This window comes from Promicromonospora iranensis (assembly GCF_028994775.1).
GTDB classification, from domain to species: domain Bacteria; phylum Actinomycetota; class Actinomycetes; order Actinomycetales; family Cellulomonadaceae; genus Promicromonospora; species Promicromonospora iranensis_A.
Genome location: NZ_JAJQMN010000009.1, coordinates 56,111 through 280,204 on the forward strand (window position 1 = coordinate 56,111; position 224,094 = coordinate 280,204).

Genomic DNA, 224,094 nt, shown 5'->3' on the forward strand with positions numbered 1-224,094 from the left:
CGGGTGACCACGCTGCGCTACGACCGACGCGGGCGGGGCGGGAGCGGCGACACGCCCCCGTACAGCGTGGACCGGGAGATCGACGACATCGCCGCCCTGCTGGAGATCACCGGACCGGCGGCGTTGCTCGGCATCACCTCCGGGACGTTCCTCGCACTGCGAGCCGCAGCCGATCTGGGCGCCGACGTCACCGGCGTGCTCTGCTTCGAGCCGACATACGACATCGCGAGCGGCGAACCGCCCACCGACCCCCGGATGATCGCGGGCGTCGAGACCTGCATCGAGATGGGCGACCCCGGCAGCGCCGTCGAGCTGTTCCTCGACGTGGTCGGCATGCCGTGCCGGCTCCTGCCGCGCATGCGCGAGTCTCCCTCGTGGGCCGGCCTGGAGGCGATCGCCCCGACCATCGCCTATGACGGCCGGATACTCGCCGGTGTCGCCCTGGGCCGCCGCGCCCTGATGAGCCGGTGGCACCAGATCACCCAGCCGGTCCTCGTGGCCGACGGCGCCGCGAGCGCCGTGTCCGTCACGAACGCCGCGGAGTCGCTGGCGGCGGTGCTGCCGATGGCCCGTCGCGTGACCCTGCCCGGGCAGGGGACGGACGTGCCACCGCAAGCGATGGCCGAGGCGGTGGAGAGCCTGCTCAGAACGGTCGGCGTGCGGTGACCAGGATGCGCGGTGCCTCGTCGACGAGCTTGTTGCCCGTCGCGAAGTGCATGTGCAGCGCGCGCAGCCCGGCCTCGTGCCGCGCGACGGCGGTCGGGGTGAGCTCGGCAAGGCCGGGGACCTGCCAGGCCGCCATCCGCAGGTACCAGAGCACCGACGACAGGTCGGTGAACGTTCGGGTGCCCGCGTACTCGGTGGCTTCGACGATCTCCAGGCCGCCAGCGACGAGCCCGTCGGAGATCACGTCGACGGTGACGGCGTCCGGGTCCCAGCCGAGCGGCACGCCGAGTGCCCGGTTGAGGACGATGCCGTCGCGCGTGTCCACCTGCTCGGTGAGGAACGTCCCGCCCGGCTCCAGCACGCGGCCCACCTCGTCGGGGTCGATGGTGCTGAACCGGCTGAGCACGGCGCTGTACTGACCGTCGAAGAAGGGCAGCAGCATGTCGCCCGTCCAGGACGCCTCGGCCCGGCGCACGTCCACACCGAGCGGCTCCAGGCGGCGTCGGGCCGTGAGGAACGCCGGGCCGGTCTCGGTCGCGGCCGAACCCTTCGGGAGCGGGCCGAGGCCCGCGAAGAAGTCACCGTTGCCGGTGCCGATGTCGAGCACGGCACCGCGGGCCCTGTGCACGACCTCGCGAGCGAGGGCGGGGTAGTCCCACTCCGGGTCGTCGATCGTGAGACGGTCGTCGACGGGGGCGTTGGTGAGCCCGCCGGTGAAGAGCGCCGCGGGTGTCGAAGGGGTCGCAGGGGCGTTGCGCGCCCATTCGATGTGGTCCTCGAACGGCGCATCCGGCGCCGGAGCTGGGGCGATCGAGACGTCAAGCATGGTGGAGATTGTGGCGCAAAGTAGGACCAAGGGGCGAACACTGGCGCAAACACGACCGGAGGAGTGGATCTGATGGTGCAGACGTTGCCTGAAAACCAGTTTTCACCTGCACAAACATCGAATGCTCTGCGTGTGGTCGGCCTCATGTCCGGCACGTCCCACGACGCCGTCGACGCCGCCGCGTGCGACCTCCGGCTCTCCGGCGACACGTTGACGCTCACGCCGCTGGGGCATCTCTCCGTCCCCTACCCGGCCGCGCTGCGGTCCGAGCTCATGGCGGCGCTACCCCCGGAGCGCACGACCCTGGAGACCGTGTGCAGGCTCGACACCAGGATCGGGCAGGCCTTCGCCGACGTCGCCGTGCGCGCCGTGGCCGAGCTTTGCGGCGGCGACGCCGACCTGATCGTGTCGCACGGACAGACCGTCTTCCACTGGGCGCCCGACGGCGGAGCCGTGCTCGGCACCCTGCAGATCGGCGAGCCTGCCTGGATTGCCGAGGCGACGGGGCTGCCCGTCGTCTCGGGCCTGCGCACCCGCGACGTCGCGGCGGGTGGTCAGGGCGCTCCCCTGGTGGGCCTGTTCGACGCGCTGTGGCTGGCCGGCCGACCCGGCACCGCCGTCGCCCTCAACCTGGGTGGCATAGCCAACGTGACGGTGCTGCCCGCGGTGGACGAGCCCGTCGAGACCCGTACCTTCGACACCGGCCCCGCGTGCGCACTGCTCGACGCCGCGACCCGGCACGTCACGGGTGGACGCCTCGCCTTCGACGCCGACGGCCGCCTCGCCGCACGCGGGAAGGTACTGCCCGATCTCCTGGAGCGCCTGCTCGACGAGCCGTACTACGCGCGCCCGGCGCCCAAGACGACGGGCAAGGAGCTGTTCCACGTGGACTATCTCCTGTCGCGCCTCGGACCTGCGACGCCGGCGCCGGAGGACCTGCTCGCCACCCTCGTCGCGCTCACCGCTCGCACCGTGGCCGACGCGGTCCGGCACACCGCCACCGAGGTCGCCGCCTCCGGCGGGGGCACACGCAACCCGGTGCTCATGGCGGCGCTCCGCGCCGAGCTGCCGGCGGTTCCCGTCCGGACCTCCGACGAGCTGGGTGTTCCGAGCCAGGCCAAGGAGGCTCTGGCCTTCGCGGTGCTGGGCTGGCACACCTGGTTCGGCCTGCCCGGTGTGCTGCCGGGAGCGACCGGGGCACGGCAGGCGAGCGTGCTGGGGTCGGTGACGCCAGGGGCGGACGGACGGTATCCGCCGGGGCGGGGTGTGCTGGACGGACGGCCGATGTCGCTGGATATCTCGGGGGCGCTCTGAGGTTCCGGAGAGCAGTGCAGGCAGGCATGGCGAAAAAACATGCCGGGTGAATACGGCCAGGAATGCCCCGTTTCAGGGAAAACCTGGCGGTGCGCCGGATAAAGTCACGCGACTTGTCGTCCCGTGCACGAATGATGCGCGGCTACTGCTGGAGCGTCCGATGTCGACCTCAGTATCTCGGCGGTTCCTCCCCTCGACCCGGCGAGCCAGTGCCTCGCTCGTGGCTTCCGGGCTGGTGCTCGCGCTCACCGCGACGGCCGCTGGCGCGGCACCTGCCGTGGCCGATCAGCCACCTGCGGAGGCGGCACGGGTAGCCGTGACCGCGACGGGCGAGGCCGCCGGATCCGGGACGAGCTTCGTCCAGGAGGGCACACCAGCTGCTCAGGGCGGTCGCATCATGGCCTGGGACAGCGCCGAGGGTCTCGCACGCTCTGACGGTTCGCGCCCCTGGGAGCTTCCCGACGGGGTGGAGCACACCGGGCTCGACGTCAACGGTTCCGGCATGCTCGCTCTGCGCAGCGACGGCCAGGTCACCGCCATCTCCCTGGACGCGGGTCGGGCCCCCCTCCCGATCCCCGACCTTCCGGCCGGTCTGCGCTATACCGCGGTCTCGCTCCTCTCTGGGATGGGCCAGCCTGCTGCCGTGCTGCTGCGTTCGGACGGGACCGCCGTCGGAACCGGGACGAGCTCGTACTCGATCCCGCACCTTGCGGGACCGCCTGCCGGTATGCGTTATATCGCGATCGACTCCGGCAACCGGCTGGTGCTCGCGGTACGGTCCGACGGCGCTCTCGTGGCCGAGGCGCAACGGGGCGCCGTGGTGCCCTGCCCGGAAGCACTTACCCCGCCGGCAGGCAGCAGCTACGAGGCCGTCAACGTCCATGGCAGGAGCTGGATGGCGCTGCGGTCGGACGGCGCTGTCGTCTCCTGCCTGGACGAGATCGACACGGTCGCACGCGTCTCGGGTCCGACGGCCGGGACACGGTTCGTCGGTGTCGACACCTCCGACCAGCATGGTTACGCGGCCCGGAGTGACGGCGTGATCGTGCCGTTCGGCGCTGCGCCCGACCCTGCCGTGGTGCCCAGCGGGCGTTCGGTCGTGGGTCTCTCGACCGGCGAGGCGTACGTATCCAACGGCCGCTGGGGAATGAACGGCGGTGCGCTGCTGGACGACGGATCGCTCCTCACGTGGGGGACGGACCGTGATCTGCCGCAGCTACCGCCGGGTCATTCCGACTTCCGCGCCCTGGCGGGGACCGGGTACGCGTCATGGCTGCTCGCGGGCACGGAACTCCTGCCGACCGAGCTGTCCGTGACGGGGGTGCCGGATCAGTGGCAGATGGACACCTCTGCCACCATCAGCGTCGACGTCACCTCGTCGAGCGGTGTGACGCCACGGGGCATCGCGAGCATCGGCTACCGCAACGCCGAAGGGGCATTTGAGGCCGAGTACTTCCTGACGCTCGACGAGGACGGCCATGCGGAGAGTGAACTGCGGATGGGCTGGCCTGGCACCAGGCTCATGGAGGTCCGCTTCGACGGGCCTCCGTTCCGCAGCGATGAGGTCCAGCGACCATTCACGGTGCCGGAGCCGGCGAGGACCACCGTGACAGTCGATGCCGCGGAGTCATGGCGAACGGGTACCGAACGCATCCCGTTCGCCGTCACTGTCGGCACCGTCGACGGGACGCCTGCCGTGTCTGGGGCCGTACACATCCTTGACCGGGCCACCGGTGAACATCTCTACAGAAACGACCAGTCGCTCGACGTCTCGAGTCTGGCTCCCGGCCACCACCAGCTGGAGGTCAGGCACGTCGCGCACTACGACGCGGCATCGTCCGAACCAGTCATCCACGCCGTCACCGTCCGCCCGCCGTCACCGACGAAGACCACGGCGAGGATCGTCAACGAGACCGTGCACTACCAGAATCAGATCGATGTCGAGGCACGTGTCGAGACCCTGGACGGTTCCCCGCTCGAGTGCGGCGGCCTGGTCGCAGAACTGACGGACGGGACCGTTCTCGGAGGTCTGGCGTGGGGTTGTTCGGACACCTCGTCGCTTGAGCTGACCGGGTCGGCTCACACCTTCGAGCTCCCGCCTGGTCGCCATCAGGTGGTCGTCAGGTGGAAGGGGACCCCTGAATCCGACGCCGCTTCGCCGGACGCTGGCCCGACCCTCGAGTCCACGACGGACCCGCTGTCGTTCACGATCCGCAGGCCCGGGACAAGTACCCTCATCCTGGGTATCACCGAAGACGTCGGAGCCGGCACGGTCCGGGTGGACGTCAGAGTCAATGGGCCGGACGCCGCACTCGGCGAGCCCGGCGAGATCATCCTCAGCGTCAACGGCTCCGACCTCGCCACACGGACCACCGACGAGTCGGGCCGCACCTCCTTCGTGCTCGACGCCGCGGACCTGCCCTACGGGATGCTCGTCGTAGGTGCCCGCTACACCGGGTCGGACCGGCACCAGCCCAGCCAGACCGTTACCGGGTGGGAACATGAGCAGAAGGTCTTCGTCGCTCCCAACCCCACCGTCACGGGCACGGCCAAGGTGGACTCCACACTCGCCCTCACGATGGGTGCCTGGTCTCCCTCGCCGGCGGCCGTGGCCTACACATGGCAGGCGGACGGGGCCACCATCGCCGGCGCGACCTCCTCGCGGCTCAAGGTCCCGGCCTCGGCCTCAGGCAAGCAGATCACTGTCCGAGTAACCGGTACGCGCCTGGGGTACCCGGCGAAGTCGGTGACGAGCGCGCCGACATCCAAGGTGGCGCCGGGGACCCTCGGGACCCAGCTGCCGACGACGACGGGCGCCGCAAAGGTGGGCAGGACACTGACGGTCGACCCGGGCTACTGGTATCCCGCACCTTCCTCGATGAAGTACGTGTGGAAGGCGAACGGAAAGACGGTCGCGACCCGGACCAGCGACACCCTGGTGGTGCCGCCGTCCGTGAAGGGGAAGCGACTGACTGTCACAGCTGTCGGTTCCAAGGCCGGATACACGACGATGTCGGTGACGAGCGCGGCGACCGCGACGGTTGTACCGGGCACCATCGTTGCGCCGCGACCGACGGTCACGGGGGCGAAGCGGGTCCGCTCCACCCTGACGGTGAGCAAGGGCTGGTGGTCGCCCCGGCCGTCGTCCGTCGTGTACGTGTGGAAGGCGAACGGCGTGAAGCTCGCGACCCGGACGAGCAGCCGCTTCGTGGTCCCGGTTTCGGCGCGTGGAAAGCGCCTGACCGTCACAGTGATCGGATCCCGCACGGGCTACACCACCAAGTCCGTCACGAGCTACCGCACGGTGACGATTCGCTGACCATCCGGACGACCCACGACACGCCCGTTCACGCGCATGGTCCATGCGCCTTGCTCTCCCGGAGTGCCCCATGCTTCTCGCTCTGCCCTGGCCGTCTCTTGCGCGAGCCCGGCAGGCGTACGCGTCCGTACTGGCCTCCGGCCTCGTCCTCGGACTCGCCGTCACCACGGTCAGCGCCGCTCCCGCCCTTGCGGCGCCGTCGTCGGGGAGCGCGAGCGCACCCCTGACCGAGCCGCTCGACCCCACCTTCGTGCAGGAGGGCACGCCGAGCCCGCACGGTGGGCAGGTGGTGATGTGGGGTGAGCGCGAGTGGGCATACAACGGCGCCACGCGAATGGTTCCCGAGGCCCTGCCCGACGGCGTCCTCGCGACGGCCGTCTCGTCGGACAGCAGCGACCTGCTGGTGCTGCGGAGCGACGGACTGGTCGACGGCTGGGACTCGGCAGGAATGCTCAACCCGACCGCACCGCCCGCGGGGACCACGTACACAGCGGTCGCGGCAAGCTCAGGTCGACTTCTCCGGTCCGACGGCGTGATCGTGGACACGGGCGGGAATGTCGCCCTCACGCGGCCCGCCGGGGTGGTCTACACCGCGCTGTCCGGTTTCGACGCCCTGCGGTCTGACGGCCTCATCGCCCCGCTCGACGACGACGCCAGCTGTGCCGACGCGCGTCGTCCTGGCGCCGGACTGCGATACACGGCGATCAGCAGCGTCCCGGACTACGCCGTGTGGGCGGCAGTGCGGTCCGACGGCGCCCTGGTCTACTGCACGACGTCCGGCGGCGCGGTCGTGCGACAGCCCAGCGCGGGGACCCGCTTCGTGGGCGTGGACCGATCGGCGGGCGAGATCCTCGCCGCCACGTCGGACGGCCAGATCGTGGCGGTCATGGGCGCGCAGCCGCCCGCGGTACCGCAGGGGCGCTCGGTCGTCTCGCTGGCAGCGATCAGCAAGGGAGCCGGCGCCGCCGTCCTGGACGACGGGTCGATTCTCCGGTGGGGGTTGACCGGCAAGGGGGCGGAGCTGCCGGCGGTGCCCACCGACCGTGCGACATACTCCGCCGTGGAGAACGGGGCATACAACAGCCATCGCTGGGCGATCATGGTCGGTGATCCAATCCCCGTCGACGTCATCGCGAACATCGCTGAGCCAGCAGGTAGGCCGCTCCGGGTGACAGATGACCTGCGCGTGGACGCGACGATCCGCTCCGTGGACGGCACTCCTGCGTTCGGGCACGTCGTTGCCGAGGCGATCGGCCCGGACGAGTTCGAGGACCGATGGCCCCGGCGAGAGACTCTGACCGGGACCATCGGGCTCACACTCGATCCGCGTCTCAGCCGCGGCGACGGGGTCGGCAGGTGGGACGTTGCGGTCACCTTCGCCGGATCACCGTTCGCAACCACGACCGTGACAGCCTCGACCGAGATGGCGGCGCCGAGCCCGGTGGAGATCGTCGCCGCCGGACCTACGACGTGGCGCCAGACCGCACACGAGGGCACACTCTGCTTCGACGTGGTGTCGGAGGATGGATCTCCCATCTGGGGCCACACGTTCGGGCTGGCCGTGGCGGAGGACCCGACCAAGAGCATCGGCGGCGGGTTCTCACCGCCGGAATGCGTCAACAACCTGGACCTCCGGGCCGGCAGCTGGACCGTGGAGTTCGGGTACACAGGCTGGGGCCAAGTCGATTCCGCCGAATGGACCGGGCCGGTGGTCGTACGGGAGCCGGCGGTAAGTGCGCTGCGCGTGAACCTGCCGGCTACCTGGCGCTACGACCAGATGCCCGGCACCATCCCCTTCGCTGTCGACGCCGAGGAGCTGTCCGCCGAGGGGATCGTGCGCCTCGTGATCAACGGGGAGTACTGGACAGGCAGCTCACTGAAGGACGGCGCGGGCACGATAGACACCTGGTCGGAGCGCGTACCCGGCACCTACCTCTACCGCTTCGAGTACGAGGGCGGCTTCGGCGCCCTGCCATCCGCCTGGGAGCAAATGGTCACGGTGCAGCCCGGGCTGTTCACCACGGTCGCGCCGAAGGTGACGGGTACGGCCAAGGCCGGGGCGACGTTGACCGCCGCGCGCGGCATCTGGGTCCCCGAACCGACCGGCGTGCAGTATCTGTGGAAGGCCGACGGCACCGTGATCGCGAATGCGACGAGCTCGGCACTGAAGGTGCCGGCGTCAGCGGTCGGGAAAGAGATCACGGTGACGGTCATCGGCGACCGGCGGTACTACAGCACGGGTTCGGCCACCAGCGCGCCGACGGCCGCCGTCGCGCCCGCGACCTTCAGCGCCCCGCAACCGAAGATCAAGGGCACCGTCAAGGTCGGCAGGACACTGACGGCGTACCGCGGGACGTGGTCGCCATCGCCGTCCTCGGTGAAGTACGTGTGGAAGGCGAACGGAAGGACCATCTCCACGCGAACGTCGAGCACGTTCGTGGTCCCCGCGTCGGCCAAGGACAAGCGGCTGACGGTCACGGTGACCGGCGCCCGGGCCGGGTACACGGCGAAGTCGGTGACCAGCACCACGACCACAACCGTCGCGGCCGGCACCTTCAGTGCACCGCGGCCGGCGGTCAGGGGGACGAAGCGGGTCGGCTCGACGCTGACGGTGGTTCGCGGCACGTGGTCGCCCACGCCATCAACGGTCAAGTACGTGTGGAAGGCCAACGGGGTGACGATCTCGACCCGGACCAGCAGCCGGTTCGTCGTCCCGGCGCGGGCCCGGGGCAAGCAGCTGACGGTCACGGTCGTCGGGTCCCGTACGGGCTACTCGACCAAATCGGCCACGAGCTACCGGACGACGACGATCCGCTGACCCGTGGGCGAGGGGTGAAGTGCCCATACGGGTCACATTTCGGTACCAGTGCCCGAACATGACGAAGGCCCCGACTCAATGAGCCGGGGCCTTCGTAACAACGTGCGCGAGGGGGGAGTTGAACCCCCACGCCCTTTCGGGCACACGGACCTGAACCGTGCGCGTCTGCCTATTCCGCCACTCGCGCGCTGCTGGATGAGGCTAGCACGGCTCAGAGGCCGACTCCGAATCCAATAACCGTGAAGTGGTTCACGTCCCGCCGCAGGTCTAGTAGCGTGCGGATCCGCCCACACCTCTCTTCACCGTGCCACCTGAGGGAAGATCGGAGAAGATCCGCAGGACATCCACAGTATTGGAGTCTGCGGGGACCTACCGGTCTATACGATCTAGGTAGTCTGCCCGGCGCAGACCCCGGAAGGAGGTGGCATGGGCGCCCTGGACCGCTTCGAGAAGAGCGTGGAGCGCATGATGAACAACGCGTTCGCCAAGGTGGGACGTGGCGAGGTGAAGCCCGTCGAACTGGCGAGCAGGCTGCGACGCGAGCTGGACGACCGTGCTGCGGTTGTCGGACGCGACCGTACCGTCGCCCCGAACGAGTTCACCATCGAGCTCGCTCCCGACGACTTCGCCCAGATCGAGGCGTGGGGCGCACAGACCCTCGCCGACGAGCTCGCGTCCAACATCACGGCGTACGCCGCGACGCAGCACTATGCGTTCGTGGGCCCCGTGAGCGTGACGTTCGACGAGCAGTACGAGCTGGTGCCCGGCCGCTTCACGGTGCGGTCACGCAGCGTGCAGGGAAGCGTCGCCCCGGCGACGTCCGGCGCGCCGACCGGCAGGCACCCGCTCATCGACATCGATGGCCAGCGGTACCTGCTCACCGGACCAGTGACCGTCATCGGCCGTGACGCCGAGGCGGACATCGTGGTCGACGACCCGGGGGTCTCCCGCCGTCACCTCGAGATCCGCGTGACGCCCGACGGCGTCGTCGCGACCGACATGGGATCGACGAACGGCCTGTACGTCGAGGGCCACCAGGTCCCGGCCGCGACCTTGCTCGATGGCAACACCATGACCATCGGCCGTACCCGCATCATGTTCTGGACCGGAAGTGCCTCCGGTGCAGACAACGAGGACTGGTGAAAAACCTGACATGAGCGAGCTGACGTTCACCCTGCTTCGGCTGGGCTACCTCGTGCTGCTGTGGGTGTTCGTGCTCTCCGCCGTCGCCGTGCTCCGGCGCGACCTGGCAGGACCACGTACGGCCAGCGGCCGACGGCGCCGTCCGGAGCTCGCGGGGCCGGCCCCGACGCCGGCCCCCGGTGGTGGCGCTCCCCGCGCTCCCCAGCGCGGCGGTCCCTCGCGGCTCGTCGTGGTGGCAGGCCCCCTCACGGGGACCACCATCCCGCTCACCTCGTCCGGCGTGCTGATCGGACGCGCGCCGAGCTGCACGCTCGTGCTCGACGACGACTACTCGTCGTCGCGCCACGCACGGATCTTCCCCCAGGGCGGCCAGTGGTTCGTGGAGGACCTCGGCTCCACGAACGGCACGTACATCGGAGAGGAGCGGGTCCAGGGCATCCTCCCGCTCGCTCCAGGTGTGGGTGTGCAGATCGGACAGTCCGTCGTCGAGCTCCAGGGATGACCATCACGTGACCGTGACCTTGCGGTATGCCGCGCGCTCCGACGTCGGCCTCGTCCGCTCCAACAACCAGGACTCCGCCTACGCGGGACCCAACCTCCTCGTCGTGGCCGACGGGATGGGCGGGCACGCAGGCGGCGACGTCGCGTCCGCGCTGACGATCGCAGCCCTGGTGGGCCTCGACCGGCCCGACCACAGCTCCGACCAGTCGATGTCCGAGCTCGAGCGCTCGATCGACCGCGCCCGGCAGGACCTCGTCGACGCGACGACGGCCGACCCGGACCTGGCGGGAATGGGCACCACCGTCACGGCGCTGCTGAAGTCCGGCAACACGCTGGCCATGGCCCATCTGGGCGACTCCCGCGCGTACCTGCTGCGCGACGGCGTCCTCGCACAGGTCACCGTTGACCACACCTTCGTGCAGCACCTGGTCGACACGGGTCGTATCACCGCCGACGAGGCGGAGACCCACCCGCAGCGCAACGTCGTCATGCGGGTGCTGGGTGACTTCGACCTGGACCTCACGCCCGACCTGTCGATCCGCGAGGCGATCCCCGGCGACCGCTGGATGCTCTGCTCCGACGGCCTGTCCGGCTTCGTGCCCGACGAAGAGATCGCCGAAGTCCTCATCTCGGTCACGACTCCGCAGGACGCCGTCGAGCGGCTCGTCTCGATGTCCATGCGCGCCGGCAGCACCGACAACATCACCGTCGTTGTGGCCGACATCCTGGACGAGGCCGCCGCTGCCACCACCGCCGCGACCGTGACGCCGGAGATCGTCGGCTCGGCCGCGCTCGCCGGCGTGACCGCGGCGGGCGGAGACCCCGCGAGCCCCACCGCCCTGCCCGGCTCCGATATCGACGGCGACACCGTGACCGGCTTCACCCGGTCCCCGGTCCCGGCGGGCGGCCAGCCGTCTCCCTCTCCGGCCGCTGTCAGCGTCCTGCCCGACGCCGTGGCGCGCGACGGCCTCGCCGACACGCTCGAGCAGGCCATGGTCGCCGGTACTTCCGACGAGGAGCAGTACCAGCCGGACGTCCAGCCGGACGACGACCTGGAGGACGAGGTCGACGAGGAGGAGGTCCCGCCGAAGAAGCGGGTCTGGCTCACCGTGCTCGGTGCGCTCCTGCTGGTCGTGGGGCTTGTACTCGCGGGCTGGGCCGGCTACCGCTGGACCCAGACCCAGTACTACGTGGGTGAGTCCGACGGCCAGGTCGCGGTGTTCCGCGGTATCCCTGCCACGGCCGGCCCTCTGACGTTCTCGACCCCGGTCGAGCTCACCGGCACCCGCGTCGACGAGCTGCCGGACTTCGTCGCCGACCGTGTGCACGAGACGATCCGGGCCACGTCGCTCGAGGACGCCCGCGGACGCGCCGACCGTCTCATCGCGGACGCCACCGAGGAACCCGAGCCGACGACTTCACCGTCCCCGACGCAGTCCCCGAGTCCCACGGCCAGCGAGCGGCAGGGCAGAGACTCGGCACCGCGGTCCCGGACGACGTCCGGCGACTCCGGCCAGGAGACGAACGGATGAGCGCGCTCCGACCCGAGGAGAATGCCCCGACGCGGGTGGCGGAAGCCCTGCTGCTCGTCGTCGCGCTGGCGCTCGGCATGGGTGGCATGTGGATGGTCGGTCACTCGATCGACAACAGCCTGCCCGAGGGGTTCTGGACCTACTCGATCGTGCTGGCCGCGCTGGCCTTCACCGCGCACATCGTGCTGCGGCTCCGCGCACCCTACGCCGACCAGGTGATCCTCCCCGCGGTCATCCTGCTGAACAGCGTAAGCATGGCGACCATCCTGCGGCAGGACCTCGCCGGCATCGACGGTGCCAACGCCTCGCGTCACCTCATGTGGACGGCGCTGGGGATCATCGTGGCGTGCGTGGCCCTCTTCGTCATCAAGGACCACCGCAGCCTGCGGCGCCTGACGTACACGGCCATGATCGTCGGCATCGTGCTGGTCATCCTGCCCCTGGTCCCGGGCCTGGGCCGCGAGATCAACGGGGCGCGGATCTGGATCTACATCGGCAACTTCTCGCTGCAGCCCGCGGAGTTCGCCAAGATCGCGTTCGCCGTGTTCTTCGCGGGCTACCTGGTCGCGAACCGCGACACCCTGGCGCTGGCCGGCAAGAAGTTCCTCGGCCTGCAGCTCCCCCGCCTGCGCGACCTCGGTCCGATCCTCATCGTCTGGGCCGTCTCGCTCGCGGTCCTCATCGGTGAGAAGGACCTTGGTACGTCGCTCCTCTTCTTCGGCCTGTTCGTCGGCATGCTGTACCTCGCCACCGACCGGGTGGGCTGGATCGTCATCGGTCTCGCGATGTTCGGGGCCGGCGCTGTGGTGGCCTGGTCGATCTTCAGCCACGTGCAGCTCCGTGTGAACATCTGGCTGGACGCTTTCAACCCCGACCTCATGACCGGCCACTCGTACCAGCTGGTCCAGGGCCTCTTCGCCATGTCCTACGGCGGCATGTTCGGCGCGGGCTGGGGCGAGGGCTACCCGGAGTACATACCGTTCGCCTTCTCCGACTTCATCTATGCCTCTCTCGGCGAGGAGCTCGGCCTCACCGGCCTGCTCGCGATCCTGCTGATCTACCTGGTGATCGTGCAGCGCGGTCTGCGGCACGCCGTGGGCGTCCGGGACGGTTTCGGCAAGCTGCTGGCCGGCGGCCTCGCGTTCGTCATGGCCCTGCAGCTCTTCGTGGTGGTGGGCGGGATCACCCGCGTCATCCCGCTCACCGGTCTGACCCTGCCGTTCATGGCTCAGGGTGGGTCGTCCCTGCTCGCGAACTGGATAGTCATCGCACTCATGCTGCGCATCTCCGACGCCGCCCGACGCCCCTCCGCGCTGCCGACCCGCGGCGCCCTGGCTGATCCCGTACCCGCCGCGGCAAGCGGCGACGCCATCGCGGTGGGGGGTGCGGGCCCGGTGCAGGCCGAGACCGAGGCCGGCGCCGGCCGCGGCGCGACGCCTGACGACGCGACGCAGATCGTCCGGGGGGTGGACCGGTGAACGCGACACTGCGCCGTCTCTCGACCGTCGTGATGGTCATGTTCCTGGCCCTCATGGTGTCGACCAGCTGGATCCAGTTCGTCGCCGCTGGTGAGCTCAACGACCACCCGAGGAACGTCCGCGGGATCTACAGTGCCCTCGCGCGTGACCGCGGGCCGATCGTGGTCCGCGGCGGCGAGGCGATCGTCACGTCCGTACCGGTGGACGACAACTTCAAGTACCAGCGCACCTACTCCGAGGGCGACGGCGGCGCTGCCAGCGTGTACGCGCCCGTCACCGGCTACTTCTCGGTCAACGGCACCGTCACCGGGATGGAGCGGTACGCGAACAGCTATCTCGCGGGTGAGGACGACTCGCTGTGGCTCGACCGGCTCCAGAACCTCGTCACGGGGGAGGAGGCGCAGGGCTCGTCGGTCGAGCTCACCATCGACCCCAAGGTGCAGAAGGCCGCCTGGGACGCCCTGGGCGACAACATCGGCGCGGCCGTGGCCATCGACCCGAAGACCGGGGCGATCCTCGCGATGGTCTCCAAGCCGTCGTACGACCCGAACACGCTGGCCGTGCACAACGCCGGCGAGGCGACGGCGGCCTCCGAGGCGCTGATCAACAACAAGCCCCAGGTGAACTCGATCGGCGGCGAGGAGCGGCTCAGCCCTTACGGGCCGACCATCAACCGCACGATCAACGCCATCTACCCGCCCGGCTCCACGTTCAAGCTGCTCACCGCGGCTGCTGCCATCGAGTACGAGGGCATCACCCCGGACACCTCGATCCCGGCGGAGGACGTCTACCAGCTTCCCGGCACCACGGGCGACGGTGGCCGCGTACACAACTACGGCGGCCAGACCTGCTCGGACACCGGTGAGATGCCGCTGAAGGACGCCATGCGGATCTCCTGCAACACCGCGTTCCTCGCGCTGGCCAACGAGGTCGGTGCGGACGGCATGCAGCAGATGTTCCAGGACTTCGGCTTCACCGAGTCGATCGACATCCCGATGTCCACCTCGGTCGGCGCCTACCCGGGCCTGTCCGACAGCGCCACGGACGACTCGGCCGCCCGTATCGCGCTCTCCGGCATGGGTCAGGGTGACCTCCGTATGACGCCGCTCCAGGTCGCCATGATGTCGGCTGCCATCGCGAACGACGGCGACCTGATGGAGCCGTACCTCGTCCAGAGCGTGCGGGACAGCGACCTCGAGCTCGTCAGCCAGACCAAGCCGAGCCGCTACAAGAGCCCGTTCTCGTCGTCGACGGCCGACGCCCTCACCGAGATGATGGTCGAGGTCGTCCGGGACGGCTCCGGCACGGGTGCACAGATCTCGGGTGTCGACGTAGCAGGCAAGACCGGTACCGCCGAGGACGACCCGCGGTCGCCCACCCTGTGGTTCACGTCGTTCGCACCTGCCGACGACCCGCAGGTCGCTGTCGCCGTGGTCCTGGAGAACGAGGGCCAGTCGACGGACGAGTCCACGGGTGGCGCCCTCGCGAGCCCGATCGCCGCGCAGATCATGCAGGCGGCGATCTCGAAATGAGGCCGGTCGAGGGTCTGACGCTCGGTGAGCGCTACACGCTCGTGCGGCGCATCGCCATGGGCGGCATGGGCGAGGTCTGGGTAGCGCGTGACGAGAAGCTCGCGCGCGAGATCGCCGTGAAGGTGCTCCGCGAGGAGTACACGGGCAACGAGGACTTTCTTCGTCGCCTGCGCACGGAGGCCCGGAACTCGTCGACCCTCGTTCACCCCAACATCGCGCAGATGTTCGACTACGGCGAGGAGCGCGGCGCCGGCTATCTCGTCATGGAGCTGGTCCTGGGCGAGCCGCTCGCCGACCTGCTCGAACGCGAGCCCGTGCTCCCGCCGGCCCGGCTCCTGCCGATCCTGGCGCAGACGGCCCGTGGCCTGCACGCCGCTCACCTCGCCGGAGTCGTGCACCGGGACGTCAAGCCGGGCAACATCCTGCTGGAACATTCCGGCACGGTGAAGATCACCGACTTCGGCGTCTCCGTGGCGCAGAACCAGGTGCCCATGACCGCCACGGGCATGGTCATGGGCACTGCCCAGTACCTGTCGCCCGAACAAGCGGTGGGTCAGTCGGCCACCGGAGCCTCCGACATCTACGCGCTCGGCGTCGTCGCCTACGAGGCCACTGCCGGTCGGCGACCGTTCACGGGCCGGACGCCTGTCGACATCGCGATCGCGCACGTCAACGCGCCGGTTCCGCTGCTGCCGACGTCGGTCCACCCGGGCCTCGCCGAGACCATCACGCAGATGCTGGAGAAGGATCCGGCGCAGCGCATCTCCTCGGCGGACCAGCTCGCTCGGCACCTCGACGTGCTCGCCGCGGAGATCGCGGAGGACCCGTTCGGCAGCTCGCGCTACGCGCGCCGGGCACGCCGGGACGGCCCGCCGTCCGGACAGCGGTCCAACAACGGCCGGAGCGCCGCGCCGCAGCCGGGACCGTCGCACGCACGCCGGCAGACACCGTTCGGCCAGAGCAGCGGCGGTCGGCATACGACTGTCGCGAACGCGCAGTCCGCGCCGCCGAGCCCGGACCGTGGCACCCCGGCCGGTGGGTACGGATCGGGCACGCCCGCGGGTGGCTACGGTTCAGGCCCCTTCGGCTCAGGCGCCTACGGTTCCGACTCGGCCGGCTACGGCACGACGTCGGGCACCCATGGCACGGACGCGTACGGGCGTCCCTACTCGCCCGCGCCAGGCAACCCGGCCGGTAGCCCCGGGTCGGGGCAGTACGGCACGGACTCCGCCGGCTACGGCGCAGACTCGGCAGGCTACGGTGCGGACTCCGCGGGCTACGGCACCACGTCGGGCACGTACGGCACCGACGCCCAAGGCCGGCCGCACGGTTCCGGCTACGTCCCGTCGCCGTCGGGCAACGCGGCGGGCAACGGTGCGCGGTCCTACCCGTCGCGTCGTGATCTGCACTCGACACGCCAGGACGGACGGAGGGTCCCCCAGCAAGGGCGCTCCGGGGGGCACCCTGGGAAGCGACGAAGCCTGTCGTCCGACATCCAACGGTGGCTGGGCGGGATCGAGGACCGCATCGGGGTCCGCGTGTCCTGGCCGCTGGTCGCGCTGGTCGCGTTGCTGCTGGTGGTGCTCATCATCACGCTGGTCACCGGAGGCGGCGACAACAGCGCTCTGCAGGAGCCGTGGAGTTCCTCCGAAATCTACGCCGAAACGCTGAATCCCCCGGCAGCGGCCGCAGTCGCCGCTTCTGGGATGATGCTTTTCAACGAGCCGTATGCCCTGAGGCACACGACCATGACATCAAAGGACGTATGAGTGGTGGAGAACACGCCCCGCGTACTCGCCGGCCGCTATGAGGTCGGCGAGCTAGTCGGCCGTGGCGGCATGGCCGAGGTCCACATCGGCCACGACACCCGTCTCGGTCGTACCGTCGCGATCAAGGTGCTGCGTTCCGACCTCGCCCGTGACCCGTCCTTCCTCGTGCGCTTCCGGCGCGAGGCACAGTCCGCCGCCGCTCTGAACCACCCCGCGGTTGTCGCCGTGTACGACACGGGCGAGGACATCCACCAGAACGCCGCGGGCGAGGACGTGCACGTCCCGTTCATCGTCATGGAGTACGTGGAAGGCCACACGGTCCGCGACATCCTGACCGACGGCGCGGCGGTACCCATCGAGGAGGCCGTCGAGATCACCGTCGGCGTGCTCAGCGCGCTGGAGTACTCGCACCACGCGGGCATCGTGCACCGCGACATCAAGCCCGCGAACGTCATGATCACCCCCACGGGCGCGGTCAAGGTGATGGACTTCGGCATCGCGCGTGCCATGGCGGACTCCGCTGCGACGATGACCCAGACGCATGCTGTGATCGGCACCGCGCAGTACCTCTCCCCGGAGCAGGCCCGCGGCGAGCAGGTGGACACCCGCTCCGACCTGTACTCGACAGGCTGCATGCTGTTCGAGCTGCTCACGGGCCGCCCGCCGTTCCAGGGCGACTCGCCGGTCGCGGTCGCGTACCAGCACGTGGGCCAGGAGCCGCAGCGCCCGTCGGAGGTCGCCACCGACGTCCCCGACGTGCTGGACCGCATCACGCTCAAGGCACTGACCAAGGACCGCGAGCAGCGGTACAGCACAGCCGCCGAGTTCCGGCGCGACCTGGAGGCCGCGATGCGCGGCGGCCAGGTCACCGCGCCGATGGTGGGCGCCATGATGGGCGCCACCCAGGTCGCCGGCCAGCCCGCGTACGGCGCCACGCAGGTCATGTCTCCGACCCCGGCCAGCTGGGGTCCGACGACGGCGCAGCAGAGCCCGGTCACGCCCGGCGGGGGATACCCCGGCCAGCCGAACCGCGGCGACCAGGAGCCCGAGAAGAAGAGCAAGGCCCTCATGTGGTGGCTTCTCGGGATCGCCCTGGCAGCGGTCGCGGCCATCGCCATCGCGATGGCGATCGAGAACGCGGCCAACCAGGAGCCGACGACGGTCCCCGTGCCGGCGATCGAGGAGGGCATGGCCGCCGAGGATGCCAGGGCGCAGATCGAGGCAGCCGGTCTGGGGTTCCAGCAGGCCATCGACAAGGACTCCGATCTCGAGGAGGGCACGACCACCGGCGCCACCGAACCCGCGGCAGGCGAAGAGGTCGAACCGAACTCGACCGTCACGGTCTACGTCGCGGGCGCGCCCGGCCAGGTCACCATCCCGGACCTGAAGAACCTTTCCGAGGCTGACGCCACGGCACGGCTCGAGGAGCTCAATCTCACCGTCGGCAGCACCCAGACGGAGAACAGCCCCGACGTCGCGGCCGGCATGGTGACCAAGAGCGAGCCGAGCGCCGGACAGCCGGTGCAGGAGGGCTCGGACGTCGTGCTGTACACGTCGACCGGCAGGACGACGCTGCCGAACGTCATCGGGCAGTCCAAGGAGGGCGCGCAGTCGCAGCTGCAGAACGTCGGCCTCGGCACCATCCAGTGGGACGAGGAGGAGAGCGACGAGGTCCCGCCAGGGACCGTCGTCCGCACCGACCCGGAGGCCGGCGACGTGCCGCAGGGTCAGTCGGTGACCGTCTTCCTCGCCACCGCGCCGGAGCCCGAGGAGACGACCGTCCCCGTCGACCTCGTCGGCAAGACGGTCGAAGAGGCCCAGGTCTCGTGCACCGGCTCCCAGGTCACGTGCGTCGAGGCCTCGCAGGAGCCCTCGGAGACCATCGAGGAGGGCCGGGTGATCCGTTCCGACCCGCCGCCCGGAGCCACGGTCGAGCAGGGCGCCAGGATCAACCTGGTGGTCTCCTCCGGTCCTGCCGAGGGCGAAGGCGAAGGCAACAACGGCCAGGGCGAAGGTAACGGCGACGGCGAGGACATCTTCCCGTAGCACGCGCGCTGACCGGGGAGACCCGGTCAGCGCAGGGCAGGCATGGCGTCGTCGGTCACGAGGTGACCAGCGGCGCCATTCCCTGTGCCCGCTCGACCGCGCCGTCGAGCCCGCAGGTCTCGAGCCAGTTCGCGAGCAGCCGGTGGCCGCCCTCGGTGAGGACGGACTCGGGGTGGAACTGCACGCCGTGCAGCGGCAGCTCACGGTGCTGCAGGCCCATGACGATGCCGGACGCAGTCGTGCACGTCACCTCGAGCTCAGCGGGCACGCTGTCCGGCGTCACCGCGAGCGAGTGGTACCGCGTTGCGGTGAACGGGATCGGCAGGCCGGCGAGGACGCCGTCGCCGGTGTGCCCCACGAGGCTGGTCTTGCCGTGCATGAGTTCCGGCGCGTGGGTCACCGTGCCGCCGTACACCTCGGCGAGGGCCTGGTGTCCCAGGCAGACGCCGAGCATCGGGGTGCGGGACCGGGCACAGGCGCGGATGACGTCCTCGGACGCGCCGGCCTCCGCGGGCGTGCCGGGTCCGGGCGACACGAGCACGCCGTCGTAGGGCTCGGGGGCGCTGTCGCCGCCGTCGTACCAGTAGCGGCCGTCGGCGTCGGGGGAGGGCACGGCGTCGTTCCGGACCACCACGGTCCGGGCGCCGATCTGGTCGAGGTAGCCGACGATCGTATAGACGAACGAGTCGTAGTTGTCGACGACGAGGATGCGCGTCATGGTCAAATGCTACGGCGAGGACCGCTACGCGCCGACCGTCGTGTCGTTGAACGGCATGTACTCGCTGAGCCACGGGAAGAACTCGGTGAAGCACACCGCGACCACGCCGAACACGAGCACCAGGCACACGAGGAACTTGAACCAGCCGGGCCCGGGGATGGCCCGCCACAGGAGCGCGTACATCAGCTCACCAGCTCCTTCGGCTTGCCTTCGCCCACCGGGGCCCAGTAGTCGAGCTCGCCGTGCACGATGTACCGCTCGGTCGCGGAGAACATCGGGTGGCAGGAGGTGAGCGTGATGAACCGCTTGGTCAGCTCGGGCATGGGCTGGTCGTCGGTCACCCCGGGCACCGGGGCGATCACCTCGACGTTCTGCGGATACACGATCTTCGCCTCGGTCACCTTGTAGACGTACCAGGTCTTCTTGGTCCGGACCACGACCGCGTCGCCCTTCTTGAGCTCCGCGATCTGGTTGAACGGCTTGCCGTACGTGGTGCGGTGCGCGGCGACGGCGAAGTTGCCGAGGTCACCCGGCATCGCGGTGCCGGTGTAGTGCCCGATACCGATGGTGTCGAGCACCGTCGCCTTGTCCGTGCCCTCGGCGACCGGCTTGACGTAGTCGTCCCCGAACCGGGGGACGAACATCTGGGCGAAGAGCGTCCCGGGCTCGGGCGGTTCCTTCATGACGGGCGGCGGCCCGTGGTTCTCCGGAGCCGTGGCGGGACCCTGTGGCGCGGACTCCCAGTCCATCTCGGCGATGATCTCGCTCTGGGCCCGCGCACCTTCGACGTCGGTCCACCAGAGCTGCCACACCACGAAGAGGCCGAGCACCACGCCTGCGGTCACCAGGAGCTCACCCAGGGCGCCGATCAGCCAGGCGACCGGCCGCATGGGCGCCGCCGACCCGCTGGGCCGCCGCGCGTTGCGCGGGCCCATGCCGGACGGACCGCGCTGATACGCGATGGGGAAGACCTCCTGTGGCAGCGGCACGTTGTGGCCGGCCTGCGCGTGGGTCATCCAAAGACCTCCGTACCGTCGGGAACCGTCGCATACTGCAGACCGCCGCCGTCGTACGCGGGGAGGTCCAGGTTGTCACTACGTCGCACGTCCCAGCCCAGGTGCACCCAGTCGACGTACTCCAGATACGTCTGGACGCCCTCGGAGCTCATCAGTGACGCCTCCATCTTCCCCGGGTCTCCGACCGCCGTCACCTTATAGGGAGGTGAGAACACCTTTCCGTGCAGCAGCAGGATGTTCCCGGAGCACCGGAAGGCGGACGTCGAGGTCACGCGTTCACCCTGCAGGGTCATGGCCTCGGCCCCGCCCGCCCACAGGGCGTTGATGACGTGCTGCAGGTCCTGCTGGTGCACCACGAGGTCGTCGGGCTGCGGCTCCACCCCGCCGGGACCCGCACCGACCGCCGTCGACGGCGCGTCGTCGAGCGTCACCGTGAGCCCGGCGCCGCGCACGGGTTCCGACCCGGACACCACACCCTCCCGCTTCACCAGGTCGCCGTCCGGCGTGGGAACCGTGGTGCTCGCGCGGGCGCTGAGCGCCTCGATCTCCCGGTCGAGCGCGCCGGTGCGCTCGGTGAGCTCGGCGACCCGGCCGGTCTCGGCGTCAACCAGCTGGGCGAGGTCCTGGGGATCGCGGGTGTCGGCGCCGCCGCCGTCGGCCAGCCGCGCGCTGGCGCTGAACATGAGTCCGGCCAGCACCGCCACAGAGCCCACACTGACCCAGGAGCGCCATCCCGCATGCCTCGGGGCACGAGAGAAGCCCGTCGCACCGCTCCTGATGGACGGCTCGCCGGTCGGTTCGGCTCCGGTCACCGCGTCCCTCCTGCAACATTCGACAAACCCGCGGACGCTTCTGGTCACGCCTGCGGCCTGTGGAGCACTACGCTAGTCCACGAGAATGCAGACGTCGGCTCGGCACACCCGTCGGGCGGACCACCCCAGGACAGGAGCCCGCCTCGTGCCCGAGTCGAAGTCCCGCAACAAGAAGAAGGCCACGCCCAAGACCGAGAAGTCCGAGGCGAAGGTCGCGCTGCCTGGCGAGGCGACCAACCCGCGCTGGCTCGCCCCGGTGATGCTGGGCCTGATGATCCTCGGTCTCGTGTGGATCGTGACGTTCTACCTCACGAGCTCCGAGCTCGGCCTGCCGATTCCGCAGCTGGGGCAGTGGAACCTCGCGGTCGGCTTCGGCCTGATCATCGTCGGTTTCGGTCTCACGACCCGCTGGAAGTGACCGCTCCGCGGCCGCGCTGAGGCGGCCGCGGAACTGTGTCCCTATTTATCCACAGCTGTGGGTAAAGCTGGGGAAAAGAGAGTGGTGACACACCGCCAGGTGTCGGAAACGGCCCAGTTGCTCGCATTCGAGCGCCAGCCACCGAAGCGCCACCGCTGCGTTCACAGGACGCCGACCGAGCTGTAGCGCCACACCGCCAGGCCCACGAGAAGTGCGATGCCGACGATCGGGACGACCCAGGCGACGGCGGCGCGTCGGTCCTTCGGTGCATAGGCGTAGGCCGCGGCCACCAGAGCTCCGGTGACGAGCCCACCCAGGTGCGCCTGCCAGGAGATGTTCGGCACGAAGAAGCCGATCGCGCCGTTGATCGCGAGCAGGACGAGCACCTGACCCATGCTCCGGCCCAGCCGCCGCATCACGGGAAGCATCGCGCCGAACAGGCCGAACACCATGCCGGACGCGCCGACGACCGGTGTCACCCAGGCATCTGACGTGAACGGGTCGCCCGCGAGGAGCAGCACGCCGACCGACCCGCCGACCGCGGAGAGCAGGCACAGGACCGTGAAGCGCAACCGCCCGAGCAGCGGCTCGAGGAACTGCCCGGTTATCCACAGGGCATACATGTTGAACAGGATGTGCAGCGGCGAGGTGGAGTGCAGGAACGAGGCCGTGAGGAAGCGCCACGGCTCCACCGCGCCGCCCCACGGCCAGAACCACAGCATCTGCGTCCAGGCACCCGACGTCACGAGCTGCAGGAGCCAGCTCACGACGCAGATCCCGATGATCGTGAGCGTCACCATCGGCCGGCCGCTGGCAGCGGCGCTGTCTGCGGCGCCGCCGAAGACGGTCCGGACACGCGGTGCCGTGCGCTTCGCCTCCCGGACGCAGTCGACGCACTGCACGCCGACGGCGGCCGGCCGCTGGCACTCCGGGCACGCGGGCCGGCCACACCGCTGGCAACGCACGTAGGCCACCCGGTCCGGGTGGCGCGGGCAGACCGGAGCCTCGGCCTCGGTCGGCTCCTCAGCGGCCGGGTCGTTCATCGCGATACGTCCTCAGTCCCCTCGGTCCTCGGTATCTCCCGGTCGTGCCGGGCCCAGCCGGTGCGGCGGCCGCCGTCGGCGCTCAGGGCTCGATGGTGACCGACGTGATCGTGATGTCGTCGACGGGACGGTCGCCGGGGCGCGTGCGGGTCTTGCCGACCTCGTCGACGACCAGACGCGACGCGTCGTCAGCCACCTTGCCGAAGATCGTGTGCTTGCCGTTCAGCCACGGGGTCTCCGCGGTGGTGAGGAAGAACTGCGAGCCGTTGGTGCCCTCGATCTCGCCCGTCACCGGGTTGCGGCGCTTGCCGGCGTTGGCCATGGCGAGGATGTACTTCTCGTTGAACTGGAGCTCCGGGTGGATCTCGTCGTTGAACGTGTACCCCGGGCCGCCGGTTCCCGTTCCGAGCGGGCAGCCGCCCTGGATCATGAAGTCGTCGATGACGCGGTGGAAGATCAGGCCGTCGTAGAACGGGTCCTTGCGCTCCTCACCCGTCCGCGGGTCCGTCCAGGCCTTCTCACCGGTCGCGAGGCCGACGAAGTTCTCGACAGTCTTGGGCGCGTGGTTCGGGAAGAGCTCGATGCGGATGTCACCGGAGGTGGTGTGCAGGATTGCGAACATGTATCAATCCTCCCACGGAGCGGCCCGCTGGTGCTGCACCGACGCCGCTCGCCCTCGCCAGTAGGCCTTCGCGGTGGCAGAGTGGCATCTTGAGGACTATTTGAACAGTTCGAGGGGAGCTTCATGACCCGCAAGAAGGTGACCGACTACGTGGACACGAACAAGATCGACACCGAGAAGGTCAAGGAGAGGGCCGCGGAAGCCGCAGCTCTGCTTTCCGACGTCAGCTCCAAGGCCGCAACGCAGGCAGGGGCCGTAGCGGCCCAGGCCAAGGACCGGGCCTCGAACGCCAAGGACTGGGCACAGCCCCGCGTCAACGAATTCATCGCGTGGCTCACACCGCGCGCGGAGAAGGCGTGGCAGGACAGCGTCCAGGCCGCGGCTCCTCAGGTCGAGAAGGCGGCGGGCAAGGCTGCGCCGCTCATCGACACCGCGCACGACAAGCTCGTGGACGACCTGCTGCCGAAGATGGTCTCCGCGTTCAACGCCGCGGCGTCCAATGCGGCCTCCGCACAGAGCAGCGCCCTGGCAGCGGCCGCGGCCGCGGAGAAGGCGAGCAAGAAGAGCTCCAAGAAGGGTTGGCTCGTCGCGCTGGCCGCGGGCGGCGTCGCGGCAGCCGGCTACGTGTTCTGGAAGCGCGCGCAGCCGCAGACCGACCCGTGGGCCGAGCCCTGGGAACAGGGCACGGGTGCCGACTACACCGACGGCGCCGCGCGGCACTCGTCCGGCGTCGGCTCGGCTGCGGGTTCCGCCGTCGCCAAGGGCAAGGAGGCGGGGGCCAAGGCCGCACAGACGGCCAAGGACCTCGGCGTTCGGGCCTACTCGGCGGCAGGCCCCGCGTTCGAGGCCGCAAAGGAGAAGGCCGGACCGGTGCTGGAGAAGGCGGCCCCGGTCCTTGATGCCGCGAAGGAGAAGGCCGCACCGGTCTTCGACGCGGCGTGGGCGACCGCGCAGAAGGCGAGCACGGCAGCCCAGAAGCGCGGCGGCAGCAGTGACCCGGTCGTTGCGACGCCGGAGACGGCAGAGCTCGGACCGACCGAGACCACGCCGCCCGCCGAGATCCTGGACGAGCCGGTCCGGACCGAGCCCGTGGTGGACCCGCTGGTGGACGAGGTGCCGCCCGCGGAGGCCAAGCCCGCGGGGGAGAAGAAGCAGGAGGGCTGACCTCCGCTTCGCCTCGACGAACAGGAGGGCCCGGCCGACACGGCCAGGCCCTCCTGTCATGCGTGAGGCGACTGGTGGTACCGGGTCACCCGCCGATGGGCGTGGCGGCCCCGGTGAACGGGTCCAGCTGGATGAACGCCTCGGTGGGGTCGCCGTCGTGCACGAGCGACTCCTGGTTGACGACGTCGTCGAACGCGAAGGCGTAGGCCTTGCCGTCCGCCATCTGCTCGTGGATGTACTTGGCGTAGTAGTTGGTCACCGGGTCCTGGTAGAAGCCCGCGGGGTCCTGGGTCGGCTGCGTGGTGCTGTCGAGCAGCGAGGAACGGTTGAATCCGGCGCACAGCGTGCGGGCGATGGCGCCGACGTCGTCGTTGGGTGCCGCCAGGTCGCCGGCGCACCCGAAGATCGACTCGCCCGAGGGCTTCGGGAAGGTGGCGACGACAGCGCCGGAGGTGTCGGTGAACGTCATGGTGTCGCCGGAGACGGTGCCGAGGAACTTGGTGTCCGGCCGGTCGCCGTACGGCACGACGGTCAGGGTCTCGCTGGAGTACTTGCTCCAGACCCGGTCCACGTAGTCCGACAGGATGTTCGCGTCCACCTGGCCCGTACCGACCCCATGGCCGGGAGACAGGACGCGTAGCACCGAGCCGTCAGGTCCCGTCTGCGCGAGCCCGTCCCAGCCGTCCTGCTGCGACAAGGCGGAGACGACGTTGTCCCAGCCGTCCGGCTTGAGCATCCCGGTGTGCATGAGCTCGCCGCTCGAGGAGCGCAGACCTGTCTGGTACGGCGCGGAGAAGAAGTCGACCTGCGTGCTGTTGATCCACAGGCCGGAGTCGTTGAGCGTGTACTCGGTCCAGTTGAACAGGATGTTCCGGTTCGGGTCGTCCGGGTTCTGGACGGCGGGCTGCACGAGCTGACCGTCGTTGACGATCTTGAAGTCGAGCTTGCTGCCGTACGAGAAATAGACCCGGCCGGACAGCTTGGGCATCTGGATGGTGATGTCCTGCCCGTCGGCAGGTCCGGTGATAGACGCGTCGGGCGCCGGCTCCGGGACGCTGCCCGCGTCCGGCCAGGGGTGGAACGTACCCTCGGCGTCGGCGTAGCCGAGCTGGCCGCCGGTCTCGCCCAGCACATAGATGAATACCTGGTCACCACGACCCGAGTCGTTGGTGATGGTGAGCGGGATGGTGTCGGGCACCGCGGTCGCCGTCGGCGTGGCGACGACGGCCGCCGATAGAGCTGCGGTCAGGGCGGCGGCGGTGCCGATGAGTTTCCTGGTCAGGGACACTCGATCCTCCTCGAATCACGAGGGGCCGGTCAGTTGGGTGATGCGTGCCCCTCCGCCTCGACGATATGGAAGGGGTCCTGCCATGTCAGTAGCCCGGGGCGGATCGGGGGTGAAAAATGCGGACTTCGAGCCGGATGTACGGGGATGCCACTAGCCGATGTACGTGTTCCCACGGACACGAGAGGGAGCCGCCCACCCGTTTTCACTCCAGAGCTCACCCTCGCTGGGGACCTCTGGGCCGCATGATGAGCGCCACCACGGAGTAGACGCAGGGCTCGCTGCCTGGATTGGCGTAGGCGTGCGTCATGTCGGCGGCAAAGTAGACGGAGTCACCGGCGAGGAGGTCGGTCACCTGGCCGTCCAGGCTGAGCCGGAGAGCCCCTTTCTCCACCAGGACGAACTCGTGCGAGCCCGGCGCGTACGCCGGAAACTCGCCGGCATCGCAACCCCCGGGCAGGGTGGTGCGGACCCACTCCAGGTTCACCCCGGGTACGACCGGGCTGACGATGGTCCGGCGCCATCCGCCCGGCTCGTCGACGGCGTCCTGCTCGGCGGCGCGGCGCACGATCACCCGTCGCGGTTCCACGTCGTTGATCAGGTCGGCCAGGCCGATGCCGAGGCCGTCGGCGATGCGGGCCAGCACGACGACGGTGGGGGCCTTCTGCCCGCGCTCCACCGACGAGAGCATGCTGACACTCACCTCGGTCACGGACGCCAGCTCCGCCAGGGTCATCCCACGGTCGTGACGCAGGCCTTGCATGCGGGTGCCCAACTTCGCGAGGTCGAACATTTCGCTATAATACCGCTGTCATTCGCTATAGTGGAATCGAGTCGATGTGTCCGCGCTGCCACCAGCCATTCGTCCCGTAGCCCCCGGGTCCGCCGATCTCGCCACCGTGACGGTGATCATGGAGCACTACGTCAAGCACACCGTCGCCACCTTCAACGAGATTCCGCCGACCGCCGACGACTGGGTCCAGCGGCACGCGGACCTCGCCGCGCGAGGCCTCCCGTTCCTGGTCGCCGAGACGGCCGGGGGAGTGGCCGGCTTCGCCTATGCCGCCCCGTGGCGCCAGCAGACGGCGTACCGGTACACGGTCGAGTGCACCGTCTATCTCGCCCCCGAAGCGACCGGTCAGGGCATCGGCTCCGCGCTGTTGACGGAACTGGTCGACCGATCCATCGCTGCCGGGTGCCGACAGATGATCGCCGTCATAGCCGACACCGGTAACCCGGCCTCCGTGGCCCTGCACCGCCGCCTCGGTTTCGCCGACGCCGGGCGGCTCCATGCGGTCGGGCTCAAGCACGGCCGGTGGATCGACACCGTGCTCATGCAGCGCGACCTGACCACCGGCTGAACGGAGCGGCGGCACGGAGCGGCGTCCTCACGCTCGGTGTCATCGCCCCCAGTAAAGACTGTGCCCACCGGGAGCCGAATGAATTCGGCCCTGGTGGGCAGTGGTGGAGCCAGCGGGACTCGAACCCGCAACCCCCTGCTTGCAAAGCAGGTGCGCTACCAATTGCGCCATGGCCCCTCTGCGGGCTGCTCAGTCGAGCGAGTCGGTGACCTCGGACCACAGATCGCGCCCCGCAGCGTCCTCACTCAGCTTGCGCCAGAGAACGTAGCCGGCGCCGGCAGCGAGCAGCACTATGAGCAGCTTCTTCACGAGTTCCTCCTGAGGAGCCTCTGCAGGTCCGGGAGTGGGGCTAGGAGGACTTGAACCTCCGACCTCTTCCTTATCAGGGAAGCGCTCTAACCGTCTGAGCTATAGCCCCGGGCGAGCGTTCGGCACGCTCACGCGACACTGGAGATTACCCCAGGTAGGGACGATGTCCCAAACCGAAATCGCGGTCCGCGGTGTGACGTACATCGAGTCGTGCGCAACAGCGCACGAGAACGCTCTGGGTGACGCCGAACGAGGCGTCAGTCGTCGGTCAGCGTCATGTGCACGCCGCCGACGAGTGCTGCAGTGATGTTGTACAAGAACGCCATGATCGTGGCGATCGCGGTCAACAAGACAATGTTACAGATGCTGATCAGGGTCGCCAGCGAGATGACACGCGGGAACTCCACGAACTGCGTGAGGTTCACGTCGCTCTGCGGCCCCACGGCATCCTCGACGAAGTCCTGCACGGTGGTGAACACGCCGAAGCTGTCCAGCACCGACCAGAAGACCGCCGTGGCGACGACCGTCATGATCGCGATCGCCACGGCCAGTAGGAACGCGAGCTTCATGACGGACCACGGGTCCACCCGAGAGATCGCGAGACGCACGCGGCGCGGCCCGGCCGGAGCCGGACGTGGCACCTCGGGTGTGGGGGCAGACGCGGACTGGGGCGGCGGCTGGGGCGCCGTGGCACCTGCAGCCTGCGGGCCGGCCGCAGTGGCCGTTCCGCGCACTCCACCCGCCGTGTAGTGCATCTCCGGCCGAGTCTGGGGGTCGCTCGCGGGCGTCGCCGACCGCGTGTCGTCGTCAGGCATGATCGACGTCACCTTCTTGGCTGCGCTGCGGGCGGTGGCGAGGGCAGCCTGGGCTGCCTTCATCGCGCCCGCTCGAACACCGTCTGAACCCTCCGACGCGGTCGCCGGAGGTGCCGGCGGCGCATCGGGTGCCGGAACCCGGTTCCATGACTTCGCAGTGGCCGCCGCCTCCGGTGCGGGGGCGGCGGTCGGAGGCGGCGGGACGTCGTTCTTCGTCGAGACGCGGCCGATCGCCGACCCGAGACCTGGCTCAGCCGTGGCCTCACTCTTCTCCGACGCCGCCGGAGCATCAGCCTTCGATTCCTTGCCAGGACGACCCGCCTCGTAGGCGGACCGCCAGATACCACCGGTGGTAGGCACGCCCGACTCCTCCGGCGCGGGAGGCACGGGCGCCTCTGCACTGGGTCGGGGTCCCGCCGCCTTCACCGGTGGGGCTGGAACAGCGACCGGCCCGGACAGCAGGTCAGTGTTCTCGCTCGCCGCGTCGGAACCGCCGTCGGCCGCGCCAGACGTGGCAGCACCAGTCTTCTTCGTGGACGCCGAGCTCTTGCCGGAGTCCGCCTCCGCCTGCTTCGAGTCAGGGGTCTCGGCCGGAGCCGGCTCCCCCTTCACGTCCTTGCGGTCCCTGGTGATCTCCAGGTCTTCTTCGAGCGCGGGCGGCGCCGTACGCACGGGCCCGCTCTTGTCACTCGTCATCAGCTGTCCTCGCGTCCGGTGCTGTCCTGCTCAGGGCTGCTCGGAACCTCTTCGGGATTCGAAATCTCTTCCACGGTAACCCGCTCCGCGGAGTCACCGTCGGAGTTCTCGTCCACAGCACCTGTCGTCTCGTCCGCGACTTCGCGTTCCGCGTTGCGCGCGACGGCGATGATCCTGTCGCCCTTGTCCGGCTTTGCGAAGGTTACTCCCTGCGTGTTCCGTCCGGTGAGATTGACCTCCGCCACGGCGGAACGCACGATCTTGCCGCGCTCCATGATGACGAGCACCTCGTCGTCCGCGTAGGTGACAAGAGCACCGACGAGGTCGCCGCGCGCCTCGACGAGGTTCGCCACCTTGATGCCGAGGCCGCCGCGACCCTGCACCCGGTACTCCGAGATGCGAGTGCGCTTGGCGAAACCACCCTCGGTGACGACGAAGAGGTCGGCCCCGTCGATGACGACAGCGGCAGAGAGCAGCTCGTCGTCCTCACGGAACTTCATCCCGGTGACACCAGACGTGGCGCGACCCAACGGGCGGATGGACTCGTCGTCCGCGTGGAAACGGATCGACTGACCCTTCCGAGACACGAGGATGAGGTCGTCGTCCGCGTTCACGAGGCGAGCCGAGACCAGCTCGTCCGCGGCGCCGTCGGAGTCCTCACGCAGGTTGATCGCGATGAGCCCGCCCGACCGCGGCGAGTTGTACTCGCTCAGGCGGGTCTTCTTCACGAGCCCGCGACGCGTGGCCAGGACCAGGTACTCCGCAGCCTCGTAGTCGGGGATGTCGAGCACCTGGGCGATCTTCTCGCCGGGCTGGAACGCCAGCAGGTTGGCGACGTGCTGGCCCTTGGAGTCCCGGCCGCCCTCGGGCAGCTCGTAACCCTTGGCCCGGTAGACCCGGCCGAGGTTGGTGAAGAACAGCATCCAGTGGTGGGTCGTCGTCGTGAAGAAGTGGTCCACGATGTCGTCCTCGCGCAGCTGCGCGCCGCGCACACCCTTGCCGCCGCGCTTCTGCGAGCGGTAGTTGTCCGTCCGCGTCCGCTTGGCGTAGCCGCCGCGCGTGATCGTGACGACGACGTCCTCCTCGGGGATGAGGTCCTCCATCGACATGTCACCGTCGTACGGAAGGATCGTGGTGCGACGCTCGTCGCCCCAGCGCTCGGTGACCTCGTCGAGCTCCTCGCCCACGATGGACCGCTGGCGGTCCGGCTTGGCGAGGATGTCGAGGTAGTCGTCGATCTCGGTCTGCAGCTTGGCGTGCTCGTCGAGGATCTTCTGCCGCTCGAGCGCCGCCAGACGACGGAGCTGGAGGGCGAGGATGGCGTTCGCCTGCTGCTCGTCGATGGTCAGCAGGTCCATCAGGCCCGTCCGCGCGCCGTCGGCGTCGGGGGAGCGACGGATCAGCGCGATGACCTCGTCGAGCGCGTCGAGGGCCTTGAGGTAGCCCTCGTAGATGTGGATCTGGTCCTGCGCCTCCTTGAGGAGGTACTCGGTACGCCGGCGCACGACCTCGATCTGGTGCGTGGTCCAGTGCCGTACGAACGCGTCGATGCTCAGGGTGCGGGGCACCTCGTCGACGAGTGCCAGCATGTTGGCGCTGAAGTTCTCCTGCAGCTGGGTGTGCTTGTAGAGGTTGTTCAGCACCACCTTCGCCACGGCGTCACGCTTGAGCACGATCACCAGGCGCTGACCGGTGCGGCCGGACGTCTCGTCGCGGATGTCCGCGATGCCCTGGATGCGGCCGTCGTTGACAAGATCCGCGACCTTCTGCGCCAGGTTGTCCGGGTTCACCATGTACGGCAGCTCGGTGATCACGAGGCAGATGCGGTTCTGGATCTCCTCGACGTTCACCACCGCGCGCATGGTGATGGAGCCACGACCCGTGCGATAGGCGTCCTCGATGCCCTTGTGGCCGAGGATCTGCGCGCCCTGCGGGAAGTCCGGCCCCTTGATGCGCTGCAGGAGGGCCTCGAGCAGCTCCTCCCGGGTGGCCTCGGGGTGAGCGAGGTGCCACCGCACGCCCTCCGCCACCTCACGCAGGTTGTGCGGCGGGATGTTCGTCGCCATGCCGACGGCGATGCCGGCCGAGCCGTTGACCAGAAGGTTGGGGATACGCGCCGGAAGGACCACCGGCTCCTGCGTACGGCCGTCGTAGTTCGGCCGGAAGTCGACGGTGCCCTTCTCGATGTCGCGCACCATCTCCATGGCGAGCGGCGCCATCTTGCACTCGGTGTACCGCGGGGCGGCAGCAGGGTCGCTGCCCGGGGAACCGAAGTTGCCCTGACCGGCTACGAGCGGGTACCGCAGCACCCAGTCCTGGACCAGTCGAACCAGGGTGTCGTAGATAGCGGTGTCACCGTGCGGGTGGTACTTGCCCATGACGTCGCCGACGACGCGCGAGCACTTTGAGAACGCGCGGTCCGGCCGGTAACCGCCGTCGTACATCGCGTAGATGACACGGCGGTGCACCGGCTTGAGGCCGTCCCGCACGTCGGGCAGCGCGCGGCCCACGATCACGCTCATCGCGTAGTCGAGGTACGACCGCTGCATCTCGAGCTGGAGGTCAACCTGCTGGACACGGCCGTGGTGCACCGCGACTCGCGCGTCCTCCACGGGAATGCCGTCGTCGGAGTTCTCCACGCCGGGGGTCTCGTCCGTCACCGTCTGTACTTCCTTTCCACGCCGATGGGCGTGTCACTTCGTCTCCTGGGCCGCCATGTCCGTGCCCGAAACAGCACACCCCGGTGGGGCGTCGCTCGGGGGCGCGCGAGCCACCCAGCCGGCGGCTCGCGCGCTCATTCCTCAGATGTCGAGGAAGCGCACATCCTTGGCATTGCGCTGGATGAACGTGCGGCGGGACTCGACGTCCTCGCCCATGAGTACCGAGAAGATTTCGTCGGCCGCGGCCGCGTCGTCCATGGTCACCTGCAGCAGCGTCCGGTGGTCCGGGTCCATGGTGGTGTCCCAGAGCTCGGAGTAGTCCATCTCACCCAGGCCCTTGTAGCGCTGGATGCCGTTGTCCTTGGGCACCCGCTTGCCCTGTGCGGCGCCGGCTTCGAGGAACGCGTCGCGCTCCCGGTCCGAGTACACGTAGTCGTGCGGGGCGTTGGTCCACTTGATCCGGTACAGCGGCGGCTGCGCGAGGTAGACGTGTCCGTTCTCGATGAGCGGGCGCATGTACCGGAACAGCAGGGTGAGCAGCAGGGTGCAGATGTGCTGGCCGTCGACGTCGGCATCGGCCATGAGCACGATCTTGTGGTACTTGAGCTTCGAGATGTCGAAGTCCTCGCCGATGCCCGTGCCGAACGAGGTGATCAGCGCCTGCACCTCGGCGTTGGACAGCGCCTTGTCGAGCCGCGCCCGCTCGACGTTCAGGATCTTGCCGCGCAGCGGGAGGATCGCCTGGTTGTGCGGGTTGCGGCCGCGCACCGCGGAACCGCCGGCCGAGTCACCCTCGACGACATAGATCTCGCACTCGTCAGGGAACCGCGACTGGCAGTCCCGGAGCTTGCCGGGCATCCCGCCGCCGTTGAGGACGCCCTTGCGGCGGGTCGCCTCGCGCGCCTTGCGTGCGGCGATGCGGGCCTGCGAGGCCGAGATCGCCTTGCGGATGACGTCGCGCGCCTCGCTCGGGTGAGCGTCGAACCAGTCGACGAGCTGCTCGCGCACCACGCGCTGCACGAAGGTCTTGGCCTCCGTGTTGCCGAGCTTCGTCTTGGTCTGCCCCTCGAACTGCGGCTCGCCGAGCTTCACCGAGATGACGGCGGTGAGGCCCTCGCGGATGTCGTCACCCGTGAGGTTCTCGTCCTTCTCCTTGATGATGTTCTTGTCCCGCGCATAGCTGTTGACCAGCGTGGTCATCGCCGCGCGGAAACCCTCCTCGTGCGTTCCGCCCTCGGTGGTCGAGATCGTGTTCGCGAACGTGTGCACCGACTCGCTGTAGGCGCTGGTCCACTGCAGCGCGATCTCGACGGCGATCTTGCGCTCCGTGTCCTCGCTCTCGAACCAGATCACGTCCGGGTGGACGAGCTCCACCCGCTTCGCGGAGTTGAGGTGGTGCACGTAGTCCATCAGGCCGTTCTCGTACTTGTACGTCACGGTGCGCCAGCCGTCCGACTCCGAGCCGGGCTCCTGGGTCCCGCCGTCAGCCGAGGGCCGGCTCTCGGTCCCGACCACGTCGTCCGCGGCGACCTCGCGCTCGACGCCCGTCACCTCGTCAGTGGGGGCGGAGTGGCCCGCACGCTCGTCGGTGAGCGTGATCTTCAGGCCCTTGTTGAGGAACGCGTACTGCTGGAACCGGGCACGGAGCGTCTCGAAGTCGTACTCGGTGGTCTCGAAGATCGTGCCGTCGGCCCAGAACGTCTGCGTGGTGCCGGTGCCCTCGTCGGGGCCGAGCGGCTCCAGCCGGTCGACACCCGTGACCGGGTTGCCGCCCTCGGTGTACTCCTGGCGCCAGTTGTACCCGTCGCGGCGTACCTCCGACACGAACCGGTAGCTCAGTGCGTTCACCACGGACATGCCGACGCCGTGGAGGCCGCCGGAGACGGCGTAGCCGCCCCCGCCGAACTTGCCACCGGCGTGCAGGATCGTCATCACGACCTCGAGCGTGGGCTTGCCCTCGGTCGGGTGCATCGCGACCGGGATGCCTCGACCGTCGTCGGTGACGCGTACGCCGCCGTCGGCCAGGAGCCGCACGTCGATCTCGGTGGCGTGGCCCGCGAGGGCCTCGTCCACAGCGTTATCCACAATCTCGTACACAAGGTGGTGGAGCCCACGCTCACCGGTCGATCCGATATACATGCCCGGTCGCTTACGAACGGCCTCGAGACCTTCCAGGACTGTGATGTTCCCGGCGTCGTAGCCGCCGTCGATTCGCTCTGTCACGGGCGGGGTTGCTCCTCGTCTTTCAGGCACACGATGTGCACGACGACGGACGTACCAGCGGCTGCACGAGCGGCTCGGGCCCACAGGGGCTCATGCCGTGCTCGGTTGCTGACGTACGGTCCGACGGCTCGTCGGTGCTCAGCGTTCCGGGCCCGCAGGACGATCCTGGGAACCCGGCGCGGTTGACCCCCTCATACTACCTTCTGAGCGGCGAAAACCCGGGATCCCGGGGTGTTTGTGGCCACTCCTCCACAACCTTTCTCCACAGGGTGATTTTTGGGGTCCTGACAGGGCTCCGAGGGGGTCGGCGGAGCCTCGACCGGGTGCCCTGTCCGGCCCATCGGCGCGGGCCTCGACCGAGCGTCTCGAGGCAGCCGGGTCGTCTTCCCGTCTCTCGGCGGCGACCGCGGGGGCGACGGTGGGGGATGAGGGCGCACGTATGTTCGGAGCCCGGACCTATCCCCTCGGTACGGTCCCCGAATCGTCATGTCCATGACTGTCGAAGGTCAGGCAATTCACCGGCGAGGGCGACATTTCGTTGATTTGGTGTTATCTGCTCTAATAGCGCCGACCGGTCATATGCGCAACTTGGCGCACAGTCTCACTTTCGAAGGGCTACAGAGTGAAGAAGCTTCTCGCCGGCGGAACTCTCGCCGTACTGGCATTCGGCGGCATGATCGCCACTGCCGCTCCCGCATCCGCTCACACCCCCGCCGCCGGCTCCGGCTGCGGCTGGGTTCAGGTAGACCTGAAGGCGTACCGCGACGCCAAGGTGACGGTTGTCATCGACGGCAACACCGCCTATGAAGACGAGTTCTCAGGCCAGTTCTTCAAGAAGTTCGAGGGCCTCGCGCTCGACAAGCCGCACGAGTGGACCGTCACCGTCGACGCCTACGACGGACACAACGGGACCCAGTACGACTGGTCGAAGTCCGGCGCCATCGACGTCTGTGAAAAGCCGGCCCCCACCCCGACCCCCACCCCCGAGCCCACGCCGAGCGAGCCGGTCGTCGAGCCGACCCCGGAGCCGTCCGAGCCCGCCGTCGAGCCGACCCCGGAGCCCTCTGAGCCCGCCGTCGAGCCGACCCCCGAGCCGTCCGAACCCGCCGTCGAGCCCTCCGAGGACGCGTCCGTCGCGCCCGTGGCCCCGGTCGACGAGCCGTCGCCCAGCCCTTCTTCTGACGAGCCCCCGGTGCTCGCCGCGACCGGTGCGACCGTCGGTGGCGCCATCGGGTTCGCCGCGCTGCTCGCCGCTGGTGGTGTCGCCCTCGTCTGGGCCCGCAAGCGCATGCAGAACGCCTGAACCAAGTAGTTCCTGGCTGACGCTACGGCGCGGCTGAATCGCAAGGGCTCCCCGGCTTCGGCCGGGGAGCCCTTGTTGCTGTGCTGTGGATCCAGGCCGCGCCCACGAGCCGGGATCAGCCCCAGGTGTCTCGTGGCCCGGGGCCGCGCACCGAGCGAGGGCCTCTGCGGAATCCCGGACCGGCCGGGCCGAGCACGGTGACCTCCTCGACGACGCCCTCACCGATCTCCTCCGCCATCCGTCTGCGCAACGTCGGCACGAGCAGCCGGAGCTGAGTGGCCCAGGCCGTCGAGTCCGCCCGCACCACGAGCACCTTGTCCTCGAAGGTCTCCGGCGTGCAGTGGTCGGCGATCTCCGGGCCCACGACCTCGCGCCAGCGGCCCATGACGCCGCCCACGGAGACCTCCTCGGTCCAGCCCTTCTCACGCAGCAGCCGTCCGACCAAGGAGCCGAGCAGCTGCGGATCACGTGCACCCGGACCCGACCCGCTCGACCGCGGTTCGGCCAGGGGAGAGCGGCGCGAGGGCGACCCGGGCCGCAGCCCGCGCGCCCGAGCCGCGGCCTTGGCACGGTTCAGCGCGGCGCGCGCGACCTCAGAAGGGGGTGTCAGAGGGGGCTCAGAGTTATCCACAGGCCCCTGTGGAGAGTCGTCAGTCACGAGTCACCGTCCCGGGTTCCACGTGAAACCGTACGCCTTCCAGAGCGGCAGGAATGTCCTCGGCCACAGCCGCCGTCACCAGTACCTGGCGAGCAGGGAGCACCAGGTCCCCGAGCCTCTGTCGGCGCCTGACATCGAGTTCGGCGAACACATCGTCGAGGATCAGTACGGGGTCGGCATCGGTACCCAGATCCGGGTCCCAGAACGCGGGTGAATCCGCCGAATTCTGCGGATCTCCGCCGAGGAGGCGGAACGACGCGAGACGCAGCGCCAGGGCGAACGACCACGATTCGCCATGGCTCGCATACCCCTTGGCCGGCAAGCCACCCAAGGTGAGAACGAGGTCGTCCCGATGCGGACCGACGAGACTCACGCCTCGCTCCAGCTCCTGCGGCCGCGCTGTGACCAGGGCCTCCAGCAACAGGTCACGCAGGTGCCCCACGTCGGCAAAGTTATCCCCAGGCCCTGTGGACAACTCCGGTGGATTACCCGCCGAGAGGGCCGGCAGAGACGACCGGTACGCGATCTCCGCGTCCCCGTCGGCATCGCTCACCTGCTCGTACGCCGCAGCGACGGCCGGACGCAGCGCGTCGACCAGCTGGATCCGCAACGACAGGATCTCTGCCCCGAGCTCGGCAAGCCGGGCATCCCACACATCGAGCGTCGCAAGCTCGGCCGCAGCGCTCTCCGCTCGCGACGAGCCGCCCGAGCGCCGCGACGCCCGAGCCGACTTCAGCAGTGCGGAACGCTGCCGGAGCACACGCTCGTACTCTGAGAGCACCGCGGACACGCGCGGCATCATCAGGACCAGCAGCTGGTCCATGAAGCGCCGCCGGCCGTCCGGCTCTCCCTTGACCAGCGAGAGATCCTCCGGAGCGAAGAGCACCGTGCGCAGCACCCCCAGGACGTCCCGCGCTCTCACCGCCTGGCCGCGGTTGATGCGCGCACGGTTCGCCTTGCCCTGCGTGATCTCCAGCTCGACGGTGCTCGCCCGGTCCCCCCGCACGATCCGCGTGCGCACGACGGCGCGGTCCGCACCGGACCGGATGAGCGGTGCGTCCGTGGCAACGCGGTGCGATCCGAGCGTCGCGACGTACCCGATCGCCTCGACGAGGTTGGTCTTGCCCCGGCCGTTGCGCCCTACGAAGGCGTTGACCCCGGGCTCGAGCTCCACGTCGGCCGACGCGTACGACCGGAAATCAAGCAGGGAGAGGTGGGAGACGTACATCGGTAGGAGATCGTACGTCCCGCGCGCTACTCGGCCGACTTCACCGCGTGCCCGCCGAACTGCTGACGCAGCGCGGCAACCGCCTTCATGGCGGGCGACTGCTCCTGGCGGGAGGCGAAGCGGGCGAACAGGGCAGCGGAGATGACGGGCAGCGGAACCGCCATGTCGATGCCCTCGTCCACGGTCCACCGACCCTCGCCGGAGTCGTCGACCCAGTCGTCCAGGAGCGCGAGCTTCGGGTCCTGCGCGAGTGCCTTGACCATGAGGTCGAGGAGCCAGGAGCGGACGACGGTGCCGCGGCTCCACGCCTTCATCGTGCCGTGCACGTCGGTGATGACGTCCGACTTGGCGGCAAGCAGCTCGTAGCCCTCGGCGTAGGCCTGCATGAGGCCGTACTCGATGCCGTTGTGGACCATCTTGGCGTAGTGACCGGCACCGACGCCGCCGGCGTGCACGAAGCCCTCGTCGCGAGGGCCTTCCGGACGCAGCACGTCGAAGACCGGCATGACGGACTCGACGTCCGCTGCGGCGCCACCGACCATGAGGCCGTACCCGTTCTCCAGCCCCCAGACACCACCGCTCACACCGACGTCGAGATAGCCGATGCCGTTCTTGGCGAGCTCCGCGGCACGCTCCTGGTCCTCGACATAGTGCGAGTTGCCGCCCTCGATGACGATGTCGCCCTCGGTGAGGATCTCGGCGAGCTGGTCGAGCACCCCGCGCGTCGGCTCACCCGCGGGGACCATCACCCAGACGACTCGCTTGTCCGCCGGCAGTGCGGCCGCGAGGTCGGCGAGCGTCGGGACGTCCGACACCTCCGGCCGCGGGTCGAACCCGGTGACCTCGATGCCGCCCTTGCGCAGGCGGGCCCGCATGTTGTTGCCCATCTTCCCCAGGCCGACCAGGCCGATGTGGGTGACCATGTGTGTGAATTCCTCCAGGGTCGATCAACGGGCTCGCTTGTGGCGGCCGTTCTTGGCGCAGGCTGAATGTCCAGTCTGACGGATGTGGGCTGTGGACGACGAGGCCTCCGTGAGAGTGCCCCGCCCGTCAGCCAGTGAAGCGGATCGGGACCAGCAGGTATCGGTAGGCGGAGTCGTCCTCGCCGTCCAGGCTGCCCTGACCGGTGAACTCGACGGGCTTGTTGGGATGCGTGAACGAGAGTCGAACGAAGTCGGTACCCAGTGCGCCGAGCCCGTCGAGCAGGAACTGCGGGTTGAACGCCACGGCGATGTCCTCGCCGACCAGCACCGCCTCCAGCGCCTCGGAAGCCTGTGCGTCGTCGCCGTGGCCGGCGTCGAGCACGACCTGGCCGTCGCTGAACGAGAGGCGGATCGGGGTGTTGCGTTCCGCGACGAGGCTCACACGCTTGGCGGCCTCGATCAGGGGCGCCGTGGCGACCACGGCGTGGATGGGTGTGCTGTCCGGGAAGAGCCTTCGGACGGCGGGGTAGTCACCCTCGACCAGCTGGGATGTCGTCTGGCGGCCGCCGGCCTCGAAGCCCACGAGGTCGAGGCCCTGGCCTGTGGACAACCCGACGTTCACGAGCCCACCCGAGCCGAGGGACTTGGCGACGTCGTTGAGGGTGCGTGCGCGGACGAGAGCCACGGCAGAGAACCCCGGGGTCGCTGGGGTCCAGGTGAGCTCCCGAAGCGCGAGGCGGTAGCGGTCCGTGGACAGGAGCGTGATGCGCTCGCCCTCGATCTCCACCCGCACCCCGGTCAGCAGCGGCAGGGTGTCGTCCCGGCTGGCGGCGACGGTCACCTGGGCGACGGCGTGCGTGAACGCGTCACCGGAGACGGTGCCGCTGACCTCCGGGAGTCCAGGCAGTGCCGGGTACTCGTCCACAGGCATGGTGAGAAGTGTGAATCGGCTGGCCCCACAGGTGACGATGACCTTGTTGCCCTCGAGCGCCACGTCCACAGGCTTGTTGGGCAGTGCTCGTGAGATCTCGGCCAGCAGCCGACCGGAGACCAGGACGGTACCTGGCTCTGCGACCTCAGCAGGAATCTCCGACCGCGCGGACGTCTCGTAGTCGAAGCTCGCCAGGTTGATGACGCCCTGAGCGTCCGCCTCGATGCGGACGCCGGCGAGCACAGGTGCCGGCGGGCGCGTGGGGAGCGTGCGAGCTGTCCATGTCACGGCATCGGCGAGGACGTCGCGCTCGACCCTGAACTTCATGCCGTTGCATCTCCTCTTGTTCCTGGACTGTCGAGGGAAACCCTACGCGAGTTGCTGACCGCGTGGCACTCCAGAGTCTCCGGCTGTGGATGGACTTCTTTCGGTGCTTAGTACTAATGTTCGAAGACGTGCACCGAGCGCCCGGACCGCCTGATGAAGGCGTGTGGATTCCCTCTTAGAGATAGATGTCGTAGTCGTAGTAGGTGTTGTGGAAACTGGGGATATCGGGTCTTCACGCAGGTCAGAGGCCCTTTTCTCCTGTGGAGGAGCTGTGGGCTCACCTGTGCAAGAACTGGGGACACCTGTGGACGGCCCATTTGTACACACAGGCTGTCCACCGTTTTGGGGTTCGCCACCCACAGAAAAAGGCCGTTCGTCCACACCCGTCCACAGGCTTGTCCCCAGGTGTGTATCGGCAGGTCACGGCGATCGACCGAGTTCTGCACAGGGTGCGTCCACAGTGCTGGGGACAAGCTGAGTGGATCGGCGGGAACCCGCGGCTCCCCGTGTGGATAGACCTGTGGAGGTGCGGATATGCAACACCCCCGTGCACCGGTCAGGCTGTGCACAGGGGTGGGGACAACTGTGAAAAAGGGCGGACTGTCCGGTTTCGAGGCGGTGGATCGCCGTCTGCGGTCAGCCGCGCTGTTGCTGCTTGATCCGGCTCGTGAGCTCCGTGACCTGGTTGTAGGTCGAGCGACGCTCGGCCATCTGGCCCGCGATCTTCTTGTTCGCGTGCATGACCGTGGTGTGGTCGCGCCCGCCGAACTGCTGGCCGATCTTGGGCAGAGACAGGTCGGTGAGCTCACGGCACAGGTACATGGCTATCTGCCGGGCGGTCACCAGCACACGAGACCGGGACGATCCGCACAGGTCGTCGATGGTCAGGCCGAAGTACGCGGCCGTCTGTGCGATGACAACGGCCGGTGTGATCTCGGCGGTGTCGTCGTCATCGGTGATCAGGTCCTTGAGAACGATCTCGGCGAGGGCCAGGTCCACCTGCTGCCGGTTCAGGTTCGCGAACGCCGTGACGCGGATCAGAGCGCCCTCGAGCTCACGGATGTTCGTCGAGATCCGCGAGCCGATATAGGAGAGCACGTCGGCCGGCACGTCGAGATGCTCGCTCGCTGCCTTCTTCCGCATGATCGCGATGCGGGTCTCGAGGTCGGGGGGCTGGACATCGGTGATGAGGCCCCACTCGAAGCGGGAACGCAGCCGGTCCTCGAAGCCGTTGAGCTGCTTCGGTGGCACGTCGGATGTGATCACGACCTGCTTGTTGGCGTTGTGGAGCGCGTTGAACGTGTGGAAGAACTCCTCCATCGTCTGTTCCTTGCCCTGCAGGAACTGGATGTCGTCGATGAGGAGCACGTCGACGTCGCGGTACCGACGCTGGAACGCGCCAGCCTTGCCCTCGCCGATGCTGTTGATGAAGTCGTTGGTGAACTCCTCGGAGTTCACATACCGCACGCGGATGTGTGGATACAGGTTGTGGACGTAGTGCCCGATGGCGTGCAGCAGGTGGGTCTTGCCCAGTCCCGAGTCGCCGTAGATGAAGAGCGGGTTGTAGGCCTTCGCCGGTGCCTCGGCCACGGCGACGGCGGCCGCGTGCGCGAACCGGTTGGACGAGCCGATGACGAACGTCTCGAAGATGTACTTCGGGTTCAGCCTGGTCGGCTCGGCAGACGGCTTCGGTGCGGGCTGCGGAGCGATTGGCATCTGTGCCTGCTCGGGCTCCGGCGGTTCCTGCTCGAGGGAGAGAGTGGCCGGTCCCGAGATCTGCGACGGACCGGCGAGCGTCCGGCTGCTCAGCTCGGGGTCGACGGTGATGCCGAACCGCACGTCGCGTCCCAGCACAGAAGACATCGCCGACACGAGGTCGTCGCGGACCGCCGTCTCCAGATACGTACGGGTCTGCTCGTGGGGGACAGCGATGAACACCATGTCGTCCAGCACTGCCATCGGCTTGGCCAGGCGGATGAAGGCGAGCTGCCGGGGGCTCATATCGGGCCGGCCCTCGAGTGCCGTCAGGGTCTGTGCCCAGACGTCACCGATGTTCTCGTCCGGGTTGGCCACTGGCTTTCCTTCGTCTCGTGCGCGGGGTCCTGCAAGTGCTGGGGGTGTGTTGGAGTCTGCCATGATGGGGCACCGTCCACACAGTTGTCCACAGGTTGTGGATTGCGCGGATCGCCGCTGAACAAGTGGTACACGGGCAGGTGAACCAGCCCTCCGGACGGCTGGTCGAAGCCCGCGATGTGGCGCGTCCGACACGCATGATCCCGCCGCTCTGGTTTGACCCGGAGGGCATAGGCGGCGTAACGTCATACAGCCGTTCCAGGTACTTCTGCGCGCCTACACACGGATTCTGGCCGCGTCTCTTCGACGTCGGCCATGACCGGTGGAGCAGGCCCCGGGTCGGCGAGGCCAATCGTTGTACTGAGCGGCCAACTTTCACTGCATCGTCGAGGACAGACGGTGTGCCTACCCCGACGTTCTTGGAGTACCTCGTGAGCAAGCGGACCTTCCAGCCGAACACCCGCCGTCGTGCAAAGACCCACGGCTTCCGGCTGCGCATGCGCACCCGCGCCGGCCGCGCCATCCTGGCGGACCGTCGTCGCAAGGGTCGCGCCGAGCTCTCAGCCTGAGCCATGCTGCCCGCGGCGCACCGTCTGCGCCGTTCCGTCGACTTCGAGCGGACGGTGCGTCGCGGCACGCGTGCAGGTCGATCGACCGTGGTAGTTCACCTCCTGGTGCCGGACGAAAGTGTCTCGGACGCAGGATCGGGAACTCCACAGGTCGGTTTTGTCGTTTCCAAGGCTGTGGGCAACTCCGTGCAGCGCAATCTCGTGAAGCGTCGGCTCCGTGCCGCCGCTGCTGAGCAGCTGTCGGTGCTGCCCGGTGCTTCGCGCACCGTGGTGCGTGCACTTCCGGCGTCATCGTCGGCGACGTACGCCGATCTTGAGCGGGACCTCGACTCGTGCCTGCGCCGTGCCGTCGCGCGCGCTACCGGAGACGGCAAGAGATGACCACCATCCCCGCGCCCGAGGGTGAGGCGCCGCCGCGCGAGCCCTCGCTGATCGGCCGGCTCCCGGTGACCCTCCTCGTGGGGATGGTGCGCTTCTATCAGGCGTTCATCAGCCCGATGAGCCCTCCGAGCTGTAAGTACTACCCGTCCTGCTCGCAGTACACCTTGATCGCCTTGCGGCGTCACGGTGCAGTGCGCGGGCTGGGTCTCGCGCTGTGGCGCCTGCTGCGGTGCAACCCGTGGAGTCTCGGCGGCGTCGACGACGTGCCGCCCGTGCGCGGCGCGCACACCCACGCCGAGGGCTGACCTGCCCCGGCTCGGGCCGCCGACACGACACCCGCACCTCCCCGCAGACTTCGCGTCACCAACTCTGGAGCTTCTTGACCGATGGACTTCTTCGCATTCCTCTGGCCGATCGAATGGGTCGTCGCCTGGATCATCTACGGGTCGCACTGGGTCTTCACGTCTCTGGGGATGGCCTCCGGCCCTGGCACGGCGTGGGTCCTGTCGATCGTCGCGCTGGTGATCGTCATCCGCATCGTGCTCATCCCGCTCTTCTTCAAGCAGATCAAGGCTTCGCGCGGGATGCAGATGATCCAGCCCGAGCTGCAGGCCGTGCAGAAGAAGTACAAGGGCAAGACGGACCCCGCGTCCCGCGAGAACATGACGCGCGAGACCATGGAGCTGTACCGGAAGCACGGGACGAACCCGTTCGCGTCCTGCATGCCGATCCTGCTGCAGTCGCCCATCTTCTTCGCGCTGTTCCGGGTGCTGAACGGTCTGGAGGCCATCTCGACCGGTAACGCGGATCCGATCGGGCCGATCACCCAGTCGGTTGCCGGCGACATCGAGTCGTCGACGCTCTTCGGCGCTCAGCTGAGCGACGTCTTCCTGCAGACGGACTCCTGGGTCTCCCGCACCGTCGTCATCGTGCTGATCGTCGCGATGAGCGTCACGACGTTCACCACGCAGCGGCAGCTGACGATGAAGAACATGCCGCCTTCGGCCCTCGAGGGCCCGATGGCGCAGACGCAGAAGATGATGCTGTACATGCTGCCGCTGGTCTTCGCCATCTCCGGCGTGAACTTCCCGGTCGGTGTTCTGATCTACTGGACGGTCACCAACCTCTGGTCCATGGGTCAGCAGTACTACACGATCAAGCGCATGCCGACGCCGGGCTCGATCGCTGAGAAGCAGATGAAGGAGCGGCAGGCGGCGAAGGCCGCCAAGCGCGCCGCCAAGAACGGCGAGGTCATCGAGGACGAGACTCCCGTGGTGGAGCAGCCCAAGAGCGGCCAGCGGGTGCAGCCGAAGCGGAAGGACCGGCAGAAGGGCACGGCGCGTCCCGCGCCCACCCGTCCCGTCATCGCGCAGTCCGCGCCGCAGGACGAATCGCAGTCCGCGCCGCAGGACGAATCCGAGCCGACGCCGGCGAAGCAGACCGGGTCCAAGCCCAAGCCGTCCGGCACGACGCCGGCCAAGCAGCCGGGTTCGAAGCCGAAGCCGTCCGGCACGACACCCGGGTCCACCCCGACGTCGTCGGGCAAGCGCAAGCAGAAGAAGTAGGAGGAGACCCGATGAACGCGAGCACAGGTACGGCCGCGCCCGACCCCGCGGCTCCGGTCGTGGATCCTGAGGACCGGACCAAGCGCCTCGAGGAAGAGGGCGAGATCGCGGCCGACTATCTCGAGGAGTTCCTCGACATCGCCGACCTGGACGGTGACATCGACCTGGACATCAAGCACGACCGCGCCGCGGTCGAGGTTGTCGCGGACGATCCCAAGTCGCTGGCGCAGCTCATCGGCAGCGAGGGCGAGGTGCTCGACGCGATACAGGAGCTCACGCGTCTGGCGGTGCAGACGCGCACGGGCGAGCGAAGCCGCCTGATGCTCGACATCGGCGGGTACCGGGCCGCTCGACGGGTCGAGCTCACGCGCCTCGCCGACGCTGCGGTCGAGCAGGTGCGCAGCTCCGGCGAGGAGGTCGAGCTCGAGCCGCTGAACGCCTTCGAGCGCAAGGTGGTGCACGACGCGGTCGCCGCGGCCGGCCTGGTCAGTGACTCACGTGGTGTCGAGCCCGAACGATACGTAGTGGTCCAGCCGGCAGGCGCGCCAGCAGCGGTCAGCGACTGATCTATTGGCCTCGGCCGAGGGCCGGTGTGCGTCCCGAGGACGTGCACCGGCCCTCGGTGTGTTTGGCTACTTTCGAGAGCAAGTGGAGGGCGGGGACGTGGAAGGTTCGGACAGTGCGGCACAGGAGATGCCTGTCGGAGGCGATGTCGTGCCCGACAGCGAGACGCTCGGTGCGAGCGATGCTGTCAAGGCGTACCTGGGCGATGCGTACGACGGCGTCGCACGCTATGCGGAGATGCTTCGTGACCAGGGGGAGCTCCGCGGACTGATTGGGCCTCGCGAGGTTCCGCGCATCTGGGAGCGGCACATCCTCAACTCCGCTGCGATCATGCCGTACCTTCCGGCGTCGGGCTCGGTGGCTGACATCGGGTCGGGTGCCGGCCTTCCGGGAGTCGTGCTGGCGTTGATGCGGCCGGACCTCGAAGTGATCCTCATCGAGCCGATGGAGCGACGGACGACTTGGCTCGCAGAGGTCGTCGACGAGCTCGGCCTGACGAACGTCCAGGTGAAGCGAGGGCGCGCGGAGGAGTTCCACGACGCGTTCGAGGTAGATGCGGTCACGTCCCGAGCGGTGGCCGCACTGTCCAAGCTGGTCCGACTGAGCATGCCGCTCGTCCGGGTGGGCGGTGAGATGGTGATCCTCAAGGGCCGCAGCGTTGCGGAGGAGGTTGAGCCGGCGCGCAAGGTTCTTCGGAAGTACGCAGCGGGCGATCCGGACATCCTTGAAGGCGTCACCGTTGATGGCGTTGAGTCCACGACGATCGTGCGGGTGCGTCGAGGAAAGTAGAGCAACCCACGGAAGTGGTTTCACGTGGAACGGGAGCAGTCGCCTGGAGCGAGTGCTCCCGTTCTGTCGCTGCGCTGCGGGCGGGCGGCCGCCCCTGCCTTGGGCGGAGACTCTTGCGAGCGCGGACGTCACGGTGTCGCCACCGGTCGGCGGGCTGGGTCGCTGCAGTCCTGGGCCTGTTGCGCCCGACCGGTGCTTCGGTCGAGGGAGTGCCGCGGTCCGGAGAGGTCGACCACCAGTAGTCGACCCAGTGGTCGACCCAATGGTCGACCCAGTAGTCGACGCTGTAGTCGGCCAGGCGAGTCGGCCAGGCGAGTCGGCCAGGTGCTGGCCCGGGGCCGGTGGGTGTGGTCGCGGGGGCCTGAGTGAGTGGCCCGGATTGGCGACGTCAAGCCGGTCCGTTGGGGCCGTGTTTCACGTGGAACTAGCGAGACGAACTGGCAGAGCACCCGCAGCGCTGGATGGCCAGGTGTTCGGAGAACGGCCGGCGTCGATGGTCAGGCGGGCGGCCTCCGTACATAGCCCTCGTGCTGTTCCCGGGGCTTCGGGAGTGGGGTGCGCCGCGTGAGCGGCTCGTCGTCGTTGGGCGGCCGGGACCAGGCACCACCCGCATCTCCACCTTGACTATGCGCATGCAGCCGATTCACGGTCCCATCCCGACCGGACCGCCTCGTGTTTCACGTGATCACGTTTCACGTGAAACGCCCGGAGGTGTGGGAGACCGCTGGTCTGCCGTGAACGACGTGTGTTCACGGTGGCGCCGGCGGACCGGTGGAAGGAGTCATGCCGGCCACGGTGCACCACAATCGGCGGCGAGCTCGATGCGCTCAAGTCCCCACAGGAACTGGGCGGCCTATCGGGCCACGCGGCGGCTGCGCGCAGTCGACATCATGGGGGAGGAGTTCCGGGTGCCGGGCGCGGTGTGGAGGAACGAATGTGGGACGGAGGAGGCGCCCCAGAGGGCGACTCACTCGTGCTTCGTCCGAGCGTTTCACGTGAAACTTGAACCGTCGATCGCGGTAGTTCCCGAAGAGTTGGACAACGGCGTCTTTCGGGTGCACCGAGGTCGACGTCTGGCCGGAAGGTCGGGATCAGGGTCCAAAGGGGCAGAAGAGTGGATCCGATCCCTCCGGGACCGGCGTTTCGACACCGCCGAACAGGCGCGCGACCTTAGCGTTACAGGCGTGTGCTTCTTCAGACGAAAGTCCAAGCGAGTAGCGGCAGCCAAGTCCGTTGCGGCGTCGGCTGCCCCGGAAACGGCGTCCGACTCGTCCGCTTCCGAACCGGCCTCCGCTATGGGGGAGCCCGCGACTGAGACAGAGCGGTCCGAGGCGATGGCGGCAGAGGTGACCTCGAGCGTCGCCGTGCTCGTCGATCAGTCCTCCCCGGCGGCCGACGCGACGGCCGACCGGATGGCAGGCGCGCCCGATGGGGGATTGGGTGTGGTCCTGGCTGACGTGGACGTGGATCCGACGACGGGGTCTGAGGACGCCGCGGCACGCGCCAGCGTCCTTTCGAGCGATGCGGCTGCGCCGGACCGGACGGCGAGGCCGGCGATCGAGACATCTGATGGCCGGCCGATATCTGCGGAGAGAGGGTTGGAGTCAGACGGCCAGGAAGCGGCCACCTTCTCCGCCGGGACACCAGGTGCCGAAGCGGGGGCAGCAACGGCCGTCACCGCGGAGCCGTCCATGACTCCGGAACCGTCCGTGACCCCGGAACTGTCCAGCGCCGAAGAGCTATCCGCCGCCGACGAGGCCGGCTCCGAGGGATCCACTTCGGTCGACGAGGAGTCCGGCGCTCCTGAGGCGGGAGGCATAGCGGAAGAGCTCAAGGCCGGCGAAGGCAGGACCGACGCGGGGGCTCAGGTCGACAGGATCGCGGACCCTGCCGTGCTGTCGTCCGAGGACATGGTGCTGCCACAGCCCGAGATCATGGACGACATGCCGCGGGATGAGGTCTGGGGTCAGGACCGCCCGGGCCATAAGGGAAAGAGCGTTGCTGCGTTGAGTGAGCTGATCGAGTCGGTGACCACGCCCGCGACCGCCGCTGAGCATCAGGGTGTCGGCGAGACCGCTGAGTCAGCGACCGCCGAGGTGATCAACCAGGTCGACGTGGGGATGAGCGTCGGCCACGCCGAGCACGGCACGGTGCCGGCCCCAGCTGACTCCGATCCGGATCAGATGGAGGAGCTGCCGTCGGACCGCCCGGTTCCAGCTGACGCGATCAAGCGAGCCAGCGAAGCGCTCGATGCGGCCGTGAATGCGGCGCCCGCAGTCCTTGGTCCGGTCTCGCACGCGGACGATGACGAGGCGGTTGCCCTTGTGGATCCGGAATTCACACATTTCGACAGAGAATCTCAGGCGGAGTCCGAGCCAGATGACGTGGCCAGCGATTACAGTGGCCGCGTGACGGATCCGATTCCTGTGCAGAGCCTCTCCGCTCCCGGCGTTTCACGTGAAACGTCCGGGGCCGCGCAGATGCCCCATGGCACGCAGCAGCCCACGGGCGGCCCTCACGGTGGCGATGACGAGCGTCGGTCAGCCCTCATCGCAACCGTTCCGGCCGTTGACGATACGACGCCTGTCGCCGCCGAGCTCGCGATGGATGCTCGCCGACGTATCGAGCTCCAGGGGCGACGATTCCCTCGTCCGCCGAAGACTCGCATCATCACGGTGGCCAATCAGAAGGGAGGGGTCGGCAAGACGACGACCACGGTGAACGTCGCCGCGGGGCTTGCCCAGTCCGGCCTCAACGTGCTGGTCATCGACAACGACCCGCAGGGCAACGCATCCACCGCCCTGGGCATTGAGCACCGCGCGGGAACCCCGTCGGTGTACGAGATCTTGGTGGAGGGGGAGTCCCTCGCCAGCACGGTGCAGCAGTGCCCGGACATCCCGAACCTGTGGGGCGTTCCCGCGACCATCGACCTCTCCGGTTCCGAGATCGAGCTCGTCTCGCTCGTTTCACGTGAAACGAGGCTCCGGAAGGCGATCGACAAGTACCTCGCCGACCGCATCGCCGCCGGCGAGGAGAGGATCGACTACGTCCTGATCGACTGCCCGCCGAGCCTCGGCCTCCTCACGGTCAACGCGTTCGTGGCGGGTCGCGAGGTCTTCATTCCCATCCAGTGCGAGTACTACGCGCTCGAAGGGCTGAGCCAGCTGCTCAAGACCATCGACCTGATCCGCTCCCACCTCAACCCGGAGCTGCGCGTCTCGTCCATCCTGCTGACCATGTACGACGGTCGCACCAACCTGGCACAGCAGGTCGCCGGCGAAGTTCGTTCGCACTTCCCGGCCGAGACGTTCAAGACGACGATCCCGCGTTCGGTGCGCATCTCTGAGGCTCCGAGCTACGGCCAGACGGTCATGACCTATGACGCGACATCCACGGGTGCACTGGCGTACCTTCAGGCATCCCGTGAACTGGCCGAACGCGGCCAGGGTGGTTCGAGCCCGCGCCGTGCGATGCAGGCAGAGCCGGTCGGGGCGCAGGACTGATGGTCCGCAGTGACGCACGGGGCGCGATGCGGACCGTGACGATGGAGACGAAGCCTGTCCGCGCTGGGCGCGAGACCGGAACCGACGAGGAGACACGATGAGTGCGAAGCGACGCGGGCTCGGGCGGGGCCTGGGCGCCCTGATCCCGACGGGTCCTGAGCTGGACGAACAGGGTCCCGGAACAGGACTGGGCGAGTCCGACGGCGCCGACAACGCACTGGGCGGATCAGTGGCGACCGTGGTCGAGGAGCGCCCATCGCCTGCGCTCGAGGCGACGGACGAGGTCCCGGTCGGCACCGTCCCGGTCGGCACCGTCGCCGCCGATCCGTCGGCGGAGAAGAAGACCAGCAAGAACAACGGGCCTCGGCCGAGCACGGTGAAGTGGGACTCGGCGATCGCGAGTGGCCGGCTCTCGGTCGCGAACGAGGCGGCGGAGGGTGGTGGCGCCTCGGCACTGGACGACACGTTCTTCAGCCGGGAGCAGGATGGCGCGGCCTCGGTTTCACGTGAAACAGCAGAACTTCTTCCGGTGCCGGGCGCGCGTTTCGCCGAGCTCCCCGTCACTGCGATCCGCCCGAACACCTGGCAGCCGCGCACGGTTTTCGACGAGGGGGACCTCGACGAGCTGGTCGAGTCGATCCGGGAGATCGGCGTACTCCAGCCGATCGTTGTTCGTCCCGACAAGGAGAACCCGGGTGAGTACGAACTCATCATGGGTGAGCGGCGTTGGCGCGCGACCCAGGCGGCCGAGCTCGCGACGATCCCGGCGATCGTGCGTGACACCGACGACGGTGACATGCTTCGCGACGCGCTGCTGGAGAACCTGCACCGGTCGGACCTGAACCCGCTGGAAGAGGCCGCCGCCTACCGGCAGCTCCTCGACGACTTCGGCTGCACGCACGAGGAGCTCGCGAACCGGATCGCGCGCAGCCGTCCGCAGATCTCGAACACGCTGCGCCTCCTGCGCCTGCCCCCGCTGGTGCAGCGCCGTGTCGCCGCGGGCGTGCTCTCGGCAGGCCACGCTCGCGCGCTGCTCGGACTGAGCGACGGGGCGGAGATCGAGCGACTCGCTCAGCGAATCGTGTCGGAGGGTCTCTCGGTGCGTGCGACCGAGGAGATCGTCATGCTGACCGAGTCGGACGGTGCCACTGGCAAGGCGCGCAAGGCGCCGCGAGCGGGAACCCGCAGCGAGGCGGTGGACGAGCTGGCCACCCGCCTCTCCGACCGGTTCGAGACCCGGGTCAAGGTGGCGCTCGGCAAGACGAAGGGCCGCATGACCGTGGAGTTTGCCTCGGTTGAGGATCTCAACCGGATCCTCAATGTCATGGCTCCCGACGAGCGCGGGCTCCTGAAGCCGCCCACCGACTCCTGACGCGCTGAGACGCCGGCGCCGAAGACTCGGCGGCGGCGCATGAACGGCTCTGGGCCGGCATCCTCACCAGGGAAGCCGGCCCAGAGCCGTTCATACGCGGCGGTAGCTGGTGCTACCGCGCCCGAGCAAGGGCGGTGTCCACGATGGTGCGGTACAGCGGAGCGAGGTCACGGCCGCTCGCCGCGACGGCCTGCGGGAGGAGCGACATCTCCGTCATGCCCGGCGCCACGTTGACCTCCAGGATGTGGGCGGTACCCGAGGCATCGAGGATCAGGTCGGTGCGCGAGAGGTGACGCAGGTGCAGGGCCTCGTGAGCGCGCACGGCAGCGTCCGACACCTGGGCCGCCTGGTCCGCCGTGAGGCGGGCGGGAGCGAAGAACTCGGTCTCTCCGGCGACGTAGCGGGCCGCATAGTCGTAACCGCCGTCGGCCACGATCTCCACGGCGGGCAGCGCCTCCGGTCCTCGAGGTCCGTCGATCACGCTGATGGCCAGCTCGACCCCGGTGATTGCGCGCTCGATGAGGGCGGTCTCGCCGTAGGCGAAGCACTCCACCATCGCGCGCGGCAGATCCTCGGCGCGGCTCACTATCGTGACGCCTAGTGCAGATCCACCCTCGGTCGGCTTCACGACGAGGGGGAGGCCGAGGTGCCGCACTATCGTGTCGAGCACCGGCTGCGCGCCGAGATCCCGGAAGAGGCTCTGGGGGAGTGTCACGTAGTCAGGCGTGGCGAGGCCGGCGTCGAGCAGAGCGGCCTTCGAGATCGGCTTGTTCCAGACGACGCGGCTGGCGCGCGGGCCGGAGCCCACGTACGGCAGACCGACCATGTCCAGCACATCGCGCACCGAGCCGTCCTCGCCGGAGGCGCCGTGCAGCAGGGGCCAGACCACGTCGGGTCCGGTCTCACGCAGGAACGTCAGGAGGTCGGCGTCGACGTCGTGCAGCACGACCTCCAGGCCGGTGGAGCGCAGTGCCTCGGCGACCCGCCGGCCTGACCGCAGGGACACGTCACGCTCGTGCGACAGCCCGCCGGCGAGGACGGCCACCAGCGGAGTCCGCCCTGCGGCGTCGGGCAGGGGTGGGACTGCGGGCGAGCCCGCCGGCGCATCGGGCGACGTCGGTGCGGAGGGGGTGGAGGCGGAACTGGGCATCGAGAGACTCACTCGGTAGTGATCAACGGGTCAGCTGTCATCGTGCCAGACGGCGACACACCGGGTGACCTGCGCGCCCGACCTGAGTGCCGAGGGTCACGCCAGGTCGGGCGCGGGGCCTTCGACGTCGTCCGTGTCGGGGTCGGGCTGTGCCGAGGTGCCGAAGATCTGCACCAGCTCGGACTCGCCGTTCACGACGCCGGCGAGCCGGCGCACGCCCTCACGGATCCGTTCTGGTGTGGGGAAGCAGAACGACAGGCGCATGTGGTCGGAGCCGCTGCCGTCGTAGTAGAAAGCGGTGCCGGGCACGTACGCCACGCGCGCGGTGACTGCGCGGGGGAGCATCGCACGCGCGTCGAGGCCGTCGGGCAGCCGCACCCACACGAAGAACCCACCCTTGGGCACGTTCCACGACGCGCTCGGTAGATGTTCACCCAGCGCACCCACCAGCGCGTCGCGTCGCTCGCGGTACAGCTCGCGGTAGGCCTTGATCTGCGCCTTCCAGTCGCACGTCTCAAGGTAAGTCGCCACGGCGAGCTGCGAGGCGTTCGACGGCGACAGGACCGCCGACTCGCTCGCCAGTACGAGCTTGTCCCGTACGGCATGCGGTGCGATCACGAAGCCGACGCGGTAGCCGGGGGCGAACGTCTTGGAGAACGAGCCGAGGTACAGCACCCCGTCCGTGTCGTAGGAGCGGAGCGCGGGCATCGGCTCCTCGTCAAAGCCGAGCAGGCCGTACGGGTTGTCCTCGACGACGAGGACGCCGTGCCGACGGCAGATCTCGAGCACCTGCGGGCGGCGCTCGGCGGACAGCGAGACACCTGCGGGGTTCTGGAAGGTCGGGACCGTGTACACGAACTTCACGCGTCGACCGGCTGCCGCGAGGCGCGTGAGGGCCGCGTCGAGCTCCGCGGGGACGAGCCCGTCGGTGTCGAGCGGCACCTGGACGACGTCGGCCTGGTATGACCTGAAGACGCCGAGCGCTCCGACGTACGACGGCGCCTCGGCGATCACCACGTCACCGGGATCCACGAAGATGCGGGTCACCAGGTCGAGTGCGGACTGTGATCCGGTGGTGACGACCACGTCGTCAGGATGGGCGGAGACACCCTCGAGGGCGACGACCTGGGTGATGTGCTCGCGCAGGCTCTCCTCGCCCTGACCGGAGCCGTACTGGAGGGCGGTGGTTCCCTTGGTGATGATGAGCCGCTGCATGGTCTCGGCGATGACGTCGAGCGGGAGGCCCTCGAGATACGGCATGCCGCCCGCGAGCGAGACCACCTCGGGCCGGTTCGCCACCGAGAACAGTGCCCGGATCTCCGACGCCCGCATGCCGTGTGCCCGTGCCGCGTAGGAGCCGAACCAAGGGTCGAGGCGGTTACCGGCGGTCTCGGGGAGCTCGTTCACGCGGCCCAGTCTCGCATGAGGGGGGTGTGCAGCCCTGTGACCGATCGTGGCGAAACGGTGAGATTACGCGCCTGGGAACGACAAGAGCGCGTGTCCGGAGCCACACCTGGTGACGTCACCAGGTGGACGGACACGCGCTCGTCGTAGCGAGGTGTGCGGATCAGTCGGCGAGGACCGCGTCGATCTCCTCGGTCAGCGCACGCTTCGGACGGGCGCCGATGATCGACTTGACGACCTCACCGCCCTTGTAGACATTGAGCGTCGGGATCGAGACGATGCCGTAGTCCATGGCGGTCTGGCGGTTCTCGTCGGTGTCGATCTTGACGATCTTGATCTTGCCCTCGTACTCGTCCGAGAGCTCCTCGAGGATCGGCGCCACCATGCGGCACGGACCGCACCAGGTGGCCCAGAAGTCGACGAAGACAGGAATGTCAGAGTCGAGAACCTCGGTCTTGAAGGTGTCGTCGGTGACCTTGATGGTGCTCATCCAGCATCTCCTTGTTCGTGGCCCTGAGGGCCGAGAGGGGCGGGTTCGGTGAGAGTCGGCCGGGAGATCAGTCGTTCAGTGAGTCGAGGAACGCCTGGGCGTCCAGCGCCGCGGAGCAGCCCGAGCCGGCGGCCGTGATCGCCTGGCGGTAGGTGTGGTCGACGGCGTCGCCGCAGGCGAAGACGCCGGGGAGGTTCGTGCGGGTGCTGCGGCCCTCGACGAGGATGTAGCCGTTCTCATCCAGGTCGACCTGGCCCTTGACCAGGTCGGTGCGCGGCTCGTGACCGATCGCTACGAACAGGCCGGTCGCTTCCAGGTCCCGGATCTCACCGGTGACCGTGTCGCGCAGGCTGACGCCCGAAACCTTGTTCTCACCGGTGATGCCGGCGACCTCGCTGTTCCACGCGAACTCGATCTTCGGGTCCGCGAGGGCCCGCTCGGCCATGATCTTGGAGGCGCGCAGGTCGTCGCGGCGGTGCACGACGGTGACCTTGGACGCGAACCGGGTGAGGAACGTGGCCTCCTCCATCGCGGAGTCACCACCGCCCACCACTGCGATGTCCTGGTCGCGGAAGAAGAATCCGTCGCAGGTGGCGCACCACGAGACGCCGCGCCCAGAGAGACGCTTCTCGTCAGAGAGGCCCAGCTCCCGATACGCGGAGCCGGTGGCAAGGATGACGGCGCGGGCGCGATAGGTGTCGCCGCCGCCGGTCACGATGGTCTTGACCTCGCCGGTGAGCTCGACCTGCTCGGCGTCGTCCCAGATGACCTGGGCGCCGAACTTCTCGGCCTGCTCACGCATGGCCTCCATCATGTCGGGACCCTGGATCCCGGCGGGGAAGCCGGGGAAGTTCTCCACCTCGGTGGTGTTCATCAGAGCGCCACCGGCAGTGACCGAGCCCGCGATGACGACGGGCGCGAAGCCTGCGCGCGCGGCGTAGATGGCTGCGGTATATCCCGCGGGGCCGGACCCCACGATGACGACGTCGAGCACGGCGGCGTCGGTGTTCCCGGCAGCCGGAGCGGTGGTCTGTTCGGTCAAGGTGTTCTCCTCGAGTTCCATGGGCACACGCCATAACACGCGACCGTGTCCTAGTGTTCCAGGCCAGGTCACCTGGAGCGCGGTGCCGAGCGTGAACCTCACCACAGCACATCGAACTTCTTCGATGGGCCATAGGCCTAGGTGCTCGGACGCGCAGAACGCCGGGGAAACGAACCATCGACATCATGTGTTCGTTCCCACCGGCGTTCTGGATTGCTCATGCTGGCTGACCACGGCGGGTCAGCTCAGCACTACCTCGTTCAGCTCGAGACGGAAGCCGTCCGACACCTGCGGAAGCTCGGTGACCCAGATCGTGAACGAGTCGCTCACGACGGGTTCGGTCAGCTCGAACGTCGTGGTGTTCGAGAAGGTGCCCTCGGCGAGCACCTCGCCGCCCTCGCCGCCCTTGAGGATCTGCACCTTGCCGCCAGGGGTGTTGGTCAGCAGCTCCACCTTGGTGACCGACGCCGGCTCCCGAAGCTTGAGCTCCATGCCGAGCGAGTCCTTGAAACCACCGAAGGCGGCCTGCTGGTAGGTGGTCGTGTAGTAGAACGTCGCCGGGTCGGTGTCGTACGCGAGCTCAACCTTCTCGGGGTGGTCGATGGTCTGACCCTCCCAGTCGAGAGTGCCCAGGAGCGCTGCCGAGTCGATCACCGGACGCGCCTCGGTCTGCGCCGGGGGAGACGGAGGCGCGCTGCCCTCACCCTCCTCACCGGCGCCGCCGGCCGACGACGACACCGTCGGCGTCGGCGAAGCCTCGGCGATCAGGGCCGGCGGGGGCGTGAGCACGGCGTTGATCGCCCAGATCAGGCCCGCCACCACGGCGACACCCACCAGCCCGAGCACGATCGGCGTGGGATTGACGCCACCGCGCTTGGGTGCGGGCTGTGTGGCGAACCCCCCGTCCTGGTCGTAGTGACCGGCGTTGGGGTCGTAGCCACCCGGGGCGTACTGGGGAGGGTACTGCTGAGGTGCGCCCTGCTGCGCGTACTGCGCCTGGTCGTACCCGGGCGGGACCTGCCCGACGGGCTGGCCGAACTGGTCGTAGCCCACGGGCGCAGCGCCACCCGGGGGAGGCGGCGGCACAGGGTTGTGCTCGCCGTAGGTCTGCGGCTCGTAGGTGTACTCGTTCTGCGGCTCGGGATAACCCGCGGGCACATTGCCCGCTCCCATCGCCATCGTCTCGTCGTTGCGTGCGATCCGTCCGGTGACGGGGCGTCGTACGGGCGGTGTGCCCTCGCCGCCGCCGAAAGCGTCGGCGATGGACTGCCGCCGCGGCCCCTCCGGCTCGGGCTGCACAAATCCAGGCAGCGATGCCACTACGGAAACCTCTCCCCACGGCAGGAGAGCCGTGGTCACGTCGTCGGGGTTCATCGGTCCGTCGGTGCTGCCGGGCGCGTTGAACGTCCGGCCCACCAGAGCATCGATGTCGGCGTCCACGTGGGGAACCAGCGTGGACAGCGGCGCCACAGCGCCGGATTCGTCGTGCTGCGCGGGCAGCGGGATCAGGGTGTCCTTAGCGATCCAGTCGGCTTCGAGGTCCTGGCCTGGCCAGCGTGCCGTCATCGCGTAGTAGAGCAGGGCTACCAGACCTTGCGCGTCGAGCTGCGCAGGCTGGACGTTGAGCGTCTCGCCGGAGGCGAGACCGCCGTCGAGCCCCAGGCCGGTGACCCGGACCTGGTGGCCGTCCACCCGTACGGCCTCGGGACGCAGCGCGGTGTGGTGCACACCGCGCGCGTGCGCCACGCTGAGGGCAGAGGCCGCCTCGCCGACGATCGCCCTGGCCTGCTGCTCGTCGACCAGGCCGCTCGAGACGACCTCGGTCAGCGTGGTGCCGGTGTGCGGTTCCGTGACGACATACTTGCGGCCGTCGGCGTCGGACCCGGCGTCGAGGACGCGGACCAGACGGGGATCCGTCACGAGCGCGGCACGGCGGGCGGAGTCCAAGGAGTCGCCGGCATAGGGCCCCGTCACGAGGGTCACACGGACCTCACGGTCCAGGATCAGGTCGTGCGCCTCCCAGGCGGTTGCCGCGGCAAGGTCGGTCGACGCCTGCTGGCTGAGCCTGTATCTCTCGACCAGCACGCTGCCTGGCTCGACGGTGCTCACGCGGACCTCCTCGCTCGCTCGGGGGACAGTAGCAGGTGCGCGACAACAAGGGCCGCGCACCGTCGCCATGCTACGCGGAACCGCCGACAGCCGGTCGAAATGTCGCCTGAACGCAACAAAAGCGCAGATCAACGATCTGCGCTTTTGTCACGGCGGAGCAGGTCAGCGCTTGAGCCGCGCCAGCAGCGGACCGAGCAGGCGGTCGAGCTCCCGCACCCGGAGCAGGCGGAGCAGCAGCACGTAGACGAGGAGCATGACCAGGCCGCAGAGCGCCGACACCCACAGGCCGCTGAGCATGGTCAGCACCCAGCCGTCACCGAACGACAGCGCGTCGAACCCACCGACGAGCTGGTACACGCCCCAGCCGGCGAGGCCGGAGACGACGGCCGCGAGGAGCGTCTTGGCGTGGAGCGTGAGCACCCGGCCCCCGTCGAGCCGCCCGCCGAGCTTGGTCCTGAGGCCGCGCGTGCGCAGGAGCACGGTGATCCAGTTGGACAGGGCGTAGGCGCCGCCGGCGGCGATCACCCAGGTCTCGGCCGGCAGCCAGATCTGCGCCGCGATGAGCCCGCCCACCAGCGTGAGCGTTGACGGGACGGTGATCCAGAAGACGGAGCGGCCGTCCTCGTAGGCGTAGTAGACCCACTTCATGAGGGCCATCGCGCCGAGCGGCACAAGGCCGAACGAGAGCGCGACCAGCACCGGCGCGATGAGGGCGGTGCCCTGCTGGCCCGCCGTCGGGACGATGAACGCCGTGGCGGGTGCGGCCAGGACGGTCAGGGCTGCGGTGGCGAACACCGTGAAGACGCCGATGGTGCGCATACCCAGGGAGAGGTCGTCACGGACGCGGTCCGTGTCGCCCTCCTGCGCGGCCTTGCTGATGCCGGTGAACAGCGCGGTGGCGATGGAGACCGTGACGAGCGAGTGAGGCAGCAGGTAGATCAGCAGCGCCTGCGTGTAGGCGGCGTTGCCGGCGTACTCGACTCCTGGACCACCGGAGACACCTGCCTCGGCCGCGACCCGGGTCAGGTACAGAACGCCCGCCTGCTCGAGGAGCACCGCGGCAAACGTCCACAGGGCGACCGAGCCTGCCGAGCGCAGTCCGATGCCACGCAGCCCGAGGCGGAAGTTCCAGCGGAAACCCGAGCGCAGCAGCGGCACGAGCAGCACCAGCGCCTGCGCCGCGATACCGAGGGTCGCGGTGCCGGCAAGCAGGACCGTGCGCGGGGTGTTCCACTCCGACAGGTCGTTGATGCCGAGCTCGGGCGAGGTGCCGAACACCACGAGGAAGATGCCGAAGCCGATGACGGAGACCACGTTGTTGGCGACCGGCGCCCACATGAACGGCCCGAACTGCTCACGCGCGTTCAGCACCTGGCCCAGCAGCGTGTACAGGCCGTAGAAGAACAGCTGCGGGATGCACCAGTAGGCGAACACGGTGCCCAACGCGAGCTGCTCCGCCGTCCAGCCGTCCGTGTACAGCATCACGACCCACGCGGAGGCGCCGGTGAGGATCGCCGTGATCGCGAGGATGCCGACCGCGGAGACGGTGAGCAGCTTGTCGATCCGCTCCTGTGCGTTGTGCGCACGGAACGCCTTGACGATCTGGGGCACGAGGACGGCGTTCAGCATGCCGCCCGCGAGGATCGCGAACAGCACGTTGGGCAGCTTGTTCGCGACGTCGAACGCGTTCGCGACCGTGCCGGCGGAACCGATGGCGGCCACCAGCATCATGTTGCGGACGAGCCCGCCGAGGCGGGAGGCGGCCGTTCCGGCCGCCATCACTATCGAGTTGCGCCCCAGCCCGCGGGACGGCGGCGCCGCGGCGGGCGTGCCCGGACCGCTGGCAGCCTCCGAGCTGGGGTCCGACGCGGGGTCGGTCGGTGCGGTCACGGCGTTCTCCTGGGTCAAGCGACTACTCCCGTTGTCTGGGGCCTTGCCCGGCACTGTGCGGCCGACGTGTGCGGCGGCCGAAACACTACTCTGCCCGGACGATCACCGGGTCCGTTGCCGGGACGGACATCGCCTCGGGCGCCTCCGCGGACGTCCCGGTCGCCTCCTCGATGTCCTCGCGGGTGGCCCGGTACGGCGAGCGCCCGCGGCGGACGGTGCGCCAGATCCCGGCCAGGAACAGCAGCGCGACGAGGCCTGCCGTGATCCAGGTGCCCACCTCTTCCCAGCCTGCACGGACGCGGACCTGGAACGACGAGTCGTCGGTGATCTTGGCGCCGGTCGGCGTGAGGACCTGCGCGGTGACCTCGACGTCGCCGGAACCGATGGCACGCACCGGCACCTGCACGTCGAGCTCCTGCCCGGCAGGGACGGTCTCCATGACACGGTCGTCGACCGTGAGCCGCGGGTGGTCGGGGCGCAGCACCACGGTCACGGTCGCGTCCACACCGAGCGTGTTGCGCACACGCACGGGGATGTTGCCGACGTCGGTGATGAAGTTGATGTCCTGGCGGGGGACCACCGTCACGGACTGCTGCGTGAGCTCCTCGGTCTCGTCGAGGGCTCGCCGCGCGAGCACGTCACGGATGCCCGGGTCCGCACGCTGTGCGACCGCCAGCGGAGCGGCCAGGCGGGCGACTCCCGGCCGCCAGAGCGGGCCAGGGTTGTCCACGGCGACGGAGGAGAACGTCACGACCGCGTCCCGCGCGCGCTCGAGCGCGGCGACCCGGCCGGCGGAGAGCTCGGCCTTGGCCACGTGGCGGTCCGGGAGAGGCTCGCGCACGACGTCCGGCGCATCCTGTGCGAACACCTGGTCCAGGGTCGTCGTCTCGACCCAGTCGGCGTCGTCGAGCTCCTTCAGGATGGCGGTGGCGGCCTCGGCGTCCGGGGTCCAGGTGCGCGGCATCACCATCGACATCGTCGGCGACTCTTCCGGTGCCTGGCTCACGACGGCCGCCGTCTCAGCGAGGAGGCGTTGCATCCCCTCGGCGGTGGTGGCGGTGGTACCGACAGAATCGGTGTCCGTCGCACTCTCGCTGGTCGTGGCATCCGCCTGCGAAACGTCGGTCGCCGAGAGAAACGCGCGCGTGAGGGCGGAGTCCGTGACGGCGGCGTGCGCCGTGCCCGACGGGGTGGCGACCTCCGCTCGACCGGTCGCCGTGCCGCTCTCCGCGGAGAGTCCACCGCTGACCAGGACGTTCGACCGGTCCGCTGCCACGGCGAGCCCGAGGGTCTCCAGGTCCGGCACCACGCCGTCGGCCGGCCAGGCGAGGCCCGAACGCCAGGTCTCCGGGACCGGCCAGTTACCGAGGCGGGGGGCCTGGAGGAAGCTGCGCGGGCCGGTCGTGCGCACGTTGGCGTGCGCGAGTGCGGCGAGATCGGGGTCGCGGTCGGGAAGCGCGTAGGTGGTCGTGTCGTCCGCGGCGTCGAGCAGCCGTTCGGACCAGGCAGTGAGGGCGGAGTCGTTCGACGCCGCGGCCACGGCCATCACCGCGGGGTCGACGGCGAGCGACAGCTTGCTGTGCTCCGCGACCTCCACCACGCCGTCCAGCCGCTGGCCGGCTGCGGCCAGCTGGGCCAGCTCGATGTCGGACATGCTCTGGTCGGCCGGGTCGGTGGCGGGGCCGGTGACACCGGCGAGGATGCTGAGCTGCATGGGCGCAGGCTCGACGTCGTCGGGGTCCTGGGCGTCGTACAGCAGGAACGAGCGGGCGATACCCAGGCGGCCCGTGACGTCGTCGACGCTGACAGCGAGCCGGCGAGGGCCGAATCCCTGCAGTGCCTCGGCACCCGGGTCATAGGTGAACGAGACGTCCTTGGACGCACCCGGGGCCAGGCGCCCCACCGGCTTGGTGGTGGGCTTGCCGCGGACCGGATCGAGCAGGTCCGCAGAGGCCCACTCAGCGACCTGCGAGCGGGTCGTGAGCGCTGCGTAGTCGACGGTCATGCTGGCGTTCGCGCCGGAGACCACGGTTCCGGTGCCGTTGGTGATCCTGGCCCGGACGGTCACCTCGTCGCCCGGCAGCGCCGTCGGGTGCGAGATGTCGGTGATCGAGATGTCGAGGGCGCCCTGGTCGGGCGGCGCCGCGGGGACCGACGTCGGGACGGTGGCGGTCGCCGGGACGGTGGCTGACCCGACCACCATCACGGCCGCCAGGAGCACGGCGCCGATCATGCCGGTGTGACGGGCCGCCCTGCGGGGGGCGGTGCTGCGGGAGAGGTCGGGGTGCTGCGTCATGGCAGGTCGGGGCGCTCCGTGGGGAAGGCGTCGGCACGCAGCGCGTCCCGGAGGGTCCTCGACGACTCGAGGAGATCCAGGGCGGCGACTGCCAGCCGCTGCTCGTTCGGGTACGACAGGCGCTCGGCGAGCTCGTCAACCCTGACCCAGAGAGCGTCCTCGGCTTCGCCGTCCGGATCGTCCTCCACGGTCAGGCGACCGCCCTCCGCGCGCAAGAGGTAATGGTGCACCACCTTGTGGACTCGCCGGTCCTCACCGGTGAACCAGTAGTCGATCACGCCGAGCTCCGCCTGGATCGAGCCGCGAATACCGGTCTCCTCGCGGATCTCTCGGATCGCAGCCTCCTGCGGCGTCTCCCGACCCTCGAGGTGCCCCTTCGGCAGGCACCATTCCAGGCGTCCGGTGCGGTTCCGGCGCAGCAGCACTGCCGCGCTGAAGTCCTCGGGACGCTCGGACCCGCCCCGCAGCACCAGGCCGCCGGCGGACGTCTCGTCCACGATGGGCAGATGCGCAGGGCTGCTCGCGGCGGCGCGCCGCGCAGGATTCACCCGCAAGGGCGCTCCGCCGGGGGGCGGCGGCACCTCCGGGCGACCGTCAGGACGGTCGCTCGCCGGAACAGGGGTGGACATGCCCCAACACTACCGACTGAGCACCGTTGGTCTGGTCAGGAGAGGGGGGTGGGGGCGGTTTCGGTCCAAGGTTCGAGGCACAGGACGATGCTCGTCGACGCGTGTGATCCTGCGGTGAGTGTTGCGGGGTCACGTCTGGGAGAATCTTGGGCTGTGTCTACCCCTGAGCAGGATCTGTTGCGGCGCGCGCTCGGCGTGCTGACCGAGATGGCACCCGCCGCGCTCGAGCTGGGCGACCAGTTCCGCGCCGCGGGGCACGAGCTCTCGCTGGTCGGCGGGCCGGTCCGGGACGCGTTCCTGGGTCGTGCGAGCAACGACCTCGACTTCGCGACGTCGGCGTCGCCGAGCCAGACGCAGAAGATCCTGGCGCGCTGGGGTGACGCGAACTGGGACATCGGCAGAGAGTTCGGCACCATCGGCGCGCGGCGTGGGGACGTCGTGGTTGAGGTCACGACATACCGGACCGACAAGTACGACCCCGCGTCCCGCAAGCCGCTCGTCGCGTTCGGGGACTCGCTGGACGGCGACCTGTCGCGGCGTGACTTCACGGTGAACGCGATGGCCGTGCGCGTACCCGACCTGACATTCGTGGACCCGTTCAACGGTCTGAGCGACCTCGCGGCCGGGGTACTGCGCACTCCCATCGCGCCCGAGCGTTCGTTCGACGACGATCCGCTGCGCATGATGCGTGCCGCACGGTTCGCGGCCCAGCTGTCGTTTCACGTGGAACCAGGGACGCTCGCCGCAGTGGTCGCCATGGCCGGGCGGATCGAGATCGTGTCGGCAGAGCGCGTACAGGCGGAGATCACCAAGCTGATCCTGAGCGACAACCCGCGTGCGGGTCTCGAGGTGCTGGTCGACACCGGCCTCGCCGAGCACGTGCTGCCCGAGCTGCCCGCACTCCAGCTCGAGATCGACGAGCACCACCGGCACAAGGACGTCTACCAGCACTCGCTCACCGTGCTGGAGCAGGCGATCGCCCAGGAGACCGGGCCCGACGGCGCCGTGCCGGCACCGGACCTGGTGCTTCGCCTGGCCTCGCTGCTGCACGACATCGGCAAGCCGGCCACGCGGCGCTTCGAGCCCGGCGGGGGCGTGAGCTTTCATCACCACGAGGTCGTCGGGGCCAAGCTCACCGCGAAGCGGCTCAAGGCGCTCAAGTTCGAGAAGCAGGTGGTCAAGGACGTGTCGCGGCTCGTCGAGCTGCACCTGCGGTTCCACGGGTACGGCGACGGCGCATGGACCGACTCCGCCGTCCGCCGCTACGTGACCGACGCCGGTCCGCTCCTCGAGCGCCTGCACCGCCTCACCCGAGCTGACTCGACGACCCGCAACAAGCGGAAGGCCAAGCGGCTGTCCGACGCCTACACGGACCTCGAGGACCGGATCTCCGCACTGCGCGAGCAGGAGGAGATCGATGCGATCCGTCCCGACCTGGACGGCACGCAGATCATGGCGATCCTCGGGATCTCGCCGTCTCGCGAGGTTGGCGAGGCCTACAAGTACCTGCTGGGCCTGCGCATGGAACGCGGCCCGCTGGGCGAGGACGTGGCGACGGAAGAGCTCAAGAAGTGGTGGGCGGAGCGATCGGCGGCCCAGGGGTAGCTAGACGTGGGTCGGGTCGAAGAGGGCACTGACCGACTCACCGCTGTGGATCCGCCGCACCGCTTCCGCGAACGCCGACGCCACGCTGATCACCGTCAGCTTGTCGTGTGCCAGGAGCCCGGTCGACGGCACGGTGTTCGTCGTGACGATCTCGACCACGTCGGGGTCCGCGGCGATCCGGTGGACCGCGTCGTTCGCGAAGATGCCGTGCGTGCAGGCGATCCGGACCGTGCGCGCGCCGTGCTCGCGTAGTAGGTCGAGGATGGCGATGATCGTCGACCCGTTGGCGATCTCGTCGTCGAGCACGATGATGTCGCGCCCGGTGACGTCACCGATCAAGGACGTGATCTCGACCCGGTCGCCGTCGAACCGCTCCTTGGCGGCCGCCGCGACGGGAACACCGAGCATCTTGGCAAAGGCTGACGCGCTCTTCGCGTTGCCGAGGTCGGGGGAGACCACGGTGGCCTTCGACAGGTCGCTCGGCAGGAAGTGCGCCGCCAGCTCGCGGAGCGCGTTGAGCTGATCGGTCGGTACCCGGAAGAACGCGTGTACCTGCGGCGCGTGCAGCGTCATCGTGAGGATGCGGTTCACCCCTGCCGTCTCCAGGAGGTCCGCGACGAGTCGACCACCGAGCGAGATCCGCGGCGCGTCCTTCTTGTCCGAGCGGGCATACGCGAAGTGCGGCATGACGGCGGTGATCCGTGCCGCCGAGGCGCCCTTGGCGGCGTCGATCATCAGCAGGAGCTCCATCAGGCTCTCCTGCGCCGGAGTCACCACCGACTGGACCAGGTAGACGTCGCGCTCACGGCAGTTCTCGAGCAGCTGTACCTGCAGGCAGTCGTTCGCGAAGCGCTGGATCTTGATCGGACTCAGCGGAACGTCGAGAGCAGCGCACATCTCGTGAGCGAAGCGCTGACCCCCGGTACCCGCAAAGACCCGCACCTCGGCCATGGCGGAAGTCTACGGAACGCCGAGCCGACGCGCCTAGGCACGAGACGGCATCATGTGGTTGATGAGCCTCACCGACTGGCAGACCTGGGACCCGTTCGTCGACGCCCTCCGCCGCTCCGCGCCGCCTGGGACGGACGTCAGCGAGTTCGTCGGCTCGGTCGGCCGCGGTGCATGGCAGGGCACGTACCTGGACGACGGCGACGCCGACGTCCGCCGTGACCACTACCGCACGCTCGCCCGCGAGGCCGCTCGGACCGGCGGCCCCGGACCCAAGGCCGCGCTCGACGACGCGTTGCGCGAGATCGCCGCGCTCACACCGGACACCCCGCAGCACGTGCGGGTCGCCGCCGCCGCGCGCCCCGATGACGACGTGGTCGAACTCTTCGCACTGCCGTCCGCCGTGGTCTCGGGGCCGGTCGCTCCCGTGCTCGAGGTGGTGCTGGAGCCCGGGGCACTTCCCGCGCAGTACCACGCCACGATCGTCCCGCCGTCGAGCGCCGCCGTGGCGCCGTCGGCCGATCCGGACGCGGTCGCGCGCGTGATCGCGGAGCGGATGCCCGACGCCGTCGGCGCGACACCCGACGAGATCGCCGCCGCCGAAGCGGACCTGTCCGGGGCGCGCCTGCCGGACGAGGTGCGCGCGCTGTACGCGACGGCCGGCTCCGGCAACCTGAGGCTCCCGCCCGAGGAGGGCTGGTTCGGCGGGTTCGAGATAGTCCCGCTGAGGGGAAGCTTCCTCCGGGAGGCGTTCCTCCCGGCCGCCCGCTTCAGCACCTGGACCGCGGACGCCGGCACGTTCGCCCCGGAGGACCCGTCCGGCCGGGTGCAACCGGCGATCGGTTCGCCGCTCTGGTTCCCCGTGGGGACCGACGGCGCCGGGAACGTCTACGCCGCCGACCTCGCACCAGGAGTGAACGGGTACGTGGGCCAGGTGGTGCTGCTCGATCACGAGATGCGCGCCGGGGCGGTGTACCGGGCGGCGAGCCTGGCGGCGCTGCTCGTCGGGCGGGAGGAGAGCTCGGCGCGACCGGAGCAGGGGCCGGGCCCCGTGGCACCAGGTCTCGACAGGCTCGACCAACGGAGCGGGCTCGACCAGCGACGAGAGCCCGACCAGCCCGCCGAGTTCCTCAACCTGGATCCGGCCGGCTGGGCGGAACGGCTCGACGCCGGGACCGTGCCGGACACGCTCAAGGCCGCCGGACTGGTGCCCGATCCAGCGCGCCCGCCGGCGCTCAGCGCGACGATCACCGTGGCGAACAGGCTGCTCGACCTGCGCGGCCTGGAGCCGATAGCGGTCAACCGCGTGACGCGGCCCGAGTCCAAGGGCCTCCTCGACCGGATCTTCGACCGGTAACGCACCGGGCCGAGGGCGCGAAGGAGGGCGGGAACCCTGTCCCGGGTTCCCGCCCTCCTCATGCCCGCGGCTCCAGCCTGCTCAGGTCAGTGACCGCCGCTGAACTCACCGTCGTTCTCCGGACGCTTGATCATCGCCGCCAGCCCGATGGTCGCTGCCATCAGGAGGGCGCCGATACCGAAGGCCAGACCCGCACCGCTGGCCATGGCGTCCGCGGTGGCCGTCCCGGAGTCTTCGAGGGCCGTCCGCCGGATGGTCATGATCGCGATGAACAGTGCGACACCGGCTGCGCCCGCGACCTGCTGCACCGTGTTGATCGTCGCCGAGCCGTGTGAGTACAGGTGCGGCTCGAGCACCCCGAGGGCGGCGCTGAACAGCGGCGTGAACACGGAGGCCAGCCCGATCATCAGCAGGATGTGCGCGCCGAGGATGTAGTACAGCGGCGTCGTGGGCGTGAGGAACGCGAACGCCCCGATCGCCACGGTGACCATCGCGGTGCCGGGGATCATGATCGGCCGCGGGCCGAACCGGTCGTACCACCGACCGACGACCGGGCCCAGCAGACCCATCGCCACACCGCCGGGCAGCATGAGCAGACCGACGGTCAGCGGCTCCATCCCCACCGCCCTCTGCAGGACGAGCGGCAGCACGATCATGGTGCCGAACATCGCCATCATCGAGATCGCCATGATGACGACCGCCAGGCGGAAGTTGGACTGGAGGAACGTGCGCAGGTCGAGCAGTGCGGAGTCGGTGCGCTGTCGCGCGATCTGCCGCCAGATGAACAGGCCGAGCACCGCGATGCCGACAACGAGCGGGATCCACGGGTTGATCAGCGCGGGGGTCTCCGCGGCCTCACCCAGGCCCGACAGGCCCCACACCAGACCGCCGAAGGCAACGAGCGCGAGCAGCAGGGAGAGCGGGTCCAGGTGCTGCGTCTCGCGGTTGGAGACGTCGCGGATCCACAGGATGCCGGCGGTCAGAGCGAGCAACGAGATCGGCAGCACGACACCGAACACGCCACGCCAGCCCAGCGGCTCGAGGACGACCCCGGACAGGGTCGGGCCGAGCGCCGGCGCCAGCGCGATCACGAGCGTCACGTTGCCCATGACCCGTCCGCGCATGTGCGCAGGAACGATGCTCATGATGGTGGTCATGAGCAGCGGCAGCATGATGGCCGTCCCGGTCGCCTGCACGACGCGGCCGGTCACGAGGAGCGCGAAGCCCGGAGCGACCATCGCCAGCGCGGTGCCCACCGTGAAGAGCGACATCGCCAGCAGATAGGCACCACGGGTGCCCAGCCGGTTGATGAGGAACCCGGTCGCGGGGATGACCACGGCCATCGTCAGCATGAACGCCGTGGTGAGCCATTGGCCTGTCGCCTCAGTGACGTTCAGGTCGGCCATGATGGGCGGCAGCGCCACCGACATGGTCGTCTCGTTGAGGATGACGGTGAACGCGCTCGCCATGAGCAGCGCGATGACACGGAAGTGACCCGGACCGAGCTTGTCGGTCCGTGACGGGACAGGGGCGTCGGCCGGGGCGTCACCGGCTGCGGGCCGGTCGGTCGGTCGGTCGTTCACATGGTCGGATGTGTCGATGATGTCGGTACTCATAGGCTTGCCCTCTCGGTACGGTGCGCGCGGGCCGAGATCGAGAGCGACATTGCACACGACCTACGTCTAAACGACGCCGGATCATCGTCGGGTATTCCCGCTGATGATCGCGACCTCTTTTTACCGACGCCTGCGGTCAGCAGAACTCATCGGTGCGCCCGCCGCCGACCCGGCAACCGTCAGTTCCCCCGCGCGCCCGTGGGTTCCACCGCGTCCGTCGCGTCGCGGGGGGAGACCGACTCCGTGACCGGTGCGGCCACGCCGAGCGTCACGCCCTGCCCGGCCATGAACGGCTCCGGATCGATGGCCTGGCCGTTCATTCGCACCTCGTAGTGGAGGTGGCAGCCCGACGACGTGCCGGCGCCCGCGGGGTCGATGCGCGAGTCGCCGCCCATGGACGCGATCTGCTGTCCGGCCTGCACCGTGTCACCGACCCGCACCAGGTTGGTGCCGGTGAGCAGGTGGCCGTACGTCGAGTCGAGTCCCATGCCGTGCTCGATGCGGATCGTGTTGCCGGTGCCCCAGCCGGTCGCCCCGGAGATCACGACGCGCCCCGCCGCTGCGGCGAACACCTGCGTGCCGCAGGACGCCGCGATGTCCTGGCCCAGGTGGTAGGTCGACGCCCCCGCGATGCCGGTGTTGCGCGGACCGAACCCGGACGCCTTGGACCCCACGGCGGGGTTGGCCCACCCGCCCGCGCCGACGGCGGCCTGCCCCACCGAGCCGGACATGCAGGGCGCACCCGCCGCCGCGCCCTGGATGGACTCCGACAGTGCCGGGAGATCCTGCTCGTCCACCCCGCTGACGAGCTGGATCACCTGAAGTGCCTGGTCCCAGTACTTCTGGTAGTGGTACGGGTCGGCGTTGCGCTGCGCCTTGTGCGCGGCGATCGTCGGCTCGAGCGTCTCCCACCCGGTGACCGCGAGCAGGCGGTCGTAGAACCGGCCGGACGACTGCACGGGGTCGAGGCGTTCCTCGACCGTCCCGTACCACTTCTGCTCCTGGAACATGCCTATCGACGACGTGAGCGTCCCGTCGGGGTTACGCACCCCGAACCGGTCGTCGCCGTAGGACAGGTTGCGCATGCCGGACTCACCGAGCGCCGTCATCACCGCGACGGCCTGGGCCCGGGCCGGCACCCCCCGTTCCTGGCCCACCTGCAGGATCACCGACGCGTTCTGGAGCTGCTCGCCCGTGAAGCCGCCGGCCGGCTTCGGCTGATCACCTGCCGGGACGACCGACGCCGACATGCTGCAGCCGTTCTGCGACTGGTTCTCGCTCACGGCGCCGCCCACCAGCACGACCATCGCGATGACCGCGGCGGGGACCGCCAGGACAGCGGCCGCCAGGACGGCCAGCACGAGCACCGCGCGCCTCGTGGAGCTGTCCTTCTTCCTGCCCCTGCCCGGCCGAGTGCTTCCCGACCGGACCGCCTGCGATGCGACACGGGTCGCGAGGCCTGCGGCACCCCGCCCGCTCACGACCCCTCCGGCGGCCTGATCTGCTCGGCGAGCCAGGGAGCCGCGCCGTCGGACCGGGTCAGGAGGACCGTGTAGGGGCCGATGTCCGTGGGCACCGCGACCTCGGCGAGCAGCGTCGACGTCTCGTCGGTGACCTCCGGGTCACCGGTCACCTCGGTCACGGGCACCAGCCGGGGGTCGACGTCCTGGTACACGGGCCGGGCCTGCGGGGTGAGCAGCGGCTCGAGCCCGTCCCACCACGCGTCCGCCGTCTGGTCGGTCGCGGCGAACGCGGCGATGGTCGCGAGCGCCGCGTCACGCGCCGCCGCCCGGACGCTCTCGTCCCAGGTCGCCTCGACCGGCTCGCTCGGCGCGGTCTCGTCGAACTCCGGTTCGCCGGTCACCTCGACGGCGGGGTCGCCCGCACCCGGATCACCCTCGACCCTCTCGGTCGCGGCCGTCTCGCTCGTGTCGTCCCCGGGAGAACCGACAGGATCCTCGAAGTCGTCCTGCTCCCGCGACATGGCGGCACCGGCACTCTCCTGCGCGGTGGGATCGACCGGGCCGCCCTCGCGCGGCCAGCCGATCCAGGTTCCGACGGCGAGGGCGACGATGGTGATCGCCACGATGACTGCTCGTTTCATCAGCGACCCAGCCCTCGCATCTGACGGCGGCCGGGATTGTGCACGATCGCCGACGGCTGCGGCCCGCCGGCCTGCGGCGCCCCACCCTGACGTGCCGCGTTGAGCGACTGGGCCAGCCGCGCGGCGCTCTGCGACCGCTCACCCCGCTTGCCGAGGTCCCGGGCGGCGCCGAGCGCCTGCTTGGCCTGCCGGGCCTTCTGCACCATGCTGAGCGCCCTGGAGGCACCGACCGCGGCGCCGGACGTACCACCGCTCGCGACCATGGCTCCCGCCTGCAGCGCTACCGACGTCCCCGTGCGGCGCGCGCTGCCGAGCCGGTCGTTGAGGCGCTCGCCGGCGGTCGGCGGCAGGTGCGGGCTCGGCTCGTTCGACGGCTTCTCACCGGCGTTGGCCCCGTCCGGCAGAGGCTCGGTGCCAGGGCGGCCGCCGTCGGGCGACCCGTCCTGGACGGTACGCGCGGCAGCGGTCCAGGCGTTGCCCCCACCGGCACCGCCACCGCCGTCGTCCGTGCCCGCCGGGACGCCGTCGGGCCCGACCGGCTGCCCGGGGGCGCCGATCCGGATGGGGACCGTGCGGTTGTCGTCGCCCGCCGCGCCGCCGGACGCCCCGCCCGTGGTGCTGCCGACCGAGCCGCTGCCGGGGGTGCCGTCCATCGTGGACGGCCCGGCGGCCTGGATGTCGTTGCCGTCGATCTGCACCCCGTCCCCGTTCGGCTTCACGGGTGCCGGGCCGATGCCGACGCCTGCCCACTCCTTCGCCTTGTTGTAGCGGTCGCGCCACTTCGCGGTGCCGTCCCAGGGCATCGCGGCGGGCTCGCCCACCTGGGAGGGGACGCCGGCCGCCGCGAGCTTGTCGGCCAGCGCGCGCAGGCCCTGCCGCACGCTCGCCCCCATCAGCACGTAGAAGACCGCACCCGCGATGACCAGCGTGTTGAACAGGTACAGGCGCACGAGGAACGGCAGGCCGCTCGTGGCGTCGTAGAAGCCGAGCAGCATCTTCATCCACGCGACCAGGAACATGGTGGCCATCGCGACGAGGATGCAGCCGAAGCCCACGCTCGCGAACGTGCGGAACAGCTGGGCGCGGGTACCGCTGGAGATGACGCCGACCGGCAGTTGCCACAGCAGCTTGATCGCCGACCAGCCCAGCAGCAGCACCGCGAAGATGGTGCCGCCGACGATCACCACGGACAGCAGCAGGAAGACGAAGCCCGTGGTGAGCAGGCTGAGCGTCGAGACGACGGTGCCGGCGTCGACGGTGGACGCCGCCTCGTGGTAGGCGTCGTCGCAGCCCCCGATGGCGTCGACGGCATTCTCCCGGCCGACGTTCTCGGTGTACGTGTCCTCGCAGCCCGTGCCGTCGATGACCGTGCCGTAGTTGATGATCTGGTGCGGCGCGCGCAGCAGGGTGTCCACGAGCTGGCCCTTGAGGCCGTCACGGATCACCGTGGAGTCCCGCTGGAAGGACGCACCCTCGGTCGCGAAACCGGTGGCGATGTCCATGCCGGCGTTCCGCGACTGCATGATGACGCCCTGCTCACCGCCGATCGTCGCCATCGGGTTGGCGAGGAACCCCGTGGCCAGGGCGGCGATGAGACAGCCGATCAGCAGCTCCATGAACCCGCCCGCGTACCGGCCCTTGAGCAGCCAGAAGCCGACGACGAACGCCAGGATGATCAGCATCAGGTTGAGCAGGCCGATCTGCGCGATCATGCCCTGCACGATGATGCTCAGGCCCGCCAGCGGCGCCAGGATGTAGCCCAGCCAGTCCATGCCGAGCACCCAGTCGAGCACCCAGATCTGCACCGCGACCATGTCCCGGTACCAGACCCAGAACATGCCCGCGAGGGTCGAGAAGATCTCGGAGTCGACGTTCAGCGGGTTCCACGGTGAACCCGTGTCCCACTGCAGCATGAACCGGTCGACGGCCACGCCCTGCGTGTCCTCCAGGTTGAGCCCACCACCCGGGTCGGCGACCGGAAGAGGTGCTAGCCGGTTCATGCCCCGATCACCGCGCCCGTGGAGCTCGTCGGGGTCGTCTTGACCGTCTCGGCGCGCTTGTCCACCAGGGGTGCCATGACCTTCGCCCGGCCGTACCGGGCCTGGAAGTCCCGGATCAGGCACTCACCGCGGCGCTCCTCGACCACGCCGACGGCGGCGTCGGTCACCGGGGCGGTGCCCTCGGTGATCAGCTTGACCAGGCCCTCGTCCACCGGTGAGTCGGTCGACAGGCCGTGCAGCCAGCGCAGCCCGCGCCGGGCGAGGTTGGCGTCACGGTGCCGCAGCAGCACGCGGAACGGGATCAGTCCGCGCACCACCTCGTTGCCGAAGTCCTCCTCGGCGTCGTGGCTGCCGAGCAGGAGAGCGGCCTTGTGCTTACGACCGTCACGGATAAACGTACCGATCTCCTCGGCGGCCTCAGGTGACGACATGGTCTTCGACGCCTCGTCGGCGGCGAAGATGTCGAGCCGTGAGCGGTCCGCGAAGCAGCGGTACCGCGCCAGTGACGCGATGAGCGCGAACGTGGCACGGCCGAACACCTTCTCCGCCTTGAGCTCGGCGAACAGGTGCCCGTGCTCCATGTCGGCCCGCGAGGGCAGCTGCATCTTGTGGGTGTGCAGCACGATCGCCGGCGAGCTCAGGTCGAGCGGCGGCAGCGAGTCGTCGAACAGGGCGCGCCCGAAGTCGAGCTCGGAGAAGATCCGCATCTCGTCGGCGAGCATCTTGGCGCCCGGGTACTCGCAGTCCACCTCGAGGTGCCGCGCGAGCGAGCCGAGCGAGGTGATCTTGTTGCGCCACATGTACTCGGTCTGCAGCACCTTGGACAGCAGCACGTTCTGCTCGGACTTGGTCTGCACCGACAGCAGCACCGTGATGAAGGCCCGGGCGACGCGCGGGGCCTGCGCGGGCGGCAGGATCCGCAGCGGGTCCAGGGACACCGTCGCGTCCTCGGAGATCTCCACGACCTGGGAGCCGGGGATCTCGGACACGGCGATGCCCCACTCGCCCATCTCGGTGTGGTCCACCGCCATGAGCGTGGCACCCATGTCGACGTTGTCCATGGCCACCGTCTTCATCGAGACACTCTTGCCGGAGCCCAGCTCGCCCACGAAGCCCATGGCGAGCGCGACGTCCAGCTTGTCGGTGGCTCCGGCCAGGTTCACGAACACCGGGTTCGGCCGGGCGGCACCGTTCGAGATCTCCAGGGCGAACAGCGCGCCGGACGTGTCGCCCAGCTCCGTCGTCGCGAACGGTACGGCTGCCGAGAACGCCCGCGCCGTGGTGATCTGCGAGTACTCCCGGACCGCCCGCGGTGTCGGCATGCCGGGCAGGGTGGCCTCGAAGAGCGTCGGCTGGATGGTGGGGTCGGTACGCAGCGAGAACTGCATGGCGGCGAAGTACTTGGTCAGGTCGCGGGCGTCGTCGAGCGCCTGCTCCGCCGTATGTCCGGAGACGGTGAACATCGTGGTGGCGTCGACCTCGACCTCGAGCTCGTCGGCGTCCATCACCGCCTGGTACTCGCCCAGGGCACGTGCCGTCGTGTCCAGGGACGACCCGGCGCGCTCCTCCTCGGAACGCTGGTCGAACTGGTCGTTGAGGGTGCGCACCGCTCGCCGGTTGCGGTTGGTCACCTCGTCCCGCGAGCGCACGGTCATCCGGATCGCCCAGTCGCACGGCACCCCGGACTCGTCGACGCGTCCTATCCACTCGCACCCTGGGTACACGATCCCGCCCGACGGCGTATCGCTCACCACGAGCGTCGTCTGGTACGAGGCGAGCTCGGGGTTGGTCGGGTCGAGCACCTTGACGTAGGGCCGCTTCAGGATCTGCAGCGGGCCCAGCTTCTTCTCGGAGTCGGTCTGCCCGGCCGGATCCACCAGCGCGGACGGCAGCACGGACGGGCCGGACAGGTGCATCTCGGCGTCCAGTGACCCGTCGACCGGTACCGCCGTGTCCAGGCCCAGGCCGCGTTGCATCGCGTGCCCGAACATCCACGCCATCTCGGCGACCGTCGCCGGCCGCGGGTCGAACGCCGAGGGCATCTCCTTGCGCAGCGCCTCCGCCTGCGCCGCCCGCTCGCCGATCGCGTGCCGGCCGGGCACGGAGCGCGGCATCATCAGCGTGTCCTGCAGGGTGGTCCAGCTCGCGCGCAGCGGCTCCATGAACGCCTTCGCGCCCGGGTTGGCCAGCGGCGCGGCGATCCAGTGGACCCGGCGACCGATCGGGATCTGCTCCAGGAAGTCGAGGGTGGCCTCGCACTCGGCGGCCCACGCCTCGCGCTCGGTCAGGTCGACACCCTCAATCATCGAGAGCACCACCGACGCCGGGTCGGTGGCCGCCGTCAGGCCGAGGTGCAGCGACTCGCCGCGCAGGGCGCGGTAGAGCGCCGTGTGGTGCCGGCGCGCGGCGTGCTTCTTGTCGTCGGGCTGGAATGCGTACGGCACGGGGGACACGCGCCAGACCGCCCACACGGTCCCGGTGCGGGTCCACATGAGGCCGTCGGTCAGGGCCGAGATGTGGCTCAGCATGAGGGCTCAGTCCTCTCGCGGGGTGGTGGGGGCGTTGCCGTCGTCGTTCTGCAGCTTTCCGGCGAGCAGCTGTCCGACGCCGGTGAGGTTCGCCGTCCTGCGCTCGGGCGTGGTCGCCGCGACGGTCGCTGCCGCCGCTGCCCAGTCCGCGGGCGAGCGCTTGTCGGGGAACGGGCGCGGCTCCTGGGCGGGCGCCGGCCGGAGCTGCCTGCCCTCGATGGTCGCGTCGGCCGGCCCCCGCCCGGTCAGCTCCGGTAGGAGCTCGGTCGGGATCGGCCGGACCATGGCCGGGGGCTGTGGCTCGGCGGCCCCGGCCGCTGCTGCGGCCACCGGCCGGACCTGCTCGGCAGCCCGCTCGGTGCGGGACGGCCCGGCGGTCTGCCGCGGTACCGCGACCATGACCCGATGGGTCATGAGACGCGGCTTGGGCAGGGCGACCTGCCCGCCGACCAGCCGCCCCGGGCTGGAGGTCAGGTTCATCGCGTCCATGACGAACGCGACGGGGTTACGTCCGCTGCTCGGCAGCTTGCCGGTGGCCCAGACCACGCCGACGACCACGCCGACGGCGACCGCTATGTTCATGAAGCCACCCAGCTGTGCCCACAGCGGAGCGGTCTTCCACAGCGCGAACGCCACCACGGCGCCCGCCCCCACCTGAGTGATCGTGTACGGGCCGCCCCAGATGCGCCCGCCGCTGGGTAGCTTCCCCACCAGCATGGGGATGCGTCGGGCCTTCGTGTAGAACTTCGCGGTCTCGGTCACCGGACACCCTCCTCACCACATGCCGGGCGCGCGGACGCGCCCGCCTGACCAACCCTGTGCCGTGCCCTCAGCGTCCTGCCCATGTGCCTGGCCCTGTCGGCCTACCGGCCGTCAGAGAACGGTCTGCGTGTTCACGATCGCCGGAGCGGAGTCGAACTCGTCCCGGGCGAGGTCGGAAGTGACGTTGATGCCCCCGTTCACGAGCCACAGGACAATGCCGCCGACGATCGCTGACATCAGGATCGCCGCGATCGACATCTTGGTCTTCACCGCCGTGATGACGACCATGAGGATGACGACGACGAAGGTCACCGACTCGATAGCACTCTTGACCTCCTCTGACTTCACGGTGATGAGGTCAAGGAAACCGCCGCTGGCCATAACGATCTCGTTGATCATGGTTCTCTCCTTCGCTCCCCGGCGGTGCCGGGGTCGATCGTGCCGGATGGCGTCGTGTCGATACGGACGGCCGGCTCAAGGCCGGCCACCTCCCAGCGGCCGTCTCGCGCGACGAGCGTGAGAACGTACTGGGCGGTGGTCTTGTTGCCGTCGAGCCGCGTGAGCTCGGCGGTGATCAGGGCATGCGTACCGTCGTCGTCGGCGGGGTCGTCGACGACCTCGTGCGAACCCTTGATGCCCGTCACGGCGACTGCCGCGTACGGGGCCGGGGTGATCGCCGAGATCGACGTGCCGGGCCGGAGGTAGCGCGTGATCTCGCCGTCGCCGGCGATCATGGCCGCGAGGAATCCGGCGGCGGACTGACCGGCGGCGGACGTCGGAGAGATGGTCTCGGAGTAGTCCAGCTCCGGCGGTTCGGCCACGGCGGCGGGTCCGGAGACGGGTGAGGGTAGCGCGAGGGCGGTCACGGCCAGGTCGGCGCCGGACCACTTGGTGTCCGCACGTTCGACCAGGACCGGCACCTGGAAGTAGCGCCGCACCCAGACGAGCGGCACCTCCGCCTCCTCGTCGGCCTTGGCTCCGCCGCCCGCGGGCGGGGGCGTCGAACCGGGTGCGGGTTCCGCGACGTCGACGCCCACGGTCACGGACCACACGCCGTCGTCGGCGGGCTCGATCTGTGCCACCGACGAGTCGCGGATGGTCAGGCCCTCCTGGGGGAGAGAGCCGACCGGGGCGTTCGTCAGGGAGGTGAGGAGCTGCTGGTCGTCGCTGTCGGCCCGCAGCCAGGTCTCCACGAGCTCGACCGCCCGCTCGTTCGCGGCGGCCTCCTCGGTGGTGCTCGTCACATCGGACGCCGTGGAGACGGGGGCGGGCGCGGGCCGCAGCGCGGTCCACACCAGAGCGGCCGGCCCGGCCAGCAGCGCCAGCGCGAGCAGGGCACCCCAGGCCTTGGTCACCAGGGCGGGGCCGTTGGACCATTCGACAACCTGTGGGGGAGTGCTCTCGCCGTCGCCTCCGCCGCCCGACGACGGGGGAGTCGCGGGCTGGTCGATGCCGCCGGCCCAGGGCGAGCCGGTACTGGAGGCGCCGTCGGCCGGGGCGGGTAGCTCGGCCGGCTTGGCCGTCTTCTTGCCGCGCCGACGTACGAGGAGCGAACTCATCGCGTCCGCACCTCGTTCTGCAGGTCCGCGCGGATGCGCTCGCGCGCCTCACGGGCGCTGCGTACGCGGGGGCTGTCGAGCGCCTCGGTCAGGCGGACGGTCGTGTCCTCCTCGCCAAGGGGGTCCTCGGTGAGTGACGCGATGAGGTCGCGCACCACGGGCGCCACCTCGCCGCGGGCCGCGTGCACCTCGGCGGTGTCGCGGAGCAGGGACCACGTGTGGTCGAAGTCCCGTGCGTCGGGATCCGCACTGCGGACCCCTGCGCTGCCGAGGTCGGTGCTGCCGAGTCCTGCGCGGGGCGCCTGGTCGAGCTCGTCCTTGCTCATCTCGCCTCTCCCGTTTCTCCGTCTCCTGTGTCTGCTGAGCACAAATGGCAGGTCGGCAGTTCGTGTGACATCGGTGATCCCCGGGTTTTGGCCAACTGTGACGCAGGTCACACCCATCTGGAAGCAGCGGGCAACAGTGGCGGGCAACACCCCCCGGATGGACTCAGGGCTGAACGGAGGGGGGAACCGCCATGCCTGCACGCACACCTGCACCAGCAGCCGGGACGCTGATGCGCGAGCTCGACCACGACTGGGCCGACCTGGTCCGTACGCGGTCGTTCGCGACCGAGATCGAACGTCTTGCCACGCGGTTCCCGCAGATCGCGGGGCTGCGCACGAGCGAAGCGGTACAGCTCGCTCCTGACGAGGCGGACGAGGTCCTGTACGCGCTCATCGTGGAGCACGCGGGCGGCAGCTTCGCCGCCGGCCGTACCGTGCTCCAGTGCATGCTTCCCGCCGTCCGCACCATCGTGCGCCGGTCGCGCCGGCACTACCCGGACGTGCAGGACCTCGAGCAGGAGGCCGCCGCCGCGATGTGGGACGCGATCACCCACTACGACCTCGAGCGCAGCACCCGGGTCGCGATGCGGCTGCAGGGGCACACGCTGACGCGCGTCGTCGGCGACCGGGCTCCGCACGCGCGAGGTGGTCGCGCGAGCCGCGGACCGCGGGTGGCAGAGATCCCCACCGACACGAACACGCTGGCCGTCCTCGAGCGGCCGTCGACACCCGAGCCGGGTCCGGACGCGGTCTACTCGCTCGCGAGCATGTCGCTCGGCACCACGGGCGAGGTGCTCGACGTCATCGCGTGGGGCCTCGACAGAGAGGTCCTGACGCGGGACGAGTCAGCACTTCTGGCGCGGCTGTACGCGCCGGACCCCGATCTCCCGGAGTACGCCGAGCTCGGCTCGGGTCGCGGGAACTATCAGCGGCGGGTGGCCCACGAGCTGGGCATCTCGCACGCAGCCTTGCGCCAGCGGGCGAGTCGCGCAGTGCGACGGCTGGCGGAAGCCGTTCAGTCCGGTGGTCTGTCTGGGGGACAGCCGGGCGAACGGGACGGTGAGGGACGAGGACGACCGACAGGCTGAGCACTGGGGGGTGCGTGAAGCCTTGAAGTCTTCCGAAGTCACGTCATCGCGAGAGGGCCCCACCGCCAGCGGGGCCCTCTCGGCCTGTCCGGAGCAGGTCTGCCGGGAGCCTAGAGCGTGGGGGTGCTTCACAGACCCGCCACCACGTCGGACACAAAGTTCACCCCGGTCGGCCTTGGTGCATGCCAGGTCGTGGGGGACCCTCTTCTCATGGCCTGACCTGCCAAGTCAACACCACGGTTGTGGTTACGAGCCGTCAGCGGCAGATCGTTGCAAGGTCACTCAATATTCAAGTCATCTCCACAACTTTGAAGTCTTCTTGACCTAGCGGGCACACGGAACGCTGATTAGCGTTCAACCTGCCGGGTCCGCCCGAGTAGTTGAGGATTGCCTGCGGTGACACACGCGTGACACCCGCAGGAGGCCCTTGACCAGCACGGGCAGGAGCACGGTGGACACAGGCGCACGAATGGGAACCTCGATGGGTCCCGCACCGGGGGAACCCGAGGCGGACTCCGCCGACGGGCTCGGAGGAGACGGCACGGTGAGCAGTAGCACGAAGGTCGCGAACCAGGACCAGCAGGCCCGGCCCGCGACGAATGTCCAGCGACCCGCACCCCCCGGGCCGCTCAAACCGACGCGCGCCCGTCGGCGGCCGGCACTCATCGCCCTGGGCCTCGCCCTCGTGGCCCTGAGCGTGCTCGCGTCCGTGTACCTGGTCACCTCGCTCGGGCAGACCTACCAGGTGCTCGCGATCAAGGGCAACATCGCACGCGGCGCGGAGATCACACCGGCGAACATCGGTGTCGTCGAGCTGCCCACCGGGCCGACCCTGCTCAAGCCGATCCCGGCCGATGACTTCGACAAGGTGGTTGGCACGGGCATGGTCGCCACGGCCGACCTCAAGAACGGTCAGCTGCTGACGGGCGACAGCTTCACCGAGGAGCTCCAGCCCGCCGCCGGACGGTCCATCGTCGGCATCGCGCTCGCACCCAACCAGATGCCCGGCTCCGAAGGTCTGAAGGCCGGCGACGCCGTACGCGTCATCGAGACACCGGCGACCGGCGGTGAACCGCCCGCCGAGGCACCGCTCGCCATCGCCGCCACCGTGATGGGCAGCAACCCGTCGCCCCTCGGCGACCAGATGATCATCGACGTCGAGGTGCCCTCGTCGAACGCGGCGGCGCTCGCGGCTCGAGCAGCGACCGGCCGTGTGGCCCTCGTGATCGACGCCGTCAGGGCTGGGTGATCCGCGTGGCTCTCGTCGCCCTCGCCAACGCGAAGGGCTCGCCGGGAACGACGACGGCGGCCCTCGTGCTGGCGCTCCAGTGGCCTCGGCCGGTGCTCCTCGTCGAGGCCGACCTCGCCGGGTCGTCGATCCTCGCCGGCTACTTCCGTGGTCAGCTGCCGCACGACCGCGGCCTGCAGCCGCTCGCGATCGCGCACTCACACGGCGACCTCGAAGCGTCGTTCTGGGGGCAGACCATCCCGCTCGTTCGAAACGATCCGGACAAGAAGCTGCTGCCGGGCATCGTCAGCCCCCACACCGCGCCCGCCGTCGCGAACCTCTGGGGGCCGCTCGCCAACCAGCTGGTCGCGCTGGAGCGCGGTGGCATCGACGTCCTGGTCGACCTCGGGCGGCTCGGCACCGGCGGTGTCGTCCGCGAGGACCGCGAGCCGCTCGTCCGGCTCGCGGACCAGGTGCTGATCACCACCGGCTCGCGCCTGCCCGACATCGCGGTGACGCGGGAGCTGGTCAAGTCCCGCACCTCGGTGGTCGACGCCGCGGCGCGCGAGCTCACCAACCTCACCGCCCTCACCGTCGGGCCCGGCCGGCCGTACGACGCGGGCGAGATCGCGCGGACGCTCGGCCTCGGGACAGTGGGATCGCTGGCCTGGGACCCGGTGAATGCCGAGGTGCTGTCCGTGGGCTCGCCCGCGGGGCGCCGGTACTCGACGTCGCCGCTCGTCCGGTCGGCCGGACCGGTGATCTCGCGCATCCAGGACCGCACCGAGAAGCGGCGCGCCCGGTTCGCCACCGGCCCGCGCGACGGGGGCAGCGGGTCCGGCCCGCACCGTCCGCCCGAGTACGCCGACGGCGGCTCGCGGGCCGCGCAGGCGGCCGGTCAGCGGCGTGACGGCGGGGGGCGCGCATGAGCACGCCCGAGTTCCCCGACCTCTCCTCGCTGCCGATCTTCCACGAGACGGACGACAAGGCCTCCGTGCCGCCGCGACGCACCCGCGCCGGCGAGGCCGGCACCGGGCCGGACCAGCGCAACGCCCCGCCGCTGTACCGGACCCCACCCGTGGAGCAGGCCGGCGGCGTTCGCACCACCGGTGCTCCGACGACGAACGGCGGTGCACCGCACTCCGGCAACGGCACCTCACCGTGGGTCGGGGCGGTCGCCCGTGCGGGCCGGGAGTACCACGGTCAGCCCGGGAACCCGCGCCTGCGCGACTCCGAGTTCTGGCGTCAGGTCAACAGCCTGCGCGGCGAGGTCTCGGCACGGCTGACGACGGCGCTCGCGACACGCGAGCTGGACGAGGAGCAGCGCGAGGCGCTGGGCCAGGAGCTCATCCAGCAGGTGGTGCGCGACCACAACGACGCCCTGCTCTCCGGCGGACAGCGGAACTGGACGCCGGAGTACCAGGTCGAGGTGACGCGTGCGCTGTTCGACGCGCTGTTCCGCCTCGGCCGGCTGCAGCCGCTCATCGACACGCCGGACGTCGAGAACATCGAGATCACGGGTACGGCGCCCGTGCTCATGCTGATGGGCGACGGCCGCCGCACGTATGCGGAGCCGATCGCCGACTCGGACGCCGAGCTCATCGACTTCCTGCAGTTCCTCGCGGCGCGTGACCCCGCGAACGAGCGGTCGTTCACGCGCGCCAACCCGTTCCTCAACCTGGACCTGCCCGGTCGCGTGCGGCTCGCCGCCGTCGGCTGGGTGGTGCCGTGGCCGCGCGTGACCATCCGACTGCAGCGGCTGCAGTCGGTGGACCTGGAGCTGCTGCGCCGGAACAACACCATCGACATGGTCCTGGTCGAGTTCCTGAACGCCGCGGTACGGGCGCGCAAGTCCATCGTCGTCTCCGGACAGGGCCAGGGCAGCGGGAAGACCACGTTGCTGCGGGCACTCTGTGCCGGCCTCGATCCGTGGGAGTCCATCGCCACCATCGAGACCGACTACGAGCTCTACCTGCACCTCGAGCCCGAGAAGCACAAGCGGGTGGTCGCCCTGCGCACGCGCGAGGGCTCCGGCGAGATGAACACGTCGGGCCGCCGCGTGGGCGAGATCAACACGAACGTCAACGTGTACGAGTCGCTGCGGCACAACATCTCCCGCGTCATCGTGGGCGAGGTGCGCGGGCCCGAGATCGTGTCCATGTTCCAGGCGATGCAGATGGGCAACGGCTCGCTGTCGACGGTGCACGCCGACGGTGCGCGCGATGTCGTCGAACGTCTGGTCGGCATGGCCGTGCAGGACTCCACGCTCTCCGAGACGTACGCGTACCGACAGGTGGCGCAGTCGGTCGACCTCATCGTCTTCCTCCGGGTCGACTCCGGTGCCGACGGTCGTCGGCACCGGTACGTCTCGGAGGTGATCGAGGTGACTCGCGGCGAGGCCGGCAACCCGGTGGCGATCACCGACGTCTTCGAGCCCGGGCCGGACGGTCGCGCGGTGCCGAAGACGACCCCTTCGTTCCTCGCCGACCTGGAGGCCGAGGGCTTCGACGCGAGCCTCCTGAACTACCGGGAAGGGCTCTGGGGGAACGCATGACCACGCTCATCGCCGTGCTGGCCGGCCTGGGCCTGGGCCTCGGGCTGTGGTTCGTCGTCGTCGGCGCGCAGAAGTTCGAGGCGACGCCCAAGCCCGCCCGCACCACGCCGCCCTTCCACGGGCTGCTCCGGCTCTTCGGCCTGACCAAGGGCGGACCGCTCTACCCGCAGCGCAAGATACTGGGGGTCGGCGCGGCGGTGGGACTCGCGGTCGGGATGGTGACCGGCTGGTGGTCGCTGGTGCTCATCGTGCCCGTGCTGATCGTCGGCCTGCCGGCGCTGTTCCGGACCACCACGCAGTCCAACGAGGTGGAGAAGCTCACCGACCTGACCGCCTGGGTGCGGTCGCTGATCGGCGTGCTTTCGGGGGGTGCCGTCGGGCTCGAACAGGCGATCGCGGCCACCCTGCACAGCGCTGCGCCGTCGATCCGGCCGTCGCTCGCCCGGCTCGTGGCGCGCCTGGAGGCGCGCCAGCCCATCAAGCCGGCGCTCTACCGGTGGGCGGACGAGATGGACGACTACTCCGCGGACATGATCGCGTCGGCGATGATCCTGGAGTCCGACAACCGCACGGGCGCCGTGGCCCCCGCGCTCCGGCAGCTCGCCGAGTCCCTGTCCGCGCAGGCGAAGGCACGCCGCGAGATCGAGACCGAGCGCTCCACCGGCCGCGCGACGGTGCGCTGGGTGACGATCGTGACGCTCGTGGTGCTGGCCGCCACCGCGATGTCCGGGTATCTCAGCGGGTACGACTCCCCGCTGGGTCAGGTGGTAGCGGTCATCCTGTTCTGCGCCTACGTCGTCTGCCTGTTGTGGATGCGCAAGATCAGCCTCGGGCAGCCGATCCCGCGGTTCCTTCCCGACGAGCGGGAGGCCTGACATGTGGCCATGGGCAGTGACGACCGGCCTGGTCGCCGGGCTCGGTCTGTTCCTCGTCGTGCGCGAGCTGCTGCCGTCGACGCCGCGGCTCCAGTCCGCGCTGGACCGCCTGAGCGGTGACGACAAGGTGGAGCCCATCACCGTGTCCGACGGCGGTGAGCTGACCGCCACCCAGCGGTACACCCAGGTGTTCGGGGCGTGGGCGCAGCGCCGGCTGCCCGTGTCGGTGCTCGGCCGGGGCGGTCCCACCCGTGCGGACCTCGACCTCATCGGCAAGACCGCCACCGACCACTACGGCGAGAAGGCGCTCGGCGCGGTCATCGCGCTGGTCGCGGTGCCGTTCCTCGGGCTGTGCGTGGGGCTGCTGAACCTCGGCATGCCGGTGTCGGTGCCGCTGGGGGTCGCGCTCGTCCTCGCGCTCGGCGCCTGGTTCCTGCCCGACCTCGATGCGCGGGCCAAGGCGAAGCGCGCCCGGCAGGAGTTCTCCCGGGCCGTGTCGACGTACCTTGAGCTGCTCGCCATCGAGCGCATCTCGGGCGCCGGGGCCACCCAGGCGACGTTCGCCGCTGCACAGGTGGCCGGGTCGTGGCCGTTCCGGCGCATCGCCGCGGCGCTCGAACGGAGCCGGTGGGAGGGGCAGGCGCCCTGGGTGGCGCTGCGGGAGCTCGGCGAAGAGGTGCAGGTGGACGCGCTCGGCGAGGTCGCCTCCATCGTGGAGCTCGCCGGCACGCAGGGTTCGGCGATCCACGACCAGCTGCAGTCCAAGGCGGCTGCGATGCGTGACGCCCAGCTCGACGTCGAGCAGCAGCTCGCGCATGACGCGACCGTGCGCATGACCGTTCCGGGCACGATGACCGTCTTCGTGTACTTTCTGATGCTTATTTTCCCGATCGGGGTCACTATGTTTCAGACAGCACCCTGAGACGACCTCCTCCGGAGGCACTCGGATGTCACACGAGCGGCCTCTTACCCATTTGTTGAAGTCGACAGCACCCCCAGGAGTCAACATGAACCAGCACCTGAGCCAGGGCCGGTCGGTGGCGTCGCGCGCTGCCGCACGGGCTTCTTTGCGCGCGGCTGCGGCGCGTGGTCGCGTCGACGCCCTGAACACCCGCTTCGCCGAGCGGTCGGCCGAGCTCCGCCGTCGGCTGGCCGCCGGCCGTGCGGGCGAACCCGAGGACGCAGGCCTCGAGTCCATCGAGGTGGTCGTGCTGTCCGTCGTCGGTCTCGGCATCGCGATCGCGCTCGGCGCGGCGATCAAGGGTCTGGTCGACCGCTACATGGCACAGCTCGGTGGCGGTGGATAGCGCATGGACGAACGCGGTGCCGCCTCCATCCAGACCGTTCTGACGTATCCGATAGTCCTGATGCTGATCTTCGCGATGGTGCAGGGCATGCTCTACTTCCACGCACAGAACACCGCGCAGTCAGTGGCCAACGGGGCCGTCCAGGCCGCGCGCGTCGAGGGTGGCAGCGTCGACTCGGGGTATGCGGAGGCGGCCGCGCGCCTTGCTCGTGGGGGCGACGCGTTCGCCACGGTCGACGTGTCCGTGACACGCGGGGAAGAGATGGCCACCGCGCGTGTGGTGGGGCTGGCGCCGTCGATCGTGCCGGGGTTCCGCGGCCTGCGGATCGAACAGTCGGCCACCGGGCCGGTGGAGCGGTTCACCTCCGGAGCCGTGGGCCCATGACCAGCGGTCGCCGTGGAGTGGCCAGGTATCTGCTGTCCGGACGATTCCCGGTCCGGCGGCAGACGCGTGGCCGTTCGGAACGCGGCAATGTCGCCATCAACACCGCCGTCGTGTTTCCGATGCTGCTGCTCATCGGGCTGCTGCTCGTGATGGCGGGGCGGCTGGTGCTGGCCGAGGGCGTGGTGCAGTCGGCGGCGAACGAGGCGGCGCGGGCGGCGTCGATCAGCCGGACGGCGGCCGTGGCCGGCGCCCAGGCGACGTCGACCGCGACATCGACCCTGACGAACTCCGGGGTGCGTTGTGCGTCGACGTCGGTCATGCCGGCGACCGACGCGTTCGACCTGCCGCTCGGGACGGTCGGGACGATCACCGTGCGTGTCGAGTGCGTGGTCCCGCTGCGCGATCTCGGCCTGCCGGGCGCGCCCGGCTCGCGGACCATCAGTGCGACCGGCACGTCCGTGCTGGACGCCTACCGGGGGCGGTCATGATCAGGGGGGTCGGGCAGATGTGGGTGCGGCGTGTGCGGACGGCGGGTGCTCCGGGGACTGTTCCGGGGACTGCTCGCAGGACGAGGGAGCGGGGCGAGGTCAACATCCTCGCGGCGGGTATGGTGCCCGCGCTGATCATCGCCATCGGCCTGGTGGTCGACGGCGGCGGCCGGCTGCACGCCGAGGACGAGGCCGAGTACGCCGCTGAACAGGCGGCACGTGCCGCGGCGCAGCAGATCCGGATCGACCGCGCCCAGATGGGGCTGCCGCCGGAGATCGACCCCGCACGCGCGACGCAGGCGGCCGCCGACACCCTCGCGGCGCTGGACGTGCAGGGCGGCGTGACCGCCGTCAACGGTGCCACTGTCAACGTGGGCACCCAGGTCACCTACGAGACCACGTTCCTCACGTTGATCGGAATCAGCTCGCTCAGTGTCACGGCCGACGCCGAGGCGCGGGCCGTCCGCGGGATAGGACAGGAGGAGCCCTGATGAGTACCTCGACAATCCAGGGTCGAGCGGCGACGGGTGAGCCCGGCGGACCCCGACAGGGCGCGGGCGCACGCGTGGTGAGAGGGCTCGGCGCGGCGCTGCTGCTGATCGTGCTCGTCGTCGGTATCCCGGTCGGGCTGTGGATCCTCGGTGGGCCCGTCTGGACAGGACCGGTCAGCCTGAACCGGATCATCTCCGTACTCACCACGCCCGACGTGACCGGCTCCGTGCTGCTCGGGCTGGTCAAGATCGTCGGCTGGGTCGGGTGGCTGACCTTCGCCTTCGCCGTGGTGGTCGAGGTGATCGCGGCCCTGCGCGGACGTCGTTCGCCGCACGTGCGTGGGCTAGGGGCACAGCAGCGTGCCGCGGCGGTGCTGGTCGGTGCGGTGATCGCGATGCTGGTCGCCGCTCCGGCGGTGACGCCTGCGGTGGCCGCGACGACGCCGCTCGAGACCGGCGCGACCGGGACCGCCGTCTCCGCACCGGTCACACCCGGTGCCGCGACGGTCGCTGGTGCTGGTGCTGCCGGTGCCGGCGAGAAGGTGGGGGAGCGGGCCCGGGCCGACGAGGCGCCGTCGGCCACCTATACGGTGCAGCCGGGCGACTCGCTGTGGCGGATCGCCGAGCAGACTCTCGGTGACGGCGCACGGTTCAAGCAGATCGCCGACCTCAACTACGGCGTGCCACAGGCCGACGGCGGCGCGCTCGACGCCGGCAACTGGATCGAGCCGGGCTGGGTACTGAGGCTGCCGGCGGGTGCGGTCTCGGCCGATGCCGGGGTCTCGCCGACCTCGGTCGGCCAGGCCGAGGACACCGGCGAGGACCCCGTCGGCATCGCGCCCTCGAAGAGCGCGGGCGACGGCACGCGCGAGCGGGCCGGGTCCAGCGACCCGGACGGCACCGTCGACGTGCACAAGCGTGGCGCGTCGCCGTCGGCGGAGGTCGTCGTCGAGTCGGGCGACACACTCTGGGGCATCGCCGAGGAGGAACTCGGCGACGGGACCAAGTACCCGGAGGTCTTCGAGGCCTCGCGAGGCACCGAGCAGCCAGGCGGCGCCAGGCTGACCGACCCCGACCTCATCCTTCCGGGCTGGACCGTGACGGTCCCGGGCGCGGAAGGGTCGAGGCCGGACGCCGGAGCCGAGGGCGGTTCGCGGGCCGACGACGCGGCGGAGCGCTCGCCGGGTGCCGGCGAGCGGGATGACAAGCAGGGCGCCGGGAAGGGCGACCAGGCTGACCAGCCGGCCGACCAGGGGGCCGACGAGGCCGACGAGTCGGACGAGTCGGCCGGCCCTGCGGAGTCGGAACCTGCGCCCGAGGGCGCAGGGGCTGACGAACCGGGTGCCGCGGAGTCCGCCGCCGGTGCCGCCGGGCTGCCCCAGAAGAAGGATCCGCCGGCCCCCGTTCGGCCCGAACCGGAGCAGACCGAGGCCGAGGAGCCCGAGCAGTCCGTACCGACCACCGAGGTGACGCCGGAGGGCGCCGTCGAGGTCGAGCCGGAGGACATCAAGGAGCCGGGCGGCTCAGGGAACGACATGGTGGAGCCGGGCGGCGGGGCCGGAGAGCCCTCGGACGAGCAGCCGGCCGGCGAGGCGCCGGCCACCGTGCAGCCGAACCGAGCCGGCCAGAACGCGGGACCCAAGGCGCCCAGCGGCGACCGGGACGAATCCGGGCAGGGCGGCGCTGGGCAGAGCGGATCCCAGCAGGAGCGCGCCGACCAGCCCGGTCCCGGCGACGCCGGCACCGGAGCCGCCGGTATCGGCAAGCCAGGGAACCAGGAGCCGACTCCCGAGAAGACCGCGGAGGGCAACCTCGTCCCGCAGGCCCCGCCCGCGCCGCGGGAGACGACAGGGCCCCAGTTCGACGAGGTCACTCCCGAGGACCTCCGGAACGAACTCGACCTCGGGGCGGGGCAGTCCGCTCCGCACGGGCGCGGGCCGGGTGAGTCGATCCCCGGTGAGAACCTGATCGCCGACGACCTGCTGCCGCAGGACGAGCCTGCCGCCGCGGAGACCGCGCCCGGCAGCGGCACCACGTGGGGTAACGGGCCGGCGTCGGACCGCGAGCAGCCGGCCGAGACCGGCGCCGAGGCCCCGGTCGAGGAACAGGCCCCCGTGCCCGGCTCCGACGGGAGCGCCACCTCCGAGGGCGGTGCCGTCACCGAGGAGGTGCTCCCCGACGAGCTCGCAGGGGACGAGCCGGTCGTCGGCGACAACGCACCCGAGGTCGCCGTGGAGACATCTCCGCCGGTGGAAGCCGCGGCGCCCGTGGAGAGCTCGGGAACAGGCCGGGCATCCGCCGTCGACCCGGCATCCGTGCCCGTCGACGTGGCCGGTGCCACCACCGCACGTCCCGCGGCGACGGTCGGAGCAGCGGCCGAGGTCGCCGAGGACGGCACGTCCCTCCTCGACTCGGCGTCCGGGGTCGTGTCCGACGTCGTCGACGACCTCGACGAAACGGTAGGGATCCGCACGGCGGCCGGCGTGGGCGGGCTGCTCGCAGCGGGACTGATCGCGCTGGTCGCCGTGAAGCGGCGGCGGGTGCACAAGGGCCGGGCGTCCGGTGAGACCGTCGTCGTACCGGGACCGGACACCCCCGCGGGTGCGCTCGAACGCGACCTGCGGACGGTCGAGGACCCCTTCGGTCGCAGCCAGGTCGACCGCGCACTGCGCAGCCTCGCCCGGTGGCACCGCGAACGCGGCCTCCCGCTGCCGGGCGTACGCGTCGCGCGGCTGAAGAGCGGCGAGTTCGTCGAGCTCTACCTCGAGCGGGCGGCAGACCTGCCCGAACCCTGGGCCAGCACCACCGACCGGTTCGTCTGGCAGCTCGCGGCGGGCGACGCCGACGCCGCGGCCCAGGTCGGTTCGGTCGTCGAGCCCGTCGAGAGCGACGACGGCGAAGCGCCCTACCCGGCCCTCGTCACCGTCGGCCATGACGACGAGGACACGCACCTCATGCTCGACCTCGAGAACCTCGCGTGCCTCGACATCCGCGGCACGGACGCCGCAGCGCAGGCGACGCTCGCGGCGCTCGCGGTCGAGCTGGCGACGAGCCTCTGGGCCGACGACCTGCAGGTCACCGTGGTCGGCGCGCTCGGTGAGCTGCCGGGTGTGGTCGACACCGGCCGGGTCCGGCACGTCTCCAGCCTCGCAGGCATCATCCGGGAGCTGGAGGCCCGCGCGGCCGACGTCGACCGGACGCTCGCCCAGGTGGGCGCCACCTCGGTCGCCGATGCGCGCGGTCGAGGGCTGGCGACCGACGCCTGGACGCCGGAGATCCTGCTCGTGGGGGAGCGGCTCGGCCTGGTCGAGCGCGCCAAGCTCGAGAGCCTGGTCGAACGGGTTCCGGGCGTGGGGATCGCCGCCGTGACCTCCAGCGCGGAGGTGGGCGACTGGGTGCTCGACCTGACCGGTGAGCTCACCAACGGCGATACCACCCGCGGCATTCTCATGCCCGCCTACATCGCGGTGCGGCCGCAGCAGCTCGACGCCACCACCTACGCACAAGCCTTGGCCTTGCTGGCCGAACCCGGGACCGCCCCCGGCCCCACCTGGAGCCGTTCGATCGATCGCACCGAACCGACGCTGGAGGAGATCCCGATGGATGCTGTCCGCGCCGGTGCCGCGGATTCTGACGTTGCGGTCGGTGAGCCGGACGGCGATGCGCCGTCGCCCAGCTTCGGGACGGGTAACGGGGGTAGTGGCAACGGCGGGGGTTCGGCGCCGAGGCAGCCCGAGAGGTTCTCGCCGTGGGCGACGGCGGCAGTGAGCGTCGCGACGCCGCCGCTGGGTACGCCGGTCGTCTCGGACCCGCGGGCCCCGCGGGTCGAGCCGGTCGAGACCCCGCAGGTCGTCGAGGCGCCGATCGTGCGCGTGCTGGGCAGCGTGGAGCTCGCGGGGACGACGGGTGTCGAGCTGCCGTCCACGCACCAGCGGCAGGCGACCGAGCTGATCGCGTTCCTGGCGTTCAACCCAGGTTCGCGCGGTTCGGACATCTCGAAGGCGCTGTGGCCGTCGCGCGAGCCGAACCTTGCGACCCGGCGTTCCGCGGTCTCGCGGGCGCGGCGCTGGCTGGGGACGGACGAGAACGGCTTCGAGTACCTGCCGCGCTACTGGTCGGCGGACGACGGCGGCCAGGCCGACCTCGAGTCCGCCGGATACCGGCTGCGCGGGGTCAGGACCGACTGGCACATCTTCTGCGACCTGGTCGGTCCCGACCTCACGCAGACCCCCACGTCGGACCTGCTCGCTGCCCTGGACCTGGTGCGGGGCCGGCCGTTCGAGGGTGTGGCGCTGCGCAAGTACGTGTGGGCGGAGCAGCTGATGCACACGATCTCGTCGGGCGTCGTGGACGTGTCGCACGAGGTCGCGCGCCGCGCGCTGCTGGCGGGCGACGTCGCGATGGCACGGCACGCGTCGCAGGTCGGCCGGCTGGCCGACCCTGTGGACGAGCGCTCGTGGCGCAACGGGATCCGCGCGGAGATCGCCTCCGGGCGGCGGGACGCGGTGGGCCGGCTCGTCGACCGGCTGCGTGACCACCTGGAGCAGCTCGCCATGGAGCCCGAACCGGACACCGAGGAGCTGCTGGCGCAGGTGGATGAGCAGGACCGCCGTCGCGAAGCGGACGCGGGCCGGTCGCCGCGGGGCTGACCCGCCGTTGGCCGAGCCGGTCGAGACCCATGTCTTGACCGGCTCGATCCGCGCCACCCGACGACACCCCCAAGTCGTTCCCTCCCTCAGTGCCGGGCATGCGGACCTCCCCTTCGATCGGCTTGACGCGGACGGAAAGGGTCGGAGGTTTCTGCGGGATCGCCCGGATGATTCCGTATGGCGAGGCTGTACCGCCCGCTGGTCGAGCTTGTCGAGACCGGTTATCCACAGCACCCACTTTCCGGATCGTGCTGGCCCGGCTAGCGTCATTCCCGGCTGTTGCGGATACGCAACGGTGGGGCGTGAGCGGCAAGGGGGCGCGAATGGATGGCGCGGCGATGCGTATTGCGGGGCTGTTCGTGGTTGTCGGTCTGGCCTTGTCGGGCTGCACGGGTTCGAGCCCGGATCCTGAGGTGACCGCTTCATCGACGGGGAACTCGACCGGGGATTCGACGCCCGCGGTGTCCGCGAGCCCGTCCCCGTCGGTGCCGACCAAGCCGGAGCGTCCGGACGCGATGGAGCGTGACGACGCAAAGGGTGCGGCTGCGGCTGCGGAGTACTTCATCGAGCTCTACCCGTACGTGATGGCTACGGGCGATACCGAGGAGTTCGAGGCGATGTCGCATCGGGCTTGCGGGTTTTGCGATGACGCGCTGGAGCAGGCCAAGCGGATCGAGGAAGGTGGCTGGGTCTATACGGGTGGGGGTTCGACACTCTCGCTAACACAGGCCTACGAACGGGACGAACTCACAGGGATCTACCCGCTGGATGTCGAGATCTCACAGGAGTCATCCCAGATTTCCGAAATCGGTGGCCCCCAACTCGACTCCGTAGAGTCGAAGGTGTTCGATCGCCGAATCGAGATGGGTCTTCGTAGCGGTGAATGGGTGGTCGTGACAGTCACTCCGATCCCGGAGGCGGACCGATGAATCTAGCGACTGCCCTCGTTCTTGCCATAGCAATGGCATACCCGCCCGGAGGCCTAGGCGATATAGAAGGCCAGAGTCGCGAAGACGCGGTGCGGGTGTCTGCCGAATTGCCGACGCAGGTTGTGCAGCAAAGTCCGGGCGACGGCCAGCGATGGTCGGCTGTGTCCCGGCCGCCGCCCGTGCGCCAGTGGCGCGTCACTCCCGCCATGTGCTTCCTGCGTGACCTCAGCGGTGCTACCGCGTTCGCCGAATCCTGCGACGAGGGCCATCAGCTCGCCTACGCCGGGATCGAGTGCGAGGACGGCGAGCAGCCGGTCGGCGCCCTGTTCGAGCAGCGGCGCGAGGCGGGCGGTTGGTCGGATGCTTCGCTGGTCGAGGAGGAGTCCTGCTTGGCGGAGCGTCGTCAACAGGTCGACCTGCCAGCGGCGGCGGCGCGTGCATTCCAGGAGATGCAGATCGCGCCGTCCGAGGTGAACGTGCAGCCACCGGACGGATGGACCCTGGTCAACGTCGACACGATTGCCTTCACTGAAAGCCAACCCCGCACAATGAGTACCAGTCTGTTCGGCATACCCGTCGAAATCAGGGCTGTGCCGAGCACCTACTCGTGGGACTTCGGCGACGGATCAGCACCTTTTGTCACCACTGACCCTGGTTCCCCATACCCGGCACACACGGTCGCGCACGCCTATGCGAAGCAGGGATCGGCGACCATCTCGCTCACCACCACATGGCATGGCCAGTTCCGGTTGGCCGGCGAACCGACCTGGCATGACGTCGTGGGAGAGGGGACAACGGTGTCGTCGTCGGGCAGCCTGGAGATCTTGGAAGCGAGAGCGCGTCTGGTGGAGGACCTGTACGGCGGCTGACCCGATAGTCGCTTCGCCCCGATGCCTCAAGGCGCCTTCGGTGACGCCCCAGCCGTGTCGAGACAGCGGTCTATGAGTGCCGTGAGCTCCAGTGAAAGCGGGAGTCCGGCCCGCTCTGCGGGTGCGACGTCGTCATAGAGCGTGATCGCGACCGGGCCGGGCTGCTGGTCAGCCGCGGCGTCGGTGCAGAGCAGGACGCCGACTGTCGGCCCGTGAACTTCGGGCGCACGGACCAGGTCATCCACCAGGCTGAGGGTGTAGCGGGCACGTGCCACCAGGGCTGGGTCGAACCGCCCGGCCTGGACCTGGATAGCGATGTAGCGCATCTGGGTTACGTGGAAGAGCAACAGGTCGATCGTGTAGTCCCGGTCGTTCTCCGTAAGGCTCACGTGGCGGTCGACCAAACACATGTGGCGATCCGGGGTGGCCAGCAGGTCCTCAAGGTGATCCACCACGATGCCCGTGAACGAGCGACGGATCGAGTCGACGAGTTCGCCTACCACGTCCTCGAACCCCTCGGGCCGAAAGTCCTCTGTGCGCTGGAAGAAACTCATGGTTCGGCTCTCGCGATCTCGGTGTGGGGACCGGCGAAGTTCTCAGTATCAGCACGGGTGAAATTGCTCATGAGCCAAGCCTGTAGAGCGATCACAGCATCCGCCACCCGAGTTGCATATACGCAACAAAGCGGCATGCGCGCGAGCTCGCGCGGAGGCCAGGACATGACGAGTTGCAGGCCTGGCCATGGCTGGCGTTGGCTGGATGTTGTGAATTATCACAGGAGCGCCTTGCCGGGAAGACGGATATAGCGCACCCTTGCTTACGGCCGTGTTCACTGAGTTCTGCCCGAAGTTGAGGGAGTCGCCGGATGGTCTCGTCCGCCATCACGCCCACGCGCACCATCGCCGTCCTCATCGGAGTCGCAGTCATTGCGGTAGCCGGGTTCGCGGTCGTGCGGTCTGGCGTGTTCGAGCCGGAGACGGTCCAAGGTGCGATGCCCGGTCCGGGCTCGTCGTCGCCCTCGGCCTCGGTCTCGGCGCCGCCGAGCCCGTCGGTTTCGCCTTCCCCGACTCGTGTGCCTCCAGCCAAGCCGACGACGCCGGGGCAGATCAGGGCGCAGAACATCGCCGACGCGAAGGCGCGGCTCGTGGAGTACTACGAGACGACGGCCCAGGTAGCCAACAGCGGGTTCAAGGACTGGGAACGAAGACTGGTTCCGTTCTGGGGAAGTTTCGAGATTCGCGATTCGATGGGGGCCGCCTATGCCCAAAGCCTGGACGTGGGCCAGTACACAACGGGTGCCGCACGGATTGAGTCTTTTCGAACTACTGGGTACCGGGCGCCAGAACCCAAGTACGAACGTGTCGGGTTCGAGGTTTGCGTCGACTTCTCGGATGTCCGGACGTTCGAGGAAAACGGTAAGGAAATCCGGCGTCAGGCGGGTGTGCCGGCGAGATACTACCTCCACTACGAGATGCGACACCACGGTGAAGACCGTGGTTGGGCTATCGATGCAGAGGACCGACAGGTGGAGCGCGCATGTTGACCTTTAAGATGCGCAACGTCTCAGTCCGCGGTGTCGTGGCGACGGCAATCTTTTCACTGCTTGCCACTCTGCTAATCGACGCACCCGCCGTAGCAGCGGAGTGTCGAGATGTGTTGCAGCCCGACGGGACCGTTAAGACGATCTGCGAGGAAGAGGGCGGTAGCCAGGAGCCAGGTGGCGGCGATGACGGAAGCGGAGAGGGGGGCGGTGGTGCTCCTCGTGTCTGTGAACTGGAAGGACGAGAGATTCCGTGCAGCAGTGAGTTCGGCGCCTGGGATGGGTACTGCTACGTCCGTGTAGTTACGGACGATCCAAATGTGCATAGGGACGTCTGGGGGAACCACACCGATGGAGTGATCGTGGAATGTAGTCCCTTCGACTGCGTTGGCGGGCCAGATCCGTGCCCAGGTGCCACGTTGGATTGGGCTCCCGGCCCACCGGCTCAGCCTGGGCCTTCTGCAGAGGAGCTCGCCCGTCGTGCCGTTGCATCCATGCAGCTCACCATGGGCCAAATCGGTTCTACCCCGCCATCATCCACGAGTGATCCGAATGCCGTTGGTTCCATCGGCCTACCGATCTGGCTGTGGATCGCTGACCGTGCCGAGAATACAGTCGGCCCTATCACCCGAACCGCGAGTGATGGCGGGCTGTCGGTCAGCGCCACGGGCACACTCGATCGGGTCGAATGGACGCTACTCAGTGCAAGTGGTGCCACCGTCGGCGCCATTACGTGCGACGGACCAAATGCACCCGGCACACCTTACGACGGCCGGAACAGTGCCGAGCCTTCGCCGACCTGCGGCTTCGGTGCCGACCTGAACAGCAGCCCAGGAAACCTGACGCTTACGGGCACGGCTTACTGGGTGGTCGAGTGGCAAGGCGGCGGCCAAGCCGGTCAGATCGACGTACCCGCACAGAGCAACAGCACCCAGATCCGGATCGGCGAGCTCCAGGCGCTCGTACAGAACTAAGCGTCCCTGTACGCCATCGCCGTCCCGCGAGAGGCGGCTTGACCTATAGCGCGCTATAGGTTGTCTCATGGATCGTGTGCCGCCCACTTTGACTCCGCAGCTCGACGTCGATGTCCCCGATGAGGGGCTGTCGATCGGCGAGGCCGCGGCGGCCGTCGGGCTGAGTGTGCAAACCCTTCGATATTACGAACGCGAGGGTCTGCTGCTCGACCCCACGTCCCGCCGCAGCAACGGGCATCGGCGCTTCCACCGCAACGACCTGGACTGGCTTGCCGGCCTGGTCATGCTGCGGGAGACCGGTATGCCGATCGCGGATATCCGCAAGGTCGCTGCCCTCAGTCGGACTCCAGGAACCGAGAAGCAGCGACTTGAGGCCTTCGAACGTCATCGAGAGGCCGTCGTTGCGCAGTTGAAGCGGACGCAGGAACACCTCGCGGCACTGGACACAAAGATCGCCGCGTATCGCGCATACGCGGTCAGCGAGGAAGAGACGATCCATGACCAACAACCACCCGCGTCCACTTGAGTCGGTACTTCTTGGCGACGGCCTGCGAGTTTCGCCGATCGGCCTCGGCGCGATGGGTATGAGTGCCTTCTACGGGCCGAGCGACGAGGTCGAGTCGATAGCGACGCTGAGACACGCCGTCGACGTCGGAGTGACATTCATCGACACCGCGGAGGCATACGGCCCCTTCGAGAACGAGAAGCTGATCGGGCGGGCGCTCGGAACGCGACGCGACCAGGTGATCCTCGCGACGAAGGCCTCGTCCGAGACCGATGATGACGGCACGGTTCACGGTCGAAACGGCACCCCGGAGTACATCCGTCGGGCGGCGAACCGCTCCCTGAAGCACCTCGGGACGGACTACATCGACCTGTACTACCTCCACCGGGTGGATCCGAACGTGCCGATCGAGGAGTCTGTGGGCGCGATGGCCGCCCTGGTCGCAGAGGGCAAGGTGCGCCACGTCGGACTGTCCGAGGCCTCTGCGGCAACGATCCGGCGCGCGCACGCGGTGCATCCGCTGGCTGCTGTGCAGTCGGAGTTCTCGCTCTTCGCGCGAGACGTGCTCCACAACGATGAGCTGGCAACGATGCGGGAGCTCGGAATTGGGCTGGTCGCGTTCTCTCCGCTGGGACGTGGGGTACTCACGGAGAGTGTGGCGTCGCTCGACGACCTGGCCCCGGAAGACGCCCGGCGGACCCTGCCTCGCTTCCAGCCGGAGGCTTTCGCTGCGAATCGCAGGCTTGTGGATCGGGTCGCGGCGATCGCTCGCCGTCATGGGGCGACGTTGGCTCAGGTCGCGCTGGCGTGGGTCATCGGCGAGGGCGCGGTGCCGATTCCCGGGATGCGACGGCGAGGCCGCGTCGACGAGAACGCTGGAGCCGTCCAGGTTGTGCTGTCGGAGTCAGAGCGGGAGGAACTGGCTGAAGCCTTGCCTGCCGAGGAGATCGAGGGGTCTCGTGACTACAGGGACATCGAGCTGGGTGCGGATCGGTAGGCGGCCGTGACTATGACGACGTGCCCATGGCTTCGTCACCGGGGCGGGTGAAACGTGTCCTGGGAGAGGTGCGAGTCGTACCCCTGGGTCAGACGCGTGCTTTGAAGCGCTCGTAGCGCCACGCAAGGAGTTCCTGGCTAGGGTGGTCGGCTCGACGTTTCGGAACCTGGATACTGCGGCCGTGCATTTCTTGGAGTCCGTGCTTCAGCATCGGTCCGTCGGTCTCTTCAAGGAGATTTTCGGCGATTCGAACTTTGAAATCTGGCGTGACGCCGAGCATGTCCTGGTCGTATGCGGCGTGATGGATCTTGCACAGCGCGAGGCCATTGTTGACGGTGGGGATACCTCGCTCCTCGGAGTCCGGGACGATGTGTGCTGCATCGAGGAGGGAGCCGTGCTTGAGCTCGCATATGGCACATCGCGTTTCGTATGCCACGATCACCCTGGTGCGGAATGCAGGTTGATGTAGGCGCTGTTTTGCGAGCCGACGGGCGTAGCTGCGTTGGTCGTCGGGCATGCGCCTCACGTCGGGGACAAAGGTGAACGACTCATCCAGCGCAATGATGAATGTGCGCTCCTCTGGGTAGTCTTCGACCACGTACACGGGGCTGACCGGCGTATAGATGTTGGGAACCTCTTTTCTGAAGAGGATCAGAGGGGCGCCCGTGGTCATCGCGTTCCGCAGTTTTCGATTGTCTCCCGACCACGGATCACCTTCGCGGTACGAGTAGTGGAGCAGGCCATCTTCCGATTCAGTGTCGTCGTAAGGCCCATTTGTGGCGCTGACGATCGAGAGCGTTGATTCGAAAGAGGCAGGATTGCGGATCCCGCGGGAGTAGTCGATTATTGGCAGTTTTTGCTCGTCGATGCGGAAGTCGAGGAGCTCGGCTCGGTGAAGAAATCCGCCGTTCGCCTCGGCGCGCTCCTGGACCCAGGAGATAATTCGGGTGCGCAAGGCGCGTTCGACGGCAGATTCCATGAGGACAGCTCACCAGAAACGTGCCGCTTCTGGTACCCCGGTGTCGGGTGAGGTGCTCGCCGCGAAGTCTGAGATCAGGCAGGTCGTGTGCCGGGGTAGCAGGATGGGCCAATGGCGACCACCCGAAGCATCGTCCGCGGCATCGGCCAAGTAGCCCTCGGTGCCGTCCTTCTCACCGCCGGCATCGGCCACCTGACCCGAGCCCGCGAGGAGTTCCAGGCCCAGGTCCCCACTTGGGTCCCCGTCGATCCCGACACTGTCGTGGTCGGTTCGGGGATCGTCGAGATCGGACTCGGCACCGCGCTCGTGGCCACCTGGAAGCAGCCAGCCCGACGTCGGCTCGGGGCGCTGGCCGCGGCGTTCTTCGTCGCAGTCTTCCCCGGGAACATCGCTCAGCTGGTGGAGCATCGGGACGCGTTCGGCCTGGACACTGATCGCAAGCGCGCGCTCCGGCTCATCGGTCAGCCAGTTCTCGTGGCGTGGGCGTTGGCGGTGACGCGCAAGTAGGGGTCTCGACAGGTTCGACCAGCAAGGTTCGACCAGGAAGGCCTGAGTTTCGTCTCCGCGTGCCCGTACTCACACGGAGTCGAGCATCCCCATCCCGCTCGCGAACTCCATGAGCTCGAACGTCGAGCCCGTCACCAGGGTCGCTCCTGCTGCCTTCGCGATTTTCGAGAACGGCCCGACGTTGCCGTAGAGCACAAACGGTGTGAGCGGGTCGTTCGTGCGCACCTTCGCCAGCAGCCGCAGGCCGGCGTCCGGCACGTCGGTGCCGGACTCGTGTCGACCCATGTCCGAAATGATCAGGCCGTACGCATGGTCTCCAAGGAGCTGCAACGCCTCGCTGGTCGAACGTGCGGTCTCGACGTGGGCACCGTCACGCCGCCAGGAGTCGGCGAGAACCGCGTTGTTCTCTGGGTGGTCGTCGACCCAGAGGATCGAGCGAGGAGGGGTGGCCCGCCTCTCCAGCTCCCCCCGCGTCCACGCGTCGACGGGTTCTTGGCCGGCACCCGCAAAGATCTCGGCGGCTTCCGTCTCGGGATCCGCCCGGATGTCTCCTGGCGTCGCCCCACCCGCACCGTCGGAAGCGGGGTATCGCCCGGAGTCGAAATCTTCCGCGCGGCTGCCCATGTGGTCCAGCCGACGCTTCAGTGAGGCCACCTCGCGCTGCAGGTCCGTGATCATGTCGGACTGCTGGTCCGTCGCCTGCTTGAAGTTGAGCCGTTGCCCGCCGATCTCGAGCGTCACGTCGTCGGAGTTCTTCAGCTTCGACAGGAGCTGCCGTCCGAAGACCAGCAGCACGACGATCACGAGCAAGGGCCACAGAAGGGCGGCAATAGCGCTGATCAGGTCGGCCACGAGGTAAAGGTACCGGTCAGGGATGATGGGCAGGACAACGCCCGCACCGCTCCGAGGATGGAGGTGCCGTCAGTGACCGAACATCTTGATCGTGTTCGCGAGATCTGTCTCGCGCTGCCCGAGGTGACCGAGAAGCTGAGCCACGGGTCGCCCACATGGTTCGTGAAGAAGACGTTCGTGAGCTTCTCCGACCATGGGCACGGCGGCCCGCTCGCGATCTGGTGCGCGGCGGCCCCCGGCGCACAGGAGGAAGCGATCGAGAAGGAACCGGACCGGTTCTACCGCCCGCCGTACGTCGGGGTCCGCGGGTGGCTGGGCGTGCGGCTCGACGTCGACGTGGACTGGGACGAGATCGCCGCCATCATCGAGGACGCGTATCGGCAGGTCGCGCCGAAACGGCTGGTGGCGGAGCTGGAGGAGACATAGGGGTTTCGACGGGCGGGTCTCGGCAAGCTCGACAACGGAGGGCCAGGCTCGACCTGCGCAAGGCCGAGCTTGATCGACGGCGGTCAGCCCTCCAGCAGTCCTCGGATCTCCTCCGGGCCCAGCGACCCCGCGAACGCGCCCGCGTCATCACTCAGCACGGCGTCGAACAGCCGGGCCTTGCGCTCCTTGAGCGCCATCACCTTGTCCTCGATGGTGTTCTCCGAGACCATCCGGAACACCATCACGTTCCGCGTCTGCCCGATCCGGTGCGTCCGGTCGATCGCCTGCGCCTCTGTCGCCGGGTTCCACCAGGGGTCGAGCAGGTAGACGTAGTCGGCCTCGGTGAGGTTGAGCCCGAACCCGCCGGCCTTGAGGCTGATCAGGAACACGGGGGCCGTTCCGTCCTTGAACCGGTTGATCACCTCGGCGCGTCTCCGGGTCGACCCGTCGAGGTACTCGTACGGAATCCCCAGCTCCGTGCACACCTCCGCGGCCTTGGCCAGGAACGACGTGAACTGGGAGAACACGAGCGCACGATGTCCCTCGGCGGCGACCTCCGCGAGCTGCTCGGCGAGCAGGCTCAGCTTGGCCGACGGAACGCCCGCGTACTCCGGGTCCACCAGCGACGCGTCCAGCGCCATCCGGCGCAGGGTCGTGAGTGCGCGGAAGACCGCCACCCGGTTCTCGTCGAAGCTCTCGAGCAGGCCCAACAGGCGTGACCGCTCGCGCTGCAGGTGCGTGTCGTAGATCCGGCGGTGCCTCGGGTCCAGGGCCACGCGCAGCACCTGCTCCTGCCGCTCGGGCAGCTCGGGCGCCACCTGCTCCTTCGTGCGGCGCAGCAGCAGCGGCCGGATCCGGCGGCGGAGCCGGGCCAGCAGCGGCGTCGAGTCACCCTCGCCCGAGACCGGCTTGACGTAGTCCTCGCGGAACTTGGTCGGTGATCCGTACAGCCCTGGCGCCACGATCGCGAGCATCGCCCACAGCTCCATGAGGTTGTTCTCCATGGGCGTGCCGGTGATCGCGAGCTTGAACGGCGCCTTGAGGCGGCGGGCCGACTCGTTGGCGCGCGTCTGGTGGTTCTTCGCGAACTGGGCCTCGTCCAGGATCAGACCGGCCCACTCGACGTCGCCGAACGACTCGAAGTCCAGGCGGAAGATCGCGTACGACGTCACGACGATGTCGGCGTCGGCGGTAACCTTCGCGACGGTGGTCCGCGCCTTCGCCGCGGTGGTCGACAGCGTCGCCACCTTCAGGTCCGGCGTGAACTTGGCGGCCTCCGCGGCCCAGTTGCTCACCACCGACGCCGGCGCGACCACGAGGAACGGCGCACCACCGCCGTCGGGCATCTCCTGCTTGGCCTGCGCGACGAAGGCGAGGGTCTGGACGGTCTTGCCGAGGCCCATGTCGTCGGCGAGGATCCCGCCCAGCCCGTGCCGCCAGAGGAAGGTCAGCCACTCGAAGCCGTGCTGCTGGTAGGGCCGCAGCTCGGCCTTCAGTCCCACGGGCGGTGGCACCGGCTCCGGCCCGTCGACGCCGTCGGCGGTCAGCGCGACCAGGTCGCTCACCGAGCGCCGCCAGCGGTCGGACTGCTCGACCACGTCGGCCACCTGCTCGAGCTCCGCCCACAGGCCGGCGTTGAACCTGCTGATCCGCAGCTTGCCCGGCTGGTCGGACAGTCGCTGCGCCTCCTCGATCAAGGCTCGTAGCTGCGCGAACACGGGCAGGTCCGTGCGCAGCCAGGTGCCGTCGGTCAGCATGAACCGCTTCTTGCCTCGCGCGAGAGCGTCGAACACCGGGCCGAACGGGATCTCGCGCCCGTTGACCGTGACCATGACACCCAGGTCGAACCAGTCCAGGTCGCTGCTGTCGTCAGCGCGCATGCTGACCACGGGTGTGGCCTCGAGACCGTTGTACTCGGGCAGCTTCTCGCTCTCCACGCGGACGTCCGGCTGCTCCCGGAGCACGGGCAGCACGGTGGTGGCGAAGTCCATCGCCTGCAGCCCGCGGAACACCTCGGGTGCGACGCGGAAATGGCCGAAGCCCGGCACCTCCCGCACGGCGCCGATCACCCGGCCCAGGGTCGCAGCCTCGGCCGCGAGGTCACGCAGGTCCGCGCCCGCCTCCATGGCCGTGGTCAGCGGGTATTCCTTGTCCGACGGCGGGTACGCCCACCGCCACGCCACACTGATCTCCGCCGGGGAGACCGCCTTGATGGTGGCGACGAGCTCGGGCCTGGGCAGGTCCGGCAGCTCGACCTCGGGGTCGGCGTGCACCCGCACCTCACGGCGCAGCAGCGGCAGGTAGTCCGCCAGGAACTCGTCGACGGCCTCGGCCGGGATCGTGAGATCGGACAGGTGGACCGCCGCATGCTCCTGGTCGGTGAGCGGCGCCGCCGTCGGGCCCAGGGTGATGGTGCGGCCCGAGGACGTCTCCTCGACCGCGAACAGGCCGTGGCGACCGAGCGCCCCGACGGAAGTCGCCAGGGTGACCGCGCCGTCGAAGGCGACCGTCCGCTCGAGGTGCGCACCGCCGTCGGGCAGCGAGAGGTCAAGGGCGATGGACGCCTCGCCGGCCAGCCGCAGCGACTCCCGCTTCGACTTGCCGACCAGCTCGATGCCGAGACTGGCGGCGTCGGCCAGGTGGCGCCAGAACGGGCGGGGAAGCACGTCGTCCAGGCTGATCCAGTCGCCGGCGCTGACGTAGCCGTAGCCGCGCGGGCTCGTGGCGCGCAGGGCGTCGAGCGTGGTGAACCATTCCCGCACGCTGGGATCGAGACCGCGCAGGAACCCGTTGCGGATGTAGTTCCACGACGCCGTGCCGCCCACCCAGGAGCCGCGGTCGTTGCGCTGGACCGGCCGGATCGACAGGGAGAGGTTGTTGGCGGAGGCCGCGCCGTCGACGCGGAACTGCAGCGCCAGCTCGGGCTGCTGGTCGGCACCCGACGAGGGCACGGGCGGAGCGGCGGCCGGCGTCGCCGGCACGAGCAGCTGCACCGCCGCCTTCCACTCGGGTACCTGAGGGGTGCGCTTCAGCGAGGACGCGGGCCGGACCATCGATGCCAGGCCGTCCGACCCGGACTCGATCAGCGACGCGGCGACGTGCTTGCAGGCGGACCCGACGGGGCACGTGCAGTCCGTGCCGACGACGACGGGCGGTCCGGGCGGGTTGGACTTGAACTCGATGGAGCAGGAGTAGGTGCTGCGGCCGCTGCCGCGCACCCACGAGATGAGCAGCAGATCGTCCGGCAGCCACTCCCACGAGATGACCCGGCCCTGCTTCTGGTAGTCCTCGCCGCGCAGGTACGCGCCACTACCCACCAGAAGCTTGATCGCCGCGGGGTGGATGCGCGGGGCGGGTACGGGCGTGGGCACCCCTCCATGGTTCCACGCCCGAGCGACAGGTCCACGGAGTTATCCACAGCGTGCCTTCAACACCACGGTGTCGGTGGTCTCTGGGAGAGTGTCGCCATGCACACCCTGACCGACGCCGGTCGCCGTCCTGCCGCGCTCAGCGTCCTCGTTCTCGCGGTCGCCGGATGGACGTCCGTCCCGCTGCGCCTGCTGATTCCGGGCAACGAGCTCGACTTCGGCTTCACCATGGACAACGCGATCTTCGTGGTCGAGAACGCGGCGATGACCGGAACCGTCGTGCTCGGCGTCGGAGCCGCAGCTCTCCGGGTCAGACGAGTCCTGGTCGGGGCCATCGCCGTCGTGGGTGTGCACCTGCTGTTCCAGTTCGGCACGGCTGGGGTGCAGCTCGTGAACGGCGCCCGGCCCGAGCTCATCCTCGGCACACTCGTCGCGATCCTCGTGCTCGGGGTGGTCCTGGCCGGCGTCCTGCTCGCGCTGCTCCTGCGCACGCCGTCGACGGCACGCCGGGCCGGACTGGCCGTGGCCCTGGTCGGGGCAGTTGTCCACACCCTGTGGACAAGCGTGCTGCTTCCGGTGGTCGCGATGCTGCCCTACGGCGGGCCGCCGCCAGGGATGGTCGGCTCGCTCATGCTCACGATGGCGCTCAACCTGCTGGTGGTAGCGGCGGTGGCCCTGTGCGGTTGGGCGGCGTCGGCAGCGCGACGGGTCGGCGCGCTGCTGGCCGGCGTGGTCGGGGTGCTGGGGATCGCAGCAGGAGCCGGCGCCATAGGCGCCCTCGGCGGCGCCTATGCCGCCGTGCAGATCGTGCAGGCCCTGCTGACCCTTGCCGCCGTGCCGTTCGCGGTCGTCGCCGGCCGACGGCAGGCGACAGCCCGGCAGGCGGCATAAGGACTCGCCGGCCCAGCTGTCGCCCTACTTCGCGGAGCTCACCCGGATCTCCTCGAGTGCGACGACCTCGAGGATCTGCTTCACGATGATCGGTCCGACCGACTCCCACGAGAGCATCTCGGCGATCACCATGTAGGACAGGTCGTCCCCGGTGAAGCAGCCGCCACGATGCAGGGCGTTGAGGAGTCGGTGCTTGGGCCAGTCGAGCTCGTCGAGGCGCTCTACCCGCCGCACTGCGGGAAAGAGCCGGCCGACGGGCAACGACTTGAGACGGGTCACAGCGGCTTCGGCGAGGCGGGCGGTGCCGGTGTCGGTCTTGTTGTCGACGTGACCGACATACCAGGCGTCGTCCTCAGCCATGACCTCGCGAAACCACGGGAACACCTCACCCCAGGTGGGTGTGGGGGTGACGGCGGGTGCGTCGGACATGAACGGATGCCTCCAGTCCCTGTGTAGGTAAGTGCATTAATCCTTGCACCGTTCTACCGCCAAAACAGGCACGATCGGCTCTAGAGACCGGACCTCATCCACAAATTCACCCGTCTAGCGGTTGCCGAGCCAGGGAAGCCGTGCGAGCACCGCGCATGCCGAACAGGACCGAGGCCGCCAGGTACCCGAAGGAGAGGGCGACGAAGAGCCCGGGCGACCATCCGGCGTCGGGCACGAGGAAGGCGGCGAGGGCGGCCGCACCCACAAAAGCCGCGTTGTAGAGGACGTCGTAGAAGGCGAACGCTCGGCCGCGATAGGCATCCTCGGAGTCGCGCTGCACGATCGTGTCGACGGCGATCTTCGCGCCCTGTGCGGCGAGCCCGAGCAGCCCCGCGGCGGTGACGACGCTGACGAAGCTCGGCTCCGGCACGAGGATCAGCTGCGACAAACCGGCGACCAGCAGCATCACTGCGATCCAGGACTGTGGAGCCATCCGCCGTGCCAGGACGGCGGTCAGCACGATCGCGAGCGCGCCGCCCACGCCCGTCGCACCGATCACCGTGGCGAAGGTGGCGAGCCCGGCTGTCCGGTCGCCCGGCTCGGCCAGCAGGTTGCGCGACATCAGGATCGCGGCGATGAACACCACTCCGTACAGGAACCGGTGCAGCGCCATCACCAGCAGCGCCTGACCGGGAGTGCGGCGGGCGGCCAGGTAGCGGGCGCCGTCGACCAGGCCGCGCGCCACGACCACCACCTCGTTCCGGATCGAGCCGACGGCCGCTTCCTGCGGACCCAGCAGGGTGCGGGACATCCGTAGCCCGAGCAGGGAGGCACAGCCCATGACGACGCAGGCGCAGGTCAACGCCGTCGCGTCCTGGATGCGGCCGGCCGGCATCGCGAAGCCGAGCACAAAGCTCAGCCCACCACCGAGGAACGCGGCGCCCGCACCGAGCGTCGGCGTGAGCGCGTTCGCCGTGAGCAGCAGCTCGCCCTGGACCACGCGTGGCAGGCCGGCCGAGAGGCCCGCCAGCAGGAATCGGTTGACGCTCAGGGCCGCGAGCCCCAGGACGTAGATCGCGGGCGTGACGCCCTGCGTGAGCATCAGCACCGCCATCGTGCCGGTGATCAGCACGCGCACCGCGTTGCCGTACACCAGCACCTGCCGCCGCTGCCACCGGTCCAGGAACACCCCGGCGAACGGTCCGACGATGGTGAACGGCGCCAGCATGATCGCGAACGCGCCCGCGATCGCCGCGGCCGACCCCTGCGACTCCGGGCTGAAGAACAGCAGGTTGGCGAGACCCACCTGGAACATTCCGTCGCCCGCCTGGGAGACGAGACGAACCGCGAACAGCTTGCGGAACCCGGGCAGGCGCAGCAGCGCACGTAGTTCGGCAAGGACGGTCACTCGCTCACAGTAGTTGCCCGTCCGCTGCTGTGGTGGGCGACCGCGGCGTGGGCCGGGGGAGCACGAGCGGCCGGTCGGCGGCGTACGCCGGAGCACCCGGGCATGGGGAGTGCTATCCATGGTGCGGGCGGCGGCTGATGCATATTCTCCCAGGTCGGAGGTGGTTCCCGTGATGGATCCGTGTGTCGGTGGCGTCTGGGCAGGAGTAGTGGGATGAGGCCGTCTGACTGGTCGCCGGTGGGGTTGGACTCGGATCCGACTCCTGGGGATCCGGTGCTGGTGCTCTCCGGTGGGCAGGAGTATCTGGAGGTCGCGTCCTCGATCGATAACGCCGCGTCCGCGATGAGTCGTCTGGATGTCGCAGGCACGGTGTCGCAGGCGGTGGATGCGTTGATGGAGCGCAAGGAAGACACCATCGGCGAGATCCGCAAGGCCCACGGCCGATACCTCGCCGCCGGGGAGGCACTGGTCGGGTACGCGTCCTCCCTGGAACGTGTGCAGTCGGAGACGCTGACCGCGTTGGACCAGGCCCGGGATGCGCAGGACCAGGTGCAGGCCGCGTCGGGGTCGAAGGACCGGTGGCAGGACCTGGCCGACAGCGCGAAGGATGAGACGGAGAAGGCGGAGTACGAGCAGAAGGCCCGTCAGGCCGATGGGGAGGCCGAGCAGGCCGCGGGGGTCATCAGCTCGGCGAAGTCGACCATCGACTCCGCGGTCTCGGACCGGAACCGGGCGGCCGAGCATGCGATCGACCGCATCGAGGAGATCACTTCTTCGGATGATCTGAATGATGGGTGGTGGGACAACTGGGGGTCCAAGCTCGTCGCCGCGATCGCGGACATCGCCGACATGATCTCCACCATCGCCGGGATCCTCGCGATCATCGTCGCGTTCATCCCGGTTGTCGGCACCGCCCTGGCCGGAGTCCTGATAGTGATCGCCGCGGTCGCGGCCATAGTCTCCGCGGTCGCGAACATCACCCTCGCCGCGACGGGTGAACGCTCCTGGGCGGAGGCGGGGCTCGCGATCGCGGGTGCCGCGCTCTCCCTGATTGGTCTGGGTGCTGCGGCCAAGGCTGCGACCGGGATCGCGAAGGGGATCAGCAAGACCGCGGTCAAGCAGGGCCTGAAGTCCGGCAAGTCGTGCAAGTTCGGGTTCGGCAAGTGCTTCGTCGCCGGGACCCTGATCCGCACGCCGGACGGTGATCGGCCGATCGAGGAGATCGCCGTTGGCGACAAGGTCTGGGCCCACAACCTCGAGACCGGGACCGACGAGCTGCAGCTCGTCGTCGATACCTTCGTCCGGACGACTACCGAGCTCTTCCACCTCACGGTCAATGGCGAGCGGGTCTCGACCACCGCGGAGCACCCGTTCATGGTGCACGGCAGGGGTTGGCTCGACGCGGCATTCCTCAAGCCGGGCGACCTTCTGGTGACGCCGGAGGGCACCACCGTCGCGATCGAGAGCATCGAGACCGAGACCCGCGACGACGCCGACGCGGAGACCGTCTACAACTTCCACGTCGCCACCCAGCACAACTACTACGTCCACGCGGGCGACGTGGCCTTCCTCGTCCACAACGCGGACCACACGCACGGCGGCCTGACCGACTCGGACCGCATCGAAGACGCTGTGGACATCGCCAGGGGGCATGCCGACGCCAAGCACGCGTCGGAGTTCCCGGGGATGTCCGCGGACGATCTCGGCCGACACGTCACTGATGTCATGACGAATCCAGCACGCACCAAGGACCTGAGTAGGCTGCGAAGGGCCTTCCAAGGCAACGACGGTTCGACGGTCGTGGTCCACGACCCGCTGCATGCGGACGGCGGTACGGTCTTCAACCGCAGCAACGACATCGACGAATACTGGGGGGCGCTGGAATGACGGAAGCGAGACTGTTCGCACCGCGCGATCTGCTTGAGCCGAACGAGATCGACATGCTCGTCCGGGCGTTGCTGGAGTGGGGCGGGCCGGCCCATGCCAGCGACGAGCTCGCACGTGGCATGGGATTCGCCGGGGCTGAGGATCTTCTGGAGAGAGGGCGTTCGTTCAGACAAGATCTGAGAGGCAACGAACCGATCAGGGATGTGGACTGGGCGCGCATCCTCCTGGCCACCGAGATCGTGTTCGTCAGCGACCTCATGGGTTCAGGGACGGACTGGAGCACGACGACCGGTCTGACCGACGACGAGACCGTCAAGCTGCTTCGGGGTGTGCAGCGCAAGCTCGGAAACGTCCTGCGTCCGTTCTACGGTCGGACACCGACGAACCTCTGAGCGTGCAAAAGGGCGGGCCGCATCAGGTGACGCCCGTCGACGTTCACCTGGCGGCCACCTTGTTGCCACCTCGGGTCAGCCAGGTCGCCATCAGACGAGGCCACGGTGCGAAGCGTGTCCCCCAACCGCCGCCACGCGGCATTCATCGCTTCCGGCGCTGCCCTCGCACTGGGGCTGAGCGCGTTTCCGGCCTTCGCGGTCGGTCAGCAAGCATCGACAGGTTCGACAGACGCCTTCGGGGTCTCGACAAGCTCGACCCACGGTTTCGGTTCGAGCGCCGGTGTCGTCTCGGCCAGCGGTGTCGGCACGGCCCCGGGAGCCGGGTCGACCCGTCCCGGCGAGACCTTCCACCGGCTCGCCACCTACCCCGTCTTCCAGAATGCTCCCGCGGACGCCGACCCCGCCGACGAGACGGTCGCCGAGATCTCCGCCGTCAGCGAGGACGGCAACACCCTGATCCACACCGACGCCGCCGCGCGCCGCATCGGGTTCGTCGACATCAGTAACCCCGGTGCGCCCCGGGGCCTCGGCTCGCTCTCGCTCGCCGAGCTCGGTTCGGAGCACGACGAGCCGACGTCGGTCGCGGTCGTCGGCGACTACGTGCTCGTCGTGGTCGACAGCTCGACGTCGTTCACCTCACCGTCCGGCCGCCTCGACGTCGTCGACCTCGCGACGCGCACCCTTGTGCGTTCGATGGACCTCGGCGGCCAGCCCGACTCGATTGCCGTCACACGCGACGGCGCGCACGCCGTGATCGCCATGGAGAACCAGCGCGACGAGGACGTGCTGCCCGACACCGGCGAGGGTGAGGAGGGCGACCTCCCGCAGGCGCCTGCCGGGTTCCTGCAGTTCGTCGACCTTCCGGGTGCCGACCCGGCGGCCTGGCGGACCCGCCCCGTCGAGCTCGACGTCGCGGCGCTCTCCGCGGCAGGCCTTGACACCCCGCAGGACGCCGAGCCGGAGTACGTGTCGATCAACCCGTCCGACACCAAGGTCGCGGTGACGCTCCAGGAGAACAACGGCGTCGCCGTGCTCGACGTCGTGTCCGGCGAGCTCGAGAACGTGTTCTCGGCGGGCGACGTCGCGCTGGAGGGTGTGGACGTCGCCGACGACGGCGCCATCGACCAGACCGGTTCCCTCGAGGCGGCTCCGCGTGAGCCCGACGCGATCGGCTGGGTGGACGACGCACACGTGGCCACCGCGAACGAGGGTGACTGGAAGGGTGGCACGCGCGGCTGGACGGTCTTCGAAGCCGCGACGGGCGACGTCGTGTGGGACGCCGGCACCGAGCTCGAGGACCTCGCCGTGCGCGTGGGCCTGCACAACGACGACCGCGCCGGCAAGAAGGGCGTGGAGATGGAGGGCCTGTCGGTCGCGACGCTCGACGGCGTCCGCTACGCGTTCGTGGGCTCCGAACGGTCCAACTTCGTGGCGGTCTACGACGGGTCCGACCCGGCTTCCCCGCGGTTCGTGCAGGTCCTGGCCACCACGAACGGCCCCGAGGGGATCCTGCCGGTACCGTCGCGGAACCTGCTCGTCGTGTCGTCCGAGGAGGACTCGGCGAAGGACGGTGTGCGCTCTTCGGTGTCGGTGTTCGGCAAGGGAAAGCGGTACGCCACCGCCGCGGGATCACCCGCGTTCCCGTCGATCGTGTCGGCCGACGTCCGGACGGCGACGGGCGCGTCGAAGCCGATCGGGTGGACGGCGCTCGGCGCGCTGTCGGCCGACCCGACGAAGCGCGACCGGCTGTGGACCGTGACAGACGCCGCGATGTCGCCGACGTCGATCCTCTCCGTCTCGACGGCGGGCCAGCGTGGCAAGAAGGCCCGTCCGGCGATGATCGATCGCGAGATCGTCGTCACCGAGGACGGCGAGCCCGTCGGCCTGGACGCCGAGGGCATCTGGGCCCGGCCGTCGGTCAAGGGCAGGGCCGGCGGCTTCTGGCTGGGCGTCGAGGGCGCGACCGGTCCCGAGAACGCGCTGGTGCGCGTGTCGGCGTCGGGCCGCGTGGAGGAGCGCGTCAGCCTGCCCGGTGACATCGCCGCCGGTCTCGGCAAGTGGGGCATCGAGGGTGTGACCGGAACCGTGGACCGCACGGGCGAGCACCTGTTCGTCGCGCTCCAGCGCGGGCTGACCAGCGACGACGGGGTGGGTGGCTACGCCCGCATCGGACGCTACGACGTCGCGACCGGCGAGTGGACCTGGTTCGGCTACCCGCTGTCCGCGCCGACGGCCGCCGGCGACTGGGTGGGCCTGTCCGAGGTCACGGTGGTGGATCGTGACACGCTCGCGGTCGTCGAGCGGGACAAGCTCAACGGCCCGGCGGCCGCGCTCAAGGCCGTGTACACGGTGGACCTGCCTTCGGGGGCCGAGACCAAGGTTTCGACAAGCTCAACCAGCGGCGTGACGATGCTCGACAAGGAGCTCGCGATTGACGTCCTGCCCGCGCTGCGTGCCGCCAACGGGTGGACGCAGGAGAAGCTCGAGGGGCTGACGATCGGTGGCGACGGCCGCGTGTACGCGGTGACGGACAACGACGGCGTGCAGGACGCGACCGGAGAGACCGTCTTCCTCGACCTGGGCGCGGCGCGCAAGCTGTTCCGCTGAGGCTCGGCGCCTGGCGGTGACCACAGATCTGCGGGGTGTGTCGCTCTGAGTGGACGAGGTCTACTCAGAGCAACACACCCCGCAGACGTGCAGTCGCCCTCGGGGAGCGCCGCGCTCAGCCCCGCGCGCCCACGTGGATCGCCAGGGCTCCGTACGCCGGGACCGACGCCGTGAACCAGCCGTCACCGTTGACGGTTCGTGTCACCGAGCAGTTGGCCGAGGCGACGACGTCGCAGTACGTGCCCGCCGGGAGCGACGTCTGGAACGAGCGCTGCACCGTTGATCCTGTGTTGTTCAGGACCACGTATCCCCGGCTGCCGCGGCCGTAGGCGACGAGGTTGCCGCCGTCGTCCCACCAGTTCGTGACCTGTGTGCCGGACACCGCGTTGTGGAACCCGACCATGCCGCGGACCTCCGTCCAGCGCTGGGTGCACGTCCACCGTCCGGCACCGCAGGTCGCATCGGGCACCGAGGTCTCGGTGGCGCCGGGCGCTCCGGCGTCGGTGTTCGAGAACTCGTAGCCCGAGTACACCGTGGGCGACCCGTACGGCCAGGACAGCAGGAACGTGTTGGCCAGGACGTACTTGGCGCCCCACTTGTAGCTCATCGACTCGCCGTTGCGCTCGGTGTCGTGGTTGTCCACGAACACGCCCGCCCGGTCGGACCGCAGCTTGCCGTCACCGATGAAGCGCAGGTTTCTGATCTGCCCGTCGAAGTCGTGCCTGAGCTGCCGGGCGTAGTCGAACTCGTGCGAGTCACCGCTGCCCAGGTACTCGGACGGCTGGATCGGCTCACCGGCAGCACCGATCACCTCGTGCACCCAGAACACGTTCGAGCGGTTCATCCGGCTCTTGATCGCCTCGAGGTCCGACGCCGGGATGTGCTTCGCCGCGTCGATCCGGAACCCGTCGACGCCGAGGGAGACCAGGTCGTCGAAGTACGCGGCGAGCCTGCCGCGCACGTAGTCAGAGCCGGTACGCAGGTCCTGCAGCGCGACCAGGCGGCAGTTCTGCACGTCGTAGCGGTTCGTGTAGTCGGCGATGTTCCTGCGGCAGTCGTTGAAGTCCTGCGCACCGTACGTGCCGGCGAAGTTGTCGTCGGAGTAGGTGGTGCCGGCCACTCCGGTGCCCGACTGTCCGGCGCCCGCCATGTGGTTCACCACGGCGTCCGCGATCACGCCCACCCCCGCGGCGTCGCAGGCGGCGACCATGTTCCGGAACTCGGCGCGGGTGCCCAGCTTCGACTCGATCCGGTAGCTGACGGGCTGGTAGGAGGTCCACCACTGGGTGCCGCGGATGTGCTCCGCCGGCGGGGAGACCTGCACGTAGCCGAACCCTGCCGGGCCGATGACGTTCGTGCACTCCGTGGCCACGGAGTCCCAGGTCCACTGGAACAGGTTCAGGATGACGTCCCCGTCGCCGTGCACCGGGGTGGCGGCCCGGGCGGGTTCCGCGGTGGGCGTGGCCGCTGTCGCGGCGAGGCCAAGGGTGAGCGCGGTGGCGAAGGTCGCCAGGGCGGCGAGCAGACGGCGGGGCACGGTCGGGCGGCGCGTCATAGCGGCTCCTTGCGGCGTGGTCCCGGCTGTGGCGCGTGCGGCGTTGCAGCGCCTTTTCCGGATCTTGCAGCAAGGGTTGCAGGGATCCACGGCGACACGCCAGGGTTTCGGGTGAAAAGTTCGGAGCCCTGGCGTGTCGGAGGTGCGGGTTCAGCCGGCGTCGAGCCTGTGGATCAAGAACCCCAAGTACGACGGGTAGTTCTCCCCGTTGTCAGCGCACGCCTGCCCTGTGATCCTTGCCGCCGGGAGAACTGAGCCATTCATGGGCCATGACTGCTGCCTCGGGGAGCAGGGCATGGCCTTGTCATGCCGAGCGGGGTGGAGAGCAGCATGGGCGATCTTGTGATGGACGACGCGTTCCTCGCGACGGTCGAGGGCGACCTGGGCCAGATGAAGGACCGCTTGTACGAACCGCTGGACGCGATCAAGCGAGCCGATCCGTCGGCGGTCGGTGAGCCGGACCTCATCGAGAAGGTCGAGCACTTCAAGAACAGGTGGGACCACAGCATCGACCAGATGTGCGAGGCCACCGGGAAAGCGCAGGAACAGCTCCAGAAGATCCGTGAGGCTTTCGCCAAGGTGGACGCGGACCTCGCCGCAGCGCTGGGAGGCAAGTGATGGTCCACTACGAGCACATCGGTAGCGACCCGACGCCCGGTGACCACGCGGTGACGGGGAACCTCGCTGACGGCCTGACCGGCGGTCACGAAACCTTGGAACGGGTGAAGTTCCTGCTGGAGAGCGTGAACGAGGGCGAGTGGTTCGGCGAGACGGCGATTGCCTTCCGGGCGATGCTCCACGACGACTTCCGGCCCAAGGTGGTCGACGCCGAGGGCGCGTTCCGCAAGGCGTCGTCGGCTCTGGAGACATGGGCCACCAAGCTGGAGAGCTTCCGCCGGGACGCGGACAGCCTGGACCGTCGTCTCGGCGAGGCGAAGGCGGCCCAGCAAGCGGCTCAGGCCGCGTACTACAACGTCCCCGGTGGCCCACCGCCTCCTGACGACGCCACCGAGGCGGAGCACCAGCGGTACGAGGAGAACGAGCGCAACCGTGGCCAGGCGCGCGAGCGCCTGGAGTCGGCCGAGCAGAGCGTCAACGGGATCTGGACGGAGATCGAGGCGCTCGTTCGCGAGTACGACGCGGCGTCCGGGGCCCTCCTCAGCGAGTTCGACACCGCTGCCGCGATGGCTCCGGACGACCCGGCCTGGTACGAACGGGCGATCGACTGGGTCGGTGACCGGTTCGAGGACCTGGGCGACTGGGTGGCTGACCTCGGCGACATGATCCTCGAGTGGGCCGCCGAGAACGCCGGCCTGCTCAATCTCATCTCGAACATCCTCAACGTCGTCGCCCTGGTGACCGGGATCCTGGCGCTGCTGCCCATCCCCGGCGTCCAGGTCCTCGGCCTGGTCAGCCTCGCGGCGACCGCCGGGAGCACGCTCGCCTCGTACCTGTCGGCAGCGGGACAGGCAGGCTCGTGGAAGGGCGGGTTCACACCGTCCGTCGTCGTCGGGATCATCGCGACAGCGCTCGGCGTCGGCGCCCTGGGTGCCACGTTCAAGGCGACCGCGGCCGCTGCGACGACCGCGGGCCGGACAGCGCCGACCTTCGGTCAGTTCGTCCTTGGCCAGGGTCACCAGATTCCGGGTATGTTCACCCTCGCGGCCAAGGGCGGCGCGATCGAGTCGACCGCCGAGCTCGGCTGGCGCGCGGTGGACGTCATGTTCGACCAGGGCATGTGGTTCGGTACCACGCCGATCGGCCTCGGCATGATGGGCTGGGACACCAAGAACGACAAGAACGGCACGTACGACAACCAGAAGGGGGTCACCCGGTGACCGTGACGACGTCCGCCGAGGCTGACAACCCCACCCGGTGGCGTCTGCGTACCCGAGTTCCCGACGACTGGATCGAGCTCGCCGGCACGCTGACGGCCGAGGAGGCCCTCGGCACCGTCCGGTCCGCGCTCGACGCGGTCGACGTGCCGCTGCCCGAGGCTGACGCGAGCAAGCTCCTCGCCGGCCTGGAGTCCTGGCGCGACATGTGGCGCAAGGAGCGGGTGCTCCTCCACGGCCTCGTGTACCAGGGCGCCGAGCACGAGGGGCCGACGGCGGTGGGCCGGGAGATCTTCTGGAACATCATCGGCACGGTCACCGAGATCACGGCGTTCGACGGTCCGCTCTCGCTCCTGGAGGTGGTCCGGCGGGTCATCGCCGCGAAGGCGGGGATCGACCTCGACCAGGCGTACACCGAGGCCTTCGAGACCGGGATCGGCCCTGCCATCGGCCTGACGACGAGCTATGAGGCCACGTATCGGCAGCCCGGTGCTCCGGAGGACGCCGAGCCGGTACGGGGCACGGTAGGGCTCGCGGCAGTCGTTGCCGCACCTGCGACCGGTGGGCCGGGCCTGGTCCTCATGGGGTTCTCGACGGACCCCGATCAGGTCCAGGGCGTCGCGATGATCCTTGCCGCCATGGCGGGCCCCGCGACCATCACGCCGGTCGACAAGGACGGCAACCCGGTCTTCAGCGGTGCGCCGTCGCTCACGGACATGCCACCGCTGGACGACGCGGCGCCGGGAGCGCACGAGTCCCAGCAGGCCGGGTGAACGGCATGGCCACCACCTCCGCACGGACGACGACGCCGAAGCGACACCCGCGCTCGCTGCCACCCATGCCCGAGGAGCTGCCGCTGCCGGCGACGTTCGGTGACTGGTACGACACCGCCGCGACGAACCTGGGTGTCGCGGAGAAGCGCGACAGCGGTGCGCGGCGCATGCTGGCGGGTGCCGTGATGCTGGCGGGCGTCTCCGCGGGTGCTGGCCTCGTTGCCGGGCCGGTGGCGGTCCTGTCCGGCGACGGCGCCCCGGGGGAGACCGCTGACGTCGCGTCGCTGGTGATCGGTCCCGTACTGGCTCTCGGCGTGCTCGTGTGGTGGTTCTGGTACCGCCGGGACTGGGCGCGGGTGCGCCGCTTGCGGCACGCGTGGTCCCGCTCGATCCGCGACCCACGTGTGCTGGCACTCCCGGCGCGGCCGCATCAGGGCCAGGGGCCGGACCCGGAGGAACAGCATGACTTCCGTGCGCGGGAACGCGCCGCTCTCGCCCCGTACCCCGGGCTGCGCAGCGTCGGCGGGGTGACCGGCGGCCTCGACGCGGTGCGCGCCGGGCTCTACCCGATCGTCTTCCTCGCGGGTCTGGTCGGGATTCTCGCCACGCTCGGTTCGGACACCGCAGACGGTGAGGTCAGCCGGGCGCTCCCGCTCGTGCCGTTGGTCGTCACGGCGCTGTGGGCCACCACGCGCGCCTGGCAGCGCGTCGCGGACTCCTCCGCGCTGGTCGCGCTGCAGGCCGACGACCGCCGTCGGTGGGCGGGCTGGCGCGTGGTCCGCGGGGTCGACCACCCCGCACCGGCGACGCCGTGGTACCGGCGGCTCAACTGGGCGGTGCTGCCGATCGCGCTCGGCGCGCTGGCGGTCCTCGTGTTCCGCGTCGGGGCAGGTGAGATGACCGGCCAGGCGGTCGTGATCGGGCTCGCGCTCTGCGTGGTGCCCGCCGCTGTCGTGTCGGTGTCGTTCCTGGTGCGCTCGCTCGGCGCGCGGTCGCAGGGCGGTACGAACGGCGTCGGGGTCCAGGTCTCCGCGGACGACGTCCCGTCGCTGGGGCCCGTCTCCGTCACACCCGGGCAGGGGGTACTGCGTGCCGCCGCCGATGGGATGGCGCTGGATGCCGGCGGCTCCACGGTTCCGGTCCCGGCAGGCTCGGCGCTGGTCAGTGGCGAGCCGCACGCCTTCGCGACCCGTCGCCACTGGATCCTGCTGCCGGACGGGTCGCAGGTGCCGCTGACCTGCGGCGCGGTGCGCCCGCTCCGGGAGCTGGCGCAGGGGGCAGGTCTGCGGGTTCTGTGAGCCCGCGCAGACGACGGCGCCCCGCGGAGGTATCCACGGGGCGCCGGTACGGACGCGGCTCATGGCGGGATCAGTCGTCGTTGGGCATCAGGATCCAGAACGCGAGGTACGCGAGGAACTGCGGCCCCGGGATGAGGAAAGAGGCGACGGTGAGGACCCGGACGAGCGTGGGGTCCCAACCGAATCGGCGGGCGACGCCGGCGCAGACGCCGGCGATCATGCGCCCCTGACGGGGACGGGAGAGGGTCTGTGTGCTCATACCGTCGACGCTACGGCCGTCGCGGCGCACCGGGTATCCGGTGATCCCCTGGACCGTCCCTGAATGGTTCCGGAGAGCAGTCGGGGTGGAGCCGGGCGGTCCGGCCAAAGGCTCAGGCGGCGGGACGCTCGTTCGGGATGACGACCCAGCAGATGAGGTAGGCCAGGACCTGCGGCCCAGGGATGAGGACCGAGGCGACCGTGACGACCCGCACGATCGTCGGGTTCCAGCCGAATCGGTGGGCGATGCCGGCGCAGACGCCGGCGATCATGCGCCCCTGGCGGGGACGGGAGAGTTTCTGTGTGCTCATTCCACCGACGCTACGGGTCCTACCGGGTTGAGGGTATCCGGGCTCACCCGGATCCTGCCCTGAACGGTGGCCGGGGGTCCGCCGGCAGCGGACCGGGTGAACTTCGTCGAACGTGGTTGTTCCCGCATTCTCGCCGGCCGTAATCTCGGCGAGCCCTTGTCCGGACAGCACTTCGGCGGTCCCGAGGGTTTCTGAGAGGAACGACGATTGAACCCCTTTCGGTCTGCGGGTGCGGTAAGCCGTGCCCTGACGGTGCTGACCAGCGGCGCCCTCGTCGCCGGTCTGATCGCCGTGCCGGCGCTGCCTGCGTCGGCCGTGACGGCAGAGCCCTCACCGTCGCCGTCCGTGGCGTCGTCGGCGGTGGCCGAGCCGGCCCCGATCCTGGCGACCACGATCAACGGCGAGGTCTGCGCCGACGAGCCGGTCTGGCACTCCGGTGACGGCACCTACGTGGTGCTCAGGTGGACCACCACGTTCGAGCTCCCCACGACGGCGACAGCCGTCCTGCACACCGTCGTCGGGCCCGACGGCGCGGACATCGACCGGAGCCCGGCGCCGGTCGAGAACGGCGTGGCCACGGGTGAGCGCACCCTGCCCCTGGACCATGGCCAGGTCTACACCCTGAAGATGCGGCTCCGCGGCGCTGACGGCGCCTGGTCGCAGGAACCGGTGGCGTCGTGCGTCTTCGGCGTCCAGCACCCGCCCGTCATCTCCGCCGTCGTGCCGGCTCTGGGCGCCGACGCCGTCTACGTGAGCGGCGAGCCCCGCGGCGGGGTGGGCGTGGCCGGTAAGTACCTGGTGGCGGCCACGCGCCAGGGTGAGGCCGTCGCGTACGAGTACGCCGTGACCGGAACCTCGAGCCGCCCCGCGACCTGGGAGACCACCCCCGCGCCCGACGGCGCCCCAGCGGTGATCCCCGTGGTCCCGGCGGCGTCCGGCACCCAGTACCTGCATGTGCGGGGCATCGACCGGTACGGCGTACGCGGCCCGACCCTGCGCAAGAGCTTCCTGGTGGGAACGGCCACGACGTCCAAGCCGTCGCCGCCACCGGTCACCGTGGCCGACGTGGAGGACGGCGGCCCTGACGACGGCCGGATCCCGCTGGCCGTCACGCTGACGAACGACCTGGTCACCAAGCCCATGGGGGAGGTCGTGCTCCGGTACGGGACCCGGGAGATCGGCCGCGCCACCTTCGCTGCGCAGTCCGAGACCGTCCTCGTGGAGCAGGCCCCGCTCGGCTCCGGGTTCAAGCAGGTCACCGCGGAGTACCGGCAGTTCGACGGGGCTCCGGTGCTCTCCACGTCGGCACGGATCTGTGCCCAGGACTGCGCCTTCACCGGTGGCAAGGTGGCGATCACGGCCCTCGGGGACGTTCGGCTGGACCCGCAGCTCCTCGCCAAGGTGTCCGGCTTCTCGCCGAAGCCCACGTCCTACGAGTACGAGTGGCTGAGCGCCGGCAAGGTGGTCGCCTCCGGGCCGGACGAGGTCGGCGCCCACTACCTCAGCCTTCCGCGGGACGAGCGGCACACGCTGTCCGTCCGGGTGACCGCCCGTGGTCCGCGCATGGTGCCCAAGACGGTCACGGCGTCGGTCAAGATCGGCGACCGCGCGGACCCCGACGTCTGTGCCGGTGGCAAGGCCATCGGGTCGAGGTGGCTGAGCAACTACACGTACTGCAGCAATCGCGGGGACGGCCTGGTCGGTGACCCGGGGAGCGGCCGCGCCCTCGAGATGCTGGTCGCCGAACCCTGGTTGGACGGCTACACGTCCTCCAGGTCCGGCGAACCTCCTGCCGACCAGGGTTACACCGCCGACTACTGGTTCGACATGGCTGGGTACGTCCAGGGCAGGGGCTGGGAAGGACTCAAGAGGAAGGGCGACGTCTACTACGTCGGAAGCGTCGGCGAGCGCCGCCGCCTCGAGGCGCTCCGCATCGACGACGGCGGCGTGCTGGCCCCGTACTACGACGTCTGGTACCGCGCCTACGTACCGAAGCACGGCTGGCTGGGCTGGGCCAAGAACGGCGGGAACGCCGGCACCGTAGGATTCGGCAACCGGATCGAGGCCATCGAGGTCAGGGTCCTGCCGAAGGGCAAGCGTCTGGTGTCCGGGACGGGCAACGCGGCGTACTACTCCGCCGCGACGCAGCGACAGGTGCACGTCCGGTCCTACCTCAAGACGTCGAACGTGTGGCGCGACGCCGTGGTCGGGGGCTCGACCGCTGGGCTGACCCGCACCAGCCAGCGTCTGAACGCGGTGCGCGTCGACGTCGACGGGACGAGGTACTCGGGTGGCATCCAGGTGGCCGCCAAGGTCGAGGGTGACGGGTGGCGCCGATATGTGGGGAACGACCGCGTCGCGGGGACGTACCACCGGACCGATCGGGTCTCCGGTTACCGGATGCGGCTGACGGGTCAGATGGCCGAGCGCTATCACGTCTACTACCGGGCGCACGTCGCCGGGACCGGCTGGCTCGGCTGGGCCAGGAACGGCAGCTCCGCGGGTTCGGCGAGCTACGCGAAGCGGGTCACCGCCGTGCAGGTACTGCTCGTGCCGAAGGGTGACCCCGCGCCGCAGAGTGCCAACGGCCGGGTGGCCTACCTCCGCTGAGCCGGCACCCGGAAAGGGCACCGCACGGAGAAGGGGCACCGCACGGGCCACCCGTGCGGTGCCCTCACCAGCCGTTCGGCACCAGTACCTTGCGGATCCGCTTCTCGCTGACCGAGCCGTCGGTGCCGAGCTGCTGCGCGAACAGCGAGACGCGCAGCTCCTCGAGCAGCCAGCGCACGTCCGCGAGCTCGGCGGCGCGTGCGGCGTCGGGGGAGCCGGCCATGTACGCGGCGAGCGCCTTCTCGTACGCCGCGGTCACGTCCCCGATCCGCCAGGCGAGGTCGGAGTCCCGCGCGGGGTTCTCCGCGGCCTTTGTCAGGCGGTGCGAGTCCGCGCGCAGGTAGCGCGCGAGGTGCGGCAGCCGGCGTGGTGGCGTCGCGGCAACGAACCCGTCGTGGATCAAGGACGCGCGGTGCTCGCGGATGTCCTGGAGCGTGTTGAGCAGTGCGAGGCTGCCCGACGCGCGGACCTCCGCCTCGAGCGTCCGGCTCGCCGACAGGGCGGCCACCACGTGCCCGACGACGCGGTACACCTCGTCCTCCAGGTGCTGGCGGACGAACGCCAGCGCGTCGGCATACGCGGAAGCCGACCGCACGGCCGCGGCGTCCGGCCCACCCGGCGGGGTGTCGTAGCGTGCGGAACCCGTCGGCGACGTCAACGAGACGACCGCGGCCAGCTGCAGGTCCGCGACCAGCGCCTCCGTGTTCGAGTACGGCGACGCCGCCATCGTCAGCGACTGCGTGCCGGTCCACCGCGACGTGATCCGCCCGGTACCCAGCGCGGCCTCCGACACGAGCAGCCGCCGCACCCCGGCGGCGTGCAGCGCATCCCGCTGCGTCTCGTCCGCCAGGATCCGCAGCGCCACCCCCATGGACCGAGCCTGCCCCTTCACCTTCGGAGCAGCCTCCTCCACGAGCGCGGGGAACCCCCGCACCACGACCCCGGCTCCCACGTCCGTGGACACCGACCCGGGCAGCACCCCGCCGTCCGCCAACCCAGCAGGCCAGGAAGTCAGCCCACTCTGCTCCGCGATGACACCAGCCCCAGCATCAGCGGAAACACCCCCGCCAACCCCGCCACGAGTACTGCGCGCCACCACCTCGGAAGGCGACGCCCCTACGGAGGGTGCGGAAGGCGAAGACCCTCGCGCGGACGTATTCCTTCCCGAAGTGGAGGGCCCCCTGGGGCCCGTGAACGCGTCCGCGCGAGGGTCTTCGCCTTCCGCACCCGCCCCGCCCGAAGCGCCCGCCCCACCCGAACCAGAACCGGAAGCAGCCCGAGCCTCAGCCAGCGCCGCCCCCACAGCGCCACGCACAGCAGACCGCACGGCAGCCTCGGCCCGCCCTGCCAGCTTGCGCTGCAGCAGCAACAGATCCTTCGACTCGTCCAGCACGATCGCCGACGCGTCCCGTCCCCGCCCGCGCTCCTCGACGACCCTGAACGTCATCCGGAGGTGCCCGGGGAGGCGCGAGATCCGCTCCTCGTCCCAGACCTCCGGCGGCACGATCACGTCACGGAGCGCACGGACCGCTCGCGTGAAGGCGGAGACGTAGGGCTCGGCCATGTCGCCGGCCCGCACGATGTCCTCCCAGGCCGGGCACTCCTCGCGGATCCACGCGACGACGTCGCGCGCGACGTCGGGCGCCGGCACGAGCTCGCGCCGCACCGCCTTGGGCAGTGACTTGATGGTCGCGACCGTCAGCTCCTCGAGGAGCCCCGGAACCATCCAGTCGAATCCGTCGGGCACCACGCGAGCGAGCACCGCGATGGGGATGTGCACGGTGACGCCGTCGGCCTCGGAACCGGGCTGGAACTGGTAGGTGAGCGGCAGGGAGAGCTCGCCCTGGGGCCACTTCTCGGGGAACTCGGACGTGTCGACCGACGCGTCGCCGACCAGCTGCTCCATGGTGAACGTGAGCAGGTCCGGCGTCTCCTTGCGCGCACGCGACCACCAGCGGTCGAAGTGCGCGGCCGAGACCACGGAGTCGGGCACACGCTCGTCGTAGAAGGCGAAGAGGTCGTCCTCGTCCGCGACCAGGCCGCGTTGCCGTGAGCGGGCCTCGAGCTCGCCGGCCTCCTCCAGGAGGGCGCGGTTGTCGTGGAAGAAGCGGTGGTGGGTGGTCCACTCGCCCTCGACGAGCGCGTGCCGCACGAACATCTCACGTGCCGCCTCGGGGTCCACCTTGGCGTACAGGACGCGCCGGTCGGCCACGATGGGCACCCCGTACAGCAGCACCTTCTCCGAGCACATCGCCGCACCCTGCTTCGAGGACCAGTGGGGCTCGGAATAGGTGTGCTTCGCGAGCGGTCCGGCGAGGTCCTCGGCCCACTCCGGCTGGATCCGGGCGACGTCGCGCGCCCACAGGCGGCTGGTCTCGACGAGCTCGCCCGCCATGATCCACGCCGGCGGCTTCTTCGACAGGGGAGACCCGGGGAAGATCGCGAACCGCGCCCCACGGGCACCGATGTACTCGTTGCGCGCCTGCTTCTTCGCGCGCTTCAGTGCGATCTCGCGCTGGGCGCCCCGCAGGTGCGCGACGGCGGACGCCTTGACCTCACCCGTGTCCTGCATCCCGAGCTGCGAGAGCAGCCCTGCGAGCAGCGACTTGTGGATCGTGTCGTCGTCCCACGTCTGCCGGTACGACGTCGGCTCGGCGTCCGCGGACGCGCTCTCGGTGGTGAAGCGATCGGTGCTCGACCCGCTGGGCGGGTTCGATCCACGGGTGCGCGGCTGGAACGACATCTCGATGCCCAGCGGCTTCGACATCTCGCGGAGCTGGGCGACGACGTCCTGCCACTCGCGGATGCGCAGGAAGTTCAGGTACTCGGACTTGCACAGGCGCCGGAAGGCCGAGCTGCCCATCAGGTGCTGCTGCTCCCGCACGTACTCCCAGAGGTTCAGATACGTGAGGAAGTCGGAGCGCGGGTCGGCGAACCGGGCGTGCAGCTGGTCGGCCTGCGCGCGCTGCTCGGCCGGGCGCTCGCGGGGGTCCTGGATCGACAGCGCGGCCGCGATGATGGCGACCTCGCGGGCGACGCCGTGCCGGGAGCCCTCGATGACCATGCGCGCGAGGCGCGGGTCCATCGGGAGCTGGGCGAGCGTGCGGCCCACCTCGGTGAGCTGCGTGACCGTCCCGCCGTCGGTGCCGGTCGAGACCTCCTCCAGCGCGCCGAGCTCCGTGAGCAGCTGGACGCCGTCGCGGATCGCGCGCGTGTCCGGCGGCTCGACGAAGGGGAAGCGGGCGACGTCGTCGGGCGTGCTGACGACGCCGACGGAGATCATCTGCAGCAGCACCGACGCCAGCGACGTGCGCAGGATCTCCGGCTCGGTGAACTCGGGGCGGCTGTTGAAGTCCTCCTCCGAGTAGAGGCGGATCGCGATGCCGTCGGCGACACGGCCGGAACGGCCGCTGCGCTGGTTGGCGGAGGCCTGCGACACCGGCTCGATCGGCAGCCGCTGCACCTTCGTCTGCTTCGAGTAGCGGCTGATGCGAGCAGTGCCGGGGTCCACGACGTAGTGGATGCCGGGAACGGTCAGCGAGGTCTCGGCGACGTTGGTCGCCAGGACGATGCGCCGGGAGGCATGCTGCTGGAAGACCCGGTGCTGCTCGGCGCTCGACAGCCGCGCGTACAGGGGCAGGATCTCGACGTGCTGCGGGTGCTTCGGGTCGCGCGCGCGTTCCTTGAGGTGGCCGGCGAGGCCGTCGGCGGTGTCGTGGATCTCGCGCTCGCCCGAGAGGAATACCAGGATGTCGCCGTTGCCCTCGCGCAGCAGCTCGTCACACGCCTCGATGATGCCCGTGACGAGGTCCTTCTCCTCGCTGCCCCGTTTCGACGGTCGAGACCCCTTCGCTCCCGCCTGCCGAGCGTTCCGCGCGGCCTCGGCGGCGCGGGACGACTCGTCGTCCGGAGCCTCGTCCGGCGACAGCGGCTGGTAGCGGATCTCCACCGGGAACGTACGGCCGGAGACCTCGACGATCGGGGCGAGCTCCGGCAGCACGTCGGTGACGTAGGCGGGGGCTCCGCCCCGCTCGGCCAGTGCCGCGGGGGAGAAGTGCGCGGCGAACCGCTCCGAGTCGATGGTGGCCGACGTGATGATCAGCTTGAGGTCGGGCCGCTGGGGGAGGAGCCGCGACAGGTAGCCGAGCAGGAAGTCGATGTTGAGGGACCGCTCGTGCGCCTCGTCGATGATGATCGTGTCGTAGGCGAGCAGCTGCGGGTCACGCTGGATCTGGGCGAGCAGGATGCCGTCGGTCATGACCTTGACGAGCGTCTGGTCGCTGGACTGGTCGGTGAACCGGACCTGGTAGCCCACCACGCCGCCGAGCTCCGTGCCGAGCTCCTCGGCGATACGCTCCGCGACCGTGCGCGCCGCCAGCCGCCGGGGCTGCGTGTGCCCGATCTGGCCCTGCCGGCCCCGCCCGAGCTCGAGCGCGATCTTGGGGATCTGGGTGGTCTTTCCGGAGCCGGTCTCGCCGGCCACGATCACCACCTGGTTGTCGCTGATCGCCGCGGCGATGTCCGCGCGTCGCGCGGAGACGGGCAGCTGGGCCGGGTAGGTGATGGGCGGCACCTCGACGGCGGCGCGCTTGGCGGCCGCCGCCTCGAGCTGGGCCGTCGAGACGCGCTGCGGTCCGCCACGGCGGGGCCGGCGGTTCTGCCGTTCGCTCTGCTTACCCGGCCCACGGCGACGGTTCCGGCCCCCGCCCGGGCGGCCGCGATCGCCGTCGGACACTGGGGCGGAAGAAGGCTCGGTACTCACAACCCCTCATTCTCCCAGGAACGGCAAGGTCATTTGCCACCGGGCCCGCAGCACGGGTCAGGCCGCAGGCCATCCGGCCGGTCTGCGGGCCTGACCCGGCGACGTCTCAGCTCGCCTGCGCCGCGTTGAACAGGTCCAGCGCACCGTGCTGGCAGCCGTGTCCCGCGGACACCGGGACGCGCGGGCCGTTCCAGTGCGGGCCGTACATACCGAGCGTGTCGCGGTTGTTGGCGTACGCGGCATCGGCCTGCCGGTCGAGGTAGGCGCTGTACGGCCGGTCGCCCAGCGCGGCGTTGAGCTTGCCCAGGCCACGCACGTAGGCGCCCTTGAAGGAGGCGCCGTCGCTGGTGCAGTCGTCACCCTCGTTCACCTCGCGGAGCACGCCGCCCGGGTTGAGGTACGTGGAGCTGGTCGAGGCGTCGGCCAGGCTGCGGGCGGTGCTCAGCAGCGCCGCGTCGCCCGTGGCCCGGTGGAGCTCGGCCAGCGCACCGAGAACGACGCCCTGGTTGTAGGTCCAGGTGGGCTCGCCGTTGTTGACGCAGGAGTCGTTCAGCCCGTCGTTGATCAGGTTGCCGGAGTTGATCATGCCGCTGGCCCGGAACCAGTCCCAACCCTGCTGCGCTCGCTGGAGGTAGGTGGTGTCGCCGGGGATCCGGTTGTGCAGCGCCGCGTTGAGCTGGATGTACAGCTCGTTGGTGATGGCGTTCTTGTAGGCGATGCCGGTGTTCCACTGGACGCCGCCGCCGCACTTGCTGGTCCAGTACGCGCGCATGTGGTCGGCGTCGGCGCGTGCCGTGCTCAGGTACCGGCTGTCGCCGGTCAGGTCGTAGGCGGCGATCCAGGCGAGGCCCCACCAGCCGGTGTCGTCCAGGTACTCGTTCCGGAACTGGCCGTCGCGCGCGCCGACGTTCTTGTCGTAGGTCTCGGCGATCGCGTAGCGGTAGCTGCCCATCCCGCTGATCCGGGCGTTGTCGATGACGGCGGTCAGCGCGTTCGCCCCCGTCCACCAGCCGTTGGTCTCGAACAGGCCCGTGTCCCGGTCCCACAGCATCATCAGCGCGGTGGCGGCCTCCGTCGAGCGGCTGCCGGCGTTGCGGTCGTTGCGCGCCCAGCCGGTGCACGCGATCTCGGGCCGGTCGCCCGCCTTGCCGCAGGCGCGCAGGGCACCGACGCCGAGGTTGTCCCAGTCGTCCACGTTGTACATCTGCGTGCGCCAGCCCGTGGAGCCCGCGGGAACGGACGTGGCGCCGAGCCGGCTGCCAGACGCCCAGGTCCGTCCGCCGTCGAAGGACCGGTCGAGCCAGACCTCGTCGCCCGCCTGGCCGCCGTCGAGCGAACCCCAGCCCATGACGTCGGGGTCGGAGACGTGGAGCCGTATCGTGCGGCCGTGCACCGTGGCGCTCGCCGGCACACGGTCGCCCGCCGCGACCCCGGGATCCCGGGCGTCGCAGTGGATGTCGCAGATCACCGCCTCGGGCGCGGAGGCCGTTCGCGGCCCGGTACCGCCCGGGGCGGCGGTCTCCGTACGGACGGCGGGTGCCACCGGAGCGGCGTCCGCCTGCGTGGCCGGGGAGAGGGGCACGACCACGAGACAGGTGAGGGCGACAGCCGTCGCCGAGCCGACGGCGAGCCGCGCCGAGCGGGTCCGTGGGCGCGTACGGTCGGAGGGTGCTGACAGCGATGTCATCGGAACTCCTCGTGCTCGTCCTTGCTTCCGTCAGGGGAGGGGTGGAGCGATGGAGCGGCCAGAAGACGGCCCGAGCCGAGCCTCGGCCCGACAAGATTCACCCGGAAGCGGTGGCACGTCAAGAGTCGGGCGCGAGCGGTGCCACCGACATGGGGATGGCTCCCCATGTCGCGATGGGCACCACCTCCGTAGGCTTTCGAGATTCCTGTGACGCACACCGGGATGCCCGAGGGGAGCGGTATGGCAGACAGCCTGACGGTCGGCGGACGCGCGGCCCACGGCGGCGCGGACCGTGAGCGGCCCGCCGCCGACGACGCACCGGGTGGGCCGGCATGACGGCCCGCGAGCTCATCGCCCTGTGCGAGAGCCAGATCAACGGCCTGAGCCGTACTCGGCAGGCGTTCGAGCACAGTGGCGCGCCGGAGCATGTCGACGGCCTGATCGACGACCTGCGCGTCACCGCGTCCGGCTGGGGCGCAGCAGTCAGCAGCCCGCCGGACGGGGACCCTGTGGCACTCCGCGTGGGGGCGCGGACCGTCCGGGACGGTGTGCCGGGCTTCGGGACGGTGGCCGACGCGCTCGAGGCCTACGCCTCGGCCCTCGAGTCGGGGCAGACCCGGCATGCCACGGGGCTGGCCCACCTGCGTGCCGCCCGGCACTGCGCGGCGGGACTCGCAAAGGTCGGCGAGGACGAGCCGGACCGGGCCGAGGCGACGTCGAGGGCTGCGATCGCCGTGCTCGACGTCGCGTGCGCGGGTTATGCCGCCTGCCAGGACGCCTACGAGGCCGCGCGGGACGCGGAACGGGCGCTCTACGCGGCGCTGTCCTACGTCCGCGCCAGGCCCCCGGGGTACCGGAGTGACCTGAGCGTCTGACCGGGCTCGGTACGTGCGGGCAGCTCAGTACGAGCAGGTGTCGAGCAGCGGCTGCAGCGCGGACTTCACCCGCTCTGCCCCCATGTCGGCTCATGCCGCGCCACGACGCACGGTCCGCCTCCGCCCGGTCTGCTCGCGCGGGGTCTGGGGCAGACCGGGCGAGCAAACGGGCCGAGGCGGACCGTGGCGGACCGTGGGAGGAGCTGGTACCGGCGGTTCAGCCGACGGACAGCACACCCAGGTAGTAGCCGAGGCCGACCAGGGCGAGGGCGCCGATCGTCTCGATGATGGCGAGCGCGAGGCCCCAGCGGGCGAGCCACAGGTCGAAGCCCTCCTTGCCGGCGCGGGCGACGGCGATGGCGTTCAGGACGACGCCGATGATCGGCAGGGCTGCGAGGAAGAAGGTGAGGAGGCTGAAGACGGTGGTCTGCGGGTCCTCCTCCTCGACGGCCTCGGCGGGGGCGGCGACGGCGGTCTCGGCGACGGCGGGGGTGGCCACGGCCACAGCGGTCTCGGTGACGGCCTCGGCCGGGGACGGCGCGGCGGCGTCGGTTGCGGGGGCCTCGGTGTCTGCCTTCGCCTCGGACGTCGCTGCCGGCGCGGCAGGCTCGGTCTCCACGACCTTGGTGGCGGTGGCTGCCGCGTTCTCGTCGGCAGTGGCCTCGGGAGTCGTGGTGTCGGGCGTGGTCATGGTGGTAGTGCTCCCCTGGTTGAGGTTCTATGAAATGTCAGGCCATATTGTGGAGTATCCGAATGGTCTTGGATAGGCCGGTATCGAACGCTCCTGAGCAACAGAGGCTGCCGCTCCCTGGGGAGCGGCAGCCTCTGCGCTGCTCGCGACACTGCCGGACGCGTCGCGTGCCCGGGTCGGGCTCGGATCACATGGCGGCGGTCGGCAGGGAGAGCGCCGCGTAGACGCCGGCGCCGACCAGTGCGAGGTACAGCACGGTGAAGGTGATCGAGAGGCCGAGGCCCCACTTCGAGAGCTTGCTGTCGAGGCCGGCCTTGCCTGCCTTCGAGACGGCGATCGCCGAGACGATGATTCCGATCGGGGGCGCGATGAACGCGAGGATGAAGCCCACGATGGCCAGGGTGTTCGCCTGCGGGTCCTGGACTGCGCCCTGGACGGCTGGTGCGCTCGGGGTCTCGGTCATGAGGACTTTCCTTTCACGGCCACTGTTCCGGCCGCTCGACTGCGGGCGCGGGTGCGCCCGTTGGGACGCGGGCCAGTGTGAAGCATCCCGAGATCCACCCGGAAGTCTTCATTGCGTTGTACGCCCGAATCGTTACCCTTGACGATCGTGGGTGTCCTCACCGTCCGAGTCCGACGTCGTCTCCGTGGAGAGCGGGTGGGAGTGATTCACCCTGACCGAGTGAAAATTACGCCGGTTGAGTTCACCTCGGCGTGATAGTCCTGTGCAAGGATCCGAACGGCACGTACTGCACCACGAAGTGGTGCACCGACCGAGGGGGCGACGCGTGAGCGACAAGGCAACGAAGCCGGTTCCGCACACGTCCCGTACCGGTCTGCGCAGGTTCCTCCGCCCCGCCTGGACGGGCGCCCTCGCCACCGTGATCGCCGTGGGCGTGCTGTTCACCGCCTCCGCCAGTATCCCGGCCTCGCACCTCGCCGGAGGGAACGACGGCGAGCTGCCGATCCGGCTCAACGGCCTGGTCGAAGGCTTCACGGTCGGCGAGACCGAGACCGCGCCGAAGGGCGTCACGCTGGCCCAGATCGTCGCCGTCCTCGAACGCGCGGAGGAGCAGGCGCAGGATCAGGGGCCCGACTTCAGCCCCGCGATCGCCCAGGCCGCCGCTGAGCTCGGCATGCTCTACACGACGTACCAGATGCAGCAGCTGGCGTTCGGCGAGAACAACAAGGGCCTCCGCGTCGAGGACGCGCCGGTGGCACGCGGCGCCCAGGACGACGTCGATGACCCGGCGGACGACGGCACGAAGGACGGCACCGAGCAGGACGGCGCTGAGCAGGACGGCGCTGAGCAGGACGGCACCCACCGCGACAGCGAGAAGCAGGAGGGCCGCCCGCAGCCCCGGCCGGCCGACGACGAGCCGCCCGCGGTGCAGGTGTCGAACGAGCGCACCTCGGTGGTCGACCCGCACGCCGAGGACCCGCACGCTGAGGACCCGAACGCCGGCTACGTCACCTACGACGAAGTGGTGATCGCGGCGGTCCGCCTCGCGAACATGCTGGACCCGTCGGTCCCGAACGCGCTCGTCGAGGTGGAGGGGGCCGAGGAACGCCAGCGCTTCTCCCTGCGTGAGAGCCTGCTCGACGTCGTGAGCACCTTCGGTGGTTCCACCACCGGCTACGCGAACGGCCGCATCCCGGCCGGCGTGCTGTGTCCGCTGGAGTTCGCCCCCGGGCACATGTTGCGCTGCGACGCGGCGGAGCGGTTGACCGCCCTCAGTGCGTTGTTCGAGCAGGAGTTCGGCTATCCGATCCCGATCACCGACTCCTACCGGTCCTATGCGGCCCAGATCACCCTGGCCGGTATCAAGCCGCACCTCGCCGCGATCCCGGGCACGTCGAACCACGGCTGGGGCATCGCCGTGGACCTCGGCAACCCGATCGCCGGCGGCAACTCGCCCGAGTACGTGTGGTTGCGGCTGCACGGCCCGGACTACGGCTGGGACAACCCGTCCTGGGCACAGCTCGACGGTTCGAAGCCGGAGCCCTGGCACTTCGAGTTCTTCGCGGCGGGCTCGATCCCGAACCGCGCGATCGACCCGTCCGACGTCGGGGCGTGGACGCCGAGCGACGACTCGACCCCGCGCTACAAGCCCGCGCTCGACCCGAAGCCGAGCGGTGGGTCGGACGGCGGCGACGGCGTGCGCAAGCCGCCTGCGAAGCCGGGCGACCGGCCGAGCGACAACCCACCGTCGCAGAAGCCGACGAAGCCGACCGAGAAGCCGACGCCGTCCAAGCCGACCAAGCCTGGTGGCTCGAAGCCGTCGCCGACGCCGTCGGAGCCCGGCGAGGAGCCGTCGGGGGAGCCCAGCGGGGAGCCGACGCCGACCCCGACCCCGAAGCCAACCCCGAAGCCAACCCCGACCCCGAAGCCGACGCCGACCCCGTCGCCCAGCCCGTCGCCGTCCGACCCGACGTGCCCGAGCGACGAGCCGGAGCCGAGCCCGAGCTCGTCGCCCGAGCCGAGCGCCAGCCCCGAGCCGACGCCCGATCCGAGCTCTGGCGCCGGCGACGAGGAGCCGGACGAGCCGTGCGCGGCCGACGAGACCGACGGCGAGAAGGACGCGGACGCGAGCGGTCAGGACGGCGGGTCCAGGACGACGCCTACGGCGCTCGCCGCGACCCGCCCCGCCGAGCTCACCCTGATCAGGAAGCGAGGGCTGACCGCCACGTGACGACCGAGCAGACCCCGAGCGACCGGACCGAGGCGGACCGGTCGGGAGGTGCTGCCGGTGACCCGCGGCGGTTCCTGCGGTCCGGGCGTCTCGAGTCGATGCCGCGGAGGTGGCGTGACAAGGTGGCGGTGACCCGGTATCTGGCGGCGCAGGCCCTGCCCGACCTCCTGGAGCCGGTGACGGAGCGTGAGCTGACCGACCGGCTGGTCGAGCTTGCGGACGACCCGGTCGGCATGCGGCGTGCGATGGTGGACCACGGTCTGGTGCAGCGCACCCGGGACGGTGCCGAGTACTGGCGCACCGAACGGACCGAGTACGACGTCTGAGTTGCCCGCGGGTGATGTCTTGACCATATTGCGAGACAACGAAGACTCGCCTTTTCGGGATAGGAAATTTCATGAGCGAAGAACGCGCCGTCGCGGCGCTGGAGGCGGCGGGTATCCCGTTCGAGGTGACGCGGCACGGTCAGGTCGCGAGCCTCGCCGAGGCCGCCGCCGCTCGCGGCGTCGAGCCGGCGAAGCTGATCAAGACGATAGTGGTGCGCAGGGCGGCCGACGACTACCTGTTCGTGCTCGTCCCCGGTGACCGGCAGATCTCGTGGCCCAAACTCCGTGCGCTGCTGGGCGTGTCGCGGCTCTCGATGCCAAGCAAGGACGTGGCTTTCGAGGTCACGGGCTATGAGAGGGGAACCATCACCCCGTTCGGGTCGTTCCACAGGTGGCCCGTCGTCGCGGATTCCCGGCTCGCCGAGCCGGGACCCGTGTCGATCGGCGGAGGTGCGCACGGTGTGGGCGCCACGGTTGACGCCGTCGATCTCACGACGGTGCTCGACGCCACGGTTGCGGACGTGACCGACCCCGTCTGAGGTCCCCTCGGACGGGGATCGAGCAGGCCCGCGACGATGCGGAGGCCGCGAATTCTCCTCCGTGCAACGTGACCGTAACGCCTTGGGGGTGGACGGAAGCCATGTGCCGGGTGAACACTCGCCTTAGGCAATTCTTGCCCCGCCCGGCCAAGGAGCGGTCAGCGCGCACCAAGAAGCGTCCAAGTCAGAGTTCAAGCCAGTGTGTAGAAGTCAGTGTCTAGCGAAGTCGAGGCCCGACCAATGCAGGACGGAGCGAATGACCCCATGGACCCTCTCCCGTCAGACTCAGCGCAGGACATGGTTCCCGGTCGCCCGGGATCCGGTATCGCCTGCCGGAACACCTATGAGGGCACGGTGCTGACCCTCTGGGGTGACATCGACGCGCTGCTGCGCGAGAACGCGAGCGAGGCGATGGCCACGCTCGCGGCACGACCCGATCCCGATCCCGTCATCGTCGACGCCCGGGATGTCACGTTCATCGACTCGTCCGGCGTGGCCTTCATCCTTCAGGTGTTCGTGCTCGGCGAGGAGACGGGTTCGCCCGTGCTGCTCCGTGAGCCGTCCGCCGTGGTCATGGAGGTCCTGGACATGGTCGGCATCAGCCAGCGAATTCCGGTGGTCCGCAGCGCCGCGGCCAGCGCCTGAGCCGAATCGCACCACATCTGGTCGGTCGCGTCCGATCAGTCGAAGGAGTGGCACCCTTGTCCGGTGAAGAACTGGGCAGCGAACCTCACCTACTCCTCCGCGCGCATCGAGCGCCCACGGACCCTCGCGGAGCTCGCCGGCATCGTCGCCGGTGAGCCCCGCGTCCGGGCCCTCGGCTCGCGCCACTCGTTCTGCGACGTCGCCGACACGACAGGCGTGCACGTCCAGGTCGACCTGCTGGACGACGGAAGGCCGCCCCTCGAGGTCGACCCCGCCACGGGAGTGGCGTCGGTTCGCGCGGGCCTGCGTTACGGCGAGGTCGCCGCCGCTCTGGACGCCGAGGGCCGTGCGCTCGGTGCCATGGCCTCCCTGCCGCACATCTCGGTCGCCGGTGCCGTCGCCACGGGCACCCACGGTTCGGGTGACGGGACGCGCTCGCTGGCGGGCGACGTCGTCGGCGTGGAGCTGATGACCGCTTCCGGTGAGGTGCGGACCCTGCGCCGCGGCGACGCCGACTTCCCGGGGTCGGTGGTGGCGCTCGGCGCCCTCGGCATCGTGACCCGCGTGGAGCTGGCCACCGTGGAGTCGTTCGACGTGCGCCAGGACGTCTTCACCGGCCTGCCGTGGGACGCGTTGTTCGAGAACCTCGACGCGGTCATGGGCAGCGCGTACTCCGTCAGCATCTTCACGAGCTGGTTCGAGCCCGACGTGCGCATGGTCTGGTGCAAGTCCCGGGTCCCGACAGGCTCGGCCGGCGAAGCACCCTCGCTCCCGGTCGAGCTGGGCGCCACGCCGGCAACCCAGCCGATGCACCCCCTGCCGGACGTCGCCGCCGTCGCGTGCACCGAGCAGGGCGGGGTGCCGGGCCCGTGGTTCGAGCGGCTCCCGCACTTCCGGCTGGACTTCACGCCGTCCCTCGGCGAGGAGCTGCAGTCCGAGTACCTCCTGCCGCGCACCGCGGGGCCCGACGCCGTCCGCGCCGTGCGGGCGCTCGGGGACCGGATCGGCCCGCTGCTCCTGACGTCGGAGATCCGTACGATCGCCGGCGACGACCAGTGGCTCAGCACCACGCCTGAGGACAGCCTCGCGTTCCACTTCACCTGGAAGCAGGACTGGCCGGCCGTGCGGGCCGTGCTGCCCGAGCTGGAGGCGGCGCTCCTGCCGCTGGGCGCCCGCCCGCACTGGGGCAAGCTGTTCACGGTCCCGGTGGCGCACCTTCCGGCCCTGTACCCGCGGTTCGGCGACTTCGCCGAGCTGGCCGCGCGGCTCGACCCGACCGGCAAGTTCCGCGGTGGATACGTCGACAACCTGCTCACGGAAGGAAATTGATATGGCAACGATATCGCTTTCAGGGCGATTTTCTCGGAGGATCAACGTATGAGCGACGCGCAGAGAACAACCGCGCAGCCGGAGAAGCGGGAGCAGTTCAGCGGACAGCTGGGATTCATCCTGTCCGCTGTCGGGTCCGCTGTCGGGCTGGGAAACATCTGGCGCTTCCCGGGGGTGGCATACGAGAACGGTGGAGGCGCGTTCCTGGTGCCCTACCTGGTGGCGCTGCTCACGGCGGGCATCCCGATCCTGTTCCTGGACTACGCGATCGGGCACCGGTTCAGAGGTTCGGCACCGCTGGCCTTCCGCCGGGTCAAGCGTTGGCTGGAAGGCCTGGGCTGGTTCCAGGTCATGATCTGCTTCGTGATCGCCGTCTACTACGCGGTGATCATCGCGTGGGCGCTCAGCTTCTTCGTGTACTCGTTCGACCTGAGCTGGGGCGACGACACCGCGGCCTTCTTCACGGGTAGCTACCTCCAGCTGGCCGACGTCGGTGGCGCGGACCCGTGGTTCACCCTCGACTTCGTCTCCGCGGTGCTGATCCCGCTGGTCCTGGTGTGGGTGGCGGTGATCGTCGTGCTCGCCGCCGGCGTGGTGAAGGGCGTGGAGAAGGTCAACTTCATCTTCATCCCCCTGCTGTTCCTCGCCTTCGGCGCGCTGGTCGTGCGGTCCCTGACCCTGCCGGGTGCCGTCGACGGGCTCAACGCGCTGTTCACCCCGGACTGGGGTGCGATCGCCGACCCGGCGGTATGGATCGCCGCCTACGGCCAGATCTTCTTCTCGCTGTCCATCGCGTTCGGCATCATGATCACCTACGCCTCCTACCGGAGGCGCCGTGCCAACCTGACCTCGCCCGGCCTCGTGGTCGCGTTCGCCAACTCCGGGTTCGAGGTCTTCGCGGGCATCGGCGTTTTCGCCGCGCTCGGCTTCCTCGCGAACCAGCAGGCTGTTGCCATCGCCGAGCTCGAGGGCATCTCCGGTCCGATCCTGGCGTTCGTCACGTTCCCGGCGATCGTGTCCGAGATGCCGGCCGGGCCCCTCTTCGGGGCGCTGTTCTTCGGCTCCCTGGTGATGGCCGGGTTCACGTCGCTGATCTCGATCCTGCAGGTGGTCTCGGCGTCGTTCCAGGAGAAGTTCGGCTGGACGCGCACGCAGGCCGCGATCCGCATCGGCCTCGTGGCCGCGGTGATCTCCGTGCTGGGCTTCTCGACGACCACCGGCCTGATCGCCCTCGACACCGTCGACAACTGGGCCAACAACATCGGCATCGTCGCGTCCGCGGTGGCCACGACGGTCGCCGTCGGGTGGGTGCTGCGGCGCTCCGGCGAGATGCGGTTCCACCTCAATGCGGTCTCCACGCTCCAGGTGGGCCGCTGGTGGACCTTCTGCATCATCGTCCTCGGGCCGGTGGTGCTCACCTACATGCTCGTCTCGCGCATCGTCAGCCTGATCCAGGACGGGTACGAGGGATACGCGGCGACCTACCTCGGCGTGGCCGGGTGGGGCACCGTGGTCGTGCTCGTCGTCGGGGCGGCAGTGCTCACCCTGATGCGGTGGCGCGTCGAGCCCGACAAGTTCGATGCGTGGCCCACCTACGGAGGTAAGTCATGACCGGCGAAGCAATCGCACTCCTCGTCGTCTCGCTCGTCGTCGTGTGGGGCGGGCTCGCGGTGAGCATCATCGCGCTCGTCCGGCGACCCGAACGGGCCGACTTCCCGCAGGGCTGGCAGCACGAGGGTGGTCCGGAGGACCGTCCGGAGGAGCCGGTCGAGCACGACACGTGAGCAACGCCTCGGCAAGTCGGCCCCTGGCCGGCTTGCCGAGGTGTTTACGCAGGCCAACCCCGATATGGGCGGGTGAAACCTCGGGGTAATACGTTCTACATCACGATGTGACATCGGTCTCGAACTTGCGGGTTTACGTCAGGGGAGCGCCACGGTTAGGTGAGACTCGCACACGAGGCGCTCAGTGCGCCGTCGGGTCCTCTGCTCCCCTGATGACAGAGATCTGCCGGGTCGTACCGCCTCGTGACATACCAACGATCCGACCCAGGAGACCCCTGATGCGCAGGCTTCCCGCCCTCACCGCTGCCACGGCACTCACCGCTGCCGCCCTCGTCCTCACCGCATGCACCGACGCGTCGCAGCAGACAGCTGGTGGCGCCGCGACCGACGAGGCCGGTGCCGAGGCATCGTTCGACCCGTCGACCGTCGAGGCCGACGAGGAGATCGCCGCGATGCTCCCGAAGGAGATCGCGGACAAGGGCACGCTGTCCGTCGGTTCCGACACCGCCTACGCGCCGGCGGAGTTCATCGACGTGGACGGCAAGACGCCGGTCGGGTTCGACGTCGACACCGTGACAGCGGTGGCAGCCGTGCTCGGCCTGGAGGCCGACGTCCAGACGGCTCCGTTCGACGGGATCATCCCCGCCATCGGCTCCAAGTACGACCTGGGCATCTCGGCGTTCACCATCACGGACGAGCGCACCGCCGAGGCGAACATGATCAGCTACGCCGTGGCGGGCTCGCAGTTCGGCGTCGCCACCGGCAACCCCGAGGACTTCGACCCCGAGAGCCTCTGCGGCACCACCATCGGCGTGCAGACCTCGACCATCCAGGACGACGAGCTCACCGAGGCCACCAAGACGTGCGAGGAGGACGGCGAGGAGCCCATCGAGGTCGTGCGCTACGAGTCGCAGGCCGACGTCACCACCAACCTCGTGGGCGGCAAGCTCGAGGCCATGTACGCCGACTCGCCGATCACCGCCTACGCCGTGGAGCAGACCTCCGGCGAGGTCGAGACCATCGGTGAGATCAACGACGCGGCGCCGTACGGCATCGTCGTCTCGCAGGACGACGAGGAGCTGACCGAGGCCGTCCAGGCCGCCGTGCAGAAGCTCATCGACGACGGCACGCTCGAGCAGATCTTCGCCGGCTGGGGCAGCGAGGACGTCGTCGTGGACGAGGCCGAGCTCAACCCGGCCGAGTGACTCTCACCCCAGGACAGAGAAGAGGGGCGAGATGAGCTCCAGCAAGACTCCGGCGTCGGGCGTGGATCCGGTGCCCAACCGGATCCAGGCGCGGCCCGTTCCGCGGCCCGGCCGCCTCGTCGCGGCGGTGGTCGTCCTGGTGCTGGCCGCCATGGCGGCCAACGCGCTGATCACGAACGAGAACTTCCGCTGGGACGTGGTCTGGCTCTACCTGCGCGACGTCGTCATCGTCCGCGGTGTCATGTGGACGCTGATCCTCACGTTCGCGTCCATGGCGATCGCCGTGGTGCTCGCGATCACGCTCGCGATGATGCGCCGGTCCGACAACCCTGTGATGCGCTGGGTGAGCTGGGTCTGGATCTGGTTCTTCCGGGGCACGCCGATCTACACGCAGCTCATCTTCTGGGGCCTGATCGGGGTGCTCTACCCGCGGCTCTCGTTGGGTATCCCGTTCGGGCCGGAGTTCTTCACGTTCCGGACGGACGACGTCATCACGGCGTTCTGGGCGGCACTGCTGGGCCTCGCGCTGAACGAGTCCGCCTACCTGGCCGAGATCGTCCGTGCGGGCCTGACCTCCGTGGACCCCGGCCAGACCGAGGCGGCGAAGGCGCTCGGTATGAAGGACGGGAAGATCATGCGTCGTGTGGTGCTGCCGCAGGCCATGCGCGTCATCGTGCCGCCGACAGGCAACGAGACCATCTCCATGCTCAAGACGACGTCCCTGGTCGTCGCGGTGCCGTTCGGTCTGGAGCTGACCTTCGCGGCCGGCGCCATCGGCAACCGGATCTTCCTGCCGGTGCCGCTGCTGGTCGTCGCGGCACTCTGGTACCTGCTCATCACCTCGATCCTGATGGTGGGCCAGCACTACCTGGAGCAGTACTACGGACGCGGGTTCGGCACGGCCACCGGTCGCCGCGGCAAGGACAAGGGCCCGGGCGGCAGGCAGGCAGCCATCGCGGCCGCAGGAACGGTGAAGGAAGACGTCAACAGGGAGGTGACACCATGAGCGTCGTCGCCGACTCCGCGGCCGCTCCGGCGGGCGCCACCGACATGGTCTCCGTACGCGCCGTGCACAAGGTCTTCGGTCACGGGCACGACGCCGTGCACGTCCTGAAGGGCGTCGACCTCGACGTCGCGCGGGGCGAGGTCACGGTGATCCTCGGCCCGTCCGGGTCGGGCAAGTCCACCCTCCTGCGCTGCATCAACGAGCTGGAGGAGATCACCGGCGGCTCGGTCGTCGTCGGCGGTGAGCTCATGGGCTACCGCAAGGACGCCAAGGGGACCCTTCACCGGCTGCACCCGAAGGCGGTCGCGAAGCAGCGCTCGCGCATCGGGATGGTGTTCCAGCGGTTCCACCTGTTCCCGCACATGACGGCGCTCGAGAACATCATGGAAGCGCCCGTACAGGTGCGGGGGATGTCGAAGAGGGCGGCGAAGCAGCGCGCGCTGGAGCTCATCGAGCGTGTGGGGCTGTCCGACCGGATGGACCACTACCCGGCGCAGCTCTCGGGCGGCCAGCAGCAGCGGGTCGCCATCGCCCGGGCCCTCGCGATGGATCCGGAGCTCATGCTGTTCGACGAGCCGACGTCGGCCCTCGACCCCGAGCTCGTGGGTGAGGTCCTGTCGGTGATGCAGGACCTGGCGAGGTCCGGCATGACGATGATCGTGGTGACGCACGAGATCGGGTTCGCCCGTGAGGTCGCCGACCACGTCGTGTTCATGGACGACGGCGTCATCGTCGAGAGCGGACCGCCGAGCGCGGTCCTGGACGACCCGACAGAGGCGCGCACGAAGGACTTCCTGTCCCACGTCCTCTGACTTCTCGTTGAGTGCGGGATATTTGCGGGTCAGGACCGCATTTCTCCGCAGATATCCAGCACTCAACGAGGCGGGTGGGTCAGGCGGGGAGGCGGAGGGTGAAGCGACAGCCGCCGCCTCCGGGACCCGGCACGTTGCTGACCGACGCCGTACCGCCGTGGGCCTCGGCCACTCCACGAACGATGGAGAGGCCGAGGCCCGCGCCGCCTCCCGGGGCGTCCCCGCGCTCCGGGGTGCGCGCCCCCGAGCTGCGCCAGCCCGCCTCGAAGACGCGGCCGAGGTCCCCCTCGGGGATCCCGCCGCACTCGTCCTCGACGGTGACCACCACCGTGCCTGCCCCGTCGCCGGACGCGCCGCCCGACGCCGTGCCGGCCGCGGCGCCGGTGCCCTCCACGCACGCCACAGCCACGTGGACCGTGCCGCCCGGGCGGGTGTGCCGGATCGCGTTGACGAGCAGGTTCTCCATCGCCCGGCCGACCTGCTGCGCGTCGAGGGACGTCACCACGGGGTCGGTGACGTCCCACGCCAGGGTGACCCCGCCGGCGTCGGCCAAGGGCTGCGCGGACGCGATCGCGTCGGAGGCGAGGTCGGCCACGGCGACGGGCTCGCGGCGCAGCGTCGCCGTGGGGGACTGGAGGCGCGAGAGGGCGAGGAGGTCGTCGACCATGGCCGCCATCCGCCGGTTCTCCGCCAGGATCCGGGGAACGTGCTCGTCCACCGGACCGACGCCGTCCTCCAGCGCCTCCGCCAGGGCGCGGACGGCCGCCAGAGGGGTGCGCAGGTCGTGCGACACCCAGGCCACCATCTCGCGGCGGCGCACCTCGACCTCCCGGTCGCGCTCCGCCGCCGCCTTCTCGGCGGCCGCCTCGGTGGTGACCCTGCGGATCCGCGCCGTGAGCACCAACCCGACGGCGAGGGCGACCGGCACCGTCGCGAGCAGGAGCAGCAGGACGGTGGTGGAGTCGGCGTCGGACAGGAACATCGCCCGTGCGCTCGCGTAGACGCCCGCCGCGACCGATCCCACGACGACGAGCGGGGCGAGCGTCGCCGCGAGGGCGACCCGGCGGCGGGCGAGGGCGAACAGGGCGACGGCGCCCACGGCACCCACGGCCGCGGCCACGGAGACGGACAGGACCACGCCCTCGAGGTCGTTCACGCGCCACCTCCGGCCGGGGCGGGCGTCGCGTCCCACCGGTAGCCGACCCCGAACACCGTCACCAGGCGGATCGGCCGGGACGGGTCGGCCTCCACCTTCTCGCGCAGCCGACGCACGTGCACCGTCACGGTGGACTGGTCGCCGTACTCCCAGCCCCAGACACCGCGCATGAGCGACTCGCGGTCGTGCACCTGCCCGGGGTGGGCGAGGAACCAGCGCAGCAGCTCGAACTCGCGCACGGTCAGCTGCAGCTCGGATCCGCCGCGGGTGACGCGGTGGGCCGCCGGGTCGAGGCGCAGATCGCCGTCGTACAGGGCGCTGGGCGCCTCGTGGGCGTGCGCGGGGCGCGCAGCCGGGGACACGGGCTCGGTCGCCGTCCAGGCGCTCGCAGCGGGCACGACGGCGGCCCCCGCGCGGCGGAGCAGCGACTGCACCCGCAGCACCAGCTCGCGCGGGCTGAAGGGCTTGACCACGTAGTCGTCGGCGCCGATCTGGAGGCCGAGCACACGGTCCTCCTCCTCGCCCCGTGCTGTCAGCATGAGCACCGGCAGGTCGGCGCGGGCGGCGCGCAGGCGCCGGCACACCTCGAGGCCGTCGATGCCGGGCAGCATGAGGTCGAGCACCACGGCGTCGGGTGGGTCCCGGGTCGCGGCGGCCAGCGCGGCGGGGCCGTCGGCGGCGTGCTCGGCCACGACACCGGCGCGTTCCAGGTAGGCGACGACCACCTGCGCGACGGTGGCGTCGTCGTCGATCACGAGTACTCGGGCCACTTCTGAAGGGTACGGGCGCGCGTGGCAGGATCGCGGCGGTGGACGGGGCCGTCAGGATCTCGTAAGAACCCGTTCCAAAAGTGCGCAACCCCAGTGGTCCTGCCCTGCGTCTATGGTGCATGACGCACACGAAGCGACGCGGACGGCGTCGCCAACCAGCGCCGGGGCAGGTCTCCGGACAGGGTCCCGGGCGGTGCTCCGGATGAGCGAGGTAGCGGTGAGTCCCGAGGTACAGCCGAGCAGCGGCGAGATCGCCGTCGTCCGGAGCGGTGTGGACCCCGTGGCGGACTTCACGGCCTTCGCACAGGCGAGCACCCCGGCGCTGTACCGGATCGCGTATCTCCTGTGCGGCGACCAGCACCGTGCGCAGGACCTGGTCCAGCTGGCTCTCGAGCGGACGTTCAAGGCATGGAAGAAGGTAGGCGACGGCGACCCGTTCGCCTATGCGCGCCGGGTGCTGTCGACCGCGCGCATCGACACCTGGCGCCGCACCCGTCGTGAGGTGCTCACCGACGACCCCGGGAGCACCACCCGGGTGCGGACCGCCCCGGCGTCGGACGCCGAGCTGGCCGAGCGCGACCGGCTGGTGCGCGCGCTCATGGCGCTGTCGGTCAAGCAGCGCCGGGTGGTGGTCCTGCGTTATCTCCTGGACCGTTCCGAGTCCGACACCGCTGTCGAGCTGGGGATCTCCGCCGGCACGGTCAAGTCCACCGCCTCACGTGCCCTGGCGCGCCTGCGCGTCCTCGTGGGCTCCGACGGCGAGAGGAGCCGATCATGAACGTGCACGACATCCACGCGAAGCAGGACGCGGCGATGATGGCCGGACTCCGGGCGGCCGGGTCGACCATCGAGCCACCTCCATCGCTGGACCCGACCGCCATGGCGGTCCGTGCGGTGCGCACCGTGCGCCGGCGCCGGGTGGTCGCCGCGGCGACCGCCGGTGTGGCGGCGCTGGTGCTCACCACGGCAGGCATCGGTGCGGCCGGTGCGATGTACGCCGACCGGCAGGAGCCCTTGCCGGGAACCGACAAGACGACGGCCGAGTCGGCGCCGGCGGAGGACCCGGAGCCGACGGCGCCGAGCCCGAGCGTCGAGCCGGATGCCGCCCCCACGGAGTTCCTGAGGACCGGCGGCGGGACGTTGCCGGTGCTGCCGGGCGTGGAGCACGGCGTGGTCCCGGACGGTGCGCACTCTCCGTACATCCTCGGCGGCCTCTGGTACGAGGTGCCGCCGGGCGGCTGGATCGCCGTCGGCGACGTCAACGCGGGCGGGGTCGCCGGGTGGCTGGACCCGGAGCACCCGGAGGCCGGCGGCCTCGGCGAGACCGGCACCATCGACGACATGGACGCCACCATCGAGCTGCGGAACGTCATCGACGTCGCGGACTGGACGGTGCCGGCGCGGAACTCCGGCGCGACGACCCTGGACATCGAGGGGGCGGACCTCGTCGTCATCGAGCAGCACGAGCGGGAGGGCAGGATCCGGCCTGCGACCATCCGGATCCGCAGTGGCGCCGAGGGCTGGGTCATCGAGACCCGGTTCGCGGCAGACGCGCAGGGTGACGAGATGCTGCGCAACTTCCTGGGCAACCTCTGGCTCAAGGACGCCGGAGAGCCCGACTGGTACCAGCCGGAGTTCTCGAGACCCGTCCTCGCCGCCATCGAGCACGAGGTGCCGGCCGACTGGATCAGGACCGAGCACAACGGCCTGAAGTTCGCGGTGCCCCCGGGCTGGACCGACAAGAAGACGGAGGGAGAGTTCACACCTGGCGTCGAGTGGACCGGTCCGAACCTCACGCACGTCGACCCGGGCATCGACCCGGAGACCCTCGACCTGTGGCAGGACGCCACCCGGAAGGAGAAGGTGCAGGCGGCCGAGGAGGTCGAGTGGCCCGAGCGCGTCTACGTGCAGGGCGGCAAGCCCGGCGGCAACTGGTGGAGCCAGAGCATGGACGCACCGCAGTCCCAGATGATCGACGTCCCGGGTGCCGACTACGCAGAGGTGCTGCCGACCGCCCACAACGCGGACGGTGAGACCGACTACTACTGGGTCGACATCTACCTCCACCAGGAGGACCAGGGCGAGAACCTGTTCCTCGTGGTCGAGTTCGACGGCACCGAGCAGGGCCTCGAGGACCTGCACACCTTCCTGGGGTCGCTGGACTTCCGGCGCTGATCCGTCCCGCACGACCTGGCACGTGTCGGATGCGCAGGTCACCGCGGTGATCGGTCTATCCGACACGTGCTCTGTCGTCTCCTCGATGGGCCAGGCCGCCCGAGCTCTCGAAGAAATTCGTGAAACTCGATGGAACCTTCGTCCCTGCCGGCCCGTGTTCCGTTCGTGACAGTCACGAGTCCGCGCGCACTAGCGCCAGAGTCCCGGGTCCCCAAGCCCGTGACCCTGCGCGTCGTGCGCGCCGACTCCAGCTCTGCGGACGACCTGGAGACCGTGACCACCGAGCAGAACACCCCAGACTCCCTATCCACCACGATGCCGGACCCGATGTCGGACGGCGTCACCGCGAAGCCCGAACCCGTTCCCGCGACCCGGCCGCTCACAGTGGTTCGAGGTGAGGCGGAAGGCGTCGATGACGTAGCCTCGCTGCCCGTGCGGACAGACCGGCCTACGGCCACTCACGCGCGCAGGAACGCACAGATCTCGAAGAACGAAGAGTTCACCGCGTTCATGCGAGAGGCCAAGGATCCCCTCCACCGGATGGCCTTCCTCCTGAGCGGTGATGCGCACCGCGCCGAGGAGCTCACCCAGCAGACCTTCGAGCGGTGCTACCGGCACTGGCACAAGGCCAGGGCGGGGGACCCGCTGGTCTATGCCCGGCGAGTGCTGGCCAACCTGCGGATCGACGCCTGGCGTCGCACGCGGCGCGAGGTCCTGACCGGCCCTGACGAGCTGCCCCAGGACGACGCCCGCGTCGCTCGCGCGGCAGCCCGGATGCCCACGCGCACCGTGGACGATCGCGACGCCGTCGTGCGCGCGCTCCTGCGCCTTCCCCTGAAGCAGCGCCGCGTCGTGGTGCTGCGTCACCTGCTGGACCTGTCCGAGTCCGAGGTCTCGAACGAGCTCGGGATCCCCCTCGGCACGGTGAAGTCCACAGCCTCGCGCGGCCTCGCCCACCTGCGCGCGATCCTCGACATCGATTCGCTGGGCGGAAGCCGATGAACATGAACTCCTCCCACGGCACCCCCGACGACGACTTCGTCGCCCGGGTCCGCCAGTCGGCGCACGCGGCGGTACCCGCGTCGACGCTGGACCTGGACAGCGTCCTGCGGTCGAGCCGTCGCAAGCACGCCACCCGGCGGGCGGGCGTGACGCTGGCCTCGACGCTGGCGCTCGCCACCGTGGGGGCGGGGGCCGCGGGTGCGCTCCCGGGCATCCCGGGCTTCTGGAGCAGCGCGCCGGTCGAGGTGGAGACCACCGACGCACCGCCGTCGACGCTCGAGGGCGAGGTCGACGTCGACCGCCCCGTGCCGTCGCCCACCGACATCCCGTCGCCGGACCCGGAGGCAGAGCTCGCCTACCTCGCACCAGGTGTGCGGACGGTGGCGGAGCCGGCGACGTATCGCGTCGACCGGGACACCGTGGTGCTCGACCTCGGTCTGGACGCCGGGGGCGGAGACCGCTATCTCGCGGTCGTGACCCTGGCGAAGATCGACGGGCGCCACAGCGCCACGGACCTGGAGGTGCTCGCCGGTGGTGACACCGCCCTCGAGAACCTCCGTGCGGGGAACCTCGGTGGAACTCTGCTCTGGCGGGGCGTCACGTCCGACGCGATGGTCCTGCCGGCCGACGGCGGACCGGCGCTCGTGTTCGGTTTCTCCTCCGGGGCGGCCGAAGGGGACCAGCACCTTGTCTTCGACGACCCGCTGACCGGCGGTGCCGCGGGCGCGCAGGGGGCGCCCGCGTCGCCGGAGCCGGGCGACGGCGAGGGCTCGGGCGCGCCCGAAGCAGGTGCGTCGCTCCGGGTCACGCCGTTCGACGTGCTCGGAGACGGCAGTGTGTGGATGCGGGTCCTGCAGGTCGACCGTTCGACGGCGGAGCCGCGCGGTTTCCTCTACTCGAACCAGGACACGTGGAGCGCCTCGTGGTGCCGCACCACCTCGCCCGAGTGCGCGGTCATCCACGACGTCGCCGGTGAGTCGGTGGACAGGCCGAAGGCAGCGGCGCCCGCGCCGATGGTCGCGGAGCTCACCCCGATGCTGATCGAGGACGCGGAGGCGAACGAGGTTCCCGCGATGGAGACCTGCGTCGCGCAGCGCACCGGCAGCGACTGGACGGCGCCGCCGCAGCTCACGGGCAAGTCGTTCTGGCAGGCGCCGAAGGGCGTGGACGCCGACGTCTGGCGGTTGTGCCTGATCGACCTGAGCGAGGCGTTGCAGGTCGCCTCGACGAGCGAGGCGCCGCCACCACCCGGCGACGTGACGCCGAGCCCGGCTCCCAGCAAGGAGCCGACCCAAGCTCCCGAGGACGAGGATCCCCTCGGCCTCGGTGAACTCCTGGATGGACTCTTCGGGGGTTGAGACTTCCCGGTCCACGTCTCGTCTGGGGAGATGGCGTGGGCCGGGAACACACGAACGGGCCGAGGCAGAGTCTGGGGATCTGCCTCGGCCCGTTCATCTTCTGACCGGCAGCGGCCGGCCGGTGCCGACCGGCCCGTTCCGGACTACTCGCCGTCCTCGCAGGCCACACCGTTGCCGTTGCGGTCGAGGTGCGGCAGGTAGCCCGGCTGTCCGTTCGCCAGCGGGGCGGCACCGGCGGCGCGCACGGCGTCACAGTTCCAGTAGAAGACGGTGCCAGGGTTGCCACCGTTCCCGTTCCCGTTCCCGTTGTCGTCGTTCTCCTGCTGTTCCTGCTGCTGCTGCTGTTCCTGCTGTTCCTGCTGCTCCTGCTGCTCGAGCGCGGTCTCGCGCTCCTCGAGCTGCGCCTCACGGTCACCGAGTGCCTGTTCGCGCGCCGCCACCTCGTCGCGCTGCTTCTCGATCCGAGTGCGCTGCGCCTCGATGTCGGCGCGCTCTTCCTCCATCTCCGCCCTGATGTTCTGGGCATCGGTGATCGCCTGGTTCGCGTCGGCCTGCTGCCCCGCCGTCACGATCACGCCGACGATCACGCCGAGGGCGAGTCCGGCGACGGCGATGGCGATCATGACCCCGGCACCTGGCGGACGTGAGCCGCGCTGGCGCCCGGGGGCACCCGGACGTACCCCGGCAGGTGGCGCGACCGCGACGGGACCGCGCGCCATCGGCGTACCGGGTTCGGGGTGGTGCGCGTCGTCGATGCTCAGCGGCCCGGGACCGGGCCGCGGTCCTGGAGCAGGCGGGCTCGCGGTCGCGCCGCCTCGCCCGCCCAGGCTCTTGAGGGCGGCCAGCACGCCGGCGGTCGGGCCCTTCTTCGGGGCCTCCGGAGGCGGGGGCGGAGGCGCCGTCCCGGTCTGGGGCGGGTAGACCGGTTGTGGACCTGAGCCGGGCCGCGGTGGACCCGGCGTCGGTGGCGCGCTGATCGGCGCCATGGTCATGGTCGAGCCCATCGCCTCCGCGGCCGACATGGCGGGCGGGGCCGGTGCTACGGATGCCGGTCGGGCGGAGGGGACGTCGATCACCTGGATCGCGACGGTCCTCGTGTCCGCACCCGCGCCCGTCAGGTCGGCGGAAGCCGGGCCGGAGCCGGTCGGCGCCGGTGGTGCGGGCGGCGCGGGGGGTGCGGGCTGCGCGGACGGAACGGCCGCGGCTGCGCGGTTCGCGCCGTCGGGCTGCGGTGCGTCGGGTCCGTCGACCCAGTAGTTCCAACCCGGCGGGGCCGGGGGCCACGACGGGTCGGGAGCCCAGGTGGAGTCGGGTCGGAATCCCGGGGGCACCTGCCAACCCGGAGGCGGGTTGAAGCGCACGGGCATGGTTGCTCCTTCGATACGGTCGGCCCCACTATCGGCCATCCAGGCGGTTCGACGCCAGAACTAGGGGTCTAACCGGACATATCTACCGCCTGCGAGGGTGACAGTAGCGCGCCTGTGTCAGGGGTCACTGGTAGACCTGTGGGCATGTTCCTCCTGGAGCGCCACGACGCAGGCACCCTCGTGCACTCGGCAAGTGACCTCGTGATCGCCGGCGAGTGTGAGTTCCGCCTGTTGAGACGCCTCGACGAGCTCCTGGGTCGTAGCCCGCGCCGGGCGCGAGAGGAGGACGAGATGCTCGCCCGCACGGCGGCGCTCGGTGAGGACCACGAACGGCGGGTCCTCGACGGCCACCTCCGCACCTTCGGCCCGGCGACCACCGGTCGCCCGGGTGGCGTCCTCGAGGTGCCGCCCGCGCGTCGGATGGCCCGCGACGAACTGGTCGACGCGCACTCCCGGACGCTGGCCGCGATGGAGCAGGGGGCTGACGTCGTCTACCAGGCCTCCTTCTTCGACGGCCGGTTCCACGGGCGGGCCGACTTCCTGGTGCGCGACCCGCTCGGTGAGATGGTGCACGTGAGGGGCACCGCGGCCGGTCCCCAGCCGCGCTATGCCGTGCACGACTCCAAGCTCGCGCGCCGCACCAAGGTCAGGGCGCTGCTCCAGCTCGCCGCGTACGCCGACCAGCTCATGGACGCGCGGATCGACCCGACGGACGAGGTTCATCTCGTGCTCGGAACAGGGGAGACCACGTCGCACCGGCTGGCCGACCTGCTGCCTGTCTTCCGCAAGCGGCGCACGCGGCTGATCGAGGTCCTGGACACCCATGTGGCCGACGACGCCCCGGTGAGCTGGGGTGACGACCGGTACCTGGCCTGCGGCAAGCTCCGCGACTGCCTCGACTGCGCCGAGGCCGCCGCCCAGGCTCGCGACGTGCTGCTCGTCGGCGGGGTGTACGGGGTGCAGCGGGCGAAGCTGTCGGAGTCCGGGATCACGACGATCGACGGGCTCGCGGTGGCCGAGGAGCCGCCGGACGGCATGGCTGCCGCCCGGTTCGAGAACCTGCGCGCCCAGGCACGTCTCCAGCTCGGGTTGGACGACGGCGACGGCTCGGTGGTGCTCGACCAGCTTCCCGACGGCGTCGACCCCGACGGGCCGGACGCACGGCTGCGCTGGCAGCTCATCGCGACCGAGGGCATCGACCGGCTCCCGCCGCCGAGCCCGGGCGACGTGTTCTTCGACTTCGAGGGTGACCCCCTGTGGGAGGACGCGCGCCTGCCCGGCGATGACCAGGCGCCCGCCATGGGCCTCGACTACCTCTTCGGCTGGGTCGAACGCCCTGGTCCGGGCGACGGGACCCCGCCGTTCCACGGGCTCTGGGCGGACGACCTGGCGGGGGAGCGTGCCGCGCTCGTCCAGTTCGTCGATTACCTCAACGTGCGCCTCCGGACCTACCCCGACCTGCACGTCTACCACTACGCCGCCTACGAGAAGACGCATCTGCTCTCGATCGCGGCGCGCCACGGCGTGTACGAGGACGAGGTGGACCAGCTCCTGCGCGACGGCGTGCTGGTCGACCTCTACGCGGTGGTCCGGTCGTGCCTGCGCATCTCGAACCGGTCGAAGTCGATCAAGAAGCTCGAACCGCTCTACATGCAGGACGACCCGGCGCGCGAGGGCGTAACGAGCGCGACGGCCTCGGTCACGGAGTACGCGGAGTACGCGAAGCTGGCCGCCGACGGGGCGGACCGGGCGGCGGAGCTCAAGCAGCGGATCCTGGACTACAACGAGTACGACTGTCGGTCGACGTTGCGGTTGCTCGAATGGTTGAGGTTCGCGCGGGCGTCGGTCTCGTCGGTCGAGCCTGTCGAGACCTCGGTGGTCGGGGGCGTCGAGACCCGGGTGGCTGGGGCGGTCGTGGGGAGCGAGAACGCGCGCGCGGATGCGTTCACGGGCCCCAAGGGGCCCTCCACTTCGGGAACAGATACATCCGCGCGCGCATTCTCGCTCCCCACGGCCTTCGCTTCCGACTCACCTGGTGGAGATGGTGCGCCTGGGTCCAGTGGGGGGACCGATCCGCGCGCGGGTGGGGGTGGGTTGGCGGGGGCTGCTGAGGAGAGTCCTCGGGCGGTGGCTCGGCGGGAGGGGCGGGAGCGGCGGCTCGCGCTGGCCGCCGCGATCGCCGAGCGGGTCGGGGAGAACCGGGGGGAGCGGTCGCTCGAGGTGCAGGCGCTCGCGCTGCTGGGCGCGGCCGTCGGGTACTACCAGCGTGAGGACAAGCCGTTCTGGCAGGAGCACTACGCGCGGCTGGAGCTTCCGCTCGACGAATGGCCGGGCCGGAGGTCGACGTTCCACGTGGAACGTTCGACGGTGCTGCGGGACTGGGCGGTCGTCGGGCGCGACCGGCTCCCCTCTCGGGAGATCGAGCTGGTGGGTCGCATGCTCGACGGTTCACGGGTCGACGGGTCCGACCTCGGCGTCGGTGACACGGTGCACGTGCTGTACGACCAGCCGGTACCGCCCGTAGTGGGGGAGCTCGAGGTAAGGGCCGTGCGAGGCGAGCACTCGGGCGGCGTGATCCAGGAGGTGCGGGAGCCCGGCGAGCGGGACGACGTGCCGCGTGGGCGCGACGTCGTCGTGCTGCGAGAGCGGCTGTCCGGCGGAGCGGAGCCGCACGACCAGGCGCCTGTCGCGCTCGCGCCGCAGTGCGGACCGGCGCGCGACGCCCAGGAACGGGCGGTCGAGGAAGCCGCCCGTGCGGCACTCGCCTCGTGGGACGCGGAGCGTGCACTGCCCGACGGTGCCGCGATCGACCTGCTGCGCAGGCGCCCGCCGCGGCTGGTCGACCCTTCGACAGGCTCAGGACAGCGCCCTTCCACCGGAGAGAGGGGTGGGGCTCTGCCCGCGCTGGGCAACGAGGGGAATGGCGGCCGCGATCTCGAAGCGGCGGTCCATGCGGCCGTCGAGCGGCTCGACCACTCCTATCTCGCGGTGCAGGGCCCTCCGGGTACCGGAAAGACCCACGTCGGTTCGCACGTCGTCGCCAAGCTGGTGGGGGCGGGCTGGCGGGTGGGCGTGGTGGCCCAGTCGCATGCCGCCGTCGAGAACATGCTGAGAGCCATCGTCGACAAGGCGGGCGTTCCCGTCGAGCAGGTCGCGAAGAAGCAGCGGGCGAAGGGCACGGAGAAGGGCGTCGCCCAGCCGTGGCAGGAGCTGACGAGCTCCCAGCTCGCGGACTGCGCCGCAGCCAGCTCCGGTGGCTGCGTGGTCGGTGGCACGGCGTGGGACTTCGCGCACGAGCGCTGGCCTGACGGTGGCCTCGACCTGCTGGTCATCGACGAGGCCGGCCAGTTCTCGCTCGCCGACACGATCGCCGTCGGGCGGTCCGCGCAGCGGCTCCTGCTGCTCGGCGACCCGCAGCAGCTCCCGCAGGTCAGTCAGGGTAAGCACCCCGAACCGGTTGACGAGTCGGCGCTCGCCTGGCTCGCCGCGGGCAGCGCGGTGCTGCCGGACGGCCTCGGCTACCTTCTGCCCGAGTCGTGGCGCATGCATCCAGACGTGTGCGCCGCCGTGTCCCAGCTCTCGTACGCCGGACGGCTCTCGGCGCATCCGGTCACGACCACACGGTCACTCGAGGGTGTGACGCCCGGAGTGCTGCACGTCCCGGTGGCGCACGAGGGACGCTCGACGTCGTCCCCGGAGGAAGCGGCCGAGGTGGTGCGCCAGGTGCACGAGGTGCTCGGCCGGACGTGGGTGCCGGGCGGCGGTCACCCGCCCCGCCCGCTCGAGCAGGACGACGTCGTGGTGGTCGCCGCGTACAACGCGCAGGTCCACCTGGTGCGCCAGGCGTTGCGTGCTGCCGGCCTCGATGATGTTCCGGTCGGCACTGTCGACATGTTTCAGGGGCGGGAGGCGCCGGTAGCGATCCTGACGCTCGCCGCCTCGACACCCGATGACGTCTCCCGCGGCATGGGATTCCTGCTGTCGCGCAACCGCGTCAACGTGGCGGTCTCGCGTGCGCAGTGGCGTGCGGTGGTGATCTCGTCACCCCGGCTCACCGACTACCTGCCGGGCGACCTGGAGGCCAACGGTGTTCGACACCTCATGGAGCTCGGCGGATTCCTGCGGCTCATCGGCGGCTGAACGAGAAACTGCTGGTCGAGCTTGTCGAGGCCAACAGATCTCGACAAGCTCGACCAGCAGTTTTTCTCGACCAGCAGTTGCCCGGCCAGCAGGTTGCTCGACGAGCAGGTCCTGCTTCAGGGCGGGGGACTAGAACTCGCCGCCGCCGAAGTCCCCGCCGCCGAAGTCGCCGCCTCCGCCGAACATGTCACCGAAGAAGCCTCCGCCGGCGTCGCCACCCGCGTCGCCACCGGCGTCCGCCCCGGAGGCCTCGACCGGCTCGGCACCCGGGTCGCCGCCCTCGGCGCCCGCTTCCTCGCCACCACCCTCGCCACCGCCCTCTTCGCCACCGGCGAAGTCCTGCGCGGGGTCTCCGAAGGAGCTGCCGAACATCATGTCCGCCACGGCCGAGCCGATGACCATGCCACCGATCGTGCCGAGCATGCTGGCACCGAGCATCGAGCCGAAGCCAGGTCCACGGCTCTGGCCGAAGTTGCGCTCCAGGGTGCCGGGGTTGCGCATCTCGGCACGGGTCGCCATGCGGGCCAGGTCGCGCGGCTCGTCGGACGTCGCGCGCTCGTTCGCGGGCACGGTCTCGCTCAGCTGGGCCTGGACCTGCCGCCGCTGCTCGGGTGTGAGCTGGGCGAACGCCTCGGCGTGCGCCTCCTCGACCTGGTCCGGCGGGGCGGTGCGGAGCAGGTAGCGGTAGCGCTCGATCGCCACCTCGTCCTCGCTGCGGCCTGTACTCGCGGCCGACCCGTACACGGGTGCGGTGCCGTACTCAGGGGACTGGCCCGGCTGCTGCCGGTACTGCTGCCGCGGCGTGCTGCCGCCCTGGTACATGCCGGGGATCTGTTCGCGCGGCTCGCGGCCGAGCAGTCGGTCGAGGAAGCCCATGATCTCGTCCTTCGTAGGTGACGGTCCAGGTGGGGAACGCCCGGCGTGGTCCAACGGTTCCGGATCGGGCCGTCAGTCCACGGGGTGAAATGGCGAAGGCCCGGTCACCTCGAAAGGTGACCGGGCCGACGTCGTACAACCGGCGACGAACTCAGACGAGCTCAGCGCGGTGGTTGCGAAGTTTGAGGGATCAGATCGGGCGGATGTTCTCCGCCTGCAGGCCCTTGGGGCCCTGCTTCACGTCGAACTCGACGCGCTGGTTCTCCTCCAGTGAACGGTAGCCGTCCGACTGGATCGCGCTGAAGTGGGCGAACACGTCCTGCCCACCGTCCTCGGGTGCGATGAACCCGAAGCCCTTCTCGGCGTTGAACCACTTGACGGTTCCGAAAGCCATGTACTGCTCCTTGCATGAGGCGACGACCCCGACCGTCGGGATCGCATAATTACGGTGTCGTCGTCATCTCACGGAAGAACGATCGAGGCACTGCAACGTCACCTACCCTACCCGCATGAGGCAAGGAAAGCCCGACCAATCTTGAACGAGTTTGTGTGAGCCGGGTTTTGAGGCCCGATTTTGGCCACTTGTCGCCGGTGTCGGGAGCGGATGTTAGAACGGTTGGCATGAACGCAGCCACCGACATCCCGTCCGTCACGCTCAACAACGGCGTCGAGATCCCGCAGGTGGGCCTGGGCGTCTTCCAGGTGCCGGACAACGGCACGCAGGCGTGCGTGGAGACCGCCCTCGAGCTCGGCTACCGGCACATCGACACCGCCGCCGCCTACTACAACGAGGAGGGCGTCGGCGCGGCCATCCGAGCCACCGGCGTCCCGCGCGAGGACATCTTCGTTACCACGAAGCTGCGCAACGGCGACCAGGGTTACGAGAGCGCCCTGAGCGCGTTCGAGAACAGCAGGAAGGCGCTCGGGCTCGACGTCGTCGACCTGTACCTCATCCACTGGCCGGTCCCCGGCCGTGACCTCTACGTCGAGACCTGGCGTGCGTTCGAGAAGCTGCTCGCCGACGGCGCAGTGCGCGCGATCGGCGTCTCCAACTTCTTGCCCGAGCACCTGGATCGCCTGGTCAGCGAGTCGAACGTGGTGCCGGCGGTGAACCAGGTCGAGCTCCACCCGACCTTCCGTCAGCCCGCCACCGTCGAGCGGAGCCGGGCCCACGGCATCGTCCCCGAGGCGTACTCGCCGCTGGGGCAGGGGGCCGACCTGGAGGCGCCGGCGGTGGTCCGGATCGCTGACGAGCTGGGTGTGACCCCCGGCCAGGTGGTCCTCCGCTGGCAGGTGCAGCACGGGGTGATCCTGATCCCGAAGTCCGTGAACCCGGAGCGGATGGCGACCAACATCGACCTGTTCTCGTTCTCGCTCACGGACGCGCAGATGTCCGACATCGATGCTCTGCACGCGCCCGAAGGCCGGATCGGGGCCGACCCGGCGACCGCATCGTTCACCCAGTTCCGCAGCTGATACGAAGGGCCGACGGCGGCGTGCGGGGGGTTGCTCGAGCAGACCCGGCACGTCGCCGTCGGCACTTTTCTTGCTCGTTCGAACCCTGTTTCACCCCTGCTCTTGGTGTGCGGTGTGACCTGGGTAACATCCCCGTAACGATCGAGTCGATGTGACGGACTAGACACACTCGTGACACACAGTGTGACTACGTTCATCGCCACGACGAGGCAAGTCGCCGCGTCAGGTTCACTCCCGCTCGAAGGGGAACAGCAGAATGATTCGACGTTCCACGGCGGCGCGCGGTCTCGCGATCGCAGCTGTCCTCAGCGTGGGCCTCGCGGCCTGCTCCACGACCACGGAGACTGGCGGCGACGGCGAGGGTGCCGCGTCGCAGGATCCGCTCATCGTCGGCACCATCCTCCCGGTGACCGGCACCCTCTCCTCGCTCGGGCCGCCTGAGATCGCAGGTGTCGGCCTCGCGATCGAAGACATCAACGAGGCCGGCGGCGTGCTCGGCAACGAGGTCACGATGGAAGCCGGCGACTCCGGCGACACCACCGACCCGAGTGTCGGGCAGCAGACCGCCACCGACCTGATCAGCAAGGGCGCGCAGGTAGTGATCGGCGCCGCGTCCTCAGGCGTCAGCCTGAACGTCGTGGACCAGTTCACCGAAGCCGGCGTCATGCAGATCTCGCCGGCCAACACGGCCACCGACCTCTCCGGCGCCAGCGACTTCTTCGCACGGACCGCACCGCCGGACACCGTCCAGGGCGCGGCCCTGGGATCGCTGATCCTCGACGACGGTCACCAGAAGGTCGCCATGATCGTGCAGGACGAGGCCTACGGCAACGGCCTGCGCGACAACATCCAGCAGGCCGTCGAGAACGGTGGCGGCGAGGTCGTGTACGGCGCGACCGACGGGGGCGACGAGTTCCCCCCGGGTGAGAGCAGCTTCTCCGGCATCGTCACGGACGTCCTGGCGTCCGAGCCGGACGCCGTCGTGGTGGTCGCCTTCGAGGAGACCCAGGCGATCGTCTCCGAGCTCATCTCGCAGAACTGGAAGTTCGACGGCACCACGTACTTCACCGACGGCAACACCCAGACGTACGAGGAGACGTTCGAGCCGGGCACGCTGGAGGGCGTCACCGGCACCATCCCGGGTGCGCAGGCGCAGGACGAGTTCCGGGAGCGGGTCAACGCCTGGTACGAGGAGAACGAGGGCGAGGCGCTCTCCGACTTCTCCTACGCGCCGGAGTCGTACGACGCCGTGATCCTTGCCGCTCTCGCGGCGGTCCGCGGTGACGGTACCGACGGCGCGACCATCTCGGAGAACATCAGGGCGGTCTCCGGATCCGAGGGCGGCACCGAGGTCACCACGTACGCCGAGGGCGTCGAGGCGCTCGAGGCTGGTGACGAGATCCACTACAAGGGTCAGTCCGGTGCGGGTCCGCTGAACGAGTCCAACGACCCGTCGTCGGCTCTCATCGGCGTCTACGAGTACGACGAGAACAACGTGAACGTGTACGAGACCTTCATCGAGGGCGAGGTCCCGGAGGAGTAGTGCGCGCTCGCGGGTCACTGACCCGCAGGTCACCGACCACTCGTTGGTCGACGCGTTGACCACGACGGCCCGACCGCCTTCCGTGGGGAGGGCGGCCGGGCCGTCGTCACCTCCGGCCACAGCATGTCCCCGGGACAGCGCGGCCGGACGATAGCCCACTCGTGTGACATCCGCACGCCAGTTGTGACACAAACCACGGCTACACTTCCCGCACATTCGCGAAAACCTGCGATACACGGCCCGTTCAGGGCTGCTACATCACGGGGAGAAGGACGGCCAGGAGCGAATCTCCTGGTCAGCCCCTGACACCACGGAGGACCCGGCACATGAGAGCCGACCGACCATTCACGTCCGCGGCGCGGCGCATCCTCGCCGCCGGCGGGGCGGTGCTCGCGGCCATGACCGCGAGCGCGGCGATGCTCGCCGCACCCGCCGCCGCTTCCACGGCGGACGTAGCCACCGACTGCACCCCCGACGGGACCACCGCGTGCGTCTCGCCGATCGTGCTCGACGCGAACAACGACCCACTTCCAGGTATCGACGTGACGGTCTCGGGCTCCGCCTTCGAGGAGACCATCACGTCTACCGACGGGCCGGTGTCGATCAAGGTGCCCGAGGTAGGCGCGTACACGCTGACCGTCGACCTGGCGACCGTCCCGGACGGCATGGCCCCGAACGCCCAGGAGCGGCAGGTCACCGCCCAGCTCGGCTCGACGGCGCGCGGCGCGTTCCGGATCGCTCCCGGATCAGCCCCTCCGGCGTCCGGGTCGACGACGGAGCCGTCCGAGTCCGCCACCGACGCCGGCGAAGGAGCCGACACCGGTGAGGAGGCAGAAGCAGGGGGGATCGGTGCCGACGGTTCGACGGAGAACCTCTCGGGCTGGCCCGCCTTCAGCCAGGTGTGGCAGCAGTTCGGCTCCGGCATCCGGTTCGGCCTGCTGCTCGCTCTCGCGTCCGTGGGTCTGAGCCTGATCTACGGAACGACCGGCATCTCGACCTTCTCGCACGGGGAGCAGGTGACGCTCGGTGCCCTGCTCGGCTTCATGTCGATCAACTGGTGGGGCCTGCCGGTGTGGGCGGCCGTTCTGGTCACCATCGTCATCTGTGCGGCGACCGGGTGGTTCCAGGACGTCGTGCTGTGGGGACCGCTCAGGAAACGCGGCACCCCCGTCATGCAGCTCATGATCGTGACCATCGGGCTCTCGATGGCTCTCCAGTACCTCATCCAGATGTTCATCGGCGGTCAGTCGCGGCGTGTGCTGCCCTCGAACGCCCGCCCCGTGGAGATCGCCGGCATCACCCTGAGCGCCGCGTCCTGGCTGTCGATGCTCGTGGCGCTCGCCGTGATCGGGGTCATCGCCTGGTTCCTCACGCAGACCCGGATCGGACGTGCCACCCGCGCGGTGTCGGACAACGCCGCACTCGCTGCGGCGACCGGGATCAACCCCGACCGGATCGTCCGCATCGTCTGGACCATGTCCACAGGCCTTGCAGGCCTGTCCGGCATGCTGCTGGCCATCTCGTTCGGATCCTTCACCTGGACCCTCGGCATGATCCTGCTGCTCCTCATGTTCGCGTCCGTGACGCTCGGCGGCATGGGCACCGCGTTCGGTGCCCTGGCCGGATCCATGGTGATCGGCCTCGTCGTCGAGATGTCCACCCTCATCCCCGGTATGCCGAGCAGCCTTCGGTACGCGTCGGGCCTCTTGATCCTCATCCTCGTGCTGCTGATCAGGCCGCAGGGCCTGCTCGGCCGCGCCGTGCGGGTCGGCTGAAAGGAGAATCGTCATGGACGAACTGAGTCGTATCCTCATCCAGGCGCTCGGCCAGCTCATCGCGCCGGCTACCGCCGCATACGCCCTCGCGGCGATCGGTCTCAACCTGCACTTCGGCTACACCGGGCTGCTCAACATCGGCCAGGCCGGCTTCATGCTCATGGGCGCGTACGGATTCGCGATCGCGACGATCGAGGGAGCGCCCTTCTGGCTCGCGTTCCTCATCGCGGCGGCGGCGGGTGCGCTGCTCGGGCTGATTCTGGGCATACCCACGCTGAAGCTCCGCGGCGACTACCTCGCGATCGTCACGATCTCCGCAGCGGAGATCATCCGGTTCGCCGGACGGTCCACTCTCTGGGCCGAGTACACGGGTGGTGCCTCCGGGTTGGCCGGTACCGCCTACAAGACGACGTTCCAGGCGTTGTCCCCGCTGCCCGACGGACGCACGGCGATCGGGCCGTTCGAGTACATCCACAACGGGTCTGACTCATGGTGGACCCGCATCTTCGCGTGGGGCCTGGTCCTGGTCGCGGTGCTGCTGGTCTGGCTCATCACGCGCAGTCCGTGGGGCCGCGTCCTGAAGGGCATCCGGGAGGACGAGGACGCCGTGCGAGCCCTCGGCAAGAACGTCTTCTCCTACAAGATGCAGGCACTGATCCTCGGCGGCATGGCCGGATCGTTGGCGGGAATGTTGTTCGTGCTTCCCATATCGGTCTCGCCGGACAACATGGGGCGCACCCTGACGTTCTTCGTCTGGACCGTCATGCTGCTCGGCGGAGCGGCCACACTGTGGGGCCCGGTGCTCGGCTCGATGCTGTTCTTCTTCGTCTACATGCTGGTCCGCACCGGAATGCGTTCGGGTCTCGCCGACGTCATGCCCACGCAGAACGTGGAGTACCTCGCGGGCCTCCTGGTAGGCGTGGCGCTCATGTGCATCGTGATCTTCCGGCCGCAAGGCATCCTGGGAAACAAGAAGGAGCTCGCCTTCGATGTCCGTTGAGAAGACTGAGAACCAGAACGAGCCGGCGGACCTCGAGGAGGCTGTCGCCGCGGCCGCGGCGGAGACCACACGCAGCGAGGCCGCCAAGAGGATCGCCGAGACGCTGAGCGGTGTCGATCCGAAGGTCGGCATCGCGAAGCCGGACCCGATCCTGACGGCAACCGGTGTGCAGCGCCGGTTCGGCGGCATGACCGCGGTCGACGTGGAGCACCTGGAGGTGCAGCGCGGTGCGATCACCGCGCTGATCGGCCCGAACGGGGCCGGGAAGACGACGTTCTTCAACCTGCTGACGGGTTTCGACAAGCCCAACCAGGGCACCTGGGAGTTCGAGGGGCGGGCGATCACCCGCACCAGCGCGGCGAAGCTGGCCCGTAGCGGCATGGTCCGGACGTTCCAGCTCACCAAGGCGCTGTCCCGCCTGACCGTGCTGCAGAACATGCTGCTCGCCGCGCCGGACAACCCGGGTGAGAACCTGTTCGGCGCCCTGATCCGGCCGCTGTGGTCCGGTGTCGAGAAGCGGAACACGGAGAAGGCGCTGGGAATCCTGGAGCGGTTCAACCTCCATGCGAAGAAGGACGACTTCGCCGGATCGCTCTCAGGTGGCCAGCGCAAGCTGCTCGAGATGGCTCGCGCGCTCATGACCAACCCGACGATGATCATGCTCGACGAGCCGATGGCCGGTGTGAACCCAGCGCTGGTGCAGTCCTTGCTGGGCCACGTCCAGGCGCTCCGTGACGACGGCATGACGGTCCTGTTCGTCGAGCACGACATGCATGCGGTCCGCCACATCTCGGACTGGGTGGTCGTCATGGCGGAGGGCCGCATCGTGGCCGAAGGCCCGCCGCACAGCGTGATGCAGGACCAGGCGGTCGTGGACGCCTACCTCGGCGCCCACCACGACACCGACCTCGGGGACGACGCACTGCTCGATCCCGCAGTGCTGGCCCGGCTCGAGGCCGAGGAGGAGAAGCGATGAGCGAGGCGACCACGGCCGAAGCGAGGACCCCGGAACGGCTCCTGCATGCCGACAACCTGGTGGCGGGCTACATCCCCGGCGTCAACATCCTTCAGGGCTGCAGCATCGAGGTGGCCAAGGGCGAGCTCGTGGGCATCATCGGACCGAACGGGGCCGGTAAGTCCACGCTGCTCAAGGCGCTCTTCGGGCTGGTGAAGATCCACTCGGGCAAGGTCACGCTCGCGGGCGACGACATCACCGGCATGAGAGCGAACACCCTGGTGGCACGCGGTGTCGGCTTCGTCCCGCAGAACAACAACGTGTTCCCCTCGCTCACCGTCGAGGAGAACATGCGGATGGGCGTCTTCCTGCGCCCGAAGTCGTTCAACGAGCGGTTCGAGTTCATCACCGACCTCTTCCCCACGCTGGGTGAGCGGCGTTCGCAGCGCGCGGGCGCCATGTCGGGTGGTGAGCGTCAGATGGTCGCCATGGCCCGTGCGCTCATGATGAACCCGTCGGTGCTGCTGCTCGACGAGCCGTCGGCCGGTCTGTCGCCGGTGCGTCAGGACGAGACGTTCCTGCGCACCCGGATGATCAACAAGGCGGGCGTGTCCGTGGTCATGGTGGAGCAGAACGCGCGGCGCTGCCTGCAGATCTGCGACCGCGGCTACGTGCTCGACCAGGGCAGGGACGCGCACACCGGGACCGGCCGGGAGCTCCAGGCCGACCCCAAGGTGATCTCGCTGTACCTGGGCACGCTGGCCGAGGACGTCGACAAGGCCTCCTGACAGCATCCGTGCCGGGTAGTCCGCCGGCGAAGACCACCTCGCCAGCGGACTACCCCGGCGGTGGGCGGGAGAGAATGGCGGCGTGCAGCACTTCGCCTCCGACAACTACGCCCCCGTCCACCCCGAGGTCATGGCCGCGATCGTCACGGCGAACGACGGTGCCGCCGTCTCGTACGGCGACGATCCCGTGACCGCCCGCCTCCAGGGCCGGGCCACCGAGGTGTTCGGCGAACGCGCCCGCATCTTTCCCGTCCTGAACGGCACAGGAGCGAACGTCATCAGCCTCATGGCCGCCTCGCCGCGCTGGGGCGGCGTGATCGCGAGCGACGTCGCGCACATCAACACGGACGAGAACGGCGCCCCGGAACGGGTCGGCAGCCTCAAGGTCCTCGCCGCACCGAGCGTGGAGGGCCGCATCGGGCCCGACGCCGTGGACCGCTACGCCGGCGACCTCGGCAACGTGCAGCGTGCGCAGCCGGCGGTCCTCAGCCTCACCCAGGTCACCGAGCTCGGCACCGTCTACTCGACCGCCGACCTGAAGCTCCTCGCCGACACCGCCCACGCGGCAGGTCTGCTGGTGCACCTCGACGGCTCGCGGCTGGCGAACGCGGCGGCCACCCTCGGCGTCGGGCTGCGGGAGATCACGACCGACGTCGGTGTCGACATCCTGTCCTTCGGCGCGGCGAAGAACGGCGGCATGCTCGGCGAGGCGGTCGTGGTGCTGGCCGACGGCGGGCACGGCGCACCGGGCCCGGCGGCAGATCTCGTCGAGGCGGTGCCGTACCTGCGCAAGGCGACCATGCAGCTCGCCTCGAAGACCCGGTTCGTCTCCGCGCAGCTCCTGGCGCTGCTCGGCGAGCCCGGCGCGCCGACGTCGGGCACGGGGGAGGGCTCGCCGCTCTGGCTGCGCAACGCCGCGCACTCCAACAGGATGGCCGCGCGTCTGCGCGCGGGTATCGAGGCGGCAGGGCTGACCGGCGCCGTTCGCATCACCTGCCCCACGGACGCCAACGTCGTGTTCGCGACCCTGCCCCGGGTGGCGGCGGACCGGCTGCGCGCGCACGCGCGGTTCTACGACTGGGCGCCGGGCGAGACGGCGGACCGCGTCGAGGTGCGGTGGATGTGCGCATGGGACACGACGGCGGCGGACGTCGACGGGTTCGTACGAGCACTCGGCGACGCCGTCTGACAGACCGGGCCGGGTCATGGTGCACGCGGCAGCCCGAAGGGGTGAGACTGAGGCCCATGACCCGTTTTCGTCCGCTCGGCCTCGTCGCCGCGGCGGTTCTCACGGTGGCGACCCTGGCCACCGGTTGTTCCGGCCCGACGGCGGAGCCTGACCCGACGGCACTGCCCGGACCTGCCCGGTCGAACGCGCAGCCGAGCGTGTCGCCCGGCACCCCGTCGCCGAGCGGCACGCCGTCCGGCCCGGGCGAGCCGTCTCCGGGGACGCCCACCGCAGGCGCCTCGCCGTCGCCGCGGACACCCGGGCCCACACCCGTGCCGACGGCGGGCGAGCCCGACCTGTCGCTGGTGGACGGCTGGACCCTGGAGGAGAAGGTCGGCCAGATCGTCATGGTGGGTCTGCCGGTCGCCGGCCCGTTCCAGCCGACGTTCGACATGCTCCGGGACCAGAAGATCGGTGGCGTGTTCCTGCACGGCCGCACCACGGCGGGCCGACAGCCGGTGAAGAACCTGGTGGATGCCGCCGTCGGCGCCGCCGCGCAGGAACGGGAGCCGCTCTTCGTCGCGACCGACCAGGAGGGTGGTGCGGTGCAGGTGCTGCGCGGTCGCGGCTTCAGCGACATCCCGAGCGCGCTCGACCAGGCCGAGCTGACCGCACCCGACCTGCGGGAGCGGTCCCGGACCTGGGGTGCCGAGCTCGCCGCCGCGGGCGTGAACCTCAACCTGGCACCGGTGCTCGACCTCGTGCCGCAGGCCGGCGCGTCGTCGAACGCACCGGTCGGCGTCTTCGGGCGCAACTACGGGTACACCGCGGAGTCCGTCATCACGCACGGCAACGCGTTCGCGGCGGGGCAGCACGACGCGGGCGTGCAGACGTCGATCAAGCACTTCCCGGGCCTGGGCCGCGTCACCGGCAACACCGACGACGCGGCAGGGGTGACCGACACGGTCACCGGTCCGGACGACCCGTCGGTCGACGTCTTCGACGCCGGGATCGAGGAGGGCTCCGGGCTGGTCATGATGTCGTCGGCGATCTACACCAGGATCGACCCGGACTCGCCCGCCGTGTTCAGCCCCGCCGTCGTGGGCCTGGTGCGCGAGCTCGGGTTCGACGGCGCCATCATCTCCGACGACCTGTCCGCGGCGGTGCAGGTCCAGAGCGTGCCCGCGGGCACACGCGCGGTCCGCGCCGTGGATGCCGGGGTGGACATCGTGCTCGCCTCCGCGAGGCCGTCCGTCGCACCGGCCATGGTTGACGCGCTGGTCCGGACCGCGCGCGACGACCCGGACTTCGCCGCGAAGGTGGACGCGGCGGCGGCCCGGGTCGTCGCGGCGAAGGCCGACCTCTGACGGTCAGCGGTCGGCAAGACCCAGCACGTCCAGCACCCACGCGTGCTCGAACGCGATCTGCTCCCACGCGGAGTAGCGCCCCGAGACGCCGCCGTGCCCTGCCGACATCTCGATCTTCAGCATCGCCGGCGCGCCCGCGGCCTGCAGCCGGGCCACCCACTTCGCCGGCTCCACGTACAGCACGCGGGTGTCGTTGAAGCTGGTGGTAGCCAGGATCCGGGGGTAGTGCGAGGCGTCGTCGGCCACGTTCTCGTACGGCGTGTACGAGCGCATGTACGCGTACACCTCGGGGTCGTGCAGGGGGTCGCCCCACTCGTCCCACTCGGTGACGGTCAGGGGGAGCGTCGGGTCCAGCATCGACGTCAGCGCGTCCACGAACGGCACGCCCGCGAGCACGCCGGCGAACAGCTCGGGTGCCAGGTTGGTGGCGGCTCCGACGAGCAGCCCGCCGGCGCTGCCGCCGTCGGCCACCATGCGGTCGGACGACGTCCAGCCGGTGTCGACGAGGTGCCGGCCACAGGCCACGAAGTCGGTGAACGTGTTGCGCTTGGCGGCCAGCTTGCCGTCGTCGTACCAGGCGCGGCCCATCTCGCCGCCGCCTCGTACGTGGGCGATCGCGAAGACGACGCCGCGGTCCAGCAGGCTCAGGCGGGGCACCGAGAAGTACGGGTCGATCGAGGACTCGTACGCGCCGTACCCGTACAGGAGGAGGGGCGCGGGCTCGGCGGGCGTGTCGCCGGTCGAGTCCGCCCCGGTGGTCGAGCCCGGCGAGACCCCGAACCGGACCTTGTCCTTGCGCCAGACCAGGGAGATCGGGATGTGCGTCCCGTCCTCGGCCACCGCCCACTCGCGGCGCTGGTCGTAGTCGCCGGCGTCGTAGCCGCCGAGCACCGGCTGCTGCTTGAGCAGGGTGCGCTCGCCCGAGGCGACGTCGTACAGGTAGAGCGACTGCGGCGTCACGAAGGAGGTGTAGCCGACCTTGAGGTTGGGCTGCTCCCAGACGCCGACGCCCGCGCCGACCGACTCCAGCGGCTGGCCGAACGAGATCTCCTGGAAGTCCCAGGCCCCTCGTTGACCTGCCGCGCCGGAACCGGTCTCCAGCTGGAGGACGGCCGAACGTGAGATCGCCTCGCGGCGGTAGTAGAGCACCAGGTACCGCTCGCTCGCGCTCACACCCTCCAGCCGCACGTCCGGAGCGTGCGGCACGACGACGGTCGCCGCCTCCGGGGTCACCGTGTCACCGGGCGCAGGGACGGGGGAGCTGACCAGCTCGAAGTTCAGCGCGTCCTTGTTGTGCAAGATCAGGAGGACGTCACGGGTGCCGTCGGCGGGCGGCGAGGGCGGGTCGACCAGTGTGGGCGGCTCGGCCAGCGAAGGGGGCTCGACCAGAGCCGTCGGCAGCACCGCATGCTCCACGGTGTACTCGACCCCCTCGCGGCGGGGCCACACGACCCGGAACTCACCGGTCGGGTCGTCCGACTCCAGCAGCCAGGACTCGCTGGTCACCTTGGAGCCGAGCTCGATCTGCAGGTACTTCTTGGACCGGGACAGCCCGACGCCCACCCAGTAGCGCTCGTCCGGCTCCTCGAACACGATCACGTCGTCGGACGCCGGGGTGCCGAGCCGGTGCCGCCAGACCCGCCACGGGCGCCAGGCCTCGTCGACGGTGAGGTAGAAGATGTGCTCACCGTCGGGCGCGAACAGGGCGCCCGGGGCGGTGTCCCGCACCTCGTCCGGCAGGTCCTGGCCCGTGGCGAGATCGCGGACACGCAGTGTGTACCGCTCGTCGCCCGCGGTGTCGGTGGCATAGAGCAGGCGGGCGCCGTCGTCGGACACGTCGAGCGAGCCCAGTGCGAAGAAGTCGTGGCCCTCGGCCTGGACGTTCTGGTCGAGCAGCAGCTGCTCGCCGGGGACCGGCTCGCCGGGCTCGAGCACGCGGGGCGACCAGTCGTCCGGCCCGGTCGCGCGGTAGCGCGCGTGGATCGGGTACTGCTGACCCTCGACCGTGCGGGCGTAGTACCACCAGTCGCCGTCGCGCGACGGGACGGAGAGGTCGGTCTCGAGGGTGCGGCCCTTGATCTCGTCGAACAGGGTCTGCCGCAACGGCGCCAGGTGCTCCTGCTGGGCCAGCGTCCAGGCGTTCTGCGCCTCCAGGTGCGCGACGACCTCCGGGTCGTCCTTGCGGCGCAGCCACTCGTAGTCATCGGTGAAGGTGTCGCCGTGGAAGGTGCGCTCGCTCGGGCGACGCGCCGTCCGGGGGGACTCTGCGGTAGAGGGGGCGGTCTCTGGGGGAGTCAGGGCGTCAGGCACCGCGTAAGCGTATCCGCGTCCGTGTCAGAACTTCACGGAAGTACCGGACGCGCAGGCCACGGGAGTGGCCTGCGCGTCCGGCACGTGCGTGGGGTGCGGGTCAGGGCCGCGTGGTGCCGCCCGTCAGCGCGTCGACGCCGTCGAGCGTGTACGTCCCGTCGACCACCCGGACGGACACGGTGTGCCGCCGCTGCTTCAGGTCACGGAGCCAGTACGACGTCTCGCGCGTGCCCACCGTGCCCACCTGGACCGTGCGCGGTGTGCCGCCGTCGACCGTCACCTCGAGCGTCGCCGCACCGGTCGCGCCGAAGAGGTTCAGCCCGGTACCGGTGAAGGGGATGGTCACGGACTGGCCGGCACGCAGCACGTGCTGGGTCCGGTTGAAGTGGGCGAACCCGGCCTGGGTGAACGTGAACCCGTCCGGGTAGGCCAGGCGCGCGTCGGAGTCGTCGATCTTCTCGGACGCCCAGGCGTGACCCTTGATCGGGGTCACCGCGAGGTTGTCGTACTGGGTGTTGTAGAACCCGCTCGTCAGCGCGATCCGCCCGGCGAGCACGGGGTTGGCCGACGAGTCGACGTGCCGCACGAGCTGCCCGCCGTCCAGCGTCGCCGTGACCACGTTCTCCCGTGCCTCGACCGCGAGAGTGTGCCACGCGCCGCCGTCGAACCCCGCCACCGTGCCGGAGGCGATCACCCTGTCGAGCTTGCGCAGCTGCCATCGCCCGTCCTCGTGCACGCGGACGGCATACGTGGCCTGGTCCCCGCCGCGGGCGTACGTCTGGCGCACGCCCAGCCCGGCGAAGTTCTCGAGCGAGGCGTCCCGGTCCACGCCGTCCAGCCGGAAGTCCACGGTCGCGGTGTAGCTGGCCCAGCGGTGGTCACCCAGCACCGTGGACGGTGCCGCCGTCTGGAGCACGTCCTGCCGGCCGTTGCCCCACGTGTTCCAGACGAAGCCCCGGTTCTCGCCGTGGATCTGCTGCTGCAGCACGTTGCGGTGCCTGCGGTCGCCGGTCCGGACCACCTCGAACGCGCCGTCCTGGTCCGCTGTGTACCGCGGCGTGCCACCCCGGCGCTCCAGGTACGTCATCTCCCGCCCGCCGACGGTCGTCACGGGGTAGTCGTCGTACTCGAAGTTGTCCCGGTAGGGCAGCTCGAGGATCGTGTCCCGGGTGTCGGGCGCGAAGTCGCCCGGCGTGTACTCCGCCGTGTCGCCGTGCACCCCGTCCTCGAGCGTCGACAGCGTGACGATCGAGTAGGCGGGCACCTTCACGCGGTACACATCGTGCTCGACGCCGCCGATCGACTCCGTGCGGACCGGCTCGTAGTAGCCGGCCTTCTGGAAGTAGTTTGCGTCGTACGCCTGGCCGGCGTCCGGGCCGCGCGTCTCCCACGTGTAGAGCGGGCGCCCGGCCGCGCCCAGGTCGGCCACCTTGACCTCGAAGTACCGCTCCGTACGGGTGTTGTTGGCGTGCACCTGCGACCACTCGGCGTCGCCGTCGGCGCTCGCGGGTGTGCGGGCCGTGAGGACGGTGCGCGTCGAGGTGTCGACGTTCGTGCCGCCGTCGCCCTTGGTGCCGTCACCGCCGGTGGCACCCTCGACGTACTCCCAGCCGTGCTCGACGAACTGGTGGAAGTGACGCACGGCCACGAGGCCCACGTCGCCCTCCCAGTAGCCGGACCACGGGTCGGAGGCGCGGACCAGGTGCTTGGGGGAGTACTGCGTGCCCTCGTACATGGCGCTGACAGCGGGCTGGAACAGGAAGGTCGTCATGTGCGCCGGGTCGCTGCCCGCGCCGCTCCAGCGATAGGCGTTGATGAACCGGTCCGCGATGTCGGCGGCCCCGATGGTCCCGCCGACGCCGCCGCGGCTCGGATCGGCCGCGAGCCGGTACTGCGGGTCGATCATCGGTGCGACGCCCTCGGAGTACAGGATCTCCTTGCCGAACTCCTTGTTGAGCCGCGTGACGTTCGGGCCGCCCACGATGTCGTAGTGGTAGCCGAGGGCGTCCACCTGCTCGAGCGCGGCCGGGTCGGCGAGGATCCGGCCCGCGATCGCGTCGCCCTCCCGGTAGGAGTCCAGGGCGACGATCTTGACCTTCGAGTAGTCGTAGCGCGCGTCCGGTGCCGCGGCGTCACGCTCGAGCCACTGCGCGAACTGGACCGTCCACGCCAGCTCGGAGGCCTGGTAGGTCGCGCCGCGCACCTCGTTCTGGGACGGGCTCATCCAGTCGAACTCGACGCCGAACGTGTCGTAGGCGGCGTCGATGGTCTCCTTGTACCACTGGTACCGCTTCGCGGGATCGTTGCCCGTCCAGGACGGCTCGCCCCAGCGGAGCGCCTCGATCTCGATGTCGGGGTTGATCGACAGGGCGTCCGCGATGAAGTGGAAGCCGGCGCCGCGCAGCACGTTCGCGGGCTCGTCGGCGCTGCGCTTCGTGGCGGGCTCCGCACCCGACGAGCTGTTGCTGTCCGCCCCGAGCTCGACCTTGATGTGCTTCAGGCCCGCTCCGGTCTCGGTGTCGAACAGCATCCGCATGATCGTCCAGTAGGCGTCCGGGTTCTCCTCCTTGTAGTCGAGGAGCAGCTTCGACGTGTTGTTGCACGAGACCGAGCCGAAGCCGCCGAACGTGTTGTAGGGGCGGCCGTCGGCGCGGCGCTCGACGTCGTCGCCGTCGACCACGAGCTCCTTCCAGGGGATCGACGGGTCGTCGAGGCGGAGCTCTGGAAGGGGCGGGTCGGCCGAGACCGCGGTGGGCGCGGCGGGCGCGGACCGGGTATCCGGTGCCGCACCCGCCGGGGGTGTCATGAGGCCGCCGACCGTGAGGGCGAGGACGGCGACCGTCGCTGCTCCCGCGGCCGTGCTGCGGTGGGTACGTGGCATGAGGAACTCTCCGTCGTCATTGACAGGTCCGAGGAGAGCGATGATCGGACGTGATCACTTATGACCGGATGGTGCGGACCAGGGGTGCTCTCCGGCCTCGAAAATACGGGGCACCGCACGGAACGGTCAATAATGTGATCGATGTTGATCGAATCTGGGAGCTACCGCTTGAGGTCCACCCAGGTGAGGCGGTGGTCGCTGCTCGGGAACGGGTACACGCCCGTGAGCCGGGACAGCGGGTCGGCGGCGACCGGCCAGAAGACACCGGCGTCCCGGACCCGCAGGTCACGCGAGGGCAGCACGTAGTCCACGCGCAGGTTGCCCGGCGTCGTGTCGGCGAAGTCGGCGGTGTCGAGCGCCGGGGCGCCCCGGTGGTCCAGGTTCGCGCCGCCCTGCAGGGCCGAGGCCTCGAACCCGCCCGCCGACGTCGGCAGCGGGTCGGTGATCCTCGGGTGGCGCAGCAGCTGGTCGATCGCCGCGCCCACGGAGTCGCCGTCGAGGGGGTCGGCGTTGTAGTCGCCCACGATCACGAAGGACGAGCCAGGACGCAGCCCGCCGCGGCGACCCTCGTCGTCGTACTGGTAGCGGGCGGCACGGCCGCCGCGCACGTAGTCGGCCCAGAACCGGATCTCGTCGTGGTTACGCAGGCCGTTGCGGTCCTCGGCGCCGTCGAACGACGGCGGGGTCGGGTGCGCCGCCAGCACGTGCACCGTCCGGTGGCCGACGCGCACCGGGACGTCCCAGTGCGACTTGCTCGACAGCGGCAGGACCGCCAGCTCTTCGGCCGAGTACCAGTCGGCAGGGGCGGCGGTGGCGGGGTCGTCCGGCAGGAGCGCACCCGGCATGTCCTGCCACCTGAAGTTCTGGAACGTGCGCACGCGGTCGTGCTGGATGGGGTACTTCGACAGCACGACCATGCCGTACTGCCCCGGGAACAGGCCGAAGCCGAGCGCGTCGTCGCCCCCGCCGACGGTGCCGTCGTTGTTCAGGTCGAACCCGCTCGGGATACCCGTGTTCGACGGCGCGACGAACGCGTACGGGTACTCCACCGGCTTGCCGGTGCCCTGCGGAACCTCGAGGTAGTTCTCGCGGAACAGGTCCGCGGCGGCGTACGGGTCGGCGTCGCCGGAGTAGTCGAACTCGTTGAGGAGCACGACGTCGGGGTTCGCGTGCTGGATGACCTCGGCCACCGTCGCCGCCTGGGCGTCGTCGCCCGTGGAGAGGTCGGCGACGAGCTCACCCTCCGTCGCCCGGTTGAGCGAGAGGTTGTAGGTGGCGGCGCGCAGGGTCCGGCGGCCGGCGTCGGGGCGCCCGGCGCTGCTCCGCTCCGAGACTGCCGGTGCCGCGCCCGCCGAGGGCGTGCCCGCTGATGCTGCGCCCGCCGAGGCGACGAATGCCCCGGCCAGCAAGGCCGCTGCCGCGGCGGCGCCGGTCAGGCGCACGGGGGTACTGGCTCGCATGACTGCTCCTTCTTCGGGCGCCGTGCTCCGCGGTGTGTCACGGCTGCCGTGCCTGGGGGGTGCTGTGCGGTGGTCCGCGTCAGCCACCGTAGAGCGGCGTCGGTTCGGCCGGGTGAACAGCGTATGAACAGCCTGGCACCCGGGCCACGGACGTCCCGGGCGGGTCGTGATCCAATCGTTGCGCCCCAGGGGCCGGTGCGGGTGTCCGCGACGGTAGTTTTCCGGGGCGGCCGCTCCGGTCGCGACGTCGGCGTCCGCCGTCGTGCCGCCTCTGAGGAAGAGCCGATGAACCGCACCCTCCCTTCCGCCCGCACCGCCGTCGTCGGTCTGCCCGGCCGGGGCCCGGCCGGTCGCCCGGCCGGTCGCCCGGCCCGGCTGCTGGCGGCCGCCGCCGCGGCAGCCGTGTCGCTCACGATGCTCACCGGCTGCGGGGCGCTCGACGAGCTCATGTCGGACGGGGAGGCGCCGCGCGACGAGCCCGGCGGTGAGATCACCGCCTCGGCCGAGGCGGACGCCTTCGAGATCCTCGAGGGCGACTGCATCGACCTGGCGGCACTCGACGGCTACGGCGACTCCGCGGCGGGCGACGAGTTCGAGGTCGAGTCCGTGCCGGTGGTGCCCTGTGCCGAGCCGCACACCGGCGAGGTCTACGCCGAGCTGGTCATGGAGGGCGACAAGTTCCCGGGTGCGAAGGCCGTCGCGAAGACGTTCGAGGAGTGGTGCTACGCGGAGTTCGAGAAGTTCGTCGGTCTCTCGTACGACGAGTCCGTGTACGGCTACACGGGCTTCTTCCCGACCAAGGACACCTGGGAGCAGCTCGACGACCGCACCCTGCAGTGCGTCGTCAGCTCCGAGGAGCCGGTCACGGACAGCCTCAAGGGCGTGGCGGAGTAGCGCTCCGAGCCGTCAGCCGCAGGTCGGTCGCGACCACCGCCAGCGCGGCCAGCACGAACACCGCCCCGACCAGGGGCACCGTGCTGACGCCGACGGTGGCGACCACCAGCGCCCCGAGCGCCGATCCGCCGCCGATCCCGATGTTGAACACGGAGCTCGATATCGCGGTGGCCGACTCGGTGGCGCCCGGGGCGACCTGCATGGATAGGAACGACAGGGCCGGCGGGATCGCACTGAACGCGAGGCCGAACAGGGCCAGACCGACCAGAGCGAGCACCGGCACGTGCCCGAGGCTCCACAGCAGCACGAGCGCGCCGGTGAGCAGGCTGAGCGCCACGAGCACCGTCTGCCAGGGCCGCTTGTCGAGCACCTGGCCGATCAGCAGCGTGCCCGCCAGGCCCGCTGCCCCCTGGCCCAGCAGCAGTGCGCTGAGGTAGCGGTCGGGGAATCCCGCCGTCTCCAGCAGGAACTGGGTGACGAACGTGATCATCATGAACCCGCCGGTCACGAGCAGCACCGTGACCACCATGAGCACCACGAAGCGGCGCATGCTGGGGTGCGTGCCGCGGGCCGTGCCGCTCCCCTCGGCGTCGACGTTCGGCATGGCGATCACCATCGCGAGGCACGCGAGGAGGCTCACCACCGAGAAGAACAGGAACGCCGTGCGCCAGCTCGTCTGCTGGCCCACCCACGTGCCGAGCGGCACTCCGAGCAGCGGCGCGAGCGAGTTGCCGATGGCGAGCCGCGCGATCATCTTGCCGCGGATCGCCGGGGCGAACAGGCTCGCCGCGGCCGGTGTGACGACCGACCAGAACAGCGCCTGCCCCAGCGCCGTGACCATGCGCGCGGCCATCAGGTCCGCGTAGCCGGGAGCGACCGCGGACCACAGCGTCCCGACGGTGCAGACGGCGGTGGTCGCCGCCAGCACGTAGCGGCGCGGGAACCGGCGGGTGAGCCGCGAGAGCGGCAGCGACGTCAGCACGACGACGGCGGCGTACGCCGAGACCAGCAGCCCGATCTCGGACGTGCTCCGGCCCAGGTCGGGGGCGATGAGGGTGAGCAGGCCGCCCGGCAGGTTCTCGGCGGTGACGAAGGTGAACGCGCTGACCGAGAGGGCGATGAGGGCGATGATCGCCCGGCGCTGGTCCACGGGAGGTGCGGCGAAGCTCGCTGCGGTGACGGGCGTGCTGGGGCTCATGCGGTTCTCCGGCTGGTCAGCGGGCAGGGCGTTCACCCGGACGACGAACGGGCCCGGCGGGTGTGACCAGCGTGCGCGCGGTCTCGAATCGATTCTACGACGAGCGCTCGATCGTCCGATGTGCCCCGATCATGTGTCCTAGGCAACATTGTCGTAATATTTCCCTGCTTTCATCCCTGATGGACAAAGTTGTCCCGCAGGTCCGGCGACCCGAATCACCTCCTCGTCCCGGACGCCGCAACTCTTCACGGAGGAAAAATGAACCCACGCATCTGTGCCGTCGGGGCGGGAGCTGCTCTGCTGCTCTCCGCCGCCGTCGTACCGATCACCACCGCTTCGGCGGCGCCCCCCGCTGACGAGGCGCCCCAGCAGACGGCGCCCACCAGGGAGGACAACCGTCCCGACGCCCTCGCGGAGAAGCAGACCGAGAAGCGGCAGACCGCCGTGGACATGGTCGCCACCGGTGAGGCGAAGGTCGAGACGCGGGGCAAGGGCGACCGCGCCTCGAAGGTCGTGGAGATCTCTCCGCGCGAGTACGTGGAGTACGGCGTCGAGGAGACGGCGCAGCTCTTCAGCATCCTGGTGGACTTCGGGGACGAGGTGGACGAGCGCTACCCGGATGCCCCGGCGGGTCCGTCGCACAACGAGATCCCGGAACCCGCGGCGGACGACAACTCCACCTACTGGGAGCCGGACTTCTCCCGCGACCACTTCATGGAGATGTTCTTCACCGGCCTGGAGGATCAGGGCGGCGAGTCGTTCGCCGGCGTCTACGACGAGATGTCGTCGGGCCGGTTCGACCTGCAGGGTGACGTGTCGGACTGGGTCACCGTGCCGTACAGCACAGCCTCCTACGGCACCACCGAGTCCGGCGAGGACATGACGCGGTTCATCCAGGACACGGCCGACGCCTGGTACGAGCAGCAGGTCGCCGCGGGCAAGTCCGCCGAGGAGATCGACGCCTACCTCAAGTCGTTCGACGTCTGGGACCGCTACGACGCGGACGGCGACGGCATCACGTCGGAGCCGGACGGCTACATCGACCACTTCCAGGCGATCCACGCCGGCGAGGGCGAGGAGGCCGGCGCACCCGAGTCGGCCATCTGGTCCCACCGCTGGTCCGTGAACCAGGGTGGCCAGGGCTCGGACGGCCCGGTTGACTTCGCCAAGCTCGGCGGCATCAAGATCGGTGACTCGGACCTGTGGATCCGTGACTACACGACCGAGCCGGAGAACGGCGGCCTCGGCGTGTTCGCGCACGAGTTCGGCCATGACCTCGGGCTGCCGGACTACTACGACACCGCTGGCGGCGAGAACGGCACCGGCTACTGGAACCTCATGAGCTCCGGTTCGTGGCTGGGCCACGGCGACGGCACCATCGGCACCACGCCGAACCACATGGGCGCCACCGAGAAGCTGTTCCTGGGCTGGCTCGACTACGAGACGGTGGAGCCCGGCGAGACGGAGCGCGTCAAGCTCGGCCCGTCGTACCACGCCACCACGCGCGCGCAGGCGGCGATCGTCAACCTGCCCGACGGCGTCGAGCAGGTGGACCTCGGCGCCGAGCCGCACGGCGTCGAGCCGTTCGACGGCGAGTTCGTCTACTCCGGTACGGGCAACAACCTGAACAACACGATCGCCTCGCCGTCGTTCACGGTGGCCGCCGACGGCGCCCTGAGCGCCCAGGTCTGGTACGCCATCGAGGAGGGCTACGACTACGCGTTCGTCGAGGTGTCCACGGACGACGGCGCGTCCTGGACCGCCCTGCCGAGCAACCTCTCCACCGAGGACGACCCGAACGGCACCAACCCGGGCGGCGGCATCACCGGGACCTCGGGGGGCGCCTGGGTCGAGCTGACGGCCGACCTGGCGGAGTACGCCGGCCAGACGGCGTCGGTCCGCTTCCGCTACTCGAGCGACGGCGGCGCCAACGAGACCGGCATCGCGGTGGACGACGTCGCCGTGGGTGACGCGCTGACCGAGGACTTCACGGACACGGCCGACTGGACCGTCGACGGCTTCGTGCCGGTCGGCGCCGACGGCACCTACGAGGTCGCGTACAGCCACTACTACGTCGCCGAGAACCGTGTGTACGGCGGTTACGACACGACGCTGAGGACGGGGCCGTACAACTTCGGCTGGAACTTCAGCAACAGCGACAAGGTGGAGCACTACCCGTATCAGGACGGTCTGCTGATCTGGTACGTCAACAGCCTGTACGGCGACAACAACGTGTCCCAGCACCCGGGCCACGGCCAGGCGCTGCCGGTCGATGCCCGCCCGCAGGTGATGAAGTGGTCGGACGGCACGATCGCCCGCAACCGCATCCAGTCCTTCGACGCGACGTTCGGCCTCCAGAAGACCGACAAGCTCTCGCTGCACCGCGAGGTGTCGGAGTCCGAGCTGACCACGCTGGTCCAGGGCAAGCAGGCGCCGGTGTGGAAGTTCGACGACACCGACCCCGAGGCGTACTGGGACAAGGAGAACCCCGGTAACTCCGTGAAGGTCGGCGGCACCGGCACCACCATCAAGGTGCTGTCCCAGGACACGAAGCGCGGCCAGATGATCATCCGGGTCAACTGACCCGCACCCCGCCGAGGTAGTCACCCAGTTCGCACTGGGTGACTACCTCGCTGCACGACCACCTCGCCAGGTGACTACCGCGGCACAGGGGGCACTACGCTCGAACGCATGACACACCTGCGATGGGGCATCCTGGCGGCCGGCGGGATCGCCGCGAGCTTCACATCAGACCTGAACGACAACGGCTTCACCGTGCAGGCGGTGGGGTCACGATCCCTGGAGAAGGCGCGAGCGTTCGCCGACCGCTTCGGCATCCCGACGGCACACGGCTCGTACGAGAACCTCGTGAACGATCCCGAGGTCGACATCGTCTACGTCGCGACGCCGCACCCGATGCACGCCGAGGCCGCGAAGCTCGTGCTGGGGGCCGGCAAGCACGTGCTGGTCGAGAAGCCGTTCACCGTCAACGCCGCCGAGGCGCGCGAGATCGCTGAGCTCGCCGAGCAGAAGGGCCTCGTGGCGCTGGAGGCCATGTGGTCCCGCTTCCTGCCGCACATGGCGCGCGTGCGCGAGATCATCGCGTCGGGCGTGCTCGGCGAGGTGCGGACCCTGATGGTGGACCACACCCAGGACCTCTCCGACGACCCCACGCACCGCATCAACGACCTGGCCCTGGGCGGCGGTTCGCTGCTCGACCTGGGCATCTACCCGGTCTCGTTCGCGTGGGACGTGTTCGGCGAGCCGCTCACCATCCAGTCGCACGCGACGTTCAAGGAGACCGGCGCGGACGCGACGATCGCCACGATCTTCGGGTACGACGGCGCCCGGGTCGCCACGACGATCTCGGCCTCGGACACGAAGGGCCCCAATCGGGCGTCGATCCTCGGCACCGAGGGCCGCATCGAGATCGACGCCGTCTGGTACAACCCGGCGACGGTCCACGTGTACGACGCCGCGGGTACCGAGACCGAGACGTTCACCGCCGAGGTCACGGGCCGCGGCATGCACTTCCAGGCCGCCGAGGCGGAGCGCCTGGTCGCGGCCGGCGAGCTCGACAGCCCGCTGCTGTCGCGCGCCGAGACCGTGGCGATCATGGGCACGCTGGACACGATCCGCGAGCAGATCGGCCTGAAGTACCCGGGGGAGTAGCCTCTCCGCCGTCTCCACCCCCTTCGAGGTCTAAGTTTCTCCGTTCTGAAACGGTTCAGAGCGAAGGCACTTAGACCTCGAAGGTGGGTCAGTCCAGCGGGTGCAGGATCCGGTCGAGGAAGCGGCGCGTCCGCTCCTCGGCCGGCTGGGAGAAGATCTGTGCGGGCGCGCCACGCTCGACCACCACACCGCCGTCGAGGAACAGCACCTCGTCCGCGACCTGACGCGCGAACTGCAGCTCGTGCGTCACCACCACCATGGTCCAGCCCTCGTCCGCGAGCTCCTTCATCACGGTCAGGACCTCGCCCACGAGCTCGGGGTCGAGGGCCGACGTCGGCTCGTCGAACAGCAGGAGGTCCGGTTCGAGCGCCAGCGCGCGCACGATCCCGACGCGCTGCTGCTGGCCGCCGGACAGCTCGTGCGGGTAGGCGTCGCGCTTGTCCTCGAGCCCCACGCGGGCCAGGAGCTCCTCAGCACGGTTGACCGCCGTCGCGCGGGGGATCCGCTTGACCTGCGTGGGGCCCTCGATCACGTTCTCCAGCACCGTGCGGTGCGGGAACAGGTTGTGGTGCTGGAACACCATCGCCGACCGGTCGCGCAGGGCGGCCCGGTCCGCCTTCGCCCGGCGGGCTCCGGCGCGCCGGCCCGCCCAGGCGCCGGTCGTGGCGGCGGCCTGGGCACCGAAGTCCACCACGGGCCCGCCGGCGACCTGGACCAGCCCGGCGTCGGGTGTCTCCAGTCCGTTGAGCGAGCGGAGCACCGTCGTCTTTCCACTGCCTGACGGGCCGATCAGCGCGATCACCTCGCCGCGCCGAACCTCCAGGTCCACGCCGCGCAGCACGTGGTTGGTGCCGAACGACTTCTCGATGCCGCGGGCGGTCAGCAGCGTGTCGGGTACGGGGCGATCGGAGGGCTCGGGTCGATCGGACGGGTCAGTGGGCGACATACCGGTCCAGCCTCTTCTCGATCGCGTTCTGGCCGGTGGCGAGCACCGTGCAGAACATCCAGTAGATCAGGGCCGCCTCGGTGTAGATCACCATGAACTCGTTGGAGAACGCGGCGATCTCCTGCGCCTTGCGGAACATCTCGGTCACCAGGATGACCGTGGCCAGTGACGTGTCCTTGACCAGCGAGATGAACGTGTTCGACAGCGGCGGCACCGAAACGCGCGCGGCCTGCGGCAGGATGATCCGGCTGAGCGTCCGGACCGGCGACATGCCCACCGTCCAGCCCGCCTCCCACTGTCCCTTGGGCACGGACAGGATCGCCGCACGGATCACCTCGGCCGCGTAGCCGCCGACGTTCATCGAGAACGCGATGATCGCGGCGGGCCAGGGGTCGAACCGGACACCGAGCTGCGGCAGCCCGTAGAAGATGATGAAGAGCTGTACCAGCAGCGGTGTGCCGCGGATCAGCGAGACGTACGCGCGGCCGACCCATGACAGCACCGGGTTCGGCGACAGCCGCAGGAGCGCCACGACGAGTGCGAGCACCAGCCCGATCGCGAACGACGCGAGGGCCAGCGGGATGGTGCCGACGAGGCCGCCCCGCAGGAGCGGCCAGAACGAGTCGGCGACGAGCTGCCAGTCCATGTATCCCTCTCCCCGCGGTCAGCGGAGAAGTGTCGCGCGCGGGTTCACTCCGAGACGTCCTCGCCGAAGTACTTCTCGCCCAGCTCGGCGAGGGTACCGTCGGCGCGCAGGTCCTCCAGGGCGCCGTCGATCGCCTCGGCGAGAGCCTCGCGCTCCGGCGTCACGACGAACGCCGACTGCGACTCCTCCTCGGTCTCCGCGGCGACCTTGATGCCGGAGGCGTCCTCGGTGTTGGCGTAGTCGAGGTAGGTCAGGCTGTCGTTGATCGTCGCGTCGACGCGGCCCTGCTCCAGCAGGGCGACCGCCTGCGCCCAGCCCTCGACGGCCTCGACCGTGGCGCCGCTCTCCTTGGCGAGCTCGTTCCAGTTGCTCGTGAGCGACTGGGCGGTGGTCTTGCCGTCGAGGTCGGCGAAGCTCGTGATGTCGTTGTTGTCAGCGGGCACGACGAGCACGCCGGTCGACACCGTGTACGGCGTCGAGAAGACGTAGTCGGCCTCACGCTCCGGGGTGATCGTCACCTGGTTCGCGATGGTGTCGAAGCGCCCCGCGTCCAGACCGGCGAAGATCGCGTCCCACTGTGTCTCCTCGAACGTGACCTCGACACCCAGGTTCCCGGCGACTGCCTCGGCGACCTCGACGTCGTAACCGACCAGCTCGCCCGACTCGTCGTGGTAGCTGAACGGCCGGTAGGTGCCCTCCGTGGCGACGGTCAGTGTGTCGCCCGACACCAGGCCGAGCTCCTCGCCCGCGCCACCGGGCTCACCGGAGCTGCCGCAGCCGGTCAGGGCCAGGAGGGCAGCGGAGGCTGCGGCGGCCGTGAGGAGGGCGCGGTTGCGAGACATGGTGAAAGCTCCGTTCGACGGTTGACACGCATCGACATTGCCGATGCGCGACCCAAAACTAACTGATAGTCGGCGGGAACTCACACACGCTCGCCCCGGCGCCACCGGTCGGGCGTGGTCCCGTACCGGTCCTTGAACCGCCGCACCAGATACGTCGCGTCGCGCAGACCGGTGCGTGCGGCGACGACGCCGAGCGGCAGGTCGGTGTCGCGGAGCATCCGCCGCACCTCTGTCATGCGCCGCTCGGTGATCCATTCGAGCAGGGTGCGGCCCGTGCGCTCGCGGACCACGGTGGTCAGGTGGCCGGGCGTGTAGCCCAGTGCCCGTGCGACGTCGGACGCCGACACCGGCTCGCGGAACGTGGCCTCGATCTCGTCGAAGACCCGCGTCACCAGTGGGTCCGGAGGTGCCGGGGCCGACGGCGCCAGCCGTGCCGCCCCGATCAGGATCCGCGTCAGCAGGGCCGCCGCGGCGTCGCGCGCTCCCAGCCGGCCCGGCTCCGCCAGCTCCTCCTGGAGCTCCGTCAGCCACTCCGCCCAGCGGGGGCGCTCGGCGACCGGGACACGAGCGCTCGACCCGGCGGGCGGCGTCGCGAGCGCGAACAGCGAGAGGATCGGGTGGTGTGCCCAGGCGAGGGGTGAGACCGAGGCGAGCGAGGGGACGGCGTCCGGCGTGAAGGCGACACTCCAGGCCCGGCAGTGGTGCAGGTCGGTGAGCGCCGCCGAACCGATCGCCTGCCCGGGCGGGATGGCGTGCACGTCGCCGTCGCGCAGCGGGGTGTCGTGGTTGCCCAGTGCCACCGTGCCGCCGCCGCGCTCGACGTACACGAGCACGAGGAAGTCGTGCGCGTGCCGGTGGTCCGGCTCCAGGTGCGGGTGACCGGCCTCGAAGTCGATCCGGGTGACCTGCATCGGCGGCGTGCCCGGGCGTGCCTGGTGCCGGTACACCGGCGTGCCGTCCGGGCGCACCGTGCGCAGGCGGGCCTGTGAGCGCGCGTCGTTCGCGGCGTCGCCCGAGGATGCTGTCATCGTCACCTCACCGGTCGCTCGGCACGGCCGGGGTCAGCACGGCGTCGACGATCTGCGGGACGCGCTCGAGCTGCTGCTCGAGGTCACGCAGCCGGACCGCCACGTGGGACTCGGACTCGTCGCCGGGCAGGTCGATGCTCGCGACCAGCAGGATCTGCCGCGGTCCGACGAACTCCAGGCGCAGGTGGCCCACCCGCTGCACACCGGGCAGGGCCTCGACCCGCTCCCGGACCGCCTGATGGATCCGCTCGTCGGCCACCTCACCGGTCAGGAACCGCCGGTTGCGGTCGAACAGCACCACCGCCACGACGCAAAGCAGCACGCCCACCAGGATCGAGCCGATCGCGTCGTACCGGCCGTCCCCCGTGACCTGGTGCAACGCCATGCTGCCTGCCGCGATGACCAGACCGACGAGCGCCGCGGCGTCCTCGGCGAGCACCGCGCGGAGGGTCGGGTCCGAGGTGGCCAGCGCATGGTCGAGGAGGTCCCGCCCGAGGGCCCGGGCCTCCGCCCTGGTGCGGCGGTACGCCTGCACGAACGACACCCCTTCGAGGCAGAACGCGACGGCGAGCACGATGTACCCGACCGTGTACGAACCGGTCTCGCCCGTCGCGTCGAACTCCTGGATGCCGTGATAGACCGACACCGCACCGCCGGCGACGAACAGCCCGAGCGCGGCCAGCATGGACCAGACGTAGGCCTCCCGGCCGTAACCGAGGGGGCGGTTCGTGTCCGGCGCCCGGCTCGCCTTCCGCTCGGCGATCAGCAGGAAGACCTCGTTGCCCGTGTCCGCCCACGAGTGTGCGGCCTCGGCCACCATCGACGCCGACCCCGTGAGGACCGCGGCGATCGACTTGGCCGTCGCCACCGCGAAGTTGGCGGCGAAGGCGATCACCACGGTCAGCCCCGAGCCAGCCCGATCCCGCGCCATGCGCTCCCCCTCCGTCGTGACCCGTTCGACGCTACCGCCGTCCCGGTGCGGATGCCCGACTGGTCGGCAGACTGGTCGGCAGACTGGTCGCCCGCGCGCCGACGTGAGTACGGACCGGCTCGCGGAGACCGGGCTCGAACCGAGGATCGTGCGATCGTCACCGACTTACGTCCTGTCCGCGCCCCGCAGGACGTCCGATGCTGGTGTGCAGCGGGACCCGCGCCGCGGGACCGTGGAACCAGTCGCTTCACCACCGGACGGAAGGCACCCCGGATGAGCACGACAGTGCAGATCCTCGACAAGCGCACCCCCGAGGAACGCGAGCGCGAGTTCTTGCCGGGGATGGGCAAGCCCTGGTTGCTCCCGTTCTACGACCTGTTCGCCCAGGGCGCCGGAGTGCGCGCCCTGCACGAGCGGGCGGCGGCGCTCGCGGACGTCGCGCCCGGGGAGTCCGTGCTCGACGTCGGCTGCGGCACCGCGAACCTGTCGCTCGCCGTGCTGCGTGCACAGCCGGCAGCCCGGGTCACGGGCCTGGACCCCGACGCCGCCGCGTTGCGCGTCGCCGCCCGCAAGGCGACCCGGCGCCGCATGCCGCTCACGCTTGTCCAGGGGTTCGCCGACCGGCTCCCGACCGGCGACGGGTCGCTCGACCACATCGTGTCCGCGCTCGCGCTGCACCACGTACCCGAGGAGGGACGGCTCCTGTTCGCGCGCGAGGCCTTCCGGGCGCTCCGCCCGGGCGGGACGGTGACGATCGTGGACTTCGGGAGCTCGGACGACGCGGATGAGGACGCGGATGCCGGGGCGCATGGGCACGGGGCCGGTCACGGTCATGAGCACGGTCGCGAGCACGGTCATGAGCACGGTCACGGCAGGCTCCGGGGACACGGGAAGTCGCACGGGCACGGGAAGCCGCGGGCGCACGGCCCGAGCGACCTGGTGCGCCTCCTCACGGACGCCGGGTTCACCGGCGCCCGTGAGGTCGAGCGTGTGGAGCACCGCTTCGGGCCGATGGCGTTCGTCCAGGCCACGCGAGCCTGACCGGCCCGAGACGTCGGGGGACTACCGGCGGCGCACCTGAGGCTCCGGCATCGCGGGCGCCGCCGCGGCGGGCCGTTCCGCGAGTCGCCGGAACGCCTCGGCCATGCCGGCCTCGAGCTGCGGGTCGACGTCGGAGAAGTAGTCCGCCGGCGTGTGCCGCACCTCGATGTCGGGATCGACGCCGTGGTTCTCGACGTCGAACCCCTTGCCCTCGAGCCAGAAGGCGTACCGCGGCTGGGTGATCCCGGTGCCGTCCACCAGGTCGAAGCGGCCGTCGATGCCGACCACACCGCCCCAGGTCCGGACGCCGATCACCGGTCCGACGTCGAGTGCCTGCGCCGCCGCGTTCACGATGTCGCCGTCGGACCCGGCGTACTCGTTGGTCACCAGCACGACCGGTCCGCGCGGGGCGCGGTCCGGGTAGGAGCTGGGGCGGTCGTAGTGCCGGTTCAGGCCCCAGCCGGCGACGCGCGCGGCGAGGCGCGCGATCACGAGCTGCGACGTGTGGCCACCACCGTTGAACCGCACGTCCACGATGATGCCCTCGCAGTCGGTGGCGAGCCGCAGGTCGCGGTGGAGCTGCGCCCAGCCGGTGCTCATCATGTCCGGGACGTGCACGTACCCGAGGCGGCCGCCCGACTTCTCGGCGACGTACTCACGCCGCGACCGCACCCAGTCCTGATAGCGGAGGTCGGACTCGTTCGCGAGCGGCACGACGACGACCCGGCGGTCGGCCGATGCCCGGCCCTCGGTCGTGGTGGTCGCGGTGCCGTCCCCTCCCGCCGCGGGTCGCCGCAGGGTCAGCTCGACCGGGATCTCGGCCGCGCCGACCAGGTTCGCCGCCGGTCCGGCCACCGGGTCCACGGGCCGCCCGTCCACGGCGACGATCAGGTCGCCCGGCTGCGCGTCGACCCCGGCGGCCCGCAGCGGCGACCGCGCTCCCGGGTCGGACGACTCGCTCGGCAGGACCCGGTCGATCCGCCAGCCGTCGGCGGCCCTCGAGAGGTCCGCCCCGAGCAGACCGAGCTTGCGGGACGTGTCACCCGGCTCGTGCGGCCTGCGCACGTAGGCGTGCGACGTGTTGAGCTCGGCGACGGTCTCCCAGAGCACGTCCTCGAGGTCGTCATGCGTGGCGATCCGGTCGACCAGCGGACGCCACCGCCCCACCACGCCGTCCCAGTCGACGCCGTTCATGTCCGCCCGCCAGTAGTGGTCGCGCATGATGCGGGCGTTCTCGTCGAACATCTGGCGCCACTGCGCGCGAGGGTCCACCTCGTAGCGGACGCGCGAGAGGTCGATATCGAACGCACTGGGGTCGTCGTCGCCCGGCTTGCTCGTCGCCGACTGTGTGCTGAGCCCGGACCCGGAGCGGATCACGACCCGCTCGCCGTCGCCCGACACCGCGTAGGCGTTGACCTTCTCCGCGACGTCCGTCGCCTTGCGTGCCTCGAACGACCAGAACTGCAGCACGTTGGGCACCGGGTCGGCCTCCGCGCCGGCGTGGCGTGAGCCGAGCACACCGGCGTCGTCGGTCTCGTGGATCCAGAGCACACCACCCTTGGCGGCGTGCAGGTTGCGGTAGCGGCCCGACACGACCGGGAACGGCACCACGCGCTCCTCGGCACCGTCGAAGTCGATGTCGGGGGAGGCGTCGTCGTGCTGGTGCGGGTTCCGCTTCGTGTCGGTCGCTCCGGCCGTCGTGCCGTCGGCCGCGTCGGCGTCGTTACCCGGGTCCTTGCCGCCGTCCTTGTCGTCGGGCCTGGCCAGGCGCCAGCCGTCGGCACTGGGGCCGAACGGCGCAGGCTCGGTGGCCGCCAGCGGGATGAGCCAAGGGCGGGTGGCGGCGCTGAACGAGAGGGCGAACTCGTGGGAGTCGTAGGACGGGTCGAAGGTGCGGTCCGAGAGGAAGACGACGTACTTGCCGTCGTCGCTGAACGCCGGCGAGAAGTCGTGGAACCGGCCCGACGTCAGCGGCGTGGCCACCGGGCTGTCGGCATGCAGGTCCGCAACGAGGATCTGGTGGTGGTCGCCCTCGCTGCCCGTAGGGCTCGACCAGGCGAGGTACCGCCCGTCGGGGGAGAACGTGGGTGACTCCGCCTCGCCGTTGCCGGACCTGCCGAGCGGGGTGACGGTGCCGGGTGCCATGGCGTCGCCACTGGCGGCGCCGGTTCCGTTGGGGCCGTCGGTGCCTGCTTCGGCCACGGCCGGCATGGTGACGAGGCTGATGCGGCCGTCGTGCGAGATGGCCGCCACCTTGTCACCCGCGGGGCTGGCGGCGAGGTGCAGCACCCGGCCGAGCTCGCCCGCGGCGAGGCGCTGCGGCTCGGCGTCGGGGGTGCCGCCGGATGCGCCGGGCAGGGCATGGACCTCGAGCGCGTCCTCCCGGCTCACGCCCTCCGCGGTACTGCGGGGCGCATCCGTCACGACCACCGCGCGCCCCGTGTCGCCCAGCAGCACGGGCTCCCGCACGCGGACCGACGGGTCGGCGACGAGCGCTCGGGCCGGCCCCGCCCGATGAGTCACCCAGTACGCGGTGCCGAGCCAGCCGACGACGCTCGCGTCGCCGGTCCGGTCGACCGCCAGGCCGTCGACGCCGGCAGAGGTCGACTCCGGATCGGCCCAGTACGGCTGCGGCAGTGCGCCCGTGAGCGTGATGTCGAGCCGGCGCGGCGTGCCGTCCAGCCCGTCGAGCAGCCACAGGTCGCCGCGGCTGTGCCACACGATGCGCGAGCCGTCGGAGGTCGCGTCGCGGACGTAGCCCTCCGCCTCGGACTGGCCGGTGAGCTGTCGCGGCTCCGGAGCCTCCGCGCTGGTCGCGAGGCCGTCGAGCACCCAGAGGTTCGCCTGCTCGTCGGCGTGGTCCGGGAACGTGGCGCCGCGGTCCGACGTGAACACCAGCGTGTCGCCGATCCAGTGCGGGTCGTAGATCCCGGCCTCTTCGTCGGGCAGCGGTCGCTCCCAGGTGCCGGTGCCACGGTCGATCCACAGGACCGAGGCCGTGCCGCCGCGGTATCGCTTCCAGTAGGCCGGCGTCCGGTAGCCCGCGGAGACGAGGGCCGTCGTGCGCGTGCCGTCCGGACCCTGGTGCTCCGCCACGCCCCAGGAGGGTCCGTAGCGCGGCGTCTCGACGGTGCCGTCGAGGCCCACCGCGCGCACCACGGTCAGTGAACGCTCGTGCGCGCCGGCGTTGGAGGCGACGAGCACCCGGCCGGCGTCGTCCCAGCCGAGCACCATGGTGGTGGTCCCGCCGAGCCAGGTGAGGCGCCGAGCGGCGCCGTCGGCGAGCTCGACCACGTAGGCCTCGGGGTGCCCGTCCTTGTGCGACACGTAGGCGAGGCGTGTGCCGTCGGGGGAGAAGCGCGGGGTGGTCGCGGGCGCGTGATCGCTGGTCAGGCGCCACGCGCGGCCGCCGGAGACCGGGGCGAGCCAGACGTCGTCGTCGGCTATGAAGGCCACCTGGTCGCCATGGATATGGGGGAACCGGAGATAGGGCTGGGTCACCGGTTCAACGTACTCGCGCGCTCTGACACACGTCATCGGAAATCGCTCAGGGCAGCGCGTGAGCGCCTCACCGACCCGTCCACATCGTGGTCTCACATCATGAAACGGTCTGGTGTGCGCCACGCATCGTCCTGTTCTATGAGGCGCATCGACAGCGCCTGGCAATGGATGTCCGGCCACCACGGTGCACAGCGACAGCCCTCCTGCACGGCCGATCGTTAGGGATGGACATCGATGGTTCTGCCCACAGCACAGTCCGGGGCCCGGCTCAACACCCGGACCACTACCCGGCCCGTTGCCGACGTCCCCGCTGAAGCTTCCGCCGCGTTCCCGGCGCTGCCCGTCCGGCTCGACGGCATCGCCCGCCGGTTCGGTGCGGCGCACACCGTGCTGAGCGGTGTCGACCTGGACGTGGCTCCGGGCGAGATCGTCGCGGTGCTCGGGCCGTCCGGCTGCGGCAAATCGACCCTGCTGCGCCAGGTCAGCGGTCTGGACGCGCCGACCTCGGGCCGCGTCACCATCGACGGCACGCCGGTGGTCGGGGCAGACCCCCGCACCGCCGTCGCCTTCCAGGAGCCGCGCCTCCTGCCGTGGCGCACGCTCACGCGAAACGTCGCACTCGGCCTGCCCCCCGGCACGGCGAAGGACGCCGGGCGTGCGCGTGTGGCGCAGCTGCTCGACCTGGTCGGGCTGGCTGCGTCGGCGGGGCTGCGGCCGCGCCAGGTGTCGGGCGGCATGGCACAGCGCGCTTCGCTCGCCCGGGCGCTGGCCCGTAACCCCGGTGTTCTCCTGCTCGACGAGCCGTTCGGCGCGCTCGACGCGCTGACCCGGCTACGGATGCAGGACCTGCTGCTCGACGTCCATGCCGCGCAGCCCGCCACCATCCTCCTGGTCACGCACGACGTCGAGGAGGCGCTCTACCTCGCCGACCGCGTGGTGCTCCTGCGCACCCTGTCCGACGCCGCCGGCAGGGTCGACGGCGGCGCCGACGGTGCGGTGCACGGTGGGGTCGGCGACCGGGTGTCGAGCATCGCGCGGATCGTCGACGTGCCGGGTGACCGACCGCGCGACCGCGCCGACCGCGACCTGGCCGACCTGCGCGCCGAGCTGCTCGAGGGCCTCGGCGTGCCGACCCACCACAGCCGGCACTGAGGCCTGCCGCGTCCGGACCAGAGCTGAACCTGACAGAACCAGCCCGCCGACCGACGTCGGGCAGCGAGAGGAAAGAAGTCATGCGCAACCGCAAGCACAGCGTCCCGAAGAGCGCCGGACCGAAGCGGTCCGGGCTGATGCCCGGCCTGGCCCTGGCCTCCGTCGTGTCGATGGCGCTCAGCGGCTGTGTGGCGGGCGAGGGCTCCGCCGCGGCCGGCACCGCGGGTGCCGGCGAGTGGAGCACCGACACGCTGAACATCGACTTCGCGACGTACAACCCGCTCAGCCTCGTGATCCGGGACCAGGGCTGGCTCGAGGACGAGCTCGACGGCGTCGACGTCACCTGGGTGCAGTCGGACGGGTCGAACACGGCGAACGAGAACCTGCGGGCCGAGGCGATCGACTTCGGTTCGACGGCCGGCTCGGCGGCACTGCTGGCCCGTGCGAACGGGGCGCCGATCCGGACGGTCGACATCTACAGCCAGCCGGAGTGGTCGGCGATCGTGGTGGCGGGCGACTCGGCGATCAAGGACGTCGCGGACCTGGAGGGCGCGTCGATCGCGGCCACCAAGGGCACCGACCCGTACTTCTTCCTCCTGCAGACGCTGGACGAGGCAGGGATCGCGCTCGACGACGTCGAGGTGCAGAACCTGCAGCATGCCGACGGACGCGCCGCGCTCGACAACGGCTCCGTCGACGCGTGGGCGGGTCTCGACCCGATCATGGCGGCGGCCGAGGCGGAGTCCGGCGACCAGCTGATCTACCGGAACATCGACTTCAACACCTACGGTTTCCTCAATGCGCGCGAGGAGTTCGTGGACGAGCACCCGGACGTGACGCAGACAGTGGTCGACGCGTACGAGCGAGCGCGGGCCTGGGCCCTCGAGCACCCGGAGGAGCTCTCCGCGCTGCTCGCCGAGGTCGCGTCGATCGATCCGGAGGTCGCGGCCACGGTGATCGAGGAGCGCACGGTGCTCGACCTCGACCCGGTCCCCGGCGACAAGCAGCGCGAGGTGCTGGAGGTCGTGGGGCCGATCTTCGTGGAGTCGGGCGACGTGCCCGGTCAGGAGCAGATCGACACCGCCGTGGATGAGCTCTTCGCGCCGGAGTTCGCGCAGGAGGCGGTGGCCTCGGATGAGTGACAGCCCGGCGGGCGACGCGGACCGGCCCGCTGATGTCGCGGTGCCCGCGGCCGCGGTCTCGGCCCGTGCGGCGTCGACCGTCGCGGCGTCGACCGTCGACGCCGCGGCCGCGGCGGGCCGGGCCGGGCGCGGCGGTGCCGGCCGGCTCGGCCGGGTCGCGCTGGGGCTCCTCGTCCCGCTCGCGCTGCTCGCGGTGTGGTGGGGCACGACGGCGGCCGGGCTCGTCCCGCCGTACCAGCTGCCCGGCCCGGCCGCCGTGTGGGAAGCGGCGGTGGACCTCGTCGAACGCGGCCAGCTCGGGCACCACGTGGCGATCTCGACGCAGCGGGTGCTCATCGGGTTCGCGGTCGGCGCGGCGGCCGGTCTCGCCATCGGCTCGCTGGTGGGTCTGTCGAAGCTGGGTGACCTCCTCCTCGCGCCGACGCTCGGGGCGATCCGCGCCGTGCCGTCGCTCGCGTGGGTCCCGCTGCTGATCCTGTGGCTCAAGATCGGTGAGGAGTCCAAGATCACGCTCATCGCGATCGGCGCGTTCTTCCCCGTGTACACGACGATCTCTGCCGCACTGCGGCACGTCGACCCGCACCTGGTGGAGGCCGGGCGGGCCTTCGGGCTGCGCGGCCTGCGCCTGCTGTCGGTGGTCCAGCTGCCCGCTGTGCTGCCGTCGCTCGTGGCGGGGTTGCGCCTCGCCCTCGCGCAGTCATGGCTGTTCCTCGTCGCGGCCGAGCTCATCGCGTCCTCGATGGGGCTCGGCTTCCTGCTGAACGACTCCCAGCAGAACGGGCGCGTGGACCGGATCCTCCTGGCGATCGTGCTGCTCGCGGTGCTGGGCAAGCTGACCGACGCCCTGATCGGCCTGGCCGAGCGGCGACTCCTGCGAAGGTGGGCATGATGACCTCGCGCACCACCGGCGAGAACTCTTCAGCGGAAGGCAGGACGATGACCGAGCACACCTTCGGGTTCCGCACGCGGGCCCTCCACGCCGGGGGCATCCCCGACGCGGCGACCGGGGCACGGGCGGTGCCGATCTACCAGACCACGTCGTTCGTGTTCCAGGACACCGACGACGCCGCGAACCTCTTCGCGCTGCAGAAGTACGGCAACATCTACTCGCGCATCGGCAACCCGACGGTCGCCGCGCTCGAGGAACGGATCGCCTCGCTGGAGGGCGGCATCGGCGCCGTCGCGACGGCGTCCGGGATGTCGGCCGAGTTCATCACGTTCGCCGCGCTCGTCGGGGCCGGGGACCACGTGGTCGCGTCGGCCCAGCTGTACGGCGGGACCGTGACGCAGCTCGATGTCACCCTGCGCCGCTTCGGCGTCGAGACGACCTTCGTACCCGGCACCGACCCCGCGGACTACGCGGCAGCGATCACGCCCGAGACCAAGGTGCTGTACACCGAGGTGGTGGCGAACCCGTCGGGCGAGGTCGCCGATCTCGAAGGGCTCGCGGAGGTGGCCCACGCCGCGGGCATCCCGCTGGTCGTGGACGCGACGCTCGCGACGCCGTACCTGGTGCGGCCCATCGAGCACGGTGCCGACATCGTGATCCACTCCGTGACGAAGTTCCTCGGTGGTCACGGCACCACGCTCGGTGGTGTGGTCGTGGAGTCCGGCAGGTTCGACTGGGGCAACGGCAAGTTCCCGCAGATGACCGAGCCCGTCCCGTCCTACGGGAACGTGCAGTGGTGGGCGAACTTCGGCGAGTACGGGTTCCTCACCAAGCTGCGGTCCGAGCAGCTGCGCGACATCGGCCCCGCGCTCTCGGCGCAGTCGGCGTTCCAGCTGCTGCAGGGCATTGAGACTCTTCCGCACCGCCTGGACGCACACCTCGCGAACGCCCGTGCCGTGGCCGAGTGGCTCGACGCGGACCCGCGCGTCTCGTACGTGCTCTGGGCCGGCCTGCCGTCGCACCCGCACCACGAACGGGCGCGTAAATACCTGCCGCTCGGGCCGGGCTCGGTGTTCGCGTTCGGCCTCCAGGTCGCAGCGGGCGGTGACACGTCCCTCGACGGCCGCGGCGCCGGACGCCTGTTCATCGAGTCGCTGCAGCTCGCGTCGCACCTGGCGAACGTCGGCGACTCGCGGACCCTGGTGATCCACCCGGCGTCGACCACGCACCAGCAGCTGTCGGGCGAGCAGCTCGAGGCGGCCGGTGTACCGGAGGACCTCATCCGCATCTCTGTGGGCCTGGAAGACGTCGAGGACATCCTCTGGGACCTCGACCAGGCTCTGACCAAGGCGACCGGAGTGAACCGATGAGCGAGACGTGGCAGGGCCCGAGCGCCCAGGAGCGACTGCGGATCCTGCGCTCGACCACCTCGGTGGCCATGGTCGGGGCGTCGGCCAACCCGGCGCGAGCGAGCTACTTCGTGGCGACATACCTGCTCTCCTCCTCCCCGTACGACGTGTACTTCGTGAACCCGCGGGCGACCGAGATCCTGGGCCACCCCGTGTACCCGAGCCTGGCGGACCTGCCGGTGGTGCCCGACCTGGTCGACGTCTTCCGGCGGCACGACGACCTGCCGAGCGTGCTGGACGAGACGCTGGCGGTCGGCGCCAGGACGCTCTGGCTGCAGCTCGGCTCCTGGCACGAGGACGTGGCTCGCAGGGCCGAGGACGCCGGCCTGAACGTGGTGATGGACCGGTGCCTCAAGATCGAGCACGCGCGTTTCCACGGCGGGCTGCACCTGGCGGGATTTGACACCGGCGTGATCAGCTCCCGGCGCGCGGACCGCTAGCGCCGGACGCCGGCGGGACGGCGTGCGGCGGTGGGACGCGCGGCACCCGGACGTGCGGCGTGCGCGACGGACCCCAGCGCAGCCGCCACCAGCTGCCGGGCTCGCGCACGTCCGTCCGGTCGGGGGCGATCTCGTCGGGCTCCGGCCAGGAAGGTCCGGCGCCGTCCTGCCCGAGCTGGTCGGCCAGCCACGCGCAGAGCGAGGGATGCCGACCGGCCCCGGCGTCGGCGTCTCCTGGATCGCCCGCGAACTGCACGTAGACCGCGGCGACGCTGATGCCCTCGTCCGGTGTCCCGTAGCCGCCGACCCACACGCGCGCCTTGATCCGCCGCGGATCCCGGGTGATGGCGAGCGTGACCTGTTCGAGGGTCGGACCACCGCAGAAGCTACGTGCCAGGGCCAGGGCCGGGAATGTCGTGCGGATCAGGTAGGCGTCGATCGGGTCGCCCAGCAGCGCGGCGAAGCTGCCGCCGTCAGCGAGCCCCGCCCAGGGCGCGAGACTTTCCACCACCCGGTAGGCAGGCGGGCGCAGCAGCCAGCCGGGTGAGTCCTCCTGACCGGCGGTGGCTCCGAGCGCCTGCCGCCGGTCCCGCTCCTGTCGGTGCGCGCCCAGGTCGACGACCGATGCTGACTGGACGTTCTGCGCTCCTGCCATGTGTCCCCCTGCCGGACGGCCCGTGTGTCGGTGCTTCGCACCTGTCTCGGCACGATCCTCGGACGGTCCGGAGCGTGGGGGAGCCAGTGCTCGACGATCTGTGGACGAGGGGGCGACAACGTGCCCTGTGGTCGGGCTCGCCCTGCTGGAAGTCCGTCCCGAGAGTCGGGCTTCGGACCGGTCGGACCATCGGCCACTCCGTCGTGCGCACGCCTTAGAGTCGTTCCACGATGAGCACACGCGTAGAACCGGTCAGTGAGGTGCTGCTCGTCGAGCGCATCACCGATCTTGCCCTTGCCCGCGCGGCAGGCCTGGCCGAGGTGTCGGCAGAGCGGGCCGACGGCTCGGCAGAGCGGCGGGAACCTGGCCCGGCGCTCCGTCTGCTCTTGGACGGTCACCCGTCGACGCAACCTGAGCTGTTGGCCGATGCGCTGGTCGCGCCGCTCGAGGCCGCCGGCCGCCCCACGGGCCGGGTCAGTGTCAGGGACTTTCTCCGCCCGCGCTCCTTGCGCCTCGAACGGGGACGCGAGGATCCGGACAGCCTGCTCGACGGCTGGATCGACGTGGGGGCGCTGAACCGTGAGGTGCTGACGCGCGCCGTCGACCGACGGGAGTACCTGCCGAGCCTGCGCGACCCGGACACGGACCGCGCCACCCGGGTCGGTTACGCACACGTGGCCCCCGGGACCGTCCTCGTGCTCGACGGGGCGCTCGCCGTCGGCCGAGGACTCGACGTCGACCTCGTCGTGCATCTCGCGCTCAAGGCCCCGACACTCCGGCGTCGGACACCAGCCGATGCCGCCTGGACGATTCCCGCCTACGAGCGCTACGCCGAGGAGATCGAGGGCGTGCCGGACCTGGTGGTCCGGGTCGACCACCCGGACCACCCGGCCCTCGTGCACACCTGAGTCAGCGCACCAGGCAGAACGGGTGACCCGCCGGATCGGCGAACACCCGGAAACCTTCGTCGTGGCTCGGAAGACGCGTCGCACCCAGGGCCAGGACCGCTGCCTCGCCGGCGTCGAGGTCGGGTACCTCGATGTCGAGATGGAGCTGCTGCGGGTACGCGGGATCGGGCCACCGCGGTGGGTTGTACCCCTCCACGGACTGGAAGAGCAGCGGCTTGGGCCCGCCGAGCATGGCGACACCGTCGGCGTCGTAGGTGACCGGATCGCCCGTCACGCTCGACCAGAACCGGGCGAGCGCCGATGCGTCGGGGCAGTCGAAGGTGGTGCCCATGACGGTGACGCCGTCCGCGTCCTCCTTGAGGCACACGTCGAAGGGGTGCCCGGCCGGGTCGGCGAGAGTGATCCACTGCTCGCCCTCCCGAAGCACGGTGGCCCCGAGCTCCACCGCACGGGCGCTCCCGGCCGCCAGGTCGGGGACGTAGAGGTCGAGGTGTGCCTGCTGCGGGTGCTCCTGCCCCGGCCATTGCGGCGGCACGTGGTCGGGCGCCAGCTGGAACGCGACGCCCCATCGGTCAGGGGTGACGACGGTGATCCAGTCGTCGTCGGCCTTCGACACCGTGCCGTCCAGCAGCGCCTTCCAGAAGTTCGCCTCGACCGTGAGGTCGGGGACGTCCAGGACCACGGTGTCCAGGGTGCCGATCCCGCCCGGAGTGGGCCGGGCGGCCTGGGGGTCGGCGGAAGTTGGTTCGGTCATGACTCAGCCCTTCAAGAGGTCGTCTCAAGAATGCTCGTGCCACCACTGTGCACCGAGCCACTGACACTCCCCACCGCGCGGCCCAGAGACACCGCCGGCCACGGAAGCCACCTGCGACGACGTCGCCCGGACCGGTGGCCGAAGTTATCCACAGGCTTTGTGCACAGGCCTGTGAATAGGGTGGTCGCGACCGGCGGGTCATGCGCGACGCCGCGGCCTGGGCTTCTCGAGACGTGGGGTCCCGACGTCGAGCCGACCGGCTACCGCGCCTTCCGCTGACCCTCCGCGTCAAGCGCCGGCGCGACCGCGGACCACTCGTTCCGGGCCACCTGCGGCAGTGCCGACGTGCGTCGGTCGCCGACGGAGTCCGCCTCGTCAGCGGCGTCGATCTCCGCGAGGAGCGTCCGGACCCGGGCGGTGATGTCGTCGACGATCCGTTCGACCTCCTCGACCGGACGGCCCGCCGGGTCGTCGAGGGGCCAGTCGAGGTAGCGCCGTCCCGGGTAGACGGGGCAGGAGTCGCCGCAGCCCATGGTCACGATCACGCCGGACGCGCGCACTATGTCGTCGGTCAGCTCGCGCGGGAACTCGATGAGCCCGTCGAGGCCCCGGCGCGCCAGGACCGTCTCCGTCATCGCGCTGGGCTCGGCCACCGGCCGTGTGCCGGCGGTGCGCACACGGACCCGGTCGCCGGCCAGGCGCCGGGTGACCGCAGCCGCGATCTGGGACCGGCCGGTGTTGTGGACGCAGACGAACAGCACGTCTCGCGGTGAGCCGTGCGTCACCTCGGCCATGGCGGCGAGGCGGTCGGTGGCGAGCCACGCGGTCAGCGCAGGCAGGTGCTCGAAGGGCCCGATCTGCTCGCTCAGCGACGAGTAGCACTCGCGCACGAGGCGATCCACCGTCTCCGCACCCGCGTTCGCGGCGAACTCGGCGGAGAGGGTCTCGGTCAGCCGGGCGAGCAGTGCCTCGTGGTCGTGCACGTCGAGCGTTGCCTCGCCCGGGTGCCGGGGCGCCGCGAGGGCTGCTGCGCCGAACCGCGAGATACCCCGCGCGGACACCCGGTACAGGGGCACGGGCTGGCGGCCGGGCTCGTCGACCCGCCCGTCGGGCACCGGCCCGTTCGCCGGCGCCGGTCCGACGACGGCGACCAAGCCCACCGCGGCCAGCGCGTCGAGTTCCCGCTCCACCTTCGCGACGTCGCGCACCTCGGCACCTCGCGGCAGCTCGTCGGGTGCCGAGGACCGCAGGAGGTCCGCCGCGGTCGTCCGACCGGCGGGGTGCGTGAGCATACGAGCCAGCAGGCGCAACCGCTCAGGGTTGGCCATCGCCAGTTTCTGCGCGGAGCGCAGCTCGTCCGGGGTCATGGGGATCTCCTTGGCCGACGGCGGGGTGGCCGAGCGCCAGGAGCGAGGCTACCTCGCTGCTTCGCTGAGCAGCGCACCGAGCCGGTCGAGCGAACCTGGCACCACCGAGTAGTAGGCCCACTTGCCGCGCTGGTCCCGGGCGAGCAGTCCGGCGTCGACCAGGATCTTCAGGTGGTGGCTCACGGTGGGCTGGCTCAGCCCCACGGGCTCGGTGAGGTCACACACACAGGCCTCGCCACCGTCGTGCGCGGCGACGATCGAGAGCAGCCGCACGCGCGTCGGATCGCCGAGCGCCTTGAAGGAGCGGGCGAGGTCGGCGGCGGCCGCCGGGTCGGCCGCCTCCCGCACGAGGGGTGCACAGCACGGGCCGGACGTCGGAGCGGCAGGTGCGAGCTCGAGTGCGGTCGTCGTCATGTCTCCATCTTGCCACGCATTGAAGTTCATGGATATGTTCTGGGTAACACATCGAGATCCTTCGATCTGACCAGAGCTGACAGAGAAGATGGTGACGGGAAATGAGCACAGTGCGAAACCTGCCGGTCGTCGTGATCGGTGCCGGCCCGGTGGGCCTCGCGGCCGCGGCGCACCTCGCCGAGCGTGGGCTGGAACCCCTCGTGCTCGAGGCCGGGGCCGGACCCGGTGCCGCCGTCGCGCGGTGGGGCCACGTGCGGCTCTTCTCGCCGTGGCGGTACGACGTCGACGCCGCTGCCCGCCGTCTGCTCGGCACCGGCCCCGGCGAGGGCAGCGGTACGACGACGCGGTGGGCCGAGCCCGACCCGGACGCCCTGCCCACGGGGGCCGAGCTCGTGGAGCAGTACCTCGCACCGCTGGCCGAGGCTCTCGTCGAGCGTGCGGGCGCGCAGATCCGCTACGGGGCACGGGTGCTCGCCGTCACGAAGGACGGCGCCGACCGTTCCCGCTCGCTCGGGCGCGAGCGCCTTCCGTACCTGGTCCGGATCGACGGTGGCACCACTGGCGTCGAGGAGATCCGGGCACAGGCGGTGATCGACGCGTCCGGTACGTTCGACCAGCCGAACCCGCTGGGGACGTCCGGCTTGCCGACGCTGGGCGAGCCCGAGTCGGCGAGGTACCTCGCGGGCGGCCTGCCGGACGTGCTCGGCCGCGACCGCGAACGGTTCGCCGGACGGCACACCCTCGTGGTCGGCATGGGGCACTCCGCGGCCAACACCCTGCTGAGCCTCGTCGAGCTCGCCGAGCAGGCTCCCGGCACCCGGATCACCTGGGCCATCCGCGGCGGCTCGCCGCGCCGCCTGTACGGCGGCGGGACCGGTGACGAGCTGCCGGCCCGCGGGCTGCTCGGCACCCGCCTGCGTGATGCGGTGGAGGCCGGCCTGGTCGAGCTGCTCACCCGTGTGGCGATCGACCGCCTCGAACCGGCCGCCGACGGTGCGGGCGACACCGTGCGGGTCCTGGGCTCCGCGCGGCGCGACGGCGACGACGGCGCCCTCGACCTGACCGTGCACACCATCGCCGCCGCCACCGGGTTCCGCCCGGACCTGGCGATGCTGCGTGAGGTCCGCCTCGACCTCGACCCCGTGGTGGAGGCGCCCCGCCAGATCGCGTCGCTCATCGACCCGAACTTCCACTCGTGCGGCACGGTCCCCGCGCACGGCGAGGCCCAGCTGGTCCACCCGGACGCAGGGTTCTACCTGGTCGGCATGAAGTCGTACGGCCGGGCACCGACCTTCCTTCTCGCGACCGGCTACGAGCAGGTCCGCTCCATCGCCGCGGCGTTGGCAGGCGACCGTGCGGCGGCCGACGCCGTCGAGCTGAACCTGCCGGAGACCGGCGTCTGCTCGTCCGACCTCGCGATGGCCGCCGACGCCGACGGCGTTGTCCCACCCGAGGTGCTCACCGCGTCCGGGCAGGGTTCGTGCTGCGGAACGCCGGCGGGGCCGCAGGAGGTCTCGATCGGCGCAGCGCCCGCCGGAGCCGTCCCGGTAGGCGCCGTCCCGGCAGGCGCGGCGCCGGCCGGGACCGTCGGGTTCAGCACGGGCGTGGTGCACGGCCGCTCCGGCGACTGACCCATCACCCGTCGAGGTGGACAGGCAGCGAGGTCGTCAGTCGGCGTGACTACTTCGCTGCCTGTCTACCTCGCTGCCTGTCTACCTCGGCGGGGTGGCGGGGGTCATGAGCGGGCGGCCGCCTCGGACCGCGCCGGGTACAGCACCACGGCCAGGCCGACGCCGATCGCCCCGCCGACCAGCTGGGCCAGCACGAACGGCAGCACCGAGCCCGGGGCGATCCCCGCGAAGGTGTCGCTGAACATGCGGCCGACGGTGACCGCGGGGTTGGCGAAGGACGTCGAGCTGGTGAACCAGTAGGCGGCGCCGATGTAGGCGCCCACCGCCGGGGCGACGAGCGTGTCGCGGCCGGCGCGCAGCAGGCCGAGGATCACCAGCAGCAGGCCCGCCGTCGCGACCACCTCGGCGAGGAGCGTGGCGCCCGACACCCGGTAGGTGGTCGCGAGGGTCGTCGGCTCGCCGAACATCGCGTTCGCCAGCAGCGCGCCGCCGATTCCGCCGCCAAGCTGCACGGCGAGGTACGCGCCCACGCCGCCGAGCCGCGGTCCGGCGGGATCGCGTCGCCCGAGGACCCAGTCCGCGAGCGTCACCACGGGGTTGAGGTGGGCTCCGCTCAGCGGTCCGAGCACCGCGATCAGCACGGCCAGCCCGAGCGCGGTGGCGATCGAGTTCTCCAGCAGCTGCAGCCCGACGTCGTCGGGTGAAAGGTTTGCGGCGGCGATGCCGGACCCGACCACGATCGCGACCAGCATCCCCGTCCCGATCAGCTCGCCGAGCGCCCGCCGCCACAGGGCGGCGCGGACCAGCACGGGCCCCGCTGCCGGCGCGCCTGCCGGCGCGCTCATGCGACGGGCTGCACGCCGAGCTCCGCGAGGAGGCCGCGGACGCGCCGCTCGATCTCGTCGCGGATGGGGCGGATCGCCTCGATGCCCTGTCCGGCCGGGTCGTCGAGCTCCCAGTCCTGGTAGTTCTTGCCGGGGTAGAACGGGCAGGCGTCGCCGCAGCCCATGGTGATGACGGCGTCCGAGGCCTCGACCGCGTCGTCGGTCAGGACCTTGGGCCGCTCGTCGCGGATGTCGATGCCCACCTCGAGCATGGCTTCCACGGCGACCGGGTTGATCCGCTCGGCGGGCATGGAACCGGCGGAGCGCACCTCGACGGCGCCGTCGGACAGCGCCCGGAGGAACCCGGCGGCCATCTGGGACCGGCCCGCGTTGTGCACGCAGACGAACAGGGCGGACGGCTTGCGCGGGGCGGACGTCTCGGGCACGGGGTTCTCCGGTGTGGTTCGTGGGGTCTGCTGACGGTGCTGCTGGTAGTTCTGGTTGCCGCCCGACAGGTTCGCGACGTCGGCGAACCCGAGGTTGCGCAGCACGTTCTGGCCCGCGTTCCCGGTGACACCCTTGTTGCAGTAGGTCAGCGTGGGCAGCGCCGGGTCGAGCTCGCCCGACCGGTGCCGCAGCTCCGCCAGCGGGATGTGCACCGAGTCAGGCACCGAGGACTTCGCACGATCCTTCGCGGAGCGCACGTCCACCACCTGGATCCGCTCGCCGTCGGCCCGACGCCGGTCCAGCTCGGCCGGGGTGACCAGCGGTGCCTGTCCATGTATCGCGTTGGTCAGCGCCATGCCGGTGTAGTGGACCGGGTCCTTGGTGGTGGCGTAGGTGGGGGAGTAGGCGAGATCCAGGTGGAACAGGTCGGCGACGTCGGCCCCGTAGGTGATCGCGGTGGCCAGCACGTCGATGCGCTTGTCCGCTCCCGACGCCCCGATCGCCTGCGCGCCCAGCAGCCGCCCAGTGGCCCGGTCCGCGACCGCCTTGACGACCAGGGGCGTGCCGCCCAGGTACTCCGGCCGGTCGGGCTTGATGTTGTGCAGCACCTCGACGTCGTACCCGGCGTCGCGCGCCTGCGTCTCGGTGAACCCGGTCTGGGCCACCCCGAGGTCGAAGACGCGCACGATCGACGTGCCGAGGATGCCCCGGTGCTCCAGCGGGCCGCCGGTCATCGCGTCGCCCGCGATACGGCCCATCTTGTTCGCGGTCGAGCCCAGCGGAACCCACACGGGCTCGCCCGTGATGACGTGGAACGACTCAGCGACGTCCCCGACCGCCCACACGTGCTCGACGTTCGTGCGCTGCCGCCGGTCGACGGCGATCGCGCCTGTCGGGCCGAGCGCGACGCCCGCCTGCTCGGCCAGCTCGACGTTGGGTCGGACGCCGACCGAGACGATCACCAGCTCGGCGTCGAGGCGTTCGGCGGCCAGCTGCTCGCCGACCACCCTGACGCCGGTCACCCCGTCGTCGTCCGCCGTGATGCCGGCGACCTTCGTGGACAGCAGCAGGTCCCCGCCGCGCTCGCGGACGTGTTTGCGGACCTCGGCGTCCACCCGGGCGGACATGTCCGCGTCCATCCGGGGCATGGTGTGGTCGGCCGCCTCGACCACCGTCACCGCCAGGCCACGGGCGGTCAGCTGCTCGGTCATCTCGAGCCCGATGTAGCCGGCCCCGACCACCACCGCGTGCCGCACGGGCCTGCCCCGGGACTCGCTGTCCTCGATCCACGCCCGGATGGCACGGGCGTCGGTCGGGGTGCGCACGGAGAACACACCTGTCGCGTCCACACCGGGCACCGGCGGGACGACGGCGCGGACACCGGTCGCGAGCACCAGCTCGTCGTAGGTGTCGGCGAAGGTGCGGCCGGTCGCCAGGTCCCGCACGGTCACCGCCCGGGCGGCGGTGTCGACCGCGACCACCTCGTGCCCGGTGCGCACGTCGACGTCGTACCGATCCTTGAACCATGCCGGGTCGCGCGGGGTGAGCTCGTCGATGTCGGCGACCTCGCCACCCACGAAGTAGGGCAGGCCGCAGCCGGAGTAGGAGATGTCCTGGTCGCGCTCGTACAGGGTGATGCGCGCGGTCTCGCTGTTGCGGCGCGCCTTCGCGGCGGCGGACGTGCCGGCCGCGACGGAGCCGACGACGACGATCTTCAGCGGGGCGTCCGGCTGGTGGGTGGTGGTCATCGGGTTCCTTCGGTCGTCAGGATTCCTTCGGTCGGCAGCAGGGAGGCGAGCAGCTCGCGCACCCGCCGGTCCAGCTCGTCGCGGATGGCGGCCACACCGGCGGAAGAGGCGAGCGCGGGGTCGCCGACCGTCCAGTCCTCGTACCGCTTGTCCGGCAGCACCGGGCACGCGTCGCCGCAGCCCATGGTCACCACGACGTCGGCGGCGCGGACGGCGTCGTCGGTCAGGGGCTTGGGGTAGAAGCGGGTGACGGCGTCGACGGCGGCCGGGTCGCCGAGCTCGTCGAGGATGCCGCGCACCGCGGTGTGCACGTCGCTCGCGGGCGCGGAGCCGGCGGACCGGACCACCACCCGGTCGCCGGCGTAGTGCCGCAGCAGGGCCGCGGCCAGCTGCGACCGTCCGGCGTTGGCCACGCACACGAAGAGCACCTGCGGCGGGTGTGCGTCCTGCGCCCCACGTGCCTTCTCGGCGTCGATGATGCGCTGTCGCGCGAAGTGCTCGGTGAGCGGGACCAGGTGGGCGGCGTTGCCGCCGCGGCGGGCGAGCGCCGTGTACGACTCACGGACCACGCGGTAGCACTCGCGCTCGGGGGTGTCGGCGAAGTGTTCGGAGAGCGAGGCGGCGATCCGGTCGAGGGCGGGGTCGACGTCGGCCAGCCCGGCGACCTCACCGTACGCCGCGGCGGCGTGCGCGCCGTGGACCTCGACGGCCGCCGGGGCGAACCGGTCCAGCAGCGTGGTGACCGCGCCCCGGTAGGCCGGAGCGATGCGATACCAGACCCAGGTGCCGCGGCGGTCGGACGTGAGCAGGCCGACCTCGCGCAGCACCTTGAGGTGGTGCGAGACGGTCGGCTGCGAGACGGCGGTCAGTGTCGCGAGGTCGCCCGCCGTCGTCTCGCCGGTGGCCGACGTGGCGATGGCCGACAGCATGCGGAGCCGCAACGGGTCGGCGATCGCCTTGAGGGTCGCGGCGAGATCGGCGGCGGCGTCGGCGCCGATCGCGTGCGCCTCGGCCGAGGTGGTGGGGCCGGCGCTCCCGCCCTGTATCGACATTCGTCTATGTTGACACCTGTCGATACAGGGCGCAAGGCCGAGGCCTCAGGACGAGGCGCTGCCGAACACGTTCGCCCGCACCGAGGTCTCCGCGAGGCCGTCCGGACCGGTGATGACCCGGTTGCCCCACTCGGTCCGCTGGGCCGGGTCGAAGCCGGTCACCATGTCGAGGTACTCGACGCCACCGCCGTTGCCGCTCCAGGACCAGGCGAACCAGCCGATCCCCTGTGACCGGGTGTACGACATGATCGTGTCCTCGTCGGGGTTGCCGTCGGAGTGGTTGTGCCCGAACTCGCCGACGATGATCGGCAGACCCTGGCTGGTGAAGGTGTCGAGGTAGGACGTGATCTCCGCGGCGGTGTCGTACACGCCGTACATGTGGACGGAGAAGACGGTGTTGCCGTCGGGGTCGGCCGCGAGGACGTCCGCGGCGGAGTCCCGCATGATGCCCTGCCAGTCCTGGCCCCAGGACGGCGCGTCCACCACGATCGTGTGCTCGAACCCGGCGTCGCGCAGCCGCTGGATCGCGGCGGAGGTGTCGGCGGCCCAGTTCGCGTTGACCGCCGCGTTGTTGCCGTAGGGCTCGTTGCCGATGTTGATGAGCACGCGGTCCTCCGTGCCCCGGAGCGTCGGGAGCAGCGAGATCCAGTAGCTCGCGGCGGTGTCCAGCGTGCTCGCGGCGGACTCCTCCCCGTAGCCCGTCGTGTCGTGGTCCTCCAGGACGCAGATCAGTCGGTTCTCCTCGCACAGGCCGAGGACTCCTCCGACGTCCGCGGGCTCGTTGCGCGTCCAGCGGGTCCCGTCGCTGAGCACCACCCGGACCGAGTTGGCGCCCGCGTCGGAGATGTCGGCGAACGAATCCGTCTCCGAGGTGTACCAGGTATGGGCGTGGCTGACCCCGCGCAGCAGCAGGGGCGAGCCGTCGCTCTCGACGAGCCGCCCGTCGGAGACGTGGATGCCGACGGCGTTCGCGCCGGCGCCGCCGCCACTTCTCGCCGGTGTCGCGGCGCTCGCCGACTGGGCGAGCAGCGGGACGAGCAGCAGGCCGAACATCGCGGCCGTTGCGGTACCGGAGATGGTCGCGCGTGTAGGTCTCATGGTTCCTCCCCTTCGAGGTGTACATCGAGTACGGCCCTCGAAGGCTCTCCCACGCCCCGTGGGAACGGACACCAACTTAATCGCTTAACCACGTCATGCGTTGCGGGCAGCGAGCCCGACCGCCCCGTCTTCGAGGTCTAAGTTTCTCCGCTCTGAAACGTTTCAGAGCGGAGCAACTTAGACCTCGAAGTGGAGCCCGTCGCGGCCCTACGGCCGCCGGACCCACTGCCCGCGGTCGTCGGTCAGGCGCCCGGCTTGGGCGGACGCACCGTCGGGACGTCGCCCACGATCGGGATCGGCCGTCGGTGGAACGGGAACCCGTAGCGCGTGACCAGGCCCGCGAGCGTCGTGACGCGGTTGCGGGGGCCGATCAGCGACATGATGTGCACGAACAGCCAGACCAGCCACGCCACGCCCCTGGTGATCCGCAGTGACTTGCCGCCGGGCAGGTTGATCTCGGCGATCGCGGCGCGGCGGCCGATCACGGCCATCGTGCCCTTGTCGACGTAGCGCAGCTCCTCCAGGGGGCGTCCCTCGAGGAGGGCCGTGATGTTCCGGCCGACCACCGTGCCGCCCTGGATGGCGGGCTGGGCCAGCTGCGGCAGGTCGGACGGCGAGACCGCGATGTCACCCGCCGCGAAGACGCCGGGCAGCCCCTCCACCTGCATGTCTTCGCCGATCTTGATGCGGCCGCCCTCGTCCTGCGGGAGACCCCAGTCCGAGACCTCCTCGTGCGGGTGCACACCCGCGGACCAGACGGTCAGGTCGGCGTGGATGCGCTTGCCGTCGGTGAGCACCACCGCGTCGCGCTCGACGGCGGCGACGCCCGCACCCAGGTGCAGCGAGACCCCACGCCGGGACAGCTCCTTGGCGGCGTACGCGCGCAGCTTGGGGGCGAACGCCTTGAGGATCTCGCCGCCCCGCTGCACGATCTTGACCTCGAAGGCGTCGCCGTGGATCTCCGGGTAGGCGGGGGCCAGGCCGGCGGTCCGCAGCTCCGCGAGCGCGCCCGCCACCTCGACCCCGGTGGCTCCGCCGCCCACGACCACGACGCGCAGCCCGTCGTCGAGCCGCTTGGACTTCGCGGCCTTCTCCAGGCGGATGAAGAGGTTGTCGCGGATCCGCATGGCCTGCGACCGCGAGTACATCGGGAACGCGTACTCCTTGGCGCCCGGTGTCCCGAAGAAGTTGGTGGTCACGCCTGCCGTCACCACGAGGTAGTCGTAGCTGACCCAGTGGTCGTTCAGGAGACGGATCTTCTTCGCCTGGTGGTCCGCTTCCACGAGGTGTTCGTGGACCACGTGCACGTTCTTCTGCTTGAGCCGCAGGCCGCGCAGGAAGTAGGTGACGTCGCCGGGGTTCAGCCCGCCGGTGGCCACCTGGTACAGCAGCGGCTGGAACGTGTTGTAGACCCGGCGGTCGATCAGCGTGATCCGCACCGGCGCGTCGCGCAGGGCCTTCACGACCGCCATGCCGGCGAATCCGCCTCCGACGACCACCACGTGCGGCAGCGGCTCGGGGTGCCCGGCCAGGGGTGTCTCGAGGCCGTAGTCCTCGTCCTCGACGGGGCGGGCCTCACCAGCGTGCACGGGGTGATGTGCAGAGTCGGTCACGCCTCAGAGTCTCTCACCGGAGGTGAGTCACTCACATCCGCTGTGGACCGGCACCCCGTCGCTCGGGTTACCGTGGTCGGTCGTGAGCACCACCGACAACCTGAGCCGACAGCTGGCCCACGGACTCCGCCCCCGGCACCTGACGATGATGGGCCTGGGGTCCGCCATCGGAGCGGGCCTGTTCCTCGGCTCCGGCCTCGGCATCGCCGCCGCGGGCCCCGCCGTCCTTCTCAGCTACGCGATCGCGGGCGCCATCGTGGTGCTCGTCATGCGGATGCTGGCCGAGATGGCCTCGGCACTCCCGTCGAGCGGATCCTTCTCCGTCTACGCGGAGGCCGCGCTCGGCCGCTGGGCCGGATTCCTCCTGGGCTGGCTCTACTGGTTCACGATCGTCATGGTGCTCGGCGTCGAGATCACCGGCGTGGCGGGGATCGTGCACGGCTGGTGGCCCACGGTGCCCCAGTGGGCGGTCGCCGCGGTCATCGTCGCGGTGTTCGGCGCGGTCAACCTCGTGGGCGTGCGCCAGTTCGGCGAGGCGGAGTTCTGGTTCGCGACCATCAAGGTCGCGGCGATCATCGGGTTCCTGGTCCTGGGCGTGCTGATCGTGACCGGCGTCGTGCCCGTGGCGGGCAGCGTCCTGGGGGACTGGGCCGCCCACGGCGGCTTCGCGCCCGCCGGCCTGCCCGGTATCGCGGCCGGCCTGCTCACCGTCGTGTTCGCGTTCGGAGGCATCGAGATCGTCACGATCGCCGCGGCCGAGGCGCGCGACCCGCAGACGGCGGTCGCCACCGCCACCCGCACCATCCTCTGGCGCATCCTGTTCTTCTACGTGGGCTCCGTGGCGATCATGGTCGCCCTCATCCCCTGGACCGACGCCGCACGCCTCGAGTCGCCCTTCGTGTCGGTGCTGCAGATGGCCGGGTTCGACGGCGCCGCGCGGCTCATGGAGGTCGTCGTGGTGCTCGCGCTCCTGAGCGCCTTCAACGCCAACGTCTACGCGACGTCACGCATGCTGTTCTCGCTCGGTGGGCGCGGCGACGCGCCGTCGGTCGCCACCCGGGTCTCGCGCCGTGACGTGCCGTGGGTGGCGGTGCTGGTCTCCGTGTTCTTCGGCGTCGTCGCGGTGCTGCTCAACTACCTGCTGCCCGAGTCGCTGCTCGGGGTGCTGCTCAACGCCGTCGGCTCGGCGCTCCTCGTGGTGTGGCTGCTCGTCGTCGTCTCGCAGCTGCGGCTGCGGCCGCAGCTGGAGGCCGCGGCCGTGGAGCGCGGCGAGACCCTGCGCCTGCGCGCCTGGGGTTACCCGTGGCTGTCCTGGGTCACCCTCGTGGCGCTCGTGGCGGTGGTCGGTCTCATGCTGTCCGACGCCGCCGCCCGGTCGCAGGTCGCCGCGACCGCCGGTCTGGTCGTCGTGATCCTGGTGGTCTACGTGATCACACGGGCCGTCACCGGGGGCCGGATGGGCGGCCGGACGACCGCCGACCCGGACCTCGGTCGCCGTCGGCACGAGTGAGCGAGCCCGGGGAGTCCTCCGGCCTGCCCTGACCGCCTCAGCTCCAGAGGTACCAGCGGTCCCCGGTCGTGGCCAGGGTCCAGGACGGGTCGCAGGTGTACGTCGTCGCGGAGCTGAGGTCGGGCCAGCTCCCGCCGCCGTCCCAGGGGATGGTCCGGCTCGTGGAAGGTACGCAGGCGGACGGGATCGACGCCGAGGTGACGACGGCGTCGATCCGTACCCCGCGTACTCCGGAGTTCGGTCCGGATCCCACGACGCGGATGTCGCGTGCGTCGCGCGGTAGCCACGACGGTGCGACGTCCTCGGGGAGCTCGGCCGCGCTGTCGTAGCGGCTGAACGTGCTGTTGCCCTGTGACTCGTTCACGAGAGCACCGATGCTGCGCCCCGCGATCCTCTCGATGACCGGTGGTGCGGCTGCCATCAGGAGGCCGATCACCACGATCACGGAGAAGACGACCCAGGTGCGGGTACGACGTCGACGGATGGCAGAGGGCTGGGACGTGGACATGGCGGGTTCCTTGTCTGGTTGATCATCGAGGGGTTGTTCGTGGCCGCACCGGACGACGGCGCCGCGGCCGGCGTGGGCGTGCTGGTGGACGGGCAGTCAGGCGGTGGCGAGGGCGCGCACAGGGGCGGGCTCGATGACGTGCCGCGCGGCGGCCCGCATCGACACGAGGACGAGCAGGCCTGCGCCGGCGGCGCACGCGAGGAGGTAGGGCCACGGCAGCACGGGGACGAGCAGCCCGAGCTCCCGGACGGTGCCCAGGACGTCCTGGGCACCGGCCCAGCCGGTGAACGTTCCCAGAGCCAGCCCCGGAACCGCAGCACTGGCGGTGAGGAGTCCGGCCTCCACCAGCAGCATCCGGCGGGTGTCGTCCGGACGCTGGCCCAGTACGCGGATGGTCGCGATCTCCCTCGTGCGCTGCCGGATCGAGTGGGTGATGGACGTGTACAGCCCGATGCCGCAGAGCACCACGAGCAGCGAGGTCGCGAGTCCGAACTGCGTCGTGACCTCGTGCAGCACGCGGACCGCCGCGTCCTCGTGGCCCGTGCCCGCGTAGGAGTCCTCGAGCGAACCCGTCAGTGTCGCGAGAGCGACGACGAAGGTCGTGACCGCTGCCGTACTGGTGAAGACGCCGGTCGCCCCGCGTGCCGCAGCAGCCGAGCGCGTCCTGAGGGACTGGACCGCGACACCCGCGGCTCCGTGCACGATGCCGAGGCGGGTGATGAACGTCAGGACCGCGGGCAGCAGGACCTCCATGACGGAGAGTGCGCCGAACATCATCGCGACGCCGCCGAGCGCCCCGACCAGGATCGCGAACGGGCTGAACAGGCTGGCGACGACGCTCCCGAGGACGACGACCAGCCCGCCGACGAACAGGGCTCGCCCCGCCTCGTGCGGTGTGTGCGGTGCCCGCTCGGCTTCGTCGACCCGGGTCAGGCGTAGACCCGTGATGGCCGTCGTGCTCAGTACCTCCCGCGCGGCTCGGCCTGCCGCGGTCACGGTGGCCAGCGCCATCGCCGTCGCACCGACCACGATCGACAGGACCGTGAAGGGTTCGGTGACCACGCCCGGCGCGACGGCGAGCAGGACCAGTGTGCCGAGGGTCATCCCGAGCAGCGCACCGATGATGCCGATGCGGCTGCTCAGCCGTGTCAGCCGCCGGCGTTCTCGCGTCGCGGACGAGCCGAGCACGCGCCGCAGCGCGATCTCCTCGAGGCGCGCGTCGAGCACGATGCGGAACGAGTTCGTCGCGGTGGACGTCGCCGTGGCGACCGCGATGGCGAGGAACGCCCAGGCCAGCAGCTGGAGGATCAGCTGCACCAGGGGGATGCCGCCGAAGAGGGTCTCGGCGACCTTCTGGGCGACGTCCGCCTGGATACCCGGGACGACGGTCGTCATCGTGGTTCCCGTGACCGAGATCAGCATCGCGGCACCCGTGGCGCGCTGACCGGCCTGTCGTGCCCTCATGCGCCCACGTGCCCGATGAGCAGCCGCGCGAGCTCTTCCGGTGCCGTCGTGGCGAGGTCGTGCTCGATCGCCCCGTCACGCAGGACCAGGATCCGGTCGCACATGCTCGCCGCGACGGGGTCGTGGGTGACCATCACCATGCAGATACCGTGCTCGCGCACCAGCGACGAGAACAGCGCGAGCACGTTGCGGCCCGTGGCGACGTCCAGGCTCCCGGTCGGCTCGTCGGCGAAGACCACGTCCGGCCGGTGCAGCAGTGCACGGGCGATGGCGATCCGCTGCTGCTGACCGCCCGAGAGCTGCGTCGGGGAACGGTCCAGCGCATCGGCGATGTCCAGGAGATCGATCAGGTACGTCTCCCACTGCGGATCGGCGGTGACCGGACGCCGGCCGAGGCGGAGCGGAAGCCTGATGTTCTCCAGCCCGGTCAGGCCGGGCAGAAGGTTGAAGCCCTGGAACACGAATCCCATCCGCTGGTGCCGCAGCTCGGCGCGGGCGTCCTCGTCGAGGTCGTGGATCGCCGTCTCGCCCAGGCGGATCTCGCCATGATCCGCGTCATCGAGCCCCGAGAGCAGGTGCAGCAGGGTGGACTTCCCGGACCCGCTCGGACCCATCACGGCGGTCAGGCTGCCCGCGGCGAAGTCGGCACTGACGTCGGTCAGCGCCGCGGGCCCGGTCCCGTAGGTGCGATGCACGTGCCGGGCCGCGAGCACCGCTCGGGGTAGGGGGGTCATGTTCATGACCTCGACACTATGGAGGCGGCACCGCGTACCGCCCCGGTCGCAAGTACCGTCCGACCCGTACTTGCGGCTACTCCTCGCGCGGCGCCATCACACCGTGGTCGTACGCGAAGACGACGATCTGCGTGCGGTCACGCAGACCGAGCTTGGTCAGGACCGAGCTGACGTGGCCCTTCACCGTGGACTCGGAGACGAACTCGCGTTCCGCGATCTCCGCGTTGCTCAGTCCTCGGGTGATGTGCGCGAGCACCGCTCGCTCGCGGTCGGTCAGCCGGGAGAACTCCGCCGGCAGCTCCGCGGGCTCCCGGCCGCGCTGCTCGAAGATGTCCTCCAGCTGTCCCGGCGCGATGAGGCTGCCACCGCGGTGAGCCGTGCGGATGGCCGCGACCAGCAGATCCGGGTCGACGTCCTTCAGCAGGAAGCCGCTCGCGCCGAGGCGCACGGCCCGGAGCGCCTGCTGGTCGAACGTGAACGTCGTCAGGATGATCACTCGCGGCGTGGTGCGGCGCGCGGCCCCGGCCGCAAGGAGGCGCCGTGTCGTCTCGACGCCGTCCATCCGTGGCATGCGTACGTCCATGACGACGACATCTGGTTCCGTCTCGTCGACCAGCCGCAGTGCCTGCAGACCGTCGGCCGCCTGTCCGACGACCTCGATATCGTCCTCCAGGTCGATCAACGTGGCGATCGCCACCCGGAACAGTGCCTGATCATCCACCAGCAGCACCCGGATCATGCGTCGTCCTCACTCGTCGGAGAACCCTCGTCACCGGAAGCCGGCCGGCTCCGCGGGATGCGTGCCTCGCTGTGCCACTGCCCGGCGGCGGCCCCGGCCGTGAGGGTCCCGCCGATCGCGCCGAGCCGCTCTCGCAGACCGGGCAGCCCGGAGCCACCGCTGGTCACGCCGTCATGAGGCCTGGTGGGCAGCGCGTTGGTGACGAGGATGACCACGTGATCCCTCTCGGTGGTACCTCGGATGCGGATCGGCGCACCCTCCTCGCCGTGTCGGAGCGCGTTGGTGAGCAGCTCCTGGATCACCCGTTGCGCCGTCCTGCCCTCAGGGGGCGGTAGCGGAGGGAGCCCGAGATCGAGCCGGGCATCGATGCGATCACCCAGCCCGGCGGAACCGATCAGGTCCAGCATGTCCTGGCGGGTCAGCCATTCCTCGGCACTCCGGCCGGCCAGAACACCACGGATCTCCTCCAGCGCGTCGCTCGCGACCGTGGTGATCGTCGCTGCGGCGTCCGTGGCACGTCGAGCATCGCGGTCGGCGATCCGCTGGATCACGCGCGACTGGGCGATCACGATCGTCAACGCGTGACCGACGGTGTCGTGCACCTCGCGCGCCAGGCGAGCCCGCTCTTCCTGGACAGCTGCCTGGAGCCGGAGCACCTCCCGGTCCGCTTCGGCCTGGCGCCGCTCGCGCGCACTCAGTCCCACAGCGCGTCGCGCCTGCCACAACGTCCCCAGCAGCATCGGGACGAGGTAGATGCCGGCCCCGAGGAGGATCCCGAGGGTCACCACGAGCCATGGCGGCAACCGCACCAGCTCGATGACTTCGCCCAGGGGTCCCGCACCCTCGAAGTAGACCGTGACCAGTGCCAACGAGACGATCAGGACCACGGACACCGCACCGAGGGTGCGCTGCGCGCTGCTGCCGTTCCGCCCGACGGAGAGATAGACGACGCACAACCCCACCATCGTCACGGTGAAGCCGGTCGTCAGGAGGAGCTGTGCGGCGAACGCCGCGACGCCCAGCAGCAGCGCCGTCTTGCGAAGCCGAGTGCTCGCCAGGACGGAAGCGGCGATCAGGAGGTCGACCAGGGCCGCAGAAGGTGACCTCTCGACCAGGAGCGAATGTGCCGAGAAGAGCACGGTCGTGACCGTGACCACCAGGACGACCGTGGTCAGCGCGCTGAGGCCCCGCACACGCGATGCGATGTTCACCATGACTCCCCGACACTAATTCAGCAGACCGTCACCGGAGGTCCATCCGCCGGTCGGGCAGCCGCCAGCCGGGCCTCCGATCGTCGTCGGCATGAGCGAGAAGACTGCCGGCGACATGCCGAGCGAGATCAACCCGGCCGAGAGCGGGACGCCGGGCAGCGGGACGTCCGCCGTCGACCGCCGGACGTTCCTGTCCCTGAGCAGCCTCGGTGCGGCCGGTGTCGCGACCGTCGCGGCGGCCGCGCCCGCCGGCGCCACGGAGCTCGGCCGGCACCCGCAGCGCGCGCTGCGCTTCGGGCGGGACGGCAAGTTCAAGATCGTCCAGTTCAACGACACCCAGGACGACGAGAAGGTCGACCGCCGCACCCTGGAGCTGATGCGCGCGGTGCTCGACGGCGAGCGGCCCGACCTCGTGATCCTCAACGGTGACAACATCACCGGCGGCTGCGACACGCCGCTCGAGATGCGCCAGGCCATGAACAACGTGGTGCAGCCGATGGAGGAGCGGTCGGTGCCGTGGGCCATCACCTTCGGCAACCACGACGAGGACTCGACGCCGAACAGCGGCCTCGACGAGGCCGACATGCTGGCCTTCTACCGGTCCTACCGCTACAACGTGAACGGTCCGACGGCGCGCGGCGTGACCGGCCAGGGCAACTCCAACGTGCTGATCCAGGGCACGAACGGTCGCCCGGCGTTCAACCTCTGGCTGCTGGACTCCGGCCGGTACGCCCCTGAGACGCTGGCCGGCCAGGACTTCGAGGGCTACCCGACGTGGGACTGGCTGCGGATGGACCAGGTCAAGTGGTACTACGACACGTCGGTGCAGCTCGAGCGCAAGGTCGGGCACGTCGTGCCGTCGCTGATGTTCATCCACATCCCGCTGTGGGAGTACCGGTTCATGTGGTTCGGCTCGGTCGACGGGCGTACCGACGCCGACCATGAGCGCGCCAGGGCCCGCCACGGCATCGAGGGCGAGCGGAACGAGGAGGAGTGCCCCGGGCCGTTCAACTCGGGCATGTTCTCGGCGATCCAGCACCGTGGTGACGTGCGCGGCGTGTTCTGCGGCCACGACCACGTGAACACCTACGTCGGCGACTACTACGGTGTGCTGCTCGGCTACGCGGGCAACACCGGCTTCGGCACGTACGGCCTGTCGGGCGACGAGCGCAACCGGCTGCGCGGCGCGCGGGTCTACGACCTCGACGAGTCGGTGGACGGCGTGCTGACCGGCACCCGCATGCGGTTCGCCGGCGAGTACGGCATCGACCTCACGGCCAACGACCAGTGGATGGAGCCGCTGCCGCTGCCGAAGGGCAAGTGACGGCATACGTGTCGGGCCCACAGTTCGACCGGGTGAACTATGGGCCCGACACGTGTCAGGGGGGTCATGCGCAGGAGAGCATGTGCGGATGGCTGAGCTCCTCGCGGTCTGCCGCGTCCACGTCCTGCACCCCGACACCGGCACGGTGGGAGTCACCGCCATCGACAAGCGCCCGGTCGACGGCCGGGTCAAGGTCCGGCCCTTCGGCCTGTATGCGGACGTGCAGGCGGACCGGGCAGACCACGGCGGACCGGACCAGGCCGTCTACGCGTACGCGCAGGAGGACGCCGACTTCTGGTCGGCCGAGCTGGGCCGTGAGGTCACCCCCGGCCTGTTCGGCGAGAACCTGCGCCTCCGCGGGCTGGACGTGAACCGTGCGGTGATCGGGGAGCGCTGGCAGGTCGGCTCGGCGCTGCTCGAGGTGACGCAGCCCCGCGTGCCCTGCCAGACCTTCGGCCGTCGGCTGGGCGAGCAGCGCTGGGTGCGCCGGTTCGCCCAGGCGAACCGCACGGGTGCTTACCTGCGCGTGGTCGAGAACGGTGAGATCGGCGCGGGTGACACCGTCGACGTCGTGCAGACTCCCGTGCACGGGGTGACCGTCGCGGACTGGTTCGCCGCACGGTACGGCGTCACGGGCAACGACGGCACGACGGTCACGGCCGGCGAGCAGGGCGCGCCCGACCCCGACGCCCTGGAGAAGCTGGCGCGGCGGCTGCTGGACGCACACACTCTCGGCGAGATCCGGCTCAGCGACGACATGCATCGCCGCAGCACCCAGGCGGCGCGCCGTACGCCGGTCGACTGACGACCCGCGGGATCAGCGTCGGCGCTCGAATCGGGCGCGGGCGGCCTCGTGCGCCTCGCGCAGGAGACGGAGCACCGTGTCCGTGGTCGCCGGGCCCGGGTTGACGACGGCGATCCAGCCGGCGGACCCGTAGACGGGGTGGGGGAGGGCGACGTCGGGCGTGGCCGGGTCGGCCGCGGCCGCGGCCGGGCCTGCGCCGCCGCCGACGCTACCGCCGTCCCGCCCGGTGACCTCCCGGAACGTCGCCCGGTCGACATGGATGTTCACGCGCCAGCGGTCGGCCGGGTCGAGGTCGGAGGTCGTGTCCTCCGGGTAGTTCTTCGTGACGACGGTGCCGTAGGGCTGGACGGTCCGGGGCATCTGGCCGTCTGGGGCGTAGTAGAAGAACACGTCGCCCCAGGCCAGCTCAGGAAAGTGGGAGTCGCCGACCGCGGGCGCCACGACGAGCGAGCCGTCGAGGTCCTGCACTGCGGCGATGATCTGGGCGATACTCAGGTCGGTGCTCATGGTTCAAGCATCACCTTCAAGTGCTTGTGTGGGGTTGACCGGATGACGCAGGACGACCGACCGCCGCTCCGGACCGCCGACGTCGCACGGGAATCGGGGTATTCCGTGCAGCAGGTCCGGAACCTGGAGCGCCTCGGCGTGCTCCCGCCCGCCGCACGGGCGGCCAACGGGTACCGGACCTACACGGCCGCGCACGTCCGGGCGCTGGCCGCCTACCGAGGGCTCGCGAGCGCGGCCGGACCCGTGGCGGCACGGCGCCTGCTCACCGGGCTCTTCGGCGGTGGGCGGCCCGGCGAGCACCGGACCGCCGCACCGGCGCCGGGCCTCGCCGAGGCCGCTGCCGCGGTCGGCGCCGTGCACGTCACGCTCGCGCGGGAGCGTGACGAGGCGCTTCGCGCGCGGGAGGCGCTCCGCGCCATCCAGAGCGAGGCAGACGCGCCGGACACCGGGTCGGCCGGCGACACCATGACCGTCACCGAGCTCGCCGCGGCCGTCGGCGTGCGCACGTCCACGCTCCGGTTCTGGGAGCAGGAAGGGCTGGCGGTCCCGGACCGCGTGACCACCCTGCGCGCCCGCCAGTACGGCAGCGGCGCGATCCGGGAGGCGCGCATCGTCGTGGCCCTGCGCCACAGCGGGTACGGCATCCCGGCCGTGCGAGACGTCGTCGCGACCCTGCGTCGGGTCGACGGCCTCGTCGAGGGTGTCGCGGCGGCCGAGCGGATCCTGGACGGGCGGCTCGACCAGATCGCCGCCCGCACGGTGGCACTGCTGCGCGCGGGGGCCGACCTGGCCGCCGTCCTGGACGGTCCGCGGCCCGCAGGAGCCGACGTCAGTCGTCGCTGAGCTGCTGGCCCTGGCGCACCAGGTCCTGCAGGGTGCGCTGCACCTGCTCGACCTCGGGCACGTCGTCGAGCACCATGCCCGGCTGGTCGGTGCCGTCGGAGATCACGAGGGTGCCGCAGCCCCAGAACCGGTCGCTGAGCTGCTTCTCGAACGTCACGTTGTTGATCCGGTAGAGCGGGATGTCCCGGCCGGTCTGCGTAAGGATGCCGGTGCGCATCGCGACCCGCTGGTTGGTGATGATGTAGCGCGTGGTGCGCCAGCGCAGGAACGGTCCGACGGCGGCGGCCAGCCCCACCACCACGAGGATGAGTGTCCCGAACCACAGCACGATCTGGTCGACCGGCACGGGCAGCACCCACAGCACGACCAGGACCGCGAGCAGTACCACCAGCAGAAGGATCGGCTTGATGACCTTCTTCGGGTGGGTGCGCAGCTGCATCACGATGGTCTCGCCTTCGGCGAGGTGCTCTTCCCTCATTCCGCGAATACTGCCCTACCGCGTGCCCGGGATCTACTGTGCGGCCAGGTTCCATCCCTCGATCGTGCGCAGGCCGTGCCCGTGCCCGAGCTGGCAGACGGCGGCGGTGCCGAGCTCGAACCGGGCCCCGAGCCGCGGGTCCACACCGATCCAGACCATCGCGAGCACCCGGAGCAGGTGGCCGTGCGCCACGAGCAGCACGTTCCCGCCGCCGTCTCCGGTCCCCGCCCGGCCGCCGAGCGTCTCCTCCGCCCGGGCGACCACGCGCGCCGCCCGTTCTGCCACCTCCTCCAGCGTCTCGCCGGGGCGGCCGTCGCCGTGCTCGGCCGACGGCGGCAGCACGCGCACTCCGTCGTAGAAGGCGTGGAACTCTCGCCCCAGCTCCGCGGACACGTCGTCCGAGGTGCGGCCGTCGACGGGGCCGTAGTCCCACTCGGCGAGGTCTTCGTCGACGACGGCGTCGGGGTGGCCCGCCAGCTCCGCCGTACGCCGCGCCCGGACCAGCGGGGACGTGTAGACGGCCGCGAACTCGTAGCCGGCGAGGGTCGCCCCCGCGAACCTCGCCTGCTCCTCGCCGGCCGGGGTGAGCGGAATATCGGTACGGCCGGTGTGCTGCCCGCTCGCGCTCCACTCCGTCTCACCGTGCCGCAGGAGCACGAGCTGTGGGTCGCGTGAGGGCTTCAGGCGCTGCGGCCGTGGCTCGGTGTCAGGCATAGGTGGAGCATCCCGCGCCCGGCGGCCGCCCGCACCCGCTGTCCACGCCGGACGTTCGCCACACGGCCTGACCTGCTCGAACACGTCGGGCCAACACGCCAGGCCAACACGCCGGGGGATCACCGCGAATCCTGGTGCGGCTCGGTGCGCTGGACCTACTGTGAGCCCGTGACCCGTGGCACACCGGCGTCGCACGGCGCCGTCGACCGCTTCTCCACGCGAGGCCTGCCCGCAGCGCGGCGGATCGAGCTGTGGGAGGAGCACAACGCCCACGCCCTGGTGGCGTTGCAGTGCCGCATGCTCGACGAGTCGGCGCTCGAGGCCGCGGAGGCGAACCTCCAGCTGGACCGGTTGCACCTGGCGCACGTCGAGGCCAACCCGCACGCCGTCGAACGCACCGCACGTACCGTGCGCTCCCGCCCCACCGAGTCGGTGGCCCTGTACTTCACGCTCGCGGGTGCGGCGATCTTCGCCGACGCCGACGGCACGCGGACGCTGCGCCCCGGCCAGCTCCTGGTGTGCGACGCCGACCGGCCGTTCCTGCGCGGTTTCTCGCAGGGCCTGGAGGAGCTGGCGGTCAAGGTGCCCTACGACGTGCTCCGCTCCGTGGGCGGCACCATGCCGCGCACCGCGCGGGTGATCAACTTCCGGGGCCAGGCCGGCCCGGGTGGCAGAACCGCCGCGGCGTGGGGCGCGGGCACGTACGCGGCCGCGCTGACCGCACTGGTCGCGCGCGCCGTGGGATCGCGGGGGGACGGCTCGGCGGACGAGGACGCCCTGCTCGAGCTGGTCACCGCGGTGCTGGCACAGCCGGACACGGCGGGCTCGACGGCGGCCGGCGCACCGCCGACGGCGACGCCCTCGGCCGCCGGGGCGTCGACGACCGGGGCGCACTTCGCCGCGGCCGAGCAGTACGTGCGGCAGTGGCTGCGTGACCCGACGCTGTCCGCGCGCCGCATCGCCGACGCGATCGGGCTGAGCGAGCGCCAGCTCTCGCGGGTGTTCGCCGAGCAGGGCACGAGCGTGCCGCGGTTCGTCGCCCGCCGCCGGGTGGAGATGGCGGGTCGCATGCTCCGCATGCCGTCCTACGCGGAGCAGACGGTCGAGGCCATCGGCCTGCGCTGTGGCTTCTCGTCGGCCGCCCAGTTCTCGCGCGTGTTCCGGGAGCAGTCGGGCATGTCGCCGTCGGAGGCTCGCCGGTACACCGGCCCGGCACACCCGCTTCCCATCGGTTCTTGAGGATTTCCGCCGACTTTCGTGGCCAGGTCTTTTCCCTGGTCGGAGGCCCACGGCAGCCTGTGCGCATGCCTGAGTTCGACGACGGTCAGACAGCGACCGCACTGCCCAGCAACCCTGCCGGCACCACGCCCACCGACGTCGTCGTCGAGACGGACGTGCTCGTCGTCGGCTCCGGGCCGGCGGGCGCGTCAGCGGCCCTGTTCCTGTCCAGCCTGGGGGTCAGCAACATCATGATCACCAAGTACCGCTGGACGGCGAACACGCCCCGCGCGCACATCACCAACCAGCGGACCATGGAAATCTTCCGGGACCTGGGGATCGAGGACCAGGTCCTCGCGGACGCCACGCCGCACGAGCTGGTGGGCGACACGGTGTTCTGCACGACGATCGCCGGGGAGGAGATCGGCCGGATCCTCACCTGGGAGACCCACCCCGCCCGGGAGGCGGACGCACGCCTCGCCTCGCCGTCGCTCACCGTGGACATCCCGCAGACCTATCTCGAGCCGATCCTGGTGAAGAACGCCACCGAGCGGGGCACCCAGTCCCGGTTCTCCACGCAGTACCTGAGCCACACCCAGGACGACGACGGCGTCAGCACCCGCGTGCTCGACCGCGTCACCGGCACCGAGTACACGATCCGGTCCAGGTACCTGATCGGGGGCGACGGCGCCCGCTCCCAGGTGGCCGCCGACATCGGGCTCCCGTTCGAGGGCGCGATGGACATCGCGGGCTCCATGAACATCACGTTCAAGGCCGACCTCACCCAGCTCGTCGGGCACCGTCCGTCCGTCCTGTACTGGGTGTTGCAGCCCGGCTCCGACGTCGGCGGGATCGGCGCCGGCCTGGTCCGCATGGTCCGGCCGTGGAACGAGTGGCTGATCGTCTGGGGCTACGACATCGCGGGCGAGCCGCCGCAGCTGGACGACGCGGCGGCGGCCGAGATCGTGCGGCAGCTGGTCGGCGTCGACGATCTCGACGTCGAGATCACCGGCTACTCGCTGTGGGGCAACAACCAGATGTACGCGACCCACCTGCAGAAGGGACGCGTCTTCTGCGCGGGCGACGCCGTGCACCGGCACCCGCCGAGCAACGGCCTGGGCTCCAACACGTCGGTCCAGGACTCGTACAACCTGGCGTGGAAGATCGCCGCGGTCCTGGGCGGGCAGGCGGCGCCGTCCCTGCTGGACACGTACTCGACCGAGCGTGCGCCGATCGCCGAGCAGATCGTGCTGCGGGCCAACAAGTCCGGCGGCGAGTTCCGGTTCATGGAGGTGCTCGGTGTCCTCGACGCCGAGACCCCCGAGGCCATGCAGGCCGCCATCGACGAGCGCAAGGCCAACACTCCGGCCGGGGAGGCCAAGCGCAAGGCGCTCGTCGAGGCCATGGACCTGAAGAACTACGAGTTCAACGCGCACGGCGTGGACATGGGCCAGTTCTACGAGTCGGCCGCGGTCGTCCCGGACGGGTCACCCCGGCCCGTCGACGAGCGCGACCCGGAGCTCTACTACAAGCAGTCCACGGTCCCGGGTGCCCGGTTCCCGCATGTCTGGGTGGCCGACCCCGCGGGCTACAAGCTCTCGACCCACGACCTGGTGCCGTACGGACGGTTCACGCTGGTCACCGGTATCGCGGGGGAGGCATGGGCCGACGCGGCGGCCAAGGTCGCCGCCGAGCTCGGCGTGCCGCTCGGGACGGTGGTCATCGGACCCGGCCGCGAGGTGATCGACACCTACTACGACTGGGCGAAGATGCGGGGCGTCGAGGAGTCGGGCGCGATCCTGGTCCGCCCCGACTCGCACGTGGCGTGGCGCGCGCAGACGCTCGCCGCCGACCCCGCGGGCGCCCTCGGCGACGCACTCAAGGCGGTGCTCGGGCGGAGCGAACAGGATGGCTGAGAACGACCGTGCGGCCCAGGAGCAGGCGGCCCAGGAGCAGGCCGCCCGGGAGCAGGACCTCACCGACCGGGTCGTGGCGTCGTTCGACCACGCCGACGACGAGCGGCTGAAGACCGTCATGCAGGCCCTGACGCGGCACCTGCACGCGTTCCTGCGCGAGGTGCGGCTCACCGAGGACGAGTGGAACAAGGGCATCGAGTTCCTCACGGCCACCGGGCACATCACCGACGACAAGCGGCAGGAGTTCGTCCTGCTGTCCGACGTGCTGGGCGCCTCCATGCAGACCATCGCGATCAACAACGAGGCGTACGGTTCCGCGACGGAGGCCACGGTGTTCGGACCGTTCTTCGTGGACGACGCCCCGCGGATCGACAACGGCGGGGACATCGCCGGTGGCGCCACGGGGCAGCCCTGCTGGGTGGAGGGCACCGTGACCGACACCGCGGGCAGGCCGGTGAGGGGCGCCCGGATCGAGGTGTGGGAGGCGGACGAGGACGGGTTCTACGACGTCCAGTACGGCGACGAGCGCACCGCGGGGCGTGCGCACCTCTACTCGGACGACGACGGCGGCTACCGGTTCTGGGGCGTCACGCCGACGCCGTACCCGATTCCGCACGACGGGCCGGTGGGCGCCCTGCTCGCGGCGACGAGCCGGTCACCCCTGCGTGCCGCACACCTGCACTTCATGGTGACTGCGCCGGGTCTGCGCACCCTGGTGACCCACATCTTCGTGCGCGGTGACGAGCTGCTCGCCTCGGACTCCGTGTTCGGGGTCAAGGACTCGCTCGTCATGGACTTCGAGGAGCTGCCGGCGGGCACCCCGACGCCGGACGGCCGCGTGGTGGAAGGCACGTGGTCGCGCACCCGCTTCGACATGGTGCTCGCCCCGCGCGAGTGAACCGCACCACCTGAAAGTCACGGCACCACCGATGTAGCACGTACCACTACTGACTTGGAGTGACGACGATGGTTCGCAACGGACGGGCCCTGGTGGCCTGGGCGTCGACGACAGTGCTGGTAGGGGCCCTCGCGGGCTGCGGCGACGTCGGCGGCGGCACGATCGGCGGCGACGGCGGGGAGGAGAACGTCCTACGGATCGGCTTCGTCTCGACCGAGACGGGCTCGTCCGCACCGTTCGGAGAGGCCAACGCCTACGTGATCGAGGCGATGGAGGAGTGGTTCGCGGACAACCCGGTCACCGTCGACGGGAGCGAGCACGCCGTCGAGATCATCGTGAAGGACTCGCAGTCCAGCTCCGCCCGCGCGGGCGAGGTGGCCGCGGAGCTGATCAACAGCGACGGCGTCGACCTGGTGCTGACGTCGTCGACGCCGGACATCACCAACCCCGTCTCGGAGCAGTGCGAGGCGAACTCGGTCCCGTGCATCTCGACGGTCGCGCCGTGGCAGCCCTTCGCGATCCGCGAGGGTGACCAGCCGGCCGACCTCGAGTACAGCTATCACGCGTTCTGGGGCCTGGAGGACGTGTCGGCGGTCTACGCGGACATGTGGAGCCAGGTCGACACCAACTCCAAGGCGGCCGGCCTGTTCCCGAACGACCCGGACGGCCAGGCCTGGAGCGCGAACTTCCCGGCCCTGACGGCCGACACCGGCGTCACCATCGACGACCCGGGCCTGTACCCGAACGGCACCCAGGACTTCTCGGCGCAGCTCTCCGCGTTCAAGGGTCACGACATCCTCGTGGGCGTGCCGATCCCGCCGGACTTCACCACGTTCTGGCAGCAGGCGGGGCAGCAGGGTTACCGGCCGAAGGTCGCCACGATCGGCAAGGCGCTGCTCTTCCCGTCGGCGGTCGAGGCGCTGGGCAACGCGGGCGACGGCCTCACGTCCGAGGTCTGGTGGCACCCGACGGCACCGTTCACCTCGTCCCTGACGGGGCAGACGGCGCAGGAGCTGGCCGACCAGTACGAGGCCGACACGGGCAAGCAGTGGACGCAGCCGCTCGGCTTCGCGGAGGCCCTGTTCGAGATCACGGTCGCTGCCGTCGAGGAGGCCGGTTCCACCGAGCCGGACGCGATCACCGAGGCCTTGTCCACGCTCCAGGTCTCCACCGTGGTCGGCGACGTCGCCTGGGGTGCCGACGACAGCGTCCCGCCGTACGTCGCCAAGACCCCGCTGGTCGGTGGCCAGTGGCGGCTCGACGACGGGCAGGGCGAGGGCGCGAACCCGTACGAGCTCGTGGTCGTCTCCAACAAGCTGGCCCCGGAGATCCCGACAGGTGGCGAGGTCGAGCCGCTCCAGTAGCCCGCGCCGCGCCGCGCCGCACCCGGCCGCACCGCACCCCACCGCACCGTTGGTCGAGCTTGTCGAGACCCCGAAAGGAGTGACCGTGCCCCTGCTCCAGGTATCGGGCGTCGCCAAACGCTTCGGCCGGGTCGTCACCGCCCGCGACGTGTCGTTCGAGGTCGCTGCCGGCGAGGCGCTCGGCCTGGTCGGTCCGAACGGGGCGGGCAAGACCACGCTCCTCGACATCGTCGCGGGTACACAGCGGGCCGACGCCGGGACGGTGGTGCTCGACGGGCGGGATGTCACCCGGCTCGGCGCCGCCGCCCGTGCCGACCGGGGCATCGCGCGGTCGTACCAGGTGCCGCGACCCTTCGGCGGGCTCACCGTGTACGAGAACGTCCTGGTCGGTGCGTCGTTCGCCGGGCGGAGGAATGCGGCGACGGAGCCGGCCCGGGACGCGGGCACCCAGGCCTGGCACGCGCTCGAGGTGACGGGCATGACCGAGGTGGCCGACACGCCGTCGGGCAGCCTGCGCCTGCTGGACCGCAAGCGGCTGGAGGTCGCACGGGCCCTCGCGACCGGTCCGCGTCTGCTCCTCCTGGACGAGATCGCCGGTGGCCTCACCGACGGCGAGCTGCCGCAGGTGGTCGGCCTCGTGCGCCGCCTGCGGGACGACGGCGTGGCGGTCGTCTGGATCGAGCACGTGCTGCACGCGCTGCTCGACGTGGTGGACCGGCTGATGTGCCTCGCCGGCGGGGAGGTGATCGCCCAGGGCGACCCGCACGAGGTGATCCGCAGCCCGCAGGTGGTCGAGGTGTACCTGGGATCGACGGTCGACGCCGTGGACGCGGGCGCGGAGCCCACGGCGGAACCCACCGGGGAGACGGCATGAACGTCCTGGACGTGAGCGGCCTGGCGGTCCGGTACGGCGACCTGACGGCGGTGGACGGCGTGTCGCTGTCCGTCGCGGAGGGGGAGACGCTCGCGGTGCTCGGCGCCAACGGCGCGGGCAAGTCCACGCTGCTGGCGGCGCTCGCAGGGATGCACCTGCCGGCATCGGGCACCGTGCTGCTCGACGGCGCGCCGGTCACCCGGGTGCCCGCCCACCAGCGGGTGCGGCGCGGGATCGCGCTCGTGCCCGAGGGGCGGCGCATCTTCGGCTCGCTCACCGTCGAGGAGAACCTGCTCATGGGCCGCTACCCGAAGCGCCCCGGGCCATGGGACCTGCGCGCCGTGTACGACATGTTCCCGCTGGTGGCCGAGATGAGGGACCGGCGGGGCGGTGTGCTCTCCGGGGGGCAGCAGCAGGCGGTGGCGATCGGCCGCGCGCTCCTGGCGAACCCGCGCGTGCTGCTGCTCGACGAGGTGTCGCTCGGGCTCGCGCCGACCGTCGTCGCGCAGCTCTACGACGCCGTGCGGCAGATCACCGCGTCGGGTACCACCGCGCTCGTCGTCGAGCAGGACCTGGACCAGGCGCTGCGCGTGGCGGACCGGGTCCAGTGCCTCCTCGGCGGCCGGACGGTGCTGGAGGCGCCGGCCGCCGGCCTGGACCGTGACACCGTCGCGGACGCGTACTTCGGCGTCAGCCACCACCCGCCCTCGCCGAGGTGACTACCTCGGCGAATGGAACCGTAGCGAGACCGGAGGAACGATGGACTGGCTCAACGCCGGCGTGCAGGGTGTGCTGCTCGGCGGGCAGTACGCCCTGCTCGCCTGCGGCCTGTCGCTGATCTTCGGCGTGATGCGCATCGTCAACCTCGCGCACGGCGTGCTCGCGGTGCTCGCCGCGTATCTCTCGCTCGTCCTGGTGCAGCAGGGGCTGCCGCTGTGGCTCGCGATCGTCGTGGTCGTCCCGCTGTTCGCGGCTCTCGGGTATGCGGTGCAGCGAGGCCTGTTCAACCCGGCGCTCGCGCAGGTCGGCCAGGACGCGGCCGGAGGCGCGCGCGGCGCGGGCGAGCTCGCGCCGCTGCTCGTGTCGTTCGGCGTCGCCGTGGCGCTCACGAACCTGCTCCAGGAGGTCTTCAGCGCGGACACCCGCAAGATCCCCACCGGCGACCTCGCCTCGGCGGGACTGCCCCTCGGCGACCTCTCGGTCGGCGTCCTGCCGCTGCTCACCCTGGGCGTGGCGGTGGCGGTCATCGCGGCGGTACAGCTCTTCCTGGCCCGCACCTCCACGGGCCGCGCCATGCGCGCCGTCGCCGACGACGCCGGGGCCGCCGCGATGACCGGCGTCGACCCGAAGCACATGTACGCGGTGGCCACCGCGCTCGCCTTCGCGACGCTGGGGCTCGCGGGCGTGTTCGTCGGCATGAGCACCCAGTTCTCGCCCGGCTACGGAGATCTGGTGCTGCTGTTCGCGTTCGAGGCGGTGATCATCGGTGGGCTCGGCTCGCTGTGGGGCACGCTCGCGGGCGGCATGGTCCTGGGCCTGGCCCAGACGATCGGTGCGCAGATCGACCCGCAGTCCGGGGTGCTCGCCGGGCACCTCGTCTTCCTCGCCGTCCTCGTGGTCCGGCCGGGCGGCCTGATGCCGAGGAGCGTGCAGGCATGAGCCGTCCCGCTGCTGTCCCCACGATCACGCGGGGCGGGCGCGGATCCCTGGTCGGTGGGGGCGTCATGCTGCTCGTGGTCGTGCTGCTCGCCGCCGTCGTGCCGTACGTGGTGACCTTGGGTGCGCTGTCGAGCCTCGTGATGCTCTTCGCCCTCGTGATACTCGGTACCACCTGGAACCTGCTCGCGGGGTACGGCGGCATGGTGAGCGTGGGTCAGCAGGCCTACGTCGGCGTGGGCGGGTACGCCCTGATCCAGCTCGCCGACGCCGTCGGCGCCCCGCCGTGGCTGGCCGTGCTCGCCGCGGGCCTGATCGGCGCCGCGATCGCCCTGCCCACGAGCTACCTCGTGTTCCGCCTGGCCGGCGGGTACTTCGCCATCGGCACCTGGGTCGTGGCCGAGGTGTTCCGGCTCGTCACCATGCGCATCGACGGGCTCGGCGGCGGGACGGGGCTCTCCCTCAGCGCCTTCCGCGGCACCGACCGGGTGGAGCGCGTCGCCTTCGTCTACTGGTTCGCGCTGGCGCTCATGATCGCCGTCGTGCTCGGGACGTACCTGCTCATGCGCTCCCGCGTGGGACTCGGCCTCACCGCGATCCGCGACGACCGCGTCGCCGCGAGCAGCCTGGGCGTGGCGGTGGACCGCGGCAGGCGTCTCGTGTACGTCGCGGGGTCGGCCGGTGCGGCGCTCGCCGGCGCACTCGTCGCGCTGAGCACGCTCGGGGTGACGCCCGGGTCGATCTACTCCGTGAGCTGGACCGCCGCGATGATCTTCATCGTGGTGGTCGGCGGTATCGGGACCATCGAGGGCCCGCTCGTCGGGGCGGTCCTCTACTGGGCGCTGCAGCAGGCCCTCGCGCCGCTCGGCACCTGGTACCTGGTGGTGCTCGGCGTGGTGGCGGTGGGAGTGGTCCTCCTGGCACCGCGCGGCCTCTGGGGTCTGGTGGCTGGTCGCTACCAGCTGTTCCCCACCGGGTACCGGGTGGGTGCTGTCGCTCCGGACGCGACCGTCGCGCGCAGGGCGGGCGAATAGCACCAACGATCACGCTCAGGACAAAGTTCTGGCAGCGCGGTGAGGCAGATGTCACAGGCTCTTCAGTCGACGGCGCGACTCGGTATCAACGAAAATGGTTGATCCGCACATCAGCGGTGAACCACGTGCACGGTAACCGCACGCCTGCACCGGAGGAGGACCATGACGGACGCCGACGACGCCCAGTACCACTCCATCGCCAACCCTCGCCGCACCACGCTCCTGCATCGGAGCGCCACGGAGGCCTACGTGCCTCAGCGCGAGCAACTCGACGCCCCGGCCGACGACGCCTCCGCGGGCTGACCCGCGGCACGCTCGCGCCGCACCGGCTGGCGCCTCGACAGAGAGCCCGACCGCACGCCCTCGGTGGCACGTGCGGCCGGGCTCTCTGCGTCTCAGTCCCGCTCTTTCTCGCCATACGAGACGAACGGCGAGGTCGTGAAAGTTCACCCCGTGCCGGTTATTGCCTGGCAGAACGGCAGGTCGTAGGCCTCCTGGAACCCCTGGGCAGTGTGATGGACCTCACGCCCGTTACATTCCCGAAACAGTTCCGCTAATCTGGTAGCGGTTTCTTCTCCCACAATTCGGGACAGCAGATCGGTGCATCGAGCACTCGGTACAGCGCGTTCAGCACGGTAGGCCGGCGGGCAAGGCTCCGCGGCGACCGGTGCGCGGTGGAGAAGGGCCCGCCGGCAGACCAACCCCTACCCGGGGCAGACCTGTCAGTGCACGTCCAGTCACGTACGGCGAGAAAAACTGAGTGGGGAACCCAGGAATGAACGGCGAATCGATTCGACACTTCACGGACGGACGCGTGCCCGACGCCGGGATCGCGCACCTCTTCAGCGTCGAGAACCGATTCCAAGCGCGACTCGACGTCGAGGCGGCGCTCGCACTGGCGGAGGCCGAGGTCGGCCTGATCCCGGAGCCGGCAGGGGAGGCGATTGCGCAGGCTGCGCAGATCGAGAAGCTCGACCTCGTCCGGGTGGCGGCCGAGACGGTGTCGGCGAGCCACCCGCTGATGCCGCTCATCGAGGAGTTCGCCCGCGTGGTCGGCCGCGAGCACGGCGGGTGGGTGCACTGGGGCGCCACCACGCAGAACATCACGCAGACGGCCGACGTACTGGTGCTGCGCGACGCGCACCGCGCCGTCAAGGACCTGCTCGCCAAGGTGCTGCGCGGCATGTCGAAGCAGGCCGACGCCTCCGCGGCGGTGCCGATGGCGGGCCGCACGCACAGCCAGCACGCCGTCCCGATCACCTTCGGCTTCAAGGTGGCGGTCTGGATCGACGAGCTCACGGCTCACACCGACCGGCTCGAGCGCCTCGAGGACCGGCTGTTCCGGGTGCTCATGGGTGGCGCCGTCGGCACGTTCGCGTCGTTCGGGCCCGCCGGCCGTGAGGTCGAGCGCAGGGTCGCCAACCACCTCGGGCTGGGCACCATGCCCGTCCCGTCGCGCGCGATCAACGACGGCATCGTCGAGCTCGTCCTCGTCCTCGGCCAGGTCGCCGGCACCGCGGGCAAGATCGGCAAGGACATCTACTCGATGATGCAGCCGGAGTTCGGCGAGGCGTTCGAGCCCATCCCGGACGGGACCGTCGGCAGCTCGACCATGCCGCACAAGCGCAACCCGCAGCTGGCCCTCGACCTCCTGTCGATGAGCGCACAGCTCCGCGCGCTGGCCGCGCCGGCGCTCGAGGCGATGCAGCATGACCACGAGGCCAACGGCGGGATGACCGACCTCCTGGAGTCGACGGTCTCCCGTGCCACGGTCCTGGCCGGCGACATCCTGACCCGGCTCGACGTCATCCTCGACGGCCTGGAGCTGGACGAGCAGCGGATGCGGTCGAACCTCGCCCTCAGCGAGGGGCTCATCGGCTCGGAGTCGCTCATGATGGAGCTGGGCGAGCGCATCGGCCGGCAGAAGGCGCACGAGGTCGTGTACGAGGTGGCACAGGAGTCCGCCGTCGGCGACGAGCAGTTCCTCGATCTGCTGGTGCGGAACACCACGGTCAGCGCCTACTTCGACCGTGACGAGATCCGCCGCCTGATCGACCCGAGCGCCTACCTGGGCGAGAGCATTACCATCGCGCACGAGATGGCACAGCACGCCCGCGCCGTCGCCGACCGGCTCGAGTTCAGCGCTCGCACGGCGAAGCCCGTGCCGCTGTTCCTGCGCGAGACGACCAGGAAGGGCCACGGCGCGGACGACGCAGACCCGGTCACCACCGACGGGGTCGTCCCGGCCGCCCGGACCGCCGACGACCTCCTGCTGGTCGGCCTGTAGCCGGCCCCCGCGCTGGAGCGCGGACACTGCGGCCCTGACCCGGCGTACCTGGTGCGTCGGGTCAGGGCCGCAGCTCTGTCCTCGGCCGAACGGCTTCGATCGACCTCAGTCGAACAGGGTGTCCGCCACCCACGTCCGGCCGGCCGCTGTCCCGACCGGAGCGGGCGGCGTCACCCGGGCAGGGGGCTCCGGTGCCTCCGCGGTGAAGCTCGCGCTGCGCAGCTCGGCGTCCGGGATCATCCCGGCGTCCGGTACGAGCATCTCGCCGACGCCGCCCCGTCCCGCGTCCCACTCCTCGGCGGCGAAGCCGGCGAGCTGGTCGACGCGCTCGTTGTACGGGTTGCCGACGTGCCCCCGTACCCAGTGGAAGCGGACCGGCCCCGTGCGTTCCGTCACGGCGCGGTCGATGCCCTGCACGAGGTCGAGATTCGGGACGGGCTCACCGGACGGGGAGCGCCAGTCGTTGCGCTTCCAACCCTCGGACCACTCGGACACTGATCGGATGGCGTACTGCGAACCGGACTCCACGAGCAGCGGCTCGTCACCGGGGTGGGCCTCGATCGCCCGTAGCAGGGCCGAGAGCGCGGCCGCCTGCTCGTTTCCCCGGGCCGCGCCGCCCGAGTCGAACTGGCCGCCCGCGTGGTTGATCCACGCCCATCCGATCGCGCCGCCGGGTGCGGCCGACCCGTGCGTGCTGACGATGATCACGGCGTCCATTGTGCATCCTTCTGCCCGAGAATCCGTACGGCAGGCCGGGGACGGCAGGTTCGGGACCGGGCGGGCACCGAGTTCGGCCGGGCGAAAAACCTGCGCTGGAGCCACGAAACCCACGACCCGCGATCCGTGGGCATGATGACGTCGTGCCTCACGTACCTTCCGACCCGGCCCGACGCTCGTCCGACAGCACCCCTACGCCCGCCGAGCGGGCGCAGGAGCTGCACCCGTCCCGTCGTCGGACACGTGCCGACATCCGGCGGTGGCGGCGGCTGCTCGCGGACGAACGAGCCGAGGCCGCTGTCTATCGTGACCTCGCCGGGCGACGCACCGGCGAGGAACGCGAGATCCTCCTCGCGCTCGCGCGCGCGGAGAAGAGACACGAGTCGCATTGGCTCGACCTCCTGGGCCCCGACGTCGGCGCACCCGTGCGCGGCGACCTCCGCACCCGGGCGCTCGGGTTCCTCGCTCGTCGTTTCGGCGGCGTCTTCGTCCTGGCGCTCGCGCAGCGCGCCGAGGCGAGGTCGTCGTACGCGCACGACGCCGACGCCACGGTGACCATGGCGGCCGACGAGCAGATCCACGAGGAAGTGGTGCGCGCGCTCGCCACCCGCGGCCGGAACCGGCTGTCGGGCACGTTCCGCGCCGCGGTGTTCGGCGCGAACGACGGGCTCGTGTCGAACCTCGCGCTCGTGCTCGGCATCGGCGCGTCCGGTGTGGCCACGAGCACCGTGCTGCTGTCCGGGCTCGCCGGCCTCCTCGCCGGCGCGCTCTCGATGGGCGCTGGGGAGTTCGTGTCGGTGCGCTCGCAGCGCGAGCTGCTCGAGGCGTCGTCACCGTCGCCCGCGGCGGGCGCCGCCCTGCCGCACCTCGACGTCGACGCGAACGAGCTGGCGCTCGTGTACCGAGCCCGGGGCATGACCATCGAGGACGCGACCGCGCACGCCGACGCCGTGCTCGCCCGGCTCGCGGTCACCCCGACGGAGCACCACGGTCCGCTCCTGCGGGTGCACGACGCGTCGACCGAGGAGCGCCCGGCGGACGGCGCGGACACCGCGGCCGACGTGGACGAACTCGAGACGCACGGGACGGCGTGGGGCGCGGCGTTCTCGTCCTTCTGCTTCTTCGCGTCGGGCGCGGTGATCCCGGTGCTGCCCTACCTGCTGGGTCTGGAGGGTCTGGTCGCCGTGGTCGTCGCCACCGCCCTCGTCGGGCTCGCGCTGCTCGTGACGGGCGCCGTCGTCGGGCTCCTGTCGGGCACCTCGCCGCTCACCAGGGCGCTGCGCCAGATCGCGATCGGCCTTGGGGCTGCGGGCGTCACCTACGTGCTGGGCCTCGTCTTCGGGGCGACCGTGGGGTGATTCGAGAGTTCACCCCGGCCCCGGATGGCCCGTTCCAATCGTGCCGATTAGCGTGAGAAGGGCGAGATACTGCGCCTCTTCCGACATGTCGCAGTTCCTAAGCACAAAATTCGCGATCCGCAAACCGCAGGTATGCAGTTGCCGAGATCGGGAACCCCCAGCAGATTAGATGTGTATGCATGTCTGTTAGCGGCCCACGAGGGGCCGGAGAGCGGGAGACGATGTCGAAGGACGCGCTGACGGGCACGGGGGATCACCTCCGTCGTGCTGTCGCGCGCGCCGTCGGAACCTTCGCGCTCGGCGCAGCGGGCCTTGCGCTCGGTGTCACTCTCGCGGCCCCGGCGGGCGCCGCGGAACGCAGCCCGCTCGGCTCCGCGCTCAGCGACACGGTCGAGGCGACGACGCAGTCCGTCACACGAACCACGGACATGCTCGGGCTGACCAGGATCGGGGCCGGCCGGGCCACGGCGGGCAGCCCTTCGGCGGTACCGGAGCAGTCCGTTCCCGAGCCCTTGGCTGCTACGCCCGGTCGGAACGCTGCACTTGCGCCGCGCACGGAGCCCAAGGCGCCCGCTGCCGCGCCGGAGCCTGCCGCGGAGCCGGAGCCCGCCGCGGAGCCGGTGCCGGAGTCCGCCGCCGCGCCGACTCCCGGGCCGACGGGGAAGGCCGAGCCCACCGGAGAGGTGGCCGATCCGGTCACGAAGACGGTCAAGGGCGCGGTGGACCTGGTTACCGACGGCGTGCTGAAGCCGGTGACCGAGCCTGTGCGCACGGCGGTCACCGAGCCCGTGGGTGAAGCGGTCACGGGGATCATCAAGAAGCCCGTCGCGGATGTCGCCGGGGTCGTCGAGCAGGTCTCCGACCCGATCCTCAAGCCCGTCACCGAACAGGTCGGCGAGGTCGTCAAGCCGGTGGCCGAACCCGTCGGGAACCAGCTTGCCCCGGTGACCGGGCTCGTCGAGCAGGTCGTCTCACCCCTTGCGCCGGTGCTCGGTGCGGTGACCAGGCCGCTCGCCCCGGTGACCGGTGGCGTGCTGAAGCCCGTGGGCGACCTGGTCTCCCCGGTGACCGACGTCGTCGGTGGTGTGGCGACCCCGATCGTGCGGGCGCTCGAGCCCGTCACCGCTCCCGTCACGGACGCGCTCGAGCCGGTCCTGACGCCGGTCGTCGGTGTTGTCGCTCCCGTGGGCGAGGGCCTGGCTCCGGTCGTCGAGCCGCTGCGTCCGATCGTGGAGCCGATCGCTCCGGTGCCTGGTGTCCTGGCGCCGGAGCTCCCCGTCCAGCCTTCGGCGCCGGACGGCCCCAGCACGGTGGTCCCGGCGGAGCAGGCCGCGGGCACCGGGTCGACGTACCCGGGGGCGCTGCAGGCTCCCGGGGCCGTCGCAGTCGTGGTCTGGACGTCTGCCGGCGTCCAGCACGCGATGCTCGACCTGATGCGGGAGGACGTCCGCGAGGGCGCCACCGCATCGGACGCCGTCCCTGCCCTGAGCATCGCGACGGCGGGCGCCACCCACGCGGGCGGCCCCGGCCTCCCCGGTGCGGACCTTCCGCTCGGTGCCGGCGGTGCCGGCAACGCCGTGGGGGCAAGCACGGCCGGTCTGCTCGGCGGCGGTGCACAGCAGCTCAAGGGGCCGGGGGGCGAGCCCCTCGCGGCGCTCTCCGCCCTGCTCCTCTTCCGGGCGCGCTGCTGGCGTGTGGCGACCGACGAGTCGCGCGCGAAGCTCTCGAGCAGCTACACGGACATCCCTGTCTCTCCTGCCTGACCTGGCTGGGCCGCGCCTTCACGTGCGGCATCTCCCGACGGTGAATCTGCCGTCGGCTCCACGCCAGGCAAGGAGAGACCCATGGACAAATACTTCCGACGCGCGCTCTACACGGCTCTTGTCGCGGGCGGCCTCATGGTCGTCGGCGCCTCCTCCGCGCACGCCGCCGCGGGAGGTCTGCTGGATCCAGCCACTCAGGGAGCCACAGACGTAGTCGAGGACGACGCCACCGTGCGCGGCGACCTCGACGCGCCCCCGGGTGAGCTCACGCCTGCCATGAGCCCGAAGTCTGCCGAGCCGGGCACCGACGAAGGAGTCGGTGAGAAGGGTCTGGTGGGCGACCTCGTCGGTCGCGAGGGAATCGTCGGGTCGCTCCTGCGTGCCGACGTCGTGGGAGTGGTCGAGGGCACGCTGGGCAAGGACGGTCTGGTCGACAGCCTGCTGACGGGCGACCGGTCGGACGGGCCCGAGCAGCCTGGGACAGGGGAGCCTGGCACGGAGGACCCCGGAACTGATCCCGGAACGGGTGAGCCGGGAACTGAGGAGCCGGGAACGGGTGAGCCGGGAACGGGTGAGCCGGGCACTGAGGAGCCGGGCACGGGTGAGCCGGGCACTGAGGAGCCGGGCACTGAGGAGCCGGGCACGGGTGAGCCGGGCA

Annotated in this window: 187 protein-coding genes, 3 tRNA genes and 1 pseudogene (1 of these 191 running past the window's edge); 105 read left to right on the top strand and 86 right to left on the bottom strand. The window is 70.4% G+C overall.

Annotated features, from left to right (window positions below; genetic code table 11):
* Positions 1 to 666, top strand: partial view of an alpha/beta fold hydrolase gene (locus tag LUU90_RS17595; RefSeq protein WP_275004950.1) — the 3' portion only. 168 nt of this gene lie to the left of the window's left edge; the window shows 666 of its 834 coding nt (coding positions 169–834); its start codon lies off the left edge, out of view; it ends in the stop codon at positions 664 to 666.
* Here the strand turns inward: LUU90_RS17595 and LUU90_RS17600 are convergent.
* Positions 644 to 1,492, bottom strand: a complete 849-nt coding sequence (locus tag LUU90_RS17600; RefSeq protein ID WP_275004951.1) for a class I SAM-dependent methyltransferase — start codon at positions 1,490 to 1,492, stop codon at positions 644 to 646. The two genes, LUU90_RS17595 and LUU90_RS17600, sit on opposite strands and share 23 nt — an antisense overlap.
* Positions 1,493 to 1,564: 72 nt before the next feature.
* Between LUU90_RS17600 and LUU90_RS17605 the strand changes: the two genes are divergently transcribed.
* The 3 genes from LUU90_RS17605 to LUU90_RS17615 all read left to right on the top strand — a co-directional run bounded on the left by LUU90_RS17605 (position 1,565) and on the right by LUU90_RS17615 (position 8,943).
* Positions 1,565 to 2,806: an anhydro-N-acetylmuramic acid kinase gene (locus LUU90_RS17605; RefSeq protein ID WP_275004952.1), complete on the top strand. Its 1,242-nt coding sequence runs from the start codon at positions 1,565 to 1,567 to the stop codon at positions 2,804 to 2,806.
* A gap of 160 nt (positions 2,807 to 2,966) precedes the next feature.
* The gene (locus LUU90_RS17610; RefSeq protein WP_275004953.1) at positions 2,967 to 6,125 is read left to right on the top strand and encodes a hypothetical protein; all 3,159 of its coding nucleotides are present in this window, start codon (positions 2,967 to 2,969) and stop codon (positions 6,123 to 6,125) included.
* Between the two features lie 70 nt (positions 6,126 to 6,195).
* Positions 6,196 to 8,943, top strand: coding sequence for a hypothetical protein (locus LUU90_RS17615; RefSeq protein ID WP_275004954.1), 2,748 nt, complete (start codon positions 6,196 to 6,198; stop codon positions 8,941 to 8,943).
* Positions 8,944 to 9,046: 103 nt separating this feature from the next.
* On the opposite strand, the gene LUU90_RS17620 is transcribed toward LUU90_RS17615, so the two are convergent.
* Positions 9,047 to 9,130: transfer RNA gene (locus LUU90_RS17620), tRNA-Leu, on the bottom strand.
* A gap of 239 nt (positions 9,131 to 9,369) precedes the next feature.
* Between LUU90_RS17620 and LUU90_RS17625 the strand changes: the two genes are divergently transcribed.
* Genes LUU90_RS17625 through pknB form a run of 7 tightly spaced genes read left to right on the top strand, consistent with a single transcriptional unit; the run spans position 9,370 to position 18,944 of the window.
* Positions 9,370 to 10,086, top strand: coding sequence for an FhaA domain-containing protein (locus tag LUU90_RS17625; protein ID WP_020017306.1), 717 nt, complete (start codon positions 9,370 to 9,372; stop codon positions 10,084 to 10,086).
* A 10-nt stretch (positions 10,087 to 10,096) separates the two neighbouring features.
* Entirely contained in the window at positions 10,097 to 10,588 is a 492-nt protein-coding gene (locus tag LUU90_RS17630) for an FHA domain-containing protein FhaB/FipA (RefSeq protein WP_275004955.1), read from the top strand.
* A gap of 7 nt (positions 10,589 to 10,595) precedes the next feature.
* Complete coding sequence (locus tag LUU90_RS17635) at positions 10,596 to 12,119, top strand: PP2C family protein-serine/threonine phosphatase (RefSeq protein WP_275004957.1); 1,524 nt, start codon at positions 10,596 to 10,598, stop codon at positions 12,117 to 12,119.
* Positions 12,116 to 13,597: an FtsW/RodA/SpoVE family cell cycle protein gene (locus tag LUU90_RS17640; protein ID WP_275004958.1), complete on the top strand. Its 1,482-nt coding sequence runs from the start codon at positions 12,116 to 12,118 to the stop codon at positions 13,595 to 13,597. Before LUU90_RS17635 ends, LUU90_RS17640 begins: the two co-directional genes overlap by 4 nt.
* Entirely contained in the window at positions 13,594 to 15,129 is a 1,536-nt protein-coding gene (locus LUU90_RS17645; RefSeq protein ID WP_275004959.1) for a peptidoglycan D,D-transpeptidase FtsI family protein, read from the top strand. The genes LUU90_RS17640 and LUU90_RS17645 overlap by 4 nt, the downstream gene beginning before the upstream one ends.
* Positions 15,126 to 16,898, top strand: coding sequence for a serine/threonine-protein kinase (locus tag LUU90_RS17650; RefSeq protein WP_275004960.1), 1,773 nt, complete (start codon positions 15,126 to 15,128; stop codon positions 16,896 to 16,898). Before LUU90_RS17645 ends, LUU90_RS17650 begins: the two co-directional genes overlap by 4 nt.
* Entirely contained in the window at positions 16,899 to 18,944 is a 2,046-nt protein-coding gene (gene pknB / locus LUU90_RS17655) for a Stk1 family PASTA domain-containing Ser/Thr kinase (RefSeq protein ID WP_275004961.1), read from the top strand.
* 55 nt (positions 18,945 to 18,999) lie between these two features.
* On the opposite strand, the gene LUU90_RS17660 is transcribed toward pknB, so the two are convergent.
* Genes LUU90_RS17660 through LUU90_RS17675 form a run of 4 tightly spaced genes read right to left on the bottom strand, consistent with a single transcriptional unit; the run spans position 19,000 to position 21,490 of the window.
* Positions 19,000 to 19,662, bottom strand: coding sequence for an aminodeoxychorismate/anthranilate synthase component II (locus tag LUU90_RS17660; protein ID WP_275004962.1), 663 nt, complete (start codon positions 19,660 to 19,662; stop codon positions 19,000 to 19,002).
* A 24-nt stretch (positions 19,663 to 19,686) separates the two neighbouring features.
* Positions 19,687 to 19,845: a hypothetical protein gene (locus LUU90_RS17665; protein ID WP_165919547.1), complete on the bottom strand. Its 159-nt coding sequence runs from the start codon at positions 19,843 to 19,845 to the stop codon at positions 19,687 to 19,689.
* Complete coding sequence (locus LUU90_RS17670; protein WP_275004965.1) at positions 19,845 to 20,678, bottom strand: class E sortase; 834 nt, start codon at positions 20,676 to 20,678, stop codon at positions 19,845 to 19,847. The genes LUU90_RS17665 and LUU90_RS17670 overlap by 1 nt, the downstream gene beginning before the upstream one ends.
* Positions 20,675 to 21,490 carry a DUF881 domain-containing protein gene (locus LUU90_RS17675; protein ID WP_275004966.1) on the bottom strand — a complete coding sequence of 272 codons (816 nt, stop codon included), beginning with the start codon at positions 21,488 to 21,490 and terminating at the stop codon, positions 20,675 to 20,677. Before LUU90_RS17675 ends, LUU90_RS17670 begins: the two co-directional genes overlap by 4 nt.
* A 145-nt stretch (positions 21,491 to 21,635) precedes the next feature.
* Here LUU90_RS17675 and LUU90_RS17680 point away from each other — a divergent pair, with 145 nt between their 5' ends.
* Positions 21,636 to 21,908, top strand: a complete 273-nt coding sequence (locus LUU90_RS17680; RefSeq protein WP_274994675.1) for a cell division protein CrgA — start codon at positions 21,636 to 21,638, stop codon at positions 21,906 to 21,908.
* Between the two features lie 161 nt (positions 21,909 to 22,069).
* Here the strand turns inward: LUU90_RS17680 and LUU90_RS17685 are convergent, their stop codons facing one another.
* Both LUU90_RS17685 and LUU90_RS17690 read right to left on the bottom strand, forming a co-directional pair.
* The gene (locus LUU90_RS17685) at positions 22,070 to 22,951 is read right to left on the bottom strand and encodes a rhomboid family intramembrane serine protease (protein WP_275004967.1); all 882 of its coding nucleotides are present in this window, start codon (positions 22,949 to 22,951) and stop codon (positions 22,070 to 22,072) included.
* 82 nt (positions 22,952 to 23,033) lie between these two features.
* Entirely contained in the window at positions 23,034 to 23,573 is a 540-nt protein-coding gene (locus tag LUU90_RS17690) for a peptidylprolyl isomerase (protein ID WP_275004968.1), read from the bottom strand.
* Positions 23,574 to 23,696: 123 nt separating this feature from the next.
* Here LUU90_RS17690 and LUU90_RS17695 point away from each other — a divergent pair, with 123 nt between their 5' ends.
* The gene (locus LUU90_RS17695) at positions 23,697 to 24,737 is read left to right on the top strand and encodes a hypothetical protein (protein WP_275004969.1); all 1,041 of its coding nucleotides are present in this window, start codon (positions 23,697 to 23,699) and stop codon (positions 24,735 to 24,737) included.
* Between the two features lie 85 nt (positions 24,738 to 24,822).
* Here LUU90_RS17695 and LUU90_RS17700 read toward each other — a convergent pair whose 3' ends face one another.
* Positions 24,823 to 26,025: a beta-1,3-glucanase family protein gene (locus LUU90_RS17700; RefSeq protein ID WP_275004970.1), complete on the bottom strand. Its 1,203-nt coding sequence runs from the start codon at positions 26,023 to 26,025 to the stop codon at positions 24,823 to 24,825.
* Between the two features lie 214 nt (positions 26,026 to 26,239).
* The gene (locus LUU90_RS17705) at positions 26,240 to 26,815 is read right to left on the bottom strand and encodes a helix-turn-helix domain-containing protein (protein ID WP_275004971.1); all 576 of its coding nucleotides are present in this window, start codon (positions 26,813 to 26,815) and stop codon (positions 26,240 to 26,242) included.
* A gap of 46 nt (positions 26,816 to 26,861) precedes the next feature.
* Here LUU90_RS17705 and LUU90_RS17710 point away from each other — a divergent pair, with 46 nt between their 5' ends.
* Positions 26,862 to 27,383 (top strand): GNAT family N-acetyltransferase, encoded by a 522-nt coding sequence (locus LUU90_RS17710; protein WP_275004972.1) that lies wholly within the window; start codon positions 26,862 to 26,864, stop codon positions 27,381 to 27,383.
* Positions 27,384 to 27,484: 101 nt separating this feature from the next.
* On the opposite strand, the gene LUU90_RS17715 is transcribed toward LUU90_RS17710, so the two are convergent.
* The 6 genes from LUU90_RS17715 to gyrB all read right to left on the bottom strand — a co-directional run bounded on the left by LUU90_RS17715 (position 27,485) and on the right by gyrB (position 34,086).
* Positions 27,485 to 27,560, bottom strand: a tRNA-Ala gene (locus tag LUU90_RS17715).
* A gap of 12 nt (positions 27,561 to 27,572) precedes the next feature.
* Positions 27,573 to 27,692, bottom strand: coding sequence for a DLW-39 family protein (locus LUU90_RS17720; RefSeq protein WP_274994665.1), 120 nt, complete (start codon positions 27,690 to 27,692; stop codon positions 27,573 to 27,575).
* Positions 27,693 to 27,727: 35 nt separating this feature from the next.
* Positions 27,728 to 27,801 (bottom strand) — tRNA-Ile (locus tag LUU90_RS17725).
* A gap of 148 nt (positions 27,802 to 27,949) precedes the next feature.
* On the bottom strand, positions 27,950 to 29,203 hold the full coding sequence (locus LUU90_RS17730) for a DUF3566 domain-containing protein (RefSeq protein ID WP_275004973.1): 1,254 nt from the start codon (positions 29,201 to 29,203) through the stop codon (positions 27,950 to 27,952).
* Positions 29,203 to 31,863 carry a DNA gyrase subunit A gene (gene gyrA / locus LUU90_RS17735; RefSeq protein ID WP_425596252.1) on the bottom strand — a complete coding sequence of 887 codons (2,661 nt, stop codon included), beginning with the start codon at positions 31,861 to 31,863 and terminating at the stop codon, positions 29,203 to 29,205. Before gyrA ends, LUU90_RS17730 begins: the two co-directional genes overlap by 1 nt.
* A gap of 141 nt (positions 31,864 to 32,004) precedes the next feature.
* Positions 32,005 to 34,086 carry a DNA topoisomerase (ATP-hydrolyzing) subunit B gene (gene gyrB, locus LUU90_RS17740; RefSeq protein WP_275004974.1) on the bottom strand — a complete coding sequence of 694 codons (2,082 nt, stop codon included), beginning with the start codon at positions 34,084 to 34,086 and terminating at the stop codon, positions 32,005 to 32,007.
* A 622-nt stretch (positions 34,087 to 34,708) separates the two neighbouring features.
* Here gyrB and LUU90_RS17745 point away from each other — a divergent pair.
* Positions 34,709 to 35,389 carry a hypothetical protein gene (locus tag LUU90_RS17745; protein ID WP_275004976.1) on the top strand — a complete coding sequence of 227 codons (681 nt, stop codon included), beginning with the start codon at positions 34,709 to 34,711 and terminating at the stop codon, positions 35,387 to 35,389.
* Between the two features lie 115 nt (positions 35,390 to 35,504).
* On the opposite strand, the gene LUU90_RS26500 is transcribed toward LUU90_RS17745, so the two are convergent.
* The 5 genes from LUU90_RS26500 to dnaA all read right to left on the bottom strand — a co-directional run bounded on the left by LUU90_RS26500 (position 35,505) and on the right by dnaA (position 41,529).
* Positions 35,505 to 36,020, bottom strand: coding sequence for a DUF721 domain-containing protein (locus LUU90_RS26500; protein WP_275004977.1), 516 nt, complete (start codon positions 36,018 to 36,020; stop codon positions 35,505 to 35,507).
* Positions 36,021 to 36,039: 19 nt separating this feature from the next.
* Positions 36,040 to 37,275 carry a DNA replication/repair protein RecF gene (recF, locus tag LUU90_RS17755; protein WP_275004979.1) on the bottom strand — a complete coding sequence of 412 codons (1,236 nt, stop codon included), beginning with the start codon at positions 37,273 to 37,275 and terminating at the stop codon, positions 36,040 to 36,042.
* A 26-nt stretch (positions 37,276 to 37,301) separates the two neighbouring features.
* The gene (gene gnd / locus LUU90_RS17760; RefSeq protein WP_275004981.1) at positions 37,302 to 38,198 is read right to left on the bottom strand and encodes a phosphogluconate dehydrogenase (NAD(+)-dependent, decarboxylating); all 897 of its coding nucleotides are present in this window, start codon (positions 38,196 to 38,198) and stop codon (positions 37,302 to 37,304) included.
* Positions 38,199 to 38,325: 127 nt separating this feature from the next.
* The gene (gene dnaN, locus LUU90_RS17765; RefSeq protein ID WP_275004983.1) at positions 38,326 to 39,456 is read right to left on the bottom strand and encodes a DNA polymerase III subunit beta; all 1,131 of its coding nucleotides are present in this window, start codon (positions 39,454 to 39,456) and stop codon (positions 38,326 to 38,328) included.
* A 636-nt stretch (positions 39,457 to 40,092) separates the two neighbouring features.
* The gene (gene dnaA, locus LUU90_RS17770; RefSeq protein ID WP_275004984.1) at positions 40,093 to 41,529 is read right to left on the bottom strand and encodes a chromosomal replication initiator protein DnaA; all 1,437 of its coding nucleotides are present in this window, start codon (positions 41,527 to 41,529) and stop codon (positions 40,093 to 40,095) included.
* A gap of 431 nt (positions 41,530 to 41,960) precedes the next feature.
* On the opposite strand from dnaA, the gene rpmH reads away from it, so the two are divergent.
* The 8 genes from rpmH to LUU90_RS17810 all read left to right on the top strand — a co-directional run bounded on the left by rpmH (position 41,961) and on the right by LUU90_RS17810 (position 50,272).
* Entirely contained in the window at positions 41,961 to 42,098 is a 138-nt protein-coding gene (rpmH, locus tag LUU90_RS17775; protein ID WP_108493057.1) for a 50S ribosomal protein L34, read from the top strand.
* Between the two features lie 3 nt (positions 42,099 to 42,101).
* The gene (gene rnpA / locus LUU90_RS17780) at positions 42,102 to 42,479 is read left to right on the top strand and encodes a ribonuclease P protein component (protein WP_275004985.1); all 378 of its coding nucleotides are present in this window, start codon (positions 42,102 to 42,104) and stop codon (positions 42,477 to 42,479) included.
* Positions 42,476 to 42,784: a membrane protein insertion efficiency factor YidD gene (gene yidD, locus LUU90_RS17785; RefSeq protein ID WP_275004987.1), complete on the top strand. Its 309-nt coding sequence runs from the start codon at positions 42,476 to 42,478 to the stop codon at positions 42,782 to 42,784. The genes rnpA and yidD overlap by 4 nt, the downstream gene beginning before the upstream one ends.
* Before the next feature lie 81 nt (positions 42,785 to 42,865).
* A complete protein-coding gene (gene yidC, locus LUU90_RS17790; RefSeq protein ID WP_275004988.1) occupies positions 42,866 to 44,044 on the top strand; it encodes a membrane protein insertase YidC in 1,179 nt (392 codons plus the stop codon).
* 11 nt (positions 44,045 to 44,055) lie between these two features.
* On the top strand, positions 44,056 to 44,610 hold the full coding sequence (locus tag LUU90_RS17795; RefSeq protein ID WP_275004989.1) for a protein jag: 555 nt from the start codon (positions 44,056 to 44,058) through the stop codon (positions 44,608 to 44,610).
* Between the two features lie 127 nt (positions 44,611 to 44,737).
* Entirely contained in the window at positions 44,738 to 45,397 is a 660-nt protein-coding gene (gene rsmG / locus LUU90_RS17800; protein ID WP_275005274.1) for a 16S rRNA (guanine(527)-N(7))-methyltransferase RsmG, read from the top strand.
* A gap of 1,346 nt (positions 45,398 to 46,743) precedes the next feature.
* A complete protein-coding gene (locus tag LUU90_RS26505; protein WP_425596253.1) occupies positions 46,744 to 48,900 on the top strand; it encodes an AAA family ATPase in 2,157 nt (718 codons plus the stop codon).
* A gap of 97 nt (positions 48,901 to 48,997) precedes the next feature.
* On the top strand, positions 48,998 to 50,272 hold the full coding sequence (locus LUU90_RS17810) for a ParB/RepB/Spo0J family partition protein (RefSeq protein ID WP_275004990.1): 1,275 nt from the start codon (positions 48,998 to 49,000) through the stop codon (positions 50,270 to 50,272).
* 112 nt (positions 50,273 to 50,384) lie between these two features.
* Here the strand turns inward: LUU90_RS17810 and LUU90_RS17815 are convergent, their stop codons facing one another.
* The 8 genes from LUU90_RS17815 to LUU90_RS17850 all read right to left on the bottom strand — a co-directional run bounded on the left by LUU90_RS17815 (position 50,385) and on the right by LUU90_RS17850 (position 61,282).
* Positions 50,385 to 51,422 carry a D-alanine--D-alanine ligase family protein gene (locus tag LUU90_RS17815; RefSeq protein WP_275004991.1) on the bottom strand — a complete coding sequence of 346 codons (1,038 nt, stop codon included), beginning with the start codon at positions 51,420 to 51,422 and terminating at the stop codon, positions 50,385 to 50,387.
* Positions 51,423 to 51,518: 96 nt separating this feature from the next.
* On the bottom strand, positions 51,519 to 52,829 hold the full coding sequence (locus LUU90_RS17820; protein ID WP_425596254.1) for a PLP-dependent aminotransferase family protein: 1,311 nt from the start codon (positions 52,827 to 52,829) through the stop codon (positions 51,519 to 51,521).
* A 160-nt stretch (positions 52,830 to 52,989) separates the two neighbouring features.
* Positions 52,990 to 53,316 (bottom strand): thioredoxin, encoded by a 327-nt coding sequence (trxA, locus tag LUU90_RS17825; protein WP_275004992.1) that lies wholly within the window; start codon positions 53,314 to 53,316, stop codon positions 52,990 to 52,992.
* Between the two features lie 67 nt (positions 53,317 to 53,383).
* Positions 53,384 to 54,358, bottom strand: coding sequence for a thioredoxin-disulfide reductase (trxB, locus tag LUU90_RS17830; RefSeq protein WP_425596255.1), 975 nt, complete (start codon positions 54,356 to 54,358; stop codon positions 53,384 to 53,386).
* A 240-nt stretch (positions 54,359 to 54,598) separates the two neighbouring features.
* Positions 54,599 to 56,467: a hypothetical protein gene (locus LUU90_RS17835; RefSeq protein ID WP_275004996.1), complete on the bottom strand. Its 1,869-nt coding sequence runs from the start codon at positions 56,465 to 56,467 to the stop codon at positions 54,599 to 54,601.
* A 162-nt stretch (positions 56,468 to 56,629) separates the two neighbouring features.
* Positions 56,630 to 58,357: a murein biosynthesis integral membrane protein MurJ gene (gene murJ, locus LUU90_RS17840; RefSeq protein WP_275004998.1), complete on the bottom strand. Its 1,728-nt coding sequence runs from the start codon at positions 58,355 to 58,357 to the stop codon at positions 56,630 to 56,632.
* Positions 58,358 to 58,442: 85 nt separating this feature from the next.
* Positions 58,443 to 60,653: a DUF6049 family protein gene (locus LUU90_RS17845; protein WP_275005000.1), complete on the bottom strand. Its 2,211-nt coding sequence runs from the start codon at positions 60,651 to 60,653 to the stop codon at positions 58,443 to 58,445.
* Positions 60,650 to 61,282: an NUDIX hydrolase gene (locus LUU90_RS17850; RefSeq protein ID WP_275005001.1), complete on the bottom strand. Its 633-nt coding sequence runs from the start codon at positions 61,280 to 61,282 to the stop codon at positions 60,650 to 60,652. Before LUU90_RS17850 ends, LUU90_RS17845 begins: the two co-directional genes overlap by 4 nt.
* A gap of 153 nt (positions 61,283 to 61,435) precedes the next feature.
* Between LUU90_RS17850 and LUU90_RS17855 the strand changes: the two genes are divergently transcribed.
* Complete coding sequence (locus LUU90_RS17855; RefSeq protein ID WP_275005002.1) at positions 61,436 to 62,887, top strand: CCA tRNA nucleotidyltransferase; 1,452 nt, start codon at positions 61,436 to 61,438, stop codon at positions 62,885 to 62,887.
* Here LUU90_RS17855 and LUU90_RS17860 read toward each other — a convergent pair whose 3' ends face one another.
* Positions 62,888 to 63,838 carry a ribose-phosphate diphosphokinase gene (locus tag LUU90_RS17860; protein WP_275005003.1) on the bottom strand — a complete coding sequence of 317 codons (951 nt, stop codon included), beginning with the start codon at positions 63,836 to 63,838 and terminating at the stop codon, positions 62,888 to 62,890. It abuts the gene before it with no gap.
* Positions 63,839 to 63,899: 61 nt separating this feature from the next.
* Here LUU90_RS17860 and LUU90_RS17865 point away from each other — a divergent pair, with 61 nt between their 5' ends.
* Positions 63,900 to 65,192 (top strand): SMI1/KNR4 family protein, encoded by a 1,293-nt coding sequence (locus tag LUU90_RS17865; protein WP_275005004.1) that lies wholly within the window; start codon positions 63,900 to 63,902, stop codon positions 65,190 to 65,192.
* Between the two features lie 86 nt (positions 65,193 to 65,278).
* Here the strand turns inward: LUU90_RS17865 and LUU90_RS17870 are convergent, their stop codons facing one another.
* From LUU90_RS17870 to LUU90_RS17910, 9 genes are all read right to left on the bottom strand, one after another.
* Positions 65,279 to 66,808 carry an MDR family MFS transporter gene (locus LUU90_RS17870; protein WP_275005005.1) on the bottom strand — a complete coding sequence of 510 codons (1,530 nt, stop codon included), beginning with the start codon at positions 66,806 to 66,808 and terminating at the stop codon, positions 65,279 to 65,281.
* 179 nt (positions 66,809 to 66,987) lie between these two features.
* Complete coding sequence (locus LUU90_RS17875) at positions 66,988 to 68,175, bottom strand: M23 family metallopeptidase (RefSeq protein WP_275005006.1); 1,188 nt, start codon at positions 68,173 to 68,175, stop codon at positions 66,988 to 66,990.
* Between the two features lie 110 nt (positions 68,176 to 68,285).
* Positions 68,286 to 68,912 carry a hypothetical protein gene (locus tag LUU90_RS17880; RefSeq protein WP_275005007.1) on the bottom strand — a complete coding sequence of 209 codons (627 nt, stop codon included), beginning with the start codon at positions 68,910 to 68,912 and terminating at the stop codon, positions 68,286 to 68,288.
* Entirely contained in the window at positions 68,912 to 70,912 is a 2,001-nt protein-coding gene (locus LUU90_RS17885; protein ID WP_275005009.1) for a hypothetical protein, read from the bottom strand. The genes LUU90_RS17880 and LUU90_RS17885 overlap by 1 nt, the downstream gene beginning before the upstream one ends.
* Positions 70,909 to 73,440, bottom strand: a complete 2,532-nt coding sequence (locus LUU90_RS17890; protein ID WP_275005010.1) for an ATP-binding protein — start codon at positions 73,438 to 73,440, stop codon at positions 70,909 to 70,911. The genes LUU90_RS17885 and LUU90_RS17890 overlap by 4 nt, the downstream gene beginning before the upstream one ends.
* 6 nt (positions 73,441 to 73,446) lie before the next feature.
* On the bottom strand, positions 73,447 to 74,202 hold the full coding sequence (locus LUU90_RS17895; protein ID WP_275005011.1) for a hypothetical protein: 756 nt from the start codon (positions 74,200 to 74,202) through the stop codon (positions 73,447 to 73,449).
* A 111-nt stretch (positions 74,203 to 74,313) separates the two neighbouring features.
* Positions 74,314 to 74,601 (bottom strand): hypothetical protein, encoded by a 288-nt coding sequence (locus LUU90_RS17900; protein WP_275005013.1) that lies wholly within the window; start codon positions 74,599 to 74,601, stop codon positions 74,314 to 74,316.
* Positions 74,598 to 75,761, bottom strand: coding sequence for a conjugal transfer protein (locus LUU90_RS17905; protein WP_275005014.1), 1,164 nt, complete (start codon positions 75,759 to 75,761; stop codon positions 74,598 to 74,600). Before LUU90_RS17905 ends, LUU90_RS17900 begins: the two co-directional genes overlap by 4 nt.
* Positions 75,758 to 76,087 carry a hypothetical protein gene (locus tag LUU90_RS17910; RefSeq protein ID WP_275005015.1) on the bottom strand — a complete coding sequence of 110 codons (330 nt, stop codon included), beginning with the start codon at positions 76,085 to 76,087 and terminating at the stop codon, positions 75,758 to 75,760. The genes LUU90_RS17905 and LUU90_RS17910 overlap by 4 nt, the downstream gene beginning before the upstream one ends.
* Before the next feature lie 191 nt (positions 76,088 to 76,278).
* Between LUU90_RS17910 and LUU90_RS17915 the strand changes: the two genes are divergently transcribed.
* The 13 genes from LUU90_RS17915 (at position 76,279) to LUU90_RS17975 (ending at position 90,949) form a co-directional block, all read left to right on the top strand.
* Positions 76,279 to 77,175 (top strand): sigma factor, encoded by an 897-nt coding sequence (locus LUU90_RS17915; protein WP_275005016.1) that lies wholly within the window; start codon positions 76,279 to 76,281, stop codon positions 77,173 to 77,175.
* 544 nt (positions 77,176 to 77,719) lie between these two features.
* The gene (locus LUU90_RS17920) at positions 77,720 to 78,424 is read left to right on the top strand and encodes an SAF domain-containing protein (RefSeq protein WP_275005017.1); all 705 of its coding nucleotides are present in this window, start codon (positions 77,720 to 77,722) and stop codon (positions 78,422 to 78,424) included.
* Between the two features lie 5 nt (positions 78,425 to 78,429).
* Entirely contained in the window at positions 78,430 to 79,332 is a 903-nt protein-coding gene (locus LUU90_RS17925) for a hypothetical protein (RefSeq protein WP_275005018.1), read from the top strand.
* Complete coding sequence (locus LUU90_RS17930) at positions 79,329 to 80,957, top strand: CpaF family protein (protein WP_275005020.1); 1,629 nt, start codon at positions 79,329 to 79,331, stop codon at positions 80,955 to 80,957. Before LUU90_RS17925 ends, LUU90_RS17930 begins: the two co-directional genes overlap by 4 nt.
* The gene (locus LUU90_RS17935; protein WP_275005021.1) at positions 80,954 to 81,832 is read left to right on the top strand and encodes a type II secretion system F family protein; all 879 of its coding nucleotides are present in this window, start codon (positions 80,954 to 80,956) and stop codon (positions 81,830 to 81,832) included. The genes LUU90_RS17930 and LUU90_RS17935 overlap by 4 nt, the downstream gene beginning before the upstream one ends.
* A 1-nt stretch (position 81,833) precedes the next feature.
* The gene (locus LUU90_RS17940; RefSeq protein WP_275005023.1) at positions 81,834 to 82,754 is read left to right on the top strand and encodes a hypothetical protein; all 921 of its coding nucleotides are present in this window, start codon (positions 81,834 to 81,836) and stop codon (positions 82,752 to 82,754) included.
* Between the two features lie 85 nt (positions 82,755 to 82,839).
* Positions 82,840 to 83,139, top strand: a complete 300-nt coding sequence (locus tag LUU90_RS17945; RefSeq protein ID WP_275005024.1) for a hypothetical protein — start codon at positions 82,840 to 82,842, stop codon at positions 83,137 to 83,139.
* Between the two features lie 3 nt (positions 83,140 to 83,142).
* On the top strand, positions 83,143 to 83,523 hold the full coding sequence (locus LUU90_RS17950; protein WP_275005025.1) for a TadE/TadG family type IV pilus assembly protein: 381 nt from the start codon (positions 83,143 to 83,145) through the stop codon (positions 83,521 to 83,523).
* On the top strand, positions 83,520 to 84,011 hold the full coding sequence (locus LUU90_RS17955; protein WP_275005026.1) for a TadE/TadG family type IV pilus assembly protein: 492 nt from the start codon (positions 83,520 to 83,522) through the stop codon (positions 84,009 to 84,011). Before LUU90_RS17950 ends, LUU90_RS17955 begins: the two co-directional genes overlap by 4 nt.
* On the top strand, positions 84,008 to 84,502 hold the full coding sequence (locus LUU90_RS17960) for a pilus assembly protein TadG-related protein (RefSeq protein WP_275005028.1): 495 nt from the start codon (positions 84,008 to 84,010) through the stop codon (positions 84,500 to 84,502). Before LUU90_RS17955 ends, LUU90_RS17960 begins: the two co-directional genes overlap by 4 nt.
* The gene (locus LUU90_RS17965; protein WP_275005029.1) at positions 84,502 to 89,151 is read left to right on the top strand and encodes a LysM peptidoglycan-binding domain-containing protein; all 4,650 of its coding nucleotides are present in this window, start codon (positions 84,502 to 84,504) and stop codon (positions 89,149 to 89,151) included. Before LUU90_RS17960 ends, LUU90_RS17965 begins: the two co-directional genes overlap by 1 nt.
* A gap of 302 nt (positions 89,152 to 89,453) precedes the next feature.
* Entirely contained in the window at positions 89,454 to 90,080 is a 627-nt protein-coding gene (locus LUU90_RS17970; RefSeq protein WP_275005030.1) for a DUF6318 family protein, read from the top strand.
* A gap of 95 nt (positions 90,081 to 90,175) precedes the next feature.
* Positions 90,176 to 90,949, top strand: coding sequence for a PKD domain-containing protein (locus LUU90_RS17975; protein WP_275005032.1), 774 nt, complete (start codon positions 90,176 to 90,178; stop codon positions 90,947 to 90,949).
* A gap of 26 nt (positions 90,950 to 90,975) precedes the next feature.
* Here LUU90_RS17975 and LUU90_RS17980 read toward each other — a convergent pair whose 3' ends face one another.
* Positions 90,976 to 91,503 carry a PDDEXK nuclease domain-containing protein gene (locus tag LUU90_RS17980; protein ID WP_275005033.1) on the bottom strand — a complete coding sequence of 176 codons (528 nt, stop codon included), beginning with the start codon at positions 91,501 to 91,503 and terminating at the stop codon, positions 90,976 to 90,978.
* 311 nt (positions 91,504 to 91,814) lie between these two features.
* Between LUU90_RS17980 and LUU90_RS17985 the strand changes: the two genes are divergently transcribed.
* The 4 genes from LUU90_RS17985 (at position 91,815) to LUU90_RS18000 (ending at position 94,965) form a co-directional block, all read left to right on the top strand.
* Positions 91,815 to 92,492, top strand: coding sequence for a hypothetical protein (locus tag LUU90_RS17985; protein ID WP_275005034.1), 678 nt, complete (start codon positions 91,815 to 91,817; stop codon positions 92,490 to 92,492).
* Positions 92,493 to 92,983: 491 nt separating this feature from the next.
* Positions 92,984 to 93,463 (top strand): hypothetical protein, encoded by a 480-nt coding sequence (locus tag LUU90_RS17990; protein ID WP_275005035.1) that lies wholly within the window; start codon positions 92,984 to 92,986, stop codon positions 93,461 to 93,463.
* Positions 93,464 to 93,530: 67 nt separating this feature from the next.
* Complete coding sequence (locus tag LUU90_RS17995; protein WP_275005036.1) at positions 93,531 to 93,989, top strand: MerR family transcriptional regulator; 459 nt, start codon at positions 93,531 to 93,533, stop codon at positions 93,987 to 93,989.
* Complete coding sequence (locus LUU90_RS18000; RefSeq protein ID WP_275005038.1) at positions 93,961 to 94,965, top strand: aldo/keto reductase; 1,005 nt, start codon at positions 93,961 to 93,963, stop codon at positions 94,963 to 94,965. The genes LUU90_RS17995 and LUU90_RS18000 overlap by 29 nt, the downstream gene beginning before the upstream one ends.
* Positions 94,966 to 95,053: 88 nt before the next feature.
* Here the strand turns inward: LUU90_RS18000 and LUU90_RS18005 are convergent, their stop codons facing one another.
* A complete protein-coding gene (locus LUU90_RS18005; protein WP_275005039.1) occupies positions 95,054 to 95,944 on the bottom strand; it encodes an HNH endonuclease in 891 nt (296 codons plus the stop codon).
* A 111-nt stretch (positions 95,945 to 96,055) separates the two neighbouring features.
* Here LUU90_RS18005 and LUU90_RS18010 point away from each other — a divergent pair, with 111 nt between their 5' ends.
* Positions 96,056 to 96,451, top strand: a complete 396-nt coding sequence (locus tag LUU90_RS18010; protein ID WP_275005041.1) for a DoxX family protein — start codon at positions 96,056 to 96,058, stop codon at positions 96,449 to 96,451.
* Between the two features lie 69 nt (positions 96,452 to 96,520).
* On the opposite strand, the gene LUU90_RS18015 is transcribed toward LUU90_RS18010, so the two are convergent.
* A complete protein-coding gene (locus LUU90_RS18015) occupies positions 96,521 to 97,303 on the bottom strand; it encodes a hypothetical protein (protein ID WP_275005042.1) in 783 nt (260 codons plus the stop codon).
* 72 nt (positions 97,304 to 97,375) lie between these two features.
* Between LUU90_RS18015 and LUU90_RS18020 the strand changes: the two genes are divergently transcribed.
* Positions 97,376 to 97,729 carry an MmcQ/YjbR family DNA-binding protein gene (locus LUU90_RS18020; protein ID WP_275005043.1) on the top strand — a complete coding sequence of 118 codons (354 nt, stop codon included), beginning with the start codon at positions 97,376 to 97,378 and terminating at the stop codon, positions 97,727 to 97,729.
* 83 nt (positions 97,730 to 97,812) lie between these two features.
* Here the strand turns inward: LUU90_RS18020 and LUU90_RS18025 are convergent, their stop codons facing one another.
* Positions 97,813 to 101,100 (bottom strand): DEAD/DEAH box helicase, encoded by a 3,288-nt coding sequence (locus LUU90_RS18025; protein WP_275005044.1) that lies wholly within the window; start codon positions 101,098 to 101,100, stop codon positions 97,813 to 97,815.
* A 96-nt stretch (positions 101,101 to 101,196) separates the two neighbouring features.
* Between LUU90_RS18025 and LUU90_RS18030 the strand changes: the two genes are divergently transcribed.
* Positions 101,197 to 101,988 (top strand): hypothetical protein, encoded by a 792-nt coding sequence (locus tag LUU90_RS18030; protein WP_275005045.1) that lies wholly within the window; start codon positions 101,197 to 101,199, stop codon positions 101,986 to 101,988.
* 24 nt (positions 101,989 to 102,012) lie between these two features.
* On the opposite strand, the gene LUU90_RS18035 is transcribed toward LUU90_RS18030, so the two are convergent.
* Positions 102,013 to 102,417 (bottom strand): hypothetical protein, encoded by a 405-nt coding sequence (locus tag LUU90_RS18035; RefSeq protein ID WP_274994597.1) that lies wholly within the window; start codon positions 102,415 to 102,417, stop codon positions 102,013 to 102,015.
* A 106-nt stretch (positions 102,418 to 102,523) separates the two neighbouring features.
* Positions 102,524 to 103,825, bottom strand: coding sequence for an MFS transporter (locus LUU90_RS18040; protein ID WP_275005047.1), 1,302 nt, complete (start codon positions 103,823 to 103,825; stop codon positions 102,524 to 102,526).
* 213 nt (positions 103,826 to 104,038) lie between these two features.
* On the opposite strand from LUU90_RS18040, the gene LUU90_RS18045 reads away from it, so the two are divergent.
* The 3 genes from LUU90_RS18045 (at position 104,039) to LUU90_RS18055 (ending at position 108,711) form a co-directional block, all read left to right on the top strand.
* On the top strand, positions 104,039 to 105,712 hold the full coding sequence (locus LUU90_RS18045) for a polymorphic toxin-type HINT domain-containing protein (protein ID WP_342470622.1): 1,674 nt from the start codon (positions 104,039 to 104,041) through the stop codon (positions 105,710 to 105,712).
* Positions 105,709 to 106,104, top strand: coding sequence for a hypothetical protein (locus tag LUU90_RS18050; protein WP_275005050.1), 396 nt, complete (start codon positions 105,709 to 105,711; stop codon positions 106,102 to 106,104). The genes LUU90_RS18045 and LUU90_RS18050 overlap by 4 nt, the downstream gene beginning before the upstream one ends.
* Positions 106,105 to 106,218: 114 nt before the next feature.
* Complete coding sequence (locus tag LUU90_RS18055) at positions 106,219 to 108,711, top strand: esterase-like activity of phytase family protein (RefSeq protein ID WP_275005052.1); 2,493 nt, start codon at positions 106,219 to 106,221, stop codon at positions 108,709 to 108,711.
* Between the two features lie 115 nt (positions 108,712 to 108,826).
* On the opposite strand, the gene LUU90_RS18060 is transcribed toward LUU90_RS18055, so the two are convergent.
* Positions 108,827 to 110,266, bottom strand: coding sequence for an alpha-amylase (locus LUU90_RS18060; protein ID WP_275005054.1), 1,440 nt, complete (start codon positions 110,264 to 110,266; stop codon positions 108,827 to 108,829).
* 330 nt (positions 110,267 to 110,596) lie between these two features.
* Here LUU90_RS18060 and LUU90_RS18065 point away from each other — a divergent pair, with 330 nt between their 5' ends.
* Genes LUU90_RS18065 through LUU90_RS18080 form a run of 4 tightly spaced genes read left to right on the top strand, consistent with a single transcriptional unit; the run spans position 110,597 to position 114,172 of the window.
* Entirely contained in the window at positions 110,597 to 110,884 is a 288-nt protein-coding gene (locus tag LUU90_RS18065; protein WP_275005055.1) for a hypothetical protein, read from the top strand.
* Positions 110,884 to 112,104: a putative T7SS-secreted protein gene (locus LUU90_RS18070; protein ID WP_275005056.1), complete on the top strand. Its 1,221-nt coding sequence runs from the start codon at positions 110,884 to 110,886 to the stop codon at positions 112,102 to 112,104. Before LUU90_RS18065 ends, LUU90_RS18070 begins: the two co-directional genes overlap by 1 nt.
* Positions 112,101 to 112,874, top strand: a complete 774-nt coding sequence (locus LUU90_RS18075; protein WP_275005057.1) for a hypothetical protein — start codon at positions 112,101 to 112,103, stop codon at positions 112,872 to 112,874. Before LUU90_RS18070 ends, LUU90_RS18075 begins: the two co-directional genes overlap by 4 nt.
* Before the next feature lie 5 nt (positions 112,875 to 112,879).
* Entirely contained in the window at positions 112,880 to 114,172 is a 1,293-nt protein-coding gene (locus LUU90_RS18080; RefSeq protein WP_275005058.1) for a hypothetical protein, read from the top strand.
* Positions 114,173 to 114,242: 70 nt separating this feature from the next.
* Here LUU90_RS18080 and LUU90_RS18085 read toward each other — a convergent pair whose 3' ends face one another.
* Together LUU90_RS18085 and LUU90_RS18090 are read right to left on the bottom strand one after the other, a co-directional pair.
* On the bottom strand, positions 114,243 to 114,431 hold the full coding sequence (locus tag LUU90_RS18085) for a PspC domain-containing protein (protein WP_275005059.1): 189 nt from the start codon (positions 114,429 to 114,431) through the stop codon (positions 114,243 to 114,245).
* 112 nt (positions 114,432 to 114,543) lie between these two features.
* Positions 114,544 to 114,741: a PspC domain-containing protein gene (locus LUU90_RS18090; protein ID WP_275005060.1), complete on the bottom strand. Its 198-nt coding sequence runs from the start codon at positions 114,739 to 114,741 to the stop codon at positions 114,544 to 114,546.
* Between the two features lie 207 nt (positions 114,742 to 114,948).
* On the opposite strand from LUU90_RS18090, the gene LUU90_RS18095 reads away from it, so the two are divergent.
* Positions 114,949 to 117,351 (top strand): hypothetical protein, encoded by a 2,403-nt coding sequence (locus LUU90_RS18095; RefSeq protein ID WP_275005061.1) that lies wholly within the window; start codon positions 114,949 to 114,951, stop codon positions 117,349 to 117,351.
* A 64-nt stretch (positions 117,352 to 117,415) separates the two neighbouring features.
* Here the strand turns inward: LUU90_RS18095 and hrpA are convergent, their stop codons facing one another.
* Entirely contained in the window at positions 117,416 to 122,086 is a 4,671-nt protein-coding gene (gene hrpA / locus LUU90_RS18100; RefSeq protein WP_275005062.1) for an ATP-dependent RNA helicase HrpA, read from the bottom strand.
* A gap of 133 nt (positions 122,087 to 122,219) precedes the next feature.
* Entirely contained in the window at positions 122,220 to 123,800 is a 1,581-nt protein-coding gene (locus tag LUU90_RS18105) for a glycoside hydrolase family 76 protein (protein ID WP_275005064.1), read from the bottom strand.
* A 332-nt stretch (positions 123,801 to 124,132) separates the two neighbouring features.
* Here LUU90_RS18105 and LUU90_RS18110 point away from each other — a divergent pair, with 332 nt between their 5' ends.
* The gene (locus tag LUU90_RS18110) at positions 124,133 to 124,675 is read left to right on the top strand and encodes a hypothetical protein (RefSeq protein ID WP_275005065.1); all 543 of its coding nucleotides are present in this window, start codon (positions 124,133 to 124,135) and stop codon (positions 124,673 to 124,675) included.
* A gap of 217 nt (positions 124,676 to 124,892) precedes the next feature.
* Here the strand turns inward: LUU90_RS18110 and LUU90_RS18115 are convergent, their stop codons facing one another.
* Complete coding sequence (locus tag LUU90_RS18115; RefSeq protein ID WP_275005067.1) at positions 124,893 to 125,366, bottom strand: hypothetical protein; 474 nt, start codon at positions 125,364 to 125,366, stop codon at positions 124,893 to 124,895.
* A 187-nt stretch (positions 125,367 to 125,553) separates the two neighbouring features.
* Positions 125,554 to 125,829, bottom strand: a complete 276-nt coding sequence (locus tag LUU90_RS18120; RefSeq protein ID WP_275005068.1) for a hypothetical protein — start codon at positions 125,827 to 125,829, stop codon at positions 125,554 to 125,556.
* Between the two features lie 325 nt (positions 125,830 to 126,154).
* On the opposite strand from LUU90_RS18120, the gene LUU90_RS18125 reads away from it, so the two are divergent.
* From LUU90_RS18125 to LUU90_RS18170, 10 genes are all read left to right on the top strand, one after another.
* Positions 126,155 to 128,059 carry a M15 family metallopeptidase gene (locus LUU90_RS18125; protein WP_275005071.1) on the top strand — a complete coding sequence of 635 codons (1,905 nt, stop codon included), beginning with the start codon at positions 126,155 to 126,157 and terminating at the stop codon, positions 128,057 to 128,059.
* Positions 128,056 to 128,385 carry a DUF2087 domain-containing protein gene (locus tag LUU90_RS18130; protein ID WP_275005072.1) on the top strand — a complete coding sequence of 110 codons (330 nt, stop codon included), beginning with the start codon at positions 128,056 to 128,058 and terminating at the stop codon, positions 128,383 to 128,385. The genes LUU90_RS18125 and LUU90_RS18130 overlap by 4 nt, the downstream gene beginning before the upstream one ends.
* A gap of 71 nt (positions 128,386 to 128,456) precedes the next feature.
* Positions 128,457 to 128,924 carry an aminoacyl-tRNA deacylase gene (locus tag LUU90_RS18135; RefSeq protein WP_275005073.1) on the top strand — a complete coding sequence of 156 codons (468 nt, stop codon included), beginning with the start codon at positions 128,457 to 128,459 and terminating at the stop codon, positions 128,922 to 128,924.
* Positions 128,925 to 129,278: 354 nt separating this feature from the next.
* Positions 129,279 to 129,569 carry an STAS domain-containing protein gene (locus tag LUU90_RS18140; RefSeq protein WP_274994573.1) on the top strand — a complete coding sequence of 97 codons (291 nt, stop codon included), beginning with the start codon at positions 129,279 to 129,281 and terminating at the stop codon, positions 129,567 to 129,569.
* Between the two features lie 63 nt (positions 129,570 to 129,632).
* Positions 129,633 to 130,898: an FAD-binding protein gene (locus LUU90_RS18145; RefSeq protein ID WP_275005075.1), complete on the top strand. Its 1,266-nt coding sequence runs from the start codon at positions 129,633 to 129,635 to the stop codon at positions 130,896 to 130,898.
* 48 nt (positions 130,899 to 130,946) lie between these two features.
* Entirely contained in the window at positions 130,947 to 132,509 is a 1,563-nt protein-coding gene (locus LUU90_RS18150) for a sodium-dependent transporter (protein WP_275005076.1), read from the top strand.
* The gene (locus LUU90_RS18155) at positions 132,506 to 132,682 is read left to right on the top strand and encodes a methionine/alanine import family NSS transporter small subunit (RefSeq protein WP_275005077.1); all 177 of its coding nucleotides are present in this window, start codon (positions 132,506 to 132,508) and stop codon (positions 132,680 to 132,682) included. The genes LUU90_RS18150 and LUU90_RS18155 overlap by 4 nt, the downstream gene beginning before the upstream one ends.
* 278 nt (positions 132,683 to 132,960) lie before the next feature.
* Positions 132,961 to 133,887, top strand: a complete 927-nt coding sequence (locus LUU90_RS18160; RefSeq protein ID WP_275005079.1) for an ABC transporter substrate-binding protein — start codon at positions 132,961 to 132,963, stop codon at positions 133,885 to 133,887.
* Between the two features lie 31 nt (positions 133,888 to 133,918).
* Positions 133,919 to 134,893, top strand: coding sequence for an amino acid ABC transporter permease (locus tag LUU90_RS18165; protein ID WP_275005080.1), 975 nt, complete (start codon positions 133,919 to 133,921; stop codon positions 134,891 to 134,893).
* The gene (locus tag LUU90_RS18170; protein ID WP_425596257.1) at positions 134,890 to 135,705 is read left to right on the top strand and encodes an amino acid ABC transporter ATP-binding protein; all 816 of its coding nucleotides are present in this window, start codon (positions 134,890 to 134,892) and stop codon (positions 135,703 to 135,705) included. The genes LUU90_RS18165 and LUU90_RS18170 overlap by 4 nt, the downstream gene beginning before the upstream one ends.
* A gap of 79 nt (positions 135,706 to 135,784) precedes the next feature.
* On the opposite strand, the gene LUU90_RS18175 is transcribed toward LUU90_RS18170, so the two are convergent.
* Together LUU90_RS18175 and LUU90_RS18180 are read right to left on the bottom strand one after the other, a co-directional pair.
* A complete protein-coding gene (locus tag LUU90_RS18175) occupies positions 135,785 to 136,861 on the bottom strand; it encodes a sensor histidine kinase (RefSeq protein ID WP_275005082.1) in 1,077 nt (358 codons plus the stop codon).
* Positions 136,858 to 137,631 carry a response regulator transcription factor gene (locus LUU90_RS18180; RefSeq protein WP_275005083.1) on the bottom strand — a complete coding sequence of 258 codons (774 nt, stop codon included), beginning with the start codon at positions 137,629 to 137,631 and terminating at the stop codon, positions 136,858 to 136,860. The genes LUU90_RS18175 and LUU90_RS18180 overlap by 4 nt, the downstream gene beginning before the upstream one ends.
* A gap of 202 nt (positions 137,632 to 137,833) precedes the next feature.
* Here LUU90_RS18180 and LUU90_RS18185 point away from each other — a divergent pair, with 202 nt between their 5' ends.
* From LUU90_RS18185 to LUU90_RS18200, 4 genes are all read left to right on the top strand, one after another.
* Complete coding sequence (locus tag LUU90_RS18185) at positions 137,834 to 138,409, top strand: SigE family RNA polymerase sigma factor (protein ID WP_275005084.1); 576 nt, start codon at positions 137,834 to 137,836, stop codon at positions 138,407 to 138,409.
* Complete coding sequence (locus tag LUU90_RS18190; protein WP_275005086.1) at positions 138,406 to 139,806, top strand: hypothetical protein; 1,401 nt, start codon at positions 138,406 to 138,408, stop codon at positions 139,804 to 139,806. The genes LUU90_RS18185 and LUU90_RS18190 overlap by 4 nt, the downstream gene beginning before the upstream one ends.
* Before the next feature lie 234 nt (positions 139,807 to 140,040).
* The gene (locus LUU90_RS18195; protein ID WP_275005088.1) at positions 140,041 to 140,808 is read left to right on the top strand and encodes a SigE family RNA polymerase sigma factor; all 768 of its coding nucleotides are present in this window, start codon (positions 140,041 to 140,043) and stop codon (positions 140,806 to 140,808) included.
* A 2-nt stretch (positions 140,809 to 140,810) separates the two neighbouring features.
* On the top strand, positions 140,811 to 142,166 hold the full coding sequence (locus tag LUU90_RS18200) for a hypothetical protein (RefSeq protein ID WP_275005090.1): 1,356 nt from the start codon (positions 140,811 to 140,813) through the stop codon (positions 142,164 to 142,166).
* Between the two features lie 143 nt (positions 142,167 to 142,309).
* Here LUU90_RS18200 and LUU90_RS18205 read toward each other — a convergent pair whose 3' ends face one another.
* Positions 142,310 to 143,533, bottom strand: a complete 1,224-nt coding sequence (locus LUU90_RS18205) for an excalibur calcium-binding domain-containing protein (RefSeq protein WP_275005091.1) — start codon at positions 143,531 to 143,533, stop codon at positions 142,310 to 142,312.
* 144 nt (positions 143,534 to 143,677) lie between these two features.
* Between LUU90_RS18205 and LUU90_RS18210 the strand changes: the two genes are divergently transcribed.
* Positions 143,678 to 147,673, top strand: a complete 3,996-nt coding sequence (locus LUU90_RS18210; RefSeq protein WP_275005092.1) for a TM0106 family RecB-like putative nuclease — start codon at positions 143,678 to 143,680, stop codon at positions 147,671 to 147,673.
* A gap of 129 nt (positions 147,674 to 147,802) precedes the next feature.
* Here LUU90_RS18210 and LUU90_RS18215 read toward each other — a convergent pair whose 3' ends face one another.
* Positions 147,803 to 148,549 (bottom strand): hypothetical protein, encoded by a 747-nt coding sequence (locus tag LUU90_RS18215; RefSeq protein ID WP_275005093.1) that lies wholly within the window; start codon positions 148,547 to 148,549, stop codon positions 147,803 to 147,805.
* A 190-nt stretch (positions 148,550 to 148,739) separates the two neighbouring features.
* On the bottom strand, positions 148,740 to 148,943 hold the full coding sequence (locus LUU90_RS18220) for a cold-shock protein (protein ID WP_116677330.1): 204 nt from the start codon (positions 148,941 to 148,943) through the stop codon (positions 148,740 to 148,742).
* A 227-nt stretch (positions 148,944 to 149,170) separates the two neighbouring features.
* Between LUU90_RS18220 and LUU90_RS18225 the strand changes: the two genes are divergently transcribed.
* The 8 genes from LUU90_RS18225 to LUU90_RS18260 all read left to right on the top strand — a co-directional run bounded on the left by LUU90_RS18225 (position 149,171) and on the right by LUU90_RS18260 (position 158,621).
* Positions 149,171 to 150,025 (top strand): aldo/keto reductase, encoded by an 855-nt coding sequence (locus LUU90_RS18225; protein WP_275005094.1) that lies wholly within the window; start codon positions 149,171 to 149,173, stop codon positions 150,023 to 150,025.
* 256 nt (positions 150,026 to 150,281) lie between these two features.
* A complete protein-coding gene (locus LUU90_RS18230) occupies positions 150,282 to 151,568 on the top strand; it encodes an ABC transporter substrate-binding protein (RefSeq protein ID WP_275005096.1) in 1,287 nt (428 codons plus the stop codon).
* Positions 151,569 to 151,894: 326 nt separating this feature from the next.
* Positions 151,895 to 153,343, top strand: coding sequence for a branched-chain amino acid ABC transporter permease (locus LUU90_RS18235; protein WP_275005098.1), 1,449 nt, complete (start codon positions 151,895 to 151,897; stop codon positions 153,341 to 153,343).
* Positions 153,344 to 153,356: 13 nt separating this feature from the next.
* A complete protein-coding gene (locus LUU90_RS18240; protein WP_275005099.1) occupies positions 153,357 to 154,343 on the top strand; it encodes a branched-chain amino acid ABC transporter permease in 987 nt (328 codons plus the stop codon).
* Positions 154,333 to 155,319 carry an ABC transporter ATP-binding protein gene (locus LUU90_RS18245; RefSeq protein ID WP_275005100.1) on the top strand — a complete coding sequence of 329 codons (987 nt, stop codon included), beginning with the start codon at positions 154,333 to 154,335 and terminating at the stop codon, positions 155,317 to 155,319. Before LUU90_RS18240 ends, LUU90_RS18245 begins: the two co-directional genes overlap by 11 nt.
* Positions 155,316 to 156,086 carry an ABC transporter ATP-binding protein gene (locus LUU90_RS18250; RefSeq protein ID WP_275005102.1) on the top strand — a complete coding sequence of 257 codons (771 nt, stop codon included), beginning with the start codon at positions 155,316 to 155,318 and terminating at the stop codon, positions 156,084 to 156,086. The genes LUU90_RS18245 and LUU90_RS18250 overlap by 4 nt, the downstream gene beginning before the upstream one ends.
* Positions 156,087 to 156,168: 82 nt before the next feature.
* Positions 156,169 to 157,275, top strand: a complete 1,107-nt coding sequence (locus LUU90_RS18255; RefSeq protein WP_275005104.1) for a threonine aldolase family protein — start codon at positions 156,169 to 156,171, stop codon at positions 157,273 to 157,275.
* A gap of 56 nt (positions 157,276 to 157,331) precedes the next feature.
* Entirely contained in the window at positions 157,332 to 158,621 is a 1,290-nt protein-coding gene (locus LUU90_RS18260) for a glycoside hydrolase family 3 N-terminal domain-containing protein (RefSeq protein ID WP_275005105.1), read from the top strand.
* 3 nt (positions 158,622 to 158,624) lie between these two features.
* Here LUU90_RS18260 and LUU90_RS18265 read toward each other — a convergent pair whose 3' ends face one another.
* The 3 genes from LUU90_RS18265 to LUU90_RS18275 all read right to left on the bottom strand — a co-directional run bounded on the left by LUU90_RS18265 (position 158,625) and on the right by LUU90_RS18275 (position 165,272).
* Positions 158,625 to 160,931, bottom strand: coding sequence for a S9 family peptidase (locus tag LUU90_RS18265; protein WP_425596258.1), 2,307 nt, complete (start codon positions 160,929 to 160,931; stop codon positions 158,625 to 158,627).
* Between the two features lie 100 nt (positions 160,932 to 161,031).
* On the bottom strand, positions 161,032 to 163,812 hold the full coding sequence (locus LUU90_RS18270; protein ID WP_275005106.1) for a hypothetical protein: 2,781 nt from the start codon (positions 163,810 to 163,812) through the stop codon (positions 161,032 to 161,034).
* 161 nt (positions 163,813 to 163,973) lie between these two features.
* Positions 163,974 to 165,272: an endonuclease/exonuclease/phosphatase family protein gene (locus LUU90_RS18275; protein ID WP_275005108.1), complete on the bottom strand. Its 1,299-nt coding sequence runs from the start codon at positions 165,270 to 165,272 to the stop codon at positions 163,974 to 163,976.
* A 285-nt stretch (positions 165,273 to 165,557) separates the two neighbouring features.
* On the opposite strand from LUU90_RS18275, the gene LUU90_RS18280 reads away from it, so the two are divergent.
* Positions 165,558 to 166,166, top strand: coding sequence for a septum formation family protein (locus tag LUU90_RS18280; RefSeq protein ID WP_275005109.1), 609 nt, complete (start codon positions 165,558 to 165,560; stop codon positions 166,164 to 166,166).
* On the opposite strand, the gene LUU90_RS18285 is transcribed toward LUU90_RS18280, so the two are convergent.
* On the bottom strand, positions 166,147 to 167,364 hold the full coding sequence (locus LUU90_RS18285) for an MFS transporter (RefSeq protein WP_275005110.1): 1,218 nt from the start codon (positions 167,362 to 167,364) through the stop codon (positions 166,147 to 166,149). The genes LUU90_RS18280 and LUU90_RS18285 overlap by 20 nt on opposite strands.
* 258 nt (positions 167,365 to 167,622) lie before the next feature.
* On the opposite strand from LUU90_RS18285, the gene LUU90_RS18290 reads away from it, so the two are divergent.
* Both LUU90_RS18290 and LUU90_RS18295 read left to right on the top strand, forming a co-directional pair.
* Entirely contained in the window at positions 167,623 to 169,947 is a 2,325-nt protein-coding gene (locus tag LUU90_RS18290; RefSeq protein ID WP_275005112.1) for an immune inhibitor A domain-containing protein, read from the top strand.
* A gap of 108 nt (positions 169,948 to 170,055) precedes the next feature.
* Entirely contained in the window at positions 170,056 to 171,036 is a 981-nt protein-coding gene (locus LUU90_RS18295; RefSeq protein WP_275005114.1) for a Gfo/Idh/MocA family protein, read from the top strand.
* 88 nt (positions 171,037 to 171,124) lie between these two features.
* On the opposite strand, the gene LUU90_RS18300 is transcribed toward LUU90_RS18295, so the two are convergent.
* The 5 genes from LUU90_RS18300 to LUU90_RS18320 form a co-directional block, all read right to left on the bottom strand.
* Positions 171,125 to 171,982: an amino acid ABC transporter ATP-binding protein gene (locus tag LUU90_RS18300; RefSeq protein WP_275005116.1), complete on the bottom strand. Its 858-nt coding sequence runs from the start codon at positions 171,980 to 171,982 to the stop codon at positions 171,125 to 171,127.
* The gene (locus tag LUU90_RS18305) at positions 171,969 to 172,628 is read right to left on the bottom strand and encodes an amino acid ABC transporter permease (RefSeq protein WP_275005118.1); all 660 of its coding nucleotides are present in this window, start codon (positions 172,626 to 172,628) and stop codon (positions 171,969 to 171,971) included. Before LUU90_RS18305 ends, LUU90_RS18300 begins: the two co-directional genes overlap by 14 nt.
* 44 nt (positions 172,629 to 172,672) lie before the next feature.
* Positions 172,673 to 173,470: an amino acid ABC transporter substrate-binding protein gene (locus LUU90_RS18310; RefSeq protein ID WP_275005119.1), complete on the bottom strand. Its 798-nt coding sequence runs from the start codon at positions 173,468 to 173,470 to the stop codon at positions 172,673 to 172,675.
* Positions 173,471 to 173,550: 80 nt separating this feature from the next.
* Positions 173,551 to 174,498, bottom strand: coding sequence for a helix-turn-helix transcriptional regulator (locus tag LUU90_RS18315; protein ID WP_275005121.1), 948 nt, complete (start codon positions 174,496 to 174,498; stop codon positions 173,551 to 173,553).
* A 7-nt stretch (positions 174,499 to 174,505) separates the two neighbouring features.
* Entirely contained in the window at positions 174,506 to 175,429 is a 924-nt protein-coding gene (locus tag LUU90_RS18320) for a cation diffusion facilitator family transporter (protein WP_275005122.1), read from the bottom strand.
* Between the two features lie 273 nt (positions 175,430 to 175,702).
* Between LUU90_RS18320 and LUU90_RS18325 the strand changes: the two genes are divergently transcribed.
* A complete protein-coding gene (locus LUU90_RS18325; protein WP_275005124.1) occupies positions 175,703 to 176,470 on the top strand; it encodes a class I SAM-dependent methyltransferase in 768 nt (255 codons plus the stop codon).
* A 21-nt stretch (positions 176,471 to 176,491) separates the two neighbouring features.
* Here LUU90_RS18325 and LUU90_RS18330 read toward each other — a convergent pair whose 3' ends face one another.
* Positions 176,492 to 179,971, bottom strand: a complete 3,480-nt coding sequence (locus LUU90_RS18330; protein ID WP_275005126.1) for a S41 family peptidase — start codon at positions 179,969 to 179,971, stop codon at positions 176,492 to 176,494.
* A gap of 234 nt (positions 179,972 to 180,205) precedes the next feature.
* On the opposite strand from LUU90_RS18330, the gene LUU90_RS18335 reads away from it, so the two are divergent.
* From LUU90_RS18335 to LUU90_RS18355, 5 genes are all read left to right on the top strand, one after another.
* Entirely contained in the window at positions 180,206 to 181,123 is a 918-nt protein-coding gene (locus LUU90_RS18335) for an ABC transporter ATP-binding protein (protein ID WP_275005127.1), read from the top strand.
* Positions 181,124 to 181,293: 170 nt separating this feature from the next.
* Entirely contained in the window at positions 181,294 to 182,265 is a 972-nt protein-coding gene (locus tag LUU90_RS18340; protein WP_275005284.1) for an aliphatic sulfonate ABC transporter substrate-binding protein, read from the top strand.
* Positions 182,258 to 183,154 carry an ABC transporter permease gene (locus LUU90_RS18345; RefSeq protein WP_275005129.1) on the top strand — a complete coding sequence of 299 codons (897 nt, stop codon included), beginning with the start codon at positions 182,258 to 182,260 and terminating at the stop codon, positions 183,152 to 183,154. The genes LUU90_RS18340 and LUU90_RS18345 overlap by 8 nt, the downstream gene beginning before the upstream one ends.
* 47 nt (positions 183,155 to 183,201) lie before the next feature.
* A complete protein-coding gene (locus tag LUU90_RS18350; protein ID WP_275005130.1) occupies positions 183,202 to 184,524 on the top strand; it encodes an O-acetylhomoserine aminocarboxypropyltransferase/cysteine synthase family protein in 1,323 nt (440 codons plus the stop codon).
* The gene (locus LUU90_RS18355) at positions 184,521 to 185,003 is read left to right on the top strand and encodes a CoA-binding protein (protein ID WP_275005132.1); all 483 of its coding nucleotides are present in this window, start codon (positions 184,521 to 184,523) and stop codon (positions 185,001 to 185,003) included. The genes LUU90_RS18350 and LUU90_RS18355 overlap by 4 nt, the downstream gene beginning before the upstream one ends.
* On the opposite strand, the gene LUU90_RS18360 is transcribed toward LUU90_RS18355, so the two are convergent.
* Positions 184,978 to 185,658, bottom strand: coding sequence for a hypothetical protein (locus LUU90_RS18360; RefSeq protein ID WP_275005133.1), 681 nt, complete (start codon positions 185,656 to 185,658; stop codon positions 184,978 to 184,980). The two genes, LUU90_RS18355 and LUU90_RS18360, sit on opposite strands and share 26 nt — an antisense overlap.
* 230 nt (positions 185,659 to 185,888) lie before the next feature.
* Between LUU90_RS18360 and LUU90_RS18365 the strand changes: the two genes are divergently transcribed.
* Complete coding sequence (locus tag LUU90_RS18365) at positions 185,889 to 186,566, top strand: uridine kinase (RefSeq protein ID WP_275005135.1); 678 nt, start codon at positions 185,889 to 185,891, stop codon at positions 186,564 to 186,566.
* 1 nt (position 186,567) lies between these two features.
* Here LUU90_RS18365 and LUU90_RS18370 read toward each other — a convergent pair whose 3' ends face one another.
* The 3 genes from LUU90_RS18370 to LUU90_RS18380 all read right to left on the bottom strand — a co-directional run bounded on the left by LUU90_RS18370 (position 186,568) and on the right by LUU90_RS18380 (position 189,101).
* Positions 186,568 to 187,320, bottom strand: coding sequence for a VOC family protein (locus tag LUU90_RS18370; protein ID WP_275005137.1), 753 nt, complete (start codon positions 187,318 to 187,320; stop codon positions 186,568 to 186,570).
* A gap of 260 nt (positions 187,321 to 187,580) precedes the next feature.
* Complete coding sequence (locus LUU90_RS18375) at positions 187,581 to 188,687, bottom strand: low molecular weight phosphatase family protein (RefSeq protein WP_275005139.1); 1,107 nt, start codon at positions 188,685 to 188,687, stop codon at positions 187,581 to 187,583.
* A gap of 48 nt (positions 188,688 to 188,735) precedes the next feature.
* Positions 188,736 to 189,101, bottom strand: a complete 366-nt coding sequence (locus LUU90_RS18380) for an ArsR/SmtB family transcription factor (protein WP_275005140.1) — start codon at positions 189,099 to 189,101, stop codon at positions 188,736 to 188,738.
* A gap of 101 nt (positions 189,102 to 189,202) precedes the next feature.
* Here LUU90_RS18380 and LUU90_RS18385 point away from each other — a divergent pair, with 101 nt between their 5' ends.
* Positions 189,203 to 190,732: an FAD-dependent oxidoreductase gene (locus tag LUU90_RS18385; RefSeq protein WP_275005141.1), complete on the top strand. Its 1,530-nt coding sequence runs from the start codon at positions 189,203 to 189,205 to the stop codon at positions 190,730 to 190,732.
* A 104-nt stretch (positions 190,733 to 190,836) separates the two neighbouring features.
* Here LUU90_RS18385 and LUU90_RS18390 read toward each other — a convergent pair whose 3' ends face one another.
* The 6 genes and pseudogenes from LUU90_RS18390 to LUU90_RS18415 form a co-directional block, all read right to left on the bottom strand.
* Positions 190,837 to 191,577, bottom strand: coding sequence for an aquaporin (locus tag LUU90_RS18390; protein WP_275005143.1), 741 nt, complete (start codon positions 191,575 to 191,577; stop codon positions 190,837 to 190,839).
* Complete coding sequence (locus tag LUU90_RS18395) at positions 191,574 to 192,002, bottom strand: arsenate reductase ArsC (protein ID WP_275005286.1); 429 nt, start codon at positions 192,000 to 192,002, stop codon at positions 191,574 to 191,576. Before LUU90_RS18395 ends, LUU90_RS18390 begins: the two co-directional genes overlap by 4 nt.
* A gap of 51 nt (positions 192,003 to 192,053) precedes the next feature.
* Positions 192,054 to 193,751 (bottom strand): annotated as a pseudogene (locus LUU90_RS18400) (FAD-dependent oxidoreductase); the annotation flags it as partial.
* Positions 193,748 to 194,803, bottom strand: a complete 1,056-nt coding sequence (locus LUU90_RS18405) for a metalloregulator ArsR/SmtB family transcription factor (protein ID WP_275005144.1) — start codon at positions 194,801 to 194,803, stop codon at positions 193,748 to 193,750. The pseudogene LUU90_RS18400 and the gene LUU90_RS18405, both read right to left, overlap by 4 nt.
* A 45-nt stretch (positions 194,804 to 194,848) precedes the next feature.
* The gene (locus tag LUU90_RS18410; protein ID WP_275005146.1) at positions 194,849 to 195,901 is read right to left on the bottom strand and encodes a glycoside hydrolase family 5 protein; all 1,053 of its coding nucleotides are present in this window, start codon (positions 195,899 to 195,901) and stop codon (positions 194,849 to 194,851) included.
* 242 nt (positions 195,902 to 196,143) lie between these two features.
* Complete coding sequence (locus LUU90_RS18415) at positions 196,144 to 197,514, bottom strand: NAD(P)/FAD-dependent oxidoreductase (RefSeq protein WP_275005147.1); 1,371 nt, start codon at positions 197,512 to 197,514, stop codon at positions 196,144 to 196,146.
* An 82-nt stretch (positions 197,515 to 197,596) separates the two neighbouring features.
* Here LUU90_RS18415 and LUU90_RS18420 point away from each other — a divergent pair, with 82 nt between their 5' ends.
* Positions 197,597 to 199,024 carry an amino acid permease gene (locus LUU90_RS18420; protein WP_425596259.1) on the top strand — a complete coding sequence of 476 codons (1,428 nt, stop codon included), beginning with the start codon at positions 197,597 to 197,599 and terminating at the stop codon, positions 199,022 to 199,024.
* A 37-nt stretch (positions 199,025 to 199,061) separates the two neighbouring features.
* On the opposite strand, the gene LUU90_RS18425 is transcribed toward LUU90_RS18420, so the two are convergent.
* The 5 genes from LUU90_RS18425 to LUU90_RS18445 all read right to left on the bottom strand — a co-directional run bounded on the left by LUU90_RS18425 (position 199,062) and on the right by LUU90_RS18445 (position 203,683).
* Positions 199,062 to 199,532, bottom strand: coding sequence for a hypothetical protein (locus LUU90_RS18425; RefSeq protein ID WP_275005149.1), 471 nt, complete (start codon positions 199,530 to 199,532; stop codon positions 199,062 to 199,064).
* 96 nt (positions 199,533 to 199,628) lie between these two features.
* Positions 199,629 to 200,996 (bottom strand): FtsX-like permease family protein, encoded by a 1,368-nt coding sequence (locus tag LUU90_RS18430; protein ID WP_275005151.1) that lies wholly within the window; start codon positions 200,994 to 200,996, stop codon positions 199,629 to 199,631.
* Entirely contained in the window at positions 200,993 to 201,736 is a 744-nt protein-coding gene (locus LUU90_RS18435; protein ID WP_275005152.1) for an ABC transporter ATP-binding protein, read from the bottom strand. Before LUU90_RS18435 ends, LUU90_RS18430 begins: the two co-directional genes overlap by 4 nt.
* A 70-nt stretch (positions 201,737 to 201,806) precedes the next feature.
* Positions 201,807 to 202,469, bottom strand: coding sequence for a response regulator (locus LUU90_RS18440; RefSeq protein WP_275005154.1), 663 nt, complete (start codon positions 202,467 to 202,469; stop codon positions 201,807 to 201,809).
* Positions 202,466 to 203,683, bottom strand: coding sequence for a sensor histidine kinase (locus LUU90_RS18445; protein WP_275005157.1), 1,218 nt, complete (start codon positions 203,681 to 203,683; stop codon positions 202,466 to 202,468). The genes LUU90_RS18440 and LUU90_RS18445 overlap by 4 nt, the downstream gene beginning before the upstream one ends.
* Positions 203,684 to 203,771: 88 nt before the next feature.
* Here LUU90_RS18445 and LUU90_RS18450 point away from each other — a divergent pair, with 88 nt between their 5' ends.
* Both LUU90_RS18450 and LUU90_RS18455 read left to right on the top strand, forming a co-directional pair.
* The gene (locus tag LUU90_RS18450; protein ID WP_275005158.1) at positions 203,772 to 205,004 is read left to right on the top strand and encodes a metallophosphoesterase family protein; all 1,233 of its coding nucleotides are present in this window, start codon (positions 203,772 to 203,774) and stop codon (positions 205,002 to 205,004) included.
* An 88-nt stretch (positions 205,005 to 205,092) separates the two neighbouring features.
* Positions 205,093 to 205,809, top strand: coding sequence for an MOSC domain-containing protein (locus tag LUU90_RS18455; RefSeq protein ID WP_275005161.1), 717 nt, complete (start codon positions 205,093 to 205,095; stop codon positions 205,807 to 205,809).
* Between the two features lie 12 nt (positions 205,810 to 205,821).
* Here the strand turns inward: LUU90_RS18455 and LUU90_RS18460 are convergent, their stop codons facing one another.
* Positions 205,822 to 206,316, bottom strand: a complete 495-nt coding sequence (locus tag LUU90_RS18460) for a DUF6194 family protein (protein ID WP_275005162.1) — start codon at positions 206,314 to 206,316, stop codon at positions 205,822 to 205,824.
* Between the two features lie 42 nt (positions 206,317 to 206,358).
* Between LUU90_RS18460 and LUU90_RS18465 the strand changes: the two genes are divergently transcribed.
* The gene (locus tag LUU90_RS18465; RefSeq protein ID WP_275005163.1) at positions 206,359 to 207,159 is read left to right on the top strand and encodes a MerR family transcriptional regulator; all 801 of its coding nucleotides are present in this window, start codon (positions 206,359 to 206,361) and stop codon (positions 207,157 to 207,159) included.
* Here the strand turns inward: LUU90_RS18465 and LUU90_RS18470 are convergent.
* Both LUU90_RS18470 and LUU90_RS18475 read right to left on the bottom strand, forming a co-directional pair.
* Entirely contained in the window at positions 207,146 to 207,637 is a 492-nt protein-coding gene (locus LUU90_RS18470) for a PH domain-containing protein (protein WP_275005164.1), read from the bottom strand. The two genes, LUU90_RS18465 and LUU90_RS18470, sit on opposite strands and share 14 nt — an antisense overlap.
* Positions 207,638 to 207,670: 33 nt before the next feature.
* Positions 207,671 to 208,351, bottom strand: a complete 681-nt coding sequence (locus LUU90_RS18475) for a histidine phosphatase family protein (protein ID WP_275005165.1) — start codon at positions 208,349 to 208,351, stop codon at positions 207,671 to 207,673.
* Between the two features lie 168 nt (positions 208,352 to 208,519).
* Here LUU90_RS18475 and LUU90_RS18480 point away from each other — a divergent pair, with 168 nt between their 5' ends.
* The 10 genes from LUU90_RS18480 (at position 208,520) to LUU90_RS18525 (ending at position 219,598) form a co-directional block, all read left to right on the top strand.
* On the top strand, positions 208,520 to 209,590 hold the full coding sequence (locus LUU90_RS18480) for a helix-turn-helix domain-containing protein (protein WP_275005166.1): 1,071 nt from the start codon (positions 208,520 to 208,522) through the stop codon (positions 209,588 to 209,590).
* A 65-nt stretch (positions 209,591 to 209,655) separates the two neighbouring features.
* Positions 209,656 to 211,485, top strand: a complete 1,830-nt coding sequence (locus LUU90_RS18485) for an FAD-dependent oxidoreductase (RefSeq protein WP_275005167.1) — start codon at positions 209,656 to 209,658, stop codon at positions 211,483 to 211,485.
* Positions 211,478 to 212,383 carry a dioxygenase gene (locus tag LUU90_RS18490; protein ID WP_275005168.1) on the top strand — a complete coding sequence of 302 codons (906 nt, stop codon included), beginning with the start codon at positions 211,478 to 211,480 and terminating at the stop codon, positions 212,381 to 212,383. Before LUU90_RS18485 ends, LUU90_RS18490 begins: the two co-directional genes overlap by 8 nt.
* Positions 212,384 to 212,451: 68 nt before the next feature.
* On the top strand, positions 212,452 to 213,747 hold the full coding sequence (locus LUU90_RS18495; RefSeq protein WP_275005170.1) for an ABC transporter substrate-binding protein: 1,296 nt from the start codon (positions 212,452 to 212,454) through the stop codon (positions 213,745 to 213,747).
* Between the two features lie 85 nt (positions 213,748 to 213,832).
* Positions 213,833 to 214,621 carry an ABC transporter ATP-binding protein gene (locus LUU90_RS18500; protein ID WP_275005172.1) on the top strand — a complete coding sequence of 263 codons (789 nt, stop codon included), beginning with the start codon at positions 213,833 to 213,835 and terminating at the stop codon, positions 214,619 to 214,621.
* The gene (locus LUU90_RS18505; protein WP_275005174.1) at positions 214,618 to 215,340 is read left to right on the top strand and encodes an ABC transporter ATP-binding protein; all 723 of its coding nucleotides are present in this window, start codon (positions 214,618 to 214,620) and stop codon (positions 215,338 to 215,340) included. The genes LUU90_RS18500 and LUU90_RS18505 overlap by 4 nt, the downstream gene beginning before the upstream one ends.
* Positions 215,341 to 215,380: 40 nt before the next feature.
* Positions 215,381 to 216,280 carry a branched-chain amino acid ABC transporter permease gene (locus tag LUU90_RS18510; RefSeq protein ID WP_275005176.1) on the top strand — a complete coding sequence of 300 codons (900 nt, stop codon included), beginning with the start codon at positions 215,381 to 215,383 and terminating at the stop codon, positions 216,278 to 216,280.
* Positions 216,277 to 217,311 carry a branched-chain amino acid ABC transporter permease gene (locus LUU90_RS18515; RefSeq protein WP_275005177.1) on the top strand — a complete coding sequence of 345 codons (1,035 nt, stop codon included), beginning with the start codon at positions 216,277 to 216,279 and terminating at the stop codon, positions 217,309 to 217,311. Before LUU90_RS18510 ends, LUU90_RS18515 begins: the two co-directional genes overlap by 4 nt.
* Positions 217,312 to 217,473: 162 nt before the next feature.
* Complete coding sequence (locus tag LUU90_RS18520; RefSeq protein WP_275005178.1) at positions 217,474 to 217,614, top strand: hypothetical protein; 141 nt, start codon at positions 217,474 to 217,476, stop codon at positions 217,612 to 217,614.
* A 472-nt stretch (positions 217,615 to 218,086) separates the two neighbouring features.
* Positions 218,087 to 219,598, top strand: coding sequence for a class-II fumarase/aspartase family protein (locus LUU90_RS18525; protein ID WP_275005180.1), 1,512 nt, complete (start codon positions 218,087 to 218,089; stop codon positions 219,596 to 219,598).
* 105 nt (positions 219,599 to 219,703) lie between these two features.
* On the opposite strand, the gene LUU90_RS18530 is transcribed toward LUU90_RS18525, so the two are convergent.
* Positions 219,704 to 220,315, bottom strand: coding sequence for an RNase H family protein (locus LUU90_RS18530; RefSeq protein ID WP_275005182.1), 612 nt, complete (start codon positions 220,313 to 220,315; stop codon positions 219,704 to 219,706).
* Positions 220,316 to 220,458: 143 nt separating this feature from the next.
* On the opposite strand from LUU90_RS18530, the gene LUU90_RS18535 reads away from it, so the two are divergent.
* The 3 genes from LUU90_RS18535 to LUU90_RS18545 all read left to right on the top strand — a co-directional run.
* The gene (locus LUU90_RS18535) at positions 220,459 to 221,673 is read left to right on the top strand and encodes a VIT1/CCC1 transporter family protein (protein WP_425596261.1); all 1,215 of its coding nucleotides are present in this window, start codon (positions 220,459 to 220,461) and stop codon (positions 221,671 to 221,673) included.
* Between the two features lie 179 nt (positions 221,674 to 221,852).
* The gene (locus tag LUU90_RS18540) at positions 221,853 to 223,436 is read left to right on the top strand and encodes a hypothetical protein (protein ID WP_275005184.1); all 1,584 of its coding nucleotides are present in this window, start codon (positions 221,853 to 221,855) and stop codon (positions 223,434 to 223,436) included.
* Between the two features lie 81 nt (positions 223,437 to 223,517).
* The coding region (locus tag LUU90_RS18545) for a hypothetical protein (protein ID WP_275005186.1) at positions 223,518 to 224,094 on the top strand (577 nt) is incomplete at its 3' end.

Coding starts and splice junctions, on each gene's coding strand:
- LUU90_RS17600 (WP_275004951.1), bottom strand. CDS start 1,492: ATGCTTGACGTCTCGATCGCCCCAGCTCCGGCGCCGGATGCGCCGTTC.
- LUU90_RS17605 (WP_275004952.1), top strand. CDS start 1,565: ATGGTGCAGACGTTGCCTGAAAACCAGTTTTCACCTGCACAAACATCG.
- LUU90_RS17610 (WP_275004953.1), top strand. CDS start 2,967: ATGTCGACCTCAGTATCTCGGCGGTTCCTCCCCTCGACCCGGCGAGCC.
- LUU90_RS17615 (WP_275004954.1), top strand. CDS start 6,196: ATGCTTCTCGCTCTGCCCTGGCCGTCTCTTGCGCGAGCCCGGCAGGCG.
- LUU90_RS17625 (WP_020017306.1), top strand. CDS start 9,370: ATGGGCGCCCTGGACCGCTTCGAGAAGAGCGTGGAGCGCATGATGAAC.
- LUU90_RS17630 (WP_275004955.1), top strand. CDS start 10,097: ATGAGCGAGCTGACGTTCACCCTGCTTCGGCTGGGCTACCTCGTGCTG.
- LUU90_RS17640 (WP_275004958.1), top strand. CDS start 12,116: ATGAGCGCGCTCCGACCCGAGGAGAATGCCCCGACGCGGGTGGCGGAA.
- LUU90_RS17650 (WP_275004960.1), top strand. CDS start 15,126: ATGAGGCCGGTCGAGGGTCTGACGCTCGGTGAGCGCTACACGCTCGTG.
- LUU90_RS17660 (WP_275004962.1), bottom strand. CDS start 19,662: ATGACGCGCATCCTCGTCGTCGACAACTACGACTCGTTCGTCTATACG.
- LUU90_RS17665 (WP_165919547.1), bottom strand. CDS start 19,845: ATGTACGCGCTCCTGTGGCGGGCCATCCCCGGGCCCGGCTGGTTCAAG.
- LUU90_RS17670 (WP_275004965.1), bottom strand. CDS start 20,678: ATGACCCACGCGCAGGCCGGCCACAACGTGCCGCTGCCACAGGAGGTC.
- LUU90_RS17685 (WP_275004967.1), bottom strand. CDS start 22,951: ATGAACGACCCGGCCGCTGAGGAGCCGACCGAGGCCGAGGCTCCGGTC.
- LUU90_RS17690 (WP_275004968.1), bottom strand. CDS start 23,573: ATGTTCGCAATCCTGCACACCACCTCCGGTGACATCCGCATCGAGCTC.
- LUU90_RS17695 (WP_275004969.1), top strand. CDS start 23,697: ATGACCCGCAAGAAGGTGACCGACTACGTGGACACGAACAAGATCGAC.
- LUU90_RS17705 (WP_275004971.1), bottom strand. CDS start 26,815: ATGTTCGACCTCGCGAAGTTGGGCACCCGCATGCAAGGCCTGCGTCAC.
- LUU90_RS17730 (WP_275004973.1), bottom strand. CDS start 29,203: ATGACGAGTGACAAGAGCGGGCCCGTGCGTACGGCGCCGCCCGCGCTC.
- recF (WP_275004979.1), bottom strand. CDS start 37,275: ATGTACGTCTCCCACCTCTCCCTGCTTGATTTCCGGTCGTACGCGTCG.
- gnd (WP_275004981.1), bottom strand. CDS start 38,198: ATGGTCACCCACATCGGCCTGGTCGGCCTGGGGAAGATGGGCAACAAC.
- dnaN (WP_275004983.1), bottom strand. CDS start 39,456: ATGAAGTTCAGGGTCGAGCGCGACGTCCTCGCCGATGCCGTGACATGG.
- rnpA (WP_275004985.1), top strand. CDS start 42,102: ATGCTGCCCGCGGCGCACCGTCTGCGCCGTTCCGTCGACTTCGAGCGG.
- yidD (WP_275004987.1), top strand. CDS start 42,476: ATGACCACCATCCCCGCGCCCGAGGGTGAGGCGCCGCCGCGCGAGCCC.
- yidC (WP_275004988.1), top strand. CDS start 42,866: ATGGACTTCTTCGCATTCCTCTGGCCGATCGAATGGGTCGTCGCCTGG.
- LUU90_RS17795 (WP_275004989.1), top strand. CDS start 44,056: ATGAACGCGAGCACAGGTACGGCCGCGCCCGACCCCGCGGCTCCGGTC.
- rsmG (WP_275005274.1), top strand. CDS start 44,738: ATGCCTGTCGGAGGCGATGTCGTGCCCGACAGCGAGACGCTCGGTGCG.
- LUU90_RS17810 (WP_275004990.1), top strand. CDS start 48,998: ATGAGTGCGAAGCGACGCGGGCTCGGGCGGGGCCTGGGCGCCCTGATC.
- LUU90_RS17815 (WP_275004991.1), bottom strand. CDS start 51,422: ATGCCCAGTTCCGCCTCCACCCCCTCCGCACCGACGTCGCCCGATGCG.
- trxA (WP_275004992.1), bottom strand. CDS start 53,316: ATGAGCACCATCAAGGTCACCGACGACACCTTCAAGACCGAGGTTCTC.
- LUU90_RS17845 (WP_275005000.1), bottom strand. CDS start 60,653: ATGACGCAGCACCCCGACCTCTCCCGCAGCACCGCCCCCCGCAGGGCG.
- LUU90_RS17850 (WP_275005001.1), bottom strand. CDS start 61,282: ATGTCCACCCCTGTTCCGGCGAGCGACCGTCCTGACGGTCGCCCGGAG.
- LUU90_RS17860 (WP_275005003.1), bottom strand. CDS start 63,838: ATGGCCGAGGTGCGGGTCTTTGCGGGTACCGGGGGTCAGCGCTTCGCT.
- LUU90_RS17865 (WP_275005004.1), top strand. CDS start 63,900: ATGAGCCTCACCGACTGGCAGACCTGGGACCCGTTCGTCGACGCCCTC.
- LUU90_RS17870 (WP_275005005.1), bottom strand. CDS start 66,808: ATGAGTACCGACATCATCGACACATCCGACCATGTGAACGACCGACCG.
- LUU90_RS17880 (WP_275005007.1), bottom strand. CDS start 68,912: ATGAAACGAGCAGTCATCGTGGCGATCACCATCGTCGCCCTCGCCGTC.
- LUU90_RS17885 (WP_275005009.1), bottom strand. CDS start 70,912: ATGAACCGGCTAGCACCTCTTCCGGTCGCCGACCCGGGTGGTGGGCTC.
- LUU90_RS17890 (WP_275005010.1), bottom strand. CDS start 73,440: ATGCTGAGCCACATCTCGGCCCTGACCGACGGCCTCATGTGGACCCGC.
- LUU90_RS17900 (WP_275005013.1), bottom strand. CDS start 74,601: ATGATCAACGAGATCGTTATGGCCAGCGGCGGTTTCCTTGACCTCATC.
- LUU90_RS17905 (WP_275005014.1), bottom strand. CDS start 75,761: ATGAGTTCGCTCCTCGTACGTCGGCGCGGCAAGAAGACGGCCAAGCCG.
- LUU90_RS17910 (WP_275005015.1), bottom strand. CDS start 76,087: ATGAGCAAGGACGAGCTCGACCAGGCGCCCCGCGCAGGACTCGGCAGC.
- LUU90_RS17915 (WP_275005016.1), top strand. CDS start 76,279: ATGCCTGCACGCACACCTGCACCAGCAGCCGGGACGCTGATGCGCGAG.
- LUU90_RS17930 (WP_275005020.1), top strand. CDS start 79,329: ATGAGCACGCCCGAGTTCCCCGACCTCTCCTCGCTGCCGATCTTCCAC.
- LUU90_RS17935 (WP_275005021.1), top strand. CDS start 80,954: ATGACCACGCTCATCGCCGTGCTGGCCGGCCTGGGCCTGGGCCTCGGG.
- LUU90_RS17940 (WP_275005023.1), top strand. CDS start 81,834: ATGTGGCCATGGGCAGTGACGACCGGCCTGGTCGCCGGGCTCGGTCTG.
- LUU90_RS17945 (WP_275005024.1), top strand. CDS start 82,840: ATGAACCAGCACCTGAGCCAGGGCCGGTCGGTGGCGTCGCGCGCTGCC.
- LUU90_RS17950 (WP_275005025.1), top strand. CDS start 83,143: ATGGACGAACGCGGTGCCGCCTCCATCCAGACCGTTCTGACGTATCCG.
- LUU90_RS17955 (WP_275005026.1), top strand. CDS start 83,520: ATGACCAGCGGTCGCCGTGGAGTGGCCAGGTATCTGCTGTCCGGACGA.
- LUU90_RS17960 (WP_275005028.1), top strand. CDS start 84,008: ATGATCAGGGGGGTCGGGCAGATGTGGGTGCGGCGTGTGCGGACGGCG.
- LUU90_RS17965 (WP_275005029.1), top strand. CDS start 84,502: ATGAGTACCTCGACAATCCAGGGTCGAGCGGCGACGGGTGAGCCCGGC.
- LUU90_RS17980 (WP_275005033.1), bottom strand. CDS start 91,503: ATGAGTTTCTTCCAGCGCACAGAGGACTTTCGGCCCGAGGGGTTCGAG.
- LUU90_RS17985 (WP_275005034.1), top strand. CDS start 91,815: ATGGTCTCGTCCGCCATCACGCCCACGCGCACCATCGCCGTCCTCATC.
- LUU90_RS17990 (WP_275005035.1), top strand. CDS start 92,984: ATGCAGCTCACCATGGGCCAAATCGGTTCTACCCCGCCATCATCCACG.
- LUU90_RS17995 (WP_275005036.1), top strand. CDS start 93,531: ATGGATCGTGTGCCGCCCACTTTGACTCCGCAGCTCGACGTCGATGTC.
- LUU90_RS18000 (WP_275005038.1), top strand. CDS start 93,961: ATGACCAACAACCACCCGCGTCCACTTGAGTCGGTACTTCTTGGCGAC.
- LUU90_RS18005 (WP_275005039.1), bottom strand. CDS start 95,944: ATGGAATCTGCCGTCGAACGCGCCTTGCGCACCCGAATTATCTCCTGG.
- LUU90_RS18010 (WP_275005041.1), top strand. CDS start 96,056: ATGGCGACCACCCGAAGCATCGTCCGCGGCATCGGCCAAGTAGCCCTC.
- LUU90_RS18030 (WP_275005045.1), top strand. CDS start 101,197: ATGCACACCCTGACCGACGCCGGTCGCCGTCCTGCCGCGCTCAGCGTC.
- LUU90_RS18035 (WP_274994597.1), bottom strand. CDS start 102,417: ATGTCCGACGCACCCGCCGTCACCCCCACACCCACCTGGGGTGAGGTG.
- LUU90_RS18045 (WP_342470622.1), top strand. CDS start 104,039: ATGAGGCCGTCTGACTGGTCGCCGGTGGGGTTGGACTCGGATCCGACT.
- LUU90_RS18050 (WP_275005050.1), top strand. CDS start 105,709: ATGACGGAAGCGAGACTGTTCGCACCGCGCGATCTGCTTGAGCCGAAC.
- LUU90_RS18060 (WP_275005054.1), bottom strand. CDS start 110,266: ATGACGCGCCGCCCGACCGTGCCCCGCCGTCTGCTCGCCGCCCTGGCG.
- LUU90_RS18065 (WP_275005055.1), top strand. CDS start 110,597: ATGGGCGATCTTGTGATGGACGACGCGTTCCTCGCGACGGTCGAGGGC.
- LUU90_RS18070 (WP_275005056.1), top strand. CDS start 110,884: ATGGTCCACTACGAGCACATCGGTAGCGACCCGACGCCCGGTGACCAC.
- LUU90_RS18080 (WP_275005058.1), top strand. CDS start 112,880: ATGGCCACCACCTCCGCACGGACGACGACGCCGAAGCGACACCCGCGC.
- LUU90_RS18085 (WP_275005059.1), bottom strand. CDS start 114,431: ATGAGCACACAGACCCTCTCCCGTCCCCGTCAGGGGCGCATGATCGCC.
- LUU90_RS18090 (WP_275005060.1), bottom strand. CDS start 114,741: ATGAGCACACAGAAACTCTCCCGTCCCCGCCAGGGGCGCATGATCGCC.
- LUU90_RS18105 (WP_275005064.1), bottom strand. CDS start 123,800: ATGACATCGCTGTCAGCACCCTCCGACCGTACGCGCCCACGGACCCGC.
- LUU90_RS18110 (WP_275005065.1), top strand. CDS start 124,133: ATGACGGCCCGCGAGCTCATCGCCCTGTGCGAGAGCCAGATCAACGGC.
- LUU90_RS18115 (WP_275005067.1), bottom strand. CDS start 125,366: ATGACCACGCCCGACACCACGACTCCCGAGGCCACTGCCGACGAGAAC.
- LUU90_RS18120 (WP_275005068.1), bottom strand. CDS start 125,829: ATGACCGAGACCCCGAGCGCACCAGCCGTCCAGGGCGCAGTCCAGGAC.
- LUU90_RS18135 (WP_275005073.1), top strand. CDS start 128,457: ATGAGCGAAGAACGCGCCGTCGCGGCGCTGGAGGCGGCGGGTATCCCG.
- LUU90_RS18150 (WP_275005076.1), top strand. CDS start 130,947: ATGAGCGACGCGCAGAGAACAACCGCGCAGCCGGAGAAGCGGGAGCAG.
- LUU90_RS18155 (WP_275005077.1), top strand. CDS start 132,506: ATGACCGGCGAAGCAATCGCACTCCTCGTCGTCTCGCTCGTCGTCGTG.
- LUU90_RS18160 (WP_275005079.1), top strand. CDS start 132,961: ATGCGCAGGCTTCCCGCCCTCACCGCTGCCACGGCACTCACCGCTGCC.
- LUU90_RS18165 (WP_275005080.1), top strand. CDS start 133,919: ATGAGCTCCAGCAAGACTCCGGCGTCGGGCGTGGATCCGGTGCCCAAC.
- LUU90_RS18170 (WP_425596257.1), top strand. CDS start 134,890: ATGAGCGTCGTCGCCGACTCCGCGGCCGCTCCGGCGGGCGCCACCGAC.
- LUU90_RS18185 (WP_275005084.1), top strand. CDS start 137,834: ATGAGCGAGGTAGCGGTGAGTCCCGAGGTACAGCCGAGCAGCGGCGAG.
- LUU90_RS18190 (WP_275005086.1), top strand. CDS start 138,406: ATGAACGTGCACGACATCCACGCGAAGCAGGACGCGGCGATGATGGCC.
- LUU90_RS18200 (WP_275005090.1), top strand. CDS start 140,811: ATGAACTCCTCCCACGGCACCCCCGACGACGACTTCGTCGCCCGGGTC.
- LUU90_RS18205 (WP_275005091.1), bottom strand. CDS start 143,533: ATGCCCGTGCGCTTCAACCCGCCTCCGGGTTGGCAGGTGCCCCCGGGA.
- LUU90_RS18210 (WP_275005092.1), top strand. CDS start 143,678: ATGTTCCTCCTGGAGCGCCACGACGCAGGCACCCTCGTGCACTCGGCA.
- LUU90_RS18215 (WP_275005093.1), bottom strand. CDS start 148,549: ATGGGCTTCCTCGACCGACTGCTCGGCCGCGAGCCGCGCGAACAGATC.
- LUU90_RS18220 (WP_116677330.1), bottom strand. CDS start 148,943: ATGGCTTTCGGAACCGTCAAGTGGTTCAACGCCGAGAAGGGCTTCGGG.
- LUU90_RS18225 (WP_275005094.1), top strand. CDS start 149,171: ATGAACGCAGCCACCGACATCCCGTCCGTCACGCTCAACAACGGCGTC.
- LUU90_RS18230 (WP_275005096.1), top strand. CDS start 150,282: ATGATTCGACGTTCCACGGCGGCGCGCGGTCTCGCGATCGCAGCTGTC.
- LUU90_RS18235 (WP_275005098.1), top strand. CDS start 151,895: ATGAGAGCCGACCGACCATTCACGTCCGCGGCGCGGCGCATCCTCGCC.
- LUU90_RS18240 (WP_275005099.1), top strand. CDS start 153,357: ATGGACGAACTGAGTCGTATCCTCATCCAGGCGCTCGGCCAGCTCATC.
- LUU90_RS18245 (WP_275005100.1), top strand. CDS start 154,333: ATGTCCGTTGAGAAGACTGAGAACCAGAACGAGCCGGCGGACCTCGAG.
- LUU90_RS18250 (WP_275005102.1), top strand. CDS start 155,316: ATGAGCGAGGCGACCACGGCCGAAGCGAGGACCCCGGAACGGCTCCTG.
- LUU90_RS18260 (WP_275005105.1), top strand. CDS start 157,332: ATGACCCGTTTTCGTCCGCTCGGCCTCGTCGCCGCGGCGGTTCTCACG.
- LUU90_RS18270 (WP_275005106.1), bottom strand. CDS start 163,812: ATGCCACGTACCCACCGCAGCACGGCCGCGGGAGCAGCGACGGTCGCC.
- LUU90_RS18275 (WP_275005108.1), bottom strand. CDS start 165,272: ATGCGAGCCAGTACCCCCGTGCGCCTGACCGGCGCCGCCGCGGCAGCG.
- LUU90_RS18280 (WP_275005109.1), top strand. CDS start 165,558: ATGAACCGCACCCTCCCTTCCGCCCGCACCGCCGTCGTCGGTCTGCCC.
- LUU90_RS18285 (WP_275005110.1), bottom strand. CDS start 167,364: ATGAGCCCCAGCACGCCCGTCACCGCAGCGAGCTTCGCCGCACCTCCC.
- LUU90_RS18290 (WP_275005112.1), top strand. CDS start 167,623: ATGAACCCACGCATCTGTGCCGTCGGGGCGGGAGCTGCTCTGCTGCTC.
- LUU90_RS18295 (WP_275005114.1), top strand. CDS start 170,056: ATGACACACCTGCGATGGGGCATCCTGGCGGCCGGCGGGATCGCCGCG.
- LUU90_RS18300 (WP_275005116.1), bottom strand. CDS start 171,982: ATGTCGCCCACTGACCCGTCCGATCGACCCGAGCCCTCCGATCGCCCC.
- LUU90_RS18305 (WP_275005118.1), bottom strand. CDS start 172,628: ATGGACTGGCAGCTCGTCGCCGACTCGTTCTGGCCGCTCCTGCGGGGC.
- LUU90_RS18310 (WP_275005119.1), bottom strand. CDS start 173,470: ATGTCTCGCAACCGCGCCCTCCTCACGGCCGCCGCAGCCTCCGCTGCC.
- LUU90_RS18315 (WP_275005121.1), bottom strand. CDS start 174,498: ATGACAGCATCCTCGGGCGACGCCGCGAACGACGCGCGCTCACAGGCC.
- LUU90_RS18320 (WP_275005122.1), bottom strand. CDS start 175,429: ATGGCGCGGGATCGGGCTGGCTCGGGGCTGACCGTGGTGATCGCCTTC.
- LUU90_RS18325 (WP_275005124.1), top strand. CDS start 175,703: ATGAGCACGACAGTGCAGATCCTCGACAAGCGCACCCCCGAGGAACGC.
- LUU90_RS18335 (WP_275005127.1), top strand. CDS start 180,206: ATGGTTCTGCCCACAGCACAGTCCGGGGCCCGGCTCAACACCCGGACC.
- LUU90_RS18340 (WP_275005284.1), top strand. CDS start 181,294: ATGGCGCTCAGCGGCTGTGTGGCGGGCGAGGGCTCCGCCGCGGCCGGC.
- LUU90_RS18345 (WP_275005129.1), top strand. CDS start 182,258: ATGAGTGACAGCCCGGCGGGCGACGCGGACCGGCCCGCTGATGTCGCG.
- LUU90_RS18350 (WP_275005130.1), top strand. CDS start 183,202: ATGACCGAGCACACCTTCGGGTTCCGCACGCGGGCCCTCCACGCCGGG.
- LUU90_RS18355 (WP_275005132.1), top strand. CDS start 184,521: ATGAGCGAGACGTGGCAGGGCCCGAGCGCCCAGGAGCGACTGCGGATC.
- LUU90_RS18360 (WP_275005133.1), bottom strand. CDS start 185,658: ATGGCAGGAGCGCAGAACGTCCAGTCAGCATCGGTCGTCGACCTGGGC.
- LUU90_RS18365 (WP_275005135.1), top strand. CDS start 185,889: ATGAGCACACGCGTAGAACCGGTCAGTGAGGTGCTGCTCGTCGAGCGC.
- LUU90_RS18370 (WP_275005137.1), bottom strand. CDS start 187,320: ATGACCGAACCAACTTCCGCCGACCCCCAGGCCGCCCGGCCCACTCCG.
- LUU90_RS18375 (WP_275005139.1), bottom strand. CDS start 188,687: ATGACCCCGGACGAGCTGCGCTCCGCGCAGAAACTGGCGATGGCCAAC.
- LUU90_RS18380 (WP_275005140.1), bottom strand. CDS start 189,101: ATGACGACGACCGCACTCGAGCTCGCACCTGCCGCTCCGACGTCCGGC.
- LUU90_RS18385 (WP_275005141.1), top strand. CDS start 189,203: ATGAGCACAGTGCGAAACCTGCCGGTCGTCGTGATCGGTGCCGGCCCG.
- LUU90_RS18390 (WP_275005143.1), bottom strand. CDS start 191,577: ATGAGCGCGCCGGCAGGCGCGCCGGCAGCGGGGCCCGTGCTGGTCCGC.
- LUU90_RS18405 (WP_275005144.1), bottom strand. CDS start 194,803: ATGTCGATACAGGGCGGGAGCGCCGGCCCCACCACCTCGGCCGAGGCG.
- LUU90_RS18410 (WP_275005146.1), bottom strand. CDS start 195,901: ATGAGACCTACACGCGCGACCATCTCCGGTACCGCAACGGCCGCGATG.
- LUU90_RS18425 (WP_275005149.1), bottom strand. CDS start 199,532: ATGTCCACGTCCCAGCCCTCTGCCATCCGTCGACGTCGTACCCGCACC.
- LUU90_RS18430 (WP_275005151.1), bottom strand. CDS start 200,996: ATGAGGGCACGACAGGCCGGTCAGCGCGCCACGGGTGCCGCGATGCTG.
- LUU90_RS18435 (WP_275005152.1), bottom strand. CDS start 201,736: ATGAACATGACCCCCCTACCCCGAGCGGTGCTCGCGGCCCGGCACGTG.
- LUU90_RS18440 (WP_275005154.1), bottom strand. CDS start 202,469: ATGATCCGGGTGCTGCTGGTGGATGATCAGGCACTGTTCCGGGTGGCG.
- LUU90_RS18445 (WP_275005157.1), bottom strand. CDS start 203,683: ATGGTGAACATCGCATCGCGTGTGCGGGGCCTCAGCGCGCTGACCACG.
- LUU90_RS18450 (WP_275005158.1), top strand. CDS start 203,772: ATGAGCGAGAAGACTGCCGGCGACATGCCGAGCGAGATCAACCCGGCC.
- LUU90_RS18455 (WP_275005161.1), top strand. CDS start 205,093: ATGGCTGAGCTCCTCGCGGTCTGCCGCGTCCACGTCCTGCACCCCGAC.
- LUU90_RS18460 (WP_275005162.1), bottom strand. CDS start 206,316: ATGAGCACCGACCTGAGTATCGCCCAGATCATCGCCGCAGTGCAGGAC.
- LUU90_RS18465 (WP_275005163.1), top strand. CDS start 206,359: ATGACGCAGGACGACCGACCGCCGCTCCGGACCGCCGACGTCGCACGG.
- LUU90_RS18470 (WP_275005164.1), bottom strand. CDS start 207,637: ATGAGGGAAGAGCACCTCGCCGAAGGCGAGACCATCGTGATGCAGCTG.
- LUU90_RS18475 (WP_275005165.1), bottom strand. CDS start 208,351: ATGCCTGACACCGAGCCACGGCCGCAGCGCCTGAAGCCCTCACGCGAC.
- LUU90_RS18485 (WP_275005167.1), top strand. CDS start 209,656: ATGCCTGAGTTCGACGACGGTCAGACAGCGACCGCACTGCCCAGCAAC.
- LUU90_RS18490 (WP_275005168.1), top strand. CDS start 211,478: ATGGCTGAGAACGACCGTGCGGCCCAGGAGCAGGCGGCCCAGGAGCAG.
- LUU90_RS18495 (WP_275005170.1), top strand. CDS start 212,452: ATGGTTCGCAACGGACGGGCCCTGGTGGCCTGGGCGTCGACGACAGTG.
- LUU90_RS18505 (WP_275005174.1), top strand. CDS start 214,618: ATGAACGTCCTGGACGTGAGCGGCCTGGCGGTCCGGTACGGCGACCTG.
- LUU90_RS18510 (WP_275005176.1), top strand. CDS start 215,381: ATGGACTGGCTCAACGCCGGCGTGCAGGGTGTGCTGCTCGGCGGGCAG.
- LUU90_RS18515 (WP_275005177.1), top strand. CDS start 216,277: ATGAGCCGTCCCGCTGCTGTCCCCACGATCACGCGGGGCGGGCGCGGA.
- LUU90_RS18520 (WP_275005178.1), top strand. CDS start 217,474: ATGACGGACGCCGACGACGCCCAGTACCACTCCATCGCCAACCCTCGC.
- LUU90_RS18525 (WP_275005180.1), top strand. CDS start 218,087: ATGAACGGCGAATCGATTCGACACTTCACGGACGGACGCGTGCCCGAC.
- LUU90_RS18530 (WP_275005182.1), bottom strand. CDS start 220,315: ATGGACGCCGTGATCATCGTCAGCACGCACGGGTCGGCCGCACCCGGC.
- LUU90_RS18540 (WP_275005184.1), top strand. CDS start 221,853: ATGTCTGTTAGCGGCCCACGAGGGGCCGGAGAGCGGGAGACGATGTCG.